Consider the following 230,065-nt stretch of genomic DNA (forward strand, 5'->3'; position numbering starts at 1 on the left):
GAGCAGCGGTTTATCCAGCTTCTCCAGACTGGAGTAAAGCGGCAGCACCATAAACGGCAGCAGAATGTAGATCAGCCCGAGCACCACCGCTTCCGGGGTATAGATAATACGAAACGGCTTATCGATCAGGCCGATCGACAGCAGAAAATCATTCAGCCAGCCGCGGGTACTGAGGAATATTTTCAGCCCATAGATGCGGATCAGCGAGTTGGTCCAGAACGGAACTATCAACAGAAACAGCATCAGCGGACGCAGTCGCGCCGGTAACATCGTCAGGCACCAGGCGAACGGGTAGCCCAGCAGCAGGCAGCAGAGGGTGGCAATCAGCGCCATATTAAGCGAATGCAGCAGCACTTCGGCATACAGCGGATCAAGCAGGCGCGTGTAGTTGCTAAGGGTAAATACCGCGCTGACAAAGTGTGCATCGTCACGCGTCAGGAAGCTGGTGATAAAAATCATCAGATTGGGCAGAAAGACAAACAGCGCCAGCCAGCCAACTATCAGCGCAATGACGCTTTTCTGGAAACCATTACGCATCAGCTTCATACGGCAATACCACCTCCCAGCTGGGCACCCAGTTCACCGCCATTTTCTGGTTCAGTGAGTGGTCAAAGTCAGGATCGTCTTCATTAAAGAACTCGCTCACCGTTACCAGCTTGCCGTTCTCCAGTTCTACGGTAGATTCCAGCGTCATGCCTTTGTAGTTACGCTCACGGACATAACCGATCAGGCCGTCAGCCGCGCTATCACCATGAATCTCCTCCACCCGCAAATCTTCCGGGCGCAGCATCACGTGCAGCCGATCGCCTGGCCGGACCGGGAAAGCACAGTGGATATCACACTCACGACCTTCCACTCTGGCGCGTATTAATGGCGCGCTGTCGCTGGCGATCACTTCGGCATCAAAAACGTTGATCTCACCGATAAAGCGGGCGACAAACAGATTATCAGGCTCTTCGTAGATCTCACGTGGCGTGCCATCCTGCACAATTTTCCCGTCGCGCATCACCACAATCCGATCGGACATGGTCAGTGCTTCTTCCTGATCGTGGGTGACGAAAACAAAGGTAATCCCCAGCTTGCGCTGTAGCGCTTTCAGCTCGTTCTGCATCTGCTTACGCAGCTTGTAGTCCAGCGCAGAGAGTGACTCGTCCAGCAGCAGAACTTTTGGCCGGTTGACCACCGCGCGGGCGATAGCGACGCGCTGTTGCTGTCCGCCCGACAGCTGATGGGGACGCCGATCGGCAAAGCTTTCCAGCTGCACCATTGCCAGCGCCTCATTAACCCGGGTAGTGATTTGCGCCGCCGGCGTTTTTTGCATCCGCAAACCAAAGGCGACATTGTCAAATACCGTCATATGCGGGAACAGCGCATAGCTCTGAAACACCGTATTGACGTGGCGATGTTCGGCCACGGTGTCAGTAATGTCCTGATTGTCCAGCAGGATGCGGCCGCGATCCGCCTCTTCCAGACCGGCAATCAGCCGCAGAATGGTGGTTTTGCCGCAGCCCGACGGGCCAAGCAGAGTAATAAACTCGCCATGGTGAATGGTCAGATTAAAATCATCAATGATGGTTTTGCCATCGAAAGCTTTACTGATGCCAGAAAGCGTAACCAGCGCCTGCTGTGCGCGTGTTTGCGTCATTTTAGTCTCAGTCTGTCAAAGGTCGAACAGGTTACAGCATAGCCGCCGGTTGCGGTCAGCCAGCAAGAAGGGGCGGATGATACCTGAAAAATGTGGCAATGCCATGTTTTGCCCCCGCCGGAAAGGCGATAATCAGGATTGTTAACAACACATTGCGAGACTTGCCGCAACAATCTCACAATCCGGCTTTTTTTTCGGCCTGATCGCTTCCCCAAATGGGATCGACAGCGCTAACCTGTCAGCTGATGATTTGACGCAACATTGCGTCCGGCTGGTCTGTGAATAATAACGGACGGCACTTTTAAAGGATGGGATATGGAACAGTTACTTGAGCGTTTTTTGAGTTACGTCGCAGTCGAAACCCAGGCAAAACCGCAGGCGCGTCAGGTGCCAAGCAGTGAAGGGCAGTGGACGCTGGCGCGTCAGCTGCAGGAAGAACTGCTGGCATTGGGTTTTGTTGACGTCACGTTAAGCGATCACTGTTGCGTCATGGGTACACTGCCGGCCAATGTAGACTGGCCAACGCCGGTGATTGGTTTTATCTCCCATATGGATACCTCGCCTGACTTCACCGCGAAACACGTTAATCCGCAGATTATTGAAAATTACCGCGGCGGTGACATTGCGCTGGGCAATGGCGATGAGATCCTTTCGCCGGTGATGTTTCCGGTACTGCACAAGCTGATCGGCCACACGCTGATTACCACTGATGGCAAAACCCTGCTGGGTGCGGACGACAAGGCCGGCATCGCCGAAATTATGACGGCGATGGCCCGGCTGGCGGACAGCGATATTCCGCATGGCGCTATCCGCGTTGCCTTCACCCCCGACGAAGAGATCGGTCGCGGCACCTCGCATTTTGATGTTGAAGGCTTTGCCGCTGACTGGGCCTACACCGTTGACGGCAGCGATCTGGGTGAGTTTGAGTATGAAAACTTTAACGCCGCCTCCGCCACGGTCAAAATCGTGGGCAACAATGTGCATCCTGGCTCAGCCAAAGGGGTGATGGTCAACGCGCTGGACCTGGCCAATCAGTTCCATGCCGCCGTGCCCGCTAATGAAAAGCCGCAGTACACCGAAGGCTATGAGGGCTTCTATCATCTGCACCAGATGAAAGGCACGGTTGAACACGCTGAGCTGCACTACATCATTCGCGACTTTGATACCGACAGTTTTGAGCAGCGTAAACAGACGCTGCAGCAGATTGCGACGGAGATGACCAAAAACCTGCATAAAGATTGTTCTGTCACCGTAGAGATCACCAACAGCTATCGCAACATGCGTGAAAAGGTGGAGCCTTTCCCGCATATCATTGAGTTAGCGCTGCAGGCGATGCGTGACTGCGCTATTGAGCCGGTGGTGAAACCAATTCGCGGCGGTACTGACGGTTCAGCGCTGTCATGGAAAGGCTTACCGTGTCCGAACCTGTTTACCGGTGGCTACAACTATCACGGCAAACATGAATTTGCCTCGCTGAATATCATGGCGAAGTCAGTGGAAGTGATTGTGCGGTTGTCAGAACTGGCGGCGCAGAAGAAAGGCTAAGTTGCGAACGGGGTTTATTGAAGCAGGCTCTCTGCCGCTAATGGCGGAGAGCCACTTGAGGAGACTGGCTTGCTGAGGGCAGGCGGCTGATGCGTCTGCCCTCAGGGTCAGTTATTCTTCGCCAAAATACCAGTATCCGGCATTCACCAGACCGGCAATTTGCGCCAGCACCGCCGGATCGTCCAGCGCATCCCCGAGATCTTCCAGCGTGATGCGATAATGATGCGCCAGCACGGCCATCACTTCAGGGTGTGAACATTCAACCCGCTCACCGTTGACGTAGACCGCATCGCCAATCGTCAGCACGCGCAGGCCACCCAACCGGCTCAGTGCATCACCCTGCTGCAGGGCGTCATAAATCTCATCAGGCTGATAAGGCGGCTCTGGCGGCGCGACATCCAGTTCATGACGGGACTGAGAAATAAACTCGCCAAACCACTGCGCAAAGTGTTCCGGCTGGTTGATCACATCCAGCATCACCTGACGGACGCCCTCAATTTCCTGCGGCAGGATCTGTGAAGGGCACTCACGCGACGGCACGTCCGGATCGCTAAAGCGCAGGCTGCCCAGCTCGTTCGCCAGCGCGTAATCAGCAAAGCCACTGATCAGTTCACGTCCGCTTGGCGCACGAAAACCCACCGAGTAGTTCAGCGCATTTTCCAGCGAATAGCCTTCGTGCGGGAATCCAGGTGGAATGTAGAGGATATCGCCTGGCTCCATCTCTTCATCAATAATGGCGTCAAACGGTTCCACCTGCAGCAGATCCGGATGAGGGCAGTGCTGCTTCATCGGCACTTTTTCGCCGACCCGCCAGCGGCGACGGCCACTGCCCTGAATAATGAATACGTCATACTGATCGAAATGCGGGCCGACACCGCCTCCCGGTACCGCGAACGACACCATCAGGTCATCGATACGCCAGTCAGGCAAAAAGCGGAAAGGGCGCATCAGGGCGGCAGAAGGTTCATGCCAGTGATTAACCGCCTGCACCAGCAGCGACCAGTTATTCTCACCCAGATGGTCGTAGCTCTCAAACGGGCCGTGGCTGACCTGCCATTTGCCATCCTGATGGCTCACCAGGCGGCTATCCACCTCGTTTTCCATCGCCAGTCCGGCCAGTTCATCCGGAGAAAGGGGATCGACAAAGTTTTTGAAGCCACGCTTCAGTACCACCGGGCGTTTTTGCCAGTAGCGTTGAATAAAATCGGGCCAGTTGAGATCGAGCTGATAGTCCATACAAGGGTTCCGCTTAGGGCTGTAAATGCCAGCAAGTATAACAGCCCGGAGGATTTTCTACTCGCGGCGATGTTCGACTTCCTGGCGCTGAAACACCACTTCCATCCGGGTGCCACCCAGCGCGCTGCCTGAAGCGATAACCTTACCGGCATATTGCTCAAGTATATCCAGCACCACCGCCAGCCCCAGCCCCTGACCGGGGCGCAGAGTGTCGACGCGCTGACCGCGCACAAACACCAGATCGCGCTTGCTCTCCGGGATGCCGGGGCCATCATCATCTATGTAGAGATGCAGCGCGTTCTCACTCTGGTAGGCGCTGACTTCAATAAACTCGAGGCAATATTTACAGGCGTTATCCAGCACGTTACCCATCACTTCCATAAAATCGTTCTGATCGCCAACGAAAGTGAGTTCCGGCGAGATATCGAGAGTAATTTCCACCCCTTTACGCTGATAAACCTTGTTCAGCGCCGAACAGAGGCTGTCGAGCAAGCCAGATACCGAATGCAGATCGCGCTGCAGCGGATTGTGATCGGCCTGCATACTGGCGCGATGCAGGTAATAACCGACCTGCTGCGAGATGCGGCTGATCTGCTCCAGCATCACCGGTTCGGCCTCTTCTACCGTCAACTCTTTACCGCTGCGCAGCGACCGCAGGGTGCTTTGCAGCACCGCCAGCGGGGTTTTCAGACTGTGCGTCAGGTCCGACAGGGTGGTGCGATAGCGGGTATAACGCTGCCGTTCGTTCGTCAGCAGCAGGTTGAGGTTGCGCACCAGGCTACGCAGCTCCTGCGGCGGATTATCATCCAGCTTTTCACGCTGGCTGGTCTCCAGTTCCCGCACCTGCTGCGTCAGTGCGCCAATCGGACGCAGGCTCCAGTGCGCTGCCAGCCACAGCAGCGGCACGATCAGAATCAGGTTAGCCGCCAGCACATAGCTGAACCATGACCACACCACATCCGAATGCTGCAGCTCCTGCGGAATTGAGTCGACCACTACAATGGTCAGGGCCGGCAGATTGGTGGTGGCGTCATAACGGTTAACCGCCACGGAGTGGGTGAAGGTGTCGTCGCTGTCGGTATCCCAGGCATGCAGTCGCCGTTTCGCGTTGAGGTTATCCCCCATCGCGGCCAGGCTGGTGCCGTTGCTGGTATCAATCTCGTAGAAATCTGGCTTGAGCAGCCAGTCGCGGTGAATTTTTTTGCGGATTTCCGGCACGTCGCGTTGCTGCCACAGCAGCTTGCCGTGCTCGTCGTAAATGAACACCAGCGTCGGAAAGTTAAGCGTCATGCGTTCCGGCTGAGCAATGGTGAGCTGATTGTCATGCCACTGCGCCAGCGTATAGAACAGATTGCTTTCGCCCCGCATTACCCGATAGGTGTTTTTATCGAAGCTCACCACATAGCCAATGACCGCGACCATGCCATAGGAGAGCGAGAGGAACAGGACAATCGCTGCGGAGGCCAGCAGAAAACGGGCGCGCAGCGAAATCGGGCGATAACGACTAAACCAGGACATGGTCAGAGATCAAAGCGGTAACCCTGGCCACGCACGGTGGCGATGACGTCAGCGGGATGCAACGCCTGGATCTTTTTACGCAGACGCCCCATCAGCACGTCGATGGTGTGGCTTTCACGCAGTTCTGCGTCGGGATAGAGTTGCAGCATCAGCGAATCCTTGCTCACCACTTTACCGGCGTTGCGAATCAGGGTTTCGACAATGGTATATTCAAAGGCGGTCAGTTTTACCGGCTGCTCATTCACCGTCAGTTCACGCCGGGAAAGGTCAACCTGGAACGGTGGCATATCAATGATCTGCGATGCGTGGCCGCTGTTGCGGCGCATCAGCGCCTGCAGCCGTGCAGCCACCTCTTCAATATGAAACGGCTTGGTGACGTAATCATCAGCACCGGCTTCCAGCGCCTCCACTTTTGCCTGCCAGCCTTCACGGGCGGTCAGCACCAGAATCGGCTGACGCACGGCATCACTGCGCCAGCGGCGGATCAGTGACATACCGTCTTCATCCGGCAGGCCTAAATCGACCAGCGCGATGTCCGGCAGGTGCTCGCGAAGGAAATAGTCGGCTTCTTTAGCGTCTTCGGCGGCATCAACCTGATGGCCCATATCACGTAACTGCACGGCGAGATGATGGCGCAGCAGAGCATTGTCTTCCACTACCAGAACACGCATAGGAATTCCTTACTATCTGAATGAGTCAAATTGCAGAAAGTATACGCGAAACCAACTAAACAGGATGTTAACGCAGACCGGCCTGAACCGGTCTGCGGAGGGGGTTATTTAAGATCGTCAACCATCTGGATAGCACGGCCGATATAGTTGGCCGGCGTCATCTGCTTGAGACGCACTTTTTCCTCTTCCGGCAGCGCCAGGCTGTCGATAAACGCCTGCATGCCTGCTGCATCAACCCGCTTGCCGCGCGTCAGCTCTTTCAGCTTCTCGTACGGCTTTTCAATGCCATAACGGCGCATCACCGTCTGGATCGGTTCGGCCAGCACTTCCCAGTTGTGATCCAGCTCGTCGAGCAGGCGATCGCGGTTCACTTCCAGTTTTGAAATGCCTTTCAGCGTTGCCTGATAGGCGATCAGCGCATAGCCAATGCCGACGCCGAGGTTACGCAGTACGGTGGAGTCGGTCAGGTCGCGCTGCCAGCGGGAGACCGGCAATTTGCTGGCCAGGTGCTGCATCACTGCGTTTGCCAGACCCAGATTGCCTTCGGAATTTTCGAAATCGATCGGGTTGACTTTATGCGGCATGGTAGAGGAGCCGATCTCGCCAGCGATGGTTTTCTGTTTGAAATGATTCAGCGCCACGTAGCCCCAGATATCACGATCGAAATCAATCAGGATGGTGTTGAAGCGGGCGATGCAGTCGAACATCTCTGCGATGTAGTCATGCGGCTCAATCTGTGTGGTGTAGGGGTTCCAGCTGATCCCCAGCGAGGTGACAAAACGCTCGCTCAGCTGATGCCAGTCAACTTCCGGATAGGCGGCGATGTGGGCGTTATAGTTGCCGACTGCGCCGTTAATTTTGCCCAGCACTTCAATCTGGCTCAGCTGACGCAGCTGGCGCTCCAGACGATAGGCGACGTTGGCCATCTCTTTGCCCATGGTGGATGGGGTGGCGGGCTGGCCATGCGTGCGGGAGAGCAGCGGAATATCGCGGTATTCTGACGCCAGGCCTTTTACGGCGGCGATCAGTTGCTGCCAGTAAGGCAGGATCACGTCGCGGCGCGCGGTTTCCAGCATCAGCGCATGAGAAAGGTTGTTGATATCTTCGGAGGTGCAGGCGAAGTGAATGAACTCAGATACCGCATGCAGGGCAGGGACGTTCGCCACTTTCTCTTTCAGGAAATATTCGACCGCTTTAACGTCGTGGTTGGTAGTACGCTCAATGGTCTTGATGCGCGCCGCATCGTCCTCCGAAAAGTTGCTGACAATCGCGTCGAGGAAAGCGTTTGCGTCGGCATCAAATGCAGGAACTTCCTTGATCTCTGCGGTCGCGGCCAGTTTTTGTAACCAGCGAACTTCAACCTCAACGCGGAATTTCAGCAAACCAAATTCGCTGAAAATCGCACGCAGCGGGCTGACTTTATCGCCGTAACGACCATCGACAGGTGAGACGGCGGTCAGAGAGGATAATTCCATCAGTGCAACTCCTGAATCATTTAACAGTATTTTGCCGCACCGACTTAGTAAGTCAGTGGCAGCCGGGATAAGAGGGTCTTTGCTTCACGCAGCAAGCGCTGGCGCGAAAACATCAGTTGCAGACGGCCACCGCCGACCTGCTGCCACAAAACGGCGGCACGAATGCCGGCTAACAGCGTGGCCCGGACTTTACTCTGCAACTGCGGGTTCTGCAGCACGGCGGGCGAACCGGTCACCTGGATACGCGGACCTAACGGGCTGATAACGTCAACATAGATGCCGGCCATGGCGCTCAGAATGGTATCGGATTCCAGTTCGTAGTGCGCCAGCTGACGATCGAGCTGGCTGATACGCTGAGCCAGCGTCGCCATCGCGGATTTATTGGCGCTGAGTTTACGCTCCAGCACCATCATGCTGAGGGTGTAACGCGTCAGTTCCGCGCCCGCGCCCTGACGACTGCTGCTGTTGAGCACCGCCATCAGGGTTTCGAGACCGAGGCGCAGGTTGGCTTCATTATTGCCAAATACCGCCAGCGTCGAGCCGGGATTGAGATCCAGCACGCTGCGCAGCGTCACGGTAAACGCCTCGGGCTGACAGTGACCCTGCTGTGCCAGCTGCTGCACCAGATGGGCCGACTGACAGATGCCTGCCAGCGCCAGTGTGATTTCCTGATAGTTCTTCGCCACGGTTACTCCTGTTTACGCGTCATGTACGCCGGGTTAAGGCGGCTTATTTTGCGACTAACGGCAGACGCTCTTCGATAATACCGCCACCCAGGCAGACTTCGCCAAGATAAAACACCGCAGATTGTCCGGGCGTGACCGCCGCGACAGGTTGATCAAAACGGACTTCAATCCGATCTTCGCCGTGCGGAATAATCTCACACGGGATATCGGTCTGGCGATAGCGGGTTTTAACCGTACAGCGCAGCGGGGCGACGATTGGCTGACGATCGACCCAGTGCAGCTGCTGTGCGATCAGGCCGACCGACATCAGACGCGGATGATCGCCACCCTGTGCGACAATCAGGCGATTGCGCGCCACATCTTTGTCGACCACATACCAGGGATCATCTTTGCTCTCTTTCAGGCCGCCGATACCCAGACCTTTGCGCTGGCCCAGCGTATGGTACATCAGACCCTGATGTTCGCCGACAATCTGGCCGTCTACGGTCTCAATTTCACCAGGCTGAGCCGGCAGATAACGCGCCAGGAAGTCACGGAATTTGCGCTCACCGATAAAGCAGATGCCGGTAGAGTCTTTCTTTTTGGCGGTAATCAAATCCAGCTGTTCAGCGATGCGACGCACTTCGGGCTTTTCCAGCTCGCCGACCGGGAACAGGCTCTGAGCAATCTGCTGGTGGCTCAGGGTATAGAGGAAGTAACTCTGATCTTTGTTGCCATCCAGGCCGCGCAGCAGCTGGCTCTGGCCCTCAACGTCCTGACGACGTACATAGTGGCCGGTGGCAATGAAATCCGCGCCGAGATCTTCAGCCGCGAACTCGAGGAACGCTTTGAATTTGATCTCTTTATTGCACAGGATATCGGGGTTCGGCGTACGACCCGCTTTATACTCTTCGAGGAAGTGCTCAAAGACGTTATCCCAGTATTCAGCGGCAAAGTTGACCTTGTGCAGCTTAATACCCAGCTTGTCGCACACCGCTTGCGCATCCGCCAGATCGTCCGCGGCAGTACAATATTCCTCGCCATCGTCCTCCTCCCAGTTCTTCATGAACAGGCCTTCGACCTGGTAGCCCTGCTGTTGCAGTAACCAGGCGGAAACGGAAGAATCGACGCCGCCGGACATACCGACGATCACTTTTTTCTGGCTGTTGTCAGACATGACACGCTCGCATAACGATAAAAAAACAGGCGGCGCATTCTACCATGCAGAAGACGGGCGCGCACCCTCATGAAACGGCCAGCGGAACGCGCTGACCAGATGTAACGGATAGCGCGCACCCTGTTGCCAGAGACGCACGCTTTCGGCCACCAGCGGTGAACGCAGGTTAGATGCGGTGAGAATCTGTGCTGGCGGCAACCACCAGCAGCAGTCGATGTCGCTATCCTGCGGCTGGGTTGGCTGCTTTTTGGCCAGATCGAGCCCAAACAGAAAACGCACAAAAGGCGTATTGTCAGGCGCTATCCACTGGTGAACGGTGATGAAATAGGCCATTTCTGCCGCAATACCGGTCTCTTCATATAACTCTCGTTGTGCGGCTTGCTGCAGCGTTTCGTCCGCTTCAAGGTGACCGGCAGGCTGATTCCAGGTGGGCTGTCCCTTAATGGTCTCTTCCACTACCAGCAGTTCACCTTCTGCCTGCACTAAACAGGCGACCGTGACATGAGGTTTAAACATCGTTCCTCCGTAATTGTTAACCTGACGTTATAAAAAATTGCACTGTCAGGCCGGACTGTCATCAGCAATGCGCCACGCGCCGGGTGCCAGATTATCGAGCGTATAACCGCCCATCGCATAACGGATCAGCCGCAGAGTGGGAAAACCGATATGGGCCGTCATCCGGCGCAACTGGCGGTTGCGGCCCTCATACAGCGTCACTTTCAGCCACTGGGTCGGGATATTTTTACGCTCGCGAATCGGCGGCTGGCGCGGCCAGAGCCACGCTGGTGCGGCGACTTTCTCGACCTGCGCCGGCAGGGTTGGGCCATCTTTCAGATTAACCCCATCCCGCAACGGTTGCAGGTCGGTCTCCTGTGGCTCGCCCTCGACCTGCACATAGTAAATCTTGCCGGTGCGTTTGCCCGGCTGAGTCAGCGCGGCCTGTAAGGCGCCATCGTTGGTCAGCACCATCAATCCTTCGCTGTCGCGATCGAGGCGGCCCGCGGCATAGACCCCGGCCACGCTGATGAAATCTTTCAGGGTCCGACGGCCCGCTTCATCGGTGAACTGTGGCAAAACATCGAAGGGTTTGTTAAACAGCACCACGCGGCGCGGCGCAGCACTACGCTCAGGGGCACGTCGCGCATCACGCATCGGGCGGCTGAATCGTTTATCCTGGTGAATTCGTTGAGAAGTTTTTCGCATGGGCTTTGCAGTTAGAAACAATCGGCGCATTATAACGCGAAATTGCGGTGATTGGCGTGACGGAAATATTCAAGTAGTATTGACCCGCATCTTACAAATCATTAACAAAATCGCCTAGGAGAGGTTAATGGAAAGCAAAGTAGTTGTTCCGGCGGAAGGTCAAAAAATCACCCTGAACCAGGGCAAACTGGTTGTCCCGAATAATCCGGTCATTCCTTACATTGAGGGTGACGGTATCGGCGTTGATGTTTCACCAGTGATGCTGAAAGTGGTCGACGCTGCGGTGAAGAAAGCCTACAACGGCGAGCGCAAAATCTCCTGGATGGAGATTTACACCGGTGAGAAATCCGTGGAACTTTATGGCCAGGACGTCTGGCTGCCACAGGAAACCCTCGACTTAATTAAAGAATATCGCGTTGCCATCAAAGGCCCACTGACCACCCCGGTCGGCGGCGGTATTCGTTCACTGAACGTTGCCCTGCGTCAGGAGCTGGACCTCTACGTCTGCCTGCGTCCGGTACGTTACTACAAAGGCACACCAAGCCCGGTTAAACGTCCTGAAGAGACCGACATGGTGATCTTCCGTGAAAACTCCGAAGATATCTATGCCGGTATCGAGTGGAAAGCGGGTTCTGCCGAAGCGGACAAAGTGATCAAGTTCCTGCGTGAAGAGATGGGCGTGAAGAAAATTCGCTTCCCTGAGCAGTGTGGTATCGGCGTTAAGCCGTGCTCGGAAGAGGGTACCAAGCGTCTGGTTCGCGCGGCAGTGGAATACACCATCACCAACGATCGTGATTCCCTGACTCTGGTCCACAAAGGCAACATCATGAAGTTCACCGAAGGCTCGTTCAAAGACTGGGGTTACCAGTTAGTGAAAGAAGAGTTCGGCGGCGAACTGATCGACGGCGGCCCGTGGATGAAGTTCAAAAACCCGAACACCGGTAAAGAGATCATCGTTAAAGATGTGATTGCCGATGCGTTCCTGCAGCAGATCCTGCTGCGTCCGGCTGAATATGACGTTATCGCCTGTATGAACCTGAACGGTGACTACATCTCCGACGCCCTGGCGGCGCAGGTTGGCGGTATCGGTATTGCACCAGGCGCTAACATCGGTGATGAGTGCGCGCTGTTCGAAGCCACGCACGGTACTGCACCGAAGTATGCCGGACAGGATAAAGTGAACCCAGGTTCAGTCATCCTGTCAGCGGAAATGATGCTGCGTCACATGGAATGGTTCGAAGCGGCAGACCTGATTGTTAAAGGTGTTGAAGGCGCTATCGCTAACAAGACCGTGACTTACGATTTCGAACGCCTGATGGATGGCGCTAAGCTGCTGAAATGCTCAGAGTTTGGTGACGCTATCATCGAAAATATGTAATCAGTTTTAAGCGATACAGAGCCAGCACAAGAGTGAATTTTGTGCTGGCTTTTTTTGTTTAAAACTTTTCCCCAAAACTTCCCTGAAACTGTACGGAAATTCAGCAGCCATACCGCAAGCTCGATTCACTGTCAGCATCACTGTCGTTATCTGTCGACATCTGTCACCTAAATAGCGGCAAGCGGCGTATGCGTTGAGTGGATGCCTGTCGCATTAATAGTGAGCCACTTTTTTCAGGCAATACCCTCGACAGAGTGGCAGAGAGATAGACCAGCGTCGGTAACAGGGTGACAACAGCGACGGTGAATTTTACTTCGCAAAACAATAGTAACAACCGCAATTATTGTTAAGCCGGTTACCCCGCACAATGAGATGATTCTTACGCCCCTTCAAGAGCTAAGCCATTGCGAGTGCCGGAGATAAGCGCCGGATGGGGCATGTTCTCAGACTGCCAGCAGGCGGCCTGTTTCATTTCCCGCCTGCTTTACTCTTTCCTGTTCTTCCCGCTATTGAACCAACCCCAATCTGCGCTGACTAATTGCTGACTTATGCCGTCACGGTTATCCCTTTGCGGACGCCAGTGGCGAGTCTTATTTTTAGCCAGCCAGACGGCGTAGCCGGTGTGCAAAGGATGTCAGAGATGCGGGTTTTGATTATTTGTCGGGATAATATTGGCGATACCTTACTGACCACGCCGCTGATCAGCGCGCTGCATCAGTCAGGTAAGCATCAGGTCGATGTGTTAACCAACAATTATGCGGCACCGGTATTGCAGCACAATCCTGATATCCGGCAACTGTTTTACTATACCAAGTCGCATCATCGCGAGGCGGGACAGGGCAGAATCGCCTGCCTGCTGCAGCGTTTGCAACTGATGCTGACGCTGAAAAAGAACCGGTATGATACGGTGATTCTGGCGAAAAGCCGCTGGGATCATCATGGCCTGAAGTGGGTGAAAATGGTGCGTCCGGGGCAGGTAATTGCGCTGGGAGAAGAGCCACATCCGCTGATCACCCGACTGTTAACACCGCAGACGTGTGCGCCGGCCCATATCGCTGAGGTCCTGTTTAGTTTAGCCCGTCCCTTCAACCTTACGACTGCTGCGCCGGGCAAGCTGACGCTAACGCCAGATGCAGAGATTGCCGACCACCTGCGTAAATGCTACGCCATCGATTCCAGCCTGCCAGTCTATGCATTACAAATCAGCGCCCGTAAGCCGAGCCAGCAGTGGTCAGCTGAACGCTTTGCTGAACTGGCGGAAACCCTCGCCGCCCGTCATTTATGCCAGATCATGCTGTTGTGGTCGCCTGGTAGTCGCGATAATCCGCGCCATCCTGGCGATGATGAGAAAGCCCGCGAGATTATGGCGCTGTGCCCGCAGCTGACGCTGAAAGCGGTGGCGACTACCAGCCTGCCACAACTCATTGCAGCGATGTCGCTGTGTCAGGGACTGGTCACCAGTGATGGCGGGGCGATGCATATCGGGGCAGCGCTCGGTCTGCCGATCGTGGCGATGTTTGGCGACAGCGATCCGGCCTGCTGGCATCCGTGGCAGGTTAAGCATCAGGTACTGCAACCGGCGTCGCGTGAGGTGACCTCGCTCAGCAGCCGCGAGGTATACGACGCATTTGTGAACACCGTTATTTAGTCATTCCTCTCAGGCCAGCGGCCAAGGCTGGCCGCCTCATACAGCAAAGCCACCGTCAGTGGACGGTAGGGCAAGCCAGCAGCGAACCCCAGCCGCCCGTCCAGCGCAGAACGTGATGCCGGAAAATAGCAGCTTTCATCGTAGTGCCTTGAACAGACCCCGAAGGTAATAAAGAAATCACTCATCAGTATCGCGAATTCCACCTCGCTCAGCGGCAACTGCTGCAGGTGGAAGTCGTGACGATCAATTTTCCTGAACCAGCCAAACAGCGTTGGCTGGTTGTGATACTCAATCAACGCGATCACCGCTTGTGGCGAACAGGGCTTGTGGGGCGTCTCCATCATCCCACCAGTTGGGTCACGGCCTGATGGACTTCCTCAGCCTTGATTGAGGCCATAGGATGTTGCGAGGCGTGGCGTTCCGGACGATGGATAACGATATGACGATCGCTGTCCTGACACGGACCGGTATAGCGTGGATTGGCAGTCGAAAACAGGCTAACGGTGGGAACCTGTGCCGCGACGGCAATGTGCAGCGGGCCGGTGTCACCGGTGACCAGCAGATCGAGGCTGCGGATCAGCGTAATCAGTCCGCTGAGATTAGTTTTTCCCGCCATTGGCGTCACGTTATTACGGTATTGCAGCGGCAGGCTGTCGATAAATTGCTGCTCAAGCGATTGCTCAGCCGCGGTGCCGGTGACGATGATTTCACAGTCAGGCCAGCTCTGCAGCAAGACCGTGGCCAGCTGACTAAAATGCGTCAGCGGCCAGCGCCGGATATCTTTCGACGCGCCCAGCTGAAACCCAATCCGACGATGGGCGCAGGGTACAGCGGCCGGGCTGTCCAGCAGCGGCAGATGCATCTCCGTCTGGTGGGTTTCGGCACCCAGCGATTCCACTAATTTTAGTTTGCGCTTAATAGTGTGATCGTCGAAAAAACCTGAGTAGTAATCGAGATGTTTATTTAATAGCGCAGGTTCGCTGCCATAGTGATCGCGAATTATTGTCTGGCTGCCGGTGATGACTGAACTTAATATATCGTACGGGAAATGGGCGTGTAATATCACCGACAGGTCGGGTTTTTTACGTCGCAGTTTAAACAGCAAGGGTAAAAAATTCAGCATCTTATTATCCCAGATATAGATATCATCGAACCAGTGATAGCGGGTCACTAAATCTTTATTTTTCTTACTGGAGACGAGGATAAATTTACTGGTGGGAAAACGGTTTTTCAGGCTCCAGATCGCCGGCGTATTCATCAGGAAATCTCCTAGCGCGGTGGTGGAGTAGATAACCACCGTCCCGGGCGTCAGACCCTGCAGGCTGTGGGGCTTTTTCCGGCTGGAGAATCGGGAATAAAGCGTTAAAAGCCGGTCTATCAGATAAATCTTTTTTTTCTTCACGTCTGGAATCTCTTAAACGTATTAATTTCATTAAACAGAAGGTGTTGTGAAGAATTAGATAATAGGCTGGCGGCTAAAGTTCATTAATTACGTTTGTTTTTATCGGCCGTAGAGGAAGCGTTGAAGTTATAAACAGAACCCTTACTGTTTCAAGGCGCGTTCTTTACATTCTGGCGGCCAGGAAAAATAAATAAAACATAAATAAGTAGGATCATTCTGTAATTTAGCAGAGAGGAGGAATAATATTCATTTTGGCGGTAATTAATAGCGGAGTAATTATTAGTCAGGATGCTATTTATATCACTGCCCGCTTAACTATCGGCCGGGCAGATGAAACAGCCCCCGGCAACAGTGCCGGGGGAGAGTGTCATGACTGAGGCTGACCGACCGGGCCAGAACCCAGAGTACCGCCTGGTGAAGACTGACCGCTTGGCGCATGAGGACGGCCATCTTCTTTAATCGCGCTGCTCTGGTGTGAACAGCCCGCCAGTGACGTCAGGGTTGCTGCAACCAGCAACAGGGCAGGGAATGCTTTCATGTGACCACCTTTTATTTATTCAGAAAAGTAAAAAGAATCTGTAAGCGAATACCTGACTAAGCCTGGTTGAAAAATAACGTTCAGCCTGAAGGGATTTGATTTTTCAGAGATTTCTCAGCAGCGGGCGGGACGCGACAGCCAAAAAAAACGGAAGCCTCAGGCTTCCGTTCTGTCACCTATTCTGCTGAATTATTTGCGGCCCAGCAGGAAGCCGATGAATACGCCCACGCCTGCGGCGACAGCCAGACCGGCAAAAGGACTGGACTGAACCTGATCCTTGATGCAATCCGCTGCGTCACGTGCGGCATAGCTGGCCTGGTTGGTATAACGTCGGGCCGCGCCTTTTGCCTGATGCTCAGAGGAACCGGTTGCTGCGCCCCATTGTTCCTGAACGGCGCCAGCGGCTTCTTTTACTTTATCTTCGATTTTTCCTGACATTTAGTGCTCCTTGGTTTTAATGAGACTCTCCAAGCGTAGCAAAGATGACGAACTCTGCGCCGTAAAGCGGTAAATGAAGCGGTAAAAATCGTTTCTGGCTGTGAATGGCATTCTGTTTGCAGGCTAAGCGTTTACTGTCTAGCCTTTGTAAAACCGGGTCGATACTGAGCGTAACGGGAGGAGAGGCGATGAAACGTGATGTACTCAAAGAAGAAGATTATGACGAAGTGTGCCGGGTAATTGGCGACGCGGTCATTATGCTGGTGGAGTGCGGCCATGAAACCAAACGCGATGAGATCTACGACGTGCTGAAACGCACCCGCCAGCATCGCGCCCACGGCGAACGTGACGAGCAAAAAATGCTGGAGCACGCTATCCGTCTGATCAAGCCCTGACCTTTCTGCGCCACGCCGGATAGCCTGAACCGGCGCTGCGGCCGGTTCTCGTTGGCTGGCCGCTTACTGCAACAGCACGCCCTGAATCAGACTGGCATTGACTATGGTGACCTCGTCTATCTTCAGCGCCCGCATGTAACCCTCAACCAGCAGCAGATTACTGACGTCGGTTGCCCGATAATCGCCGGTCAGTTCGCTGTCGCCTTTCCAGACCTGCTGTTTCGCCAGCGCGCTTAAGGTGGCCAGGCTGTAATGCTGAGGTTTGCCTGCTAACTGGTTACGGATAGAAAAACCGTGCACCCCACCAATGCCAATCACCCGGCGGCCAGCCACATCCTGAAGGATTTCCGGGCTGACATCGTTACGGGCAAACAACCCGACGAAGCGCAGCACCGATTGCCGCCACGAACCAATCGGATTAGGCGACGCGGCGTCCGGGCTGTTTTTTAGCACCGTCAGGATGAAATTCTTCAGCGTCACCGAAGCGAGCTTACCCTGATAAATATCGGCGACCCGCTGGCCCTGTTGCTGTCGCCAGGCGGTCATCTGCATCGAACCTCCGCCAATATCCCACACCAGCAGCTGTTCATCGCGCAGTGTCGGGTCGTTAAGCGCCGCTTTCGCCGACACAAAACCGAGCTTTGCTTCCTGCTGCTGAGAGATGACAGCCAGCTGAGTATGGGTCTGGCTGGCCAGCGAGGCTATCACCGCCGAACCATTGCTGGCCCGACGAAATACCGCCGTGGCCACGCCGCTGATACGCTGCGGGTGATAACGTTGCGCATTGCTCACTAACTGCTGCAGCGCCATCTCACCCTGCTGGATAATCGCCGGGCTCAGCCGGTTGTCGCTGGCCGCCGACAGCGCATCGTTGTACGGCACGGCGCGCTGATCCTGAAACAGCATTTTCTCAATGCGATGCTTGCAGACATCCACCCGGGCGACGGCGATTTTGGTGCTGCCGGAGCCGATATCAAGGCCGGCCCGGATTTGCTGACACGTGTCGGCCACGGCCGCGCCAGTGGACAACAGTGAACAGAACAACGTAACAGCAAGTAGCGCAAAACGGCGCATAGCGGCTCCGGTAGCAGATGAAAGCAGGATTAACGGGACGCCACGCACGCCGGATACCAGCTCACCAGGAAATGGCGCAGATGGTCGAAACACCATTCGGCGTCATCAGCCTGCGGGCAATAAAACTGAATGGTGATTTTTTCATAGTCGCGCTGCCGCTGACGCAGCGGTGACCAGCTCCAGTCGAGCACCGAGCGGGCATAATTCACCAGCGTGCCGGGCTGCATCTGGTGTTGCTTCTCCTGCCCGGCCAGATAGAGATTAAAGCGGGCTTCAAGCTGCAGCGCCTCATCATGGCCGTGATGCGGCAGATCGGGGCGAAAGGCCACGTCAACAAAGCCGCATACTGCATTGGTTTGCTGCTGCCAGTCGCAGGCCAGCGTCATAAACAGCCCATCCTGCAGATTAATCTCTTCCACCAGCCGACGCAGATTGACCGAATGAGCCAGCACCGCAATCTCCTCTAACCGGCCGGTTTCCAGCGTAAGATCGAAACCACAGGGATTAACCGAGCCATCGGCATTACGGGTGGCGGGGAAGGGGAAATCGATGTAACCGTTGTTATCCAGACGCTTTTCCATGGGAAAGAGACCTGCTGCTTGACGTTTCGTGACAATAAACCATCTGGCAGCAGGATTCACCCCTTATGGGCATGTCCAGGTAATCTGGGTGTTTTGATAAGGATTGATCAGGCGGAACTGCTTATCGGACAGGCGCTGGGCATAGTAGCCTTCACGCGTGACGGCGGAAGGCACATACCTGAAACGATCAAGCGACTGCAGCGGCCCGCTGTCTACCCTGACATCATCGCGGCTGACGCTGAACGAACTCACCAGGTCAAAGATGACACCCTGAGTTTGTCCCATTGATTGGCCATAAATCGTCGATACTTCGCCGGGACATTCAACGCCTTTCGGGCCAGATGAACATCCAGTCATCAGTATGATGAATATGAAAATGCTGAGTCGCAACATGATCCTCTACCTGCTTCAGTCCCTGGGGAATCTCGTGGCGCCGATTCTATCTTGTTGCGTCACTAATAGCTTGATCATAGCAGTTTCAGCACTGCTTCCCATTTGCAATTTGTTTAATCGGTAAGCAACAGGAATGTAAAAGAGTGACTTTGCTAATTAATTAACGTTATTCTTGGCTTCTTTGCGCACCACTTAGGCAAAACCAGGGATAAATGATGAACGAAGAAGAAGCACATCTAATGATTATTCGTCACGCAATTGAGCAACTTGAGAGCGATAAAAAGCACCAGGTGGTCAGTTGTGCAGCGGATATTCGCGCCGCCATGCAGGCATATGACGGCGAAAATGCGGGACTGGCCCTGATGTTAGTGGCTGCCGAGGTCTCGTCAGAATAACCTCAGACAGGCCAGCATACCCGACCCGGACGCTGGCCTGTTTACTTTAAATTATCTCAACTTTTCAGATTTTCCTTCCCCTGATTCTACCTTTGGCTGGTCTTATTTTGCCCACTGCGCTGCCTTTTCTCACGCCTGTGATGTGTTAAGCTAAAAAATCCCTAATAAAATCATCCATTCAGCGGAGAGATCAGATGAAGGCAGCACTGATGAGCCTCGGCCTGCTGGCCTGTTATATCGCCCCAGCCTGGAGCGAGAGCGAGTTTCAGATTAACTGTCCTGGCCGTCCGACCATGACTATTTCACGCGCTGAGTATGGTTTAACCACCTTAATGTGGCCGCAGCGACATTTCCAGATTGCTGCCGGCCAGCAACGCACCCGGTTACAGGCCGGCGATAAGGTGGCGATTACCCGCTTTCGTAACGGCGATCAGTTAATCGTTAACCAGCGCAGTCAGGCGACCTTCTTTGTTTACCGCGACAGCGATAAGCTGGTGCCCTGTAGCCGCAGCGAAAAACGTGATGTCGATGCGTTGACCCTTGAGCGCTACGACGATCGTCAGCAGCCCAACTCTTAAGCCGCCGTGACAGGAGCCGCTATGCAACTCAGTATCACCGATAAAGTAACGCCGCAGGATCTGGATGAGGTCCGTCTGGGGCTGAATGCGTTCAACAGTAAATTTATTAATGTTGATGAGATTAAATCGATAGGGGTGTTTGTCTGCGATGAGCAGGGCAGGAAGCAGGCCGGGCTGACCGGCTCCACCGCCGGCAACTGGCTGCGAATCGATATGCTGTGGGTGAGTGATACGTTGCGCGGGCAGGGCGTCGGTAGCCAGTTAATCCGGGCGGCGGAGCAGGAAGCGCGCCAGCGCGGTTGCCGTTTTGCCCAGGTCGATACCGCCAGTTTTCAGGCGCGGCCTTTTTATGAAAAGCTCGGCTTCACCCTGCGCTTCAGCCTCGACCACTATCCCCGCCAGCATCAGCGGCATTATCTGACCAAAGTTTTGTGATCAGAACAGCGGCTGCTGGCGCAAATCCAGCGGCTGCTGTTCCGCTTCATCAATCGCGGCCAGCCAGCTTTGCAGCGTCACTTTTTTCCACGACAGATGGCCACGGGTGGTGCTCATCAGCACCACATCGGGCCGCAGCGTGCGGTAAAACTCCAGCGTCTGGCTCAGCTCAGCCGGATTGCTGTCCGGCACCAGCACGGTCACCCACCGGTCATGCGCCCGCGTCACCGTATCACCGACAAACAGATAGGTCAGGCCGAGCGGCGAATGGTACAGGTAACTGCTGCTGCCCGGCGTATGGCCCGGGGTGGGCAGCAGCTGGAAATTGCCGAAATGGGTCTCCTGCTGTGAAAAGGTATCATCAGGCTCAACAAAACGGCTGATCGGACCCAGCGAGCGGCTGTGGCAGTAAAGCGCACTGCTGAAGCGTTGCTGAATCAGCGCGGCACCCGGTGCAGACTCATGCCAGTGGGTCAGATAGTGGCGGATTACTCCGCCGGTATCGGCGAGCACTTCATGATCGAGCGGATTTTCCACCCGGCCAATCAGCAGATTACCGCGCGGGTGACGCAGCATAAACCCGTGCATCATCAGGTCGTTAACGGTATCTTCCACCGGAAACTCCGGGGTTGAGATCCACAAATCGTCATACAACGGCTTCAATGTCGATCTCCTGAAACGTTTTTTATCCGCGCAGGACGGGATGCCCGGTCGCTTGCAAATGGGCGTGCCCCTGACTGACCTGTAAACGGGCACTGGCACCCAGTGGCAGGGTGACGGTATCCGCCGCATGGCCAAAGGCCAGCTCACTGATTACCGGCAAGCCGCAGGTGTCGCGCAGCCGTTGCCAGACGGTGCTGAAATCAAATCCGTTGTCATATTCTGACAGCGCGGTGCTGGTAAAGCTGCCGGTGACGATGGCGCGCTGGCGGGCCAGAATACCGCTCTGCTGCAGCTGAATCAGCATTCGTTCAATGCGGAACGGGTGCTCATTCACATCCTCGATCACCAGAATGCCGTTTTCAAACTGTGGCATCCACGGCGTACCGATCAGTGAACAGATCATCGCCAGGTTACCGCCCCACAGCGTACCCTGCCATTCGCCCTGATCCGGCGATTCGCTCTGCCACTCTACGTTGACTGTAGGTGATGTCAGCGCCTGCCAGAAGTGCTGCAGGGTAAATTCAGATAAAGTCGCCGCGCCAAAATTGCCGGCCAGCATCGGGCCGCTGAAACTGATCAAGCCTACCTGCGCCAGCAGGGCGAGCTGGATCGCCGTGAAATCGCTGTGGCCGCACAACGCCAGCGGCTGATTCAGCAGGCGGCGCTGCAGTCCCACGTAATCGATCGCATCCAGTAACCGGCTGGCACCGTATCCGCCGCGTACCGCCAGTACCACATCGGGCAGGTTGCTGAGCGCCGCCAGCTGGTTGATATCCGCCAGCCGCTCGGCGTCAGTGCCGGCAAAGCGCTGGAAACAGCGGCTAATCACCTGCTGGTTTTCAACCTGATGTCCCGCCGCGCGCAGCCGTTCAATGCCAAGCAGGGCTGCTGGCTGATTGTGACAGTAACCGGATGGGGAGATAAGACGGATTGAACGTGAAATCATCATACTTTCCTGCTGTTAGCGCACCTGACTCAGGCCGATGATGACGAAAAGCGCCGCTGAAGTCACGGTACGGAAAGCGAATTAGTGCATTTAGGATAAACGGTAATTTTGCTCTGAGTCTGTCTGGGTATGATAGCATTCGCCACTTCTGCAACGAGATGAAAAATTGCTGAAATTCCGACACCTTATCCTGTCAGCGTTATTCCTGACCGGCTGTGCCAGCGAGCCTTCGCATCATGCCGTTAAACAGCGGAATACGCCGTTAACCCAGGCGCCGCCCTCCAGCGTCAATGATGCCTGGTCGATGTTTACCGAAGATGCCGCCAGTCATTATGGTGTTGATGAGAAGCTGATCAGCGCCATTATTAGTGTCGAGTCGGGTGGGAATCCGGGTGTGGTTAGCCGCTCTAATGCCGTCGGGCTGATGCAAATCAAAGCCTCGACTGCGGGACGCGAAGTCTACCGAACGCTCGGACGGCGTGGACAGCCTTCCAACGCTGAGCTGCGCGATCCGGCGAAGAATATCGATATCGGCACCGCCTATATCCGCATCCTGCAGGACTCCGCCCTGTCGGGCATCCGCGATCCGCTGACGCTGCGTTATGCCACCATCGTTTCTTATGCCAACGGCGCTGGCGCGCTACTGCGCACCTTCTCGCGCGACCGCGATCGGGCAATTGCGATGATCAATGCGATGTCGCCGGATGAGTTTTATCAGCATGTGCAGAATAAACATCCGGCAGCCCAGGCACCGCGCTATCTGTGGAAAGTCACTACCGCTTACCGCACCATCTAATCGCCTCGCCCGGCGGGGCTTAATGACGGACCCGCCGGCAACATCCTATAGCCGCCTCAGCCGGTCAGCAGCTGCCGCGCCGTCGGATAATCAACAATCAGCACGTTGACATAACCGCCGCGCAGCGCGCCCCGGATCGCCTGGGCTTTCTCGGTTCCACCCGCCAGCGCCACCACCTGCGGGCACCGCTTCACCTGCGCCAGCTCCATACCGATGACCGGATCTTCTTCAGCCTGCAATACCGGCTGCCCACTGGCGTCGAAATAGTGCAGACAGATATCGCCGACCGCGCCGCGCGCCGCCAGGGTCTGGAGCATCTCACCATCGTAATAGTTGCCGGAATTGCGCAGCAGCGCCGACGGCTCGAGATCGCCAATCCCAACGATCGCCAGATCGACCTGATCAAATTTAGCCAACACCTCCGCCACCTCGGCGTTGGCCGACAGCCGCTGGCGATCGCTGACCGAGCGCTCAATCGACTGCGAGGGCAGCAGCCAGGCCGGGCAGTTGAGTAACGCCGCCAGGTTTTGCGTCAGAATAGTCGCCTGCACATTGCCGTTGGCACCGACGCCGCCCAGCAGCTGAATCACCCCTTTGCAGGCGCTATTCAGCGGATGCAGCGCATCGACCATCGCCCGGATGGTGCCGCTCCACGATGAAATGCCAATCAGTTCATCATCCCGCAGGCGGGTCTCAAGATAGTGCGCCGCTGCCGATCCAATCGCCTGTTTAATCTGTAACGTCGAAGCCTGATCCGGCACATCCACCACGATCGCCTGCGGCAGGCCGTAGCTCTGCTCAATCGCTTTTTCCAGGTCAGGAAAAACATTAGCTGGCGGAACCACGCTGATCTTAACCACGCCCTCTTTGACGCTGCGGTTGAGAATGCGTGAGACAAACGACTGCGATAACTTCAGCGACTGCGCAATCTCTGACTGCTTTAGCCCCTCGACGTAATAAAGGGTGGCAATCTTCACCATCAGTCGCTGTTCATCCTGTTTTGCCATCGGTTTTTCCCTCTCTGATTCTGCCCGGTATTGTTAACCAGGATCGCCAAAATCACAACGCAGGTTAATTTGTGATCGTTTTCGCTTTTTAGTCATCGCGCATTGGACGGCGTGTCGCCGCCGGTACATAGTCATTATGCATATAAAATCGCGTGTGAATATATATTCAAGCGGAGAAAAATAATGACTCGTCCTCTGATCAAACTGACCCTGCTGGCTTCAATCATCGCTTTTTCATCCTCGGTGCTGGCAGCGGAAACCGGGCTGCTGGCGATTATCACCCCGTCACACGACAACCCCTTCTTTAAAGCGGAGGCGGAAGGCGCGTTAGCCAAAGCCAAAGAGCTGGGATACACCACGCTGGTGGCCTCGCATGATGATGACGTCAACAAACAAAACCAGCTGATTGAAACGGCGATCGCCCGCAAAGCCAAAGCGATCATTCTGGATAACGCCGGTGCCGATGCCACGGTCGGGCCGGTGCAAAAAGCCAAAGATGCCGGTATCCCGACCTTCCTGATCGACCGGGAGATCAATAAAACCGGCATTGCGGTGGCGCAGATCGTCTCGAATAACTATCAGGGCGCGCAGTTGGGGGCCGAGAAGTTTGCCAAATTGCTCGGCGGCAAAGGAGACTACGTTGAACTGCTCGGCAAAGAGTCCGACACCAACGCTGGCGTGCGTTCGCAGGGGTACCACGATGTGCTGGATGATTACAGCGAGATGAAAATGGTGGCGCAGCAAAGCGCCAACTGGAGCCAGACCGAAGCCTTCAGCCGGATGGAAACCATTCTGCAGAAGCATCCCAATATCGTCGGGGTGATCTCCGGCAACGACACCATGGCGCTGGGAGCCGAAGCCGCGCTGAAAGCCGCCGGTAAAACCGCGGTGATCGTGGTGGGCTTTGACGGCAGCGACTACACCCGCGACTCAATTATTAACAAAGGCAATATCAAAGCCACGGTGCTGCAACCCGGCTGGGATCAGGCGCAGATGGCGGTCAGTCAGGCCGACTACTACCTGAAAAATGGCAAAGCGCAGAAAGAGGAGAAGCAGCTGATGGACTGCGTGCTGATTGACGACAGCAACGCCGCCAGACTGAAAAACTTCAACCTGGCGAAATAATCATGAAACGGATACTGGCGATATTAACCGGGATGGCGCTGCTCAGCGCCTGTACCGTGGTGGATCTGGATGCAAACGGTCAGCCGATTCTGCCGAAAGATCCGCAGGCGAAACCGGGTTATGCGACCCAGACGCCGCAGCAAATCGCGGAGGAAAGCTGGCAATCACGGGTGATGGACACCGCCAACAGCCATGCGCTGAGCTGGGCTGATATGCAAACCAAAAGTCAGACGGTGAAGGCAGGCGGCCGTGAAAGCGTGTTTGTCCGCGCCAGCGGCACCGTCAGCGCACTGAACGACAGCAATCCGCGTGAGCGCACGCTCACCCTGATGCTGAACGGCAAGCCGGTTGAGGTCAGCATCGGGCCGGTGCTGCGCAGTAATGCCATCCGCGATGCCGCCGGTTTCCGTTTTGAAGAGTTCACCAATCAGGTGCAGTACGCCCAGCTGACCCGGGCGCTCAATCGCCACGCGGTGAAGCAGCTGCCGACGCTGGACGCCAGCTGGGTCAACCAGCCGGTACAGGCGCTGCTGGCGGTGAGCATCGGACACGGCAGCGTTGACGATGTGGTGGCGGTCGAACTGAAGCGGGGGACGCCCTGATGGACGATGAGATCATTCTGCGGGCTGAGCAGATTTCAATGCTGTTTCCCGGCACGCTGGCGCTGGATCGCGTCGACTACCGGGTATGGCGCGGCAAAGTTAACGTCATCATCGGTGAAAACGGCGCCGGTAAATCGACCCTGATGAAGATTCTTGCCGGGGTGCAGCAACCCACCGCCGGCGCGCTGTTTCTCAACGGCGCACCGCTGACGCTCAGCAGCACCCGCGACGCTGCCCGGCACGGTATCGGCATGGTGCATCAGGAACTCAATCTGTTTGAGAACCTGACGGTGGCGGAAAATCTGTTTCTGGGACGCGAACTGCAGCGTGGCTTAGCGCCGATTAATGAGGCGGAGCAGGCACGCCGCACCGCGGCGCTGATGGCGCGTCTCGACCAGCCGATTTCGCCCAATGAACGGGTCGGTAACCTGAAAGTCGGTCAGCAGCAGCTGGTAGAGATCGCCAAAGCGCTGGCCGAAGATGCAGACATTCTGATCCTCGATGAACCGACTTCGGCGCTGAGCAAAACCGAAGTGGAGATCCTGTTCCGGGTGATTCGCGATCTGACGCAGCAAGGGGTCTCAATCATCTACATCTCGCACCGGCTGGAGGAGTTGATGGCGATTGGCGATGTCATCACCATCCTGCGCGATGGCCGTTTCCAGGCCGAAGCGCCGGTCAGCAGCATCGACGTGCCGTGGATTGTGCGGGAGATGCTGGGCAGCGAGCCGGTTACCACCTTTCTGCCGGAGTCACGCCAGTTCGGCGCCCCGATGCTGGAAGCGCAACATATCACCTGCGTCAGCCCGAACGGCAATACGCTGGTCGATGATGTCAGTTTTCAGGTGCGGGCCGGTGAAATTGTCGGCATCTATGGCCTGATGGGGGCCGGACGTACCGAGCTGTTTGAGTGCCTGCTGGGCAGCCAGCGCAACTATCTGGGCAAGCTGTGGCTCGACAGCAAACCGCTGCCAACCCGCCTGCCGACGGCGGATCGCATCCGGATGGGCATGAGTCTGGTGCCGGAAGACCGCAAGCGGTCGGGGATTTTTCCGGTTTCCTCGGTGGCGAGTAACCTGACTATCGCCAGCCTGTGGCGGCGGCTGTCGCACCGTTTTGCCATCGCTCATCAGCAGGAGCAGCAGGCGGTGAGTCAGACGGTCGGCAATCTGGCGATTAAGATCTCCTCGCCAGAGGTGGCGATCAGCGCCCTGAGCGGAGGCAACCAGCAAAAGGTGGTGATTGGCCGTGCGTTGCTGACCAATCCGCGCCTGCTGCTGCTGGATGAGCCGAGTCGCGGCATTGATGTCGGGGCAAAAGCGGAAGTGTTTCGCATGATGGTGGCGCTGTCGCAGCAGGGCATTGCGGTGCTGTTTTCCACTTCCGATCTGAAAGAGATCATGGCGGTAGCCGACCGCATCCTGGTGATGTCGGGCGGCAAACTTACGGCTGATCTTCCGCGTGAGCAGGCGGAAGAGGCAGCGCTGGTAAAAGCAAGTGCGCAGGGGTTCTGAGCATGAAAAGCAATAACAGCGTGGCGCTGACCACACTTCCGGCTAAGGCATTTAACTCGCGTGAAAATTTTTTGCTGCTGCTACTGAAGTTGCGCACCTTTATTGCGCTGATTCTGATCGTCGGGTTCTTTGCCATCACCGTGCCGGACTTTCTGGCGGTCGGCAGCCTGGTGATCATGGTGAAGCACATCGCCATCAACGCGTTTCTGGCGCTCGGCATCACCTTCGTCATTATCACCGCCGGCATTGACCTGTCGATTGGGGCCACGCTGGGACTGTGCGGCATGATCGCTGGCTGGCTGATCACCAAAGGCATCGTGTTACCGATGTTCGGCATTGCGATCTTCCCCAGCGTCTGGCTGATCGTGCCGTTTGTGCTGCTGGTGGGCGCGCTGATCGGCGCAGGCAACGGCTGGATCATCACCCGCTACAACGTTGCGCCGTTTATCTGCACCCTCGGCACCATGTATATTCTGCGCGGCGCGGCAATGCTGACCTCGGGCGGAGAAACCTTCCCCGGCCTGCAGGGTAATCCGCTGCTCGGCAACACCGGTTTCGATCAGATTGGTGCCGGTCATTTTCTTGGTTTGCCCTATGCCATCTGGATGATGGTGCTGCTGGCGCTGGTGATTGCTTACGTCGCGCGCCGCCTGCCGTTTGGACGCCAGGTTTACGCCATCGGTGATAACGAACGCGCCGCCGAGCTATCGGGGGTAAAAACCCGTCAGGTCAAAATCCTGGTCTACACGCTTTCCGGCTTCTGCGCGGCGATTGCCGGCATTGTGGTCTCATCACAGCTGGTCGCCAGCCATCCGGCCAACGGCACCGCCTTTGAGATGAACGCCATTGCCGCAGTGGTGCTGGGCGGTACCTCGCTGGCGGGTGGGCGCGGCACCATTGTTGGCACGCTGATTGGGGCATTTGTGATTGGCTTCCTGGCGGACGGATTGATCATGATGGGCGTCAGTGAGTTCTGGCAGATGGTGATTAAAGGCATCGTGATCATCATTGCGGTGATCATCGATCAGACCCAAAGCCGGATGCAGCAAAAAGCGGCCGTGGTCGCGCAAAAAGCACTGATAGAGGAGGGCGCGCCACTCAAACCTTAATCGGTCAGCCTGCTTACTGAGCCGGCGATCAGCGAATAACCCGCACGCGAATCTGCTATTGCGTGTTCAGCTGCCGCCACCCCAGGAGGCAGCAATAAAGCCGGTCCGAGTGACCGGCCGTTTTACCGGCCATTTTTTTTAACCCTTATGAATATTTATTCATAAACGATTTAAAATTCAGAGGTAGCGTATGAATCCTTTCACTCTTCCGGTAGACGATCTGAAGCGCAGAGCGCGGGCGATCCGTCGTCGTATTATCCAGCTTAACGCAGGCAGTCCGGCGGGGGGACATACCGGAGCCGACCTGTCGCAGGTCGAGATCCTCACGGCGCTCTATTTCCGCATTCTCAACTGCGCGCCAGATCGCACCGATGATCCGCAGCGTGACATCTACATCCAGTCAAAAGGCCACGCGGTCGGCGGTTACTACTGCGTGCTGGCGGAGGCGGGCTACTTCCCGACCGACTGGCTTGCCACCTATCAGCACGCAGATTCCCATCTGCCCGGGCATCCGGTGCGGCAAAAAACCCCTGGCGTTGAACTGAATACCGGTGCGCTGGGACACGGGCTGCCGGTGGCGGTCGGGATTGCTATCGCTGCCAAAAAAGACCGCAGCACCCGCCGCATTTTTGTGGTCACCGGCGACGGTGAGCTGGCGGAAGGCAGTAACTGGGAGGCGGCACTGGTGGCGGCCCATTACGGCCTCGACAACCTGATCATCATCAACGACAAGAACAAGCTGCAACTGGCGGGCGCGACCCGCGAAATCATGAACACCGATCCGCTGCCGGAAAAATGGCGCGCTTTTGGACTGGAGGTCACCGAGTGCAACGGCAATGACATGGCGGCGGTGGTCGACACCATCGAAAGCCTGCCGCAGAACGGCAAACCGCAGGTGATTGTGGCGCATACCGAGAAGGGATTTGGCGTCTCCTTTATCCAGAGCAAAGCCGAATGGCATCACCGGGTACCAAAAGGGGCGGAAATTGAGCAGGCGCTGGAGGAGTTAAAAGATGAGTAATGCACAACATTTAGCCAGTGTAATGGTAACGGCGTTTATTGACGCGGTGAATCGCGGCGTGGATCTGGTGCCGGTGGTGGCGGATTCGACCTCGACCGCCAAAATCGCGCCGTTTATCAAGGCGTTTCCCGATCGTCTAATCAACGTCGGCATTGCTGAGCAGACGCTGGTCGGCACTGCGGCAGGCCTGGCGCTGGGCGGTAAAATCGCTGTTACCTGTAATGCCGCGCCGTTTCTGGTGTCGCGGGCCAATGAGCAGGTGAAAGTTGACGTCTGCTACAACAACACCAACGTCAAACTGTTTGGGCTGAATGCCGGTGCCAGCTATGGCCCGCTCGCCAGTACCCATCACAGCATCGACGACATCGCAGTGATGCGCGGCTTCGGCAACATTGAAATCTACGCGCCCTCCTGTCCGCTGGAGTGCCGCCAGATTATCGATTATGCGCTGGCGCACTTCGGGCCGGTCTATATCCGTCTTGATGGCAAAGATCTGCCGCAGCTGCACGATGAAAGCTACCAGTTCAGGCCAGGGCAGATCGACGTATTGCGCGAAGGTCATGACATCGCGCTGGTGGCGATGGGTTCGACCGTTCACGAGGTGGTTCACGCCGCTGAGCAACTGGCTGAGCAGGGGATTTCAGCCGGTGTGATCGCGGTTCCATCGATTCGACCCTGTGATACCCAACAGCTGCGCAACCTGTTAAATCACTACCCAGCGGTTATCAGCGTTGAAGAGCATAACGTCAATGGCGGTGTCGGCAGCCTGGTGGCTGAGGTGCTGGCGGAAGGCGGCTGTGCGATTCCGCTGCTGCGGCTCGGTATTCCGGATGGCGAATATGCCATTGCCGGCGATCGCGCCTCAACCCGGGCCCGCCACGGCATTGATGCCAGCAGCGTGGTTAACAGTGCAGCGCGTATCTGCGCAGGAGCGTAACGATGGTGGGACCCCTGATCCTGGCGATTGATGAAGGCACCACCAATGCCAAAGCGATTGCGGTTGATCGTCTCGGTAGCGTGGTGGCGCGCGGTAGCCAGCCGTTAACCCTGGCGCATCCGCAACCGGGGCTGGCAGAGCAGGATCCGCTGGCGATCTGGCAGGCGGTAAAGCAGGCGATCGCGCAGTGTCTGGCGTCGTGTGGCGGGGCCAGCGTGGCGGCGGTGGCGATCAGTAATCAGCGTGAGTCGGTGCTGATCTGGCAGCGCCACGACGGCCAGCCATTGACGCCGCTGGTGAGCTGGCAGGATCGGCGCTCTGAGCCGTTCTGCCGGGATTTGCATCAGGCGGGTAAAGCGCCGCGTATCACCGGTCTGACCGGGCTGGCGGTCGACCCGATGTTCCCGGCTGCCAAGCTGACCGGCATGCTGGCGGCTATCCCGGATGGCGTGGCGCGCGCCGAAGCCGGTGAACTCTGTATTGGCACCGTCGACAGCTGGCTGAGCTGGCAGCTCAGTGCGGGCGAGACCTTTATTACCGATCATGCCAATGCTTCACGCACCCAGCTCTACAGCCTGCATCTTAACGACTGGGACGATGAGCTGCTGGCGCTGTTCCGGCTGCCCCGCGCCGCGCTGCCGCGTATTGTCGCCTCCGCCAGCGAACAGGGCGTGGTAGCGATAAATGATATTGCGGGCTTAGCGCCGGGCACGCCGATTCTGGCACGCATCGGCGACTCCCACGCCGCGCTGCAGGCACAACGGCGTGGCGCAGCGGAAGTGGTAAAAGCCACTTACGGCACCGGATCGTCGCTGATGATGTCAATGGCGACGCCGCTGCTGACCGAAAACGGCCTCAGCACCACCGTGGCCTGGCATGACGGTACCCTGCGCTTTGCGTTCGAAGGCAACATCACCCACACCGGTTCCGGCGCGGCGTGGCTCGGCAGCATGCTGGGGGTTCAGGACCCGCGTCAGCTCACCGCGCTGGCGCAAACCAGTGAAGATAATCAGGGCATCTATTTTGTGCCGGCGCTCTCCGGACTGGGCGCACCCTGGTGGGATTTGCAGGCGCGCGGCATGGTGTGCGGCCTGACGGATGCGGCCACCCCGGCGGTACTGGCGCGGGTGGCGCTGGAGTCGATCGTCTGGCAGATCGCCGACGTCTTTTTTGCCATGGAGCAGGCCAGCGGCCAGCAGCTGCCGGCGCTGTGTGTTGATGGCAGCGCTACCGAAAACAGCTGGCTGATGCAGCTGCAGGCCGATGTGTTGCAGCGCCCGTTGCTGCGGGTCCCGACCGCCGAAGTCTCGGCGCTGGGCGCCGCGCTGCTGGCAGGCAAAGTGCTGGGCTGGTGGCAGCAGGGCAGTGATATGCAGGCGTTGCAGGGCGGCAACGTGATCGCGCCGCGTGAGGCGTATGCGCAGCGGATGCAGGAAAACTATAAAGGCTGGATCGACGCCGTCGCTCGCTGTCGTTATCAGCCACATTAACCCTTTCGGAGCAGAGCCATGTCAAAACTTCCTCAGCAGTTAACCTTCGGCGTCATTATTGGCAACCGCGGGTTCTTTCCCAGCTATCTGGTGGGTGAGGCGCGCCAGCAGGCGGTCGCGCTGTTTGAAAAAATGAACATCAATACGGTGATGCTGGATGAGAGCCAGACCAATCTCGGCGGGGTGGAGACCCGGCAGGAAGCCAAAATCTGCGCCGAACTGTTTCGCCAGCACCGTGATGCCATTCACGGTGTGGTGGTGTTGCTGCCTAACTTTGGCGACGAAAAAGCGATCGCGGAGGCGTTACGCCTCGCGGGTCTGAATGTGCCGGTACTGGTGCAGGCCGAGGAAGATAATCTCGACAAAATGGGGTTGGCGACCCGCCGTGACAGCTTCTGCGGCAAAATATCGCTGTGCAACAACCTGCGGCAATATGGCATCCCCTTTACCCTGACCCGTCAGCACGTCTGCGCCCTGAACGGTGAGATTTTCATGCAGGATCTGCAGCGGTTCAGCCAACTCTGCCGGGTAGTCAATGCGATGCGACGGGTGCGGGTGGGGGCGATTGGTGCCCGGCCAGCCGGATTCAATACCGTACGCTACAGCGAAAAGCTGCTGGAGAAGATGGGGATTGCGGTCGAAACGCTCGATCTGTCGGAGATTTTCACCCGAACCAACCGGCTACGTGATGATGATATCCGCGTAGCGGAGAAGCGCGAGATTCTGGAAGCCAACGCCGATGCGCGCGGCATTCCGGGCGAAAAACTGCAAACCATGGCGAAGCTGTTCGTGGTGATCAGCGAGTGGGTCAATGACAACGATATCGACACCACCGCGATTCAGTGCTGGACCTCGCTGCAGGAAAATCTCGGCATTAACGTCTGCTCGATCATGAGCGTGATGTCGGGACAGCTGATGCCCAGCGCCTGCGAAGTGGATGTGATGGGCGCGCTGTCGATGTATGCACTGGCCAGCTGCTCGCTGAGTCCCGCCTCGCTGGCAGACTGGAATAACAACTTTGGGGATGAGCGTGATAAATGCGTGCTGTTTCACTGCGGCAATTTTGCCAGCGCCAGCCTGGAGTCGCCCACCATGGGCACGGCCGACATTATCGGCACCACGGTGGGCAAAGAGAACACCTGCGGTGCGGTGCATGGCCGGATGAAAAGCGGCGATCTGACCTATTTCCGCCTCTCAACCGATGATTTCAGCGGCGAGATCAAGGCCTACGTCGGTGAAGGCCTTTCGGTAGAGGACCCGCTGGATACGGTGGGCTGCCGTGCGGTGATTCAGGTGCCGCAGCTGGAGTCATTGCTGGCGTGGATTTGCCGTAACGGTTTCGAACATCATGTGGCGATGAACCACTCCGCCACGGCAGAGGTGTTACAGGAGGCGTTTAGCCAGTATCTGGGCGTCAGCTGTTATCATCATCAGTAGCGCAGTGCCGGTTCGCGAGGGTTGCGTCAGAAGTCAGGCGTGGCTCGCCTGACCCACATTGGGTTACGCGGGCCGGGCGAGTACAGGCGCGGATGATCTCCGCCGGCCTTGCCGTCAGGCAGCGGGAAGGCCGGCATCGGCGCGAAAGTCCGCTTAGCGCGCCATTCGGCGTACCTCGCCATCCTCATTGTCCACCGCCACCAGATCCACCGGCGGCAGATTTCCGCCGCTGAACTCAACCTGACGGATCGGAAAGGCAAAGCGAATGTTGCGCTGTTCCAGCGCCGCCATCAGCTGCAGGTTAATCTCCTGCTGGATATCCATGTACTTATTGTAATCGGCGTCCAGCACGAAGTAGACCACTTCAAAGGTGAGCTTAGAATCTTCAAATGCCAGGAAATGGGCGCGGTCGAAGCGGGTGGTCTCAACGCTCTGGATAATCTCTTTTACCAGCGGACTGATTTCACGCACCTGCTCAGATGGCGTGGCATAGCTGATACCGAACTTAAACACGATGCGGCGCTGCTGCATGCGCTTGTAGTTATGAATCGTCTGCTGCAACAGAATGGTATTTGAGCAGACAATCTGCTCACCGCTCAGGCTGCGCAGGCGGGTGGTTTTCAGGCCAATGTGCTCAATCGAACCGGCAATATCACCAAACACGATAAAGTCGCCGTGCTCAAACGGCTTATCGAAACCGATGGCCAGCGAAGCGAACACGTCACTGAGTACCGTCTGAATCGCCAGCGCAATGGCGATACCGCCGACGCCGAGACTGGCAACCAGCGCGGTAATGTTGATGCCCATATTCGACAGAATGGCGAGGAACATCATGATCCACACCACCACGCGCAGCAGAATACCCAGAATCACCGTGGTGACCGGATTTCGCACGTGCAGCGGATCGCGCAGCAGGCTGTGCAGCCAGAGCCGTATGCCGCAGTCGATCCACAATGCCAGCTGAACGATCAGCGCCAGGAACCAGCCGTGCGATATCGCCACCCGCCATGAGGCGGGTAAATCGACAAACTTCAGCGCGATAAGCAGTGAAAAGATCAGCAGCAGGGTCTGACTGGTACTGCGCAGAATTTCCACCAGGATACCGGTGGCCCGTATGTGGCGGTGCTCGCTATAGCGGGCAATCCGGTTAGAGATAAACCGGATCAGGGTACGCAGCAGCCAGTAAATGACGAGAGTAGCGACAACGACGATGGCACTGTTGAGCCAGAAAGACTGATTAAACAGAATGGATTGAAAATGACGTGAAGCAAGCCAGTTTTCCATTGGGGAGATTCTCCTTGCTGGGTTCCGGTTTAAAAGAAAACAAGCAAGAAGCATAGCCTGGATGCGGCGCAACTGTGCGGCGCATCCGGCAAAAGAACTTATTGAAAACGGGTCGATTTATCGCGCGCAAGGCGCTCAAGGGCAAAAATGACCTGCTGCAGCTGTCGCTCCTGCACCGGATCGAGGGCCGAAAAGCGAAAGCTCAGTCGCGGCGTAATGCGGGTTTCATTTTTATGCGTAACCACGCTACGTTCGCCAATGTGCAACAGCTTTACCGGCACTTCAAAATGACCATACTCGCCCAGTTCGACGCGAAATTTTTTGAAGCTGTCACCGATTTGTAACCCTTCCGGCAGGGCGTCATCGATCAATACACCGATACCGCCCAGCGATAAATCCTGTAGCCGCAGGCGCGCTTTATTACCGTCGGGCCACTCGGTGTGGCACCAGAACTGCGGTTCCAGTGGCGCATTGACGCGGAAAAATTCACGACGCTGGATCTGCCACACCAGTTCAGGCAGCGGCGCGCTGAACGCAGGCAGCCCCTCGAACTCAACCCGCTTCAGCGAAGCAAGACTGAACTCAACTTTAGCGCCATAGGTTTCTGCCGCAATGCTCAGCTCATTGCAGTTCAGGGCATAGTCGTTATCCAGATTGTTACTGCCGAGATCAAACAGCAGCTGGTCTTCATCGGCCGCCAGCATGCGGCTGATAAACTGCCCACGGGAAAAACTCACCAGTAACGGGGTCTGTAAACGCAGCAGGTCCTTCATTACGCCCAGGACGGCCAGCGTGCCACGTTTTAAATATTGTTCCTGATCGGCTTCTTTCACTTCCTGGCTCCAAAAGGTTGGTGCTTTATTTGTTCTGTTTTTTTTGCCTCATCTCCGTTATCGGCGTGGCAAAAAAAAGCTTTAGCCTCTGACAGGTCAATAATAACTGTGAGCAAGTAAACATTTTTTGAAAACCTGTCTATACTTATCGCGGTAAACCGCTTGATAAATCAAGCGTTCACGATTTAATCATAAAAAGGAAGGAGCAACAGATGGGTATTATTTCCTGGATCGTCTTTGGCTTAATCGCAGGTATTCTGGCGAAGTGGATCATGCCGGGTAAAGACGGTGGCGGTTTCATTCTGACTATCGTGCTGGGTATTATCGGTGCCGTAGTGGGTGGCTGGATCAGTACGCTGTTTGGCTTCGGTCGTGTCGATGGGTTTAACTTCGGCAGCTTCGTGGTTGCAGTGATTGGTGCCATCGTGGTGCTGTTTATCTACCGCAAAGTACGCAGTTGATCGTAACGGTTTAATCAAAAAAGGGGACGAAGCGATTCGTCCCCTTTTTCACATCCGGCGATTAGAAATCGTAACCTACCGTCGCCATCACGCTGCGTTCCGCGCCCCAGTAGCAATAGCCGGTGCCGTAGCAGCCCGCCACATATTTGCGGTCAGTCAGGTTGTTGGCGTTTACCTGCAGCCACGCGCCTTTCAGACTGCTGTTCCAGACGCCGAGGTCGGCCCGCACCGACGCATCAAACAGGGTAACCGACGGCACACGGGTGGTGTTTTCGTTGTCAGCCCACTGTTTGCCGATGTAGCGCACGCCCGCGCCCGCGCTTAAGCCGTAATCAAACTGATAGTGACCCCACAGGGCCGCCATGCTGTTCGGCGTCACGTAAGGGGTGTGTCCCTCGTTGCCATCAACTGAATCTTTAAAGCGCAGGTGATTGAGGGTGTAACTGGCGACGGTGCTCAGACGTGGGGTTAGCTGATTACGCGCTTCCAGCTCAATTCCCTGCGAATGTACTTTACCGGACGGCGTATAGGTGCCGTCCTGGACATTACGGTTAGCCACATCCTTCTGCGTCAGGTCATAGACCGCCAGCGAATAGAGATCGCGGGTGCCGTTCGGCTGATATTTCACCCCGGCTTCATACTGCTCTGCCGTGGTTGGTTTCAGCAGGTTGTTATCAGGATCGGTCAGGGCCGTTGGGGTGATCGCCTGGCTCCAGCTGACATAAGGCGAGATGCCGTTGTCAAACGCGTAAAGCAGCGCTGCGCGGCCGCTGATATGGTCGTCCTGCCGCCGATCGTTGCCGCTGTTGTTGGCGACGATCCGGTCATAGCGGCCAGAGAGATCGAGATGCCAGCGATCCAGCTTCATCTCATCCTGCAGGTAGAGGCCGGTCTGATAGTAGCGGCGGGTTTCATCGCTCCAGCTGTAGGCCGGCATTGCGCCAACCTGTTCCCCGGTGACGGCATTGAGCTGCGAGGCACTGTCGGCGGCGCTGCTGATCTCATTTTTATAGCGATGATACTCCGCACCCATCGTCACCCGATGTTCCACTTCCCCGGTCGCGAACTCCGCCTGTAACCGGTTATCGGTGGCCCAGCCGGCCAGTGAGGAGCGCTCACCGGAATAGTAGCGATTCAGCAGGTCAGGATTTACCGCATCCCAGCCAATCTGATAAACCTGATCGAGATCGACGCTGGAATGGCTGTAACTGCCGGTGGAGGAGAACGACCAGACGTCGTTAAAGCGATGGGCGAAATCGTAGCTGTAGATCTGTTCACGGCGCTTGAACTGATCCAGGTCGCTGTTGCCTTCATAGAAACCGTTGCTCAGCTTATAGCCGTTATGCTCACTCAGGCTGCCGTCGGCCGGCACCGAGCCATGATAGCCGCCGGACGGATCTTTCTGCAGATAAGCTTTGAGGATTAAGTGGGTATCTTCATCCGGTTGCCACATCAGCTGTGGCATCAGCGCATACTTCTCTTCACGGGTATGGTCGTATTGCGTATCGCTGTTGCGGGTCACACCGGTCAGGCGAAACGCCCACTGATCGTTAATCGCGTTGGTGTAATCAAACATCGCACCGGTGGTGGCGTTATTACCCGCCTGCAGCTGGATATGGCCCTCTTCACTGAACTGAGGACGTTTCGTCACCATGTTGACCAGCCCGCCCGGCACCGTCTGACCATACAGCGCGGAAGAGGGGCCTTTAATCACATCGATGCGTTCGAGGAAAGCGTTGTCGACCTGCAGTATATTGAAGCTGCCGCCGTCGCTCATCACCCGTAAACCGTCAAGGAAGGTGTTGTCAACATCGCCGCCGTGAAAGCCGCGCAGGGCAATGGTGTCATAACGGGTCGCGGCACCGCCGAAGTTGGTAAACACACCGGAGGTGTAGCCGAGTGCCTGATTCAGGGTCAGTGCGCCCTGATCCTGCATCTGCTGGCGCGTCACCACCGACACCGACTGCGGCGTGGTGATCAGCGGACGATCGCTTTTCATCGCGCCCTGACTGGTGGTGGCAAGATATCCCTGGGTCGGGGAGTCAGCCTGCTCCTGCGGTTGGGCTGTGACCACCATATCAGCAGCAAAACTCAGGGCCGGCGCGGTCAGCGCCAGGGTGCAGAACGGGACATAACCTTTCAGCGGCGATGGCAATCTCATTGAAATTCCTTTCATGGCAGAGGTTCAGCAGGTGAATAATAGCCTCGATAAGCATTCTCATTATCAGAGTGAGAATTATTACCGTTTGTAAGTTCGCTGCAATTTTGCCTGGCAATCGAAGAACGTCAAGTAAATTTCGCTAAAAGGCGAGGGCAGAGACCGTCAGCAAGGCCGACGGTCTCCAGAGAACATCAGGGTTGAGCGGCAGACGCCTGAGGAATATCGTGGGCGCTGTTACAGGTTTTATCTTTCGGGCAGTATTTATCCAGCAGTTTCAGCGTGACGCCGTTAGTCCAGCCGAAGCCGTCCTGCAACGGATATTCACCGCCGCCGCCGCCGCCAAGGTTTTTGCCTTCCACCACATATTTTTCGACCAGCTTATGTTCACGGTCGTAGGTGTTCTGGACGTTCTGCAGGAAGCGCAGCCCGACCTCTTTCGCCAGTTTTGGCTGGTTATAATGTTCCAGACCTTCTACTGCCACCCATTGCAGCGGCGCCCAGCCGTTCGGCGCATCCCACTGCTGGCCGTTATTGACGGTGGTGGTCACCAGCCCGCCCGGTTTCAGCAGCTGTTTTTCCACCGCGCTGGCGGTGCTTTCAGCCTGCTTATCGCTGGCAACCCGCAGATAAAGCGGGAACAGCGTGGCGGCGGTCAGCTGCGGATGCACCTGTTTTTTCTGCCAGTCGTAATCAGCATACCAGCCCTGTTTGCTGTCCCACAGGTAGCGGTTAATCGCGGCCTGGCGCTTCTCTGCACGGTCGGCAAACTGCTTCGCCAGATCGTCCTGCTTGTTCATCTGATAGCCTTTTGACAGCGTCTGCTCCAGATGGAACATCAGGCTGTTAAGATCGACCGGTGCCAGCTGGGTGGTACGGATGGTCGCCAGATTGTGGGCATCGGTGAACCAGCGGGAACTGAAGTCCCAGCCGGATGCCGCGCCAGAACGCAGCTCGCGATAAAGCTCCGCCTTGTCGCGCTGTGGCGCTTTCTTCGCGGTGGTCACATCATCCATCCAGGATTCGGTACGCGGCACATCGCGTGCGTCCCAGTAGCGGTTCAGCACCGTGCCATCGCTGAGTTTGATGGCGCGTTTGCTGGCTGAGCCGGCGGTCAGTTTGTCACTGTCGGCCATCCAGTAGTCATACTCTTTTTGCAGCTGTGGCAGATACCGGGTATAGGCTTTGCCGTCATCGTGGCTCGCCAGCAGATCCACCATCAGGCTAAAGAACGGCGGCTGCGAACGGCTCAGATAGTAGCTGCGGTTGCCGTTGGGAATGTGGCCGTAACGGTCCAGCAGCGAGGCGAAGTTATCCACCATATCCTGCACCCGATCCCAGTGACCACTTTCCGCCAGGCCGAGCATCGTGAAGTAGCTGTCCCAGTAATAGACTTCGCGGAAACGACCGCCCGGCACCACATACGGCTTCGGCAACGGCAGCAGTGAATCATACTGACCGGCACTGCTGGCGGTGCGGGTCAGTACCGGCCATAAGCCGTCAATGTGGTCACGCAGATTTTGCCCGGCAGGCGGCACATATTTATCGCCCTGAGTGGGCAGCGTGAAGTTGGCGGCAACAAAGCGTTTCAGATCAAAGTTGCGCTGTTTTTTCTGCATCTGCCAGTCGGCCAGGATCGATGCCGGATCGTATTTAGGCACTGCATCAGCAAAAGTTTTTTGATCGGGATAGAACTTTGCTTGCTGGACGGCATTAAACAGTGGCCCTAAACGGACATCCGGCGGCTGCGGCTGATTATTCAGCATACGCGACGTGTCGTCGGCGTGAACGGTGAAGGCAGGTACGCTCAGCAGCAGCGTGAGCAGAAGGGGTGCATAACGCTGACGCCGTTCAGTGGCGTTTACCTCAATTTTTGTCATCGGTTTTTCTCCTTGTCCGAAACGCGGCCGCGTGTAACGCATTGACCACACGACCAACTTTAGACCTTATCTGTCCGCTTCACCCTGAAGCCAGCCGGAAATGTGAAGCCACGTGAATAATTTTTACTGAAAAAAGCGTTTTTTCCAGCCGGTTTTTGCTTGCCCTGATGCCGGTTTTCCCTGACGCTGAAAGAAAAAAAGGAGAGCAGGATGGAGATCATCTGGTATCACCCGTCGCAACCCGCCGCGACATGGATTAATGGTTTACAACAGCGTCTGCCGCAGGCGCGGGTACGTGCCTGGCAACCGGGCGATGAGGGCCCGGCCGATTACGCGCTGGTGCGTTCTCCGCCAGCAGAGATGCTGCAAGGGCGCAGCGGGCTGCGCGGGGTATTTGCGCTGGGCGCCGGGGTGGATGAAATTCTCCGCCAGCTGCAGCAGTATCCGGATATGTTGCCGGAGACGGTGCCGCTGTTCCGGCTGGAAGATACCGGCATGGCGCGGCAGATGCAGGAGTATGCGGTCCACAGCGTGCTGAGCTGGTTCCGTCGTTTTGACGACTACCGGTTACAGCAACAGCAGCGCTGCTGGCAGCCGCTGCCCGCTTATCCGCGCGACAGCTTCACCATCGGTATTCTCGGTGCCGGGGTATTGGGGCAGAGCGTGGCGGAAGCGCTTAAACCCTGGGGATTCCCGGTGCGGGTCTGGAGCCGTTCGCCGAAGCAAATTGCGGGTGTAACCAGCTTTGCCGGCCGTGAGGCGCTGCACGATTTTCTGCAGGAGACCCGGGTGTTAATCAACCTGCTGCCCAGCACTGCGGAAACCATCAACCTGATTAATCACGACTTTTTCCAGCAGCTGCCGCACGGCGCTTTCTTCCTCAACATCGCGCGCGGTGCGCAGGTGGTGGAAGCAGATTTACTGGCGGCGCTTAACAGCGGCCAGCTGAAAGCCGCCGCGCTGGATGTGTTCCAGGTCGAGCCGTTGCCGGAATCGCATCCGCTCTGGTCTCATCCGCGCGTCACGCTGACGCCGCATAATGCGGCGGTAACCTTAATCGACGAAGCTATTGACTATATTGCCCGGGCGATTCACCAGCATCAGGCGGGAGAAACACCGCAGGGGCGGGTCGATCGTCAGCGTGGCTACTAATTACCCTGCCCAATCAGGGGCTATCAGCAGGAGAAGATGATGTATCCGGTAGATCTGCATATGCACACCATCGCCAGTACGCACGCCTACAGTACGCTGCACGATTACGTCACTCAGGCGAAGCAAACGGGACTGAAACTGTTTGCCATAACCGATCACGGGCCTGATATGGCCGATGCACCGCATTACTGGCATTTCATCAATATGCGCATCTGGCCGCGGGTGATTGATGGCGTCGGGATTCTGCGCGGTATTGAAGCCAATATTAAAAACCAGCAGGGTGAGATTGATTGCTCCGGTCTGATGCTGGATGCACTGGACCTGATCGTGGCGGGCTTTCATGAGCCAGTCTACGCGCCGCGTGACCGAAAACACCACACTGACGCGATGATTGCGGCGATGGCCGGGGGACTGGTGCATATCATCAGCCATCCGGGTAACCCGAAATTCCCGGTGGATATCCCGGTAATCGCCGAGGCTGCAGCCCACTACGATGTGGCGCTGGAGATCAATAACTCCTCCTTTACCCACTCGCGTCCGGGCAGTGAACCTAACTGCCGGGCGATCGCTGCCGCGGTGCGTGATGCCGGCGGACGGCTGGCGTTTGGCTCAGATTCACACACCGCCTTTACGCTCGGCCATTTTGAACACTGCCTGCGCATCACCCGCGAAGTGGATTTTCCAGAGGATCGGGTGTTAAATGTCACGCCGCGGCGTCTGCTCGACTTTCTCGAACAGCGTACCGGCAAACACATTGCTGAACTGGCTGACTTTTAATTTACTTTGCCTCAAGGAAATCTGACTCATGAATGAGTTTTCCATTCTGTGCCGCGTGATCGGCTCACTGTTCAATCGTCAGCCGCAGGACCCGCTGCTGGTGCCGCTGTTTACCCTGCTGCGTGAGGGAAAGCTGCAGGCGCAGTGGCCGCTGGAGCAGGATGAACTGCTGACTCGTCTGCAACAGAACAGCGATCCGCAGGCGCTGGCCGGCGATTACAATGCGCTGTTTGTCGGCAGCGACTGTAAGGTGTCGCCGTATGCGTCACAGTGGCCGGAAGGAAAAACCGAGCCGGAAGTGCGTGCCTTTCTGACCTCGCGCGGCATGCCGCTGAGCGATGCGCCTGCCGATCATTTTGGCGTGCTGCTGCTGGCGGCGTCATGGCTGGAAGATCAGTCAGCGGAAGATGAGAGCAGCGCCCAGCTGGCGCTGTTTGAAGAGTATCTGCTGCCGTGGTGCGGCACTTTCCTCGGTAAGGTTGAAGCGCACGCTACCACCGCGTTTTACCGCACGCTGGCCGCGCTCAGTCGTGAGGCGATTCAGGCGATGTACAACGAACTGCTCGACAGCAGTGAGCCGCAGCAGGATGCCTGATTTACCATGATGCCGGGTGCGTACCCGGCAGACAGCCCGGCGTCGCGCAAACTTGTGCGGTGCCGGGCAGCCAGGATGGCGCCCGCAACCTCACGCCCAGCCCCCACGGCGTGAGCTCATAAAATGGCAGATTATCCGCTGTCTTCGCCAGAATAGCTGATTGATTGCTACCCGGTGCCGCAGGATGTTGCTGCAACAGCCAGGCGGTGCGCGCCAGCGACAGCCGCACCTGGCTGCCGTGTCCGTTAGCCAGTCGCTGACGTAATCCCTCCAGTACTGCCGCTGCCAGCAGATAACCGGTGGCATGATCCAGCGCCTGCACCGGCAAGGGCGTCGGCTTATCACTCTGCTGCCACTGCATTCCCTGTTCGGCAATGCCACAGCCCATCTGCACCAGGCTGTCAAAGCCGCGCCGGTTGCGCCACGGACCCTGCCAGCCCCAGGCATTCAGGCTGACGTCAACCAGCCCGGGTGCCAGCGCCTGTCGGGTAGCGGCATCAAAGCCGAGCCGTTCCAGCGCGTCTGCCCGATAACCGTGCACCAGCACATCGGCCTCACGCAGCAGGCGGATAAACTGCTCGCGATCGGCAGGGCGCGTCAGATCGAGCACCGCCCGGCGCTTGCCACAGGTGATCTCCTCATCCAGCGACGGTTCCTGCCAGCCTGGCGGATCGATACGCAACACATCGGCACCGAGGCTGGCCAGAAAGCGGGTGGCGACCGGACCGGCAATAATTCGCGTCAGGTCCAGCACCCGAATGCCGAGCAGTGGACGTGCCTCGGGCAGTTGCCACTGCGGCGCGGCGGCCTGATCGGTGGTCTGCCAGGCGAACAGCGGCTCCTGAGCCACGGCCTGGCCCTGCGGATGCTGCTGCCAGGCGGTCGTGCTGCGCATCTCCGCAGCGCAGCCGCCCGCATCAACGATCGCCTGCTCCAGCTCACCGGCGGACCAGCGCTGCACCTCACGCGCCAGCGAGCGACGGTCAGCGTGCTGGCCCAGCACCCGCTCCATCGCCTGCCGATGATGGGCGGCGTTGGTATGCAGGCGGATCCAGCCATCGCGGCTGGCGTAATCGCCGGCAAAGGCATCCCACATCGCGGGTGCAGGGCGATTAAGCGGCATAAAACTGTGCTGAAACCAGCGCGACGCCAGCCGGACATTCACCTCAACCGGGCGGCTGGTATTGATCAGGGCGGCTGTGGCCTGCGTGGCGAGGCCGATGCTGGTGGCCGCCAGTTCACTGACGGCAAAGGCGGCGGGGAAACTGGCGTTATCGACAAAGGTGGGTAACGGATGCGCTGCGGCGTTGCTACGCAATCCCTGCCACATCTGCTGCCAGAGGGACGTGGCGAGCTGATGGTCCATGTGCTGTGCTCCTGACGAGTGACAATCACTCAAGCATAGCACGCGTGATTAACGTCGCCGCAGACGCGGGAAGCGGGCATGCATTCGCAGATTACGCAGATTGATCACCGCAATCGCCGTGCCGAGAATCACCAGCGAGGCACCAATAATTTTGAAGCTGTTAAGGCTGTCACCCAGCACCACAATCCCCATCAACACTGACAGCACCGGCGTCAGCAGCGAGTAGGGCATGATCAGGTTAACGTTGTATTTCTTCAGCAGCATATACCACAGCGTATAGGCGACAATCGATGAGGCGATGGCACTGTAGAGGATGGCGAACCAGCCGTGCCAGCCCGCATGACGCAGGGCGTAGAGCTGATGCGACTCCATCACCAGGCTGGCAACACCGACAATCGGGATGGCGAGGAAGGCGATCCAGCCGGTCATGGTCAGCGGTTTAATTGACGGTGATTTTTTGACAATCAGGTTGCTGACCGCCCAGCCAGTTGCGCTGCACAACAGCAGGCACAGCACCCACCACGTAGGAATGGTCGGGCTGCCGGAGAGCACTACCACGCCGCTCAGCGAGATCATAATGCCGGCCAGCTGCACCAGCTTCAGCTTCTCTTTTAACACCACCATCGCCAGCAGCATGGCAATCGGCGTACCGAGCTGAACCACGATTGCGCCGGTCCCGGCATCGGTGTACCGCATACCGACAAACAGCAGCGAGAAGTGCATAAAGCCGAAGGTAAAGGCCAGCAGCAACAGCCAGGGTAGCTGCTGTCGGGTGATGCGGCAGAACGGCACCAGCACAATGGCGACCACCACAAAACGCATAAAAGTCAGAAACAGCGGCGGAAGCTCAAGTAAGCCCCATTTCACCGCCACGTTGTTGAAGGCCCAGATACACACCACCATCAGAACCAGAAAAAAATGCCGCACCGCCACAATAATATCCTTAACTTTTTTTGCTTAGCTGGCTAATGATGGCACGAACCAGGGCATTTCAGGCAGCAGCGGTTAGAAATTTTCTGTCGCGCTGAGAAAAATAAAATCATAAGACTTTTTTGCGCGTTGCTGTCAGACTGATTTTCCGAAACGCCTCTTGAACAGGACCCGATTCGGTATGACCCACACGCCCGCCTTGCCCATTGCATTGATTCAGCTTGAAGTCCCGCCCGCTAACGTCGTCGCGCAGATTGGTGAACAACCACGCTGGTTCATTGACGCGTTAGATCTACAACCTGATGAGTATCTGATCGTCCGTCCGCATCTGGGCGAGGCGTTGCCGGCCTTCGACCAGATTTCTGCGGCGATCCTCAGCGGCTCGTGGGCGATGGTCACCGACCATGCCGACTGGAGCGAACGCAGCGCTGCGTGGATCAGAGCGGCCATCGACGCGTCGTTGCCGTTACTGGGCGTCTGCTACGGCCATCAGCTGATGACGTATGCGCTGGGCGGCGAGGTAGCGGATAACCCGAACGGCTGGGAACGCGGTCTGCTGCCGGTCACCTGCGGTGCGCAGGCGCAGCGCGACCCGCTGCTGCGGAAACTGCCGCCGACCTTCAGTGCCTGGCTGTCGCACCGACAGTCGGTGCTGACGCCGCCGCCGCAGGCACAGGTGTTAGCCGCTTCTGAGCGCGATGGATGCCAGATTATTCGTTATTCACCACAGGCGCTGTCAGTGCAGTTTCATCCTGAATTTTCGCCACAGATCATGCGCGCCTGTCTGCCGGACGGCAGTCGTGAGGTGGCTGGCGTGATTGAAGGAAAAGACTGGGCGCGTGAACTGTTAACCGTCTTCTGGCAACAGACGCGCCCGTCAATTGAGCAGGCTCAGGGAGCGTAGTGGCGGGTGCAGCGATAAACCCAGGCGGGCGGCACGTTTTTCAGCACCCGCTGTCGCTCCCAGGTAAAATAGCGTGACAGGTCAGGCTGGGTCAGCGAAGTGTACTGGAATTGCACAAACACTCCGTTCGGGCCCAGCGCCGCGTAGACCGCCCGCAGAATCGCCTCACGCAGGGCAGGCGGCAGCGACAGCAGCGGCAGGCCGGAGAAGATGGCATCATATTGGCCGTTAAGGTACTCCGCAGAACAGGTGCGTACCGTCATACGGTGATCGTCCAGTGCGTTGAGTTTCTCCGCCAGCATGCTGCTGATTTCGAACACATCCAGCGTGGCATCCGGTGACATCCGTTCCAGTAACCGCCGGGTCAACACACCGTCTCCTCCGCCAAGCTCGGCGATACGCAGCTGATTATTCCATTCCACCGACTCGATCATGGTGCGGCACAGCGCATCGGATGAGGGCGTAATACTGCCCATCTTGCGCGGATTGCGGATGAACTGATGCACGAAGTTTGCCTTTGCGCGCATTAAGGTGAAAGCCGAAGCCAGCATGCTTACCTCCAGTATGAATTCTTCCTCATATTGACCCTTTCCTGCTGACAAGTTTCTTATTTATAAGCGCAACCGGGAAAAGTCGGAATTATCTGTAGCAGCAACCGATGCGGCTTTTCCTTCGGGGCGGTCACAGTTTCCGGGCAACAGATCTGACAGGCTTACAATGATCCTTCATGTTAATAATAAGTTTCATCATTGTTGCATCTCGTCACCTGTAAGGAGAATGACCATGCGTTACGCCGCCCCCGGAGAACAGGGTTCTCTGATCACGCTACAAAAGAATTATGGCAACTTTATTAATGGTGAATTCGTCGCGCCGGTGAATGGCAACTACTTCACCAATACTTCACCGGTTAACGGTTCAGTGGCAGGTGAGTTTCCGCGTTCTGACCGCGCGGATGTGGATAATGCGGTCGCCGCCGCAGCGGCAGCGGCCGATGCCTGGGGTAAAACGTCACCGCAACAGCGTTCATTGCTGCTACTGAAAATCGCTGACCGGCTGGAGCAGAATCTGGAATACATGGCGGTAAACGAGACCTGGGATAACGGCAAGCCGGTGCGGGAAACTCTGGCCGCCGATATGCCGCTGGCGGTCGATCATTTCCGTTATTTTGCCGGCTGCGTGCGGGCGCAGGAGGGCAGCGCAGCAGAGATTGATGAATTTACCGCGGCCTACCATTTTCATGAGCCGCTGGGTGTAGTGGCGCAAATTATTCCGTGGAACTTTCCGCTGCTGATGGCCGCATGGAAGCTGGCACCGGCGTTAGGAGCGGGAAACTGCGTGGTGCTGAAGCCGGCGGAACAGACGCCGCTGTCGATCACCCTGTTTGTCGATCTGATTAAAGATTTACTGCCGCCCGGGGTACTGAATGTGGTGCACGGTTTCGGCAAAGAGGCGGGCGAAGCGCTGGCGTCCCATCCGGGCATCGCCAAGGTCGCGTTTACCGGATCAACCGCCACCGGCGGCCATATTCTGGAGCTGGCAGCGAAAAGCCTGATCCCTTCAACGGTCGAACTGGGCGGCAAATCCCCCAACATCTTCTTTGAAGACATCATGCAGGCGGAAGAGAGTTTTATTGAGAAAGCCGCTGAAGGCGTGGTGCTGGGCTTCCTGAACCAGGGCGAAGTCTGTACCTGTCCCTCGCGGGCACTGGTGCAGGAGTCGATTTACGAGCCGTTCATGGCGGCGGTGATGAAACGCGTCAAAACCATCAAGCGGGGCGATCCGCTCGACACCGAGACGATGGTCGGGGCGCAGGCGTCACAGCAGCAGTTCGATAAGATTCTCTCTTATCTGGAAATTGCCCAGCAGGAAGGCGCAGAAGTGCTGGTGGGCGGGGGGGTTGAAAAGCTGGACGACGCACTCGCCAGTGGTTACTACATCCAGCCGACCTTACTGAAAGGTAATAACAGCATGCGGGTGTTCCAGGAGGAGATTTTTGGCCCGGTGATTGGCATTACGACCTTCAAAGATGAAGCCGAAGCGGTCAGCATCGCCAATGATTCGATTTACGGCCTGGGTGCTGGCGTCTGGACGCGCGATATCAACCGCGCTTACCGCGTGGGCCGGGCGATCAAAGCCGGGCGAGTCTGGACCAACTGCTATCACCTCTATCCGGCGCATGCCGCTTTTGGCGGCTATAAAAAATCGGGTATCGGACGAGAAACCCACAAGATGATGCTCGATCACTATCAGCAAACCAAAAACCTGCTGATCAGTTACAGCATTGAACCACTGGGTTTCTTCTGAGTGTATAGATGAGACGTGCCGCGGTTAAGCGGCACGCAATCAGGCGGGGCGTGGCAACAGGGAGTTCGACTGTCGGCCTGAGCATTAATCTTTTTATTTAAAGCGGTGTCTGGATGAACGGCGGCTCCACGTTGTGGTGGAAACCTGCTTTGCCGTTGCTACCTATCACAATGCTCGTCGGGTGCAGAAGCCAGAGCGTAGCCGCGGCTTTTTTCTGCGCCTGACTCCGGGCATTGCCCGGTCCATTACATCAGGTATTGCTCCCGCACTGCGATCGGTATTGATCCGGGCATTGCTGCACCTGTCAGCCGAAATAAGGTCATCTCTGTCGCTAACCCTTCCCATCACTTCGCCCTGTCCAGAATGCCAGCATTTTCCTCAATAAGTCACGACGAACGGTTACATCTCCTCCTTTTTGGGTACATAAATAATATTAATCGCTGTTTAAGTAAAAACAAAAAATTCACTTTCAATGCAATGATGAACATTCCATTTACCGCTACGCGGCCCGGCTCTCGTAGTTACATAAATATTACAGTCTCATATGAAGAGTGAAAGTGACGATGCTTTATACGATTTTAAATGCCAGGTTACAGTAATCGGCTGGCGTACATCCTTACCTCATGCGGCCTGCGCACGGTGTCTTTAGAAAATTCTTATAAATCATGATGATGATCTGCTTTTGTTAAAATACAATCTTGTAATCTTTAGTTACATCTTTTCATTTCCAAACGCCGATGCAATGTTTCTAAACTTCGTCAATGAGGCGTTGTCCGAAATTAATGCCTTTCATATAAAACCTCAAAACAGGTGTCATGCTCGCTGATGAATGGAATCTGCCCGATTTTTGACTCACGTCTTCGGGTAGCGTAAACGGGGAAGGGGTTATTTAAAGGTAAGTCTTTCTTATTAATTTTTCAGTGGCATTAACCGTTTCTATTACTTCGTAGAACAGGGACAGCCATGTCTAACTCCTATCAGTCCGAAATCCCCAAAGCCCGCGTAAATATCCGGCTCAGCCTGCACACCGGCGGGGCACAGAAAAAAATCGAACTCCCGCTCAGGCTGATGGTTATCGGCGATTACAGCAATGGCGCAGAGCAACGCCCGGTATCGGAGCGTGAAACCGTCAGCGTCAATAAAAACAACTTCGACAGCGTGATGACAGGATTCACGCCTGCCGTTCACCTGTCAGTCGAAAACACCCTGGCCGGTGACGGCAGCGAAGAGAACGTCAGCCTTTCCTTCAATGAAATGAAAGATTTCGAGCCGGAACAGGTCGCGCGTCAAATCCCGCAGCTGCGGGCCATGCTCGCCATGCGCAACCTGCTCCGCGACCTCAAAGCTAACCTGCTGGACAACGTGACCTTCCGTAAAGAGCTGGAAAAAATCCTGCTCGACCCGACGCTCAGCGCTGAATTACGCGGTGAGTTATCTGCTCTGGCACCGAAACAGCCGTAACGGCCACCCCGGTTTAACGGATTAATGAAGGAAATGCTGATGTCTGTAAAAAATGAGAATGGCGCGGGTGGCGAAAGCATCGTGCTGGAACGCCCGGAAGCCGGTGGCGTGTATGCCGCCCTGTTTGAAAAAATCAACCTGAACCCGGTCTCTGAACTGAGCGCCCTGGATATCTGGCAGGACAGCCAGGCGATGTCCGATGCCACGGCTGACGAGCGACTGACCGCCGGGATGCAGGTGTTTCTTGAGTGCCTGACAAAATCGGGTTCAAAAGTTGAAAAACTGGATAAAACGCTGATTGACCACCACATCGCCGGGCTTGATTACCAGATCAGCCGCCAGCTGGATGCGGTAATGCATCATGAAGAATTCCAGAAAACAGAAAGCACCTGGCGCGGGCTGAAGTCGCTGGTGGACAAAACCGACTTCCGTCAGAACGTCAGAATTGAGTTACTTGACCTGTCGAAAGAGGCTCTGCGTCAGGATTTTGAGGACGCGCCGGAGATTATTCAGAGCGGATTATATCAGCACACCTATACCGCAGAGTACGACAGCCCGGGTGGCGAACCCATTGCCGCGCTGATTTCTGCCTATGAATTTGACGCCTCGGCGCAGGACATCACCCTGCTGCGCAACATCTCGAAAGTGTCTGCCGCAGCGCACATGCCGTTTATCGGCTCTGCCGGTCCGCAGTTCTTCCTGAAAAGCTCAATGGAAGAGGTGGCGGCGATTAAAGATATTGGCAACTACTTTGACCGTGCCGAATATATCAAATGGAAATCCTTCCGCGAAACCGACGACAGCCGCTATATCGGGCTGGTGATGCCGCGCGTGCTGGGACGCCTGCCTTACGGTCCTGACACCGTGCCGGTGCGCAGCTTCAATTACACTGAAGAGGTGAAGGGGCCGGATCACGATAAATACCTGTGGACCAATGCTTCGTTTGCGTTTGCCGCCAACATGGTGAAAAGCTTCATCAACAACGGCTGGTGCGTGCAAATCCGGGGGCCGCAGGCCGGCGGCGCTGTGCAGGATCTGCCTATCCATCTGTACGATCTCGGCACCGGTAACCAGGTGAAGATCCCCTCAGAAGTGATGATCCCGGAAACCCGTGAGTTTGAGTTCGCCAGTCTCGGTTTCATCCCGCTGTCGTACTATAAAAACCGCGATTACGCCTGCTTCTTCTCCGCCAACTCCACCCAGAAACCGGCGCTGTACGACACGGCAGATGCGACAGCCAACAGCCGCATCAACGCCCGTCTGCCGTATATCTTCCTGCTGTCGCGTATCGCGCACTATCTGAAACTCATTCAGCGCGAAAACATCGGCACCACCAAAGATCGCCGTTTACTCGAGCTGGAGCTCAACACCTGGGTACGCAGTCTGGTGACTGAAATGACCGATCCGGGCGACGAGCTGCAGGCGTCACACCCGCTGCGCGATGCAAAAGTGGTGGTGGAAGATATCGAGGACAACCCCGGTTTCTTCCGCGTGAAGCTGTTTGCCGTGCCGCATTTCCAGGTGGAAGGCATGGACGTCAATCTGTCGCTGGTTTCCCAGATGCCGAAAGCGAAATCGTAAGGCGAGGGGAAATCAGGGATGAAAATTTATCGTCCGTTATGGAATGAAGGGGCGCTTCTGGCCCCTCAGCAGTTTCAGCAGCAGTCTGAATGGGATGCATTTTCCCGGGCCGGTATTGCCGCCCGCGGAAATGCTTTTCCCTGGGGCGTTGGTCGGGTTGAGCTGGATGACGCGATGCTGGCCTCCGGCCGCGTGCAGGCGCAGTCACTTCGTCTCTGGCTACCTGATGATACGCTGGTTGATACCCGATTCAGCGACCAGCCACCGGAGCCGCGTGAAATCGAGGCCCCGGCTTCTGCCAGCAATGCTCCGGTGACGGTGTATGTCGCATTACCTGTGATGCAGGCCGGTATCGTGAATGTGCAGACGGACACGGTACCTGCAGAGCGCCCGCTGCGCTATCGGGAAGCCTGGGAGACGATTGCCGATCGCTTCGGTCAGGAAGAAGAGTCGATGGCGGTGGCCCGCTATAATCTGGCATTCCGTTTCGGACATGAAGACAACGGCGTCTGGGATACCTGCGCCGTTGCCCGTCTGTTGCGGGATGGGCAGGGAGGCTGGCGTCAGGATCCTGACTTTATCCCACCGATGGCCCTGTTCTCGGCAAGCCGTGGCCTGTGTGAACGCCTTGCACTGTTGAACCGTCAGCTGCGCTCCCGCCGCCAGCGTCTGATGTCTATGCGTCGTGAAAGTAACGACAGAATGGCCGATTTTGCAGTCGCTGACGTGTCGTTGTTCTGGCTGCTGAATGCGCTGAACTCGCATGCCCGGGTGCTCTCTGAGTATGAGCGTTTCCCTGACAGGCATCCTGAGCAGCTCTGGGCCGAGCTGGCACGGCTTGCCGGCAGTATGCTGACCTTTTCGCTTGAGCACGATCTGGATGCGATCCCGGGTTACGACCACAGCGCGCCGGAGCAAACCTTCCCGCCACTCTTTGACCTTATTAGCGAACTGCTGGAAGCCAGTCTGCCGTCACGCGTGGTGGCCATCCGTATGGATCGCATGGATCCGGAAACCTGGAAAGCGGTACTGCACGATATTCGTCTGCGCGATGAAGCCGATTTCTATCTCTCCGTCCGGGCTAATCAGCCGGCCTGGCAGATTGCTGAACGCTTCGCCGAAGTGTGTATTGCCGGTGCGCCGGCTAATGTTGGCGAAGTGTCCGGTCTGGCCGTCGAGGGTATCGGTCTCATTGCCCTGAGCCGCGTGCCTGCTGCGCTGCCAGTGCGTCTGGAGAACCAGTACTTTGTGCTGGATATGGAGAGTGATGCGGCCCGCGAAATGCTGGATCAGGGTGTCTGCGTCTTCTATGTTCCGTCCGTGCTCGGCGAGCTTGATCTGGAACTCTTTGCGGTGCTGCGCTCATGATCAAGGACTTCGACATTGATGCCCTGATGGCACCAACATGGCTCACCGTGGCGCAGTTACGCCACGGCGGGAAGATCACCGATGGTCCTGCGCTCTATGCGGCGTGTAAAGCGCAGGTAGAGAGCGTGCGGGAAGCGCTAGAAAGGGCCGGGTTTAACGCAGAGAGTGTCGATCACATCACCTACGCCCAGTGCGCACTACTGGATGAAATCGTTCTGAACCGCAGGCCGGAGCCGAAATTTGCAGTCGCGGATGGTGGTGAAACCCGCGCCACAGAAGGCCCGTCTACTGATGAAATATCCCGTGACGCGCTGAACATGGCTTCGCTGGATGCTGGGCAGAAAGCCTGGCGTTCAGCGCCGCTGCAGGCGGTGTACTTCGGTTCACTACGCGCCGGTGAGGCCCTTTACGACCGCATTGCAGAGATCCTGCGTCACCCTGCGCCTGCGCCTGCCGTACTGACCTGCTACCAGCGGGTGCTGGCTCTCGGTTTCCAGGGGCAGTACCGGCTGTCCGGCGTGGGGCAGTCCCGCCGTGATGAGATTATCGCCGCACTGAATGAGCGTGTGCCGCCGCTTGAAATCGGCTCATCCCTGGTGATGCAGAAAGCCGGGCGTCGCCGTTACAACCTGCTGCGTTCTGTCTGGTTCTGGATTGGGCTGGCGGTAGTGCTGACCGCTGTCGGGTGGTTCGGAGGGCACCTGTGGCTGCAGGATCTGTTGCACCAACAACTTCCGGAGCCACACTGATGCGCGGACGTACATTCGCCCGGGCGGTGTTTCCGGTACTGCTGTGCCTGGTGGTTTTCCTCTGGCTGGCCTGGGGATTTCTGGCCTGGCCGGTATCGGGAAAATCTGTCCTGACGCTGCTTTCGTTGCTGGTTGCCAGCGTGGTAACCCGCCGGCGTTATCTGCGCAGACAGCCTGTTCAGCGAACCGGCGATAAAGAAGGCTTCCCGCCGGAAAGTCATACTGGCCCGGTCGTGATGGTCTGCGGGGATGTGGATGATGATATGTTCGCCCGGGGTTCAGGTCGGGAAACGGCAGAAGGCTGGTTCCTTCGGATATCTGATCCGGCAGAACTGACCATCCGGGCAAGCGAGTTACTGGCCCGCAGCCCGACCATGGCCGGGCAGCTTGCGGTGATGTTCCGTTGTCTGCCTGACCATCACGAAGATGAAGCGCTGATGCGCGCGTCCCTGAAAGCCGTGCGCCTGCAGATAAAACAGCTCCGTGGCCTGACGGGCTACACCGTACCGGTGGTCCTGAATGCAGAGTTCAGTGGCCCGGAAACGCCGTGGATTGTGGTGCTGGGCAATGCTGCCCTGGTGTGCCGCGACGATGGGCCAGCCATTACCCTCAGTGAGTGGCAGCGCGTAGCACTGACGGCCACGATACAGCCGTTCCTCGCTGAGGCCACTGCGATGCTGCACAGGGTTATGCTGGATGAACTGGAGAAAGCCGACCGCCTTTGTCCGCCGGTCCGTCCTTTCGCGGCCACCCTGCGCTTTGGGGAGATCCGTACCTCCCCGACGGCGCTGTGGCCGCAATGGCTATTTCGCCAGACCCATATCACCCCATCTGACCGCGTCAGTGCGTATGAACGCCACTGGCACTTTGCCGATCCCATCCTCCCGTTGCTGGCACCTTATACCACGCCGTTGCAGGGCGGTAAGACCGGACGTCGGGTGGTGATGGTGCTGCTGTTGTGTGCCCTTGGCGCCATCGCGCTGTCCGTGCGACATAACCAGGCGCTTATCCGCAAAGTCAGCGCCGATCTTCAGCGCTGGACGGCGATTCCGATGACGCACTATGCGCCGAAAGCACAGGCCCTGCATGCGCTGCAGCAGGATGCACTGTTGCTGGAACGCTGGCAGCGACAGGGAGAACCACACCGTTATGGACTCGGGCTGTATCCGGGCAACCGCCTGTGGCTCGCGGTTCAGCAGGCTATTGATACCTGGGTGCCGCCTCCGCCGCCTGAACCGCAGCCGAAACCCAAACCGGTACCGAAAATTGTGCAGCTCGACAGTATGTCGCTGTTCGATTCCGGCAGGGCAGAGCTGAAGGCAGGCTCCACCAAAATGCTGGTGAACTCGCTGGTCGGCATCAAAGCGAAGCCGGGCTGGCTGATTGTGGTGGCCGGCCATACCGATAACACCGGCAATCCGCAACTCAATCAGACGCTGTCCCTGAACCGTGCCGAAGCGGTGCGCAACTGGATGCGTGACACCGGCGACGTGCCGGAAAGCTGTTTTGCAGTGCAGGGCTATGGCGCAGACCGTCCCGTAACGACCAACGACACGCCGGAAGGCCGCGCGCTAAACCGTCGTGTTGAAATCAGTCTGGTACCGCAGGCCGATGCCTGCCGAATTCCAGGCAACACCAACGTGTCATCGCAGGATGGTGACGCGCACGACTATAAAATGGAGAAATAACACATGGCTATTCCTGTTTATCTGTGGCTGAAAGACGACGGCGGTGCGGACATTAAAGGGTCTGTAGACGTTCATGAGCGTGAAGGCAGCATCGAAGTGGTTGCTCAGGATCACTGCCTCTATATCCCGACCGATAACAACACCGGCAAGCTGACCGGCACCCGTATCCACACGCCGTTCCTGTTCACCAAGGAAATCGACTCCTCCAGCCCGTACCTCTACAAGGCGGTGACCACCGGTCAGACCCTGAAGTCTGCGGAGTTTAAGTGGTACAAAATCAACGACGCGGGTCAGGAGGTGGAGTACTTCAACACGAAGCTGGAAAACGTCAGGCTGGTGAAAGTTGCACCGAAAATGCACGACATCAAAGACCCATCCTACGAGAAGCATAACCACCTCGAAACCATCGAGCTGCGTTACGAAAAAATCACCTGGACCTACAAAGACGGCAACATCATTCATTCCGATTCCTGGAACGAACGCGCCACCGCCTGATTACGCGTCATATTTCGCGCTGTAGCGGTGTTGGCTGTACTCATGCACCCCGGTCACTTACTTATGTAAGCTCCCGGGGCTGCACGCGCTTGCCGCCTTGCTACAGCACGAACTATTTAGCGTAACCGCCTGACGGGCAGCCTGTTCTGTCCGCTTTTTACTTTTGCTGAGCGTCTGCCTGTGCGGGCTTTCAGCAAAGAAACTCACAATCTGCCCGCCCGACCTTGTGCGCTCTGGTCTCCTTCATGGGAAACAGCGAGGGGCGGTAGCGTGTCCAGCAACCGACAAAGAGAGAGAGTCATGGAAAATCCAGCCATCCTGCTGCGACGTCTGAACCCCTACTGTGCCCGTGCGATGGAGGCGGCGGCCTCGCTCTGCCAGACCCGCGCCCATGCGGAAATTTTGCCGGAGCACTGGCTGCTGAAGCTGCTCGAACAGGGGGAAGGTGACCTGACGGTGCTGGCCCGCCGCTATGAGTGGGATATGGACGCGCTGTGGCAGGATTTGCTGGGCTGGCTGGATAAACAGCCGCGTTCGGTGCGTCAACGCCCGCAGTTGTCTGATGCCATTCAGACGCTGATGCAGGAAGCCTGGCTGATTGCTTCTCTTAACGGCGAGGAACAAATCCGCAGCATCCATCTGCTGATGGCGCTGACTGACAAACAGAAACTGGTTCGCTGTGACGGGCTGTGGCCGCTGCTGACGCTGGGCCAGAGTCAGCTGGAACGCCTGCGTCCGCTGCTTGATGGGCAGTCGGATGAGCGCCCGGACGTGCAGCAGGAAGCAGAGCTGGCGCAGAGCCACGGCAGTAACGTGGAGTTTGTGGGCCGCCCGGTCGGTGCAGAGCTGAAAGACGGTGAGCTGAACCCGGCGCTGCAGAACGCGCTGGATAAATTCACCCTCGACGTCACGGCCAGGGCCAGGGAAGGTCAGATTGACCCGGTGTTCGGCCGCGACACGGAAATCCGCCAGATGGTGGACATTCTCTCCCGCCGCCGTAAAAACAACCCGATTCTGGTCGGTGAGCCGGGCGTCGGGAAAACCGCACTGGTGGAAGGCCTGGCGCTGCGCATTGCCGAAGGTAACGTCCCTGAGTCCCTCAGGCCGGTCATCCTGCGCACCCTTGACCTCGGCCTGCTGCAGGCGGGGGCGGGGGTGAAGGGCGAATTTGAACAGCGCCTGAAAAACGTTATCGACGCCGTGCAGCAGTCACCGGTGCCGGTTCTGCTGTTTATCGACGAGGCCCACACCATTATCGGTGCCGGTAATCAGGCCGGTGGCGCGGATGCCGCCAATCTGCTGAAACCCGCGCTGGCGCGCGGTGAGCTGCGCACCATCGCTGCCACAACATGGTCCGAATACAAACAGTATTTTGAGCGCGATGCCGCACTGGAGCGCCGTTTCCAGATGGTGAAGGTGGACGAGCCGGACGACGACACCGCCTGCCTGATGCTGCGTGGGCTGAAATCCCGCTACGCCGAACACCATGACGTGCATATCACCGACGATGCGGTAAAAGCAGCGGTCAGCCTGTCGCGCCGCTACCTGACAGGTCGTCAGCTGCCGGACAAGGCGGTCGACCTGCTCGATACCGCCGCCGCCCGGGTACGCATGAGCCTCGACACGGTGCCGGAACAGCTGACCCGCATTCGCTCGCAGATTACCTCTCTTGAAATGGAGAAGCAGGCGCTGCTGGAAGATATCGCCGCCGGCAATCAGAGTCATGGTGAACGTCTGACCGCCATTGAGCAGGAAGAGAACGATCTCATCGTTGCACTCGACGAGCTTCAGACCCGGTACGGTCAGGAGCTGAAACTCACCGGACAACTGCTGGAAAGCCGACATGACATCTCCCGTCGGAGCGAGACGCACACGCTGCAACAGGAGCTGAAGGGCATGCAGCACAGCAACCCGCTGCTTTCCGTTGATGTGGACAGCCGCACGGTTGCCAGCGTGATTGCCGACTGGACCGGCGTGCCGCTCTCTTCCCTGATGAAAGACGAACAGACCGGACTGCTGACGCTGGAAAACGAAATCGGCAGCCGTGTTGTCGGCCAGGATACTTCTCTTGAGGCCATCGCTCAGCGCCTGCGCGCCGCCAAAACCGGGCTGACCTCTGAGAACGGCCCGCAGGGCGTGTTCCTGCTGGTCGGCCCGAGCGGCACCGGCAAAACCGAAACCGCGCTGGCGCTGGCGGACGTGCTGTACGGCGGTGAGAAATCCCTCATCACCATAAACCTGTCCGAATACCAGGAGCCGCACACCGTGTCGCAGCTGAAAGGCTCACCGCCGGGCTATGTCGGTTACGGCCAGGGCGGCATTCTCACCGAAGCGGTGCGCAAGCGTCCGTACAGCGTGGTGCTGCTGGATGAAGTGGAAAAGGCGCACCGTGACGTCATGAACCTGTTCTATCAGGTGTTCGACCGCGGCTTTATGCGCGACGGCGAAGGGCGTGAAATCGACTTCCGCAACACGGTGATTCTGATGACTTCAAACCTCGGCAGCGACCACCTGATGCAGCTGCTGGATGAACAGCCGGACGCCAGCGAAGGGGAGCTGCACGAGCTGCTGCGCCCGATCCTGCGCGACCACTTTCAGCCGGCGCTGCTGGCCCGCTTCCAGACGGTGATTTACCGCCCGCTGAATGAAACGGCGATGCGCACCATCGTGGAAATGAAGCTCGCACAGGTCAGCAGGCGCTTACATCGTCACTACGGCCTGACCACGCAGGTTGATGAGAGCCTGTATGACGCCCTGACCGCCGCCTGCCTGCTGCCGGACACCGGCGCACGCAACGTCGACAGCCTGCTCAGCCAGCAAATTCTGCCGGTGCTGAGCCAGCAACTGTTAACCCATATGGCGGCGAAACAGAAGCCACACTCCCTGACGCTGAGCTGGAGTGAGGAAGAGGGTATCGGGCTGGAATTTGATGCCACGGATACCCGAGAGGAGGCGTGATAATGGAAAGCATTGCCAGTCTGGCACAGAAGAAAATTGATGAGGCTCTGGGGCTGTCCCGCTATCGCGTGGATGTTCATGAGTGCCCGCATTTTCTCGATGTCCTGCGTTTTCGCGCCAGTGAAACCCTGAGCCAGCCGTGGCGCTATGACATCACCGTCACCTGTGCGGCAAATATTGCCGGCAGTGAGCTGATGCTTAAACCGGCCTCCTTTACCTTCCAGACACCGCTCTATGACGGTACGCCAGCCGTGCCGGTGCGTACGGTGTATGGGGTGGTGGATGATTTCCGACGTATCTCTGCCTCAGGGGATGAAATTACCTACGCCCTGCGACTGGTGCCGCGTATTGCCCTGATGCAGCATACCGAGCGTTGTGCGGTATATCTGAACCAGTCGGTGCCGGAAGTGGTGGAGCAAATTCTGCGTTCCCATGGGCTGGAAGGGGCGGATTTCGAATTCCGTCTGTCGCAGGCCTACCCGGTCCGCGAGCTCATTACCCAGTGGCGTGAAACGGACCTGGCCTTTGTTCAGCGTCTGCTGGCCGAAGTCGGCATTTTCTGGCGCTTTGAGATGGACGACCGCATTGAACAGGATGTGGTGTTTTTCCAGGACAGCCAGATGCAGTATCAGTTTGGCGTGAAGCTGCCTATCATCCCGCCGTCACGTACCAGTGATAACGGTCAGGAGAGCGTCTGGGATATTCGTTCGACAGACCGCGTGGTGACGAGTGGCGTAGCCACCCGCGACTATAACTACCGTGACGCGCTGACCCCGCAGGACAGCTCCGTGACCGTTAGCCAGGAAGGCGGGGCGACCACCGGTGAGGTGTATCACTATGCTGAGCCGTTCCTGAGTGAAGGGGATACGGAAACCCCCGAAGGCGGAGCCTGGTTTGCCCGCCTGCGTCATGAGCGCTACCTTAACGCACAGCAGACTGTCACGGGGCGAGCCAGCAGCCCGATTCTGGCCCCGGGCGAAGTGCTGGAGCCACAGAGCAGTGGTTTGCCCGATTTGCTGAAGGATGGCATTGTCATCACCGGGGTTCACACCTCAGGTGCACGTGACAAAAGCTTTCAGCTGCGCTTTACGGGCATCCCTTACAGCGAAACGGTCTGCTACCGCCCGGCATTGCTGAACCGTCCAGTCATGGCTGGCTCTCTGCCTGCCCGGGTGGAAAGCGATGAGAAGCATGACACCTACGCCTACCTCGATAATCAGGGGCGCTACCGCGTCCGGCTCGATTTTGACCGCAACAGCACCGAGCAGGGGTATGCCTACCTCTGGCTGCGCATGGCAAAACCGTACGCCGGGGATACCTACGGCTTCCACTCCCCGTTGCTGGACGGTACCGAAGTCTCGGTGATGTTCGACGGCGGTGATCCCGACCGTCCGTATATTGCTCACGCACAGCACGATTCAGAGCACCCTGACCACGTTACCCGCGACAACCACACGCGCAACATCTGGCGCACGGCCGGGGATAACAAATTCCGGCTGGAAGACAAACGTCAGGAAGAGCATTTCAAGCTTGCAACGCCGTTTGGCAAGACGCAACTCAACGGCGGCCACGTCGTGGACAGTGAGCGTGAGCCACGCGGTACCGGATTTGAACTGCGTACCGATGAATACGGGGCGCTGCGTGCCGGGCGGGGGATGTTCCTGACCGCAGATGCACAGCCGTCGGCGCAGGGCAAAGTGCTGGACATGGCGCCGGCTATTGAGCGCCTGAGCCAGTCAGCTGCAGAAATGAAGCGGCTTAATCTTCTCGCACAGCAGGCTCAGGCACTCACCAGCGACCTGGAAAGCCAGAACAGCCTGCTGGAAAACCGTCTCAAAGACCTCCAGTCAGCGGCACTGCTGGGCAGTGCACCACAGGGCGTGGCGTTCACCTCGGGTGAGCACCTTCAGATGACCAGCAAGCAGAACACTATCCTGAGTGCGGGTCAGCATCTGGATATGGGCGCAATGAAGAACATCACGCTTGCCGCCAGTGAGTCTGTCGGGCTGTTTGCTCATCAGTCCGGGGCAAAGTTCATTGCCAATCAGGGGGATGTTGAGGTTCGCGCAGAGGCGAGCTCAATGGAGATGACATCAGAACTGCTGTTTACCATCAGCAGCAACAAGGATGAGCTGCTCATCAGTGCGCCTAAACTGCGGCTCAACGGTGGAGGTTCCAGTATCACCCTGGACAATGGTGGCATTGTCGAAGAGACCCTGGGCGATTACCTGGTGAAATCCCCCCATTACCGCTCGCCGATGGCCGGGGGCAGCATGGACATTACGCCGCCTAAGTTCAGCCAGACAAACGCCAGCGTGACACCGCCCAAAACACGTAATATCCCTTCACGTTAAGGATGACCGGAATGAAAATCTGTTTTCCTGCCCGCAAAGCAAATGGTGAACAATACGCCACTGTGGATGACATGATGCAGCCGCTCTGTCAGGAGCCACACGGCTCCTGGCTGGCCGGAACGAATAACATGTGGCACGGTGGGATCCACATCACCCGTAAGAGTGCCCCCGGCTCCGTGCTGACAAGCGAGACGGCGGACTCTGCGGTACCGCTTCAGTTTATGGCAGGTGGCGAAGTGGTGGCCTGGCGTGTGAATCAGGATTACCTGACCGCCACGTACATGAACAAGCCGCTGCAGTATTCCGGTACCTTTGTGCTGGTCAAATCCACCTGTACCCCGGATCCCGAAAAGAAGGACAACAGCCTCGACTTTTACACGCTGTATATCGGGCTTGCGCCGCTCTCAGCCTTTCCAGAGCACAAGCTGTATCAGGTCACAGAGAAGGGCGACGGGCTCAGTCAGCGTGAATATACCGGCAAAGAAAAAGACGGAGATAAGGCGCCGGTAGCGAAGAATAAACTGAAAACAGGCGACAGCGTCATCGTGCTGCGTGAGATCACCTTCGACCTGAAGGGACAGACGCAGACGTTCGGTCTTACCCGGGTGCTGAACAGTAAATCCGAAGTGACCGGCAAGGCATACTGGGTGTCGCTTGACCCGCAATATGTGACACCTGTCGGTGAGCAGAGGGCACACCTGCCGGCCTGGATGCAACAGGCGGTTGCCCAGGGGACGTTTGATGAAGTCGTTAAACCTGCAACCAGACTTGAGGTGACAGCCGGCGATGCCGTGGGTTACCTGGCGGAAGACATTGCCCCTTGTGACATACACGGTGTGGAAAAAAGTGCTTTTGTACATATTGAAGTGCTCAGTACCGACGGTCGGATGATCGATTTTCTGAGCAATAAGGCACAGGTGAAGAGCGGGCCGAAATATATTCATATTCACCCGGAGAGTTTTGTCTGTGCACGTTCCGGCGATACCTTCACCCGGACCAGAGGACAGGTGAAGAAAGATATTCACAAAATTATGCCGCAGGACAAATGCCATCCGTTCACAGACAAAGACGGTAAACGCTGGTTTGATATCGGGGACGGGGCCTGGCTCAGCGAAGACGATGTCGATGCGGATATTAGCCAGTACGACCTGGATAAACTGGGCTTTAAAGCATTTGAAGAGCCGTCCACATCCGATATGACAAAATCCCTGCATGAAGGGTGGATCAAAGACGGGTTCACCAGAATGGCAGAGTGGGTACGGCCTGAGCGTGGTATCCGGGAAAAACAGGTATCAGACTACTACAAAGCCCTGCTGCGGAAAATGGACAGCGATAACAGTGGCGACCTTTCCGGTGCAGAACTGCGTCTCGCGGTGAATTATGCGGAGCTGGATATCAGAGATATCGCGGCGCGGATGGTGGTCAGACACGACAGTGAGTGGTTCGGTGGCAGCAGTCACCACCGCTGGAGAACATTTTTAAAGCAGCTGGATCCCCTGTGTGTCAGCTATGTCAGACAGTGGTTCGACGACATGGAATGGATGAGCAAGGTGGAGGGATTCAGCAGCGGTGAGCCTGTCTGGCATATGCATTCGGTGATTTTTTTGAACGCCATTGCAGATAAACGTACTATTCATATAACAGTGGATATGCTTTATAAAGTGTTCAATGGCTTAAAATCACCTACGAAGTCCTCATTCCTTCAGGAAATTGCGGATGAGATTAATACTCATGCAAGTGAATATAAATTGGATACCATTTTGAGAGTTTACCACTTTTTTGCTCAATTAAGAGAGGAGATGGGCAGTGCTGCAAGTCCTGTCGAGGGCCTTAATTACAGCGAAGAGGGGTTAAAGGCTAATTTTAGTTATTTTAGAACTCATCCTGCAGAAGCAAAGGAATACTCATATACTAAAGTTAGTGGAAAAATCACGAAACATGCAAATGAGATTGCTATTGCTGATAGAGTTTATGCTAACAGATTAGGGAATGGAAATGTTGCGTCAGGTGATGGTAGTACATACAGAGGTAGAGGTGGTATTCATCTCACAGGAAAAGTAAATTACCAAGGGTTTTCTGATTACTATAAAAAGAACTGGGGTAATGATGTTGATTTTATAAACAATCCATCAATGCTTGAGAAAGGGACCTATTGCGTACGCTCTGCTGTTTACTTCTGGCTCCGTGAAAAACTTTATGATCTTGCTGATCAGGGTGATACGGGAGCAGTAGTAGATAAAATCACGGCAAAAGTGAATCTTCATACAACTAGCTATGAAAAACGACGCGGACATTTTGAAAAAATCAAATCAACTAACGTCTTTGCTGATGCGTTTTAATTGATTCAAAATCGAGGTGGAACGATGACTAAAATTAAAGTTGCTTTTTGTTTTTGTTCACTATTCCTGAGTGCTTCAATTCAAGCTGCATACATGCCATATGTCGTAAAAAATTATGAAGGTTATATCGGGAAATATCCCGTGCATTTGTCTCTTCAGTTTTATGACTTTGGGGGAAAGGTAAATGTAGAGGGGAGCTACTATTACGATAACCACAGGTCACCCATTCCTCTATATGGCGTAAACGAATCAAGTTCAATTGTATTATGTGAGGCTGTCAGCGATGAAAGTTTCGAAAAATATATTGTTCAAGGAGTGGGGGTTGACGTTTCAAAATGCCCTTTCAATCTAACACGGAATTCTACTGGTTTTCTTGGTGAGTGGCACAATGAACGGTCAGCTTTAAAAGTAGATTTAAAGGAGGCGGTTCAAGTTAGTGATGGTGTTATAAATGGAAGTGCTAAGACATTGGATATTCCATTTTGGGGTCAGACTAAACAACATGGTTTCATTGGTGTTTATGAAGCGAGTACAGATGGTATTGTAATTAATAAAGTAAATGTTATCGATAAAAAAAGTGGTAAGTTAATACAGGTTATCAACCCGCAGATGAATGACTGTGAATTTGGTTCGTATATGACGTCTATCTTTCAAAATATAGAAAGCGATGGCTCTCAAATTCGATTGAATTGTTACAGCACTGGGCCTGACGTGAGTGTTAATTATAAACTCAATACGCAGACCTCACGTTACGATGTTGTTACTGAACGATAAAAAATAAATCGTGAATTTTTAATGGTGATAGCAATTTTTTATAGGGGTTGTAGATGCTAAGAAAAATGGCATGTGTATTCTTTCTGTTATTCTTTTCTGGACATTCCTTTGCGAAAGGCTTTGATTGCAATTCACAAGAAGTTTTTTAATGCGTCAACAAAGTTTATTAGAGAGAATGCATTGCATATTGGTAATGGTGTTAACAGAGATGTCATTAAAAAATTCCCTATTAATTATGAAGGTTTTCCTAATGTACCGCAGAAGATAGGTTTTAGTTGTGCATTTCGTATAAAAATTACCGCTGACGAGGGTTTATTGAAGTTTATAAAGGCATATTCCCATGAATATGATCAGGCCACCAGCCGTGTTTATGAACAAAGTACCATGTATTCGCTTATTCAAGATATGGGTGATAATTATGTTCTAATAAATTCTTTTTACGCTAATTTTATTGTCACAGATGACCATAAAGATGTCATTGTTGATATGCAGACATCTCGTTTAGATAACGTTATAAATGCTCTTGCATGGTTTGAGATGAATGAAGGGCGCTTGACTGATGGATTGCCAGAACTACGTTATGAAAATGCAAAGAGTAAGTATGATTACCTTAATGGAGAATTAAACCTTCAATGGGGAGACCTTTCTCCTAATGTGAGGCAAAAGATGAAAAAGGATGCCTTAAAATGGATCGCCTTTAAGAACAAACAATGTGGTGATATTAAACTTGTTCAGTCTGATACTCTTTCGTTACAGGAAAAAACAAAGATATATGATTGTCACTCAAGTTCGACTGAGTATCGGTTGGAAGAACTCGGTTTCACGTATCATAATAAATGGGATGGAATAGGTGGCTAAATACACTCTCGGCTTGTTTGTTTTATTCGTATTTTGTACACGAGTGCATTCAGAAGAGTTGTCATGTGGTTCACAGTTACTGAAAAATGCCCTCTCAGATAAAATTTACTCCGAGATTGATTCTCTTAATTCCGGATCTATAAATGACAAAAATATCCATCAAGTGCCAGTTAAGATTGATAAATATACAACTCAGTTCAAAAGGACGAACGGTTTAAGGTGTCTGGCCAGCGTTGAAGTCGGTATCGATGACAATGTCTCCAAAAACCTTGGTAGCGATGATCTTCACTATTATAAAGACGCAGCAATACTCGCTGGGCAATACTTCCCTGATTACTATCATACTGTTCTTGCTGACGGATTAATCACTCAGAAAATCTACTATGACATTGAATATAAAAATGATAAGGATTTTAATGTCGATATTTTTGAGCCAAATATGGTATCTGCAACTATTTTTGGTGTTGTTTGGTTTAAAGTAAACTCCGATGATATAACCAAGAAGATTAAAGAAGGAAAGTATCAGTACGTATCTAATGAGTATAAAACTGCTGACAAGGAATTGAACGCCGTTTGGAGTGGTTTTTCCGTCGCGATTAGAAAGCAATTAATGCATGACGCTAAATTGTGGGTATCTGATAAGAACAAAATCTGCGGTAAGGTTGAGGGACTCGAAAAAAGTGAAGTTTCTCTCAATGAAAAAATATCAATTTATGAATGTCAAACAAAAATGACATTGCAACGAATTGATGTTTTGTCATCAGATTGATGTAGGTGATCATCGTAATTGTGTTACTACTATCAGCAATTATTAACTAAAGGATGAATATGCAAGGAATAATCCGGTTAAGCGATAAAACCACTCACGGTGGTGCAGTGCTGTCCTGTTCAGCAACCATGTTCTTTGGCGATATTGGTGTGGCCCGTAAAGGTGACCGTGTTTCCTGCCCGGAACATGGCGATACCACTATCGTCGAAGGTAATCCAAATTATCGCGATCGCGGTGTTCCTGTGGCTTTCCACGGGCACAAGTGTGGCTGTGGCTGCACGCTTATCAGCTCACAGCCCAATGCTCTGGTGGGGTAAACGTGCGGGTTGAACCTGGTTGGTGGCAGCATGGATGTCACGCCGCCTAAATTCAGCCAGACAAATGCCAGCGTGACGCCACCCAAAACACGCAATATTCCTTCACGTTAAGGATAACCGGAATGAAAATCTGTTTTCCTGCCCGAAAAGCGAATGGTGAACAATACGCCACTGTGGATGACATGATGCAGCCGCTCCTCCAGGAGCCACACGGCTCCAGGAGCCACACGGCTCCTGGCTGGCCGGAACGAATAACATGTGGCACGGTGGGATCCACACCACCAGCAAGAGTGCCCCGGGTTGCGTGCTGACAAGCGAGACGGCGGACTCTGCGGTACCGCTTCAGTTTATGGCAGGTGGCGAAGTGGTGGCCTGGCGTGTGAATCAGGATTACCTGACCGCCACGTACATGAACAAGCCGCTGCAGTATTCCACTACCTTTGTGCTGGTCAAATCCACCTGTACCCCGGATCCCGAAAAGAAGGACAACAGCCTCGACTTTTACTCGCTGTATATCGGGCTTGCGCCGCTCTCTGCCTTTCCAGAGCACAAACTGTATCAGGTCACAGAGAAGGGCGACAGGCTGAGCAAGCGTGAATATACCGGCAAAGAAAAAGACGGAGATAAGGCGCCGGTAGCGGAGAAGCATAAGCTGAAAACGGGCGACAGCGTCATTGTGTTGCGTGAGATCACCTTCGACCTGAAGGGACAGACGCAGACGTTCGGGCTTGCCCGGGCGATGAACGGCAAATCCGAAATGACCGGCGGGGCGTTCTGGATGTCGCTTGACCCGCAGTATGTGACCCCTGTCGGTGAGCTGAGGGCGCATTTGCCAGCCTGGATGCAGCAGGCGGTTGCCCAGGGGACATTTGATGAAGTCGTTAAACCTGCAACCAGACTTGAGGTGGCAGCCGGCGATGCCGTGGGTTACCTGGCGGAAGACATTGCCCCTTGTGACATACACGGTGTGGAAAAAAGTGCTTTTGTACATATTGAAGTGCTCAGTACCGACGGTCGGATGATCGATTTTCTGAGCAATAAGGCCCAGGTGAAAAGTGGCCCGAAATACGTTCATATCCACCCGGAAAGTTTCATTTATAGCCGTTCAGGCGATACCTTCACCCGGACCAAAGGACAGGTGAAGAAAGATATTCACAAAATTATGCCGCAGGACAAATGCCATCCGTTCACAGACAAAGACGGTAAACGCTGGTTTGATATCGGGGACGGGGCCTGGCTCAGCGAAGACGATGTCGATGCGGATATTAGCCAGTACGACCTGGATAAACTGGGCTTTAAAGCATTTGAAGAGCCGTCCACATCCGATATGACAAAATCCCTGCATGAAGGGTGGATCAAAGACGGGTTCACCAGAATGGCGGAGTGGGTACGGCCTGAGCGCGGTATCCGGGAAAAGCAGGTCTCTGACTACTACAAAGCCCTGCTGCGGAAAATGGACAGCGATAACAGTGGCGACCTTTCCGGTGCAGAGCTACGCCAGGCGGTGAATTACGCGGAGCTGGATGTCAGGGATATCGCGGCACGGATGGTGGTCAGACACGACAGTGAGTGGTTTGGTGGCAGCAGCCATCACCGCTGGAGAACGTTTTTAAAGCAGCTGGATCCCCTCTGTGTCAGCTATGTCAGACAGTGGTTTGACGACATGGAATGGATGAGCAAGGTGGAGGGGTTCAGCAGTGGTGCACCTGTCTGGCATATGCATCCCGTGACATTTTTAGACGCAATTAATGAACATGGGATATGCGCATGTAATCGAGATATCACTATTGAGGAACTTCAAAAAATAGCCCAAGGCGTGAATGTTGATACACTTAAAAGTTATTTGGATGGGTTAAATGCAGGCTTTAAGCGATTTGAAATCACTAAATGTCGAGATAAAGCCCATTTCCTTGCACAAGTTTTGCACGAAAGTGGGAATTTTAGATTCACGAAAGAAATTAATGGAGAAAGGGCCTCTTATCAGCCTTGGTATGGTAGAGGATTAATCCAAATTACTCTACAAACTAATTATGATAGTTATGGGCGTTACATTGTTGAGGATGTATCATCATCCGGCTCAGCCAGAGATAAGTTAACGACGCTGCCTCATAGTGTTCTTTCTGCATTCTGGTTTTTCAAAGTTCACAAGTCTTTGGATACTCCCTCAGGGAATGATGATTTCAATAAAATAACAGCGGTTATTAATGGCGGTTTTAATGGGTATGATGAACGTCTAAATATATTTAATAAGGCTGTAAAAAGTCTTCATGCAGAGCATTTGAATAAAAAGAGCGAGGATGGAACATATCCATTTGCGTCCAGTGAAATTTACAATAGTAAGATTTACTCATTTGGATGGGGGCTTTGGCATGACCCAGGGTCAAGACGTCATGGCACAGAGAAGAATAAAGATAAAGCATTAGCAGGCTACAAGCGTGCAAAGGAACTCATAAATGCTAACCCCTTCCCTGCACGACAGGCACATAGAAAAATTTATGGAGTTGAGTACCAAGGGGTACTCAACTATATAAATGGAAGAATTACAGCTCTAGAGGTATCTTAATGAAAGTATTAGTTGCGATTTTGTCAGTATTTACTATGTCACTCAGTTCCTTGGCTCATGCGAATGAAACTGTAGGGTGCTTTAGTGCAGGGAAGACGAATGTCAAATTCTTCCAAATGTCTCAGGATGGATTAGATATTGGGTATGTTAAGTACGAACATTCAAAATCAGCTATCCCATTGTTTTTTGTAAAAACAGAAGAAGAACAAGATTCTGCTGACCGTCCCTCATCTTTTACAACCGATTGGAATGAGATAGTTAACGGGAAAGTAAATGGATATTACACGGTAATGTCACAGGGTGCTCGCTTTTATCAGTTTGATTATAAATCATTAAAAGGGAAGGTTACCGAGTTCTCCGAAAATATAGATGCATACAATGATGATCGTTCAGATTGTGTGTGGAAATAATATTTTTACCTTAGTTTTATTCTAAGTATAGCAATAGGAAGGCAGATGCAAGGGATAATCAGGCTCGGCGATAAAACCACTCATGGTGGGGCAGTGTTGTCCTGCTCAACAACCATGTTCTTTGGTGATATCGGCGTGGCCCGTAAAGGTGACCGTGTTTCCTGCCCGGAACATGGCGATACCACTATCGTCGAAGGTAACCCAAATTATCGCGATCGCGGTGTTCCTGTGGCGTTCCATGGCCACAAGTGTGGTTGTGGCTGCACGCTTATCAGCTCCCTGCCCAATGCTCTGGTGGGGTGAACGTGCCGGTTGAACTTGAGCGCATTCCGGCACAGGAGAAACTGCCGCCTCGTCCGCGTTTTAAACGCTGGCTGTTCCTGGGCATTGTGATGTTGTTGGTGGGTGCTGCAGTGACATTCCTGTTCTGGCAAGGTGAGCGTTCAGGTGCAGCATTTTGGGGACTGGCAACTGGGCTGCCTGTCGTATTGTGGGGTTTACTGATTGTCGGGCGTTATTTTGGCTACGCACTCCTCCGTGGGCGTTGTGAAAGAAAAAACGCCACGACCGCCGCCCGTTACCGCGCAGACGTTGCGCGCGGACAGCGCTTTGCATGGCTTATCGGCGAAGTACTGATTAACGGGCTGGGGTCTGCCAGTCCGATGGCGCATGAGGCTGTACTAGCCAAAAAGCCCCTGATGATGCCCTGCGAACCCGTTAATGGTGGCGACCCTGTTCGTCACCGGGCGCTGGCGGCCACCGGGGAAATGGCTGACCGGGAAGCGCATTATTTTCAGGAGATAACCGCCAACGTCCAGAATCTGGTGGCGTTGCTCCCTCCGACGCTGACCTGCTATCTGGCGGTGGATACCGGTGAACAGTTTTCGACTTTGCCGTCCCTCCTGCAAAAAAGCGTGTCCCATCCGCTAGTGCGCATTCGCGAACTGACGGGGCTGGAAATCCTCGACTACTGGCTGGACTGCCATTATGACCGTGCTGCTGCGTTACTGGTGGTCAGCGCTCAGCTTTACGAAGCCCCTCCAGAGGACAGTGGTGAGGCCATTTCCGTGTTACTGCTGACCAACTGCCGTCTGAAGGATATTCCGGACGTGTCGGTCAAAATTCACCGATCGCAGATGTGTCGCGATGGCAATCTCGACCGGGCATTTGAGCTCGTCATGATGTGGTCAGGACTGGAAAAAACAGCACTGAAGCAGGCATGGACCAGCGGCGGCCAGATGGCCTCCGGCGATATCTTCAGCAAGGCCCGTGAGACGTATGCTCCTGGTCTTAAGGCTGACAAAATCATTCATATTGACACGGTTGTCGGGTTCGCGGGCGTAGCCGCTCCCTGGCAGGCGTTACAGCTGGCGACCCGTCAGTGTTTGAGCGACAACGAAGCCCAGCTTATTGTCACCGAACTTTCAGAAGACAACCGACAACTCTGTATTGTCACCCCGGAATAACTCTCAAGGGATTGCTCTCCTCTATATATGAAAATCGCATCCACTTTTCTTCTTACGCTGCTGTTGGGCGTGCTATCTGTCTGTCTCATTGGCGGCGCACTCTGGATCTATCCGGTGTGGGTCAAGGACACCTTCAATCTGGGTCCGGTCAGCGCGACCGGCATTGTGATCATTTGTCTTTTGCTGATGCTGGCTGCAGTGATCATCGGTTGGGTACTTGAAACTGTATTCACGAAGAACGGTGAGAAGCTGGGAAAGCTGGATGTGGTAGCCTCCGGACAGCAGGCGGCTGCATCCCAGCCAGAGGCAAAACATACCGACGCAGATACCTCCCGGTTTGTGGCTGAGGCGCTGGTCGATCACCTGCGTCTGCGCTACCGTCGCCGCTGGAAAGCTAAAGTGCGCATGCTGCTGGTACAGGGTACCGACAGCGATATTGAGAAGGTGGTGCCGGGCCTGAAGCGTGACCACTGGCAGGAGAGTGACGGGATTGTGCTTATTTACGGCGGTCTGGCGGAAAGCGTGCCGGATGATGAGTTCCTGTCCGTCCTGAACGATGTGCGACCACAGCGTCCGCTGGATGGCGTGGTGCAGGTGATGAATGCGGCCGCTCTGCCCGATACGGCGAAGCAGGACACCCTGGTGCGTGTGCGTCAGAAAACCGATACCCTGCTGGGCTGGCAACTGCCGGTCTGGCTGTGGCTTGTCCGGGAAGGCAGCTGGGCCCATGACGGGGAAGGTGTGCCCCCAACTGGCGCGTTATTTGGTTCTGGCGCAACAACGGAAGAGACCCGCGAGACACTCACCACTCTGTCCTCCGAATTGCAGATGCCCGGCGTAGCAGCGCTGCTTGAGAATTCACAGCACCACTGGCTGCTGAGCCTGTCAAAAGCCCTGCGCGGCTCGTTACGGCGCTCTCTGGTGCCGTTGCTGACCACGCTGATGTCAGGGCCAGCCCCTTACCGTCTGCGCGGTGTGATGTTCAGCCCGGCGTTGCCGGGAACCGAAACGGTACCGCACGCGCGCCTGTCACCGGCAATCTGGCAGGAACTTGAGAATGACAGCCTGCAGGTGCATGCCCGTAAAATCGGCTTCCACTGGCAAAGGGTGCTGCGCCTGGTACTGCTGGGAGTGGTTCTGATCTGGGGGGCTGGTACACTGCTGTCGCTTTCCGTTAACCGCGCCCAAATCTGGCTGGCCCAGGATACGGCCCGTGTTGCCGCTGACACAAAACAGCCTTTGCCCGAACGTCTGCGTAACCAGCTGGCGCTGCAACAGACTATTGCCCGCCTGCAGAACCGCGAAGTACACGGTGCGCCGTGGTACACCCGCTTTGGCCTGAACCAGGACAGCGACATGCTGAAGATGCTCTGGCCACTGTATGCACGAAACAACCAGCAACTGATGCGCGACGCACTGGCCGATGAACTCCATCTCCAGTTAAATGCTTTTGTACAACTGCCACCGGCAAGCGATGCGCGTACCTCTGCCACCCAAAAGACTTACAGTCTGCTCAAGGGTTACCTGATGCTGGCCCGCCCCGATAAAGCGGATGCGAACTGGCTTGCCGGTAACATGCTGAAGGCCTGGCCGCACCGCAACGGCGTGCCTGACAGCGTGTGGCAGACCCAGGCACCGAAGCTGCTCGGCTTCTATGCGCAGAACTTACCGGCACACCCTGAGTGGAAAATAACCCCCGACCGCGCCCTGGTGGGAACGGTACGTCAGATTTTGCTCAAGCAGATTGGTCAGCGCAACGCGGAATCGGGTCTGTACCATGAGGTGCTCGGGCGCATTGCCCGCAACTGGCCGGATTTAACCCTGGCGGATATGACCGGCGATACGGACGCGTCAACCCTGTTCTCCTCTGAAGAAGTGGTGCCGGGGATGTTCACCCGTCAGGCGTGGGAAGAGCAGGTTGAGGACGCGATTGATGAGGTGGTGAAGACCCGCCGTGATGAAATCGACTGGGTGCTTACTGATAAAACCCATCAACCGGGCAGTGATGTGTCACCGGAAGCGCTTAAACAGCGCCTGACGGAGCGCTACTTCACTGATTTTGGCAACGCCTGGCTCAACATGGCCAACAGCATTCAGTGGCACGAAGCGGCATCACTTTCGGAGGCCATTGCCCAGCTGAACCTGCTGGCGGATGTACGCCAGTCGCCACTGGTGGCGCTGATGAATACCCTTGCCTGGCAGGGGCAGACCGGGGCCAAAGGAGAAGCGCTGGCGGATTCTCTTGTGGACTCGGCGAAGAAACTGGTGGGGCGTAAGAAGAACGCAAAACAGTTTATCGAACAGGCGCAGGGGCCAAAAGGTCCGTTGGACGGCGTGTTTGGTCCACTGACGGGTCTGATGGCCGGGAAAGACGGGACCGGCTCGAACGGCAACCTCAGCTTCCAGTCCTGGCTTGCCCGTGTGACTCAGGTACGACTCAAACTCCAGCAGGTGACCAGTGCCCCTGATCCGCAGGCGATGGCCCAGATGCTGGCCCAGACCGTCTTCCAGGGCAAAGCCATTGACCTGACAGACACGCGTGACTATGGCTCTCTGGTGGCGGCAAGCCTCGGCCAGGAGTGGAACGGCTTCGGGCAGGCGCTGTTTGTACAGCCACTCGACCTGGCCTGGCGTCAGGTGCTGGCACCGGCTGCAGGCAGTCTGAACGCCCGCTGGCAGAGCACCATTGTCTCGCAGTGGAACACCGCTTTTGCCGGACGCTATCCGTTTAAGGCCACCGGCAGCGATGCCTCACTGCCGTTGCTGGCTCAGTTCCTGCGAAGCGACTCCGGACGCATTGCCGCGTTCATCAAAACCAATCTTGGTGGGATGCTGCATCAGGAAGGCAGTCACTGGGTGGTGGATCCGGCAGCCAGTCAGGGGATGAGCATCAGTCCGGCGTTTCTTACCGCCATCAATAAGCTTGCCGATATCTCCGATATCGTCTTTGCCCAGGGCGATGCCGGGGTGCATTTTGAGCTGATGGCCCGACCGTCACGCGATGTGGCCCGCACTCAACTGACGCTGGATGGTCAGAAACTGGATTACTTCAACCAGATGGAAAGCTGGCAGAGCTTCACCTGGCCGGGTAACACCTACTATCCAGGTGTCGACCTGAGCTGGCGCTCAACCAGCACCGAAATGCGCCTCTATGCCAGCAACCAGGGGAACTGGGGCTTCATTCGTCTGCTCGATAAGGCGCTGATCACCCCGCTCGACAGCAGCCGCACCCAGCTGGTGTGGATCACCCCGGACGGTAACCCGCTGAAATTCATTATGCGCAGTGAGCTTGGCGACGGGCCGCTGGCGTTACTCAAACTGCAGGGCTTCAGCCTGCCGCAGATCATTTTTTCTGTGGGCGCGGCTGACGGCGCACTCACACTTGCCGGAGACGAATAAATGGCGACTGCAGAAACGCTCCTGACTCTATGTCTTCCGGATGAAGCTCAGCGCGCGGCACTACTCGCGCAGACCCGGGAAAACCTCACCCGATGGTCGCCGTGGCTGACGCCGCTGGCAACGGGTCAGGGTGCCGGGGACGACCCGACCTATGACGATGATTTCCAGCTGATGCGCGAGGAAATCAACAAACTCTCCGACACCGATACCGACGTGCTCTGCCGCCTGGCGGAAAGTATTCTGACCCGACATGCCCGCGATATCCGGGTGGTGACCTGGTATGCCTTTGCCCGCCTGCAGCATGACGGCGATACCGGGCTGACGGACGGCATCCAGTTGCTGACCGCCATGCTGGAGCAGGCGGGGCAGCACTGCCACCCACAGCGCAGCACCGCCCGTTTAGCGGCACTCGAGTGGCTTAACAGTGAGAAAGTGCTGGATGCGTTAGCACGCTGGCCGGATGCGACGCGGGAAGAGACCGCCAGAACGGCAGCGGCGCTGTGCCTGCTGGAGACCGCGCTGGAACAGCTGCCGGAGGCCGAACGTCCTGCGTTTACCGGTCTGCTGTGCAGGCTGGAAACCCGCCTGGCCGGTAGCGGCGGGCTGGATACGCCGGTGGCTTCATCAGGCCAGGAACATGCCGGTGACAGCACACACAGCACACCGGCGTCGGGTACCGCAGTGCCGGAAACTGCGGCCGTCAAATCGGATGTGGAGCTGGTCCGTCAGCTGCGCGTACTGTCCGGCTGGGTTGTCGATCAGCCTCAGGGCTGGCTGGCGGCTCACCGGATGATGAAGGCCGCCCGCTGGGACCTGGTGACGCAGCTGCCGGCACTCGATGCGAGCGGTCGCACGCGCCTGTTGCCGCCAAAGGCCGATTACCGCGCTCAGCTTAAACGCCTGTACCTGCAACAAAGCTGGACCGAACTGGTGGAGCAGGTGGATGTGATGTTCACCGAAGGCGGTAACCGCTTCTGGCTCGATTTGCAGTGGTATCTGTGGCAGGGGCTGAGCCGTGCCGGCGCTCCCTGGGAACAATGGGCAGAGTACATCCTCAGCGACCTGAAGCTGATGCTCAAACTCCTGCCGGGTCTGGAAACGCTCGCCTGGAACAACGGCACGCCACTGGCTGATGAGGTGACGCTGAACTGGATAGCCGAAAAGGTCAACGATGAGATACCCGGCTTCAGTGACGAACCGGCAGTGGTCACCGCTGCGCAGGCCGATGACATCCTGGCACTCGAAGCGGAGGCGATGGAGAAGGGCGACAGCGAGGGCCCGGAGGCGGCACTGTCCTGGCTTCAGAGCCGCCCGGACTTGGCTTCGCCCCGCAGCGCTGGCTGCTCCGTTTGTTGATGGCGAAGGTGGCCGAACAATACGGACGAAATGAACTGGCTCTTCATCTGCTGGGTGAATTGACCGACAACGCCCCACAGCTGACGCTCAGTGAGTGGGAGCCGGGACTGCTGTTTGACGTGCAGGCCCGCCGTCTTCGTTTGCTGTGCATGAAAGCCGGGCGCAGTGAAAGCGACAAAGCCCGTTTTGCCCCGGAAATGGACAGCCTGCTGGCCGGGCTGATTGCTCTCGATCCGACACGCGCGATGGTGCTGTGCGGTTAAGCATCCCCTGACATTACGGGTCATCACCTCCGATGGCACCGTCTGTTTTCTTTTTGATATTTTCTACACTCAGGATCTCCCTACATGGATGATTTAACCCTTCGCTACTACGAAGCCGAAATGCGCTACCTGCGCGAGGCCGGTAAAGAGTTTGCCCGCGCCCATCCCGACCGTGCGGCCATGCTCAACCTGGATAAATCCGGGGCGCGTGACCCGTATGTTGAGCGCCTGTTCGAGGGCTTCGCTTTCCTGATGGGGCGCCTGCGTGAAAAGCTCGATGATGACCTGCCGGAGCTGACCGAAGGGCTGGTGAGCTTGCTGTGGCCGCATTATATGCGCACCATCCCGTCACTCTCGGTAGTGGCGTTTACGCCGGACTGGCGTCAGCTGCGTAAAATGGAGGTGCTGGAAAACGGCTTCTCCGTGCTGTCGCACCCGGTCGGTCCCGATAACACCGTCTGCCAGTACCGCACCACTCGTGAGGTGCCCCTGCAGCCGCTGCACCTGGCCGAGGCCCGTCTGCAGACCGAGCCGGATGGTCGCGCCACCATTCGGCTGCGCTTTGAGTGCCCGGACAAGGTGGACTGGTCGAAAGCCGGAATTGATAAGGTCGCCATTTATCTCGATGCCGACAGCCCGATAGCTTCTGCCCTGCATCTGGCACTGACCCGCCGGGTTCAGGCGATGTATGTTCGCCACAGCGAAACCCGTACTGATCGAGTCCGCGTCGAAGGCTGGTGTAAGCCGATGGGCTTTGATGACGCTGACCGCCTGTGGCCGAAAGGGGATTCTGCATTCAGCGGCTACCAGCTGCTGCTGGAGTATTTCAGCTTCCGCGAGAAGTTTATGTTCGTGGAGCTTAAAGGTCTGGAGCTTGCCGGGCTGAGTCAGAAAACCACCTGGTTCGAGACTGATATCGTGCTCGACGGTGGCTGGCCCTCTGACATGCCGTTTGAGACCGACAACTTCCGTCTGCATTGCGCGCCGGTGATTAATCTGTTCTCACTGGAAGCCGACCCGCTGACGCCTGATCCGCTGCAGAACGAATACCTGCTGCGCCCGATGCGCGTACAGGACGGGCATACCGAAATCTACAGCGTGGACTCCATTCACGGCGCGGTGAAAAACGGTAAACATCCGTACGTGCCGTTCACCAGTTTCCGCCACCGTGGCGGCATGATACGGCACGATGCGCCGGAGCGTTATTTCCATACCCGCGTGAAGCGCGGTCCATCCGGGCTGTATGACACCTGGCTTATCCTCGGCGGCAAGTCGTTCGAACTGGAGCAACTGTCGCAGGCCCCGGAATCGCTCTCCATCCGTATCACTGGTACTAACGGCCAGCTGCCGCGCCGCTCATTGGAAAGTACTTTGCTTGACCGGGTGGTGAAAGCGGGCAAGATCCCGGTCAGGGTCCTGAACCTGAACGTGCCGACCCTGCCGCTTTACCCACCTGCTAACGACCGTTTCCACTGGCGGGTGATGAGCCACCTGGGCTCCAGTTTCTTAAGCATGATGGATAACCCGGAGGTGCTGCGCGGCACGCTGGCACTGTATGACTGGACGGATGATGAGATGAACCGCCGTCGCCTGGACGCCATTGTGGCGGTGAAACACACCCTTATCCGCCGCTTTGAAAAGGGCTTTATGCTGCGCGGGGTTGATATCGAAATCACCCTCAACGCCGATAATTTTGCCGGGGAAGGGGATGTCACCCTGTTTGGTGAAATGCTGCACCGCTTCTTTGCCCTTTATGCCGATGTCCACCTCTTCAATCAGCTCACGCTGGTACTGCAACCGACAGGGAAACGACTGCGATGGAAAGAGAATCACAGCCAGCACATTCCGGGCTGACAGAGCGACTTCGCGACGACATCTGGCGGGTTAATTTCTACCGCTTCTGCCAGCTGCTGGAGGAGGAAAACCCGGAGGCACCGAAGCTCGGCAGTACCGAAAAACTGTCCGCTGACCCGGTGCGCTTTCGTCCGTGGCCGGGAATGGGCTTCCCGGTCAGCGAACTCAAAGCGGTTGAAACCGATGAAGATTACCCGGGCCTATCGCCGACGATTCGCACCACCTTCCTCGGGATGTACGGTGTGGACTCCCCGCTACCGACGGCGTACCTCGATGATATTGCGCAGCGCCGGGAAGGGCATGAAGCCACCACCGCGTTTCTCGATATCTTCAGCCACCGTATCCACACCCAGCACTACCGTATCTGGCGCAAATACGCTTACCCGGCAACCTTCGAAGCCGGCGGCGTGGATGACACTTCTCAGTGCCTGCTGGGACTGGTCGGTCTTGGCATCCCAGGTACGACGGAGCAGATTGCCACGCCGGTCTCCCGCTTCCTGGCGCTACTGGGGACCATGCGGCTGCCCACCCGAAACGCCGAAGGGATACGCCAACTGGTGAGCCTGCTGGCCCCGGAAACCCGTGCCACGGTTATCAGCCCGGACCCGGTGAAAGTCCCCGTGGAGAACCGCAGTGGACTCGGCAAAGCCAACCGCGTGTCGCTGTCACAGCGTGCCACGCTCGGCAAAACCGGCAAAGAGGCCTGCAGTCGTATCCTGCTGATGCTGGCGACCGACAACCCGGACGAGGCGCCGGGCTGGCTGCCCGGCGGTCAGCTGCACACCGACCTGATGGTGCTGCTGCGGGTGTACATGGGTTACCGCTCCGATGTCAGACTGCGCCTGACAGTGCCGGTGAGCTGTCTGCCTGAACCCCGTCTGGGTAAAACACACCGGGTACAACTGGGTCGTACCGGCGTGCTGGGCCTGAAGCGGGACAAACCCGCAACCCGCACGCACCTGACCGTGAGCCTGGGCACCTATGAAGGCCTGACCTGTGAGACCCTGCTGCCGGCACACCCCGGTGGTTACCGTTTCGACTGATATTCCCACGAACAACACATTCAACAAATACACCCCGTTTCTGAAAGCTGAAAAGGACTCCACGAATGACTTTCGCTTCCCTGTCGCGCAGCGCTGCACTGATGCTGCTCTGTTCCCTGTCGACTGCATGTGGCCTGACTCAGGCCGTGTCGGATGGCACGGTCAGCGCTACCAAAGCCATCTTCTACAAAAAAATAAAGGTGCTGCATCTTGATTTTGAACCCCGAGCGGCTATCAACGCCGATGAGGCGCAGGCCCCGCTTGCCACCATGGTGCAGGTTTACCAGCTCCGGGACCGCCAGAAGGTGGACGCCGCCGACTACCAGAAACTGCTGCGCGATGCGGACACCACGCTGAAAGAAGACATAGTGGGCAGCAAGTCGCTGCTGGTGATGCCCAAAGGCAGCGTGACGCTCAACATGCCGATGAACGAAGAGGCGAAATTTGTAGCGGTGGTGGGGCTGTTCAACCGTCCGGATCTGCGCAACAACACCTGGAAACTGGTGCTGAGCCGCGACGACCTCGACCCGGATAAACCGCGCACTATTCAGCTCAACAGCACCAGGCTGACTCTGGTTCCGGTGAAGGAGTAACCCATGGATATAACCCTCGATAACTGGCTGGCGCTGTTTGACGGGCAGACCCGCTATCGTCTTGAGATTAATGACAGCATCCTGAAGCCGGATGTGCTGAACTTTCACGGGCGCGAAGCGCTGAATGAACCGTTCAAATGGCGCATTGAGTTCACCACGCCTCAGAAAGGTATCGGCCGCGAGGATGTGATGCTCAAATATTCCACCCTCAGCATGCTCAGTGGCCGTGTGGTGCAGGGCATTATCACCGGCTTTGAACACCTCAACGAAACGGCAGACCAGACACATTTTGCCGTCACACTTTCTTCCCGCCTGGCGCTGCTTGCCCATACCCGCCGCTGTGCGGTGTACCAGAATGTCTCGGTGCCGGAACTGGTGGAGCAGGTCCTGCGCAGCCACGGGCTGGAAGGATCGGATTTTGAATTCCGCCTGGAACGCACTTACCCGGCCTGCGAACTGATAACCCAGTGGCGTGAGAATGACCTGCAGTTTATCCAGCGCATCCTCGCTGAAGACGGCATCTGGTTTCGCACCGGGGTCAACACCACTACCGGGCTGGACACGGTGACCTTTGCTGACAGCCAGCTGCAGTATCAGTTTGATGTTCGCCTGCCGTACCGTGAGCCTTCTGCCCTCCATGACGGTGCGGTGGAAGCGGTGTGGGATGCGCGGGTGTGGCACCACACGGTGACCGGCAGTGTGGCCACCCGGGATTATAATTACCGTACCGCCAGCACGCCGATGGATGCGACCGTCAGTGTCAGAAATGAGGCGGCTACCGCTGGCGAACATTACCGCTACCTTGCCCCTTATCGTGACGCGGGGGATGACACCACCTCGGAGCCGGAAACCGAAAGCGGCGCGTTTTATGCCCGAATCCGGTATGAACACGCCCTGAATCACGCTACCCGCCTGCATCTGTTCAGTAACGCCAGCCACCTGACACCGGGCATGGTGCTGGAGACCGGCGACAGTGGCGTGCCGGAGCTGAAAGAGGGGATGGTCATCACGCTGACCACCTTCCGTGCCGCCCGTGACACCCGTCTGCACGTTTCCGTGTGGGGCATGTCCTACAGTGAGCAGTATTGCTTCAGACCTGAGCCTGCACCGCGTCCGCTGATTGCCGGGACGCTGACCGCCCGCATCGAGAGCGATGAGAAAAATGCGCCGTACGCGTATCTCGATGAAACGGGCCGTTACCGGGTGAAACTGGATTTCAGCCGTGAAGACGCAGAGCCGGGCTATAACTACCTGTGGGTTCGGCAGGCCAAACCCTATGCCGGGGAAACTTATGGCTGGCACACGCCGCTGATTAACGGCACCGAAGTGGGGATTGCCTTTGACGGCGGTGACCCGGACCGGCCATATATCGCCCATGCGTTCCATGACTCAGAGCATCCGGATGTGGTCACCCGCGATAACCGCAGCCAGAACATCCTGCGCACCGCGGGTCAGAACGAACTGCGGATGGAAGACCAGCGTCAGAGTGAGCATATCGCGCTCAGCACGCCGTTCGGGGCCACGACGCTGAACCAGGGACATATCGTCGACACAGAGAACGAACCGCGGGGAACCGGGTTTGAGCTGCGCACTGATGAGTTCGGGGTTATCCGTGTGGCGAAAGGGCTGCTGGTCACCGCCGATGGCAAAGTGCACGGCGAAGGTGATGTGCCGGATATGGACGTGGCACTCCGGGAGATTGAGGCTGTCCGTACGCAAATCGAGGGACTGGCCAGAGCCACCCGCCAGGCGAAAGCCCTGGAGGCTGATATCGCCAGTCAGCAGGCGATGTTCAGCACCCGCCTGAAAACGCTCAATGAGATGATCCACTTTTCGGCCCCTGAGGGGATGGCATTCACCAGTGCTGAGCATCTGCAGCTGGCGGCCGCGAAGAATATCGCCCTGAATGCCGGCGGAGATATCAGTATCGGAACCCAGGGGCATATCACCGGACTGGCTGGCGACAGCGTGGGAATGTTTGCCCAACACGGCAAGCTGAGCCTGATTTCGGCACAGGGGCCTGTACAGTTTCAGGCGCAGAATGGCGTGATGCACCTGAGTGCCGAACAGAAACTGACCCTCATTTCAGCAACGGAGATGCTGCTGGCCGGGAAGAAGCGGATACGTCTGGTTGGCGGCGGGAGCTCCATCCTCATCGAGCAGGGACAAATCAAATACGAGACAGCAGGTACCTATACCCGCAAGGCCAGTCGACTGGATACGGAAGGTGGTGCCTCACAGAGGATAGAAATGCCAGTCTTGTATCCGCCAGTCGAAAATAAAATTTGTATTCCATGTCTGCTTAAAGCGATACAGGCGAATGATGCGATAGTGCAGGGAGCATAACAATGGACAGTACAGAACTGATAGCTGCGTTAGCCTTCGAACCAGACGAAAATATCAGCCTGTTGTTTGAAGCCGGAGCGCAGTCGGAAGAGGATTTTCTGGCGTTTAAAGCGAAGCATGAAGACAGGATGCATTCGCTCTATATCCACCCGCAATTGACGGAGTTTCAGAACTACGGCCCCTGGCTGCTGGAAATTGATAATGCGGAGCGGCTACCTGATTACCTGGCGTCTTTGCCGGGATGTGCCGCAGTCATTGTTTCAACGCGTTATCCATCAATGCTGGCAGTGCAGTTATCCCGTGGCTGCACGGTTGTGCAGCCAGACGGCTCTACAGAGTTAACGCGCTTTTATGCCAGCCATGTCATAAAAATGCTGGCGCAGTGTGCTGACTGTGACTGGCATGCCTATCTGTTCAATGCCATTACGCAGTGGTGGTTTCCCGGAGAAAGGCAGTGGCAGGCGCTTGCCATAAAACCCTCTGAAGTAGATAAGCCCACTAATCATATCATCCGGCTTGATAAGGCGACCTGGCAGCAGATTACGGATAAGCCAGAGGTTACCAGTGTATTGAATGAATGGCAGAAGATGCCGACCAGCAAGGTATTTCCACCATGCGCGCAGCGCTCGATGGTGATCAAAGCGTTGAATAAAAGTAGAGAGTTGGGTTCGTTATCCCCGGCGGATCGGAAAGTGTACGCGCTGTATTACCTTAATGGTGGGCGACAGGAGCTGGAATCAGATGCACTGAAGGCGGCATTACCAAAGGTGCTGAATGGTACACGGTCACTGGCAGAGGTGTTGGTTAACCTTGCGGAAACACAGTACTGAAAATCTAAACAGTTAATGGTCTTTGCTTCAATCAGGGAAATAATAATGGGGTTTTTTAAGTCTTACGACAAAGTTGATAATGCCGTGAATCATGGTTACGCCCGCTGGGGGAAATGGATCTGGGGCAGTTTATTGGCAGTGGTTCTGGCATACGGTGGCTGGCTAATCTGGGCCGCGGTCTGGGGACCGCCGACCGGGGGTGTGACGTTAATTATTCACAGTGAAATTGACAGACCCATTTTGGGATTCAGTGTCAACGGAGTGGCGGGCGGTAATTCTTCAGCATATGACAAAAATAATCCATATGCCAAAGGTGCAGGTAAGACAACCTGCTGTGGCAGCATCAGTGGGAAAACGGCGGAAGTTATATGGACATTAAGCACTACGCGGGCGCAGTACAATGCGGGACTTCGCAAAGAAACTCGCCGTGTTGAAATGCCAATGCCAGAACGAAAGTGGGGAGAGAATGATTTGCATGTTCACTTTTTGCCCGGGGATAAGGTGTTACTGGGCTGGAGTGATAATGCCTGGTCGCCTTATGAAAAAGCTCCAGAAAATATTAACCAGCATGTGAAACAGAGAAATAATAATGGAATTTTTTAAGACTTACGACAAAGTTGATAATGCCGTGAATCGTGGTTATGCCCGCTGGAGGAAATGGATATGGGGGAGTTTATTGGCAGTGGTTCTGGCATACGGTGGCTGGTTAATCTGGGCATCCATCTGGGGGCCGCCGACTGGAGGGGTAACGCTAATTATTCACAGTGAAATTGACAGACCCATTTTGGGATTCAGTGTGAATGGTGTGGCGGGCGGCAATTCTTCAGCCTATGACAAAAATAATCCATATGCCAAAGGTGCAGGTAAGACAACATGCTGTGGCACCATCAGCGGGAAAACAGCGGAAGTAATATGGACCCTTGATATTACTCATGAGCAGTATCTTAAAGGTATGCGTCTGGAAAAACGTCGGGTTGTGATGCCGCTGCCAGAAAGAAAGTGGGGAGAAAATGATTTGCATGTTCATTTTTTACCCGGAGATAAAGTCTTACTGGGCTGGAGCGACAATGCCTGGTCGCCTTATGAAAAACGTCCTGATGCTCTAGGCAAGTCTGCAAAGCAGGAGAAAAACTGATGGATATTGAAAGTGTTATTGCTGCTGCCAGTCGTGCCCAGCAGGCTGATGATGCCGGGTTGGGAAATTGTTCACGGACATGGCATGTCGGGTTTTTCTTTGATGGTATTCACCGTAATATTGATCAGGATGCTCCTGAACAGAGGCTTAGTAATATATCTCGGCTGTTCCGTGCTTTCCCTAGTAACCAACAAAATACAGCTAATGAAAGCTATGACGCATTTTACTTTTCTGGTCTTGGTACGCCATTTAAAGAAGATCTCACTGAAAAACTGCATACCATTATGGACAATGCACAAGATTCTGCACTGGATGATTTGAAAGATCAGCCAAAAGAAATGGCGAAAGATGCTGGCCTGGATTATTTGAAAGGTGGTAACTGGTGGGAGGTTTTAAAGGACTCAGGAAAAAAACTGATAAATCCTTCAGAGTGGAAAACGCTAACGGGGGATGTAGCTAAAAACGCAGCAAAGAAATCAGGTATCGAGGCAACCCCCTGGTTGCGTGATAATCCCGCTATTGCAGATATGTTAGTTACCGGTGTCGATACGCGAATAAATTCGGCTAAATTACGTTTTAAGCGGTTTTTTGAACGAGCCAAAACCAATAGCCCTGTACCGATCAAACTGATCTCTATTTCATTCTTTGGATACGATGTCGGAGCAACTCTTGCACGTAAATTTATTGATACGCTGCTTGATGATATTTGTCAGAAGCAGGGTGATAAACATACTTACCAGGGGATCCCCGTAGAGATTGTTTTTACAGGTTTGTTTGATTGTGCCCGTCATACTCCCGCAAGCAATAATAATGGCGTGGACTGGTTTATTTCGACTTTCGGGGGGCCAGTTAAAGGTATCAGCGTGCTGATGGGCGATAAATCTGTTGATCAGGAGTCGGTATTGCCGGATACGGTTAAAAACGCACTGCACCTGGTGGCAGCCCATGAAAACCGGCCATGGCGTAGCGTCTATTGTCTTGGTGGAAGTAATCATAAGCACAAGGAAGAACTGTTACCCGGCTGCGCGGAGGACGTAGGGGGAGGCCTGAAGCCAAATGAACAAAAGCCGAGTGCAGAACTTTGCCGGGTGGCCCTTCACCGGATGTACCGGACCGCGACGATGGCTGGCGTCCCTTTTCCTGATTTTCAAAATTTGCGGGCTCAATCGGAAACAGTTGCAAACTATTTCATCATGCAGGATAAGGTTAAGAACAAGTCTGTCGCTCAATGGACAAAACTGTATCAGCAAGCGATGCCTTTTAACGCCGTCAGTATCGGAGCGCAGAACCGTCATCTGGACAGCTATATTGAGTGGCTTGGGCGACAATACTATCAATACCGCTGTGAGTGCATGAAGTATGAAAAACAACGCGGCGATATTTTAGCCTCCGCTGGTGCTTCTGCCGGGCTATTGGGGATTTCATCACAGGCAAAAGAAACTTCAAGACACTACCAGAATGAACTTGATGTGTTGCATAAAAATTGGGGATGGCTGGACGATGTCCATGATGCCGCAATAAGAATGAAGAACAGTATGGAAAACGATCCTAATGATAAGCGTATCCAAATCGTGCCTGATATTTATAGGCCTGCATTGAGGCGTGCGAGACGTTTTCTCGATTATGCGCATGCAGCTTATCTTGGTCAGCCTCAACCTTTCCCTGAAGATAACGCGCCCTCAGATATGTATGCCTGGTTTATTCATAGCAGACAAGCAACGGGAAAAGATGCTGGCATCTCTCAGGACTTCCTGGTTATTCGTTCACTGGAAAAACCTGAAGTTTAATCATCGGGTATCTGATATCTGGTTCCGGACAGGTGTAAACACTACCGCAACCTGGCGCCTTACCGCGATGCCGGAGATGACACCACCTCAGAGCCGGAAACCGAAAGCGGAGCGTTTTATGCCCGAATCCGGCATGAACACGCCCTGAATCACGCTACCCGCCTGCACCTGTTCAGTAACGCCAGCCACCTGACACCGGGCATGGTGCTGGAGACCGGCGACAGTGGCGTGCCGGAGCTGAAAGAGGGGATGGTCATTACGCTCGCCACCTTCCGGGCCGCCCGTGACACCCGCCTGCATGTGTCCGTATGGGTTAACAGGCTCATTAAAATTGCAGCAGATGACAGTCGTTAGACTCATCTGCACATTTCGAATAGCACTCACATCAAGCATCCCGTGATCTTTAAAAAAAAACCACGCAATTGCGTGGTTTTTTATTTTATTCAGGTCTCACGAGATTCTAAAAAACACATGAGACACGCAAATCAGACGTTAAACAGGAAGTTCATTACATCGCCATCTTTCACGATGTACTCTTTCCCTTCTGAACGCATCTTGCCGGCTTCTTTCGCACCTTGCTCACCTTTGTAGGCGATAAAGTCTTCAAAGGCGATGGTCTGGGCGCGGATAAAGCCTTTCTCGAAGTCGGTATGGATTTTACCGGCTGCCTGTGGAGCAGTCGCGCCCACCGGGATGGTCCAGGCGCGCACTTCTTTCACGCCTGCGGTGAAGTAAGTTTGCAGGTTCAGCAGGGAGTAACCGGCGCGGATTACGCGGTTCAGGCCCGGCTCTTCCAGTCCCAGCTCCGCCATGAATTCGTCACGATCTTCATCTTCCAGCTCGGCAATATCTGACTCAACGGCGGCGCACACCGGCACCACCACGGAACCTTCTGCTTCGGCAATGGCACGCACCTGATCAAGATACGGGTTGTTCTCAAAACCGTCTTCATTGACGTTGGCGATGTACATGGTTGGCTTCAGCGTCAGAAAGCTCAGATAGCGAATCGCCGCTTTCTCATCAGCATCCAGATCCAGCGAACGCAGCATACCGGCTTCAGACAGATGCGGCAGGCACTTCTCCAGCGCCGCCAGCTCGGCTTTAGCGTCTTTATCGCCGCCTTTGGCTTTCTTCTGCACGCGCTGAATCGCACGTTCACAGGTATCAAGATCGGACAGTGCCAGCTCGGTGTTGATCACGTCAATATCTTCAGCCGGGTTAACTTTGCCCGCAACGTGAATGATGTTGTCGTTCTCAAAGCAGCGGACCACGTGGCCAATCGCTTCGGTTTCACGGATGTTGGTCAGGAACTGATTACCCAGGCCTTCACCTTTCGATGCGCCCTTTACCAGACCGGCGATGTCGACGAATTCCATGGTAGTCGGCACCACGCGCTGCGGTTTAACAATCTCAGACAGCTGGTCGAGACGCAGGTCAGGCATCGGCACCACGCCAGTGTTGGGCTCAATGGTGCAGAAGGGGAAGTTAGCCGCTTCGATACCCGCTTTAGTCAGCGCGTTGAACAGAGTGGATTTACCGACGTTCGGCAGGCCCACGATACCGCATTTGAATCCCATGGTTTGATACCCTTTATAACTGGATGGACAGCTCGCCCGGCGGCGGGCTATCGGAGACGAAATGAAAAATTTCGCGCATTATACACAGAATCACGACGATTCGGGCGATTAAGCAGGCTTGAAAGCGTGCAGCCGGTTCATCGCCTTGATGCGATCCTCTTTCAGCCACAGTTCAGTGCAGCGCGCCGCTTCATCAATGGCATCATCAATCAGTTTCTGCTCGCTGGCGGGCGGTTTGCCTAGCACAAATCCGGTCACCTTATTGCGATCGCCCGGATGGCCGATTCCGATGCGCAGACGGTGAAAATTGTTGTTATTGCCCAGCTTACTGATGATGTCCTTCAATCCGTTGTGGCCACCGTGTCCGCCGCCTTGCTTAAACTTCGCCACGCCCGGCGGCAAATCGAGTTCATCGTGCGCCACCAGAATCTCTTCCGGCGCAATGCGATAGAAAGTCGCCATAGCGGCCACCGCTTTACCGCTCAGGTTCATAAAGGTGGTCGGCACCAGCAAGCGCACATCTTCTCCGGCAATCGCCAGTCGGGCGGTATAGCCGAAGAATTTGCCTTCCTCTTTCAGTGACTGATTGTGACGCCCGGCCAGTAAATCCAGATACCAGGCGCCGGCGTTATGGCGCGTGGCGGCATATTCAGCGCCTGGATTGGCAAGACCCACAATCAGTTTAATGCTGCTCACAATGAATATCCTGCTGTTATTGCCAAAGGGCGTTAGTTTACTTCGCCACAGGCGAGATGACAAAGCGCATAGGATTAAATTGATTCAGTCCGGTGACTAATCATTTTTCATCTAAATCAACAAGCTGCCCACAGATCCAGGCTAAAGTTTATACCGGTTGTGTGATCCGTCCCGCAACGTCGCCGTCAGCCATTGCCTAAACTTATGACAACTTAACATTGTGTGCGGTTTTACATTGGCTCATAAGGATGGAGGTGCAGGATGAAACATCAACATTGTCGCGTCGCGGGTAATAGCTTGATGGTACTGGGATTACTCACCATGGTACTGGGCGTCGGTTATTCTATTATTAACCAGCTGCCTTCGCTTCATCTGCCACAGTTTCTGGCGCACGGCGCGATGTTCAGCATTTTTATCGGTGCGCTGCTGTGGTTAGTAGGCGCACGCGTTAGCGGACGGGAAAAGGTGGAAGACCGTTACTACTGGCTGCGTCACTACGATAAACGCTGCCGCCGGTCACATCACAGCCACCACTAAATAACCAGCGCCGGCATCAGCTGCTGTTCCGTGCGGTTTCTGCCGCTGGCTTTGGCGCGATAAAGCGCCTCATCAGCCAGCGCCAGTAAACTTTCAAAGTTCTGATGGCCCTGGCTGGCAGTGGCAAATCCAATGCTGACCGTGTAGCCAACCGCACTGGGCTGTGACTGACAGACCGCCATACGAATCGCTTCGCACCACGCCTGCGCATCCTGCTCACCGAGCGCAACAATCGCGGCAAACTCCTCTCCGCCCAGTCGGGCAAAACGTCCATCAGGCGGCATTAATTCTGTCACCAGGCGACAAAAGTCGATCAGAATCAGGTCGCCCTGATGATGGCCAAACCGGTCATTAATAGTTTTGAAGTGGTCCAGATCGAACAGCACGGCGCTGAAAGGGCGGTTGTGCCGACGACAGCGCGCCACCATTTTTTCCGCCTCGCTAAACAGTGCGCGACGGTTCCAGACACTGGTCAGCGGATCGTGTAACGACGCGTATTTATACGCAATCTGGGTACGCTCATTGACCATCGCCAGAATGGTAAAGGTCAGGCCGATGACAAACAATATCGACTCCAGAACCACAAATACCGAAAAGCCTGAACCGCCAATCGCACCGTGCAGGCGGGTCGGTATCGCATTGTCCAGCCAGATGCGCGCCAGATGAAACAGCAGATGGATCCACAGCAGCAGCTGTGCGGGCCAGAAAGTCACTTTCAGCGCGTCACGCGCCAGCCATAATAGCTGGATCAGCGCCGCGGTGTAGGCAATACAGGCGATGCACAGCACCAGTACCCGCTTGGGCAAACTGTAATAGAAGCTCGGGAAACAGCAGAGGATCGCCCACAGTAACGCGCCGAGTAGCCAGCCAGTGCCGATCTTTTTGCCGCAGAATAATCGAAAAGCATTCAGCAAGCCGCCGTAGGCCAGCATCACCAGCACATTGCCGGCGGCAACCGGCAGGAACTGCAGGCCGCTGCTGCGCAGGCTGCTGAAAAATACCGCCACCAGGGTAAAAACCAGCGACAGACAGGTAAAACCCAGCACGCGATCGTATTGCGATCCCATCCAGGCAAATACCATGATGATGCTTAAAAACCCCAGCACATAAAGCTCACAAATAAATAAGGTATAGATATCCAGAGTCATGGCGGGTGGCGTTCTTTTGAAAAGTGCGCAGCAAATTATCACTTAAGCGTCTGGGGCAGAAGTGCGGAACGCGGCGTTTTATTAAAAGAGTAGGTGGCGTTGAAAATAATCGATTTTGGGGAAATTTATCGCGGAAATATCAGAATAAGAAGCGCGTTAATCGGCCGATCGGCCGCCAGAAAAAAACCGGGCGCGAGGCCCGGTTTGGCGAAGATTAATGCTCGAACATTGCCGAGATTGACTCTTCGTTACTGATGCGGCGAATTGCTTCAGCCAGCATGCCAGACAAGGTCAGGGTGCGCACATTCGGCAGCGACTTCATCTCTTCAGACAGCGGAATGGTGTCGCAGACAATCACCTGATCGATCACTGATTTACGCAGATTTTCAACGGCGTTACCTGAGAAGATCGGATGGGTTGCGTAAGCAAATACGCGCTTGGCACCGCGTTCTTTCAACGCTTCAGCCGCTTTGCACAGCGTGCCGCCGGTGTCGATCATGTCGTCGACCAGCACGCAATCGCGGCCAGCAACGTCACCAATAATGTGCATCACCTGAGAAACGTTCGCGCGTGGGCGGCGTTTATCAATGATAGCCATGTCGGTGTCGTTCAGCAGTTTAGCGATAGCACGGGCACGTACTACGCCACCAATATCGGGAGAAACAACAATCGGGTTTTCCAGACCGATCTGCAGCATGTCTTCCAGCAGAATCGGGCTGCCAAATACGTTATCAACCGGGACGTCGAAGAAGCCCTGGATCTGCTCGGCGTGCAGGTCAACCGTCAGAACACGGTCAACACCGACGCTGGAAAGGAAGTCTGCCACTACTTTAGCGGTAATCGGTACACGCGCGGAGCGCACGCGGCGATCCTGACGGGCATAACCAAAGTAGGGGATGACTGCGGTAATACGACCAGCAGAAGCACGACGCAGCGCGTCGACCATCACAACCAGTTCCATCAGATTATCGTTGGTGGGAGCACAGGTGGACTGGATGATGAAAATATCACCACCGCGTACATTTTCGTTAATCTGTACGCTCACTTCACCGTCACTAAAACGCCCAACGGCGGCGTCTCCCAGACTGGTGTAAAGGCGGTTGGCAATACGTTGTGCTAGTTCCGGGGTGGCGTTACCAGCAAATAGCTTCATATCAGGCACGAGAAGAACCTCAGGCTTTGCGTCCAGAGAATGAACGGCACGACAGTAACCGGCGAATACGGTCATGGGCGTTCACACGGGTGTGTTGATGCGAAACGTGCAGTGTCTGGAACGGGGTGACACTGTCACGCATTCGCTAATCGCCTCGCAGGGTACGCTGTAACGGCGAAACATTTACGCCTCGGGCTACAAATCCGCGCACCCCATTCGGGGCAAGTTCCAGCACCTGACGAGCAGCAGACTCGGTGTCAAATTCAGCAAACACACAAGCGCCAGTGCCAGTCAGGCGCGACGGCGCGTATTCTAGCAGCCAGGAAACAAGCTCATCAACCTCGCGAAAACGTTTTCTTACCACTGCTTCACAATCATTAGCGAAGGGTGAGGATAAAAGCGTCGCTAAACTGCGCACCGGCGTATCTCGCGTTAGCGCGGGGTCGTTGAAGACTGCCGGGGTGCTGATACTCACGCCGGGATGGGCGACAAGATACCACTTTTCTTCCGGCTCTGCGGGCTGAAGTTGTTCACCCACACCCTGAGCAAAGGCGGCGAAGCCTTTGACGAACACCGGAACGTCAGCACCGAGCTGCACGCCGATCGCCGCCAGCTCATCCGGCGTCAGGCCGGTTTGCCACAGGTGATTCAGCGCCACCAGCACGGTGGCCGCGTTGGATGAGCCGCCTCCGAGACCGCCACCCATCGGCAGCCGCTTGTCGATGGCAATCTGTGCGCCTGCCTGCGGCGGCAGGGTCTGCTTCGCCTGTGCCGCCTGTTTTAACCGTTCGGCGGCGCGGACGATCAGGTTATCTGCCTCCGCGACGCCCGCCACCGGCGTCAGTAGCTGAATGCGATCGCTTTGATCCACGCTGATCTGCAAGGTATCGCCGTAATCCAGAAACTGAAACAGCGTCTGCAGATTGTGATAGCCGTCGGGACGACGGCCGGTGATGTAGAGAAACAGGTTCAGTTTTGCCGGTGACGGCCAGTGACTCATCATTGAACGGTCCAGCTGTCCATACGCAGTTTAATCCGCTGATCGCCTTCTTTCAGCTCCAGACTGGAGGGCAGCGGCGGAGTGACTTTACTGTCGTAACCGGCAATCGACACCTGCCAGCTCTGGCCGTCACGGCTGTAGTTCAGGCTGCGCAGCTGATAGTTTTCATTGAGCTGATAATCGGTGGCATCGCCGGGCAGGCCCATCATCCACTGACGCAGGTTCGCCAGCGGAATGTTCATACCGGTCAGTTGCGAAATCATTTTCTGCGCATCGTTGCTGACGTAGCGTTTGCCTTTGTTGTCAACGATCTGCACCACCGAGCCCTGAGCATCCAGCTGCAGCTCGGTGCTGCCAAGCGGATTGGTCAGTAACAGGCGATAGCGGTCAGGGGCAGTTTGCTGCCAGTTAAAGCGCGCGTAGACCTTCTGCTTATCAGAGAGGTAAGCAAAAGCGCCGCGGGTCTGATAATGGGTGACGTGTGAGACCGCCTGCTGATGCTGTTGCCACTGTGGCGCGGTCACGCTGGGGCCCGGGCCTTGCGGTTTGTTAACGCTACAGGCGGCCAGCAATACGCTGGCAAGGGGCAAAATGCGCAACAGAGTGCGTGGTGAATAAAGCATCAAGTGGTCATCTCCTCAGACACGTTTATAATTCGTAACGGATAACGCTAACCATCCATATTTAAGCCGTCAATGCTGTTATGCAGCAAATTGAGCACGATCAGGTTAATCTTATTACAGTCATAGGCTTTGTATGGCTTTTCTTGATCTGTCGCATCTTGTAGAATGCGCCTCACAAAACCCTGACATTATTGGGACATCCCAACCGAAACCACCATGACGCTGCTCGCTCTCGGAATCAATCACAAAACTGCCCCCATTGCTCTGCGCGAACGTGTATCGTTCGGGCCGGAGACGCTTGAGCAGGCGCTGAACAGCCTGTTATCACAGCCAATGGTGCAGAGCGGCGTGGTGCTGTCGACCTGTAACCGGACCGAACTCTATCTCAGTGTCGAGCAGCAGGCCGACTTGCAGACGCGTCTGGTACGCTGGTTGTGCGACTATCATCAGCTCGATGAAGAGGATGTGCGCAACAGTCTTTACTGGCATCAGGATAACGAGGCGGTCAGCCACCTGATGCGGGTTGCCAGCGGTCTGGATTCGCTGGTGCTGGGTGAACCGCAGATTCTTGGACAGGTGAAGAAAGCCTTTGCTGACTCCTCGCGTGGCCAGGCGCTGAGCAGCGAACTGGAACGCATGTTCCAGAAAACTTTCTCGGTCGCCAAACGGGTCCGTACCGAAACCGATATCGGTGCCAATGCCGTCTCGGTGGCGTTTGCCGCCTGTACCCTGGCGCGTCAGATTTTTGAATCGCTCTCCTCGGTCAACGTGCTGCTGGTCGGTGCCGGTGAAACTATCGAGCTGGTGGCGCGCCATCTGCGCGAGCATCAGGTTAAAAAACTGATTATTGCCAACCGCACCCGTGAGCGTGCTGAGGCGCTGGCTACCGAAGTGGGTGCCGAGGTGATCAGCCTGGCGGAGATCGATGCTCGTCTGGCGGAAGCCGACATTATCATCTCCTCTACCGCCAGTCCGCTGCCGATTATTGGCAAAGGCATGATGGAGCGCGCCCTGAAAGCGCGTCGTAATAAGCCGATGCTGCTGGTGGATATTGCGGTTCCGCGTGATGTCGAGCCGGAAGTGGGCAAACTGCCCAATGCGTATCTCTACAGCGTCGATGACCTGCAGGCGATTATCGAGCAGAACCTGGCGCAGCGCAAAGCGGCGGCAGTGCAGGCCGAGAGCATCGTGGTGCAGGAAAGCGGTGAGTTCATGGCATGGTTGCGTTCTCAGGGCGCAGTCAACACCATCCGTGAATACCGTTCTCAGGCGGAGGAGATCCGCGCTGAGCTGGAAGGCCGCGCGCTACAGGCGCTGCAACAGGGTGCCGATCCGCAGAAAGTGATGCAGGAACTGGCGCACAAGCTGACCAACCGTTTAATTCACGCTCCAACCAAATCGCTTCAGCAGGCCGCCCGCGACGGCGATAATGAACGCCTGCAGATTTTACGCGACAGCCTGGGTCTCGAGTAGGCACCAGGCTGCTGCTACCTGTTACGGGAATCCCACATTTAAATGAAAACCTCTATTGTTGCCAAACTGGAAGCCCTGCAGGAGCGCCACGAAGAAGTGGAAGCGATGCTGGGCGATGCTGGCGTGATCGCCGACCAGGAACGCTTCCGTGCGCTGTCGCGCGAATATGCCCAGCTGACCGATGTCACCCGTTGCTTCCGCGACTGGCAGCAGGTTCAGGAAGATATTGAGACGGCGCAGCAGATGCTCGACGACCCTGAGATGCGCGACATGGCGCAGGAAGAGCTGCAGGCGGCACGCGAACAGAGCGAAGCGCTGGAGCAACAGTTACAGGTGCTGCTGTTACCGAAAGATCCCGATGATGAGCGCGCCTGCTTCATTGAAGTTCGCGCCGGTACCGGCGGTGATGAGGCGGCCATTTTTGCCGGTGATCTGTTCCGCATGTACAGCCGCTATGCCGAAGCGCGCCGCTGGCGGGTTGAGATCGTCAGCGCCAACGAAGGTGAACATGGCGGTTATAAAGAGGTGATCGCCAGGGTGACCGGTGAGGGTGCCTATGGTCGCCTGAAGTTTGAATCGGGCGGACATCGGGTTCAGCGTGTGCCCGAGACCGAATCTCAGGGGCGTATCCACACTTCCGCCTGCACCGTGGCGGTAATGCCGGAAATACCGGAGGCAGAATTACCGGAAATCAACGCCGGTGATTTGAAAATTGATACCTTCCGTTCATCAGGTGCCGGCGGTCAGCACGTTAACACCACCGACTCCGCGATCCGTATTACCCACCTGCCAACCGGCATTGTGGTGGAGTGCCAGGACGAGCGTTCGCAGCATAAAAACAAAGCCAAAGCGCTGGCGGTGCTGGGCGCGCGTATTCACGCTGCCGAAATGGCCCGTCGTCACGCCGCCGAAGCCAGCACCCGCCGTAATCTGCTGGGCAGCGGCGATCGCTCTGACCGTATCCGTACCTATAACTTCCCGCAGGGCCGGGTTACCGACCATCGCATCAACCTGACGCTTTACCGTCTGGATGAAACCATGGAAGGGAAAATCGACAGCCTGATTGAGCCGATCGTGCAGGAATATCAGGCGGATCAGCTGGCGGCGCTGGCTGGCCAGGATTAATGGATATTCGTCACTGGCTGAAACAGGCCGTTGCGACCCTGAACGGCGGCGACAGTCCGAAGCGCGACGCCGAAATCCTGTTGAGCTTCGTGATCGGCAAGTCGCGCAGCTGGTTAATCGCTTTTGATGAAACCCTGCTCAGCGATCAGCAGCTTAGCCAGCTTGATGCCTTGCTGAGCCGTCGCGCCCGCGGTGAGCCAGTGGCGCATCTGGTCGGCGAACGTGAATTCTGGTCGCTGCCGCTGCGGGTGTCGGACGCCACGCTGATCCCGCGACCGGACACCGAACTGCTGGTTGAGCAGGCACTGGCGCATCTGCCGGTATCCGCAGCCACCATTCTTGATCTCGGCACCGGCACCGGCGCAATTGCGCTGGCGCTGGCCAGCGAACGGCCCGACTGTCAGGTCACCGGCGTAGATCGTATCGCCGAGGCGGTAGAACTGGCGCGCAGCAATGCGCAGCAGCTTAACCTGCCGAATGCCCGCTTTACGCTCAGCCACTGGTTTCAGCAGCTTTCCCCGCAGCGCTTTGACATTATCGTCAGCAACCCGCCTTATATTGACGCCAGCGATCACCACCTCGAGCAGGGCGACGTGCGGTTTGAGCCGCGCAGCGCGCTGGTGGCGGCTGACGCAGGCCTGGCAGATTTGCGCACGCTGATTGAGCAGGCGCCTGACTGGCTGCAGCCCGGCGGCTGGTTGCTGCTGGAGCACGGCTGGCAGCAGGATCGGGCGGTGCGCGACATGATGCGTCAGCACGGCTACCGCGCGGTGGAAACCGTCAATGACTACGGTGGCAATCCCCGCGTTACCCTTGGGCAATCTTCAACCTGAAAGCGGACGAAAAAGGACTCACGATGTACGCCTGGTATCCACTGATTAAAAATTTGCACCTGTTAACGGTCATCGTCACTATTTCGATGTTTGTGCTGCGCTTTTTCTGGCTGCGCAGCGGATCGGCGATGCTGTCGCGGCGCTGGGTGCGGATTTTGCCGCACGCCAACGACACGCTGTTACTGTTGACCGGTATCTCATTGGTGATGATTACTCACTTCTATCCTTTCACTCCGCAAGGAAGCTGGCTGACTGAGAAGCTATTAGGGGTTATTATCTACATCGCCTTAGGATTTGTGGCATTGAGCCGCCGACCACGCACTGACCGTACCCGCTGGATCGCGTTTCTGGTGGCGTTAATCGCGCTGGTGATGGTCATTAAGCTGGCGCTGAGCAAAATGCCGTTATGGGGATAGTATGACCTCTACCGAACAATTAGATTTTAGCCAGACACCGTTATGTGAAGCGGTGATTGGCGCTACGCTTGCCATCCGCGCCGATTTCCCGGCCGTGTCGGTGGAAGCACAACTTGCGGCCCTGGTGGCCGAAGCACGTGATTATGTTAGCCAGGCCGGCGATGCCGATCTGAAACTCGAAAAACTGCTGGAGCTGTTCTATCGCCAATGGGGATTTGGCGGCGCCAGCGGGGTATATAAACTTTCTGACGCGCTCTGGCTCGACAACGTGCTGAAAACCCGCCAGGGCACGGCCGTCTCACTGGGGGTGATCCTGCTGCACATTGCTGCCGAGCTGGAGTTGCCGCTGATGCCGGTCATCTTCCCAACCCAGCTGATCCTGCGCGCCGACTGGATTGATGGCGAGAAATGGCTGATTAATCCGTTCAATGGTGAAACGCTCGACACGCATACGCTGGAAGTGTGGCTCAAGGGCAACATCAGCCCGACGGCGCGCCTGTACGATGACGATCTCGATGAAGCCAAAACCGTTACCGTGATGCGCAAAATGCTCGACACGTTAAAAGCGGCGTTGATGGAAGAGAAGAAAATGGAGCTGGCGCTGAACGTCAGCCAGGTGCTGTTGCGAATCGATCCTGACGATCCGTACGAAATTCGCGATCGCGGTTTGATCTATGCGCAGCTGGAGTGCGAACATATCGCGCTGAACGATCTCACCTATTTCGTTGAGCAGTGTCCTGAGGACCCGGTCAGCGAGATGATCAAAGTGCAGATTCACGCAATCGAACAAAAACAGGTCACGCTGCACTAAGCGTACCCACTGAAAAGGAAAGGGCATGACACAGAAAGTCGTGAGTATTGGTGACATCAAGGTAGCAAACGATCTGCCGTTTGTACTGTTCGGCGGGATGAACGTGCTGGAGTCGCGCGATCTGGCGATGCGCATCTGCGAACATTACGTCAGAGTAACCGACAAGCTCGGTATCCCTTACGTGTTCAAAGCGTCGTTTGATAAAGCTAACCGTTCATCTATTCACTCCTATCGCGGTCCGGGCCTGGAAGAGGGCATGAAGATTTTCCAGGAGCTGAAGCAGGCTTTCGGCGTGAAAATCATTACTGACGTGCACGAAGCGTCACAGGCGCAGCCGGTGGCGGATGTGGTTGACGTGATCCAGCTGCCTGCCTTCCTGGCGCGTCAGACCGACCTGGTTGAAGCGATGGCGAAAACCGGCGCGGTGATCAACGTCAAGAAGCCGCAGTTTGTCAGTCCTGGCCAGATGGGCAACATCGTTGATAAGTTTGCTGAAGGCGGCAACGAGCAGGTAATCCTGTGTGACCGTGGCAGCAACTTCGGTTATGACAACCTGGTGGTCGACATGCTCGGCTTCAACGTGATGAAGAAAGTCACCAACAACAGCCCGGTGATTTTCGACGTCACCCATGCGCTGCAGACCCGCGATCCGTTTGGCGCGGCCTCTGGCGGACGTCGTGCGCAGGTGGGCGAACTGGCACGTGCCGGTATGGCGGTGGGTATTGCCGGCCTGTTCATTGAAGCGCATCCGGACCCGGATCACGCGCTGTGTGATGGTCCTTCGGCACTGCCGCTCGACAAGCTGGAGCCGTTCCTGGTGCAGATGAAAGCGATTGACGATCTGGTTAAAAGCTTCCCTGATCTGGATACCAGCAAGTAATTCTGCTGCGGCAAGGCAAAAAAAAGAGCGAGAAATCGCTCTTTTTTTTCGTCTGCAGGCGGCGGGCTTTACAGCATAATGGTCACCAGATAGCCGGCAAATAACGCCAGATGCGCCGCACCGTTCAGCACGTTAGTACGGCCGGTGGAGAAGGAGAGCTGACACAGGATCAGCGACGCCATCATAATCACCATCTGCGGCGGCTCAAGGCCAAATATCAGCTCCTGGCCGGTCAGAGTAGCGATCAGGGTCACTGCCGGTACGGTTAACGAGATGGTCGCCAGCACTGACCCGAAGAACAGGTTCATTGCGCGCTGCACCTGGTTCATCAGCACCGCTTTAATGGCGCCTAATCCTTCCGGCGACAGGATCAGCAGCGCCACCAGGAAGCCGGTGAACTGAACCGGGGCATTCAATTCGGTCAGCAGGCTTTCCAGCGGGTTGGCATTCATTTTGGTGACCGCAATCACCGCCACCAGATGCACAATCAGCCAGACGGTGTGCCAGATGCTGCTGTGTGCTGAGGGCTTACCGTGATGGGGATCGCCATCATCGCTCTCATCCTCATGCTCATAGACAAACAGGCTCTGGTGGGTTTTGGTCTGAATCAGCAGGAAAACGCCATACATGGCGGCTGAAATCGCGGCAATCAATAGCGCCTGCGCGGTGGAGAAGTTGCCGCCAGGCAGGGCGTTGGGGAACACCAGCACCAGAATCGCCAGCGGAAAGATAGCGATTAAATATTGCTTCACGCCCGCCAGATTAACGTACTGCGTGGCGAACTTATTGCCGCCGAGCAGCAGAGCGAAACCGACCAGTCCGCCGGTAACAATCATCACAATCGAATAGAGCGTGTCACGCATCAGGCCGGGCGCGGCATCGCCGGTCGCCATCAGCGCCGAGATCAGGCTTACTTCAAGGATCACTACCGACAGGCTCAGTATCAGCGAACCGTATGGCTCGCCCAGCCGGTGCGCCAGCACATCAGCATGGCGAACCACGCTAAAGGCGCTGCTAAGAATGGCAATCAGGGCCAGTATGTTGATACCAACCACGATCGGAAATGAGGTTTGTGCGCCAAAAAAATAGAGTACACCCAGCGTAACGATGGGAAATATCAGCGAGAATTCCTTGTGACGTGTTTTTTCATGTGAAGGCATTCACCATCCTCTCTGGTTAATGATCATAAGGGCAGCGGCGCTGCTGTTAAAATATAATCAGTTTTAGGGCAGCGCGCAGTTTATCTTTTCAGCTGCCCGAGCGGGAAAAATTTACTGCTTTTTACTTAAGCCAGATAAATCAGCGGAAGCAGATTAACCCCAGATTATCGCTAATATTCTATTATTAATCAGGCAATAAAAAATGGTTAAACCGTAATAATCCGTCTGTTTTTAACCATGGAAAGGTGTGATAGCGTGAATTTACAGCGTGATTTAACCGTTTTATCGCTAAACTGAGCATAAATCGTTGTTTGTGTTTTTGCTGTCATGAACCAGACTTATTATGACCCAGTAAACCGAGGAGGAAGTATGCCTTACGATAGCCGAGCCGATTTACCTGACAACGTTAAACACGTACTTCCGGCACACGCGCAGGATATCTACCAGCAGGCGTTTAACAGCGCCTGGTCGCAGTATAAAGAGGCCGAAGATCGCCGCGGCGACGATTCCCGCGAAGAGGTGGCACATAAAGTGGCCTGGGCAGCGGTGAAAAAAGAGTATGAAAAAGGCGATGATGATAAGTGGCATCCTAAGCGCTGATTAAATGGTTAGTCTGCTTTAATCAAAGGGCCAGAAATATCCGGCCCTTTTTTCTGCCTGCGCTATCAGGTTTATCTGGTTTTTTTTATCCTGCGACCCGCCTCACGCTTGAAACCCCACCAGTAAATCGATTAATGTCAATTTTGTGAACGAAACGCGAAGCCGTTTTGGTGATCATACAGAGGAGCCATCTGGACAGGACGCCGTGAAAGTCGAGGAGGTCGCATTGCTTACCCGGGAATTTCTTTTAAAAGCGGATTGTAAAACGTCGTTCGGTGATATCGAAGAGACGCTGCTCTGGAGTTGCGAGCAGCGCGCGGCGTCGCTGGCGGCTACGCTGGCCTGCCGTCCCGATCACAGCCCGGTATGGATCTTTGGTTACGGCTCTCTGATGTGGAACCCGATCTTTGAAGCGGATGAGGTGGCGTCCGGCTGGCTGGAAGGCTGGCATCGCGCTTTCTGTCTGCGGCTGATTGCCGGACGGGGCACCGCCACTCATCCTGGCCGGATGCTGGCGCTGAAACAGGGCGGCCGGACCAGCGGTCTGGCTTTTCGTCTGCCCGAGGCGCGGCTGCATGAAGAGCTGGCGCTGCTGTGGAAACGCGAGATGATCACCGGCTGCTATCTGCCGACCTGGTGTGAGCTGCAGCTTGAAGATGGGCGCAGCGTAACGGCGCTGACCTTTATCATGGACCCGCGTCATCCGCTGTATGAGTCGGACTCCTGCCCGGAAGCGATCGCACCGCTAATTGCCGCCGCCAGCGGCCCGCTCGGCTCAAATGCCCAGTATCTTTTTTCACTTGAAGAAGAGCTGACAAAACGCGGCATGGAAGAAGAGAGCCTGAGCCGGCTGGCGCATCAGGTACGAACGTTACAGCAGAGTCACTGCCTGAAGCAGGCCTGATCCCTCAGGCTCCTCCGTCACCTGAAACAACACTCCTCACTTCCGCCCGGCGGTCAGGTCAGCCGGGCGGCGCAGCCTGAGAGACCGCTCCCGCCCGAGACCCCGCCAGTCAGTTATCCGGATTAATCAGCCAGGTGCCGGGTTTATCAATCGTCAACGATTGCGCGTGCGTCACGCTGCCGTTGTGAACTTCAATACGATACTGCCCGGCCGCCAGATTCAGGGCAGCAAAACCACTGCTGCCTGGTTTGATTTCCAGTGGCTGACCGTTAAGCACCACATTCTCACCGTTTTCCAGCTTGAGATAGACCGTGGCCAGCATGGCTGGCGCAGCCGCCACCGGGGTGGTCGGGGCGGGCGCGCTGGCCGCCACCGGTGATTGCGTCACCTGTTCCGGCGCGGCGCTGTGACGATTCGCCAGCCAGACTGCAGCAATCACCGCCAGCAGCGCCACGGCGGCAGCACCGATCAGTCCCGGCGACAGCCGGCGTACGGTGCGCGGTGTCACCGGCTCAGCGGCGGCGGCACCGTGATTCACCGCCATCACGATCGGCGCTGCGGCTTCAACCGGCTCCTCTTCCACTGCGGCGACACTCTCGCCCGGCACCGGGAAACTGTTTACCACCGCTTCAACATCACTCACCGGCAGGTCGATCAACGCCGCAAACGCATCAATCGATTGCGGACGATCGCCAGGTTTCATCGCCAGCGCGCAGTCAATCGCATGCAGCAGCGGCAGGGAATAGCCCGTCGGCTGACGCTCGACCAGCGGCTGGTAGTTATCTTCAATGCAGCGCACCACGCTGACCGGCGGCGGATTGCCGGTGATCAGGTTATGCAACACGGCACCAAGGGCGTAGATGTCGGTCCACGGACCCTGTTCGACCTCGCCCTCTTCGCTGTACTGCTCAATCGGCGCAAAGCCCGGCTTGAGCATGATTTCGGTTTCATCGGAGAGGTTGCCGATCTCCTTACGCGCCGAGCCGAAATCCAGCAGCACCGGCAGCTGGTTTTCCTGTATCTGAATATTATCCAGCGAGATATCGCGATGCAGATAACCGGCCTGATGGATGGTACTGATGGCTCCCAGCAGCGGCGGCAGCAGACGACGGATCCAGGCTTCGGAAATCGACTCCGGACTGGTGATCTGCCACTCTTTCAGCGTCATGCCGCTGTAGTAGAGCGTGCCCATATAGGCGGTGCCGTTCTGCTCCCAGAAGCGCAGCACGTGCAGCAGGCCCGGATGGTTAAAGCGGGCCAGCAGCCGCGCTTCCTGAATAAAACTATTCAGACCGGCGTTAAACAGTTTCTGGAAGCGTTCGCCACGCAGTTCCAGCGTCAAATCCGCCGCGCGTACCGCCAGCGAAACCGGCATGTACTCTTTAATGGCGATAGTGCGTTCCAGCTGGTGATCCCATGCGCGATAGACAATGCCGAAACCGCCACCGCCAATCACTTCCTTGATCTCAAACTCGTTGAAGCGGTATCCGTCCGGCAGGGCATTCGGAACCGTTTTCTGATTATCATTTGCCGACATAGTGAACTCTCTGAACACGGCCTGCTCGCCAGGCTGCGCGGTAATTAATTGATGTTACGCCAGGCACCAATGGCAGGATCAACCAGATCCGCGTGCAGGGTGTCGATGAGTAACACATTCACTTTTTGCTGTGGCATGAAATGCGGCGCCCATTGGCCGCGCAACGTATCAACTCGCGATTTCACAGCGTCAGCATCCTGCTGCGCAGCATTCTTATCCATCTTAATCAACAGAGTTCCATTAAAACGCCATACATGTTGCTGGCTATCGAACGGCAGAACCAGCCAGCTATCGGCGGTGTCGGCGCGGGTGACAATCATGCGCTGATTGTTGGCCGCAATCACTTCCAGTTTGCTGTCCGGAATGGTCAGGTTAGCGATCGGGTAGCCCTGATAAAAGCTCACCGCAACTGGCGTCGGATGATCCGGTGTCGCCAGCGTCAGTTCACTTTTGCCTTCGGCCCAGCCGTCGGGCGAGCACTGCTGCTTGCTGACGTCCGGAATAAACATCGTCCGGGCATTCTCATCCCAGGCGGTACGAAAATGGCAGCCGCTCGGCAGATCAAAATGCTGCAGCGGCGTGCTATTGGCCGGGCGTGACAGATCAAGCGGCGCGGCGTTACTTTCGCTGGCGCTGGCCGTGGCGTCCGCCATGACAATCGGCCGCCAGTTCTGTAGCTTACTGGCGCTGCCGCTGGCTAATACGCCGCCGTCTTTGTCGGTCATCTGCCACGGCATGACATCCAGCAAACCGCACTGGTTGGCGAGCAGGGTACCGACGCGCGGTAAAAAGGTGGTCAGCACCGCCGAATCCTTACTTTTTCCGGAAACAATGCGCAGCGGCAACGTCTCTTTGCACCAGTCGTCGGGCGCTTTGCTCACCACGTTATCGATGTAGACCTCCAGCGCCAGGCTGGGGGAATAGACCACACGATAATTTTCGGCCTGGGCGTAAAAGGCTATCAGTAAGGTGGCGATGCCGGGCAACCACAGTTTCATAAGGATCCTTGGAATCAAAAACGAGGCGGCAGAAAGCGCGCCGAATCAGCCAGTGAATAGAGCAATGTCGCTTCTTCCGGCTCACCAATCCAGACCGCCAGTGCGCTGAGATTATCTTTTTTCACGTTGCGGCTCACTGCCTGTTCCATCAGTGCCAGCCACTCTTCGCAGGCGTTCACCATGCGCAGCGCCTGTTCCATTTCACCGGTGGTCAGGTTGAGCCAGAATCCATCGGTACAGACCAGAAACGCGTCGCCATCTTCCAGCGCAATCTGGTGCGAAAAACTGACTGCACGCGGCGGTTCAGCGCCGAGCGCATTATAGAGTAAATTACTGTTAATGCCGGTATTTTCATAGCCCGCTTCTTTCAACTGCTGGGCCAGGCTGTGGTCGCGGGTGACCTCATGCAGCACCCCGCGCCGGAAGTGATAAACCCGGCTATCACCTGCGTGGGCCCACCATGCACGCTGTTTTTGACGGTCAATAAACAGCGCCGCAAGGGTGGTACTCATCCGTGCAAATTTCGGATTCTTTCCCTGTGCCTCATGCAGCGCCAAACGGCACTGTTCGATCGCCTGACGGGTAAAGTCGGGCGTAAACTGTTCACAGTTCTCCAGCTGGCCGAGCAGGCTGTCACGCACCAACTGCGCCGCCATCTCGCCACCGGGCAGACCGGCGACGCCGTCACAGACCACGAAACAGGCCCGGCGATCGTCCAGCGTGGCACCGGTGCGGTCCTGATTATCATCGCGCAGGCCTTGCTGGCAGCGGCTGGCAAAAACGATCTTCATGCTTCATCTACCCGCGTCTGGGAATCTTTGTACTGATTGACCTCCATGTCATAGGCATGCAGAAACGCTTCGCCAAACAGGGTATGGAAATCATCTTCAATTTCACCGGCGGTGCGCTGATAGTTGCGGGTAAAGTAGTCCCACAGCGCCGCCTTTTTAGTGGTGGTGAACGGCAGCTTCGGCAGCAGGCCGTCGGTGCGTGCCTGCTCTTCCAGGCGCGCCGGATTAAACGACTGCAGCATCGCCGCAATGATGGCGCGGATACCGGCAATCATTCCCAGCTGATGCGCCTGTAAATCAACCAGCGCATCGCGGACCGCCTGTTCCGGCGGCATAAAGCCCGGCATCTGGCTCTGGTACATCTGCATCAGTACGGTTTTACCGGACGGCAGAATCTTAAACGGGTTGTTGGCCTCATTCAGGATCATCGTCATGTCCGCTTTCACGCCGCGCTTGAGGATGGAACGCGACGACAGCAGCGCCACTGTGCCCTGGGAAAACAGGCTCAGCATCCGGCCGGTGATGCGCATCTGCTCTTCATCAATCGGCGTCGCGTGGCCGTTGCTCAGGCCCATCCCGTCCAGCAGCGCGGCGATCAGCTGGTCCTGATCCTGCGGCTGGGACGACAGGGCGCGGCGCGGTTCGTCCGCCTGCGGCTCAATCGCCAGCCGTGCATCATTATGGCGCTCGTGGCGCACCGGGGAAGCGTCGTTCACCAGCAGACGCTCTTCAACCTCGTGGTGGTCGTGAATGCCCAGCGGATTAGCCGGCTGGTCGCTACTGCCGGCAAACAGCGCGAGGGGATCGCTGTGATCGCTCTGACAGGCGGGATCGCGCACTTCCAGCGCATAGTCACCGATACGCAACGCATCGCCATGCTTCAGCAGCACCTGCATACCGCGACCAAGCGCGATGCCGTTATGCTCCACCGGCGTCACGCTGCCCTGATTGGTCAGGCGGCATTCGCCGTCATGCGACAGATGGACCAGCGCCTGCAGGCGCGAAATGGCGCGCGACTCATCTGGCAGCACCAGATCGTTGTCCTGACTGCGGCCAATGGTGCCACCAGGCGGTTGAAACACGACGGTTTTAACCGGAACATCCGTAGTGCATTGCACAATGGTAAATTGCATGAGTTATCCCAGATTGAACGGCAAACGCAACCGGCCTTACTCAAACATCGGTGGGTAAAGGCCATTACGTCCCGGCTGTGCACCTGCCGCCGGGTTAAACAGTAATGAAAACAGTTGTGCCGTGAGGTTGCCGCTGTGCTTGTGGGTGGCGTGGGCAAAACCATCACTGCGGTTACTCCACCAGTAGCTCATATGCTGCTGAGGATCGAAGCGTTCAGCCACTTCACGCCAGCTCAGCGTGCAGGGCAAATCCTGATAACCGATCGCTTCCATGATCTCGGAAGGCTGTCGGGCCGGCACCAGCAGCGGTGGCAGCGCCTGAATCTGCTGTTCCAGCTGTGCGCCGTTGAGCGGCGTCTGTACCGCCCGCAGCAGCGTCGCGCCCAGATCCTGAAACCAGTCGCCCGAAATGGTCAGCTGAGCCGGATGCCACTGGCTAAGCGGAAAACTGTGCAGCGCCAGCAGCGGCCAGGCCCGGCCGACGCGGTCACAGGAGGGCAGCAGACAGCCCATCTGCACCTGCTGCCGGGTCGGGGTGATCGGCAGAACAAAATTCCATACCGGAGCGCGTAAAAAGTTCGCGGTTACCGCATCGTCCTGCTGATGCCAGTGCATCAGACCCTGCTGGAACCAGTGATTCCACGGGGTGATCTGTTGCTCGCTCAGCCGGTGATGCAAAAAGTCGCCGGTTGACGGCAGCTTGCCATACCAGCCGGGGGCAGTATAAGCAGCCATGTACACCTCACCATTACTCGCTATGCAGGGTCAATCGCTGTGCAGAGCGCGAGGGCGTCACCGCCAGCACAGGGCCGGATTGCCCTGCAATTTTCAGATTTTCCGCAAGCTTACGCATCATCAGCGCATTATCACGTGCATAGGGCGATGACTGAATTTGCTGATCCAGCAGCTGGCTCAGATGCCAGTCGAGCTGCTGAAGGTCGCGAGTGCTGACCGAGTCGGGCAGCGAGCGCTGCAGGTTTTGCAGCAGCCAGGCACGCAGAAATTCGCCATCGTAATTACGCGGTTGATACAGCATCTGATAGGCGCGCAGGGCATTGCGGCTGTACGCGTTATCATCGCCCGGGTCATTGCGCAGAATATTGGTGATCTGCTGGGCGACGCGCGGCAGCAGTAAAGACTTAAGCGCATTTTGATAAAGCGCCCAGGCCGCATCGCTGACCTGCGTCCCGCGATATAAGCCCACCCGCATAGTAAGAGGCGGATTATCGAGAGAAAAACGATCGGACAGCGGCAATTTCACCAGGCTATTGAGAAAGGGTAGCAGATCAAAAATATTATCAGCAGGCTGATGAATCACCTGCTGACTCTGCTCACGAATAGCCGGTACCCGCGCTTCAACCTGATGCAGATAGTGCTGATTATGGTAATAACTGAGGCCCCACAGGCCAGACATAATCAGCAGGCCGCCGGCCAGCACGCCGTAACCGATCCAGTGAAACAGCTGATTGCGGTATTCCCAGCGCCGGTTGCTGCCGGCCAGGCCGCTCTCTTTAAAGATCAGATCGTTGAGCAGGTCGCGAATAAAAAAGCTCTGGCCTTTGTTACCCGGAATCGGGCTGTTGCGGTTGACGCTGTCCCAGGCGGCAATTGAATGATCGCCCGCCTGACGCAGCTGCAGTTTACGGCTCAGCTCGCCCATCACCCGGTCAAAAGGCAGACCTTCCTGGGTGCCGCTGGTGAAGAACAGACCGCGCGGACTCCAGGCAACCGCATCCTGATGGTCAGAGAAGACGATATCGAGGTATTCATTCAGCAGCGGACGCAGCGAGGCAAACTCCTGAGGGAACAGGAAACATTCGGCGCGCTCATTGAGGTCGCGTTCCTGGGTCATCTGGTCAGCCAGCTGCTGCTGCAGCTCCAGCTCCAGCCGCTGAAATTGCTGGCCGAAATGGCGATGCCAGTCGCCTTTGTGCGGCTTGCCGAGGTCCCAGTTAAAGGTAAAGCCCCAGATTGCATCACGCTTCGCTTTGTCGACCGAGCCGAAATAGCTCATAAAACCTTTCAGCAAGTCGGTTTTGGTCACCATCACATAGACCGGGAAATGGATGCCGGTCTGCTGGTGCAGTTCCGCCATACGCTCACGCAGCGCGCTGGCCTGGGCAAACCGCGCCTCGGCAGAGTCACTCAGCAGATCGGCGACGCTAATGGTCATGATCACGCCGTTAATCGGCTGGCGGGTGCGGTAGCGTTTAAGCAGGTTGATGAAGCTGTGCCATTCGGCGGCGTCGCGCGCACGCTGGCTCTCCTGCAGCGCGTAGCGGCCGGCGGTATCAATCAGCACCGCGCTGTCGGTGAACCACCAGTCGCAGTTGCGGGTGCCACCCACGCCGCGGATCGCGTTTTTTCCCAGCGTATCGGTCAGGGGAAAATTCAGTCCGGCATTCAACAGCGCCGTGGTTTTACCGGCTCCCGGCGCGCCCATCACCAGATACCACGGCAGCTGATAAAGGTAATTGGAATTAAAGCGCGACAGCAGACCACCGGAATGGCGGCGACCAAACTGGGTGCGCCTGAGCTGCATCGCCGCATCGCTGAAGCGCTGGTTGAGCAGTTCTTCGGTCACCTGACGTTCGGCGGGATCGTCGCTGCCTGCGGCCTGCAGTTGATTCAGTAACCGGCTATTAAACCAGGCGCGATAGAGCGACGGCATCAGCTGGAACAGGATCCACAAAAAATAGAAGGCACTGACGGTGAGCTGGCGCGGCAGGATCGGCTCCAGCGGCCGCGATTCGCCCCACGTCCAGAGCGGACCGAGCATCCACACCAGACAGCTCAGCGCCGTAACGCCGATAAAACTCCATAACAATCGATGTGTCAGAAGCAGTCGTACGGAAGCGCGCATTATTGTGCTCCTTGATGATTACTGAGCGTTTCGGGCGCGGCAAACAGGGTGATTTCAACGCGGCGGTTGCGGGTACGGTTTTCGCTACTGTCGTTTGGCAGCAGCGGGTCGCTGTCGCCGCGGCCTTCAGAACGCACGGTATGGCCGTCGGCCAGCTGGACCTGCAACAGTTGCGTCACCGCGCGGGCGCGGGCGAACGAGAATTCGTAGCTGGAGGCGAACCGGCTGTTATCCACCGGATGATCGTCGGTAAACACCGACACCAGAATCGTGCCTTTGACATTTTTCATGGCGGTCGAGACCCGTGCCAGCAGGGCGCGGCCCACCGGGTTGATCACCGTACCCTGTTCGGCGAACAGCTTATCCGCCGGGATAATAACTTTGCTGCCGAAGGCACCGTCGCTGACTTCAAGCTGGCCTGCGGCAATCACATCATTCAGCCGCTGTCGCAGGTCGAGCAGCGCCTGAGGCGAAGAGGGACGACGACCGGCGGTTATCTGCGGCAGCGGCGTCTGATAGATAGCGCGCAGCAGCGGCTCGGCCGCATTGCCCAGTCGCCAGTTCAGGCCGCTGTAGATCAGGCAGCCGATCAGCGCCACCAGCATCGCGCAGGCCCACAGCGGGACCATCGGCCGAGCCAGCGTGCTGACCAGCGGATGCACCTCCACCAGCGGCGGCTGCGGCGTCAGACGCTGCGCACGCGTTTCTTCAATCAGGGTTTTCAGTCGCTTACGGATGCCGTCGCACTGGGCGCGACCCTGTTCGCTGCCGCGATACCGGCCTTCATAGCCGAGCAGCAGGCAGTAGTGCACCACCTCCAGTAACCAGAGGTGCTGTTGTGGGCTCTGTGAAATACGCGACAGTAGCTGAAAGAATTTTTCGCCGCCCCAGCTTTCATTGTGAAAGGTCACCAGCATGCCGTTGCCAGACCAGACGCCGCGGGTGCCCCACGGTGTTTGCGCCGCAGCTTCATCCAGTGCGCTGCAGACGCAGTAACGCGCGCCGATAATCATTTCAAACGGCAGGCCGGCCTGTTTACAACGCTGTTCGAACTGGCGGATCTCATCAATCAGTGACTGACGTAAGCCCGCGGGGTCGTCATGGGTGGCTGCCTGACGAATCTGCACCACCGCGTTCAGCAGTGGCGCAGCAGCCTGAAGTAATAGATTCTCATTGCCTGAGGAGGTGACCTCACGCGCAGGGGATTCCACAGTCATTAATTCGTGATCTTCCAGCCAATGGCAAATCCCTGTACCCGCAGCCCAGGACGGTGCTGCGGGCAATATGCGCCGGATTTCATGTTTAGTCTAAGATCCAGGTCGCGGTATCGTTAGTGCGGCACGCTTTACTGGCACCGCCAACGGCGACACAGACCTGTTTCGTCTTGCGAGGACGAGGGCGATCGCTCTGGACGGTGGCGTCATAGCGGCTGCTTTCCACACCCGCTTTTAACGGGACGTAACCGATCATCGGACCGTCAGCCTGATCGGCAATCGCCAGCCAGTGATTTTCCACATTGCCTAATACTTCAAACGGTTTACCCGTTTCGAGATAGCGAACCACTTTGCCGCCGTAATCGGGCGTCGTCATCACTGACGCGCCATACAACGCTCTCCAGGTCTGATTGACCGGTTCAATTTCAGTCGGCGCCGCAACGGCATGCCGATGAACCAGCTTGACGCCGTTGATTTCGCTGGTCACCAGCGTGTCATCAGTGACGGGCGGCGGCGGGGCCTTACAGCCTGCCAGGGTAAGGACCGCCAGCAGTGTTAACGCAAGACTCTTTTTCACCATGTTCCTCGTGATCTCATCAAAGTATCTGCATATTGCCTGGCCCAACGTAACAGGGCGCCGACAATGGCGCCGCAGCAGGCCAAAGTTCTGACATTCAAAAAAAAGGTCAGATTACATCAGGATAGTACTGCGTTCAGTCTACCTAAGACTTTTGAGAATTCAAACCATTGCACCGGCTGCCGATGCGTGATAGCAGGCGCTTTTCTGGTAAGCCAGGGCGCGGGAAAAGCGCCATGCTTTACGATAGTTAAAGCTAACTGAATTATCGTGACGGCAAACTGGTTGAGAACCTTGCCGCGCATTCTGCCATGCAAAGGATTTCATTGGAAACTATTAAGTTTTTCTAATCACTCATTGTCAGAAATTTTTATCCGTTTGCCTTAAGAAACTCATCAAAATCGGAATTTACGGGCAGCCGTTCAGGCAATTGTGACGATAAAACGGCACGTCTTTTGCTTAATAATGGTTTTACGGCGATAAGAGGTGAGCCATGAGGGACGCCCTGACCTGGCTGCAGGCATCACGGGATAGCGATATTGCCAGCCTGCAACGGCTACTCCAGACCGGACGGCTGATTACCGCGGTCAGTGAGCTGGTCCATCAGCTGCAGCGGGAACGCGGAGCCAGCAATATCTGGATCTGTTCCCACGGTCAGCTGTTCAGCGCTGAGCGGATCGCCCGTCAGCAGGATGTCAGCGCCTGCCTGCAGCACGTTTATCAGGCGCTACCCCCCGCGCAGCCGCAGCCGGGCTACAGCCGCTTCTGTCATCTGATTGCCGCCGCGTTGCAGGCGCTGAGCGAACTGCCCGCACTGCGACAGCAGATCGCGGAGGGGACACTCAATCAGCCAGCGGCGATGGTGGCGTTTAACCAGGTGATCCGCACCTTACTCAACCTGGTATTTGAAGCCGCCGATACCGCCAGCCATCCCGATATCTCCCGCGCGCTGATTGCGCTGTTCAGCTTTATGCAGGGCAAGGAGCTGGCCGGACAGGAGCGTGCCATCGGCTCCGCTGGCTTTGCGGCCGGACAGTTCACCGCCGATCAGCGCAGCCAGCTGGTGGCGCTGATTGCGGCCCAGGAGCAGAGCTTTACGACTTTTCACGCGTTTGCCGATGACCAGGCGCGTAGCCAATGGCAGCCGCTGGCGCAGGCCAGCCGGGAGATTGAGCGGCTGCGGCGCATCGCCTGCACCGGTGGCCAGGCTGAAGCGACCGGCGCGCTGAACTGGTTTTCACTGCTCTCCGCGCGGCTCGATCAGATGAAACAGGTCGAAGATGGTCTCGCCACCACGCTGATGCTACGTTGCCGGACCGCAATTGCGCAGGCCGAGCTGCAGGCGGCGCTGCCGTTGACCCCGGCGCAGGCAGAGAGCAGCTTTGCGCTCTACGTTTCCGGTGCCGACTGGCTGCCCGGCGCGGCCACGCTCGACAGCGACGGTCTGGCGCCGCAGCTTGGGCGCTCGGTACTGTCACTGATTGGTGAACAGTCCCAGCGCTTGCAGCAGCAGGCCGATGAGCTGGCCGCCATGCGCGCCTCACTTGATGAGCGCCGGGTGATTGAACAGGCTAAGCACTGGCTGATGCAGCAGCATGGTTTCAGTGAACAGGCAGCCTGGCAGGCGCTGCGTAAAAGCGCCATGAACCAGAACAAACGGGTACTGGAGATCGCGCAGGCGGTGCTGGCTGTCGCCGCGACGCTCAACACCTAACCCGAAAGGGTTAGCTGCACAACGCTTGTGCGCAACCTGCGTCAGGAAAGTGCAAAAACGGTTACTTTTTCAACCGTGGCAGGGTGAAAACCCGGTGTTATAGCCGACGCTGATTCTGGCACGCGGCTTGCTTGATATGACAGACAGTGCGCATTGTTCCCGCCAACGGCGGTGGGGCCAGTGCTTTGGATAAAGGCGTCCATCCGCATGCTTCGGCATGTCGGAGGACGCCTTTTTTTATTCCTGTTCAGGGTCAATATGATGAGCAAAACGCCATTTTCTCTTTCACGACGTCAGTTACTGCTTTCCGGGGCCGCGCTGGGCGGTGCCTGGGTGATTCCGGGATTACGCAATGCCGTATGGGCGGCGGGCTCGGATGCGCCTGAGAAAAAGGCGGTGCGGGTCGGCTTTATTCCGCTCACCGACTGCGCGCCCGTGGTGATGGCGTCGGTTAAAGGATTTGATAAAAAATATGGCCTGACGCTACAGGCCAGTAAAGAGGCGAGCTGGGCGGCGGTGCGCGACAAACTGACCTCTGGCGAGCTGGATGCCGCACACGTGCTATACGGCATGATCTACGCCCTGCAGCTCGGGGTAGCCGGCCCGCAGCACGACATGGCGAATCTGATGACGCTCAACCACAACGGCCAGGCGATCAGCCTGTCGAACCAGCTAAAAGCCAGCGGCGTGACCGATGCGGCCAGCCTGAAAAAGGCGGTCGACAGCCAGGCCAAAGGCCATTTCACCTTTGCCCACACTTTTCCCACCAGCACCCACGCCATGTGGCTCTATTACTGGCTGGCCAATGCCGGCATCAACCCGTTTGAGGAGGTACGCACCGTGGTTGTGCCGCCGCCGCAGATGGTGATGAACATGAAGATTGGCAACATGAGTGGTTTCTGCGTCGGCGAGCCGTGGAACCAGCGCGCCATCAGCGACAACATCGGCTTTACCGCCGCCACCAGCCAGCAGATCTGGCCTGAGCATCCGGAAAAAATCCTCGGCACCCGCGCGCAGTGGGTCAATGAGAACCCTAACACCGCACGCGCGCTCACGGCTGCGGTACTGGACGCGGCCCGCTGGATTGACGCCTCCGACGATAACCGTCGCGAAACCGCGCAGGTGTTAGCCGGGCGCGCCTGGATCAATACCAAAGTTGAGACGCTGCAAGGGCGGATGCTGGGTCAGTACCAGAACGGCCTGGGTCAGTCGTGGCAGGACGCGCACCCGATGCGTTTCTTCGGTGACGGCAACGTCAGTTTCCCGTGGCTCTCCGACGGCATGTGGTTTCTGACCCAGATGAAACGCTGGGGCCTGCTGACCGACGATCCCGATTACCTGGCGGTGGCACGGCAGATTAACCGCATCGACATCTATAAACAGGCCGCCAGTGCGGTCGGCCAGATCGCGCTGCCCGCCACGCAGATGCGCAGCAGTACCCTCATCGACGGCAAAGTCTGGGACGGCAGCGATCCTGCCGCCTACGCCGCCAGTTTCGCTATCAAACGTTAAGAGAGGATGCCATGAAAACTGACGCACGCGCCCTGGCGCAGCCGGTACAGACCGACAGTAGTGCTACCGTGATCCCGCTGCAGATTACCCCGAAAGCCGCCGCCAGACCGGCTCGCCTGCGTCCGCTGATCCAGCGGGCAATTCCGGCCACCGGCGGGATGCTGTTGCTGCTGCTGGTGTGGCAAATTGCCGCGCTGTCAGAGCCGTCTTTTCCGACGCCGTATGCCACCTGGCAGGCGGCACAGGTGCTGTTTGCCGATCCGTTCTATAGCAACGGCCCCAACGATCAGGGCATCGGCTGGAACGTGCTGGCGTCGCTGCAGCGGGTCGCTATTGGCTTCGGCCTGGCGGCCGTGGTCGGCATTCCGGCCGGTTTTCTGCTCGGCCGCTTTCTGTTTATGGCGCGGATGTTCAATCCGATTATCGCCTTGCTGCGTCCGGTCAGTCCGCTGGCGTGGCTGCCGATTGGTCTGCTGCTGTTTCAGCGTGCCGAGCCTGCCGCCAGCTGGACCATTTTCATCTGCTCGATCTGGCCAATGATCATCAACACCGCCGAAGGGGTACAACGCATTCCGCAGGATTACCTCAATGTGGCGCGGGTGCTGCAGCTCTCTGAGTGGACGGTGATGCGCCGCATCCTGCTGCCGGCGGTGCTGCCCGCAGTGCTGACCGGGGTTCGTCTGTCGATCGGCATTGCGTGGCTGGTGATTGTCGCTGCCGAAATGCTGACCGGCGGACTGGGTATCGGCTTCTGGATCTGGAACGAGTGGAACAACCTCAACGTGGAAAACATTCTGATCGCCATCCTGATTATCGGCGTCGTCGGCCTGTTGCTGGAGCAGGGCTTGATGCTGCTGGTCCGTCGTTTTAGCTGGGATAAATAAGGAGTTCACCATGTCACAGATTATTCGCGTCCAGCAGGTCAGCCAGCGCTTCAATACCGCCAGCGGTGAGTTTCTGGCGCTGGATAACGTCAGCTTTGATATTCACCAGGGCGAAACCCTGAGCCTGATCGGCCATTCCGGCTGCGGCAAATCAACCCTGCTGAACCTGATTGCCGGATTAAGCCGGCCCAGCAGCGGCGTATTGCTGTGCGATAACCGCGAGATCGCCGGGCCGGGGCCAGAGCGGGCGGTGGTGTTCCAGAACCATTCGCTGCTGCCGTGGCTGACGGCGTTTCAGAACGTTGAGCTGGCGGTGCAGCAGGTGTTTAAAGGCCGGCTCAGTAAAGCGGAAATGCGCGACTGGATTGAGCACAACCTGAATCGCGTGCAGATGAGCCATGCAATGCACAAGCGGCCGGGTGAGATTTCCGGTGGCATGAAGCAGCGCGTCGGTATCGCGCGGGCGCTGGCGATGAAACCGCGGGTGCTGCTGCTGGATGAGCCATTTGGCGCGCTGGACGCCCTGACTCGCGCGCATCTGCAGGACAGCGTGATGCGCATTCAGCAGGAGCTGAACACCACCATCGTGCTGATCACCCATGACGTCGATGAAGCGGTGTTGTTGTCAGATCGGGTACTGATGATGACCAACGGCCCGGCGGCGCGGGTCGGTGAGATCCTGCCGGTCGATCTGCCGCGTCCGCGCTCACGCGTGGCGCTGGCCGACGAGCCGCGCTATCACCAGCTACGCCAGCGGGTGCTGCACTTTCTGTATGAAAAACAGACCACGGCGGCGTGAGGATCGCATCATGAGGCAACGGCTGCTGGTGATTGGGAATGGAATGGCGGCGATGCAGCTGGTCGAAAGCCTGCTGCAACGCGCGCCGCAGCGCTACGCCATCACGGTGATCGGTCGCGAACCGCACGGCAACTATAACCGCGTGCTGTTATCACCGGTGCTGGCTGGCGAGATGCACTTCAGCGAAACCCTGATTCATCCACCGTCATGGTATCAGCAGCACGGCGTGACGCTGCTGGCAGGTGAAACGGTGCGGCAGGTCGACCTGGCGGCCCGCACGGTGCTGACCGACCAGCGTCAGCTGGGCTGGGACCGGCTGGTTTTCGCCACCGGATCGCAGCCGCGTCTGCCGGCCATCACGGGCATCGATCGGCCGCAGGTCAGCGGTTTCCGCAGCATCAATGATGTTGAACGGCTGCTGGCGGGCCAGGGACCGGTGGCGGTGCTGGGGGGCGGTTTCCTCGGCATTGAGGCGGCGGCGGCACTGCGGGCGCAGGGCCGCGAGGTGACGCTGATCCACCATAAAGGCTGGCTGCTCGATCGCCAGCTGGATGCCAGAGCGGGCGAACTGCTGCTGACGGCGCTGCGCGGGCGTGGCATCCGCTGTTTGCTGAACAGTGGGCTGCAGGCGATCACCGCAACCGGCGTCACGCTGGCGGATGGCACTGATTACGCCGCCGGGCAGGTGGTGATCGCCATCGGCGTGGACCCGGCCGTGGCCGTGGCACGGGCGGCGGGGCTGCCGTGCCAGCGTGGGATTCTGGTCGATCGCCAGCTGCGCAGCGCGGTGACCGATGTCTATGCCGTCGGCGAGTGCTGTGAAATTGAAGGGGAAACCTTTGGCCTGGTAGCGCCCTGTCTGGCGCAGGCGCAGGTGCTGGCAGCGCAGCTGGCCGGTTCGCCACAGGCTGATTATCGCACCCAGCCTGGCGGCACGCGGCTGAAAGTCAGCGGCATTTCACTGTTCAGCGCCGGGGATATCAGTGAAGCGCCGTCGGTCAGCAGTTTTGATCCGCTCTCCGGCGACTATCGTCGTCTCTTTCTGCGACAGGGACGCCTCAACGGCGTGCTGCTGTTTGGTGACAGCCAGCAGGGGGCCGCACTGCTCGGCCGCCTGCAGCGTGCTGAACCCGCCACTCTCGCCACCCTGTTCGATCCCGATCAACCTGAAACGCAGCCGCAGGCTGCAGAGAGTCTTCTGATGAGCAAACCTTTATTAGCCGTGATCGGTCACGGCATGGTCAGTCACTATTTTCTTGAGCAACTGGTCGCCCGTGAACTGCATCAGCACTATCAGATTGTGGTGTATGGCGAAGAGTCTCAGCCAGCCTATGACCGGGTGCATCTGTCGGACTATTTCAACGGCAAACAGGCGGCCGATCTCTCACTGGTGGCAGAGGATTTTTTTGTGCAGCACGGCATTGAGCTGCGCACGGGCTGTCAGGTGGTGGCGATTGATCGGGCGCAGCGCAGCCTGACTGACAGCGCAGGTAACCAGCTGGCGTGGGATCGGCTGGTGCTGGCAACCGGATCACGCGCCTTTGTGCCGCCGATTCCCGGCCATGATGCGGCACGCTGCTTCGTCTACCGCACGCTCGACGATCTCGATGCGATTGCTGCCTGCGCCCGTCACAGTCAGCGCGGCGTGGTGATTGGCGGCGGGCTGCTGGGTCTGGAAGCGGCCAATGCGCTGCGGCAACTCGGGCTGGAAACCCACGTGGTGGAGTTCGCGCCGCGCCTGATGGCGATGCAGCTCGATGAGGGCGGCGCATCCATGCTGCGTCAGAAGATCGAGTCGCTCGGTGTGACGGTACACACCTCAAAACAGACTCAGCAGATTGAGACTCAGGCCGACGGCAGCGTACTGCTGCACTTTGCCGATGGCAGCAGCCTGCCCAGCGATCTGGTGCTGTTCTCCGCCGGCATCCGGCCACGTGATGAGCTGGCGCGTGAGGCCGGTCTGACGCTCGGTGCGCGCGGCGGTATTGAGATTAACGATCGCTGTCAGACCAGCGATGAAGCGATCTACGCCGTCGGCGAATGCGCGCTGTGGAACGGTCAGATTTTTGGGCTGGTGGCGCCAGGCTATCAGATGGCGCGGGTGCTGGCGGGCCATCTGGCGGCAGAACCCGCTGCGTTCAGCGGTGCGGATATGAGCACAAAGCTCAAACTGCTGGGCGTCGAGGTCGCGTCGTTTGGTGATGCGCAGGGGCGCACCGTCGGCAGCCAGAGTTATCACTGGACCGACGGTCCAAAAGGCATTTACAAGAAAATCGTGGTCTCCGGCGACGGCAGCCGGTTGCTGGGCGGCGTGCTGGTGGGGGACAGCAGCGATTACGCCACCCTGCTGCAGATGATGCTGAATGCGCTGCCGCTGCCGGCCGCGCCTGAGAGCCTGATCCTGCCGCTGCTGGCGGGCGCACCGGCCAAAGCGCCGGGCGTGGCTGCGCTACCCGACAGCGCCCAGCTCTGCTCCTGTCATAACGTCAGCAAAGGCGATATCTGCGCAGCGGTGAAAAGCGGCTGCAGCGAAATGAGCAGCATTAAAAGCTGTACCAAAGCGGCCACCGGCTGCGGCGGCTGTGCGGCGCTGGTGAAACAGGTGATGGAATACCAGTTGTCGAACCTCGGCGTGGTGGTGAAGAAGGATGTCTGCGAGCACTTCGCCTGGTCGCGGCAGGAGCTGTATCACCTGATCCGGGTGGAGGCGATCAAAACCTTTGACGATCTGCTGGCGGCGCACGGCAACGGCCACGGCTGTGAAGTGTGTAAACCGCTGGTGGCCTCGCTGCTGGCCTCCTGCTGGAACGACTATCTGCTGCAACCGGCGCATCTGCCGCTGCAGGATACCAACGATCGCTACTTTGCCAATATCCAGAAAGATGGCACCTATTCAGTGGTGCCGCGCGTTCCGGCGGGTGAGATCACTCCGCAAGGTCTGATTGCCATTGGCGAAGTGGCGGCGCGCTACGATCTCTATACCAAAATTACCGGCGGGCAGCGCATCGATCTGTTCGGCGCACGGCTCGATCAATTGCCAGCTATCTGGCAGACGCTGCTGGACGCGGGCTTCGAAACCGGCCACGCCTACGGCAAATCGCTGCGCACCGTGAAGTCCTGCGTCGGATCAACCTGGTGCCGCTATGGCGTGCAGGACTCTACCGCCTTCGCTATCGCGCTGGAGCACCGCTACAAGGGCCTGCGCGCCCCGCACAAAATCAAGATGGCGGTTTCCGGCTGTACCCGCGAATGTGCCGAAGCGCAAAGTAAAGATATCGGGGTGATCGCCACTGACAAGGGCTGGAACCTCTATGTCTGCGGCAATGGCGGCATGAAGCCGCGTCACGCCGATCTGTTCGCCAGCGACCTCGACGACGCCACGCTGCTGCGGTATGTCGATCGTCTGCTGATGTTTTATATCCGAACCGCCGACCGGCTGCAGCGCACCAGTGTCTGGCTGGATAACCTCGAAGGTGGTCTCGACTATCTGCGTCAGGTGGTGATTGACGATAGTCTCGGGCTGGCGGCAACGCTGGAGCAGGAGATGCAGCAGGTGGTCGGGGCGTACCAGTGCGAATGGCAGACCACGCTGGCCGATGCGTCACGCCTGGCGCTGTTCACTCCGACGATCAATAGCGATCGGCCGGATGAGAGCCTGCACTACAGCCGGGTGCGTGGCCAGCGCCAGCCGGACGCGGCCACGTCCCGCCCGTTGCTGCAACTGCCGGCCGAGCGATGGAACGCGGTCTGCGTTCTTGACGCGGTGCCGCAGCAGGCCGGCATCGGGGCGCGGCTCGGCAGTGAGCGTATCGCGCTGTTCCGCTTTGGCGAGACGCTTTATGCGCTGGAAGATCGCGAGCCAGGCAGCGAAGCCAGCGTGTTGTCGCGCGGTATTCTCGGTGATGTTGGCGGCGAGCCGGTGGTGATTTCGCCACTTTACAAGCAGCGGGTGCGGCTGCGGGACGGTCAGAATCTGGATAATCCGCAGCACCCGTTACGCTGCTGGCCGGTGAAGCTGGAAGCGGGGCAGATCTGGCTGGCTAACCGTCCGGCGAATCAACTGGCGCAGGCATCATGAATACCACCTGTCCCTATTGCGGCGTCGGCTGTGGCGTCTGCGTGACGCCGCAGGACAATCATCGGGCGCAGGTGACGGGCGATCCGCGGCATCCGGCCAACGCCGGGCGGTTGTGCGTCAAGGGAGCGGCGTTAGGCGAGACGCTGACGCCACAGGGACGGTTGCTGAAGGCGCAGGTTAATGGCCAGCCGGTGACGCTTGACGCGGCGCTGGATGCGGCGGCGGCGGGATTACGCGCGGTGATCGAGCGTGACGGCCCGCAGGCGGTGGCGTTTTACGGTTCCGGCCAGTTGCTGACTGAGGATTATTACGTCGCCAATAAGCTGATGAAGGGCTATATCGGCAGCGCCAATATCGATACCAACTCGCGGCTCTGTATGGCCTCGGCGGTGATCGGCTATAAGCGTGCATTCGGTGCGGATGCGGTGCCCTGTTGTTATGAGGATCTGGATCAGGCCGATCTGGTGGTGCTGGTCGGTTCCAACGCGGCCTGGGCACATCCGGTGATCTGGCAGCGGCTGGCGCAGGCGAAGCAGCAGCGACCTGATATGCGGATGGTGGTGATCGATCCGCGACGCACCGCCAGTTGCGACCTGGCCGATCTGCATCTGCCGCTGCGTCCTGGCAGCGATACGCTGCTGTTTTCCGGCCTGCTGCGCTGGCTGGACAAGCAGGGTGGCATCGATCAGACCATGCTGCCGCACCTGAGCGGCGTGGCGGAAACGCTGGCGGCGGCGGAGCCGTGGCAGGTGGCGCACGTCGCCGCCGAGTGCGATCTGACGCCGCAGCAGGTGACCGACTTTTACCGGTTGTTCAGCCAGACCGGGCGGGTAGTGACGCTGTGGTGCATGGGGATTAATCAGTCGATCACCGGCAGTGATAACAATCAGGCGATCCTCAATGTGCATCTGGTAAGCGGCAAGATCGGGCGGCCGGGTTGCGGTCCGTTTTCCCTGACCGGACAGCCAAATGCGATGGGAGGACGTGAAGTGGGCGGGCTGGCTAATCAGCTGGCGGCGCATATGGGGTTTGATCCGGCTGACTGCGATCGGGTGCAGCGTTTCTGGCGCAGCCCGACTATCGCCCGTCAGCCCGGCCTGACGGCGGTGGAGCTGTTTCAGGCTATCGCCACCGGCGAAGTTAAAGCGGTGTGGATTATGGGCACCAATCCGGCGGTCTCAATGCCAGAGGGCAATCGGGTGGCGCAGGCGCTGGCGGCCTGTCCGCTGGTGATTGTGTCGGACGTGATGGCGCAAACCGATACCAGCGCGTTTGCTGACATTCTGCTGCCGGCCCACGGCTGGGGCGAGAAAAATGGCACCGTGACCAATTCAGAACGGCGGATTTCGCGTCAGCGCGCCTTCGCCGCCGCGCCCGGCGATGCCCGTCCCGACTGGTGGCTGCTGGCTCAGGTGGCCCAGCGTTTAGGCTTTGACGGATTTAACTGGCAGCATCCGGCGGCGATTTTCCGTGAACATGCGGCGCTGTCGGGCTTTGAGAACGGCGGTCAGCGGGCGTTTGATATCAGCGCGCTGGCGCAGTTAAGTGATGCGGACTGGGATGCGTTGCGTCCGGTTCAGTGGCCGGTCAACGCTGAGTATCCTGCTGGCTGCGCCCGCTTGTTTAGCGATCGCCGGTTCTATCATCCAGATGGCAAAGCCCGGCTGTGGGTACCGGCGACGCCCGCGCTGACGCCCCGCGCGGCGGCTTATCCGTTGCTGATGAATACCGGTCGGGTGCGCGATCAGTGGCATACCATGACCCGCACCGGGCTGGTGCCACGGCTGATGCAGCACTGTGACGAGCCGTTTGTGGCGCTTCATCCGGCCGACGCGGCCCGCTATGGGCTGACGGCGGGGGCGCTGGCCCGTGTGCAGTCGCTGTCTGGCTGGATCAGCGCGCGGGTGACGCTGGATCGCGGGTTGCGACGCGGGGAGTTGTTTGTGCCGATGCACTGGAACCGGCAGTTCAGTCAGCAGAGCCATGTCGATGTGTTGATCGCCGCGCGCGGCTGTCCGTTTTCGCGACAGCCGGCGCTGAAGCAGACGCCGGTGCGGATTATGCCGTTGCCGGTGAGCTGGCAAGGCTGGTTATGGCAGCCGACGCTGGCGTCACCTGCGGGATTGCGTTACTGGGCGCGGTCACCCTATGCCGGGGTGCAGCGTTATGTGGTTGCTGGCGAGCATACGCCGCAAGCGTGGCTGGCAGCGCATTATGATCTTAGCGGATGCCAGTTGCAGATCGCTGACGGCAGCGGCAGTGATTACCGGGTGCTGGCATGGCGAGACGGCATGCTGCAGCTGGCATTGTATGCCGGGGCTGGCTTGCCGGCAGTCGACCATAATTTCGTCGCTGCCGCGTTTCAGGCTGCGCCGTCGGATGCGTTTCGGCGGCATCGGCTGCTGGCAGGCCAGGCCGCACAGGGTCAGGCGGCGGGGCGGATTATCTGCAGTTGCATGGCGGTCGGTGAGCAGGCCATTTTGCAGGCGGTGGCGCAGGGGTGTGATACGACTCAGGCGCTGGGTGAGAAGCTTAAATGCGGCACGCAGTGTGGTTCCTGTATTCCGGAACTGAAACAGCTGTTGCGTTCCCAATCGGTTACGGAGGTGTCATGACGCTGTTAATTGAGTCGCTGGATAAATTACTGTCGCCGCAGGGCAGTGTCCCGCCGCAGGGCGCGGTGTGGTTAGTGGGTGCCGGGCCGGGCGACGTTGAGTTGCTGACGGTGAAAGCGTTGCGTTTACTGCAGCGTGCCGAGGTGGTGGTGTATGACCGGCTGGTGAGCGAGGCGGTGATGGCGGAAGTGCCCGAGAGCGCGTTGTGCATTGATGTGGGTAAGCGGCCTGGGCAGCATGGTCTGAAGCAGGCGCAGATCAATCAGTTGCTGGTGGATCTGGCACGCAGTGGCCGCCAGGTGATCCGTTTGAAAGGCGGCGATCCGTTTATTTTTGGTCGCGGCGGCGAGGAGATGGTGAGTCTGCAGCAGGCCGGAATTCGATGTGAGGTGGTGCCGGGGATTACCGCCGCGGTGGGCTGCGCGGCGGCCAGTGGTATTCCGTTGACCCACCGTGATTGCGCGCAGTCGTTGCGGCTGATCACCGGGCACGGGCGCAGCGGGGAGCCGCAGCTGGATGCGGCCGCGCTGGCGGCGGATAACCAGACGCTGGTGTTTTATATGGGGTTGAGCTGGAGTGCTTCGATCAGCAGGCAGTTGCAGGATTACGGGCGTGATGCGTTGACGCCGGTGGCGATCATTGAGAACGGTACCCGGCCGGATCAGCGGGTGTTGATTACCACGCTGGCCGGGCTGGCGCAGACGGTGGATCAGGAGAAGCCGGTTTCGCCGTCGTTGTTGCTGGTCGGTGAGGTGGTGCGTTATTACCGGGCTGACTTCCAGGTTGGGGTGATGGCGCGCGTTGCGGCGTGTTGAGAGGGAGTGTATGTGCGGGTGCAAAGTTGCGGTGTTGCGGGGATGCAGCGGTGTAGCGGTCAGTAAAGGCCGGCCCGACTGCAAGGGAATCCCGCATCTCTGCGGACTGGTCTCGCCATCCGTGGCTCGCACACCTTGCTTTTCGGGCAGGCACTTGCTGCCCGGCTGGCTGGGATGCGGGGATTGGGCGGAAGGGCGGAGAGGCGTTAATGTTGGGGGGAGCGGGCTGATAGCCAGGTGTGGCTGACAGCAACAATGCTGCTGCGCGGGCTGATAGTCAGGTGCAGCGGTCAGCAAGGGCCGGCCCGATCGCAAGGGAATCCCGCGTCCCTGCGGACTGGGCTCGCCATCCGTGGCTCGCACACCTTGCTTTTCGGGCAGGCATTTGCTGCCCGGCTGGCTGGGGTTCGGGTGAAGGGCGGAGAGGCGTTAATGTTGGGGGAGCGGGCTGATAGCCAGGTGTGGCTGACAGCAACAATGCTGCTGCGCGGGCTGATAGTCAGGTGCAGCGGTCAGCAAGGGCCGGCCCGATCGCAAGGGAATCCCGCGTCCATGCGGACTGGGCTCGCCATCCGTGGCTCGCACACCTTGCTCTTCGGGCAGGCACTTGCTGCCCGGCTGGCTGGGGTGCGCGGTTCGGGTGAAGGGCGGAAAGGCGTTAATGTTGGGGGAGCGGGCTGATAGCCAGGTGTGGCTGACAGCAACAATGCTGCTGCGCGGGCTGATAGTCAGGTGCAGCGGTCAGCAAGGGCCGGCCCGATCGCAAGGGAATCCCGCGTCCCTGCGGACTGGGCTCGCCATCCGTGGCTCGCTCACCTTGCTCTTCGGGCAGGCACTTGCTGCCCGGCTGGCTGGGGTGCGCGTTTCGGGTGAAGGGCGGAGAGGCGTTAATGTTGGGGGAAGCAGGCTGATAGCCAGGTGTGGCTGACAGCAACAATGCTGCTGCGCGGGCTGATAGTCAGGTGCGACGTTCAGCAAGTGCCGGCCCGATCGCAACGGAATCCCGCGTCCCTGCGGACTGGGCTCGCCATCCGTGGCTCACACACCTTGCTTTTCGGGCAGGCACTTACTGCCCGGCTGGCTGGGGTGCGCGTTTCGGGTGAAGGGCGGAGAGGCGTTAATGTTGGGGGAGCGGGCTGATAGCCAGGTGTGGCTGACAGCAACAATGCTGCTGCGCGGGCTGATAGTCAGGTGCAGCGGTCAGCAAGGGCCGGCCCGATCGCAAGGGAATCCCGCGTCCCTGCGGACTGGGCTCGCCATCCGTGGCTCGCTCACCTTGCTCTTCGGGCAGGCACTTGCTGCCCGGCTGGCTGGGGTGCGCGTTTCGGGTGAAGGGCGGAGAGGCGTTAATGTTGGGGGAAGCAGGCTGATAGCCAGGTGTGGCTGACAGCAACAATGCTGCTGCGCGGGCTGATAGTCAGGTGCGACGTTCAGCAAGTGCCGGCCCGATCGCAACGGAATCCCGCGTCCCTGCGGACTGGGCTCGCCATCCGTGGCTCACACACCTTGCTTTTCGGGCAGGCACTTACTGCCCGGCTGGCTGGGGTGCGCGTTTCGGGTGAAGGGCGGAGAGGCGTTAATGTTGGGGGGAGCGGGCTGATAGCCAGGCACTTGCTGCCCGGCTGGCTGGGGTGCGCGGATTGGGCGGAAGGGCGGGGTTGAGGGCCTTATAACTGCTGCCATTCAGGCAGGCGGTGGAACCATCTGCACCACGAGTAGAATCCCGCCATGGCCAGGCCGAAAAAGAGCCCTGCCAGCAGATTGGTTTCGATTGACGCTGCGTCTAAGGTGGGTAGTGAAAATGTAGGGAGGAAAAGCAGCAACGGTATCAACAAAATATACATTGAGCTAAATACCAGCAGGTTGAGCCAGAAGTCACTGAAAGGCGGCGGTGGCAGGTTAATGTTCATTTTCCACAGCAGTCGATGTAACGGTGGAGCCGTGCTGCTGGCCCATATCTGTTTATCCGCCATCAGCGCTAATGCCCGTGCCCGCCTGCGTTCAAAAATATCGTCTTTCATTGGTTAATCCCCTTTCGGGTGGCTATTTTCCGCATCGTAATCACAGCCTGACCCGACAACATGTCGTTCAGATGATCTTTTGCTGCCCGGCATAACAGCGACGGAACAGTCGGTTACATTGCCCGCTTTAGCGGCAGCGGAGCGACCAGCACTTTTACGCCGAGCGCCTCGAACGCGTTGACCTGCGCCGTTGTGATGCCGCTGTCGGTAATCAGATAGTGGATATTGCTCCAGTCGCACGGCAGCGCAAACATCGACACCTTATCAATCTTGCTGGAATCGGCCACCACATACACCGTGTTGGCTGAGCGAATCATCGCCAGCTTGACCTTGATGTCGGTTTCGCTCGGAAAGCTCAGGCCGAGGCGAGGTGAGATGCAGGCGGTCGCCAGAAACAGTTTCTCAGCTAATACGTTTTCAAAAAAGCTGGCTGCCTTTTCACCGGAGGTCGATAGCGTCGGGAACTTGAAGGTGCCGCCGGTCAGCAGAATATTGATGCCGGGTTCCCCACCCAGTTTCAGCGCGATATTCACCGCCGTAGTGACCACCGATAAGCGGCGAATATGAGTAATGGCGTCGGTGATGGCGGTGGTGGTGGTGCCGGAATCGAAAATCACTGTGTCACCATTTTCGATGTGCTGTGCCGCCAGCCGGCCAATGGCTTCTTTCTCTTCCAGATGGGTTTGCCGCTCAAGCAGCATCGCGCCGGTATTCTGTTTGCCAGTCATCAGGGTCGCGCCCCCGTGGTAGCGCTGGACAAAACCCTGTTTTTGCAGCATTCGCAGATCGCTGCGCAAGGTTGCTTCAGTCAGGCCAAAGGTCTCCGTCAGCGCTTTGACCGTGACGGTGCCATCCTCGCGGATCATCTCCAGAATCTTTTCGCGGCGTTGCTGCATGTCAGCTAACTGCTCACTTTTGCTTTTCAATCGAAATGCTCCCTTTTCCAATCGCAGGGTATTCAGGCGAAGAAGGATCTGTCGCAGAGTTTAACGCGCCATTTTTATGAATGCGAGATGGCCGCAAGAGATGTTCATTTTCGAACGAAAGTTAAAAAGATGCAGGTTATTGAATCACACCCGCTTTTACGATTGATGCTTTCTACTTTTATTTGCGCATTGCAAGCCAGATCACGTCTTTTCAATAAGATAATCATCGCTGACCAGCAGATGGTCGAAATTTGATCTGCCCCACATATCATTTCTTTTCGATAGCTTATATTTTTGTTCGAAAATGATTGCGTCAACGGCGACGGCAAAAAACTGAGGGGATAAGTGGGATGAGTGGTGAATATGACGTAAACCTGCGATATGGCGTGGATACCGCGCTGAATCTGGCTGACAAAGTCGCGGTGGTGACCGGCGGCCTGGGCGGCATTGCGATGGCGACCAATAGCATGTTGCTGGAAAAGGGGGCGCGTCTGGCGCTGCTTTATCCGCCGTTCGAAGCGGACAGGGTTGCCAGCCTGCAGCCAGAGTTTGCCGCCGATCGGGTGCAGTTTGTCTGTTGCGATGTCACCGATCCCGCCGCTGTTAGCCAGGCGTTTGATCAGGTTATTTCCCACTACGGCCACATTGATATCCTGGTGAACTGCGCCGGATATGTGATGTTACAGCCGGTGATTGATACCGATTTTGCCGAGTGGCAGAAGCAGATCGCCGTCAACCTTACCGGTCCTTTCCTCTGCTCGCAGGCGGCAGCGCGGCTGATGATCACCGCCGGTAACGGCGGAAAAATTATCAATATTGCCTCGCAGGCGGCCTCGATTGCGATCGATAACCACGTCGCTTACACCTCGGCCAAAGCCGGGCTGCTTGGCATGACCAAAGTGATGGCCAAAGAGTTTGCGCCGCACCGCATCAACGTCAATACCCTTTCGCCCACCGTAGTACTGACGCCGATGGGCGAAAAAGCCTGGCGCGGTGAGAAGGGCGAGCTGATGAAAAAACTGATTCCGTTAGGCCGCTTTGCATACACCGATGAGATCGCCGCGGCGGTGCTGTTTTTTGCCAGCAACGGCAGCGACATGATTACCGGCGCGGATTTAATGATCGATGGCGGATTTACCATCTGGTAAGGCTGCCCTGACACCCGGGAATCACCAACCAGTGATAACGATAAGAGAGAACATCATGAAAAACCGTACCCTGTTGTGCACTGCTGTGGCCGCCTGTCTGGTTTCGCAAGCGGCGTTCGCCGTCGAGAAAGGCACCATTATGATTCTGGTCAACTCACTTGATAATCCTTATTACGCCTCTGAAGCCAAAGGCGCCAACCTCAAAGCCCAGGCGCTGGGCTACAAAACCTCGGTGCTGTCGCACGGCGAAGATGTGAAGAAGCAGAGCGAACTGATCGATGCGGCTATCGGCAAAAAAGTGCAGGGTATCGTGCTGGATAACGCCGACTCAACGGCCAGCGTGGCGGCGATCAAAAAGGCCAAAGATGCCGGCATTCCGGTGGTGCTGATTAACCGCGAAATCCCGGTAGACGATGTGGCGCTGGCGCAGATTACCCACAACAACTTCCAGGCGGGGTCTGACGTGGCCAACGTGTTTGTCGAGAAGATGGGCGAGAAGGGCAAGTATGCCGAGCTGACCTGTAACCTGGCCGACAATAACTGCGTTACGCGCTCCAAATCGTTTCATCAGGTGCTGGATCAGTACAGCGATATGCAGAGCGTCGCGCGTCAGGATGCCAAAGGGACGCTGATCGACGGCAAGCGGATCATGGACAGTATTCTGCAGGCGCATCCGGATGTGAAAGGGGTGATTTGCGGCAATGGTCCGGTGGCGCTGGGGGCAATTGCAGCGCTGAAAGCGGCCGGACGCAATGATGTGATCGTAGTGGGTATTGATGGCAGCAATGACGAGCGGGATGCGGTGAAGGCAGGCTCCCTGAAAGCCACGGTGATGCTGCAGGCGCAGGCGATTGCGGCGCAGGGCGTAACCGATCTCGACAATTACATCCAGAAAGGCGCGAAGCCAGAAAAACAGCGCGTGATGTTCCGCGGCATCCTGATTACACCGGACAATGCCAACGGCGTGCAGGATTTTAACTTCAAGTCGTAATTAACCGCCGCGCGCCTGCCCGAGCGGGCGCCAGGGAGAATGAGATGTCCGGAAGAGTCTGGCTGACGCTGGTGGTCCTGCTGCTGAGCGGCTGCCGAATAGTGTCACAGCAACAGCTGGCCGAGCTGAAAAATCCCCCCAATCCGCAGATGGCAAATATCGATCAGGTCTGGCAGCAGAAACTGGTGCCGCAGCTGACGGCGGAGGCGAAACCGCTGGCGAGCTTAATCAAGTCGCTGCAGTCGGCTAAAGATTTCGACAGCGGCTGTCAATCCTATGGCTACCGCAGCCAGGCGGAGAATCCGTGCGTGTTTAGCGTGGCGGTGCGCGGCGAAATCACTGCGCTGAATACCACTTCACGCAGCGGCAAGATGAAAATTCGCGATGAATCAGGTGACACTGTCACTATTCAGGTCGGGCCGATCATTCGCGGTACCGCACTGCGCGATGCCTATAAGGGCGCAAGCTATCAGGACTTTAACGATCAGGTGCTGTTTGGCGATTACGGCAAAGCGATTAATCAGCAGGCATCCAGCCTGATGCAGAAATTCAAGCCAGCCGTGGGCGATAAGGTGACGGTCATCGGCGTGTTCAGCAGCTGGGACATTCCGCAGACGCTGCCGGACATCACCCCGGCGGCGATAAGCCGGCAATAAGGAGCGGCAGATGCAAGATCTTCAACCGCAGCAGAGCAGCGATGTGATCATCGAAACCCGCAACGTGTCACGTCTCTACCCCGGCGTAACTGCGCTCGATCAGGTTAATTACCGGGTCTATCGCAATAAGGTCAACGTGCTGATTGGCGAAAACGGTGCCGGTAAATCGACCATGATGAAGATGCTGGCGGGGGTGGAAACCCCTTCGTCGGGCGAGATTCTGCTGGACGGCAAAGTGGTGTCGCTTAGCTCTACGCATCAGGCAGAAAAACAGGGCATCAGCATTATTTTTCAGGAGCTGAACCTGTTTCCCAACATGAACGTGATGGACAACATCTTTATCGCCAACGAGTTTTTCCAGCGCGGGGTGATCAACGAGAAGTATCAGTATGCGCTGGCGAAGACGCTGCTTGAGCGACTGGAGCTGGATGTTGACCCCTATGCACCGCTCGGCGAGTTGGGCATCGGCCATCAGCAACTGGTGGAGATTGCCCGCGCGCTCTCCAAAGATACCCGGGTATTGATCATGGATGAACCGACCAGCGCACTGAGTCAGTCTGAAGTGAAAGTGCTGTTTAACGTGATTGCCCAGCTTAAGCGGCGCGGCGTCACCATCATCTATATCTCGCACCGGCTGGAAGAGCTGATGGAGATTGGCGATCACATCACCATTTTCCGCGATGGACGGTTCATCAGCGAACGCGAAGTGCGGGAGGCGAGCGTGCCGTGGATCATCGCTCAGATGGTGGGGGATAAGAAGAAGCAGTTTGATTATCAGGCCGCCCCGCAGGGCGAAACGGTGTTACAGGTTGAGGGGCTTACCGCCCTGCACCAGAACGGCGGTTACACCCTGAACGACGTCAGTTTTACGTTGCGTAAAGGGGAGGTCATCGGCATTTATGGCCTGCTGGGTGCCGGGCGAACCGAGCTGTTTAAGGGGCTGATTGGCCTGATGCCGTGCCAGTCGGGCCGGGTGCAACTGGCGGGGAAAGATCTGGCGAAACGCAGTTTCCAGCAGCGGTTAAAAAGCGGCATTGCGCTGGTGCCGGAAGATCGCAAGGGGGAAGGCGTGGTGGAGTTGATGTCGATTACCGCCAACATGACCCTCTCCGACCTCAGCCTGCGCGGTTTTCGCCGCGCGCTGCGGTTGCTCCGTCCGGCCCAGGAGAATCAGCGGGTCAATGAGATGATTGGGCATCTGTCGATCAAGGTCAGCGACGCCGAACTGCCTATCACCTCGCTGAGCGGCGGCAATCAGCAAAAAGTAGTGCTGGGTAAAGCGCTGATGACCGGTCCGCAGGTGGTGTTACTCGATGAACCGACGCGCGGTATCGACGTCGGTGCCAAAACTGACGTTTATCACCTGATTGGCAATCTGGCGCAACAGGGGCTGGCGGTGATGTTCTCCTCATCGGAACTGGATGAGGTAATGGCACTGGCGGACCGTATTTTAGTGATGGCTGATGGCCGGATTACCGCCGATCTACCGCGTGCTGTGGCAACGCGAGAGCAACTGATCGCGGCATCCACCCCGCAAGATTAAGCTGGCCGGAGAACTCCATGAACCAAAAATATCTGCTCTATATGTATCTGCTGAAGGCGCGCACCTTTATTGCGCTGCTGATTGTGGTCAGCTTTTTCAGCGTGATGGTTCCCAACTTCCTGACCCCGTCCAATCTGCTGATCATGACCCAGCACGTGGCGATTACCGGACTGCTGGCGATCGGCATGACGCTGGTCATTCTTACCGGCGGCATCGATCTGTCGGTGGGCGCGGTGGCCGGCATCTGCGGCATGGTGGCGGGCGCGCTGCTGACCAACGGCGTGCCGCTGTGGGGCGGCAATACCCTGTTCCTCAACGTGCCCGAAGTGATTCTGGTGGTGGCGATCTTTGGCGTGCTGGTGGGATTAATTAACGGCACGGTGATCACCCGGCTGGGCGTGGCACCGTTTATCTGTACCCTCGGGATGATGTACGTGGCGCGCGGCGCGGCGTTGCTGTTCAACGATGGCAGCACCTACGCCAATCTGGTCGGGCTGCCGGCACTCGGCAACACTGGCTTTGCGCTGCTCGGTTCCGGCACGGTGCTGGGGGTCTACATCCCGATCTGGCTGATGATCGGCTTTCTGCTGCTCGGGCTCTACCTGACGCGTAAAACCCCGCTCGGCCGATACATCTACGCCATCGGCGGCAATGAGTCAGCCGCACGGCTGGCGGGCGTGCCGATCATCAAAGTGAAAGTGTTTGTCTACGCCTTCTCCGGCCTGTGCGCGGGCCTGGTCGGGCTGGTGGTCGCTTCTCAGCTGCAAACGGCGCACCCGATGACCGGCAACATGTTTGAAATGGACGCGATTGGCGCCACGGTGCTGGGTGGTACGGCGCTGGCAGGCGGGCGCGGACGGGTTTCCGGTTCGATTATTGGCGCCTTTGTGATTGTCTTCCTGGCGGACGGCATGGTGATGATGGGCGTCAGCGATTTCTGGCAGATGGTGATTAAAGGGTTGGTGATTGTCACCGCAGTGGTGATTGACCAGTTCCAGCAACGTCTGCAAAGCAAAGTGGTGCTGTTACGTCGTCATGAAAAGAAGCTGCAGGCGGCACCGCTCTCTGACATCCGTCACAGTTAACAGGAGCGTTTATGACCCGCGATTTTAGTGGAAAAACAGTGGTGATCACCGGGGCCTGCCGAGGCATTGGTGCCGGTATTGCGGCCCGCTTTGCCCGCGATGGAGCGAAGCTGGTGATGGTATCGAACGCCGATCGCGTCTTTGCCACCGCCGAACAGCTCCAGCAGCAGTTCGGCAGTGAGATCCTGGCGCTGCAGGTGGACGTCACCGATGAGGCCGCGGTGCAGCAGCTCTACCAGCAGGCCGCCGAGCGCTTTGGTCAGATCGACGTGTCGATCCAGAATGCCGGGGTGATCACCATCGATCGCTTCGACAGTATGCCAAAAAGCGATTTTGACAAGGTGCTGGCGGTGAATACCACCGGCGTCTGGCTCTGCTGCCGTGAAGCGGCGAAATATATGGTAAAGCAGCGCAGCGGCAGCCTGATTAACACCTCATCGGGGCAGGGGCGGCAGGGCTTCATCTATACACCGCACTACGCCGCCAGCAAAATGGGGGTGATTGGCATTACCCAGAGTCTGGCGCTGGAGCTGGCGCCGTGGCACATCACGGTCAACGCATTTTGTCCCGGCATCATTGAGAGCGAAATGTGGGATTACAACGATCGCGTCTGGGGCGAAATCCTCAGTAACGATCAGAAAACCTACGGCAAAGGGGAGTTGATGGCGGAATGGGTGAATAACATTCCGTTGAAGCGTGCCGGTCAGCCTGAAGACGTCGCCGGGCTGGTGGCCTTTCTGGCGTCTGAAGATGCGCGCTACATCACCGGCCAGACAATTAATGTCGATGGCGGGTTAATTTTCTCCTGATGCGCGGTTGTCTCCTCCGGGCCTGCTGCGGCAGGCTTTTTTGTGTCAGAATTTTCTGGCATATGCACAATTTGTCACGTCTGTCCTGAATCGCTGTCACAATATGTTAAGGTAAAGGCGAGATATTTTTTCCTTCGCTCACGCTTAACCTTAATCCGAATGCCTGGTGACATGATACGAAAAACAGTGATTCTTTCTTTGATCGCGCCCACGCTGCTGGTTACCCAGCCCGCCCGCGCGTTACAGACCGAAACACGGGTGTCAGAGACGCCATTTGACGATCCGGCACGCTACTGTCAGTCGCTGGAGGCGCTCCCGACGCTGGGCAGCAGCGCGGAACAGGATGAAGAGTGGAGCAGGAAGCTGGCATCGATCGCTAAAAGCATCGGCGAAGCCAGCAACAATGACAGTGACGCATCCTTTGGTCAGCAGGCCGGGGTCTGGGCCTTTAATCATCTGCGCGATGAGGTAGCCAATCGGGTCGAGAGCGAAGGGCAGTCGCTGCTTTCGCCGTACGGCACGGCACAGCTCGATCTGATGGTGGACATGAACGGTAACTTTGCCGGCACCGGCGGCGATCTGTTCAGTGCGCTGGCTGACGAGAACAGTATGCTCACCTTCAGCCAGCTCGGGTTACACGATACCGGTGATGGCGTGGTCGGTAATGCCGGCCTGGGCCAGCGCTGGGATGCCGGCAACTGGCTGCTCGGCTACAACGGTTTTGTCGATCGGGTATTCAGCAGCGGTCTGCAGCGCGCTTCGCTCGGAACCGAAGCCTGGAATGATAATCTGCGGCTTTCAGCCAATTACTACATGCCGCTGTCGGGCTGGAAAAATCTTGGTAATTCTCAGCAACAGCGCATGGCGCGCGGCTATGACATCACCAGTCAAACCTACCTGCCTTTCTATCGTCAGCTCGGCGTCTCGGTGAGCTACCAGCAATATCTGGGCGAAAACGTCGATCTGTTTAACAGCGGCAACCGCTACCATAATCCTTCGGCGATGTCGTTTGGCCTGTCGTATACCCCAGTGCCGCTGGTGACGCTGTCGGCGACCCATAAAACCAGCAGTGCCGGAGAGACGCAGGATCAGCTTGGGCTGAAGCTCAATTATCGCTTCGGCGTGGCGCTGCGTCGCCAGCTGGATGCCAGTAATGTCGATGAAGCGCGCTCGCTGCGCGGCAGCCGTTACGATATTGTCAGCCGCAGCGATACGCCGGTGCTGTCATTCCGCCAGCGCAAAACCCTGTCAGTCTTCCTGGCGACGCCGCCGTGGCAATTAAACGCCGGTGAGAGCCTGCCGCTGAAGCTTCAGGTACGCGCCAGCAATCCGATCAAGGCGGTGAGCTGGCAGGGCGATACCCAGGCGCTGAGCCTGACGCCGCCGGCCAGTAACGCCGATCCGCAGGGCTGGAGCGTAATTTTACCGCAGTGGGATGACTCTCCGGGTGCCAGCAATGAATACCGGCTGTCGGTTACGCTGGAAGACAGCAAGCAGCAACGGGTAACCTCAAACTGGATCACCCTGAAAATTCAGCCGCCGATGGCGATGGACGATGCTTCCCAGGATGATCGTTACGATCTGATGGCACCAGTCGGCGCTTCCGGCGTCACGCTGTAGCGCACCGCACCAATAAAAACGGCCCGACAATCACTGTCGGGCCGTTGCGTAACACAGCGGGATAATCAGAACTGATAGATCAGGCCCACGCGGTAACGTCGTCGGTGGCCAGACCGAGTGGATTGTTGTCATTCAGCAGGTTGATACGGTACTCATCGTAAACCGATATGTTGTTGTTGAAGCATCAGGTTGCGCCAACCGCGGAGTACTTAATGAGGTCAGCGTCACCGATGTTCTCCATCTCATTGCCTTTCCATGACACATAGCCCCGCGACGGACGGAACCCATTCAGCAACTGATACTACGCCACGGCTTCGACATTTTGCGCTTTGTTGGCAAAACCGCCGCCGTCAGAGCGCCATAGGCCATCGATGTCGCTGCTGCGCTCATTCTTACCCGGATACTGCGCGACAAGGTTTAATCCCTCCACCAGACCAAAGAAGTCACTGTTGCGCCAGGTCAGCACGCCCGTCGAGCGAGCGGAAACAAAGGCATCGGTGTAACCGGAATCGCCGCCGAAGAACGGCAGCATATCGGTGTAACCGGGTACGTCATACACCAGGCCATAGCGACGGCCATCATCCAGAGCATTTTCCTCGCCAGATTTCAGCTCAGCATAGTTAGTGGTGGCAAATGCAGATTAATTGTTAAATCAACCCGGGCTGGCTGCGCGCCGCCCGGCGGGCAATCGCGGCTTTTACTGCACCGTGAAAAGGCGTAATGCGCTAAAACAGGGCAACGGCTGAGCTTTTTTGGACAGATAATTTATCAGCGATCACAAAAGCGATATTTCCTGCCATAAATGCATAATTCTGCTGATTAAAACCCGGCGCTGGCGCTTCGATCAGACAATTATTCACTATATATGCAAAATAAGTGAATATCATCGTTACCTAAGTTATTGATAATTCGTTTGATGACCCATTTTATGCATTAATCTCCTTGGCTGGCACGCTACCTGCACTCTACAGTAGAGCTGCTTCACAACATCCTTTAACAATTTTAAAACAAAAGCTTTACCCAGTCGGGGAAGCAGGAGAGCGGGTTATGTCACTGCAGGTTTCGCGTCACGATTTCGATCAATGGATGATGCCGGTTTATGCGCCCGCCGCATTTGTGCCGGTCCGCGCTGAAGGATCAACCGTCTGGGATCAAAACGGCAAGGATTACATCGATTTTGCCGGTGGCATTGCCGTCAATGCATTAGGGCATGCTCATCCGGCGTTACAGCAGGCGTTGCAGGAGCAGGCGGCGCGGTTATGGCATACCGGCAACGGTTATACCAACGAGCCTATTCTGCGTCTGGCTAAGCAGCTGATCGATGCCACCTTCGCTGATCGGGTGTTCTTTTGTAACTCCGGTGCCGAGGCGAATGAAGCCGCGCTGAAACTGGCGCGTAAAGTTGCACACGACCGCTTTGGTCCGGCTAAAAGCGGCATTGTCGCCTTTAATAACGCCTTCCATGGCCGCACCCTGTTTACCGTTTCCGCCGGAGGACAACCGGCCTATTCCAAAGATTTTGCCCCTTTGCCGCCTGACATTCAGCATGCGCCTTTCAACGATCTGGCCGCTGCAGCAGCGCTGATTAATGACGATACCTGTGCAGTGATTGTTGAACCGATTCAGGGTGAAGGGGGCGTGGTGCCTGCTGAACCGGCGTTCCTGCGCGGACTGCGTGAGCTGTGCGATAAGCATCATGCGGTGCTGATTTTTGACGAAGTACAAAGCGGCGTCGGTCGCACCGGTTCGCTTTATGCCTACATGCACTACGGCGTAACGCCTGACGTGCTGACCAGCGCTAAAGCGCTCGGCGGCGGCTTCCCGATCGGGGCGATGCTGACGCGTGAAGATCTGGCGTTAGTGATGGGCGTCGGCACGCACGGCACCACCTACGGCGGTAATCCGCTGGCTGGTGCGGTCGCCGGTAAAGTGATGGAACTGATTAATCAACCGGCCCTGATGGCTGGCGTGACCGAGCGACACCAGTGGATCGTCGCCGCGCTTGACGAGATTAACCAGCGGCTGCACCTGTTTAAACAGGTTCGCGGACTGGGTCTGCTAATTGGTGCGGTGCTGAACGACGATTTTGCCGGCAAAGCGAAGCAGATCAATCTCGCCGCGGCAGAAATGGGGGTAATGGTGCTGATCGCCGGTGCCAACGTGGTGCGTTTCGCCCCGGCGCTCAATATCAGTGAGCAGGAAGTGAAGCTGGGCATGGCACGCTTCGCCGAGGTTTGTGAACGCCTGGTACGAGGGTCCGCATCATGATGATAATCCGTCCGGTTGAACGCGATGATCTGAGCCAGCTGCTGGCGCTGGCAGGCAAAACCGGCGGCGGGCTGACCTCGCTGCCGGTTGATAGCGCTACCTTGCAGGCGCGTATCGATCGATCGCTGCAAACCTGGCAGGATACGCTACCGCGCGCCGAGCAGGGCTATGTGTTTGTGCTGGCCGACAGCGAAGACAATCGCGCAGTCGGGATTTGCGCTATCGAAGTGGCGGTGGGCCTGCAGGACCCCTGGTATAACTTCCGGGTTGGCACTCAGGTGCATGCATCCAAAGAGCTGAATGTTTATGCCGCGCTGCCCACGCTGTCGTTGAGTAACGACCATACCGGCAGCAGTGAGCTGTGTACGCTGTTCCTTGATCCGGACTACCGCGACGGTAAAAACGGCTATCTGCTGTCAAAGTCGCGCTTTCTGTTTATGGCTAATTTCCGCGAGCGCTTTATGGATCGGGTGGTGGCTGAGATGCGCGGCGTCAGCGATGAGCACGGCCATTCGCCGTTCTGGGACAGCGTCGGCAGCCGTTTCTTCTCGATGGAATTCAGCAAAGCCGACTTCCTGAGCGGCACCGGTCAGAAATCGTTTATCGCCGAGCTGATGCCAAAACACCCGCTCTATATTCACTATCTGTCACCAGAAGCGCAGGCGGTGATTGGCGAGGTGCATCCTAAAACTGCGCCGGCCCGCGCCGTGCTGGAGGCGGAAGGTTTTCGCTACCTCAACTATGTCGACATTTTTGATGGCGGTCCGACGCTGGAGTGCGACATTGATCGGATCCGTGCGGTACGCAAGAGTCGGCTGCGCTGTGCGGAATCGGGCGAAAATCGCCACGATGCGCCGCTGTGCCTGGTCGCCAACAACAATTATCGCCAGTTCCGCGTGGCGCTGATTCCGGCCGAGGCTGACAGCGACTGTGTGCACCTGACCGATGAACAGATGCGGGCGTTGCATTGCCAGCCGGGCGATAGCCTGCGCGTGGTGCCGCTCTGCAGCGAGGAGAAAAAAGCATGACCCACCTGATTAATGGAGACTGGCTAAGCGGCGAGGCTGAATCGCTGGTCAAATCAGACCCGGTAAGCGGTGAAACCCTGTGGCAGGGCCAGGCGGCTTCGCCGGCACAGGTCAGTGCCGCCTGTGAAGCGGCGCGCGCCGCGTTTCCCGGCTGGGCAAAACGGCCGTTTGCCGAGCGTCAGGCGACGGTAGAAAAATTTGCCACGCAGCTGGAGGCGCACAAGGCTGAGCTGGCGGAAACCATTGCCCGTGAAACCGGAAAACCGCGCTGGGAAGCGCTGACTGAAGTCGGCGCGATGATCAATAAAATCGCTATCTCGGTTAAGGCCTATCACAGCCGGACGGGTGAACAGTCGGAAGGTGAGAGCAGCCTGCGTCACCGTCCTCACGGCGTGCTGGCGGTGTTTGGTCCCTATAATTTCCCTGGACATCTGCCGAACGGTCATATCGTTCCGGCGCTGCTGGCCGGTAACTGCGTGGTGTTCAAACCCAGCGAGCTGACGCCGCTGACGGCTGAGAAAACCGTGCAGCTCTGGCTGGCGGCTGGCCTGCCCGCCGGTGTGCTGGCGCTGCTGCAGGGCGGTCGGGAAACCGGACAGGCGCTGGCCGCGGATAACCAGATCGATGGCCTGCTGTTTACCGGCAGCGCGCATACCGGTTATCAGCTACACCGTCAGTTTGCCGGCCAGCCAGAGAAGATGCTGGCGCTGGAGATGGGCGGTAACAATGCGCTGATCGTTGAAGATCCGGCTGATATTGACGCTGCGGTACACATTGCGCTGCAGTCGGCGTTTATCACTGCCGGTCAGCGCTGCACCTGTGCCCGTCGGCTGCTGGTGAAACGCGGCGCGGCAGGCGATGCTTTTTTACAGCGGCTGGTGGAAGTGGCCGGTCGTTTGCAGCCGGGCCGCTGGAACGCAGAGCCGCAGCCGTTTATGGGCAGCGTGATTTCGACCGCAGCGGCAGAAAAAATTTATGGCGAATGGCAGCAGCGGGTCGCGGCGGGCGGCAAGGTGCTGCTGGCGATGCGCTGGCCGGATCGCCACAGCGCACTACTGACGCCGGGCATTATTGAACTGACTGGCGTCGAAGGCGTTGCGGATGAAGAGGTGTTTGGTCCCTTGCTCGGGGTGATTCGCTATGACCATTACGATGATGCGATTGCGCTGGCCAACCAGACGCGCTACGGCCTGTCGTGCGGCTTGATTTCACCGTCGCGTCAGCAGTTTGATCAGCTGTTGCTTGAGGCACGCGCCGGCATCGTAAACTGGAATAAACCGTTGACCGGGGCGGCCAGTACTGCGCCGTTTGGCGGCATTGGAGCATCGGGCAACCACCGCGCCAGCGCCTGGTACGCCGCCGACTACTGTGCCTGGCCGATGGCCTCGCTGGAGACGCCGGATCTGACGCTGCCTGCCACGCTATCGCCGGGGCTTGATTTCGCCGGCGCGGAGACGGCCAAATGAAAGCAACAGAAGCGAACTTTGATGGGCTGGTGGGTTTAACTCACCATTATGCCGGTCTGTCGTTTGGTAATGAGGCCTCGACGCGTAATCAGCTGCAGCCGTCGAATCCCCGTCTGGCGGCGAAGCAGGGCCTGCTGAAGATGAAGGCGCTGGCGGATATGGGCTATCTGCAGGGTGTCATTCCGCCTCATGAGCGGCCAAATATTGCGGCGCTGCGTCAGTTAGGCTTCAGCGGCAGCGATGAGCAGGTGCTGGCCCGCGCCGGGAAAACCGCACCGGGTTTACTCTCGGCCGCCAGTTCCGCTTCGGCGATGTGGGTAGCAAATGCTGCCACGGTCTCGCCGTCGGCTGACAGTGGTGATGGCCGGGTCCATCTGACCGTCGCTAACCTCAACAACAAGTTTCATCGGGCGATGGAAGCGCCGGAGACCGCGTTACTGCTGCGCGCCATTTTCCGCGATAGCCGCCATTTTACGGTGCATGATGCTTTGCCGCAGGTCGCGATGTTTGGCGATGAAGGCGCGGCCAACCATAACCGGTTTGGCGGAGATTATGGTGAGCGCGGCGTGCAGCTGTTTGTTTACGGTCGCGACAGCAGCCACGAAGGGATGGCGCCGCAGCGTTATCCGGCCCGTCAGACACGCGAAGCCAGTGAAGCGGTGGCGCGACTGCATCAGCTCTCACCCGATCATCTGCTGTTTGCCCAGCAAAACCCGGCGGTTATCGATCAGGGCGTGTTTCATAATGATGTGATTGCCGTCAGCAATCAGCAGATGCTGTTCTGTCATCAGCACGCCTTTGTCGATCAGCCTGCGTTACTGGCCGAGTTACAGGCGCGGGTACCGGGATTTGTGGCGCTGGAAGTGCCGGAAAATCGGGTATCAGTGAAGGATGCGGTTAACACCTATCTGTTCAACAGCCAGCTACTGAGTCAGCCCGACGGCAGCATGCTGCTGGTGCTGCCGGAAGAGTCACGTCAGCACGCGGGCGTCTGGGATTATCTGTGCGAACAGGTGGAGAGCGGTGGTCCGCTGAAGGCATTGAAGGTGTTTGATCTGCGTGAAAGCATGTATAACGGAGGCGGCCCGGCCTGCCTGCGCTTGCGGGTGGTGCTGACGCCTCAGGAGCAGCAGGCGGTCAATCCGGCGGTGATGATGAACGATCGGCTGTTCGTCACCCTTAACCAGTGGGTTGATCGTCACTATCGCGATCGCCTGACTCAGGCCGATCTGGTCGATCCTCAGCTGCTGCGCGAAGGACGTGACGCGCTGGATGAATTGACGAAGCTGCTAGACTTAGGAAATGTGTACGCATTTCAGCAGTGAAGGGCGCGGCAGCAGAGGCTGCCGTTCGCTTCAGGCCAAAAGGAGGAACGATGCAGGACTTTTTACAGCAAACGCTGTCCGGCGAGGCGCCGCATAAGCGTAGTGGTGAAACGGCGCATCTTCGCTGGCAATGGTTGTATCACGGCATTCTGTTAATGGAACCGACGGTGCCGGTCAAACAGGCGCTGGTGCTCTCCGCCGGCGTTCATGGCAATGAAACCGCGCCGGTCGAAATACTCAATCAGGTGATCACGCCGCTGTTACGCGGTGAGAAGCCGCTGCAGCAACGGATGCTGGTGATCCTCGGTAATCCTTCTGCGCTGCGTAGCGGCAAGCGTTACATCCGCTACGACATTAACCGGCTGTTTGGCGGACGCTGGCAGCAGATTGATGATGGCGACGAAGCCCGCCGCGTGCTGCGGCTGGAACAGACGCTGGAAACCTTCTGGCAGGTCGGTGAGTGTGATGAGACGCGCTGGCACCTCGATATGCACACCGCGATCCGCGGCTCTTATCATCCTCGCTTCGGCGTGATGCCGCACAACGAGCGTCCGTGGCCGCCAGAGTTTATCGACTGGCTGGCGGCGGCGGGTCTGGAAGCGCTGGTGTTTCACCGTTCACCGGGCGGCACCTTTACTCATTTCAGCTGTGAACATTTCGGCGCGGCCAGTTGTACGCTGGAGTTAGGGAAAGCGTTACCGTTCGGCGCTAACGATCTCAGCCAGTTCAGCGCCACGCAACAGGCGCTGGCGGCACTGCTGTACGGCGATGCGCTGCCACAGGCGCTGGCACCCCCGCGTCACTATCGGGTGGCGCAGCAGATTACCCGACTGAGTGAAAACTTTCAGCTGCACATGTCAGCGGAAACGCTGAACTTCACCGCGTTCCCGCAGGGCACGCTGCTGGCGGAGGACGGCGAGACCCGTTATTACGTCCAGCAGGCGCGTGAGTATGTGCTGTTCCCCAACCCCAATGTGGCTGCCGGACTGCGAGCCGGATTAATGCTGATTGAAGAGGGCGAACAGACCCAGGCGCTGCCGCTCTGACGTGGTTTATCACCAGCCGGGAATAAGCGGGAGTTTTACTTCCGCTTTTTTGACTTAACCCTTACACTCTCCGCACACCTCTCCATGATTTCTGCCAGATTCGCTTTAAATTCATAAACTTTTGCAATTCCTCACGCCTTTCTTCGCATTCTCTTCATGATTGCCGAATTTTTGTCTTTTATGCTTTCACGGCTTTACTCAGCCTCTGAGTAGTTGACGTTCAGCGTCGTATGCTTGTTTCCGAAGACGCGACAGAGTGCTGTCGTCATAATCCCGAATCAATAAGGACACTATTATGCGCAAACTGACTTCCCTGTTACTGGCTTCTTCACTGGCATTTGGCGCGGCCAGCGCTGTTCACGCCGCCGCTGATAACCTGACTCCAGCGCCAGCCGGCAGTGAAAAAGCAATGCATAAGCCGCCAATGCGTCACGGCATGGAGATGATGTTTAAAGGTCTGAACCTGACCGACGCGCAGAAAACCCAGATGCGCGACATCATGAAAGAGAGCCACAAAGATATGAAGCGTCCGTCGCTGGAAGAGCGCCGTGCGATGCACAGCATTGTTGCCGCGGACAGCTTCGACCAGAGCAAAGCAGAGGCTCAGGCGGAAAAAATGACCGCCAATGCGAAAGAGCATGCGCTGAAGATGCTGGAAACCCAGAACAAACTGTATAACGTGCTGACACCCGAGCAGAAGAAGCAATATAACGCCAACTTCGAAAAGCGTCTGACAGAGAAACGTCCGCACGATGACAAAATGGCACCGCCAGCCGCACCCGCTGAATAATTTTCGTTAAGCGAACGGTCTGAGACCGCCGGCCTTGTCCACTGATAGTAAGTGGACAGCGTCGGCGGTTTTTTTTGATCACAGTGGCAGAATAGGATAATCGCCCGACAGAATAGGGCGGCAGAGGATCTTGTAGCCGTCATGATCGAAGCCACCTTTGGTACGCTGCAACGTCTTCGCCTCCTCCATACTGCTGACCGATCCCAGATAAAACCAGTGATCGATGACGTGGATTTGGGTCATATGTTTGCCTTCTTCAACCAGCCCGACCGCACCCTGCCACGGCCAGCAAAAGACCCGCACATTTTCCAGCGCTTCCAGTAACCGATCCTGATGATCGCTGACCGGCTCTTTGCCGCAGCAGGCACCGGCACAGCGGCGCAGCGCGGAACGGAAGCAGCCGCGCTGAGCACTGAGCGCTTCCAGCCCCAGCAGGCCGTGGCAGAGCTGATACTCATCGGCCAGCTGCTTCAGCCGTTCCAGCGCGGCAAAGCGGCTGCGATAGAGGCCAAACAGGTTGGGTGACTGGCTGAAGTCGAGATCTTTGGCGTAAACCACCTGCGGTTTACCGTCGGTGATCTGCAACGAGCAGAGCTGACGATTCTTACGCAGGCGCTTATTAAACAGCGGCTGTTGCGTTTTAATCATCTGCGCTTCCAGCAGCAGCGCGCCGAGATCGCCTGCGGTCGGGATCCAGCTGACGCGCCGCGACTGGCGCAGCATTTTTGCCTCATCCGCCGTGCGAAAATGGGACATCACCCGCGAGCGCAGGTTGACGCTTTTGCCAATGTAGAGCGGCAGCGAATCACTTTCGCCGTGAAAGGTATATACGCCGGGCTGATTGGGCAGGCCTTCCAGCCACTCGCGCAGGTGTTCGGGATATTGATAAATTGCAGCCGCGTCGAACTCGAGGCGGTGCGTTGCAGCACGTCTGACCAAGATGGACTCCATTTACTGGTTGTCCATACAGCATAACAGGCAGGTGAAATGATCGCCAGCCAGATGAAAGGGTTCCAGCCGGCAGACCTGATGGTTATTGCTAATGCAGCGGATCTCGTTATCAACATCGGGATCGTTGATAGCGAACCCCCCGGATTTTGAACTAAGGATATGAAATTTAATAATTTTAAAGAGTACGATAGTGAAAGCATCTAATCGGTATCCGCTATCCTTAACCACCCCAGGATTAAAAGCTGTGTTAGCTGCTTGTTGTCTGGAATCTTTCAAAAGCAGTACGAAAAACAGGCGTTAAACGACGATAATGAGTCAGTCTCTTCCACGCACTTCATTATCACTCGCCGTCATTTTTTGCGTTTTATGGCCAGCCAGTTTTGGGTATCGAGCCTCTGCTCACGAGAAAGGTGTTCTGACAAAGATTGCGGCTGGTGGGCAGGTAAAGCCACCGAGTGGGATATGCGGCGAGGCAGCGCAGGGGTGATAATGTTAATGGCATCTGAAATAATAGTATTTCCTGATGGCGTAAAAAGAGTTCCGGTATGTAATTCTGTGTTATTTGCTGTGCTGGTTAAAATAAGCCAAACCCGCTTCCCGGCACCCATGCCGGGCATTATTATTTCAATATGCAGCTAATTGATTCCATGTGTCGCGGTAGATCACATTACCGTCTGTATATTTCCATGTAATCGCCTCATAGCGTAATTCGAGCGTTTCAAGATGAGTCCCACTGATACCGTCAGGAGACAGGTATGGCGCAACCGTGGTGAACTTGACGTTTTCCAGAATGATATTGAAATACTCGGCCTCAATGCCTGATTCCAGAATACGGTACATCCTGATTGTCGCCTTTTTCATGGTTCGACCTTCGCAGACAGCTCTGTAAAGCAGTGGCGTTGTTTGATCAAACTCCTTCACTATCGTGATAGGGCGGTGGAGACGCGTTCCTGTAAGTTTCCCCCAGTTCGGATCGACCGGGATAGTTATACCATGAGAGTAGGACTTTAACTCGATAGAGCCCAGACGCAGTGGCATCATACAGCTTCCGATTACCGGAGAGCCGCTTTCATCTTCAAGCCATAAATGTGCGGGAGCAGACATGTAATTTCCTTATCAGTGTGTATTCAATATTGGGACGTTCAGCGTTTCACATAACGACCAAAAATAAACATTACGGCTACGAAGAAAACACCAATTGGCCAGACCGGACTACCCGGGAAGAAATGAGCCTGAAGCAGGGCAAAAACAATGGTCAGTACGGTTGGGCCGTAAACCGAAAAGAAGATACGCCCCTGCCACCGTAAAAAGCGGTTGATAATCTTCATCATGATTATTGGATCATCCGGCTAATGATGCCCACAATGTCGTCATTTGATGCCCATTGTGCTTCGATAGCGCCCGCCTTTTGGAATACCGACTCAATAAGAAAGTAAAGCATTTCCAGCCCTTGTGCATAAAGCGCAGCATAATAGGCAGGAAATTGAATATGCAGGCGATGAGCACTCTCCGCAGCTTTCTGCACAACGCCATAAAACCCAATAGCGGCAATACCACGGGAAGCCCACGTACCTGCAAGAGTGCTCATTTCAAGGTTGATGTTTAATCCAATGCGAACGCTGCTGGCGACCGCTAACGTAAATCCGGCACTGGTGAGAGAATTAGCGGCGATATGGACATTCACATTCATCAGGCACTGTTTTATCTGTTCTGACTGCTCAGAAGTTTTGTATTTGAAAACTTCTTCGAAGTAGATGCGGAGCATGTCAAAGATCACATCGCCATGGCGTATTACCTTATAAACGGCATCCCTGAATCGAATATCCTCGGTCTTTTGTTGCTGGCAAACATCGTTATACTCATCTGTAAAACAGGACGTGTAATAGAGCGCACGTCTGGCGCCTGCGCCAATCGTTTCAAGCTGATTTGATACCGCGTTTCCGACGCCGGTTAATGCGTGGTCGAACTTTAAAGCGAGGATGTTATTCGACTGCAAATAACGGATAACTTCTTTGCTGTAGTACATAACCGATTCCTTTTGGTTAATGGCCGTTCTATGGCCGTATAAACTTAAAGGTAAATGTTCATTTAGTAAACAGAATTGCTAATAACTAAACGAAATATGCGGTTATGTATATTGTTTCTCAGGGAAGAGAAACGGCGTAAAACATGACTTTCCTGGTTTTTTGACTCGCTAATTCATTAGGTTAACGCAGTTCAAAATATGATCGCCAGCCGTCTGCTCACAGACGCCGCGTCGCCAGCCAGCAGATAAGCGAACCGAGCGTGATCATCGCGACTCCTTGCCAGAATGCCAGCGGCGGCGTCAGACCCAGCCATAACGAAGCCAGCAGTGCGGACAAAACCGGCGTGAAGTAAGAGGCGGTCGCCAGTAGCGTCAGGTTGCCGTGCTGAATGCCGTGATTCCACGCTGAATAAGCGATGGCGGTCGACGCCCCGATAAATAACACCTGCAGCAGCGGCTCCAGGCTAAACGTCATCGGTGCCGCTGGCGCATTCAGGAAGTATTTAAGCCACAGCGCCATCGCGGTCAGGATAAAAAACAGCGTGACCCCATTCGCCCCTCTGGCATAGCGACGGGTGACATTGTTGTAGAGTGCCCAGGTGATGGCGGCGATAAAGGCCAGCGAATAGGCGGTCGGGTTACGCAACAGGTTGTGCCACATTTGGGCGGGCGAACCGCCGCCATTGGCTTTCATTACCCAGACAATACCCAGCAGGGAGAGCGCCAGTCCCGGCCACAGCCACTGGCGAAAACGCTGCTGATTAAACGGGATCGCCAGCACCACGGTGAGACAGGGCCAGAGATAGTTGATCATCCCCAGCTCCAGCGACTGGCTGCGATTACTGGCCAGCCCGATGGCCAGCGCCAGACAGATTTCATAGCCGACAAACAGCGCGCCCCCGATAGCTAAATAGGCGGCGGGCATCGCGCCTGGTTTGGGCAGACCGCGGGTAACACACAGCAGCAGGGCGGTGGTGGTATAGATCAGTGCAGCGCCGCCGGTGGCACCAAAGGCTTCGCTGACGCTGCGCAGCAGGCCAACGGTGGTACTCCAGAGCAGAATAGCAATCAGACCGATCAGGGTGGCGCGTGGGGCAGCAGCAGGCATGTCACTCTCAAGCGGGTAAGGCAGCAGAGCCTCCCTTGCCGCAGCAAGGGAGGGGCAGGGTTACTTCCAGAAGTCGTCAAAAACGGTAATCGGTGGGCGACGCTTGTGCTCGGTTTTCAGATACCAGCCTTCAATGATTTTTGCGTTATCAGGATCGATGGTTTTACCTTCCAGATAGTCATCAATCATCTCGTAGGTCACGCCCAGCGCCACCTCATCCTGCAGGCCGGGACGATCGTCTTCGAGATCGGCCGTCGGTTTCTTCAGGTAGAGATGCTCCGGACAGCCAAGCTGTTTCAGCAGCTGTTTGCCCTGGCGTTTGTTGAGGCGGAACAGCGGATTAATGTCGGTGCCGCCATCGCCATACTTGGTGAAGAAGCCGGTGACCGCTTCAGCTGCATGGTCGGTGCCGACCACCACGCCCTGGGTCATGCCGGCGATGCTGTACTGCGCTTTCATTCGCTCACGCGCTTTTTCATTGCCGCGCACGAAGTCAGACAGCGTAATGCCGGCCGCCTGCAACGCCCGCTCACTGGCGAGCACCGATTCTTTGATGTTCACCACCAGCGACCGATCGGGCTGAATGAACGCCAGTGCGTCCTGACAATCCTGCTCATCGGCCTGCACACCATAGGGCAGGCGCACCGCGATAAAGGTGTAGTCGTTATCGCCGCTCTCCTGGCGCAGTTCGCTGATGGCCAGCTGCGCCAGTTTACCCGCCAGGGTGGAGTCCTGGCCGCCGCTGATCCCCAGCACCAGCGTCTTAAGGCCGCTGTGCCGCTTCAGGTAGGACTTAAGAAAATCGACGCTAACGCGTACTTCATGATCGGCGTCGATAGTGGGCTTAACGCCCAGTGCTTCAATGATTTCCTGCTGCAGTGACATGAACTTCTCCTCAGGTCAGTGGCCCGTCGGCTCGATGCGAACGTTTTATTAAAGCTAACGTGACTCAGCGAAAACAACAAGCCAAAGCGGCAGCGGATTTCAGTTAACCGTTGCGAAATCAGACAGTTTTCACCTGCGGCAGCGGTTTTTTTGCCAGCAGCAGGAACATCAGGATCGCCAGCATAAAGCAGCCAAAAATGGTGGCGGTCATGCTCAGCACTGAGGTTCCGCCAATACCGGTAATCGGCACGGTGATGGCACCCAGCGTGAACATGGTAACGCCAATCACTGCCGAAGCGCTGCCAGCGCGATGGCCCTGGCTCTGCATCGCCAGTGATGAAGCGGTGGTCGCAATTACCCCGTTACTGGCGATGGTAAAGAACAGCGCTACCAGCAGTAGCGGTAACGGCGCCTGCGTCAGTGCGGCCAGTAGCAGCAGGCTGGAGGCGACAAACGCCAGCGTCAGTCCGCCTTTCAGCACCCGATATTCTCCCCACAGCGGACAGAGACGGGCGCTGGTCTGGGACGCGATCACCAGTCCGACACCGTTAGCCGCAAAGCAGAAGCTAAACGCCTGTGGCGACAGGCCGTAGAGCTGTTGCAACACGAACGGCGATGCGCCGATATAGGCAAACATGCCGGACATCATAAAGCCCTGAGTCAGGCAGAAGCCCATAAAAGGACGATGGGTAATCACCTGGCCCAGCGCGGCGTAGGCGGATAAAATCGAGCCTTTACTGCGGCGCGTCTCGGGCAGAGTTTCATGCAGTTTCCAGCGCGCCAGCAGAATCAGCAGTATCGCAATACAGGCGAGCACCACAAAAATGCCACGCCAGTTAAGCACCGTCATCAGCACGCCGCCGAGTACCGGAGCGGCAATCGGTGCCAGACCGTTTACCAGCATCAGCAGGGCAAAGAAGCGGGTCAGCTCGTGACCGCTGTACATGTCACGGGCGATGGCTCGCGATAACACCGCACCGCCCGCGCCGGCTAAACCTTCAAACAGGCGAGCCAGCAGCAGCTGATGAATATCCTGCGCCAGCGCACAGCCAATTGAGGCGATAAACAGCAGCACCAGCGACAGGGCCAGCGGCCGCAGGCGACCAAATTTGTCACTCATCGGACCGAAGACTAACTGGCCGGCACCCAGACCGAGTAGTCCGGCGGTCAGGCTAAGCTGCGCCGTGGCGGTTTCAGTCTGCAGGTCACGGGCCAGCTGGGGCAGCGCGGGCAGGTATAGGTCGATACACAGCGGGCCGAGTGCGGCCAGCAGGCCCAGCGTGATGGCATAAACCAGCCGGTTAGAATGTGCAGGTGTCATTTATCCTCAGTATCTGAAGCGATGGGTGAATGAAAGGCGGACAACGCGTTAGCGGGCAGTTACTGATGCCAGCGTCATCCCGTGAGCAGCCGGTGAGGGCAACCCGCGCCCCGGCGACGCTTTTAGTCTGGCTAAGGGGCCTGTTTTTTGGCGCAGATTATACGTGCCCGTTGACAGCAAAACAGCCTTCTTTACGAAATCCTGACGATTACCAGTGCATTAAAAGTTCGCCATAAACTTGATAAACCTGAATTTATGTTCCAGGCTTGTCTGCACATGGACAATAAATGAGGAACAACAAGATGAATAAAGTGATGGGATGTATCGCTGCGGCGCTGACGCTGGCTGCCCTGTCTGGTTGTACGACTTACGACCGCGCTGAAAGCTACGTGACTAAGCCAGTGGTGAAGGATGTTAAAAAAGGCATGACCCGTGACCAGGTTCGTCAGATCGCCGGCACACCGTCGACTGAAATCACCATGGTTCACGCGCGTGGCACCTGCCAGACTTATGTACTGGGCCAGCGTGACGGCAAAGCACAGACCTATTTCGTTAGCTACAACGATACCGGTCGCGTAATGAACTACGGCTTCCAGAGCTGTGCGGAATACGATACCGATCCGCAGGTTCAGCAGTAAGGCATTTGCAGTAGCCCTAATCGAATAATAAACGGCCCGTCATCTGACGGGCCGTTTTTCGTTGCAGCTGTTATAAGCCTGCCGGCCGTGGAACCTCGACGTAGTCGCCATCTATCTGCCGCTGGTAGTAATGCCCCTGCTGCACATAAAAGCGTTTACCGTTGAAGTCCAGCACCCGCATCTCATCGCTGATGCGGCAATCTTCAGGCGGTTCTACCACTACATACTCTTCGCCATGGCGCTGATAATAATTGCCGTTAAGCAGGTAATAGGTCAGTCCGCCGATCAACACCGCTGTTGCGGCTTCAGGTAAAAAACGCACCGGACCGGGCCCGCCCCAGTGTGGACCAGCACCACCATGTGGACCCCATCCGCCAGGATGAGCGAAAGCGATAGCCGGGGTTAACAGGGTTAACGCCAGCAGGGAGGCGATAACTTTTTTCATCGGGCATTCTCCTCATAAGACTGCCTGCAGAATTGGCCTTTTAGCGACTAAAGACAAGCGCTAAAGCGGCGAATTTTCGCCTGTTTACCATGCTTAACGTTTTCTTAACTGCGTCGCCATCAAGCGGGGAAATTATGGAGAGAAAGCGGGAGAAGAGCAGAAAACCTGGCGCGGGTGCGCCAGGTTGATGTGGGATTAACGGTGCGCCAGTTCGGCGTGTTCATCGCTGTCCAGTACGCGCTTATCGGTCAGACCTAACCAGCGGCTGGTGAGGGAACCGGCGGTCATGGAGCCGTTGACGTTCAGGGCGGTACGGCCCATGTCGATCAGCGGTTCGATGGAGATCAGCAGCGCCACCAGAGTGACCGGCAGGCCCATGGCGGGCAGCACAATCAGCGCGGCGAAAGTCGCACCGCCACCAACACCGGCCACGCCAGCCGAGCTCAGCGTGACAATCCCGACCAGCGTGGCGATCCACAGTGGGTCAAACGGATTGATGCCAACGGTTGGCGCAACCATCACTGCCAGCATGGTCGGATAGAGGCCGGCACAGCCGTTCTGGCCGATAGTGGCACCGAACGAGGCTGAGAAGCTGGCAATCGACTCCGGCACGCCAAGGCGACGGGTTTGGGTTTCGACGCTCAGCGGAATACTGGCGGCGCTGGAGCGGCTGGTAAAGGCAAAGGTAATCACCGGCCACACTTTGCGGAAGAAACGCATCGGGTTAATCCCGTTGACCGACAGCAGCAGCGCATGGACGCCAAACATAATGGCCAGACCGAGGTAAGAGGCAACCACGAAGCTTCCCAGTTTGATGATGTCCTGCAGATTCGAACCGGCTACCACTTTGGTCATCAGGGCCAGCACACCGTACGGCGTCAGCTTCATCACTAAACGAACCAGCTTCATCACCCACGACTGCAGCGTGTCGATCGCCACCAGCACGCGCTGACCTTTTACTTCATCATCTTTCAGCAGCTGCAGCGCGGCCACACCAAGGAAGGCAGCAAAGATCACCACGCTGATGATCGAGGTCGGATTGGCACCGGTCAGATCGGCAAACGGGTTTTTCGGAATAAACGACAGCACCAGCTGCGGCACACTCAGGTCAGAGACTTTGCCGACGTAGTTGCTCTGAATGGCGCTCAGACGCGCGGTTTCCTGCACACCCTGCACCAGACCTTCAGCGCTCAGACCAAACAGGCCGGTGACGAACACCCCAACCAGCGCCGAGATAGCGGTGGTAAACAGCAGCACGCCGATGGTCAGTACGCTGATTTTACCCAGCGAAGAGGCGTTATGCAGGCGGGCAACCGCACTCAGAATCGAAACAAACACCAGCGGCATTACCACCATCTGCAGCAGCTGCACGTAGCCATTGCCAACGATGTTAAACCAGCTGATGGAGGTTTTAACCACCGCGCTGTTTTCACCGTAAATCAGCTGCAGCACCAGGCCGAACAGTACGCCGATCACCAGACCGGTCAGCACTTTCTTCGACAGGCTCCAGTTGTTGCGGCTGAAACGAGAGAGCAGCACCAGCAGCACCACAAAGGCGACGAGGTTTAGCGTAAGAGGAAGGTCCATACTGAAACTCCAGAGTAATGCGGTTTTCCGCGTCGGGAAAACCGCATAATGTTAATCACGAATTAAGACTGCGGGAATGGTAGCAGCAGGAGAGGGTGCAGGCCTTATATCCAAATGGCATGCTTTATAACTTAATCGCTTAATTTGTTGATTTAATGCGCAGTCTGGCTGGAAATTAGCCGTCCGACACCATTTTGTAGCGTATCAAACAGCTGAGCGGGCCAGCCGTTTGCACCAAACGAAGGCATGCCCACCGGGAACCACAGCGCATAACCGACCAGTCCGAGGCATAACGCCCGCTCAAGCTGGTTACCTTTCTGACTTTTCAGAATAGGGAGACGAAAGCGCCAGCGGCAGGGCCATAACAGAGGTACGCCTGCCGGTGTCAGCATGTCAGCAACAATATGGCTGAGATAACCCAGCGTTAGTCCCTGCAGTACATCAGGCGGAATCGGCGATTCCGCCGGCAGGTTAAGCTGAAACAGCCACAGCCCGGCGGCCACCGCCAGTAAACTGTGGGTAAAACCGCGGTGGCCAAACGCCCGTGCAATCGGATGGGAGAGCCAGCGTAGCCGCTGCCCGAGCAGCGATTTTGGATGATCGATATCGGGCAACAGGCAGGTCAGCAGTGCCGACGGAACAAGATGCCACCAGTCTGCCTGCGCCAGCACCGGTGTAAGTTCAGCACGTTTAGCGAAAATGGCACTCGCAATGGCAAAAATGATATGGCCCTCGGCCGTCATGATGGAACCTGGCTGCAAATAAAACTGTCGATGCATCCAGTATAGGGATTTATCCAGTGAATGAGAACATGTGACGCTGTAACGAAGCGTGAATTTAACTAAAAAAAGCGGACAATCCTTGCGGCCTGTCCGCCCGATAAATTAGCGCGCCAGCCAGCCGCCATCCACCGCCAGCGTAAAGCCGTTAACGTAATCAGAGGCCGCTGAGGCCAGGAACACCACCGGTCCCATCATATCGTCGGGTGCGCCCCAGCGACCGGCCGGGATACGCCCGAGGATCTCTTCACTGCGCGCTTCATCACTGCGTAACTGTTGGGTGTTATTGGTGGCCATGTAACCGGGGGCGATCGCATTAACATTAATGTTGTGCTTCGCCCATTCGTTCGCCATCAGTCGGGTCAGCCCCATCACCGCGCTTTTTGATGCGGTGTAAGAGGGCACGCGGATCCCACCCTGAAACGACAGCATTGAGGCAATATTAATAATTTTTCCGCCGTTACCCTGAGCGATAAACTGCCGGGCAACCTGCTGTGACAGAAAGAACAGGCTCTTGCTGTTGAGATTCATCACATCATCCCAGTCCTGCTCGCTGAAGTTCAGTGCATCTTCGCGGCGGATAATCCCGGCGTTATTCACCAGAATGTCGATTTTACCGGCTGCGGCCAGCGCCTGCTCTACTACCGAGCCGACCACCTCCGTTTTTATCAGGTCAGCCTTTATCGGCCAGAAACGGCGGCCCAGTGCTTCCACTTTGCTTTGGGTCTCGTCCGGTCCTTCGCGGTTGACGCCGATGATGTCGCATCCCGCCTGCGCCAGGCCCAGCGCCATACCCTGTCCTAAACCGGTATTGCAGCCGGTCACCAGCGCCACTTTCCCTTCCAGGCTAAACGCATTCAGTATCATGATATTTCTCCTCTGCTCAGCGTAGTTCGCTGATTTTGACGTGGTCCATGTCATCAAAGACCTGATTTTCGCCCACCATGCCCCAGATGAAGGTGTAGCGCTGCGTGCCGACGCCGGCGTGAATCGACCAGCTGGGTGAAATCACCGCCTGTTCGTTATGCACCAGCAGGTGACGGGTTTGCTGCGGCTCGCCCATCATGTGGAACACCGCGCTCTCCTCGCTCATGTCGAAATAGAAATAGACCTCCATGCGGCGTTCATGGGTGTGGCACGGCATGGTGTTCCACAGGCTGCCTTCCTCCAGTTTGGTTAAGCCCATGGTGAGCTGACAGGTCGGCAGCACATCCGGCACGATGAACTTATTGATGGTGCGGCGGTTGGAGGTGGCAGGATCGCCGAGCGTGGCGGTGGCGGCCTCCTGTAAGGTGATTTTTTTATCCGGGAAGGTGGCATGCGCAGGGGCGCTGTTGTAGTAGAACTTCGCCGGCTGGGCCGGATTCAGGCTGCGGAACAGCAGATTTCGCGCGCCCTTACCGACATAGAGCGCCTCTTCATGGCCGATTTCCCAGCTTTTACCGTCCACTTCTACCAGTCCGGGGCCACCGATATTGATCATACCCAGCTCGCGGCGCTCAAGAAAATAGCTGACGCCTAACTGTTTACCCATTTCATCGCCAATCGTTACCGGGTTATTCACCGGCATCACGCCACCAATAATAATGCGGTCGATATGGCTGTAGGTCAGGGTGTAGTTATCGGCAGTAAAAATCGTTTCAATCAGAAACTCGCGGCGCAGCGCGTCAGTGTCCAGCTGTCTGGCGTGATCACTGTGAATGCTTTGACGAACGTCCATCTCAGGCCTCTCTGCAGATCAGGTTAAGCATGCCCCGGAACAGGGACTGTCTGGGCATCTTAGGCAGAGCGGGATATGAATTCAATAAAAATGAAACGTTGTTTTAATTATTTGCGGAGTAGATCAACAGTACGGCGAAACGGGTAAAAAAAGCCCGCCTGCTGGCGGGCTTGCACTTAGCCATGTAAATCGGCCAGCGTCAGTCGGGTCAGGTCATCCAGCCGGACATCCGCCAGTGCCCAGCGCGGATCGTTGCGGTGCGCCGCAGCGGGCACCACAATCGAACGCATCCGCGCCGCTTTGGTGGCGATCATGCCGTTGAAAGAATCTTCCAGCGTGACGCAGTTAAGCGGATCGATCGCCAGGCTGGCGGCCGCATTGAGATACACCTGCGGATGGGGCTTGCTGTAAGGCAGCGCTTCCGCCGAGGCGAGCACGTCGAAATAGTGCCGCAGGTTGAAGATCTCCAGTACCCGTTCCAGCATCGCCAGCGGTGAGGCAGAGGCGAGGCCGATTTTCAGGTTGTGCTGCCGGCACAGCTGCAGTGCGGTCTCAACCCCGGGCAGCAGGGGACGCGTCTCGTCAATCAGCGCCATCGCCCGGGCAATGATGCGTTGCGTGACCTCCTGCTGACTGGGACCGTTCCACGGCAGCGTTTCGTACCACATACGAACAGTCTGATCGATGCGTAAGCCGAGTGTGTCGGGCAACTCGTTGCGGCGTGACAGGTCGACATCCAGCGTCGAAAAAATATCCAGTTCAGCCTGATCCCACAGCGGCTCGGAATCGATTAATAAGCCATCCATGTCAAACAATGCGGCGAGAACGGGGCGGTGATAGGGCATCTGAGGTCTCCTTATAAAGTCTGACTTACCTTAGCATTGATCGGCCGGTTGCGGGACGGACAGCAGCCAGCCACGCTTTATTTGGGAAATTTCAGCATTGGCAGGTAGACTTACAGCAAATTGGATTTTGGGTTCAGGAGATATCATGACCTATCAACAGGCTGGCCGCATCGCCATCCTTAAGCGTGTGGCTGGCTGGGTGATTTTTTTACTGGCGCTACTCTCGACCATTATTTCTGTACTGAGCTTTATGTTTAAGCACAGCGAAAAGCAGCCTGGCATTGATGCAGTGATGCTCGATTTCGTCCATGTAATCGTCGATATGATCCGCTTTAATACCCCGTTCCTCAACGTGTTCTGGCATAACTCGCCGGTGCCGGAATTTAACGGTCAGATGAACCTCGGATTCTGGCTGATCTATATTCTGATCTTTGTCGGGCTGGCGCTGGAATCATCAGGCGCGCGGATGGGACGCCAGGTGCGTCATGTCAAAGAAGGGATTGAGGATCAGTTAATACTGGAGCAGGTGAAGGGCAGTGAAGGGCGTACCCGCCAGCAGCTGGAAGAGAAAGTACGCGTCCCACGCCACACCATCTTTTTGCAGATTTTCCCGCTGTACGTCCTGCCGGTGGTGATTGCTATCGCTGGCTATTTCGCGCTGTCGCTACTGGGCTTTATCTGATGCAGTTCTGATGCAGTCAGGCCGGTTTGGCCTGACTGGCTGACAGCGCATCTTCATCCAGCAACTGGCCAATGGCGAACTGTGCGTCGCCGAGCCAGTGCCCGCCGAACACGTTCGCCCGGTTTAACAGATAATAAAGCTGATAAACCGGCTGACGCTGCGAAAAGCCATCCGGCAGCGGCCAGACAGCGTGGTAGCCCTCGAAGATTTGCCGCGGCAGGTCAGGAAACCAGCTCAGCATCGCTAAATCACATTCACGATCGCCCCAGTAACAGGCGGGGTCGAAGATCCACGGCCCCGCTGCGCTGCCTGCGCAGTTAGCCGGCCACAGATCGCCATGCAGTAAAGAGGGCTGAGGATGATGTGATGCCAGCACCCTCTGCACGCAGGCAATGATCAGTTCGGTATCGCCATACTGAACGCCTTTTTCCGCCGCCAGCTGCAGCTGCCAGCCGATGCGCTGTTCAGCAAAGAACACCGACCAGCGTCGCAGCCAGCTGTTGGGTTGGGGAGTGGTGGTGATGTTGTTATCAAAGTCGAGCCCGAACTGAGTCTGCTCGCTCCACTGATGCAGATGCGCCAGCTGCTGGCCCAGCTGAAAAGCGCTCTGAGGGTCGAGCGGCTGCGGCTCAATATATTCCAGCAGCAGAAAGCTCTCTTCGCGATGATGACCGACACCATAAACCTTCGGCACCCTGACGGTCTGGGTGCGGGCCAGCAGTGCCAGCTGATCGGCTTCCCAGGTAAACAGCGACAGCATCTCGCGGCTGTTGCATTTTACGAACACCTCGTGGGCACCGTAGCGGATACGCCAGGTGGGATGGACTTCGCCACCGGGCAGGGCGTGACGTTGGGTAATTTCGGCGTTGCCTAACTGCTCGCTTAACAGACGACTAATGGCTGACCACATCGGGCTATCCTCGTTATTCGCTGCGTAAGTTCGATTGTAGCGCGTAAATATTCACCAAAACCAGCGCGGAAGCACCCTTTACTCAGTCGGGGAGGCGGCAGGGCGATGATCGGCGGCGTCGCGCAGGAACTGCTCAAAGGTGGTGACGGTCACTTCTGGCTTTTGTCCCAGTGCGCTTTCGCCAGCGGCAGCCACCTGCTGACGCAGATCGTCTTCCTCCAGCGTGGTAACAATACCAAAGCTATTGGTCCCCAGCTCGTGCGGGTGCCCCTCGTCGTCGGTCAGGGTGGTGGTAAACCCGGCAGCCGTCATGGCACCGGTTAGCTCAAGAATGTCACTTAAGCCAGATTCCTGATACTGCAACGTGACGATATAACGGGTTAAGGAATTGCTGCTCATCATGCACCTCTGGGTAGAGAAACTGAACTGAGCGTAGACCATGGTGAAAAAATGAGCGAGTTATTAAGGGGATGGTGAAAGCCTGCGCCGGTGACTAAACGTAAAATCCTGTCAGCAGCAACGGTTAACGTTCTGAAAAATCTTGTTGCGCAGCGGCTGTATTTCGGTCTGAGGGCCACTATAATGCGGCGCGTTAATCAGAAGAGTCCCAATTAACATGCGGTTTCAGAGCAATACCACGCATTTCGAGCGAGTTAATATTTTTTTACAAAACTTACCGTAAATTGCATTGATTGCCCGGCAAAACGCTTCAGACTCTCCGTTTTTTAAACTGTCGCACGGATCACATTTAATGAAAGCCTTTAACAAGCTGTCTGCTGTTCTTTTGCTCTCCGCCGGAGCGTTTTGCCACCAGGCACTGGCCGATAATGCCGTATTTACTTCCATGGATGACCCTTCCACGGCGAAAAAACCGTTTGAAGGTTCTGCTTCTGCAGGTTACCTGGCGCAAACCGGTAACACCACCAGTTCATCAATGACCGCTCAGACCAACATGACCTGGTATCAGTCATCGATGGCGTACAGCTTGTGGGGCAACGCAGCGAACACTTCATCAAATGATGAGCGCTCGTCTGAGACCTATAACATCGGTGGCCGTTCACGTTATAACCTCAATTCTTATGACTACCTGTTTGGTCAGGCCAGCTGGTTAAGCGATCGCTTCAACGGCTACGATTCACGTGATGTACTGACCGCCGGTTACGGTCGCCAGATTCTGAACGGTCCGGTGCATTCGCTGCGTGCGGAATTTGGTCCGGGTGTACGTTATGATGACTTCCACGATGGCGGTCATGAAACCAAAGCGCTGGGCTACGGCGCCATCAGCTATCAGTGGCAGCTGACCGATACCACCAAATTCGTGCAGGGTGTTTCCGTGCTGAGCAGCTTCGGTGAAGATACCACTCTTAACTCCGAAACCGGCCTGCAGGTCGCTATCAACAGCCACTTCGCGCTGAAGCTGGCCTACAACGTGACCTGGAACAACAATCCGCCAGAGTCTGCGCCGGATCGCACCGATACCAAAACCTCTATCATGCTCTCTTACGCGATGTAAGGCGGTTTTCCGCAGTGGCATGCCAGGCGGCCTGATGATCAGTCAGGCCGCTTTTTTTTGATCTCTCCGGGGCTTAGCGAAAATGGCATGGGTTTTTCTCGCCCGGGAAAACTGCTATCATCGCTTCCGCACTGAAATCCTGGCGACATTCCGACACTGTGGGTCTGACATAACGCCGGGTCATTAAATTTACATCATGTTGTATGTAAGCTTTCGTGTGGCTTACCACTGCAATTAAGGATATGAAATGCCTGTAATTACGCTTCCTGATGGCAGCCAGCGTGTATTTGATCGCCCTGTCAGCGTGATGGATATCGCGCTGGACATCGGCCCGGGATTAGCAAAAGCCTGTATCGCGGGTCGCGTTAATGGTGAACTGGTTGATGCTGTCGATCCCATCACTGAAGATGCAAACGTTGCGATCATTACCGCAAAAGACGAAGCGGGTCTGGAAATCATCCGTCACTCCTGCGCGCACCTGTTAGGGCATGCGATTAAGCAGCTGTGGCCGGACACCAAAATGGCGATTGGTCCGGTTATTGATAACGGCTTCTATTATGATGTCGATATTGATCGTACCCTGACCCAGGAAGATATCGACCTGCTGGAAAAACGCATGCATCAGTTGGCTGAAACCAACTATGACGTGGTGAAGAAAAAAGTCAGCTGGCAGGAAGCGCGTGACGTGTTCGCGGCGCGGGGTGAAGTTTACAAAACCACCATTCTTGATGAAAACATCAGCCACGATGACCATCCGGGCCTTTATCATCACGAAGAATATGTCGACATGTGCCGCGGTCCGCACGTGCCGAATATGCGTTTTTGCCATCATTTCAAGCTGCAGAAAATCTCCGGTGCCTACTGGCGCGGCGACAGCAACAACAAAATGCTGCAGCGTATTTATGGCACCGCGTGGGCAGACAAGAAGCAACTGGCCGCGTATCTGCAGCGTCTGGAAGAGGCGGCGAAGCGTGACCATCGTAAGATTGGTAAGCAGCTTGACCTCTATCACATGCAGGAAGAAGCACCGGGCATGGTATTCTGGCATAATGACGGCTGGACCATTTTCCGCGAGCTGGAAGTGTTTGTCCGCAGTAAGCTAAAAGAGTATCAGTACCAGGAAGTCAAAGGTCCATTTATGATGGATCGGGTGTTGTGGGAAAAAACCGGACACTGGGAAAACTATAAAGAAGCGATGTTCACTACCTCTTCTGAGAACCGTGAATATTGTATCAAGCCAATGAACTGCCCTGGTCATGTGCAGATCTTTAATCAGGGTCTGAAGTCATACCGTGACCTGCCGCTGCGTATGGCGGAGTTTGGTAGCTGTCACCGTAATGAGCCATCGGGTGCGTTGCACGGTCTGATGCGCGTTCGTGGCTTTACTCAGGACGATGCACACGTCTTCTGTACTGAAGAACAGGTTCGTGATGAAGTAAACAGCTGTATCCGCATGGTTTATGACATGTACAGCACCTTCGGCTTTGAAAAGATTGTGGTGAAATTGTCCACCCGTCCTGAGAAGCGTATCGGTACTGATGAAATGTGGGACCGTGCTGAGGAAGATCTGGCCGCCGCGCTGAACGAAAACAACATTGAGTTTGAGTTCCAGCCAGGCGAAGGCGCGTTCTACGGTCCTAAAATTGAGTTTACTTTGTACGATTGTCTTGATCGCGCCTGGCAGTGTGGAACAGTTCAGCTAGACTTTTCCCTGCCAAAACGCCTTGAAGCAACCTACGTGGGCGAAAACAACGATCGTCAGACGCCAGTGATGATTCACCGTGCGATTCTGGGGTCGATGGAGCGTTTCATCGGTATACTGACCGAAGAATTCGCTGGTTTCTTCCCAAGCTGGCTGGCACCGCTGCAAGTCGTGGTAATGAATATTACCGATGGACAAGCAGAATATGTTGAGTCTTTGACGCGTAAGCTGCAGAATGCTGGCATTCGTGTGAAGGCAGACTTGAGAAATGAGAAGATAGGCTTTAAAATCCGCGAGCATACATTACGTCGCGTCCCTTATATGTTGGTCTGCGGTGATAAAGAGGTGGAAGCTGGCAAAGTGGCCGTTCGCACCCGCCGTGGTAAAGACCTTGGGTCGATGGATGTCGATGTGTTTGTTGAGAAACTTCAACAAGAGATTCGCAGCCGAAATCTTCACCAATTGGAGGAATAAAGTATTAAAGGCGGAAAACGAGTACTACCGACGCGTCCGAACAAAATCAACAGTGAAATCCGTGCAACTGAAGTGCGCTTAACAGGCATGGATGGCGAGCCGATTGGCATTGTCACATTACGCGAAGCTTTGGAAAAAGCCGAGGAAGCGGGTGTTGATTTAGTAGAAATCAGCCCGAACGCCGAACCGCCGGTCTGCCGCATCATGGATTACGGCAAGTTCCTCTATGAAAAAAGCAAATCTTCTAAGGAACAGAAGAAGAAGCAAAAAGTTATTCAGGTTAAGGAAATCAAATTCCGTCCTGGAACCGATGATGGCGACTATCAGGTCAAACTACGCAACCTGATTCGCTTTCTGGAAGAAGGCGATAAAGCCAAAATCACGCTGCGTTTCCGCGGTCGTGAGATGGCGCACCAGCAGATCGGTATGGAAGTGCTTAACCGCGTCCGTAAAGATCTGTGTGAAGATCTGGATTTGGCCATTGTCGAATCCTTCCCTTCGAAGATCGAAGGCCGCCAGATGATCATGGTGCTCGCTCCTAAGAAGAAACAGTAGGCTTTCAAGTAACATTAACCGCGCAGCGTTCGCGCTGTGCGGTTATCTGTTCGCCTGTCTGGGTCATGTTATCAACAATGCGAAGTGGATATTTTTTAAAATGCCAAAGATTAAAACTGTACGTGGCGCGGCTAAGCGCTTCAAGAAGACCGCTTCTGGCGGCTTCAAGCGTAAACACGCAAACCTGCGTCATATTCTGACCAAAAAATCTACTAAGCGTAAACGTCACCTGCGCCCTAAAGGCATGGTGTCTAAAGGCGATCTGGGTCTGGTTATTGCCTGCCTGCCGTACGCATAAGCCCATTTTTTTTAAACAGAATATAGAACAGGAGAGCTCACATGGCTCGCGTTAAACGTGGTGTAGTTGCTCGCGCACGTCACAAAAAAATCTTAAAACAAGCTAAAGGCTATTACGGTGCACGTTCACGTGTCTACCGCGTTGCCTTCCAGGCTGTTATCAAAGCTGGTCAGTATGCTTACCGTGACCGTCGTCAGCGTAAGCGTCAGTTCCGTCAGCTGTGGATCGCGCGTATCAACGCAGCGGCACGTCAGAACGGCATGTCTTACAGCCGTTTCATCAATGGTCTGAAAAAAGCAGCCATTGAGATTGACCGTAAGATCCTGGCCGACATCGCGGTATTCGATAAAGTGGCATTCTCTGCACTGGTCGAAAAAGCGAAATCAGCGCTGGCGTAAGCCGGATGAAAAAGGGAGCTTGCTCCCTTTTTTATTGCCTGTAACTCGCGCAAAAGATTGACATTTTCTTCGCCACGCATTTCAATAGTACCCTCATGATCCATGACAAGGTAACCGCAAGCATGACTGCTGCTATTTTCCGTTTCTTTTTTTACTTTAGCGCCTGACATTTGGGGGCTTTTGCGCATAAGAAGAGAAACGAAAAATCGCGCTGAAAGCCTCCCTCGTGGAGGCTTTTTTGTTTCTGGCGCTAGCATATTGGACCGGCAGGTCCCAACGAGAACTGACCAGCCTGACTGGAAAAAGAGGAAACTATGTCCCAACTCGCAGAACTGGTGGCCAACGCCACGGCGGCCATCGACGGGGCGACAGATATCGCCGCCCTTGACGCGGTGCGCGTCGAATATCTGGGTAAGAAAGGGCACCTGACCCTGCAGATGACCACCTTACGCGAGCTGCCAGCCGAAGAGCGTCCGGCAGCGGGCGCGGTGATCAACGAAGCTAAACAACAGGTCACCGAGCGTCTGAACGCACGCAAAGATGCGCTGGAGTCTGCGGTACTGAATGCGCGTCTGGCCGCTGAAACGATTGACGTTTCACTGCCTGGCCGTCGCATTGAGAATGGCGGTCTGCATCCGGTCACCCGTACCATCGACCGTATCGAAACCTTTTTCGGCGAATTGGGTTTCGCGGTGGTGACGGGCCCGGAAATCGAAGACGATTATCATAACTTTGATGCGCTGAATATTCCTGGCCATCACCCGGCACGTGCCGATCATGACACCTTCTGGTTTGACGCGACGCGTCTGCTGCGTACCCAGACGTCTGGCGTACAGATCCGTACCATGAAGAATCAGCAGCCGCCGATTCGCATCATCGCCCCTGGCCGCGTTTACCGTAACGATTACGATCAAACCCACACGCCGATGTTCCATCAGATGGAAGGGCTGATTGTCGATAAAAACATCAGCTTTACCAATCTCAAAGGCACGCTGCACGATTTCCTGAACAACTTCTTCGAAGAAGATTTGCAGATTCGTTTCCGTCCCTCCTATTTCCCGTTCACCGAGCCTTCGGCTGAAGTGGATGTGATGGGCAAAAACGGTAAGTGGCTGGAAGTGCTGGGCTGCGGCATGGTGCATCCAAACGTGCTGCGCAATGTCGGCATCGATCCGGAAGTTTACTCCGGCTTCGCCTTCGGGATGGGAATGGAGCGTCTGACCATGCTGCGCTATGGCGTGACCGATCTGCGTGCATTCTTCGAAAACGATTTACGTTTCCTCAAACAATTTAAGTAAGGGCAGGTTATCCAATGAAATTCAGTGAACTCTGGTTACGCGAATGGGTAAATCCAGCCCTGGACAGCGCGGCGCTGTCTGAGCAAATCACCATGGCCGGCCTGGAAGTCGATGGCGTGGACCCGGTCGCGGGCGCGTTCCACGGCGTGGTGGTTGGTGAAGTCGTGGAGTGCGGTCAGCACCCGAATGCCGACAAACTGCGCGTCACCAAAATCAACACCGGCGGCGATCGCCTGCTGGATATCGTCTGTGGCGCGCCAAACTGTCGTCAGGGCCTGAAAGTCGCCGTGGCGACCGTGGGTGCCGTGCTGCCGGGTGATTTCAAAATCAAAGCCGCAAAACTGCGTGGCGAACCGTCCGAAGGCATGCTCTGCTCGTTCTCCGAACTGGGTATTTCCGACGATCATAACGGCATTATTGAACTGCCCGCAGACGCGCCGATTGGGACTGACATCCGCGACTATCTGCAGCTGGATGACAACACCATCGAAATCAGCGTCACGCCGAACCGCGCCGACTGTCTGGGCATTATCGGGATTGCGCGTGATGTGGCCGTCCTGAATGGCCTGCCGCTCAACATGCCGGAGATCCAGCCGGTAGCGGCGACGCTGAACGAGACCTTCCCGATTCGGGTGGATGCAACCGAAGCCTGTCCGCGCTATCTGGGCCGCGTCGTGAAAGGCGTGAACGTCACGGCGGCGACTCCGCTGTGGATGAAAGAGAAGCTGCGTCGCTGTGGCATTCGTTCTATCGACCCTATCGTTGATATCACCAACTATGTGCTGCTGGAACTGGGTCAGCCGATGCACGCCTTTGACCTCGACCGCATTGATGGCGACATCGTGGTGCGGATGGCGAAAGAGGGCGAAACCCTGACGCTGCTGGACGGCACCGACGCTAAGCTGCAAAGCGACACCTTAGTGATTGCCGATCATCACAAAGCGCTGGCGATGGCCGGTATTTTTGGCGGCGAGCATTCCGGTGTGAACAGCGAAACGCAGAATATCCTGTTTGAGTGTGCCTATTTTGACCCGCTCTCGATTACCGGCCGCGCACGTCGCCACGGATTGCATACCGATGCGTCACATCGTTATGAGCGTGGCGTCGATCCGGCCCTGCAGCAGATGGCGCTGGAGCGCGCGACCGCGCTGCTGTTAGAGATCTGCGGTGGCGAAGCGGGTCCGATCATCGATCAGACCCATCAGGCCGCCTTACCGCCGCAGGCCACCATCACCCTGCGTCGTGAGAAGCTGGACCGTCTGATTGGTCACGTCATCCCGGATCAGCAGGTGACGGATATCCTGACTCGCCTCGGTTGCCAAGTGAGCGTTGCTGAGGGCCAGTGGCAGGCGGTTGCGCCGAGCTGGCGTTTTGATATGGCGATTGAAGAAGATCTGGTTGAAGAAGTCGCCCGTATCTATGGCTACAACAACATTCCGGACGTGCCGGTTCAGGCTGGTCTGGTGATGACCCGCCACCGCGAAGCGAACCTGTCGCTGAAGCGTGCCAAAACCCTGCTGGTCGATAAAGGCTATCAGGAGGCGATTACCTACAGCTTTGTTGACCCCAAAATTCAGCAGCTGCTGCATCCGGGTGAAGAGGCGCTGCTGTTGCCCAGCCCGATCTCCAGCGATATGTCGACCATGCGCCTCTCGCTGTGGACCGGCTTACTGAGTGCGGTGGTCTACAACCAGAACCGTCAGCAGAGCCGGGTGCGCCTGTTTGAAAGCGGTCTGCGCTTTGTGCCGGATACTCAGGCCGATCTTGGCATCCGTCAGGATCTTATGCTGGCTGGCGTACTGAGCGGCAACCGTGCTGAAGAGCACTGGGATCTGGCGCGCCAGACGGTTGACTTCTATGATTTAAAAGGCGATTTAGAATCGCTGCTCGATTTAACCGGCAAACTGGACGACATCAGCTTCCGTGCTGAAGCCAATCCGGCGTTGCATCCGGGACAGAGCGCTGCGATTTATTTGCATGATGAACGAATCGGATTTATCGGAGTGGTTCATCCTGAGCTGGAACGTAAGCTTGATCTCAATGGTCGCACCTTAGTCTTTGAACTGCTTTGGAATAAGGTCGCAGACCGCGTCCTGCCTGACGCGCGCGAGATTTCACGCTTCCCGGCGAACCGTCGTGATATTGCCGTTGTGGTGGCTGAAAACGTCCCTGCAGCAGATATCATCGCGGAGTGTAAGAAAGTTGGCGTAAATCAGGTAGTTGGCGTAAACTTGTTTGACGTGTACCGCGGTAAGGGCGTTTCTGAGGGTTACAAGAGCCTCGCAATCAGCCTGATTTTGCAGGATACCAGCCGGACACTCGAAGAAGAGGAGATTGCCGCGACCGTTGGCAAATGCGTTGCGGCATTAAAAGAGCGATTCCAGGCAACCTTGAGGGATTGAACCTATGGCGCTTACAAAAGCTGAAATGTCAGAGTACCTGTTTGAGAAACTCGGGCTGAGCAAACGCGATGCAAAAGAGTTAGTGGAGCTGTTTTTCGAAGAGGTACGCCGCGCTTTGGAAAATGGAGAACAGGTAAAACTGTCTGGGTTTGGCAATTTCGACCTGCGCGACAAAAACCAGCGTCCTGGCAGAAACCCGAAAACGGGGGAAGATATTCCGATTACTGCGCGTCGCGTAGTAACCTTCCGCCCAGGGCAGAAGCTGAAAAGCCGCGTAGAGAACGCTACACCCAAAGAGACTGACTGATTTCAGCGTTTCAAAAAGGCCGCGCAAGCGGCCTTTTTTCATTTCAGCCATTCCCGGCCTCACGCTTCCTGGCAACCGCGCCGGTGCGTATCACCAGCAGCCTTTCTTTTTTCTGCAATCCCTCTACAATCAAATCTCTGTTTTCTCAGCTAATCCTGCTTATGTCTCTGCTAGACCAGCTTGCTCACCAGGCCGATCGCCGTAGCCAGAAATGGCTGGCGGGGCTGGCTATTGCGCTGCTTGCGCTACTTATTGTCAGCCTGTGCGCCGGCGACAGCTGGATTGCGCCGTCACACTGGCTCAATGACAGCAGCAGGCTGTTTGTCTGGCAGCTGCGGCTGCCGCGCAGCGTGGCTGTAATGCTGGTGGGCGCCTCACTGGCGCTATGCGGCGTGGTGATGCAGGCGCTGTTTACCAATCCTCTGGCCGAGCCGGGACTGCTTGGGGTCTCGAATGGAGCCGGGATAGGGCTGGTGCTCGGGGTACTGCTCGGCAGCGGCTCACTGTGGAGCCTGAGCCTGGCGGCGATGGCCGGCGCGCTGATCATCACCCTGATCCTGTTGCATTTCGCCCATCGTCAGCTCTCCGTGACCCGGCTGCTGCTGACCGGCGTTGCGCTGGGCATCATCTGCAGCGCCATCATGACCTGGGCGGTCTACTTCAGCACCAGTCTCGATTTACGTCAGCTGATGTACTGGATGATGGGTGGCTTCAGCGGTATTGACTGGCGCTACGGCTGGATGATGCTGACCTTGTTGCCGGTGATGCTGGCGCTGAACGGCAGCGGCCGGATACTGAATTTACTGGCACTGGGCGAAACCTCGGCACGCCAGCTTGGCCTGTCGCTGTTCTTTTGGCGCAATCTGCTGGTGCTGGCGATGGGCTGGCTGGTGGGCGTTAGCGTCGCCATGGCCGGGGCTATCGGCTTTGTCGGGCTGGTGATCCCGCATCTGCTGCGCCTGAGTGGCATCAGCGATCACCGTTATCTGCTGCCAGCCTCCGCGCTGGCCGGAGCCTGTGTGCTGCTGGGTGCCGACATTGTTGCCCGGCTGGCGCTGACCGCCGCTGAATTACCGATTGGCGTGGTGACCGCGACGCTCGGTGCCCCGTTGTTTATTGCATTACTGGTGAAATCTTCACGCTAGCCTCGGCTGGTTATTTAACATCCACAATAGGAATCCAGAATGAGCATTTATCAAACTGAACTGGTTACGCTTGATGGGGAAAAAACCACGCTGTCACAGTGGCAGGGCAAGGTACTGCTGGTGGTCAACGTCGCCTCTAAATGCGGTCTGACGCCGCAATATGAAGAGCTGGAGAATCTGCAAAAAGCCTGGCAGGATCAGGGCTTCAGCGTGCTGGGCTTTCCCTGCAATCAGTTTCTTGAGCAGGAGCCGGGCAGCAGTGAGGAGATCAAAACCTTCTGCAGCACCACTTACGGCGTGACGTTTCCGATGTTTGAAAAAACCGAGGTGAATGGCGACCAGCGCCATCCGCTGTATGCCCAGCTGGTGGCGGCATGTCCTGAAGCCGTACGTCCGGAAGGCAGCGGTTTTTATGAGCGACAGGTGAGCAAAGGCCGCGGCCCGAAAGCGCCAGGAGATATCCTGTGGAACTTCGAAAAATTCCTGATTGGCCGCGACGGCACGGTTATTCAGCGCTTTGCCCCTGACATGACGCCGGAAGACCCAATCATTCTGGAAACTATCAAGCAGGCGCTGGCAAAATAAATGCTGTTGCGGTTGAAACAGGTAGCCGTCTCCGGACGGCTGCTGCCGTTTAGCAGTGCGCTGGATGCCGGTCAGCTGCTGCATCTGGCCGGGCCGAACGGAGCCGGCAAAAGCACCTTACTGAGCGTTATCGCCGGTCTGCAATCTGCTGATGGCAGCATTGAGCTGGAACAGCGTCCATTGAGCGACTGGCGCGGCAGCGCGCTGGCGCAGGTGCGGGGCTGGCTGCCTCAGCAGCAGCTACCGCTCAGCCAGATGCCGGTCTGGCACTATTTACGCCTGCACCTGCAAACGGCGGACGCTGGTGCGGATCGGCGCCTGACAACGCTGCTGCAACGGCTGCAGCTGGATGACAAGTTATCCCGTTTGCTGACCCAGCTCTCCGGCGGCGAGTGGCAACGCGTCCGGCTGGCTGCGGTCTGCGCCCAGATCGATCCGCAGATCAATCCGCGCGGCCGGTTACTGATCCTCGACGAGCCGCTAACCGCGCTGGATCTGGCCCAGCAGAAAGCGGTGGATGATTTAATTGCTGAGCTGTGCGCGGCGGGTATCAGCGTCATCGCCAGCAGCCATGACCTTAATCACAGCCTGCAACAGGCCGATTGCGTCTGGCTGATGCATCAGGGCGAGGTGGTGGCGCAGGGAACCCCTGCGGCGGTACTGACGCCGTCGCAGCTGACGCCGCTGTACCAGATTGCGTTTCGCCAGCTGGAAATAGAAGGGCGCACGCTGCTGACGGTGCTGCCCTGACACTTGCCACCCGGCGCGCTTTCCCGCTACATTAAGCCGGTCGTAACTTCTGATAAGGACATTTGGCGATGCGCCTGGCTTTGCTGCTTTGGGTTCTGCTACTGACGGGCTGCAGTCATCACGCGCCGCCCATTAACGGCCGTCTTTCCGATTCGATCACCGTGATTGCCCAGCTGAACGATCAGCTTGGCAACTGGCGTGGTACGCCTTATCGCTATGGTGGCATGAGCCGCAACGGCGTCGATTGCTCCGGCTTTGTTTATCTCACCTTCCGCGACAAATTCGCCCTGCAACTGCCGCGCACCACGGCGGCGCAGAGTGATATTGGTACGCGCATCAGTAAGGACGATCTGCTGCCGGGTGATTTGGTATTTTTTAAAACCGGGCGCGGAGAAAATGGCTTACACGTCGGGATTTATGACACCGATAACGCCTTTATCCATGCCTCGACCAGCCAGGGCGTGATCCGGTCATCGCTGGATAATGTCTACTGGCGTAAAGTGTTCTGGCAGGCGCGGCGCATTTAACCGCGCATTCAGGCCCCCGACTTAAGTCCAATTTAAATCAGACCCTGACCCACGAATAAAAGTTTTATTTTAGATGTCACTTATCCTGTCGGGATTTTATTAATCATAATAACCCGCGGTTTAATTCCACTAATAACCGGGTTTTTATTGTCGCTATTTGGCTTAAGCGAGATTGTCAGGCCTCAAACGGCGATGGAAAGCTAATTAAGTCCATCTCTTCAATGATTTGGTCCTATTGCCTGCGTGTATCCATTCATATAGGATATAACCATCGCCGCATATTCTGGCAGTAGAAATGAAAATTCACTTATCGGCCGACTATCAGTCGGAAATTTGGTTTTATCCTGCCTGCGATGTTGACGGGCGGCTGACCGCTGTCGAGCTGGTAACCCAGTTTGTGCATGAAAGTGCACCTATCACCCTGCCGCAGGACCTGCTGTTGCCGCAGCTCGACGAGTCGCAGCAGCTGCGCCTGTTGCAGAGTCAGATTGGATTACTGGAGCAATATCGCGCGCTGTTTGAAACTAATACGGTTTCTGCCTTAATTCGTATTGATGAAGGAATGGCGCGCACGCTGCTGGAAAGTGAATTGCTGATGCGGAAAATAAAACAGCTGCCCTACGTGCTGCTGGATATTACTGAAACGTTTCCGCACCTCAGGCAGGGCATAAATAATCCGTTGCTACAAAGTCTGCAGGCTGACTTTAATTTATCGCTTTCGCATTTTGGTGCCGGCAAATCGCCCGCCAATGCGGTCTACGATAATTTATTTAGCTGTATCAGTCTCGATAAAGGTTTTATTCATTCGCTGGCCAAACGCGCCTCTTTCGTGCCGTTTGTACAAAGCATTATCGATAACTTCCGTTCCCATTGCGATCAAATCATTATTTGTGGCATCGACGATGAGCGACTGCTGGACAAAGCGCTTCAGCTAAGCGGCGCGCATTTGCAGGGCGCGCTGTTTCCGGTGGTGAAATCAGATGCGCTCTGCTCGTTGATCTGCGCCGACAACCGCATGCCATCCTCTTTGCATCCGGGCTGATGCGGCCTGTTTAATCCCTGGTATCAGCGTTACACTGAAGGTTTTAGCTGAACGACGTATCGCTGAGCGTCACATGGGAGAAACAATGTCCACTGGCAAGGTTACCTTCGACAACACCTGGTTTCGCGAACTGACAGGGTGTTACACCGCGCTTACCCCCACGCCGCTGGCAGGCGGACGCCTGCTCTACCATAACGCACCGCTGGCCGCCTCAATGGGGCTGGATGAGGCACTGTTTAGCGGCGACGGTCATGATGTCTGGCACGGCGCGGCTTTATTGCCCGGCATGCAACCGCTGGCGCAGGTCTACAGCGGCCACCAGTTTGGCGTCTGGGCCGGGCAACTGGGCGACGGGCGCGGTATTCTGCTGGGCGAACAGCGGCTGGAGGATGGCAGCAAGCTTGACTGGCATTTGAAAGGCGCGGGTCTGACGCCCTATTCACGGATGGGGGACGGTCGCGCAGTGATCCGTTCCAGCGTGCGTGAGTTTCTGGCCTCAGAGGCGCTCCATCATCTGGGCATTCCGACCACCCGGGCGCTGACGTTATCGATTGGCGATGAGCCGGTCTATCGTGAAACGCCGGAACGCGGCGCCATGCTGATGCGAATTTCGCCGAGCCATCTGCGCTTTGGCCACTTCGAACATTTCTTCTACAGCCAGCAGCAGGATAAGGTGCAGCAACTGGCTGATTATGCGATCCGCCACCACTGGCCTCAGCTGGCAGACGAAGCTGAACGCTATCAGCTGTGGTTTACCGATGTGGTCCTGCGTACGGCACGGCTGATCGCGCTGTGGCAGAGCGTCGGTTTCGCCCATGGCGTGATGAATACCGACAACATGTCGATTCTGGGCCTGACCATCGATTATGGCCCGTTCGGCTTCCTTGATGACTACCAGCCCGATTACATCTGTAATCACAGCGATTATCAGGGGCGCTACAGCTTCGAAAATCAGCCGATGATCGGCTTGTGGAACCTCAACCGGCTGGCACATGCGCTGTCCGGGCTGATGACTACAGAGCAGCTGAAGCAGGCGCTGAGCGTTTACGAGCCGGAACTGATGCGGGTCTGGGGCGAACGGATGCGGGCTAAGCTCGGCTTGCTGACGGCGGAGAGCGGCGACAACGACATTCTGACCGAACTGCTGGCGCTGATGACCAAAGAGCACAGCGACTACACGCTGACCTTCCGCGTGTTAAGTGAGACGCAGCAGGCTGAAATCCGTTCTCCGCTGCGCGATGAGTTTATCGATCGTGAAGCCTTTGATGGATGGTATCAGCGCTATCGTGCGCGGTTATTGCAGGAAGAGGTCAGTGATGCCAGCCGACAGGCAGTGATGAAATCAGCCAATCCGGCAGTGGTGTTGCGTAACTATCTGGCACAGCAGGCGATTGACGAGGCAGAGCGGGGAGAGCAGGGCGCGCTGGCGCGATTGCATCAGGCGCTGCAGCAACCTTTCAGCGATCAGACGGCCGCTGAATATCGTCAACGGCCGCCAGACTGGGGTAAAACCTTAGAGGTGAGCTGTTCCAGCTAACTCAGAAACGGCAGGAGACCGCTTCGGCGAGCAGGGCAAGCACCGCTTCACTGTCCTGCCAGCCGAGGCAGGGATCGGTAATCGACTGGCCATAAACCAGCGGTTCACCGCCAACCACCTTCTGATTGCCCTCTTCAAGGAAGCTCTCAATCATCACGCCGGCGACCGCGCGCGATCCGGCGACGATCTGCTGCGCCACATCGGCCGCCACATCAAGCTGACGGCGATGCTGCTTCAGGCAGTTGCCGTGACTGAAGTCGATCACCAGCTGTTGCGGTAAGTTAAACTCTGTCAGGCTGGCCGCCGCGTCTGCCACATCGCTGGCGTGATAGTTAGGCTGCTTGCCACCGCGCAGGATCACATGGCCATGCGGGTTGCCGCTGGTCTGATAGATGGTCATCTGACCGAGCTTATCCGGTGACAGGAACATATGGCTGGCGCGGGCGGCACGAATTGCATCTACCGCAATGCGGACATTGCCGTCGGTGCCATTTTTAAAGCCGACCGGACAGGAGAGTGCAGAGGCCATTTCACGGTGGATCTGGCTTTCGGTGGTACGGGCACCAATTGCGCCCCAGCTGATCAGGTCGGCAATAAACTGCCCGATCACCATATCGAGAAACTCGGTCGCGGTCGGTAAGCCAAGGGCGTTAATATCAATCAGCAACTGGCGAGCAATGCCAATCCCGCGGTTCACATCATAGCTGCCATCCAGATCGGGATCGGAGATCAGGCCTTTCCAGCCGACAACGGTACGCGGCTTCTCGAAATAGGCGCGCATCACGATCTCCAGTCGATCCTGATAACGGACGCGCAGGGCATTCAGGCGCTCGGCATACTCCAGCGCCGCTTTCGGGTCGTGCAGTGAGCAGGGGCCGATAATCACCAGCAGACGTGGATCTTCACCGGTCAGGATACGGGCAATACGCTGGCGGGCCGCCGTGACGTTATCAGCAATGGCGTCAGAGACAGGATGTCCGGCCGCAAGGCTGGCAGGCGTAATCAGGCTGCCAATGCGCGCGGTACGCAGTTCGTCGGTTTTGTTCATGATTTTCTCGGAAACGATTCTTCGCAACGGTGAAATACCGGGAAGTGATGGTGGTCACAATAAACCATTAGCCTGCGAATTCAACCCGGGAATTAATAATGAAAACAAAACCAACGGCAGCGACGCTTTACATCGCGGCCGCGCAGAGACGCTTAGTACATGCGGCGGGTCAGACCCATGATGTCGAGAATTTTGGTGGCGATCTCCTCGACCGAGTAGTTGGTGCTGTTGAGATAGCGGATCTGATGGGTCCGGAACAGCGCTTCCACTTCTCCCACTTCCAGCCGGCACTGGCGCATTGAGGCGTAACGGGTATTTTCCGCCCGCTCCTGACGAATGGCGGCCAGCCGTTCCGGATCGATAGTCAGCCCGAACAATTTATGCTGATGCGCGCGCAGCGCCGGCGGCAGTTTGAGGTTATCCATATCATCCGCGATAAAAGGGTAGTTGGCGGCACGGATACCAAACTGCATCGCCAGATAGAGGCTGGTGGGGGTTTTGCCGCAGCGCGACACGCCCAGCAGAATCACCTGAGCATCCTCCAGACCGCGTAGCGAAATGCCGTCATCATGCGCCAGGGTGTAATCGATCGCGGCGATACGCGCATCATATTTACCGAGATTGCTGGCATCCAGCCCGTGGGTGCGGTGGGCCACCGGTGCCGGCGACAATCCCAACTCCTGCTGCAGCGGGGCCACCAATGCCTGAACGATGTCCTGACAAAAGCCTTCGCTCTGAACAATGATGTCGCGCACTTCCGGCGTGACAATAGAGAAGAACACCAGCGGCCGCACGCCGCTCTGCTGGTAAAGGGCGTTGATCTGCGCTTTGACCGCCTGCGCCCGCTGAACATTTTCAACAAACGGCAGCGTCAGGCTGGTGATATTGACCGGAAACTGTGACAGCACCGCATGGCCCAGCACTTCGGCGGTGATAGCAGTACCATCGGAGATATAGAAAACGCTTCTGTCAGTCGTCATGACGGGTCGGCCTCTGCAAAGAATGAGCGGTCTGAATAGCCCGCGAGATAAAATAAATAATCCATATTTTTCGATTGTGAATCTTTTAGTTGCATTATTAACGCCCTGTTTTAGCACAGCAGTAAAAATGAAAGCGTGTTTCATTCCGCATAATTTTGCTGCCACGCTATCTGGCGTCAAAAATAACCATCCTGCTTGTTGCGCAACAAAAAACAATTATTAAGTGACTGAAAAGGTGACATTTACTGTTGCATCAGTCAGTTAGCGAAAAATAAACCCCTTGCGCAACGGATTATTCTGGCGTGCACAATTCCGAATCTGTCACTGATAATCTGCTTTAACGATTCAACAGATCGTCATTGCCAGGGGCTTATGCCAGGCTGAATGGGTTGATTGCAGAATATTCCATGTGCCCATTCATTGATAAAGGATAAGCTCAATGTCCAATAAAGGCGAACAGCCGCTAGTGCTCTGGTATAACCAGCTTGGCATGCATGATGTCGATCGGGTGGGGGGCAAAAATGCCTCTCTGGGTGAAATGATTACTAATTTGTCGTCGCTCGGGGTCTCGGTTCCCAACGGTTTTGCGACCACCTCGTACGCCTTTAACCTGTTCCTCGATCAAAGCGGACTGAACCAGCGCATTTATGCATTACTGGATAGCACCGATATTGATGATGTTGATGCGCTGGCGAAAGCCGGTAAGCAAATTCGTCAGTGGATTGTCGAAACGCCGTTCCTGCCGGAACTCGAAACGGCGATCCTGGAAGCCTACCAGCAGCTGTCGGCTGATGATGCCGACGCCTCCTTTGCGGTTCGCTCATCGGCGACCGCTGAAGATATGCCCGATGCTTCTTTTGCCGGTCAACAGGAAACCTTCCTCAACGTGCAGGGCATTGAAGCGGTGATGGTGGCGGTGAAGCATGTCTATGCCTCGCTGTTTAACGACCGCGCCATCTCCTACCGCGTGCATCAGGGCTATGACCACCGCGGCGTAGCGCTGTCAGCGGGCGTTCAGCGCATGGTCCGTTCCGATCTGGCGGCTTCCGGCGTGATGTTCACTATCGATACTGAATCCGGCTTTGACCAGGTAGTATTCATTACTGCGGCGCTAGGCCTGGGTGAGATGGTGGTGCAGGGCGCGGTTAACCCCGATGAGTTCTATGTACACAAACCGACGCTGGCGGCTGGCCGTCCGTCGATTGTGCGCCGCAATATGGGTTCGAAAAAAGTTCGCATGGTCTATGCCGATTCACTGGAACATGGCGAGCAGGTTCGGATCGAAGATGTGCCCGAGGCGGAACGCGATCGCTTCTGTCTATCTGATGACGAAGTGCAGGCGCTGGCGCAGCAGGCGGTACTGATTGAACAGCACTACAAGCGTCCGATGGATATCGAATGGGCCAAAGATGGCCACACCGGCAAGCTGTTTATCGTGCAGGCGCGTCCTGAGACCGTCCGTTCAAACGGTCAGGTAATGGAGCGTTACACGCTGCAGGGCCAGGGCAGCGTGGTCGTCGAAGGCCGCGCAATTGGTCATCGTATCGGCGCGGGTGAAGTGAAGGTGATTCACGACATCAGCGAAATGAACCGTATCCAGAAAGGCGATGTGCTGGTGACTGACATGACCGACCCGGACTGGGAACCGATCATGAAAAAGGCTTCGGCGATTGTCACCAACCGTGGCGGCCGTACCTGTCATGCGGCGATCATCGCGCGTGAGCTGGGGATCCCGGCAGTGGTCGGCTGTGGCGATGCCACCGATCGTCTGAAAGAGGGCCACCAGGTCACGGTCTCCTGTGCTGAAGGCGATACCGGTTATGTCTACGATCAGCTGCTCGATTTTGACGTCACCAGTTCGCAGGTTGATTCACTGCCGACGCTGCCGCTGAAAATCATGATGAACGTTGGCAACCCTGACCGCGCTTTTGACTTTGCCTGTTTGCCGAATGAAGGCGTTGGCCTGGCGCGTCTGGAATTCATCATCAATCGCATGATCGGCGTCCACCCGAAAGCGCTGCTGGAATTTGATCAGCAGACGCCGGAACTGCAGCAGCAGATTCGCAAAATGATGAAGGGATTTGACGATCCGGTTGAGTTTTACATCGGTCGCCTGACTGAAGGAATTGCCACGCTTGGAGCCGCTTTTGCACCGAAACGGGTAATTGTGCGACTTTCGGACTTCAAAACCAATGAATATGCCAATCTGGTCGGCGGTGAACGTTACGAGCCGGAGGAAGAAAATCCGATGCTTGGCTTCCGCGGTGCCGGTCGCTATGTGGCCGACAGTTTCCGTGACTGCTTTGCGCTGGAGTGCGAAGCAGTGAAGCGGGTACGCAACGAGATGGGGCTGACTAACGTGGAGATCATGATCCCGTTCGTGCGCACTGTCGATCAGGCGCAGGCGGTGGTCGAAGAGCTGGCCCGTCAGGGACTGAAGCGCGGTGAGAACGGATTGAAGGTGATCATGATGTGCGAAATTCCGTCCAACGCCTTACTGGCTGAGCAGTTCCTGCAGCACTTCGATGGCTTCTCGATCGGGTCAAATGACATGACCCAGCTGACGCTGGGACTGGACCGCGATTCCGGGGTGGTTTCAGCGCTGTTTGACGAGCGCAACGAAGCCGTCAAAGCGCTGCTGTCAATGGCGATCAAGGCAGCGAAAAAGCAGGGCAAGTATGTCGGTATTTGCGGTCAGGGACCGTCAGATCATCAGGATTTTGCCGCCTGGCTGATGGAGGAGGGGATTGACAGTTTATCGCTCAACCCGGACACCGTTGTCGAGACCTGGGTAAGCCTGGCGCAGTTAAACAAATCTGCCTGACGATAAGCCCCGATTTACCGCTAAAGGCCAGCTCTGCTGGCCTTTTCTATTTTTGCCTGGTCAGTGACAGGCAAAAAAAAAGCCCATCACAGGGGATGGGCAAAGACTACACACAGCAATTCTTTACTTTACTCAGGGGAAAAAGGTTGTTTAGAAATCAGTGAGTTGATTTCGAACATAGGAAACATGTTATTCACCAGACCGGCCGACGTCTTTAAGAATCCTCTTATTAGTTTAAAGCCGATAATCTTTTGTCACCTTTTATACTGCATTTCCCTTAAGAAACAGTGCAGAAAATAATCTGTTTTAGCGCTGAATGGGTGATTCGGGGCTAAAGATGGCTTTTTTCTTAAAAACCGCTAATGAAAAATAAACTTTACGTGACGCAGAATAATCGGGGCGGTCAATCATCATTAACCGCCCTAACCATTGCTGAAGCAGATTTAATGCGGGGTTTCGTCGTGATCGACGAGGGCATCCGCCACGGTCAGCGGGTCATCGTCCGGCGCGGGCGCTTCATGCACCCAGACTGACACCAGCCGATAAGAGACCGCCAGCACCACCGGACCGATAAATAAGCCAATCATGCCAAAGGCGAACAGGCCGCCGATGACCCCGGAAAGGATCAATATCATCGGCAGGTCAGCGCCCATCCGAATCAGCACCGGGCGTAGCACGTTATCCAGCGTACCAACCACGCAGCTCCAGACCAGCAGTACGGTGCCCCAGGTGGTATCACCGCTCCAGTAGAGATAGATAATGGCCGGCACCAGCACCAGCAGCGGACCAATCTGCACCAGACAGCAGAGGATCATCAGCACCGTGAGCAGCGTGGCATAAGGAATGCCGGAGACCGCAAGGCCAATGCCGCCCAGCACGCCCTGCACCAGCGCCGTCACCACCACGCCCAGCGCCACGGCGCGGATTGACTGCGCCGCCAGCAGCACCGCCGCATCGCCCCGTCGCCCCGCCATGCGGAAAGCAAAATGACGAATACCCTGCGCCGCCTGTTCGCCACGCCAGTAGAGCAGCACGCTGAACAGCAGCATGACCGCCAGATGAATCATAAAACGGCCAAAATGGCCGGCCTGCGCCACAAAGAAGCCGGTGGTGCGGCCAATATAGGGCTGCACTTTCGCCATGATGCCGGAGCCACCGCCTTCCACCAGCTTGTGATAACTGGCATAAACCTTTTCGCCGACCATCGGCACATCGTTAAGCCACAGCAGTTGTGGCATCAGATGGCCTTGCGTCACCCAGGCGACCACCGGTGCGCTGTTATCGATCAGGCTGCTGACCAGCAGTGCGATAGGAATAATAAACAGCAGCAGTAACAGCAGGGTCATGGCAATCACTGCCAGTGATCGGCGTCCCCACAACAGCCGCTGCAACCGAAGCATCAGCGGCCAGGTGGCGATCACCACCATGCTGGCCCAGGCAAAACCCAGAATAAAGGGCTGTACCACCCACAAACAGGCGATGATCAGTAACAAAATGAACATCAGGGTAAAAAGTATCTGTGGTAAATCCATGTCCCGATACAGGCTTTTCATCATCGACTCATAACCTCGTCTAATTCCTTCATTGCCGGGCTCTCAGTGCCCGTTTTTATCATGATCTATTTAGTGCGGATTAAACAGAGCAGCAGAGAAAGCTTTTTCCCTTTCCTGAAAAAACGGCGGGCGGCAAAAAAATGTGATAAAACGAGGGACCGCAAACGCGCAAACGCAAACGTTTACAACATCTTCGGTTAGACAATAATGATCCCACAGATTTCGCAGGCGCCGGGCCTCGTTCAACTGGTGCTGACATTCCTTGAGTCGCTGAAAGAGCAGGGTTTTACCGGCGACACCGCCACCAGCTATGCTGACCGCCTTTCACTCTCTACCGATAACAGCATCTATCAGCTGCTGCCCGACGCGGCGCTGTTTCCGCGCTCAACCGCTGACGTCGCGCTGATCGCCCGGGTGGCAGGCGAGCCACGCTTTGAAAGTCTGGTGTTTACGCCACGCGGCGGCGGCACCGGTACCAACGGTCAGTCGCTGAACCAGGGCATTATTGTTGATATGTCGCGCTACATGAACCGCATCCTCGAGATCAATACGGATGAGGGCTGGGTGCGGGTAGAAGCGGGGGTGATCAAGGATCAGTTGAACGCCTGGCTTAAGCCCTATGGCTTTTTCTTCTCGCCAGAGCTGTCGACCAGTAATCGCGCGACGCTGGGCGGGATGATCAATACCGACGCCTCCGGCCAGGGATCGCTGGTGTATGGCAAAACTTCCGATCACGTCATTGGTCTGCGAGCGGTGCTGCTGGGGGGCGATATCCTCGATACCCGGCCGATGGCGACAGCGCTGGCTGAAACGATTGCCCGCACGGCAACCCCGGAAGGGCGCATCTATCAGCAGGTGCTAAGCCGCTGTCGTGAGCAGCGTAAGCTGATCCTCGAAAAATTCCCGCGGCTCAACCGCTTCCTGACCGGTTACGACCTGCGACATGTGTTCAGCGACGATATGCAAACCTTCGACCTGACGCGCCTGCTGTGCGGAGCCGAAGGGACGCTGGCCTTTATCACCGAAGCGCGGCTGGATATCACGCCGTTGCCGAAAGTGCGGCGGCTGGTCAACATCAAATATGATTCGTTCGATTCTGCACTGCGTAATGCGCCATTCATGGTGGAAGCACAGGCGCTGTCGGTCGAAACCGTCGACTCAAAAGTGCTTAACCTGGCGCGTGAAGATATCGTCTGGCATTCAGTGCGGGAACTGATTACCGACGTGCCGGATAAAGAGATGCTGGGGCTGAACATTGTCGAGTTTGCCGGTGATAACGCTGCGTTGATCGACAGTCAAATCAGCCAGCTCTGTGCGCGGCTGGATGCGCTGATGGCGCAACAGCAGGGCGGCGTCATCGGTTATCAGCTCTGCGACGATCTGCAGGGCATTGAGCGTATCTATAACATGCGCAAAAAGGCGGTGGGGCTGCTGGGTAATGCCAAAGGCCGCGCCAAGCCGATCCCGTTCGTCGAAGATACCGCCGTCCCGCCGGAAAGCCTGGCGGATTACATTGTCGAATTCCGCGCCTTGCTCGATAGCCACGGACTGAGTTACGGCATGTTCGGTCACGTCGATGCTGGCGTGCTGCATGTCCGTCCGGCGCTGGACATGTGCGATCCGCAGCAGGAGATGATGATGAAGCAGATCTCCGACGAAGTTGTGGCCCTGACGGCGCGCTACGGCGGATTGCTGTGGGGCGAGCACGGCAAAGGCTTCCGCGCGCAGTACAGCCCGGCGTTCTTTGGTGAAACCCTGTTCAATGAGCTGCGCCGGATTAAATCGGCATTCGATCCGCATAACCGCCTCAATCCCGGCAAAATCTGCACCCCATTTGACAGCCATGACGAGATGATGCAGGTCGATGCGGAGAAGCGTGGCACTTTTGATCGCCAGATTCCGCTCTCGGTACGCGACGAGTGGCGCGGCGCGATGGAGTGTAACGGTAACGGCCTGTGCTTTAACTTTGACGCCCGCAGCCCGATGTGTCCGTCGATGAAAATCACCCGTAACCGTATCCATTCTCCCAAAGGTCGGGCGACCCTGACGCGGGAATGGCTGCGGCTGCTGGCTAATCAGGGCGTGGATCCACTGATGCTGGAGAAGCAGTTACCGCAGAGCCGGCTTTCACTGCGCGGGCTGATCGCCCGTACCCGCAATAGCTGGCACGCCAGTAAAGGGGAGTACGATTTCTCGCACGAGGTAAAAGAGGCGATGTCGGGCTGTCTGGCCTGCAAAGCCTGCTCAACGCAGTGCCCGATCAAAATTGACGTACCCAGCTTCCGCTCGCGCTTCTTACAGCTTTATCACACCCGCTATTTGCGCCCGGTCAGCGATCATCTGGTGGCGGCGGTTGAAAGCTACGCGCCATTAATGGCGAAGGCACCCAAAACCTTTAACTTCTTTCTGCGCCAGCCGTGGCTGAAAGAGCTGAGCAAAACTCAGATCGGCATGGTCGATCTGCCGCTGCTCTCTTCACCGACGCTGAAGCAGCAGTTGAGCGGCCATCCCGCGATGAATATGACGCTGGAGCAGCTGGAGCGACTGCCGGCTGCCGATCAGGCGAAGTGCGTGCTGGTGGTGCAGGATCCGTTTACCAGCTTCTACGAAGCGCAGCTGGTGAATGATTTTATCCGGCTGATTGAGAAGCTCGGCTACCGGCCGGTTCTGCTGCCGTTCTCGCCGAATGGTAAAGCGCAGCATGTGAAAGGCTTCCTGCAACGCTTTGCCCGGACCGCCAGCCGGACCGCCGATTTCCTGAACCGGGTGGCGCGGCTTGGAATGCCGATGGTGGGGGTCGATCCTGCGACCGTACTCTGCTATCGCGATGAGTATCGTCAGACGCTGGGCGAGGCGCGCGGTGATTTCAGCGTGCTGCTGGTGCATGAGTGGTTGCAGAGTGCGCTGACGGAGCGGGAAGTGCAGAGCACCACGGGCGAGTCATGGTACCTGTTCGCGCACTGTACTGAAGTAACCGCGTTGCCGTCCGCGCCGACACAGTGGCAGGAGATTTTTTCCCGCTTTGGCGCAAAACTGGAGAACATCAACGTGGGCTGCTGTGGCATGGCGGGCACCTACGGCCACGAAACCAAAAACCTTGAAAACTCGCTGGGGATCTACGCGCTCTCCTGGCATCCACAGCTGCAACGCTTACCGCGTCAGCGCTGTCTTGCTACCGGTTACTCCTGCCGCAGCCAGGTCAAGCGGGTGGAAGGTAACGGAATGCGCCATCCGCTCCAGGCCCTCTTAACGCTGTTGTAAAAAAATTGTGCGCGACGTCACGGCGCGGCTGGATTAGAATATCCAGCCAGCGTGACGCACAAAGTCGCTTTGCAGCGCGGTGGCTTTATCCCATTCACCGATCATCGCCAGCTGATGGCACAGACGGGTCAGGGAGAGTCGCGCCAGTTGGTAAGCCTGAATGCGGAACAGACGATCGCGATCGCTATTTCCCATCTCCTGCACCAGGCGGTGATGCAGTTTGCCCATGGCGTGCAAATAGCTCTGGTCATCTCCGTTCAGCTGGCAGACTTCTGCCATATCCAGACAGGTATCATTAAACTGACGTAATTGCTGAAGGGTACAGTCGGCCCGGTCGAGTCTGGCCTGCGCCAGGTAGAAGTCGACGGTGATATCGCGTACCGCAAATCTGTATTCGTCGATTTTATGCTGCAGCCAGGCAGAGACGGAAAGCGTCATAATGCCACCCTGAATGTGAATGATAATAATTATCATATTCATCGAGGCGAGGAATGCAATTGCTCGGGCAGAAAAATTTTACGATTTATCTGACCTGTCAGTATAATCGGCAATAACAATCTGTTTACATCGCAGAAAGGCGTAACCTATCAATAAGCACTTTTATGAAAAGTCACTTTTGAAAAAAGAGTGGGTTATTAACAGGTTATATCGCGACTCTTCACGTGAGCTGTCTCACCGCAAAGTGAGTTGAAGGGTCTATGCTTAATAAATAGCCGAATAAAACAGCACAAGATGATTATCCCTGCAAAACAAGAGGTTGAAGTGATCGGTCAGATCACTACCATAGGGGGATAGCCTGAAAAGGTCCGGACTCAAGAGGTATCAACATGGCATCCGTTAATGCAGACTCTTTCTCACCCGACGATTTCGTCTGGAAAGGGCTGACGCTGACTGAAACCGCAGCGCAACAAATTCTCAATCTGGCTGCTCAGGACCCTGATGTCAAGGGGCTACGGCTAGGCGTAAAACAATCCGGCTGCGCCGGGTTTGGTTATGTCATGGATCTGGTGAAAGAGCCAGTCGATGACGATCTGCAGTTCTCGTTCCATGGCGCAACCCTGTTTGTGCCGCTTCAGGCGATGCCATTTGTGGATGGCACCGAAGTGGATTACGTTCGCGAAGGCCTGAATCAGATTTTTAAATTCAATAACCCTAAAGCTCAGCACGCCTGCGGGTGTGGCGAGAGCTTTGGCGTCGAGTAAGTGAAATATGTCACGACACAGCGAAGCATCTGACGATGTACAAATCTGGGACGGCAAGCTCAACTATAAAGAGGGCTTCTTTACCCAACTGCAGACCGAAGAATTTGCGAACGGCATCAATGAAGATGTGGTGCGCGCGATCTCGGCCAAGCGTAACGAGCCAGAGTGGATGCTGGAGTTTCGTCTTAAAGCTTTCCGTGCCTGGCTTGAAATGGAAGAGCCTCACTGGCTGAAAGCGCACTACGAGAAACTCGATTACCAGGATTACAGCTACTATTCCGCACCGTCATGCGGTAACTGCGATGACAGCTGCGCGTCTGAGCCGGGTGCGACCCAGGCATCAGGCAGCGCGCCGGCCAGCGATTACCTGACGCAGGAAGTGGAAAACGCCTTTAACCAGCTGGGTGTCCCGGTGCGTGAAGGTCGTGAAGTGGCCGTGGACGCTATTTTTGACTCCGTCTCGGTTGCTACCACCTATCGCGGCAAGCTGGCGGAGCAGGGCATTATCTTCTGTTCGTTCGGCGAAGCAATTCAGGAACATCCGGAGCTGGTGAAGCAGTATCTCGGCACGGTCGTCCCGGCCAACGATAACTTCTTTGCCGCGCTGAACTCGGCGGTAGCGTCAGACGGAACCTTTGTCTACATCCCGAAAGGCGTACGTTGCCCGATGGAACTGTCGACCTACTTCCGTATCAACGCAGCCAAAACCGGTCAGTTCGAACGCACCATCCTGATTGCTGATGAAGACAGTTACGTCAGCTACATCGAAGGCTGTTCAGCGCCGGTGCGTGACAGCTATCAGCTGCACGCGGCCGTGGTGGAAGTGATCATCCATAAAAATGCCGAAGTGAAATATTCGACGGTGCAGAACTGGTTCCCGGGCGGTGAAGGCGAGGGCGGTATCCTTAACTTCGTTACCAAGCGTGCGCTGTGTGAAGGTGACCACAGTAAAATGTCCTGGACGCAGTCTGAGACCGGCTCCGCCATTACCTGGAAATACCCGAGCTGCATTCTGCGCGGTGACTACTCGGTCGGCGAATTCTACTCTGTGGCGCTGACCAGCGGCCGCCAGCAGGCGGACACCGGCACCAAGATGATTCACATTGGTAAAAACACCAAATCGACCATCATCTCAAAAGGGATTTCGGCCGGTAAAAGCGAGAACACCTATCGCGGCCTGGTTAAAATCATGCCGACCGCGACCAACGCACGTAACTTTACCCAGTGTGACTCAATGCTGATTGGCCCGGACTGCGGCGCACATACCTTCCCGTATGTTGAAACCCGTAACAACACGGCCCAGCTTGAGCACGAAGCCACCACCTCACGTATCGGCGAAGACCAGATGTTCTACTGTCTGCAACGCGGTATCAGTGAAGAAGATGCCATCTCGATGATCGTGAACGGCTTCTGTAAAGACGTATTTTCGGAGCTGCCGCTGGAGTTTGCCGTGGAAGCCCAAAAATTGTTAGCCATCAGCCTTGAGCACAGTGTGGGCTGATGCCGTCACACGCGTTGCCGGAAGCAATGTGAAGGAATAAGTATGTTAAGCATTAAAGATTTACAGGTAAGTGTTGAAGATAAAGCCATTTTGCGTGGTCTGAACCTCGAAATTAAACCGGGTGAAGTCCATGCCATCATGGGCCCGAACGGCTCAGGTAAAAGTACGCTTTCTGCCACGCTGGCCGGTCGTGAAGACTATGAAGTAACCGGCGGTTCGGTGACCTTCAAAGGTAAAGATCTGCTGGAGCTGGCACCGGAAGAGCGTGCCGGTGAAGGTATCTTTATGGCCTTCCAGTATCCGGTTGAGATCCCAGGCGTGAGCAACCAGTTTTTCCTGCAAACCTCGGTTAACGCGGTGCGCAAATATCGTCAGCAGGAAGAGCTGGACCGCTTCGACTTCCAGGACTTTATTGAAGATAAAATTCACCTGCTGAAGATGCCGGAAGATCTGCTGACCCGTTCAGTCAACGTTGGCTTCTCCGGTGGTGAGAAGAAGCGTAACGACATTCTGCAGATGGCAGCGCTGGAGCCGGAGCTCTGTATCCTCGATGAAACCGATTCCGGACTGGACATCGATGCGCTGAAAATTGTGGCCAATGGCGTCAACAGCCTGCGCGATGAGAAGCGTGCCTTCATCATCGTGACCCACTATCAGCGTATTCTGGATTACATCAAGCCAGACTTCGTACACGTTCTTTATCAGGGCAAAATCGTGAAATCTGGCGACTTCTCGCTGGTGAAACAGCTGGAGGAGCAAGGTTATGGCTGGCTTACCGACGAAGAGTGATTCTGCGCTGCAACAGTGGCATCACCTGTTTGAATCGCGCGGCGACGTGCGTTCGCTGCAGGCTCAGCAGCACTGGCAGCAACTGATGCGGGTTGGCTTGCCTACCCGCAAGCATGAGAACTGGAAATACACCTCGCTGGATACCTTGCTGGCGCAACAGTTTGTGCTGCCGCAGGCACCGCAAACCCTGAGCGCTGAGCAGGTCGATGCGCTGGCGCTGCCACTGGATGCGGTGCGTCTGGTTTACGTTGATGGTCAGTTCCAGCCTGCGCTCAGTTCGCACGACAGCGAGCTGTTTGAGATTCAGCACAGCGTAGCGGCTGAACGTCGCCCCCTGCCGGCGGCCGTTCAGCCGGAAGTCTTCCTGCACCTGACTGAGAGTCTGGCGGAAGAGGTGACCACCCTGCGTCTGGCGCGCGGTAAATCAGCGGCCCGTCCGCTCTATCTGCTGCACATCACCAGCGGCCAGCAGAACGGGATGAACACGGTTCATTATCGTCATCATCTGCAGCTGGATGAGAGCGCCGAAGCGGAAGTGATTGAGCACTACGTCTCGCTGGATAGCAGTGCGCATTTCACGGGCGGCCGCTTTACCTTTGCCGTCGGCGACAATGCAAAACTGACCCACACCAAACTGGCGTTTGAAAGCAGCGAAAGTTATCACTTCGCACATAACGACCTGGTGATCGGCAGCGATGCGCAGGTCAGCAGCACCAGCTTCCTGCTCGGTGCGGGTCTGAGTCGCCATAACACCAGTACCCAGCTGAACGGTGAAAACACCCAGCTGGCGGTGAACAGCCTGGTGCTGCCGGTGCGTCAGGAAGTGGCGGATACCCGTACTTACCTTGAGCACAATAAAGGCTACTGCCTGAGCCGCCAAATGCATAAAACCATCGTGCGCGATAAAGGCCGTGCGGTGTTTAATGGTCACATCAAAGTGGCGAAGCATGCGCTGAAAACCGATGGACAGATGACCAACAACAACCTGTTGCTGGGACGTCTGGCCGAAGTGGACACTAAACCGCAGCTGGAAATCTATGCGGATGACGTTAAGTGCAGCCACGGCGCCACCATCGGCCGCATCGATGATGAGCAGATGTTCTATCTGCGCTCGCGCGGTATTGAGCAGGATGCTGCCCAGACCATGATCATTCATGCCTTTGCTGCGGAACTGACCGAAGCGCTGGAGAATGAGGTATTGCGTCAGGCAGTGCTGCAGCGTATCGCTGAGCGCTTTCCTGGAGGCGACTCATGATGAACTTCGATCTCGAACGCATCAGGGAAGATTTTCCGATCCTGAAGCGTGAGGTCAACGGTCATCCGCTGGCCTATCTTGACAGTGCGGCCAGCGCACAACGTCCGCTGTCGGTAATCAACGCCGAAAGCCATTTTTATCAGCACGGCTATGCGGCCGTGCACCGTGGTATCCATACGCTCAGCCAGCAGGCGACCAGCGACATGGAGAACGTGCGCGATCAGGCGGCCCGTTTTCTGAATGCGGCCACCCAGGAAGAGATTGTGTTCGTCAAAGGCACCACTGAAGGCATCAATCTGGTGGCCAACAGCTGGGGTGGCGCAAACCTCCAGCCGGGCGATAACCTGATCATCACTGAGATGGAGCATCACGCTAACATCGTGCCGTGGCAGATGGTGGCGCAGCGTACCGGTGCTGAAATTCGGGTTCTGCCGCTGAACCACAACGGCGAACTGGCACTGGAGCAACTGGCGGGGCTGATCGACAGCCGTACCCGGTTGCTGGCGGTGACGCACGTTTCTAACGTTCTCGGCACGGTCAACCCGGTTAAAGCGATCGTCGCACAGGCGAAAGCCGCGGGTGTGGTGACGCTGATAGACGGCGCGCAGGCGGTGATGCACGACAAAGTGAACGTGCAGGATATCGGCTGCGATTTCTACGTCTTCTCCAGCCACAAGCTGTACGGCCCGAACGGCGTCGGCATTCTCTATGGGCGTAAAGCGCTGCTGGATGAGATGCCGCCGTGGGAAGGGGGCGGATCGATGATCGACCGCGTACTGCTGCCAACCGGCACCACCTGGAACAGCGCACCCTGGCGTTTTGAAGCCGGTACGCCGAACACCGGCGGGATTATCGGCTTTGGAGCCGCGCTGGCCTACGTTGAGGCGCTGGGACTGGATACCATTCATCAGCGCGAAACGGCACTGATGAATTATGCGCTCGATAAGCTGGCCTCGGTACCGGACATCCGGATTTACGGCCCGCAGTCACGCGCCGGGGTGATTGCCTTCAATCTGGGCAAACACCACGCCTTTGACGTTGGCAGCTTCCTCGATCAGTACGGCATTGCGATCCGCACCGGCCACCACTGTGCGATGCCGCTGATGCACCATTACAACGTGCCAGCCATGTGTCGCGCCTCTTTCACCTTCTACAACAGTGAAGAGGAAGTGGATCGTCTGGCGGCCGGACTGACTCGTATTCATCGTCTGCTGGGCGGCTGAACAGTTTTAACGGAGTGACAGATGGCGAACTTGCCAGAAAAAGAGAAACTGGTTCGTAACTTCAACCGTTGCGCCAACTGGGAAGAGAAGTATCTCTACATCATTGAGCTGGGTGCAAAACTTCCGGAATCCTCCGAAAGCTTGCACCAGCCAGAGAATGCCATTTCAGGCTGTCAGAGCCAGGTGTGGATCAGGATGACGCCGCAGGAAGATGGCACCATCGCGTTTGAAGGCGACAGCGATGCCGCCATTGTTAAAGGCTTGATTGCTATCGTGTTTAGCCTTTATCAGAATCTGCCGCCGGCTGAAATTGTGGCGCTGGATGTGCGCCACTGGTTCAGTGAACTGGCGCTGATGCAGCACCTGACGCCGACCCGGTCGCAGGGTCTGGAAGCGATGATTCGGTCTATTCGCCATACCGCTCAGAACCTCAGCTAAGCTACACTCGACAGACGCCATCCGGCGTCTGTTTTTTTATCTGACGAGAATATTGCATGAAACCTGCTTTACGTTTAGCCGGTGCATTGCTGCTGACCTGTTTTGGGCTCTCTGCACCCGCATTTGCCACGGAATACCCGCTGCCATCCCCTGACAGTCGCCTGATTGGCGAAAACGTCCTGACCCAGGTTCCTGACGACAAACGCCCACTGGAAGAGATTGCGGCCCGCTATCAGGTTGGCCTGCTTAGCCTGCTGGAGGCGAATCCAGGCACCGATCCCTGGCTGCCGAAAGCCGGCACGCAACTCACCGTCCCGCTGCAGATGCTGCTGCCTGATACTCCGCGAGAAGGCATTGTGGTGAACCTGGCCGAGCTGCGTCTCTACTACTATCCCAAAGGCGAAGACAAAGTCATTGTCTATCCGATCGGTATTGGTCAGCTCGGGGCGGCAACCCCGGTGATGGTGACCCAAATCAGCCAGAAAATTCCCAACCCAACCTGGACGCCAACTCAGAACATTCGTAAACGCTATGCCAAAGAAGGGGTTACGCTGCCTGCGGTAGTGCCTGCCGGGCCGGATAACCCGATGGGGCTGTTTGCGCTGCGCCTGGCGCGCGGTAGCGGCCAGTATCTGATTCATGGCACCAACGCGAAGTTCGGCATTGGTATGCGCGTCAGCTCCGGCTGTATTCGCCTGCGTTCAGAGGATATCGAAGCGCTGTTTAATTCGGTGCCGAAAGGCACGCGGGTGCAGATCATTAATCAGCCGGTGAAGTATGCGGTAGAACCTGACGGCAAACGCTACGTCGAGGTGCATCAGCCGTTATCGCGTAACGATAAGGACGATCCGCAAACCATGCCGTTAGCGCTGACTGCCGGACTGAAGCAATTTATCAAAAGCGAGAAAAGTGATAGCGCCTTGATTAAAGCCAGCCTGACGCGTCGCTCAGGCATGCCGGTGCTGGTCAGCAGTGGTGAGCCGGTCCAGAGTGAAACAACGCCGCCTGCAGGGCTGGAGACGCCTGCATCGGCCTCTGCTGCGCCGGTTGTTCAGGCGGAAGCTGAAACGGCCACGCCCTAAAGCGGGTCACGCGGGAAACCGCGTAAACGCAAAGCAAAAAAAATGGCGCCTTAAAGGCGCCATTTTTAAACCAGAACTCTTACTTACGGTAAGAGTGAGCCTGGTTGTCCAGACGCTGGTTAGCGCGAGCTGCGTCATCTTTAGCAGCCTGAACGTCTGAACGCACTGCGTTCACGTCGTTGCTCAGTTGGTCAACTTTAGCGTTCAGAGTCTGAACGTCAGAAGACAGCTGGTCGATTTTAGCGTTGCTTGAGCAACCAGCCAGCAGAGTTGAACCCAGGATTACCGCGCCCAGTACCAGTTTAGTACGATTCATTATTTATACCCTCTAGATTGAGTTAATCTCCATGTAGCGTTACAAGTATTACACAAAGCTTTTTAAGTTGAGAATAAATTTTTGATGAGAAGATGCTTAAATTTGATCGTTCGCTCAAAGAAGCAGCGGATCGCAGAAGATGATAAAAAAATTTAGCGAAAACAGAGAGATTTAATCGGATTAACCTTAATATAAAGTGAAATTGAATAGTTATTTTCGATTGGAATTTTCCGACATTTGTATTAAGTACAAATAAAAAAAGCGCCCGTGAAAGGCGCTTCTAAATAAATGGTGAAAATAGTTTTACAGCACGTGTACTGAGGCGGTGTTGGTAGTTCCGCTTGGTACTAATGCACCTGACACCAGCACCACCACGTCACCTTTCTGGCCATAGCCGCTTTCCAGCGCCGCTTCTTTACCCAGACGATAGAAGTCATCAGTCGAGGCGATTTCGGTCACCAGACGGGTCTCAATCCCTTTACTCAGGATCAGCTGACGCGCGGTGGTGGCATTGGTGGTCAGCGCCAGGATAGTGGCGTTCGGGAAGTACTTACGTACTGCCTTGGCAGACTTACCGCCTTCAGTGGCGACCACAATCAGTGGCGCTTCCAGCTTCTCAGCAGTTTCAACCGCACCGCGGCAGACCGCTTCGGTAATGCGCAGTTTGCGGGTGTCGTTCTGGCTATCGATGCGGGACTTCATCACGCGATCGGTACGCTCACAGATAGTGGCCATAATGGTCACTGACTCAAGCGGGTATTTCCCTTTGGCGCTTTCGCCTGACAGCATTACCGCATCAGTACCGTCGAGGATGGCGTTTGCCACGTCGCCCGCTTCAGCACGGGTAGGGCGTGGGTTTTTGATCATTGAGTCAAGCATCTGAGTAGCGGTAATCACCACTTTGCGCGCTTTGTTACACTTCTTGATCATCATCTTCTGCGCGAAGATCACTTCTTCAACCGGGATTTCAACGCCCAGGTCGCCACGCGCAACCATGATGCCGTCTGACGCTTCGAGAATTTCGTCGAAGTTATTCAGGCCTTCCTGGTTTTCAATTTTAGAGATGATCTGGATGTGCTCACCGCCGTGCTGTTTCAGGTGCTCACGAATTTCCAGCACGTCTGAACGCTTACGGATGAACGACGCAGCAACGAAATCGACACCTTGCTCACAACCGAAGATCAGGTCGCGCTTATCTTTTTCCGCCAGCGCCGGCAGCTGAATAGAAACGCCTGGCAGGTTAACGCCTTTGTTTTCACCGAGGTCGCCATTATTGAGTACTTTACACACCACGGTGTTTTCGGTGACTTCCGTCACTTCCATGCCGATCAGGCCATCATCGACCAGTACGGTGTTACCGATTTTCAGGTCAGCCGTAAAGCCAGGATAGGTCACCGCAACGCGTTCGCTGTTGCCGATCACGCTCTGGTCGGTGGTGAAGGTAAAGGTCTGACCCGCTTTCAGAGGGGCATCATTTCCGCCTTCCAGTTTCATGGTGCGGATTTCAGGGCCTTTGGTGTCCAGCAGGATAGCCGCCTGACGGCCGGTTTTTTCCATCACGGCACGCATGTTGGTGATGCGCTGGCCGTGCTCGGCGTAGTCGCCGTGGGAGAAGTTAAGACGCATAACATTCATGCCGGCTTCAAGCAGCTGAGTCAGCATCTCTTCTGATTCGGTTTTCGGGCCGATAGTACAAACGATCTTAGTCTTTTTCATGACGGGTTATCTGTAAGTTGTGATGGATGATAAAGGGCGAAATCCGATGGCAATGCATCGAAGTGAGAATTCTGTTTGAAATCGAAACGGGCTATACAGAGTAAGAATAGGTGACGAAGGCCAGGCGTGCAGGGAAGTTGTGCGGTTACGGTTGGTAACCACCTTCTGAGTGTTGCGCAAATTATCTGAGTTATCGCAATAGGCACGTGATCGCTGAAACCTTTCAAGTGGACAACGCGGCACAGTATAGTCGCTAAGTATGCGAAAACCAATTGAAAAGCAGCACAGGAAGAGATGTAGATCAATAAAAGGGGGAGTTGCGCAAGCGGGAGAAATTCTGAAAGTGGTGCGTTCTAATGGACTCGAACCATCGACCCCCACCATGTCAAGGTGGTGCTCTAACCAACTGAGCTAAGAACGCTTACAGGAAATGGTGCGTCCGAGTGGACTCGAACCACCGACCCCCACCATGTCAAGGTGGTGCTCTAACCAACTGAGCTACGGACGCACTTGGTGCGCTCTAATGGACTCGAACCATCGACCCCCACCATGTCAAGGTGGTGCTCTAACCAACTGAGCTAAGAGCGCAACACGCTGTCTGGGCGACAGCGGGGACGAATATTAACGGCAGCCGAAGAGGCTGGCAAGGGGAAAAATGGTTTTTTCACCGTGACTGAACAGCAACTGTGCTATGCGTCGTTTTTTTAGGCATCGCGGGCCTTTTACCGCCCGCTCAACCGGTTAGCGCGCCGCGCGCGTCAGGATCACCTCGGCAGGTGACTGTTGCAAGCGCCTGATCCGCCAAATCATCATTACCGCCGCCGATGTCAGCCCGACAATGAAGCCGCACCAGAAGCCTGCCGGCCCCATTCGCGGCACCAGCCAGTCGGTCAGTGCCAGTAAATAGCCGGCCGGCAGGCCCAGCAGCCAGTAGGCGATAAAGGTGATAAAGAAGATCGAGCGGGTATCTTTATAGCCGCGCAAAATACCGCTGCCAATCACCTGGATCGAGTCAGAAAACTGATAGATGGCCGCCAGCAGCATCAACTGCGCCGCCAGCGTCACCACTTCCGGATTGTCGTTATACAGCAGGGCGATCTGATGCCGGAAGGTCACAGTAAACAGCGCGGTCAGCGCGGCCATGCTGATGCCGACGCCCTGGGCGGTCCAGGCGGCGACTTTGGCCTGCTCGGTTGACCCCTGACCCAGCCGATAGCCAACCCGGATGGTGGTGGCCACGCCCAGTGACAACGGCAGAACGAACATCAGTGAACTGAAGTTGAGCGCGATCTGATGACCGGCGACGTTAACAATACCCAGCGGCGACACCAGCAGTGCGACCACAGCAAACAGCGTGACCTCGAAGAATAGCGCCAGCGCCACCGGTAAGCCCAGCGTCATCAGACGGGTCAGAATCGGACGCGAAGGCGGTGACCAGCTGCTGGTCAGATGGATATCGCGCATGGTGCTCATCCGGCGGACCCAGAAGCGCATGCAGATGAACATCACCCAGTAGACCGAGGCCGTTGCCACGCCACAGCCCACGCCGCCCAGCGCCGGCATGCCGAAATGGCCATAAATAAAGATGTAGTTCAGCGGGATATTAACCATCAGACCGAGAAAGCCCAACACCATACCCGGCTTGGTTTTCGACAGGCCTTCGCACTGATTACGCAGCACCTGAAAAAACAGATAGCCCGGTGCGCCAAACAGCAGGGCATGCAGGTAGCCTTCTGCTTTCATCGCCAGCAGCGGATCGATGTCATGCATCGCCCGGATTAAGTAGCCGGCATGCCATAACAGCATCATGATCAACAGCGAAACAAACAGGGCCAGCCAGTAACCCTGGCGGATTTGCTCGGCGATGCGTTCGCGGCGGCCAGAGCCGTTGAGTTGCGCAACCGTGGGCGTCAATGCAAGCAGAAGACCATGACCAAACAGGATGGCCGGAAGCCAGATAGAGGTGCCGACAGCGACGGCGGCCATATCCGTGGCGCTGACGGCGCCGGCCATAATGGTATCCACAAATCCCATTGCGGTTTGAGCCACCTGAGCAAGGATGACCGGAATCGCAAGGGCAAGCAATTGACGCGCTTCTGTTAAATACTTCTGCACGTTAACACCTGAAAAGTTAAATGAAATAATGGCGGGGCAGGGAAGCCCCAGGAATTGCGTCAGCTAGTGTAACTGGCGATAGCGGATTCGCCAATCTTTGTCACTGCATGCGTTTTGCTACGCTGTAAGGCTACGCCGCCGGCTGAAAGCTAACAGCGGACGTGAGCTGTGATAAACTAGCGCAAACTTCGCAGAGGCAAAGACTATGTTTACCGGTATTGTGCAGGGCACCGCAGAAATAGTGTCCATTGATGAGAAAGAGCTGTTCCGTACTCACACCGTCAGGTTGCCGGAAGAATTATTGCCGGGGCTGGCACTGGGCGCATCGGTGGCACACAACGGCTGCTGCTTAACCGTGACGGCTATTGATGGCGATCGGGTCAGTTTTGATTTAATAAAAGAGACCCTGCGCGTCACCAACCTCGGCGATTTACGTCAGGGAGATGTGGTCAATATTGAACGCGCCGCAAAATTCAGCGATGAAATAGGCGGACACCTGATGTCTGGTCATATTATGACCACCGCTGAAATCTGCAAAATCATCCAGTCGGAACATAACCGCGAAGTCTGGTTTAAGATCCAGGATCCGACCCAGATGAAATATATCCTGCACAAAGGCTTCGTTGGTATCGACGGGATAAGCCTGACGGTCGGGGATGTAACCCGAACCAAATTCTGCGTCTATCTGATCCCGGAAACGCTGGAACGCACTACCTTAGGAACAAAAACCTTTGGCGACCGGGTTAATATCGAGATCGATCCGCATACCCAGGCAATTGTCGACACCGTTGAGCGGGTATTAGCGCAGCGTGATGCGGCGGCGGCGATGAATATGCTGACCGGGCAACCGACGGCAGAAAGCTAAAAAAGAAGGCGCATCAGCGCCTTTTTTATCGTTTATCCGCTCCCGCAGAGGTTTCAACGCGCCACGCGTAACCCGCCTTCCACGCCCCGACTGAACACCACCTGCCATAACTGAATGTCGCGAGCGCGAAACGCGCCGGCACAGGCGTTAAGGTAATAAGAGAACATGCGCTTAAAGCGTTCACCGTAGCTATCTGCTAATTGCGGCCAGGCCTGGATAAAGCGTTCATACCACGCCATCAGAGTGGTGTCGTAATCTGCGCCAAAGTTATGCCAGTCTTCCAGAATAAAATGCGGTTCGCTGGCGTCGGCAATATGGCGTACCGAAGGCAGACAGCCATTCGGGAAAATATATTTATCGATCCACGGATCCACATTCATATCGGTTTTAATCGCACCGATGGTGTGCAGCAGGAAAATACCGTCTGGCTTTAAATTACGATCGACGACATCAAAATAGGTGGCGTAATTTTTAGGACCGACATGCTCAAACATTCCGACCGACACAATGCGGTCAAACTGTTCATTCAAATCGCGATAGTCCTGTAATAGAATGGTGACGTCTAATCCTTCACAGCGCTGCTGCGCCAGTTTCTGCTGTTCAGCCGAAATGGTAACACCATGCACTTTAACGCCATAATGACGTGCGGCAAATTCTGCCAGTCCGCCCCAGCCGCAGCCAATATCCAGCAGCGACATGCCCGGCTCCAGTGCTAATTTGCGGCAAATCATATCCAGCTTCGCTTCCTGCGCGGCGGCGAGCGTGGTGGCTTCCTTCCAGTAGCCACAGGAGTACTGCATATAAGGATCAAGCATCAGAGAAAACAAATCGTTTCCTAAATCATAATGCTCTTTACCGACAATCCAGGCGCGTTTTTTCGACTGGAGGTTGGTTAAGCGCGCCGCGGCAATACGCAGCGTATCTTTAAAATGATGAGGAAGTTGCTGGTCCAGTTTATGTTTGAGTACGTGGTGGAAAAATATATCCAGCCGATCGCATTCCCACCAGCCGTCCATATAACTTTCGCCCAGACCCAGCGATCCCTCCTGCAGAACACGTTTAAAGAAGTCAGGATTTTTAACCTGAATATCCCAGCTTCGTGAACCATTAATTTCGATATCTGCTTTTTCCAGCAGTTCGTGAACGATGCGATACCAATGGTTTTCTTCGAGGCTCACTTCTTCTACATACGATGAACTCATAGCTTCTCCACCACCTGTCCAATCTTAACCTGAAAAAGAATAGTCAATTTCTTCAGGAATTGAGAAAAGTCACGGATGACTCTGTAAACCAGATATCTGGCGTGATACAGAGGATTGAAATGGTGCAAAAGGATCCGACGCATAAATCCTGACGTGCGCGCAGACATCCTCCCGGCGAGCCGGTTGCCAATCATTGTGTAATGTTATTATGTTGTTGATTTGATGCGGATTTATTGACCCGAATGAGTATATTCCCACGCGGGTCAATATTCAATGACTTATTGTTAGTGAGCTAACTAAAAAATCATTGCTTCAGTGATTATCCTGGCAGGCGGTAGAGGGGGTGGCAACATCAGATTGTGCGTTTGCAACACGCTGCATCACGAAGCCGAGCAGGGCGAGCAGGATAGTCAGCGCCATCATCAGGGTAGTGGTCAGCAGCGGCTGCGTCAGTCCGGCCGAGACGGCCAGGCTGGCGGCGAAGCATAATCCCAGTTGCAGAGTATTCTGCAATGCTGCCGCTTTACCGGTGGCGTCAGGGAAAGGCATCAGCGCAGCGGAAACCACGATCGGGTAGATGGCACCATTGGCCAGCGCCATGCCGCAGAACGGCAGCAGCAGGTTGACCAGCGTACTGTGGCCGGAAAGCGCAACCGCAAACAGCGCCAGAATGCTCAGGCTATAGATCGCCAGCAGCCACGGCAGCAACTGTGCGCCAGTAAAACGGTTGAGCAGGGCGCGGCAGCCGAAACCGCCAATCAGGAATGCAACCGTCTGTGGCAGATAGCTCAGACCGATGTCGGCGGGCGTCAGGCCCAGATCGGCCAGAATAAACGGCGAGCCGGTCAGCCAGGCAAAAAAGCTGGCGGAGCAGGCGGAGTAGATCAGCACGTTGCCGCTGTAGACCCGCGACTTCAGCAGGGTGAAAAAACCAGGCTGTGCGCCTTGTTCACCTTTGGCTTTACGGCTGCCCGGCAGGCGCAGGGTGGTAAGGATCAGCGCCACGGCAATCAGCGTCAGCACCAGGAAAATAGAACGCCAGTGAAAATGGCCGATCAGCCAGGCACCCAGCAACGGTGCCAGCGCCGGTGAGAGCGCCACCAGCGGCATAATGGTGGCGAACACTTTGTTGGCCCGCGCCGCCGGATAGCGATCGACTACCAGCGCCTGCCAGCTAACGGCTGCGGCACAGACGCCGATCGCCTGAACAAAGCGCAGCGCCAGCATCAGATAAATATCATTGACCCACAGCATACCGGCGCAGCCGACGGCAAACAGCGCCAGACCGGCCAGCAATACCGGCTTGCGGCCGATGCGGTCTGACAGTGGTCCCCAGAACAGCTGACCGCAGGCAAATCCCGCCAGGAACAGGCTCATACTGGCGCTGATCAGGCCGGGTGAGGTGTTAAAGGTTTGCTGCATCGCGCCAAAGGCGGGCAGGTACATATCGGTGGCTAAAAAGCCCAGCATGCTCAGCAGAGCGAGATACGGCATAAATCCTTTTGACGGTGACATCTGATTCTCATTTTGCAGGTTGAACGCGGCAGAGTGTAAAAGGTGCGTTTGCCGCTGTGAAACGCTAATATTTGCCGGTTGCTGTTAAAAAATTTGAAGGCAGATTATGTGGTCAGAATATGCTTTAGAGGTGGTGGATGCGGTGGCGCGCGGTGGCAGCTTCAGCGCCGCGGCGCAGGAGCTGCATCGGGTGCCGTCAGCTATCAGCTACACCGTGCGTCAGCTGGAAACGTGGCTGGCGGTACCGCTGTTTGAGCGCCAGCATCGCGAGGTGGTATTAACCCCCGCCGGCGAGCATTTTGTCCGGGAAGGGCGCAGCGTTATCAAAAAAATGCTCGCCACCCGCCGCCAGTGTCAGCAGCTGGCTAACGGCTGGCGTGGACAGCTGAGTATTGCGGTCGACTGCATCGTCAAGCCGCAGCGCACCCGGCAGTTAGTCAAGGATTTTTACCGCCATTTCCCCGACATGGAGTTGCACATCAGTTATGAAGTGTTTAACGGCGTCTGGGATGCGCTGGCCGATGATCGGGTTGAAGTGGCTATCGGTGCCACTCAGGCGATACCGGTCGGCGGACGCTTTGCCTTTCGCGACATGGGGACGCTCAACTGGCGTTGTGTGGTGGCGCACCACCATCCGCTGACCGGGGTGAGCCAGATTGACGACGACACCCTGCGCAGCTGGCCGTCGCTGGTGCTGGAAGATACCTCGCGCGCGCTGCCGCGCCGGATGACGTGGACGCTCGACAATCAGCGTCGGCTGGTGGTGCCGGAATGGCAGACCGGACTGGATTGCGTGCTGGAGGGATTGTGCGTGGCGATGGTGCCTGGGCATCTGGCGCGGCCATTACTGGACAGCGGAGCGCTGGTAGAATTAACGTTGCCGGTCGCGTTTCCGGACAGTCCCTGTTGCGTAAGCTGGGCGGAAGATCGCGCATCACCGGCAACGGGCTGGTTACTCAGCTATCTGGGTGATGCGCAAACGCTTAATCAGGAGTGGTTAAGCGAAGATTAACGGCGGTAGTCGCGGAACGGACCGTCAGCCACCGAACGGCGTTCAATCAGCGTTGGGTGTACTTCGATGGTCTGAGAAATCTCACGTTTACTGGTGATGCGATCCAGCAACATCTCCAGCGCTTTCTCACCCAGTTGCGCTTTTGGCTGATGCACCGTGGTCAGCGCAGGCGCAAAGTAGCGCGCGTTGCGCACATTGTCATAACCGATCACCGAAATGTCCTGCGGCACCCGCAATCCCATCTCATCGGCGGCGCAAATCGCGCCCATCGCCATGATATCGCCCCCGCAGAACACCGCAGTCGGACGCTGTTTCTGCGACAGGATCTGCTGCATCGCCTGATAGCCCGACTCCGGCTCGAAGTCGCCCTGCACGATCCATTCGGCACGCGGCTGAATGCCTGCTTCTTCCAGCGCCTTGAGGAAACCCGCGTGACGTCCGCCGCCGGTGTTGCGTTCCATCTGGCCGGGAATCGCGCCAATATCACGGTGACCGCGCTCAATCAGATAACGTCCGGCCAGGTAGCCGCCCTGAAAGGCATTATCCAGCACCGTGTCGGTGAAGTCAGCGCGTGATTCACCCCAGTCCATCACCACCATCGGGATATTGCGATTCTCTTCCAGCATCTTTAACAGATCGTCCGGATACTCAGAGCACATCACCAGCAGTCCATCGACGCGCTTCTGCGCCATCATGCTGAGATAGGCACGCTGCTTTTGCAGGTCGTTGTGCGCATTGCCCAGAATCAGGGTGTAGCCTTTATCGAAGCAGTGATTCTCCACCGCTTCAATAATTTCAGCAAAGTAGGGCGCTTCGCTGGAGGTTGCCAGCAGGCCCAGCGTTTTGGTGTGATTCACCTTCAGGCTGCGCGCCACCGCGCTCGGTGAATAGTGCAGTTCCTGAATCGCCTGCCAGACCGCGTTGCGCGTCTCTTCAGCGACAAAACGCGTTTTGTTGATGACGTGCGAAACGGTGGTCGTTGAGACGCCGGCGCGTTTTGCCACATCTTTAATTGTTGCCATTAAAATCGGACTCCAGGGCTTATCTAACGCAATGATAAGCATAATGTTAAACGTTTGCGTCTGCTCAGGGTTTTCCCCGCAATTATGCAGCTTTTCTGACCGGTAAACAGGCGTCTGGCGGGTAATGAGCGCCTGAAAAGGAGAGCAAACGGAACCGGGATTGCGCGCGTTGCGCAACAAAGGCAGGATTCTAACAAGGCTGAACGGATAAAACGAGATTTTTACCAGCCCCTATGGGAAAATGGCTTATCCCTACAAAATATGTGACTAAGGAGCGCTAAATGAGTACTGATTTGAAACTGGCCCTGATGACTACCGTCGGCTGTCTGCTGATGATCGTCGCCTTTAGCTTTACAGCGGTGCTGCACTAATGAAAAAGCCGGGCATCGCCCGGCTTTTCTCTGTTTGATTTTCGCGTAGCGAAGCCGCTTAACGAATGGTTTTCGGGGTCATTACCCGCCGCGCGCCGATGTAGTGGCGCTGCCAGTAATCTTCACCCAGCGCACTGATCTGAATATCTTTGCCGGTGCGAGGTGACTGAATAAATTTGCCGTTGCCGAGATAAACCCCAACGTGATCGGCGGTGCCGCGACCATTAATCCGGAAGAAGACTAAATCGCCTTTCTCCAGCGACTCGCGTTTTACCGGCGCGGCGTCGCGCAGGTGGTACATCTCATTGGCGGTACGCGGGATCTTAAACTTGACCAGATCTTTATAGGCGTACCAGACTAGGCCGCTGCAGTCGAAACCGGTGTGCGGTGAGGTGCCGCCCCACTGATAGGGTTTGCCCAGCTGGCCCATCAGCTTGGTCATCGCCGTCTCACGCGCTTTCTGGTAGCGCTGACGATGTGACTTGCTCATTTTAATGGTGCCGATGTCACTGCTGCTGGCGTCTGCGGTTTTGAGCGTACGCTGATGGCCGTAACGTTTTTTACTGGCGGTTTTGAGTGGAGTTTTGCTTTTCTTTGCGGAAAGATGGCTGGCGCTGAGTTCGCTTTTTTTCTGTTTTTTGAGTTTGAGCTTCTGGATCGGGCTGACGCGTGTTTTCTTCGCCGACGTTTTCAACGGGCGACGCTTGCGGCGCTCATCTTCGCGCGCACTCTTTTTCTCTGCTTTATGCGAACTGACATTCACCGGCGCCTGCGGGGAAGCAGAAGCGATGTTGAAGAACAGTTGCGCAAAGGCAAGGATGAAAAGCGTAATGATTAAACGCATAGTCCGGTTTTAGTTAAGTTGTCAGGGCCACTACGCACCACGACAAAGTTGGGAATAATCTGATCCAGGATCAGTGCCGAAGCCATTCTAGTCCAGTTCGCCTGAAAACCGTAACGCCTTTTTTTATTAATCTTTCGGACACGCACAGTTGTGTCGAAAATGAGCATTTTCAGCATCTTATATCTACAAAACTATTGCAAATTATTAATATGTTACCTGCGGTTAATAATCATGGGTTAACAGGGCCGAAAACAGGAGTTAACAAACATGGCGATTTAATCGGGCAACGGCCAAAATCTCGTTTTCAGTCCTGGGGCGAAGTCGCTACAATAAACAAACACGAAGTAATGAATTAAGGAAGGCAATTATGAGTACTGTAGAAAAAATTCAGCGCCAGATCGCAGAAAACCCGATCCTGCTGTACATGAAAGGTTCCCCGAAACTGCCAAGCTGCGGTTTCTCTGCGCAGGCGGTTCAGGCGCTGTCAGCCTGCGGTGAGCGTTTTGCTTACGTGGATATTCTGCAGAACCCAGACATTCGTGCAGAGCTGCCGAAATATGCCAACTGGCCAACCTTCCCGCAGCTGTGGATTGATGGCGAACTGGTCGGCGGATGTGACATCATCGTTGAGATGTTCCAGCGCGGTGAACTGCAGTCGCTGATTAAAGAGACCGCAGAGAAGTTTAAAGAAGCGGAATAAAACAAAAAGGCCGACATCGCGTCGGCCTTTTTCATTGCAGATCCCTCAGTCAGCGCTCGCGGCTGCTTCGCCTTCGGCGAAGGGCAGGGGCCAGCCACCCAGCCGTTTCCAGCGATTCACCAGTTCACAGAACAAAATAGCGGTCTGCTGGGTATCATACAGCGCCGAGTGAGCCTGGGTGCTGTCAAACGCCATGCCCGCGGCTTTACACGCCTTCGCCAGCACGGTCTGCCCCAGCACCAGTCCGCTCAGCGCCGCGGTATCAAAGGTGGCAAACGGGTGGAAAGGGTTGCGCTTCAGGCTGGCACGCTCGGCCGCCGCGTTCATGAAGTTCAGATCAAAGGTCGCATTATGCGCCACCATAATGGCGCGATTGCAGCCGGTATCCTTAATGCCTTTACGCACCATCTTGAAGATGGCGTGCAGCGCCTCATATTCACTCACTGCGCCGCGCAGCGGATTGCTGGGGTCGATACCGGTGAACGCCAGCGCTTCAGGATGCAGTAGCGACCCGACAAACGGTTCAACGTGAAAATGCAGCGTCTGGTCGAGATGGATCCAGCCCTCGTCATCCATTTTCAGCGTGGTAGCGGCGATCTCCAGCAGCGCGTCGGTCTGCGCGTTGAAGCCGGCGGTTTCGACGTCGATGACCACCGGATAGAAGCCACGGAAACGTTGATTGAGTGCATTGGGGGAATTCGATTCAGACATCAGGATCTCATTGCAGAAAAAGGGCAGCGCGCATTATGGCAAAAATCTGGCCCGGGTGCAGCAGATGAAGAGGAGCAGAAGAGGTCAGCCCACCCGACAGGGCAGGCTGAAGAGCAGGTTTAGTTGCCCAGGCCGTGACCGGCGTGTTTGTTCTCGATCAGTTCGATTTTGTAACCATCAGGATCTTCAACAAAGGCGATGATGGTTGAGCCACCTTTCACCGGACCCGCTTCACGGGTGACGTTGCCGCCATCGTTACGGATACGTTCGCAGGCGGCAGCAACGTCGTCGACGCCCAGCGCGATGTGACCGTAAGCGTTACCGAGGTCATATTTATCAACGCCCCAGTTGTAGGTCAGTTCGATCACTGCGCCTTCGCTCTCTTCGGTATAACCAACAAACGCCAGCGTATATTTATATTCGGTATTTTCACTCTGACGCAGCACGCGCATGCCCAGCACGCGGGTATAGAAGTCGATTGAGCGTTGCAGATCGCCAACGCGCAGCATGGTATGAAGTAAACGCATAAACATCCTCTTTGATAATCAAAACGCCATCGCCGGATGACACAAGCGCTAAGTATAGCGATCAAAATCGCCAATGAATAATGGCTGCCATCCTGCCGGATAGCAGCCCGCTCTCTTACAGCGTTGGGTAATCGATATAGCCTTCAGCACCGCCGCCGTAGAAGCTCTCCGGACGCTGCGGGTTGAGCGGCGCATCCTGCTGCAGGCGCTCCACCAGATCCGGGTTGGCGATGTAATCGCGACCAAACGCAACCGCATCGATCAGGCCACGCGCAATCAGGTCGTCCGCTTTCTCAACGGTGTAGGCACCCGCACCGATAATCGCCCCAGGGAACAGGTTACGGACTTTTTCACGGAACGCGTCGCTGTATGGCTTACCGCCGGCCCAGTCAGGCTCGGAGAGGTGCAGATAGGCGATATTGCGCTTCGCCAGTTCACCGATGTACCACAGCGCCGCTTCTTCTTCATCCGGACCGTTGTCCAGATTCTGGAAGCTGCCGATCGGTGATACGCGGATACCGATCCGGTCAGCTGACCAGTTAGCGATCACGGCATCAACCACTTCCAGCGCAAAACGGCCACGTTTTTCAATGCTGCCGCCATATTCGTCGGTACGCTGGTTAGAGCCCGGCGCGAGGAACTGATGGATCAGGTAACCGTGCGCCGAGTGCAGTTCCAGCAGGTCGAAATCGGCTTCACGGGCGTTGGCTGCCGCCTGGCCGAAATCGGCCACGATCTGCTGAATTTCTGCCACCGTCAGTTCACGTGGCAACGAGGTCTCTTCGCGATAAACGCTGCCGTCAGCGGCACGCAGCGAGGTGCGGGTGCCAGCGGCGATAGCGGAGGGTGCAACCGGAGCTTTACCGTCTGGCTGCACGCTGTTATGTGAGATGCGGCCGGTGTGCCACAGCTGCACGGCAGTGTGTCCGCCAGCCTGATGAACGCCTTCGTTAATCGCTTTCCACGCCGCAATCTGCGGTTGAGTATGCAAGCCGGGTGCGCCGGCATAGCCTTTCGCCTGGAAAGAGACCTGGGTGGCTTCGGTAATGATCAAACCGGCACTGGCGCGCTGGCGGTAATATTCGCCCATCATCGGGGTAGGAATATCGCCTGGCTCAATACTGCGCAGACGGGTCAACGGCGCCATAAAAACGCGGTTTGGCACGGTAATCGCGCCGACTTTCAGCGGACGAAACAGCTGGGTACTCGCCATATTAGCTCCTGATTAGTAGACCAGTCGTCTACAAATGCTGTTTTTAAAAATCAGTGGATTTTTAGCCACTGTTCGATGGTACTTAATGCGAGTCGCAGCGGCTGCGGCTCACGGGAAATCTTGCTCTGTAAACTGGCTCCCAGCCACAGCAGTGACAGCAACTCGGCCATCTGTTCCGGCGGATGCGGTAACGACAGCGACTCCTGCTGCGCAGCGGCGCTCAGCGTGCGGGCATAGAGGGCAGTAATTTTTGCCGCACCCTGTTGCAGCGCGTCGCGCATCGGTTCAGAGAGATCGCAAACCTCAGCGGAAACCTTCACGCCGAGACAACCCACGATGTGCCCCTGCTGAGTGAACAGCTGTTCTGCCGCCCGGAAATGATTAAGCAGACGCTCGCGCGGGGTACCGTCTGGCTGATTAAGCTGCAACTCAACATCCTGCAGGAAACGCGCAAAATAGCGCTCCAGCAACGCCACGCCAAAGGTCTCTTTGGAACGGAAGTAATAGTAGAAAGAGCCCTTCGGCACTTCCGCCTGGGTCAGCAGTTCGCTGAGTCCCATGCCGGTAAAACCGCGTTGCAGACAGATCTGCTCACCAATGCGGAGCAGGTGTTCGCGGGTTTCATTGCGTTGTTGCGTCTTGTTCATGGCCCTCAGGTTAGTAGACCAGTCGGTCTAATGCAATGGCAGTCGATTCCGTTTGGCACAGAGTGTTCAGTATATTGGGGGTTGGCAGAGAAATCAGATGAACTTATGCTTATTTGTTGCACAAACCGGCTAAGATCTCTTCAATAGATTGTTCACTCTCTCAATCCGGAGTCGCGGTGGCCGAGCAGCTTGAATTTTTCCCGGTTCCCAGTCCCTGTCGTGGCATTTGCCAGAGCGATGCCCGCGGCTATTGTCTGGGATGTTTACGCAGCCGTGATGAGCGGTTCAACTGGTTGCGCTTTAGTGATGCGCAAAAGCGTGAGGTGTTGCGTCTCTGTTATCAGCGTCGCCTGCGCCTGCAGCGGCAACAGAATAAAGAGGAGCCGCTTGATCCACATCAGCCGAGCTTGTTCTGACGGTCTCTCGCTTTCCGTTATACTCTCTGACACATTCATTGCAGCCATCGTGCCACAGGGAGATCGTTATGTTACAACCGCAAGCCATCGCGTCGCAGGGTCCGGATTTTTCACCGTTGATTATGGGGTACTGGCGGCTGATGGAGTGGGGCATGTCGCCGCAACAGCGGGTGGCGTTTATTGAGCACCATCTCAGCCTCGGTATTACCACCGTCGACCATGCGGATATCTACGGTGATTATCAGTGCGAAGCGGCATTTGGCGAGGCGCTGAAGCTGGCTCCGGGCCTGCGCGAGCGGCTCCAGATCGTCACCAAATGCGGCATTGCCACCCGCGCCCGTCCTGAACATCAGATCGGCCATTACAACACCGGTAAAGCGCATATCCTGCAGAGTGCTGAAAATTCACTGCGTCATTTTGGAACCGATCGCCTCGACCTGCTGCTGATTCACCGTCCTGATCCGCTGATGGATGCCGATGAAGTCGCCGAAGCCTTTATCGCCCTGCACCAGAGCGGAAAAGTGCTGCACGTCGGCGTGTCCAACTTCACCCCGGCGCAGTTCGCGCTGCTGCAGTCACGCCTGCCGTTTTCGCTGGTCACGAACCAGCTGGAGATCTCGCCGGTACAACAAAATCTGCTGCTGGATGGCACGCTGGATCAGTGCCAGCAGTTGCGTTTCCGGCCGATGGCCTGGTCCTGTCTTGGCGGTGGCCGCCTGTTTAACGATCCCCATTATCAGCCGCTGCGTGACGAGCTGGAGATTATCCGCCAGGAAACCGGCGCCAGCAGCCTCGAACAGGTGGTGTATGCGTGGATCATGATGCTGCCGAGCAAACCGCTGCCAATTATTGGTTCCGGTAAAACGGCACGCGTCAGTGAAGCGGCCGCCGCGGTTAACTTATCGCTGACGCGTCAGCAATGGTTCCGCATCCGCAAGGCGGCGTTAGGCTTTGATGTGCCCTGAAGCGTAAAACTGCGTCAATCTTCGGCAGAATAGCGCAACCGGTACCAGGCTTATGCCATACCCTGGTACCTCAAAGGAGTCACAATGAAAATCAAAGCAGTTGCGCTATCAGCCCTTCTTGCCTGCGGTGCGGCCTCGGCGGCCAGTGAGCAGGTTACCCTCCATCAGGTTACGGCGGAGGGGATTGGCAAATCGCTCGGCAGTGTGACGATTGAAGAGACGCAGTATGGTTTGCAGTTCACCCCGGATCTGAAAGGGCTTCAGCCCGGCATCCACGGTTTTCATGTGCATGCGAAGGGCAGTTGTGAGCCGGGTGAATCGCAGGGGAAAGTGGTGGCTGCCGGTGCGGCAGGAGGGCACTTTGATCCGGCTAACAGCGGCAAACATCTGGGTCCCTATGCCGACGGGCATGCCGGCGATCTGCCCGCGCTGTATATCGATGATAAAGGCAGCGCCAGCTACCCGGTACTGGCACCGCGCCTCAAATCGCTGAGAGAAATTAAGGGCAAAGCGTTGATGGTGCATGTCGGCGGCGATAACCATGCCGATCATCCCCAACCGCTGGGCGGCGGCGGCGCACGCTTTGCCTGCGGTGTTATCTGAGTTTCGGGGCGGCGATCGCTTGCCGCCCGCTTTTCTTCCTGCCCGTTTATGAATTGTTGTACCATCCCGCCGATTTCCCCCCTATGATATTGATTCAGGTAAGAAAGCGCGATGGGTCAAGGAGCAGGAGTATGAAATACAAGGGCGCATTACTGCTGTGCTTACTGCTGGTGGGATGCGATAAACCCAACGATACACAGTTGGTGACGGAAACCGGGCGTGAGCTACAGCGCACGATTGATACCAGCCCGATGCGCAGCACCTGTGAAAATATCGCTAAAGGGCGTGAATGGCTGAGCCGCAATACGGTGCGCAAACTGGAAGCGAAGGGTTGTGAGCAGGTGTTCCGCAGCGCCACCGAAACCAATTTCATTGAAACCACTATTTTCCGACGCACCATGACGATGGTGTGCGGCAGCATTCAGGGCAAAAGTTTTACCGGCACAGAACTGACCCGCCGGTTTATCTTCTCGCCGGATGAAAAAGCGCTGGTGATCGAACCGATGACCGAGGTGGATAAAACCCGCTTTGAGGGCCATAAAACGCTGCAGCAGCTACAGGATGACTTTAACCGGCAGCAGCAGCAATATTGCCAGTAGTCAGCCGGGTACCGCCTGTTGCAACTGGGCCAGCGAACAGCGTAGCCGCCAGATAATACCGGCCAGTTCACTGGCCTCATTACTGCCCAGCGCCAGCAATGTGGCGATCATCCTCTCCAGCTCCGTCAGAATCTGGTCCAGCGAACTGTGCTGCACGCCACGGCTGCTGATAATCCGCTGTAGATTCTGCAGGCTGCTGTCGCGCACCTCCATCAGCGTGGCGGAATCTGCCCGCCACTGCCGCAGCTGCCAGACAATATGCGAGCAGTTGAGCAACACCACACCCCAGCGCAATAACCAGACGCGCGCCTGCTCATCCCGGCTGTGACTGAGCTGGCTGATGCGATGATAAATCTGCGATTCAAACCGGCTTTCACTCAACCGCGGACGCTGTCTGAGCTGGTCAAGAAACGCCAGCCGCAGCGCCCGGATATGACGCCGGCTGCGACGCGCATCTGAGCTGGGGCGCAGCAGCTGAAACGCCAGCCAGGCCAGCAGTACTCCGCACACTTTGGCGATATTATCGTTAAAGAAGTCCTGATAATCCCAGGTCGGCGGGTTAGTAACGGCGATGAACGAGCCCATAAACACGATAAATTGCCCCCACATCCCCGCCCGCTGCTTTTGCTGGAGTTTGAACAGCTGTAGCGTCACCAGCAGCGGAAACAGCAGCAGCAAAAACTGCCACAGCTGACTGATCTGCACCATCAGGCCGAACTTCATGACAAAGCTGAAGGCAAACAGCCACAGCAGAGTTTTCAGCAGCAGAATAACGCTGCCGCCAGGTGAAGGCGATGAGGCATACAGCACGCAGGCGATGGCGGTTAAGGTCAGCGCCGCCGCGCCGGAAGACCATTGGGTATTGATCCAGAACGCGCATCCCAGCACGATGACGCTAAAGGTGCGCAGCGCGCTCCAGCCCGCTTCGGCGCTGTCGCTGTCGCGTGCCAGCGCCGGGACCGGCGGCGGCTGGAAGCGGGTATCGGCGTCGGCCCGATCCAGCAGCCTGATCCAGCGCAGCACGTTGAGATACATCCAGCAGAAGTAGCGCAGCCGCTGACAGAAGGCGCGTTGCCGGTAGTCGCCATCGGCAGCCGGGGTGACGCTACGCAGGATGCGCGCCAGCCGGTATTTATCACATTGTGGTTTGCCCAGCTCCGCCAGCAGCTGTTGCAGCGCAGCAAACAGCGCGTCGGGCGCATCGGGCCAGTTCAGCAACATGCGGCGCAGGCTGGAGAGCACGCTGGTCAGCCGCAGCTGCTGGTGTAGCACGTAGTTGAGCACGTTGTTTTGCCGGCGAAAGCGGTAATGGCTCCAGAACGCCTGAATTCGCAGCAGGTTCATGGTCAGAATCTGGCTGATGACGTTCTCGTGCGCGGTACGAATGTTGTCGCTGACCGAGGGCTGCAGCAGTAAAACCGCATGTTCCAGCAGCCGCGCATGCATCTGCTTCAGCGAGGTGATTAAGGTTTCGCCATCCGAGGTACTCGGCAGCACCATCATCATAAAGCCGGCACACAAAATGCCGGAGATCACTTCACAGACTCGCGCCTGAGCAATGGTCCACAAATCGGTGATATCGGTGATGTTAACGCTGCTGAAGGCGATAATGGCAGCGGTGTAACCGGCGAGCGAAAAAGCGTAGGCGACGTTGTTCTGATAGTGATTGGCGACGCCGGTACACAACCCCAGCCAGCCGGCGATCGCGAAGGTAAACAGCCAGGGCTCATTCAGGGTATGTCCGGCGATCAGCAGGGCGGCGCTGGCCCCGAGCAGACTGCCAGCAATCCGGCCCAGACTCTTACTGATGGCGCCGCCGACGGTAGGAAAGCTGATCACCGCCGCGGAGGTCATCGCCCAGTACGGCTCATCCAGATCCAGTCCATAGGCGATGCTGAGCGCCAGGCACATGGCAATGGCATTGCGCAACGCATAACGCCACTGATTGGCGTTGGCCTTAATCCACGGCAACTGATCCCACGCCAGCCACTGAAAATTCATGGCTGAATGGTGATAGTGCAGGTGGTACCCGCCACCAGCGGCACGTCAGCCGGCAGCGGATCGAGATGAATCCGCACCGGCACCCGTTGCGCCAGACGCACCCAGGGCACGTTGGGTTTGACGTCCGGCACCAGCCCGCTGTCGGTCTCTATGCTCTGGTCATAGATGGCGCGGCCAATACTGTCGACCTGACCCTGAAGCCGTGCGCCATTGCTGTACAGCACTACCTGAGCCGCCGCACCCGGACGAATGTGGCGCAGCTTGGTCTCTTCGAAATAGCCCACCACGTAATAAGAGTGGCTATCCACCAGCGCAAACAGCGGGCTACCGGCGGTAGCGTAGTTGCCAGGCCGCAGGGTGAGATTGGTGATCCAGCCGTCGGTCGGCGCGGTCAGCGTGGTCTGTTGCAGATTCCAGCGTGCCCGATCCAGCTCCGCCTGGGCGGCTTTGGTGCTGGCGGCGGCGGCATTGGCCGCCAGCCGGGCAGCATCGAGATCTTCGGCCGAAATCACATTGCGCGGCAGGCGGCTACGCCGGTTAAATTCGTGCTGCGCCCGGGCCAGATCGGCCTGCGCTTTGCTGAGCTGGGCATCGGCGTTGTCGAGCGCAATCTGCCACGGCACCGGATCGAGCGTCAGCAATAGCTGACCACGGTGAACGAACTGATTGTCTTTCACCTGCAGCTGGGTAATGCGGCCCGAGACCTGAGGCGTAATATCGACCAGTTCGGCGCGTACTTTGCCGTCGCGGGTCCAGGGCGACTGCATATAATAGTTCCACATCCAGCCGGCAGCCAGCAGCGCCAGCGCAAACACAATCAGGGTGGAGAAGTATTTTACCGCGTTGAATTTCATACGATTATCCGTGACCGATGAGCCAGAGTGCAGCGGTAACGCACAGCACAAACAGCGAGAGATCAAACAGGGTGGGATGCCAGATATCACCAGAATAGATCCAGCCGCGCACCAGCGGATGAATCAGCAGCCAGACCAGAAAACCGAGTATCACCGCTTTAAAGATCGGTGGAAAAAACAGCGAGGCGCCTACCACCAGATCAGTCAGCGGTTTGGCACTGGAGAAGACGTTGGTGAGCACGTTTCAATATCCTTAAGTAACCCGAGCGGCAGACTGAAGGCGAGGCCGCATGACGGCGCGCCGGCCTGGGATTTGTAATTTGTCCTGTAAACTCGCAGAATAGTGTAAAATCTGGCTTGATAGCTAGCAAGCTAATTATAAGGAGATGAAATGGATACGCCCCTCGGAACGGATTTATCTCGACTGGTGCGCATCTGGCGCGCGTTGATTGATCAGCGATTAAAACCGCTTGAGCTGACTCAGACTCACTGGGTAACGCTGCACAATATTCATCAACTGCCGCCAGAGCAGTCACAGATTCAGTTAGCCAAAGCCATCGGCATCGAACAACCTTCACTGGTGCGTACGCTTGACCAGCTGGAGGAGAAAGGATTGATTACCCGTTCGACCTGCGCCAACGATCGTCGCGCCAAGCGCATCAAGCTGACGCAGCAGGCAGAGCCGATTATCGAACAGGTTGAGAGCGTGATTGATGAAACGCGGGATGACATTTTGTCTGGCATCAGCCGCGAAGAGATCAATCAGATGGTGACGCTGATCGCCCGGCTTGAAAAAAACATTCTCGAATTACAGCATCGCGAGAAATAAAAAACCGACGCTCAGGCGTCGGTTTTTTTCTACATCACGCGGATTAGCGAGGTGAAACTGTCACCTGGCTGCCGTTCGACGCCATCACGACGCGCTGACCCACCGAGTAGCGCGTGGCGGCTTGCTTCTGCACCACCATGATAGTGTTGCCATCATCCTTACGGATTTCCAGCTCGACGCCATCAGTTTTATTTACCGCACCCTGCACGCCCTGACCGGCAACGCCGCCCAGAACCGCACCGCCGGCTGTTGCCAGGCTGCGGCCGCTGCCACCGCCAATGGTATTACCCAGGAAGCCACCGAGCACGGCTCCGCCGATCGCGCCGATCACATTACTCTCGTCACCGCCCTGAATTTTCACCGGACGAACCGAGACTAATGTACCGTAAGAGACGCTCTGCACCTGTTTAGCTTCACTGGCACTGTAGGTATCACCCGACAGCGTACTCGTATTGCTACAACCTGCCAGCATCATACCGGTCAAAGCGACCACAACTACACGCTTAATCATTTGAAACTCCTTTAGTCGAGAAGGCGCCACGTTTATCGCGATATCCTGCACACAGTATAAGACACAAACCTGGCAAATTAATCCTTGTCCAAATAAAACACGGTGGGACGAAGCATAGACTGCGCAAGGTTAACAATAATTCAATCGGCAGGAAAAAAAGTGTCCTAATGCGTTATCTGTGCGCTATCTCTGAGAAAAAAACAAATTAATCATAGAATTAGCCCAGGTAATTTGTCAGGCTAATCACAGATGAATCGCACACCCAGCGGGGGAAAAGCAATGGCTATGAAATCAGGACGTTACATTGGTGTGATGTCAGGCACCAGCCTGGATGGGGTGGATGTGGTGCTGGCGGCGATTGATGAGAATCTGGTGGCGCAGCAGGCAAGTTACTGTCATCCGATGCCGCCTGATTTACGTCACGCGATTCTGGCGGTTTGCCAGGGCCAAAGCCTGACGCTCTCACAGCTGGGCCAGCTGGATACCCGACTGGGCCAGCTGTTTGCTGAGGCGGTACTGACGCTGATGAAGCGCGAATCGCTGGAGGCGAGCGACGTGGTGGCGATCGGCTGTCACGGGCAAACCGTCTGGCATGAGCCGCAAAGTGACGCCCCGAACACCCTGCAGATTGGCGATAATAACCAGATCGTGGCGGCGACCGGTATCACGGTGGTCGGGGATTTTCGCCGCCGCGATATGGCGCTCGGCGGGCAGGGCGCACCGCTGGTGCCGGCCTTCCATCAGGCGCTGTTAATGGATGCCACGGAACGCCGCATGGTGCTGAACATCGGTGGCATTGCCAACCTCTCGCTGCTGTTTCCGGGTCAGCCGGTGCGCGGTTTTGATACCGGACCCGGTAACATGCTGCTGGATGCGTGGATCTGGCGCAATCAGGGCAAAGCCTACGACAAAGATGCCGGGTGGGCGCGCAGCGGCACGCCGGTTCCGGCGCTGCTGGAGGCCCTGCTGCGTGAGCCGTGGTTTGCGCTGCCGCCGCCGAAAAGCACCGGCCGTGAACATTTCAACCTCGGCTGGCTGGAACAGCACCTGCGCCATTTCCCCGGTCTGGCGCCACAGGATGTACAGGCCACGCTGGTGGAGCTGACCGCCATCACCATCACCCAGCAGGTTCAGCTCAACGATGGCTGCGATCGCCTGCTGGTGTGTGGCGGCGGCAGCCGCAATCCATTGCTGATGGCGCGCCTGGCGACGCATCTGCCGGGCACCGAAGTGACCACCACCGATGCTGCTGGCATCAGTGGTGATGATATGGAAGCGCTGGCGTTCGCCTGGCTGGCCTTTCGCACGCTTTCCGGCTTACCGGGCAACCTGCCAGCCGTAACGGGTGCGCGGGAAAAGAGCGTGCTTGGCGCGATTTATCCGGCTAACGCGCTGTACCGGCGCTGAGGCGCTATCCAGTGAAACGGGGGCCGAATAGCCCCCGCGTTTTTTGGCAGGGTCCGTCTGGTATCAGGCTGCGCCAGAGAGATGGGTCAGATTGCGCACCCCGGTAATCACCGTAGCGACCATGGTTTCACGGCGGGTAATGACTTCAACCTGATAAAACCGGTTTCGATAGGCGATGGAATAGATGATGGGATGGTATTTATTGCCTTCACCGTAGCGAGAGTAGTGCGCTTCAAGCGCGCGCGTCGCGGCCAGGATATGGGCGGGTTCTTTATCACCGCGGATGATTTGCTTCATTCAGTTCCTCAAATGCTGTCCCTGGGAGTCACGTCGCAAGCATGGCGCGCTGCGTCGGCCTAAACACTGAACATCTGACTGCTAAACATCGATGATAATAACGAAATAATAATAGCTTACTGTGCAGCGGAGAGATGACAGTGAGATGAAGATCATCACCCGGCGCTGCTTATTTTTTAGCAGCACCGGGCGGATCCGGCAAGGCGGGGAAGATCAGATTCGTCTAATTCGCAGGGCGCGTGGCTCGGTTTAGCGCTGGCTTTGATTGTGGTTTCAGCTCTGGCTCAGTTCGGGCCAGGCGACCGCCGCGATGCCGTTGAGTTTAGGTTTTGCGAACAGAAAGCCCTGGAACTGCGAAACACCGGCTGCTTCCAGCCACATCCACTCTTCCGGCTGTTCAATGCCTTCCGCAATAACCGAGATTTCCAGTGACGAGCAGCATTTCAGAATGGCGTGAATGATCGCCTGTTTCGGGCCGCTCTTATGGACGCCACTGATGATGTTGCGGTCGATCTTGATCTTATCTGGCTGAATCCGGGTCAGCAGCGACAGGCCAGCAAAACCGGCACCGAAATCATCAAGCGCCAGGCTGATACCGGCCGCTTTTAGCTGCTTGATCGCCGCTTCGAACTCGTCAAGTCGTGAGATCACTTCGTTTTCCGTGAATTCCACCATGATCTGTTCGGGCACCAGTCCCTGCGCTTCAATTTCATTCAGCAGGAACGGCACCGCGTCAGGCACTTCCACCAGCGACATCGGCAACAGGTTAATTGACAGCGTCAGGCCTTCAATGCCCAGCAGCTTTGCCTGTGCAAAGGCGATCTTTTTCGACCGGATATCGGTGAGATAGACCTCGTCACGCGACAGATGGGAAAAATAGTCGAGCGGCAGTTCACCCTGCGGACCGCGCAGCAGCGCTTCCAGCGATACAATCTCACAGGCGAAAGGATCGACAATCGGCTGAAAGGCAAAACTCACCTGATCAGACCCCGCTAGCGTCGCTTCACCGTCGCGCCCGACGGATTCATCATGGATGAAGGTCCAGCTGCGGGCGTCAGGAATCTCGAAATAGTTCTCTTTTTCGCGGGCTTCGACAAAAGTCCGCAGGAACTGCAGAGCGCGATCGGCATAGGTGAGCTGAAATTTGGTGGTGCATTTTGCCAGCACCGCCTCAAGCACCGTCTCTTTGTCATGCTGTCGCAGGTCGAACAGCTCCATGCCGACGTTGCCGAAGCGGCGTGATGGCGCATAATCGCGCATCAGTTCCACCAGATTATGATGACGCGTGTCCTGACAAATCCGGCTGTATACCGCCTTTACCGCCTGTTCCGGGCCTTCCAGCACCTGAAAAAAGTGGGTACCATTAAACAGCAGGATGCCGGTAATGCTGGATGATTGATTGATCTTGTTGGCTTTTACCGCCAAATCAAACAGTGATTTAACCGGAACATGCCCGGCAATATGGCTGCGGTAAATGATTGTCGACAACATAAAGGCTTCCGGTGTTTTTGCTTTTGTCCGCACACATTACCAGAAGCTTTATCCGCGGTGAACGAGGCCTGGCTGCCTTTATTGTTCCCGCCGTTATTTAGCCGTTGGCGGGCAGCTCCGAATCAGCCACGCCGAGTGCGCGCTGCAGGAAAACGGTATCCAGCCAGCGGCCATGTTTGAAGCCAACCGACTTTAATGTGCCGACCCTTTCAAAGCCCGCCGCACAGTGTAATGCGACCGACGCACGGTTCTCGCTGTCACCGACGTTAGCAATCAGCTGACGGTATCCCGCCTGTTCCGCCCAGCTAATGGCATGACGCAGCAAACGCGAACCCACGCCGCGCTGACGAAATTGCGGATCGATATAAATAGAGTCTTCAAGGGTATACCGGTAGGCGTGGCGCGGACGATAGGGCGCAAGGTAGCAAAAGCCCAGAACCGCGCCGTCACTGACGGCAATAAACCACGGCAGGCCCGCCTGCCTGATCCTGTTTAGCCGCTGAGCCATCTCCGCCTCATCCGGCGGCACGGTTTCAAAGGAGCCGGTGCCATTAAGCACATGCCAGGCATAAATTTGCTGAATTGCCGCAATATAACGCTCATCCGCCTCAAAAATTTCCATCTGCTGCCTCGTCGCTGTTCTGTCCCGGGTGCGCTCAGTGAAAACCACCATAAAACGCCCGCTTTCCCGGCGCAATATGCCCACTGTGAGCCATAAGTATTTCCTCTGATGGCTGCAGTCAGCACGGTTAAGCGGAGGATGGCTGCGGTTATTTGATCTGTTCAGCCAGGCTGATTATTCGCCATTAAGTCTATTCTGAAAACCGCACCAGCTTAATGATCCGCGCTGCGCTTACGGCTATTATCCTTCGCCTGGTCTCTGTTTAATAAAAAAGCAGAGCGAATGAAATTCAGTAGGGGAGACGCAGCGTGATGCGATTTGTTGATTTTCTTAATAGCAAGCAGGGGCTTCGTGAAGCAAGAAATCACTGCTTTGAATTAAATGGCGTGGTATTAGGCCATTTCACCGCGCTGTTTCTGCATGATAATCAGGTTATTTTCACCAAAGATGGCAAGCAGTGTGCTGTGCCTTATTATCTTGGGCCAGAACAGGACCTGATAAACCAGACAATAAATCCGAGAATTAACAATATTCGCGTCATCTGAGTTACACCTGCCCAGTGATAATAGTTTGCCCAACGCAGGAAGTGCTTATTCGCAGTAGTGACTGCCCGCGGCATAAATAGCCGTCTGGCTTAAAATACGCAGCTGAGAAAAAATGAACTTCGGCCCTTCGGGGCTGCCGAAACAGAACAGAGTTTCTCTGTAACGAACTTTTACCCGCAGCATGCGGGTTTTTTTTTTGCTGCCGACGCGCGCAGCTTGTTGCGGAGCGAAAAACAGCAGCAGTAACGCGCTAACCGCAAACAGCAGCAGGGCAATCACCGCGCCCGTCGCGGCGTAGAGTTGACCAAACACCAGCGATCCAATCACCTGACCGACGGCCAGCATAAAAAACAGCATACCGACGCCGGTAGCTGGCGCGTCTTCGGTTGCCTGCGCGCCCCAAACCAGCAGCACGCCTGACAGCGTGACATAACCGGCACCGCAACAGGCTACCGCAATCAATAAACCGGTGGAGTATCCGTGGCTGAAGGCCACCACCAGCAGCGGCAACGCCATGCCCAACAGTGACAGCCGGTAAACGGCGTGCATGCCGATGCGGGCGGCGACCGGTCCGGTCGCCGCGCCGACAATGCCCGCGCCGCCTGCCACCAGCCACAGCAGGCTGGTGGCGGCGGGGTCGAGGCCGACATGCTGGCGTAGCAGGACGGAACCAAAGCTCCACCAGGCGGCGCTCGTCAGGCCAGCAACCAGGGCGATGGCGATCAGGCGCGTCATTGAGCGGCGAAATAGTCGCTGATGCCACGGTTGGCGGCAACGGCGATCGACCTCAGTGTCGCCGGGTAACACCCGCATCAGCGGCACGATACAGCTCAGCGCCAGCAGCGCGAATAACAGACAGGCGGCCCGCCAGCCACCCGGTAAAAGGGTCAGAATGGGCACCGTCAGGATGATTCCGGCACTGGTGCCGGCATTAATCAGGGTATTAACCGGCGATTGTCGGGCCGCGCTCACCCGCTGGCTTACGGCGGCTGCCAGCGCCGGAGAAGCCAGCCCAGAACTCAGTCCGGCGATAAACAGACCCGCCGCCAGCCACAGCGGTGAAGCGGCACAGGCCAACAGGACCAGACCGCTCGCCGCGCAGAGCGACGCCAGCAGCGCGACGCGACGTGCGCCAAATCGCTGCGCCAGCGAGGCGGCAGCCAGAATAGTCAGGCAGTAAGCGACAAAGCTGCAGGCGGAGAGCAAGCCCGCCAGCTTCGGGCTGAGCGGGATATCCGCTGAAATGGCCGGCAGCATCAGCCCCCATGAAAATCTCGCCATGCCATAGGTCACCGCAATCAGGCTAAATCCGGTCAGCGCCAGCGCGCCCGGCGATCTCATTGCGCAGCGCCGCGCTGTTGCTGCAGCTGACTGGCGACCGTACCAGCCTGCTGAGCCGCGGCGGGGCCGATCACCAGCGCCGAGGTAATCGCGCCTTCAAACAGCATCCAGATGGCATCGCTTAACAGCTGATGTTCTTCTCCCTGCGCGGCGGTGACACAGTCGCTAATGTAACGGCGCAGCGTGGCGCGAAAGGCCAGCGCCTGGGCAGCCAGCGCCGCATCCCGTCCGGCATACTCGCCCCAGGCTTTGAGGAAGAAGCAGCCTTTTGCCCCGTTCGCCTGCGTCCACTCGCCCAGTACCTGAAACAGCCGGGCAATCGCTTCAGGCTGTTGTGGCGCAGAAAGGTCCGCCATAAAGCGTTGCTCGCGGGCATCCATTACCGCAGCGGTCAGTGCCTCCCGCGAGGCAAAGTGATGATAAAGCGTACGCGTCGAAACACATGCTGCGCGGCATATCTGGTCGGTACTGGTGGCGTGAAAACCGCTGGCATAGAACAACCGCTCGGCCGCCTGAATAATATCGTCTCTCTTTTTCATGGTTTAAAAGTAAACCGATCGTTTTACTTTTTCAAGGCGCCAGCCGATTTATCGCCTTCGCCTTAACTGATTAACCGCTAAGCCAGACGGCACTGCCGCTGCGCCTGATTAAGGCCAGCAGTTGGACGACTGAACAATTTTGCTTCAGTTCATCAATGCTCATAATTGCCGGGCGAAGTCACACTTTTTTCCCCAGCTGATTTAATCAAATTGCTCTTGCTATCCAGGGTGGTACGAACTATTTGGTTTTTAACTGTTTGATTTAAAGTAACTATTAAAGATATCGCTATCGATTAAAATCATTAGCAGGTCGAATGAAACGAGCGGTGGCGGGGCAAAAGGGGAATTAACTCTCACAGGAGGGTTAAAGCGACTCAACCGTCTGAAAACGGCTAAATCCCAAAGTCAGTTTAACCGGTACAATAAAGTGGTTTTAAGCATAACTCTCAGTTAGTTTAATAAAGCTTCAGATAAAAACATAAGCCCTTACGAATTTTGTCGGTTTTTTTAAGATACATACAGCAACTATTAGGATGAATACCATGCTCAAAGCCAGTTATTATTATCTGTGCCCACGTCCCATGGGTGGATGGATTTTACACAAAGAAGGTTGCGTTAATCTGCTAAAAAACGATAAGCGCGTATTTATCGGCTCGCTTTATACTCGTCAGCAGGCGTTAACCGTTGCGAAAATCCATCATGCTAATGCCACTATGTGTAGCGTTTGCCTGAATAATTTTATCTGCCCGACCACCAGCAGTGCGACAATTAAGCCAGCGCGCGCCGCTACGCCAACCCGCCATACGCCCAGACACTAATCCCGCTGTCGCTGATGACTGACGGCCTGGACCCTGCTAATAATAAAACGCGTGCTTAAGCGCGGCAGTTAAAAAGAAAAAGGGCAGCGTAAACTCGCTGCCCTTTTCATTATGTCTGTCAGATTGCCTGCCAGGTATTAAGCCTGCTTTGGCTGACCGTTTGAGGCGGTAATACCGCCATCTACCGGCAGGTTGACGCCGGTAATATAAGCGGCTTCATCGCTGGCAATAAAGACAATCGCACGGGCAATATCATCTGCTTCCCCGGCGCGGCGTAACGGAATACGGTCGTAAAAGCGCTCCAGCAGCTCGGGGTTATCTTTCATATCTTCAGTCAAATCGGTAAAGGTGAAACCGGGACAGATGGCGTTAACCCGCACGCCGTCAGCACCGTAATCCATTGCCAGCGCACGGGTGAAGTTAGTAATGGCGCCTTTCGCGGCATTATAGATGCTCATGCCCCAGTCGCCGCCTAAGCCGGAAACGGAAGAGATGTTCACCACGTTGCCTTTGCTGCGCAGCAGGGCGGGCATAAAGTAGTGTACACCGTGGAAAACCCCATCCAGGTCGGTTTTCATCAGCGTTTTCCAGTCATCAAGCTCGACCTCATGGATCCGGCCCTGCACGATCACCCCGGCGTTGTTGACCAGTACGTCAACCCGGCCATATTTACCCTGAACCGTTTCTGACAGTTGCTTCACCTGGTCAGCGTCGGAAACGTCACAGGCGGCGACCAGATGATCGCCCGCAGCCAGCCCGGCCAGCGTTTTTTCCAGCTTTTCGCGGGTTCTTCCCACCAGCACCACCGATGCGCCTTCTTCAGCAAAGCGTTTAGCCGCCGCTTCGCCAATACCGGAACCGGCACCTGTCACAACCACAACCTTCTGCGTAAATCTGGACATTATGCCTCCTTGTCAGCATCAATATTGCGTGTTAATAACCGGTCAAGCCTGGCAGCCATAGTCAGAAACTCAAGCGCAGCGCGAAATGCGCTGCGCCTGGCTGCCTTGCTTAACGGCTAGGGACGTCTGAACAGGGCGAAGCTGCGTCCTTCCAGCTCGAAATCTTTCTCTTTGGTGATCACCAGACCGCGCTTCGCCGTGTCGCTGGTGGTCAGCTCCAGCACCCAGCCGCCTTCACCAAACTGCGGAATACGGAACGGTACGTTGCCTTCAAACGGATTGAACAGCATCAGCACGTCGTGCCAGATGCCTTCCTCAGTCTGCAGATCCGGGCGCCCGATATAGACGCCCAGCGTCGAACCTTCATCCCACTGTTCCGCCTGCTGGAAACCGCCACCGGCGTTGAACCACTTGATATCCATGCCGTCGCGCCAGTTTTCGCGCCGCAGCAGCGGCTGGTCAGCACGCAGTTTGAGGATCTGGCGGGTAAATTCGCGCAGCGCCTCGGCTGATTCCGGCAGGTTATCCCAGTGCACCCAGGAGATCTCACTGTCCTGACAGTAGCCGTTGTTGTTGCCCAGCTGGCTTCGGCCAAACTCGTCGCCCGCCAGCAGCATCGGGGTCCCGTGTGAGAAGATCATCGTCGCGAGGAAGTTGCGTTTCTGACGCTCGCGCACCGCGTTAATGTTCTCATCATCGGTCGGACCTTCCGCGCCGTAGTTGTAAGAACGGTTATCGTTGTGCCCGTCGTTGTTATCCTCACCGTTGTCATCGTTGTGCTTGTCGTTATACGACACCAGATCGTTAAGGGTGAAGCCATCGTGGGCAGTGATGAAGTTGACGCTGGCCCACGGACGGCGGCCGCGCTGATCGTAAAGATCGCCCGAACCCAGCAGGCGAGCCGCAAAATCGGTTGAGACGTTGTTGCCTTTCCAGTAATCGCGCACCGTGTCGCGGTACTGGTCGTTCCACTCCGCCCAGCCCGGCGGGAAGCCGCCAACCTGATAGCCGCCCGGACCGATATCCCACGGCTCACCAATCAGTTTTTTCTGCGACAGGACCGGGTCCTGCATCACAGCGTCAAAGAAGCCGCCGCGCGGATCGAACCCTTCAGGCTCACGGCCGAGAATGGTGCCGAGATCGAAGCGGAAACCGTCGATATGCATCGATTCAGACCAGTAACGCAGCGAATCCATCACCATCTGCAGCACCCGTGGATGCGAGGTGTTAACCGTGTTGCCGGTACCGGTATCGTTGATGTAGTAACGATGCTGGTCGGGCAGGGTGCGGTAATAAGAGAAGTTATCGATGCCTTTAAACGACAGCGTTGGGCCCAGCTCGTTGCCCTCGGCGGTGTGGTTATACACCACGTCAAGGATCACCTCGATACCGGCATCGTGAAACGCCCGCACCATGTCACGGAAGCCCTGAATACCGCGCGGACCGAAGTAGCGCGTGGCGGGCGCGAAAAAGCCCAGCGTGTTGTAACCCCAGAAGTTTTTCAGCCCCTTGTCCAGCAGATGCTGGTCATCCGGGAACCAGTGCACCGGCAACAGCTCAACTGAGGTGATCCCCAGGCTTTTGATGTAGTCGACGGTCGATTTGTGGCTCATGCCGTCAAAGGTGCCGCGCAGTTCAGGTGGCAGCGCCGTATTGAGCTGGGTGAAGCCCTTAACGTGGGTTTCATAAATCACCGTCTTCGGCCACGGAACGTTGGGACGGTTCTTGTCCTGCCAGTCGAACTCATCCGGATCGATCACCCGGCATTTAGGGGTAAACGGCGCGCTGTCACGGCTGTCAAAGGTCAGGTCTTTGTCTTCGTGATAAAGGTCATAGGCAAAGTGCGCCTCGTTCCACTCAATATCGCCAGCCAGTTCTCGGGCGTAGGGATCGAGCAGTAATTTATTCGGGTTAAAACGATGACCATTTTCCGGGTCGTAAGGCCCATAGACGCGATAGCCATACAGCGCGCCCGGTTGCAGGCCTGGCACGTAGCCGTGCCACACTTCATGGGTAAACTCCGGCAGTTCCAGCCGGGCGATTTCAGTCTTGCCACTCGGATCGTAAAGGCACAATTCCACCCGCTCGGCATGCGCACTGAACAGCGCGAAGTTAACGCCCTGACCATCAAAATTCGCCCCGAGCAGATGGCTGTAGCCCGCCGTGATTTCAAAACGCTTACTGTTTGACATTTATGCCTCGTTATTCAATGACCAGATTGACGCGTTAAAAAAATTTCCTGAAAGCGGGCGATCACTGCGCCAGCAGCACCGCACACCAGCCTGATGCGATGCTATCCAGTTGCAGTTGGTCGCCAGGCGCAATCTCTTTGCCACTCAGTACATCGCGGTAGCGGCGCTGGCTGAGTGAAGACGGCAGGGCGATCGCGGTGGCGGCCCAGCGGTCCGCCGGTGGCTGATCGAGCGTCGCCGGCAGGTTGCTCAACACCAGCCGTGGCACCACCACAATCAGTGCCTGATCCGGTTCACAACGGGCAAATGCCAGCAGCCGATCCTGATGCTCTCCCTGCACCGGCAGCGGCAGATAGTCACCGTGGCGGAACAGCGATGGATGCTGCTGACGCACCGCCAGCAGGCGGGCAATCGTCTGCTGATTGACCTGACCGCGCAGCCAGTGGCCGTCATCTTCGTCCTGCTGCGGCTGGTCCAGCATCGCCGCCAGCGCAGCAAAGTCAGGCTCGCGGCGGTTATCGGGATCGACCAGACTGAAGTCCAGTGCTTCACTGCCCTGGTAAATGTCCGGCACGCCTGGCGCGGTGAGTTTCACTACCGTCTGGGTCAGGCTGTTGACCAGTCCGGCACGCATAAACGGGCGCAGGGCAGAGCAGAAATCGCGCAGGAAAGAGATATTGGCCGGTGCCAGCAGATGACGGGCATAGTCGAGCACCGCCTGTTCGTAGGCATCGTTGTTGTCTGCCCAGTCGGTGCGTAATTTGGCTTCACGCAGCGCTTTTTCAACGTAAACCACAAAGCGTGCTTCCAGCGCCGCCAGTCCGCCGGCGTCCTCTGGCTGCAGGGACGGCGGCCAGACGCCAGCCAGCGCTTCATACAGCATCCACTCCACTGCCGGCTCCGGTGCCGGGCCATCTTTCAGCGCGATCACCTGCCCGAGGTTCATCTGCCGCCAGCGGGCGACACAGTCCGCCCAGCGGTCTGGCGCTTCGGTCAGGGTATACAGGCGGGCACGCGCGTCTTCGCCGCGCTTGGTGTCGTGGGTTGAGGTTCCCGACAGCGCATCCGGCTGATGCTCACGTCGTGCCTGCATCTCAGCGTGAAACTGATCCGGCGAAAAGTGGCGCGCCAGCGGTTCGGCACCGACTTCGTTTAACGCCAGCGCCATGTGCTGACGGAAAAACAGCGTGTCCTCAACCGATTTCGCCATCAGCGGACCGGTCAGCTGCTGAAAGCGGGTGCGGAACTGGCTGGCATCTTTAGCGGCCGCGGCCGCAACGTCGCCGCGCAGAATCCGCACCAGCAGATCAAGCGCCTGCTCATCCGGGGCATTCGGGCTGGCTTTGACCTGGCTCACCACCTGTTGCAGCAGGGCGGTATCGGCAGGCGTCAGGCCCTGCGGCGTGCCGTAGGTGCGATACACCGGAAACGCCACCAGCAGCTCGCGCAGCGCATTTTTCAGTTTGGCTTCCGGCTGTGGCGCGCCATCGTGACTGGCGATGCCCAGAGCCAGCTGCAGCAGGCGGTTAAACTCGCCCGCGAAGTTGCGATTGGCCATCAGGAGTTTGGCGGCGCGCAGTTCGGCCTTCATGTCGACCGTTTTGCCAATCACCGCCTGATAAGCCTTGCGCAGCGCACTGAGGTGGTTACCGTCCACCAGCACGTTCGACAGTGCGGCCATAAATTCGTAACCGGTGGTGCCGGAGACCGGCCACGCATCCGGTAACTGCTCGTTCTCACCGAGGATCTTCTCGACCGTGAGGTAGCAATCAGGGCCTGCGGCCTGGCGTAACTGCTCAAGATAGCCACGCGGATCGGCCAGACCATCGACGTGGTCGACGCGCAGTCCCTGCACCGCGCCGCTGTGCACCAGTTCGAGGATCAGCTGGTGTGCAGCGTCGAACACCGCTTTATCTTCGACCCGCACGCCGACCAGCCCGGTCACTTCGAAGAAGCGGCGGTAGGAGAGATCGTTGGGTGCATCACGCCACGACATCAGGCGCCACGGCTGCTGGTCATGCAGCGCAGCAATCTGATCCGGCGCGCGCAGGCCGAGCACCTCTTCCTCACGGCCCTGCCAGGTGTGTGGGGCCAGCGGGTAGTAGTTGTCGAAGTAGGCCAGCGCTGGTTTGCCGCTTTGCGGATCGCGCTGCACGCCGATCTCACCGTTGGCCAGCACCGCCTCAAAACTGTCGCCGAGGAACGGCAGCGTCAGGCGACGTGACCAGTCAATGTCAAAGTAGTGGGCATAACGGCTCTGCTCACCGTTCTCGATCACGTCGCGCCACCACGGGTTCTCCAGCGAGGCGGCCATATGGTTGGGGACGATATCGAGGATCAGTCCGAGTCCGGCCGCTTTCAGCGCCGCAGCCATGCGGTCAAAACCGGCACGACCACCAATCGACGGTTCGATCTGGTTAACGTCGGTGACGTCATAACCGTGGGTCGATTCCGCAGTAGCACTGAAGATCGGCGAAGCGTAAAGATGGCTGATACCGAGTTGCTTCAGGTAAGGCACCAGCGCTGCCGCACGATCAAAGGTCATGCCGTTACGGAACTGAATACGGTAGGTGGCGGTTGGGATGTTCATTGTGCGGCTCCTTTTTCCAGACGAACCACGATCGCCTCCGGAGCCAGTTCGAGGGTCTGCTGCGGCCAGGCAAACAGGGTCTCGCCCGGCAGATCGGCGATCGGTTGCGGCTGGTCGCCGACGTTCAGCGCCAGTGACAGCGTGCCCTGCGGGAAGTCCCAGCGCACCGCCAGGAAACCGGGCGCGGTGTTCACCACCCGCCCACAGTGACCACCGGCGGTGGGCAGCAGCGGTACAATGTGTTGCTGGCGCAGCTGTAGCAGTCTGCGCGTCAGCGCCAGCCACTGCTGGCCTTCCGGCGTTTGCGGCTTATCCCAGTTCAGCTTCGAACGTGCAAAGGTCTGTGGATCGTTCGGGTCCGGCACGCTTTCGCCTTCGTGACCGGCATGACCTTCAAACTCTCTGGCGCGGCCTTCACGCACCGCTTTGGCCAGCTCGCCATGGAAATCGGTGAAAAACAGGAACGGCTGGGTTTCTCCATACTCTTCGCCCATAAACAGCAGCGGAATATGCGGCGACAGCAGTAAGGTTGCCAGCAGCAGCTGGGTACGTTCGATGCCCGCCAGGCTCACCAGTCTTTCGCCCTGGGCCCGGTTCCCCACCTGGTCATGGTTCTGGATGAAGTCAACAAAGGCCACCGGCGGCTGACCGCGGCTGTCGACCCCGCGCGGTTCGCCGGACTGCTGCGACACCTCGCCCTGATAAACAAAGCCTTCCGCCAGCGCCCGGGCAACCCGCTGTTCCGGCCGATCGGCGAAGTCCTGGTAATAGGCATGATTTTCGCCGGTTGCCAGCACGTGGACCGCGTTATGGAAGTCATCATTCCATTCGCCGGTAAACAGCGTTGCCTGGCCCTTTTCATCACGCGGATGCAGGAAGGTGACGTTACGGCAATCTTCGGTGGTCAGGTGAATCGGTCGATCGGTAATGTCAGCCCGGATGCGCTCCGCAATCTCAATCAGCACATGTTTATCGGCCGGGTCTTCAATCTGGTCGATGGCGTCAAAGCGCAGGCCATCGAGATTAAACTCCTGCAGCCAGTAGAGCGGCGCTTCGGTGATGTAACGGCGCACTGCGTCCACGTCATAAGCGATACCTGCGCCCCACGGTGTCTGCCGCTCTTTATGGAAGAAGTCTGGCGACAGCAGCGGCAGATAGTTACCTTCCGGGCCAAAGTGGTTCAGCACGATATCCAGCACCACCGACAGGCCATGACCGTGCGCCGCGTCGACAAAGGCTTTGAAATCATCAGGCGTGCCGTAGGCGGAATGCGGTGCATACAGCAATACGCCGTCGTAGCCCCAGCCGCGATTGCCGCCGAACTGCGAAACCGGTAACACTTCAATCATGGTGATACCGTTTTCCGCCAGCCATGGCAGCTTTTCAATTGCCGCCTGAAAGGTGCCCTGCGGGGTAAAAGTGCCGATGTGCAGCTCATACACCACTGATTCCTGCCACGGACGGCCTCGCCAGTCGGTGTTTTGCCAGACGTAAGCCTCAGGATCGATCACCAGCGACGGACCGTTGACTTCACCTTTCTGGCCGCGTGAGGCGGGATCGGGCACTGCGGTGCCGTCCGCCAGCACAAAATCGTATTCAGCGCCGGGGGCGACGCCGCTCAGCTGGGTTTCGAACCAGCCGTCAGGCTGGCGGGTCATCTCGATATCTTTGCCGGATAACCGCAGGGTGACGCGTTGCTGACCCGTTGCCCAGAGACGGAAACGGACCTCATCGCTGGACACCCGTTCGGCGCCCCAGCTTTTAAAAAATGATTTGGATTCCATTCAGTTGCCTCGTTTAACCTGGAAATGCGCAATAATCGCCATCGCGCGGAAATGATGCCGATGATGCGAGCTTCAAAAACATAAACATGTCAGCGAGACCAGGATGCCAAATGGGTTGGCGCGTCTCTTCAGCCAGGATCCTGGACTGGTATACAGTGCGATGCGGCGAAAAGTAGGTGATGAGACCGTTTCCACGCGGCATACGAAGAATAATCATAGACTAAGATGTCGCAATCGCGGGGCGGCGGGCCACAGAGAGGCGGGAATTTGACTTAATGGCGCGGATCCGCAGCCTCGCATCGGTCAGTCAGCGCGAGACGGCGGCAGAAAATCCTGCCGATGGCGGTCGATTGCGTATAAGCTGGATGACCTGCTAACGCCAGGCGTGCCGGGTGACACGGCAGTACGACACTCTTTTTTCAAAAGGACGTTATGTGAGTAAAAAAGCCCTGTTTGTGGCGCTTGTGATGCTGTTATCCGGCTGCTCTAATCGGGTCGGGCATAATCTGGACACCGCCCGCCTGCAGCATATTCATCCCGGCCAGACCACCCAGGCACAGCTGATTTCGCTGTTTGGTCAGCCCGACAGCGAGACGCCGTATCCGGATGGACAGCGTTTGCTGAAGTGGACCTACAGTGAGGCGCGTACCCTTAACACCACCGAAGGGCAGACGTTAACGGTGCAGATGAAAAACGACAGGGTGCTGAACTTTGCCCTGAGCAAAAGCTGACGCCGGGTGTGGCGGCAAAATCAGGCGGCGTGAGCAACGCCGCCGCGAGGCAGGTTACTGCGGACCGTTCTGCTGCACCTCAGTGCTGGCAGGACGCGGCTGGGCCAGCCGGGCGAAATCTGAGCCCGCCGGATGCTGATAAATCTGCAGATCAAAATAGCGGGCCATGGCGTAAATGTACTCAAAAATGGCTGACTGGGTATTCTCATAATCGGCCCAGAATATCGAGGAGGTGAAGCAGTAGATCTCCACCGGCAAGCCATCCGGCGACGGCTTCAGCGCCCGCACCACGATATACATCTCTTTCTTAATGTCCTCGCGCTGCGCCAGCCAGGCGGTCAGGAATTTACGGAACACCGTCAGGTTGGTGATGCCGTTCTCCATAAACCAGCGGTCGCCGACCGCGCTGATATCACGTCCATCCAGCAGTTCCGTAATCGATTCGCTGGCGATGCGGATCTGGCTCATCGCCTGCAGCATCTCCTGATTCACAAAGGTGATCGACTTCTGATCAAGATAAAAGCTGCGCATGATACGCCGCGCGCCCGAAGAGAACATCGCCTGCCAGTTGGTGTAGGTCTCGGTGAGGAAATTCTTGGTCGGAATGCGCGAGATAGTGTTATCCCAGTTACGGATGGTGATGGTGTGCAGTGCAATATCGATCACCTCGCCACTGATATTTCTATCCGGCATTTCAATCCAGTCGCCCAGTTGCAGCACATCGTTGGACGAGAGCTGAATATTCGCCACCAGCGACAGCAGCGTATGCTGAAAGATCAGCATCAGTACCGCGGCGACCGCACCCAGCGAGGAGATAATAATCGCCGGTGACTTATTGGACATAATCGCCAGAATCATGATCGCGGCGATAATATGCACCAGGATTTTACCAATCTGGATATAGCCCTTGATCGAGTGATTTTTGCGCTTCGATTTGCGCGAATAGGAGTTGTTAACAATCTCCAGCACTTCATTGAAGAAGATCGACAGATAGACAAAAAACAGGATGCCGCAGATGGTCTGAATCGCCACTTTCAGATTATCAGGCAGGCCCGGCATAAACTGCAGGAAATTGTAGACCACAATCACCGGCACAAAATTCGACAGCTTCTGAGAGAGGCGGACATCTTTATCCAGCGGAACGCCCTGTTTATGGCTGCTGAAAAAGACCTTTCTGATCACTTTGACGATGAAAAATTTGCAGATCAGATGAGTGACCATCCCGGCCATTATTAACAGGATCACGCTGAAGCTGGCCGACAGCACCGCATTCCCCTCGATAAAATCCATTAAACTCTGAATGTAATGCATGGTAACCACGTGCTGAGCAAGATAAGGGGCGAATTCAACCACACTGCGGCGCGGGTTGTTGAGCGGCGAATGCGTTTAGCACGGCTGGCGTCCGGTTTTGCCGCCGCTTAGGCTGCCGCAGCCCCGTCCTGACGGCGGTGGTGATTAAAACTGTGCCCATTTGACTAATGCCGATCAGTTAAGCAGCAGGTGATAACGCAGTCTGGTGCCGGGCAGGGGCTGGCGGTCCTCGCGCCGCTGCGCGGTTCCTTCACTTCATTCGCCTGCCTGACGGACCGCCGGGGATGGCACATCCTGTGCAGCCCCGCCTTTCGCCCGCGTCCTGCGGGCTCTCCTGGCAGACTCATTCTGTTCAGCGCTGCGGATTGCCTGCCCCTGCCCGGCACCGGCCTGCTCTGAAACTTCAGTGTGTATTGTTAAAAAAGGGCACGAGAGTGGAGGCCTGAGCGTCTCTGCTGCTGAAAGGGCTATCCACAGCGCTGAGGCGTGACGGTGAGCCAGAAGTCCACGCCGGGAAGCGTGGACAGTTCGGGGCCGGCCAGGGAGGGCCGATCCCCGAACGGTTCGTCGGCACGACGTCAAAGCCGAAGGTACCGCGCGAGCGGCGCGAGGACGGCCCGGCAGCAGCAGAGGTGCGCTGGCCCGCACTGCGGCTCGCTCGCCCGGGAAAAAAGCTGCCACGTTTGACCGTGACAGCCTTTTACAAATCTAATCTTAACTGACCAGCATTAGGCCCATTTGCCCGGTTATTTATCTTATCGCGAGCTCATCGCCTGCCGGCACTCAGATAAAGTCCAGGCTGGCCGATAACAGCATTATCTCCTCTGACATGAGTCTGCTGAAATGCTTAAAAACCTCAAAATAACCCACAGTATTCTCGCCGTACTTTTTATCTTTACCGCACTGCTGAGCCTGACCGGCTTTATGTTGTACAACTCCGTCGCCAAAGCCGATCAGAACTTCGTTGCGGCGGAGCAGTTAACCCTGCAGCAGCAGCACCTGAGCGATGCGGTGAAAACCCTGATTAAAACCCGCGTCACCATCAACCGGGTGGCGATCCGCTTCCTCAAAAATCAGCAGGACCCGGCTTCACTGGCTGCGATGGCGTCGCTGCTGGATAAGGCTGAGCAGTCAGCCGCCGCTGCCGATGTCGAATTCCGCGCCTGGCAGGCGTTGCCGCGCAAAGCGGGGCAGGATGAAGCGCAGGCTGGCGAGGTGCGGGCTGCCTATCAGCAAATGCACGACACCATGCTGGCCTCGGTGACCTTCCTGAAACAGCGCAACTATCAGGGCTACGGCAATCTGGAAGCGCAGGCGGCGCAGGATCGGCTCGACAGCGCTTATGAAGCCTGGCGCGCGGTCAACATTCAGCTGATGAAAAACACCTCTGAGCAGAACCAGCGCAGCCTGACCGATGCGCTCTGGACCTTGCTGGTGCTTGGCCTGGTGACCGTGGTGATCATTTTCGCAGTCTGGGTCGGGTTACAAAAACGGCTTATCGGGCCGCTTAGCCGACTGACCGGCTATATCCGCGCGATTTCTGCCGGCGATCTGACCTCAGACATTCAGCATGAAGGCCGTAATGAGATGGGGCTGCTGATTACCGAACTGCAACAGATGCGCGATGCGCTGGTGGTTACCATCACCTCGGTTGATGACGCCACCCGTTCTATCTTTACCGGCGCTGCCGAAATTTCAGCCGGCAGTACCGATCTCTCCTCACGCACCGAACAGCAGGCCGCGGCACTGGAACAAACGGCGGCCAGCATGGAGCAGCTGACCTCAACCGTGAAGCTCAATGCCGACAATGCGCAGCAGGCAACGGCCGTATCGAAACAGGCGTCAGCCACCGCCACCCAGGGCGGCGAAACGGTGGCCCGGGTCATCGCCAATATGGAGCAGATCAGCGAAAGCTCCGGGCAAATCGCTGGCATCATTGCCATTATCGACAGCATCGCCTTCCAGACCAACATTCTGGCGCTCAACGCCGCGGTAGAAGCGGCGCGTGCCGGTGAGCAGGGACGTGGATTTGCGGTGGTCGCGGGCGAGGTGCGTTCGCTGGCAGGCCGCAGCGCCAGTGCCGCTCAGGAAATCCGCGGCCTGATCGATCGCTCCGCCGAGCGGATCAGAACCGGGGCCGGCCATGCCTCTGAAGCCGGTAAGGCGATGGACAGTATCGTCACGTCGGTCAGTCGGGTAACCCAGTTGATCGAAGAGATCGCCTCATCGTCGGTCGAGCAGACGCGCGGCATTGAACAGGTCTGCATTGCGGTTTCTGAAATGGATGGCGTAACGCAGCAGAACGCCGCCCTGGTAGAAGAGTCGGCCAGCGCGGCGGCTTCGCTGGAAGAGCAGGCCAGCTATCTGCGTAAAACGGTGTCGGTATTTAAAACCGGCAGCCTGCAGGCGGCGTTTTCCGCAGCACCGGCCCAGCCGGTAGTGAGTCAGCTGCGTCCTGCTGCGGTCAGCGCGCAGGCGGATAACGCTAACTGGCAGGCCTTCTGAGTGGCTGGCCGTTAGTCAGGAAAATGCTGACGGCCAGCGCGTGATAATCCGGTTGGGCTCGCTGCATTTGAGCTCAATCGGGAAGGTGTTTGATAGCGACCGATACGTTGGCGAATAACGTTGGCCAATCACTACAGCCAATCACTTCAGTCGCTTTATCTACCGGTAGATAAATTCATATCTCACGATGTAAGAGCCAATATTATTCACACGAGCGGTTACCCATACTCCCGTCATTCCTTGCTTACGGTGGCTGTGCAGATACTCTTTATTGATACAAAGCTGCTTCCATCTGCTGGTGTTCGGGTCCTTTAGCCAGAGACCCGCTTCACAATGCCCGTACTTGCCTCTTGACGGGCCGGGGAAGACAACTTCATATTCCGATTCATAGCCTATAACTTTGTCCGGGAAGAGATAAACAGAGACATCATAACAATTTAAGGACAACACAAAGCCCAGAATAAAACCGCCACTGAATGCATTAAACAGAGACTTTACGTTTTTATTAAACGTGCCCCTGCGGCAAGCCAGTGCCAGAATAACGATGCCCATAAACAGGCCAGATAAAATATAGGTTTTCCATTCAGGAACCGATTTTTTTAACACTGTATTGTGTGAAATGCTGGATGCCCAAAACATATACCAGCACCAGCTACCTAACAGAATGTATACCACTGCGGCAGTAAACCATTTCCTGAAATTACCTTTGAAATAAGTAATGCTTTTCACACTTATATTCCTTTATTTATCAGTGAGTAACCCTTACACTGTTCCGGCATATTCGCTTAACTTTAGCGTCTGACGCGGCGTCCTGTTTCAGCCAGATTTCCCGCCGGGTACCCGCTCAGATTGTTATTCAGGCTTTTGAGAGATTATCAGCAGAGGTAACGGTTTGATCGTAACTCTCGCTCCGGCGAGTGGGGCAGACACCGGCCATAAATGATGGACGAGTATTCATAACCACCATCGTCAGTTATCTGGCAAAGGCATTTGAAAGGATCACCTGATGTATGACACTCAGCTGACTGAGCAGCGTCATCGTGGGTATAAAAGTCGATCACAATGCTGGCATTTTTAACCCATGAGTCAGGTAGTTGCTGTTTCAGTATAAGGTCTGCCAGCATTACCGTATAACGGCGCCCTATATCATTTATCAGATCAAAATCTTCACCGCTTGCAGGCACAGGAAAGGTAAACGTCACTGATTTAAGCCCCCGCTCAATAGCAAAGCGTTTTAACCGGCCTATCGACCAAAAACCCTGATAATCGTTGTTTCGACTGACAAAGCTGCCATTCAGAGAATGGGCAATTCCTTTAAGCTCTTTTCTTCGTGCCATCGTCCCTTCCTGGCTGTTTTTACGCGTTCTAATCAGTTACTGAATCAGTATCGGTAGCATTGTTCCAACCTTTAACGCTGGCAATTCATTACCTCATTAGCCGTCCTGACTAATGACACCGAAAATGAGAATAGCCACCACCGTCGCCAGGCGACACCCATTCTACCCGCTCCGGTGCAAGGCAACCCTCTGCGTGTCACATCCGTTGTCCCTGAGCCTGAATCAATGTCGCCGACGCAAACGCCTGCTTTCCTCACTCTGGTTTAGTGCATTTCTCATGACGACCCGTTGCCGCCGATAACAGAATAGAGGCAGGCTACGGCCAGCCCCGGATAAGCCGGCGTCTGATCACTGTCGCTTTGCCGGGCTGCCCAGGCCTGATTTTCCGCTGAGCGCAGCGTCTGATTGCGGTTATGTTGAAGCTTCAAATCGTGACTGCAAAGGAACTCAGCATGCCCGAATTTTGCTTTTTCAGGAAAGGCCGTCAGCGGGTAGCTGTCGACCGGAAGGACAGCGCGTCAGTCGATCGGCTTAAGGCTGATGGCTACCAGAAACAGTTTGAGGAAATTATCGCGCCTGATGCGGAAAGGGCGTTGATCAGGCTGCAGGATATCCGTAAGGATGCCGCCGATCTCGAATACGGCTTCCTGACCGGCGGAATATTCGGTGTCGTCAGCTTGCTGTTCCGTGAAAACTGGGTCAAAAAGACGCAATGATCGGCGCATCTCTGGCTGCAGCAGCGCCGCTTGCCGACCGGATAGAGCAGTAAAAAACCGCCCCGGGAGGCGGTTTTTTATTGCAGATCTGACGCGCAATAGCGCGCCGCGATCGTCAGGCCGGTACTGACAGCGCTTTCTGGCTGCGTGACCAGACGCGGTGTGCTTTCATCGCCTGGATGAAGTCGGTCATCAGGGCGTTTTCTGCTTTGTCACCCTCAACAAGGCCTTCTTCCGGTTCGGTTTCGCCCAGACCGAACTGCGCCTTGAAGCGACGTGCGTCGCCAGACAGACCAATCACTTTCAGATGCTTGTAGGCTTCCAGCAGGAAGTAACGCGCATCACCGCTCAGCAGCAGGGCATCGATGTTGCCATCCGGCACCATCACGGCGTCAAAGGTCAGTGACGGCAGACCGGCGAAGGTGGCATCAATCGGCAGCACTGAACCATCATCGGCACGCACCTGGCCCATGTGTGAGGCCAGCAGTTTGGTGTGAACACCGACCGCTTTAAGTTCCTGCAAAATCGACAGCACGTCTGCCGCCTTCACGCCATCGCTAACCAGTAACGCCACCTGACGGCCTTTGATCTCGCCATCCGGGATGGCATAGAGACTCAGGCTGTCATCTTTGGTCAGGCCGTTGACCGCTTTTGGTGGCTGGATATTCAGCTGATCGGCGGTCAGGGCGATACCGAGATTATCCGCCACGCCTTTTGCCAGCTCGAGATCGATGCGTGCCAGATGATCAACCACCCGCTCACGGATATAAGGCCGCGCCACTTTACTCAGCTCGAACGAGTAAGCGCCGATAATATGCTGCTGTTCTACCGGCGTCTGGCTCATCCAGAACAGGCGCGGCTGAGCATAATACTCACCGAATGATGGGCTGCGCTCGCGCACTTTATGGCCCTCAACGCGCTCCTGGTAGCTTTCAAAACCGCCACCTTCAGCGGCTGGCGGGGTTTCACGCGGCCAGTTATCGTTGATCGAGTTCGGCTCGTAGTTGGCCGGGTTAGTGTCGATATCCTGACGGTGCATCCCCTGACGCTGGAAGTTATGGTACGGGCAGGTTGGACGGTTGATCGGGATCTCATGGAAGTTCGGTCCACCGAGCCGGCTGATCTGGGTATCGGTATAGGAGAACAGACGGCCCTGCAGCAGCGGATCGTTGGAGAAGTCGAGGCCCGGCACGATGTGGCCTGGGTGGAACGCGACCTGCTCGGTTTCGGCGAAGAAGTTATCCGGGTTGCGGTTAAGCACCATCTTACCCACGATTTCGACCGGTACCAGCTCTTCCGGGATCAGCTTGGTGGCGTCGAGAATATCGAAATCGAATTTGAACTCATCCTCTTCCGGGATCAGCTGCAGGCCCAGTTCATATTCCGGGAAGTCACCCGCTTCAATCGCTTCCCACAGGTCGCGACGATGGAAGTCGGGATCGCGGCCGGTCAGTTTCTGCGACTCATCCCACAGCAGTGAGGCTTTGCCCGCCACCGGCTTCCAGTGGAAGCGGACAAAGGTCGCTTTGCCTTCAGCATTAATCAGGCGGAAGGTATGGATACCAAACCCTTCCATGGTGCGATAGCTGCGCGGAATGCCGCGGTCAGACATCGCCCAGATGACGTTGTGCATGGTTTCCGGCTGGAGCGAAACGTAATCCCAGAAGGTGTCATGGGCGCTCTGGCCCTGCGGGATTTCATTGTGCGGTTCAGGCTTCACCGCGTGCACGAAATCCGGGAATTTATGCGCATCCTGGATAAAGAACACCGGCGTGTTGTTGCCGACCAGATCGAAGACGCCCTCTTCGGTGTAAAACTTGGTGGCGAAGCCGCGAATATCACGCACCGTATCAGCGGAACCGGCGCCGCCCTGTACCGTGGAAAAACGCACGAAAACCGGCGTTACCTGATCCGGATCGCCGAGGAACTGCGCTTTAGTCAGATCTTTTAACGAGCGGTAAGGCTGAAAATAGCCGTGCGCCGCGGAGCCGCGCGCATGCACGATGCGCTCCGGGATACGTTCATGGTCAAAATGCGTGATCTTCTCACGCATAATAAAGTCTTCCAGCAGCGTTGGACCACGCGAACCGGCACGCAGCGAATTCTGATCGTTCGCAATACGGGTTCCCTGGTTGGTGGTGAGCGGGCTGTTGGTGCCGTTTTTACGGCTGG

210 protein-coding genes, 3 tRNA genes, 1 other RNA gene, 3 pseudogenes and 1 other annotated feature (2 of these 218 cut by a window edge) are annotated in these 230,065 nt (G+C 56.4%); of the genes and pseudogenes, 120 read left to right on the forward strand and 97 right to left on the reverse strand.

Annotation, left to right across the window (positions count from 1 at the left end; translation table 11 throughout):
• Positions 1–537 carry the 5' portion of a spermidine/putrescine ABC transporter permease PotB gene (potB, locus tag AC6I8D_RS07450; RefSeq protein WP_089561182.1) on the reverse strand. 315 nt of this gene lie to the left of the window's left edge, so 537 of the gene's 852 nt are visible here — the first part of the coding sequence; the start codon lies at positions 535–537; the stop codon falls past the left edge of the window.
• Positions 530–1,645: a spermidine/putrescine ABC transporter ATP-binding protein PotA gene (gene potA, locus AC6I8D_RS07455; protein ID WP_312056937.1), complete on the reverse strand. Its 1,116-nt coding sequence runs from the start codon at positions 1,643–1,645 to the stop codon at positions 530–532. The genes potB and potA overlap by 8 nt, the downstream gene beginning before the upstream one ends.
• Positions 1,646–1,960: 315 nt before the next feature.
• Here potA and pepT point away from each other — a divergent pair, with 315 nt between their 5' ends.
• Entirely contained in the window at positions 1,961–3,190 is a 1,230-nt protein-coding gene (gene pepT, locus AC6I8D_RS07460; protein WP_312056935.1) for a peptidase T, read from the forward strand.
• A 111-nt stretch (positions 3,191–3,301) separates the two neighbouring features.
• On the opposite strand, the gene AC6I8D_RS07465 is transcribed toward pepT, so the two are convergent.
• From AC6I8D_RS07465 to rluE, 8 genes are all read right to left on the reverse strand, one after another.
• Complete coding sequence (locus AC6I8D_RS07465) at positions 3,302–4,426, reverse strand: ribosomal protein uL16 3-hydroxylase (RefSeq protein ID WP_031374481.1); 1,125 nt, start codon at positions 4,424–4,426, stop codon at positions 3,302–3,304.
• Between the two features lie 57 nt (positions 4,427–4,483).
• Positions 4,484–5,944: a two-component system sensor histidine kinase PhoQ gene (gene phoQ / locus AC6I8D_RS07470; RefSeq protein ID WP_312056933.1), complete on the reverse strand. Its 1,461-nt coding sequence runs from the start codon at positions 5,942–5,944 to the stop codon at positions 4,484–4,486.
• Positions 5,945–5,946: 2 nt separating this feature from the next.
• Positions 5,947–6,615, reverse strand: coding sequence for a two-component system response regulator PhoP (gene phoP, locus AC6I8D_RS07475; protein WP_159860662.1), 669 nt, complete (start codon positions 6,613–6,615; stop codon positions 5,947–5,949).
• Positions 6,616–6,719: 104 nt separating this feature from the next.
• The gene (gene purB, locus AC6I8D_RS07480; protein WP_312056931.1) at positions 6,720–8,090 is read right to left on the reverse strand and encodes an adenylosuccinate lyase; all 1,371 of its coding nucleotides are present in this window, start codon (positions 8,088–8,090) and stop codon (positions 6,720–6,722) included.
• A 44-nt stretch (positions 8,091–8,134) separates the two neighbouring features.
• Positions 8,135–8,776, reverse strand: a complete 642-nt coding sequence (gene hflD / locus AC6I8D_RS07485) for a high frequency lysogenization protein HflD (RefSeq protein WP_312056930.1) — start codon at positions 8,774–8,776, stop codon at positions 8,135–8,137.
• 43 nt (positions 8,777–8,819) lie between these two features.
• Positions 8,820–9,932 carry a tRNA 2-thiouridine(34) synthase MnmA gene (gene mnmA, locus AC6I8D_RS07490; protein ID WP_312056929.1) on the reverse strand — a complete coding sequence of 371 codons (1,113 nt, stop codon included), beginning with the start codon at positions 9,930–9,932 and terminating at the stop codon, positions 8,820–8,822.
• Between the two features lie 39 nt (positions 9,933–9,971).
• A complete protein-coding gene (locus AC6I8D_RS07495; protein WP_031374486.1) occupies positions 9,972–10,448 on the reverse strand; it encodes an NUDIX domain-containing protein in 477 nt (158 codons plus the stop codon).
• 45 nt (positions 10,449–10,493) lie between these two features.
• The gene (gene rluE, locus AC6I8D_RS07500; RefSeq protein ID WP_497819872.1) at positions 10,494–11,165 is read right to left on the reverse strand and encodes a 23S rRNA pseudouridine(2457) synthase RluE; all 672 of its coding nucleotides are present in this window, start codon (positions 11,163–11,165) and stop codon (positions 10,494–10,496) included.
• Positions 11,166–11,262: 97 nt separating this feature from the next.
• Here rluE and icd point away from each other — a divergent pair, with 97 nt between their 5' ends.
• Together icd and AC6I8D_RS07510 are read left to right on the forward strand one after the other, a co-directional pair.
• On the forward strand, positions 11,263–12,513 hold the full coding sequence (gene icd / locus AC6I8D_RS07505; protein WP_046288384.1) for an NADP-dependent isocitrate dehydrogenase: 1,251 nt from the start codon (positions 11,263–11,265) through the stop codon (positions 12,511–12,513).
• A gap of 640 nt (positions 12,514–13,153) precedes the next feature.
• Positions 13,154–14,161: a glycosyltransferase family 9 protein gene (locus tag AC6I8D_RS07510; RefSeq protein WP_497819873.1), complete on the forward strand. Its 1,008-nt coding sequence runs from the start codon at positions 13,154–13,156 to the stop codon at positions 14,159–14,161.
• On the opposite strand, the gene AC6I8D_RS07515 is transcribed toward AC6I8D_RS07510, so the two are convergent.
• The 4 genes from AC6I8D_RS07515 to AC6I8D_RS07530 form a co-directional block, all read right to left on the reverse strand.
• Complete coding sequence (locus AC6I8D_RS07515) at positions 14,158–14,505, reverse strand: DUF1493 family protein (protein WP_497819874.1); 348 nt, start codon at positions 14,503–14,505, stop codon at positions 14,158–14,160. The genes AC6I8D_RS07510 and AC6I8D_RS07515 overlap by 4 nt on opposite strands.
• Positions 14,502–15,563 carry a glycosyltransferase family 9 protein gene (locus AC6I8D_RS07520; protein WP_312756638.1) on the reverse strand — a complete coding sequence of 354 codons (1,062 nt, stop codon included), beginning with the start codon at positions 15,561–15,563 and terminating at the stop codon, positions 14,502–14,504. The genes AC6I8D_RS07515 and AC6I8D_RS07520 overlap by 4 nt, the downstream gene beginning before the upstream one ends.
• Before the next feature lie 367 nt (positions 15,564–15,930).
• A complete protein-coding gene (locus AC6I8D_RS07525) occupies positions 15,931–16,101 on the reverse strand; it encodes a hypothetical protein (protein WP_031374488.1) in 171 nt (56 codons plus the stop codon).
• Positions 16,102–16,290: 189 nt separating this feature from the next.
• Positions 16,291–16,539, reverse strand: coding sequence for an ElaB/YgaM/YqjD family protein (locus AC6I8D_RS07530; protein WP_312056921.1), 249 nt, complete (start codon positions 16,537–16,539; stop codon positions 16,291–16,293).
• A 188-nt stretch (positions 16,540–16,727) separates the two neighbouring features.
• Between AC6I8D_RS07530 and AC6I8D_RS07535 the strand changes: the two genes are divergently transcribed.
• The gene (locus tag AC6I8D_RS07535; RefSeq protein WP_312056919.1) at positions 16,728–16,934 is read left to right on the forward strand and encodes a DUF2767 family protein; all 207 of its coding nucleotides are present in this window, start codon (positions 16,728–16,730) and stop codon (positions 16,932–16,934) included.
• 63 nt (positions 16,935–16,997) lie between these two features.
• On the opposite strand, the gene AC6I8D_RS07540 is transcribed toward AC6I8D_RS07535, so the two are convergent.
• From AC6I8D_RS07540 to AC6I8D_RS07550, 3 genes are all read right to left on the reverse strand, one after another.
• Complete coding sequence (locus tag AC6I8D_RS07540; RefSeq protein ID WP_497819875.1) at positions 16,998–18,008, reverse strand: Ppx/GppA phosphatase family protein; 1,011 nt, start codon at positions 18,006–18,008, stop codon at positions 16,998–17,000.
• 29 nt (positions 18,009–18,037) lie between these two features.
• Entirely contained in the window at positions 18,038–18,589 is a 552-nt protein-coding gene (locus AC6I8D_RS07545; protein WP_497819876.1) for a hypothetical protein, read from the reverse strand.
• A gap of 63 nt (positions 18,590–18,652) precedes the next feature.
• Positions 18,653–18,982, reverse strand: a complete 330-nt coding sequence (locus AC6I8D_RS07550; RefSeq protein ID WP_089561031.1) for a hypothetical protein — start codon at positions 18,980–18,982, stop codon at positions 18,653–18,655.
• 215 nt (positions 18,983–19,197) lie between these two features.
• Here AC6I8D_RS07550 and AC6I8D_RS07555 point away from each other — a divergent pair, with 215 nt between their 5' ends.
• The 3 genes from AC6I8D_RS07555 to AC6I8D_RS07565 all read left to right on the forward strand — a co-directional run bounded on the left by AC6I8D_RS07555 (position 19,198) and on the right by AC6I8D_RS07565 (position 20,390).
• Positions 19,198–19,377: a hypothetical protein gene (locus tag AC6I8D_RS07555; protein WP_233988194.1), complete on the forward strand. Its 180-nt coding sequence runs from the start codon at positions 19,198–19,200 to the stop codon at positions 19,375–19,377.
• A 194-nt stretch (positions 19,378–19,571) separates the two neighbouring features.
• Positions 19,572–19,955 carry a hypothetical protein gene (locus tag AC6I8D_RS07560; RefSeq protein ID WP_497819877.1) on the forward strand — a complete coding sequence of 128 codons (384 nt, stop codon included), beginning with the start codon at positions 19,572–19,574 and terminating at the stop codon, positions 19,953–19,955.
• Positions 19,956–19,976: 21 nt separating this feature from the next.
• The gene (locus tag AC6I8D_RS07565) at positions 19,977–20,390 is read left to right on the forward strand and encodes a GNAT family N-acetyltransferase (protein WP_312756642.1); all 414 of its coding nucleotides are present in this window, start codon (positions 19,977–19,979) and stop codon (positions 20,388–20,390) included.
• Here the strand turns inward: AC6I8D_RS07565 and AC6I8D_RS07570 are convergent, their stop codons facing one another.
• Positions 20,391–21,053 (reverse strand): MBL fold metallo-hydrolase, encoded by a 663-nt coding sequence (locus AC6I8D_RS07570; protein WP_312056909.1) that lies wholly within the window; start codon positions 21,051–21,053, stop codon positions 20,391–20,393.
• Between the two features lie 22 nt (positions 21,054–21,075).
• A complete protein-coding gene (gene ldcA, locus AC6I8D_RS07575) occupies positions 21,076–21,999 on the reverse strand; it encodes a muramoyltetrapeptide carboxypeptidase (RefSeq protein ID WP_312056948.1) in 924 nt (307 codons plus the stop codon).
• Between the two features lie 166 nt (positions 22,000–22,165).
• Between ldcA and emtA the strand changes: the two genes are divergently transcribed.
• Positions 22,166–22,795 carry a membrane-bound lytic murein transglycosylase EmtA gene (emtA, locus tag AC6I8D_RS07580; RefSeq protein ID WP_084227875.1) on the forward strand — a complete coding sequence of 210 codons (630 nt, stop codon included), beginning with the start codon at positions 22,166–22,168 and terminating at the stop codon, positions 22,793–22,795.
• Positions 22,796–22,851: 56 nt separating this feature from the next.
• Here the strand turns inward: emtA and AC6I8D_RS07585 are convergent, their stop codons facing one another.
• Positions 22,852–23,802: a sugar-binding transcriptional regulator gene (locus AC6I8D_RS07585; RefSeq protein WP_312056905.1), complete on the reverse strand. Its 951-nt coding sequence runs from the start codon at positions 23,800–23,802 to the stop codon at positions 22,852–22,854.
• A gap of 183 nt (positions 23,803–23,985) precedes the next feature.
• On the opposite strand from AC6I8D_RS07585, the gene AC6I8D_RS07590 reads away from it, so the two are divergent.
• The 8 genes from AC6I8D_RS07590 (at position 23,986) to AC6I8D_RS07625 (ending at position 33,037) form a co-directional block, all read left to right on the forward strand.
• The gene (locus AC6I8D_RS07590) at positions 23,986–24,927 is read left to right on the forward strand and encodes a D-ribose ABC transporter substrate-binding protein (protein ID WP_069729181.1); all 942 of its coding nucleotides are present in this window, start codon (positions 23,986–23,988) and stop codon (positions 24,925–24,927) included.
• Positions 24,928–24,929: 2 nt separating this feature from the next.
• Positions 24,930–25,529, forward strand: a complete 600-nt coding sequence (locus AC6I8D_RS07595; protein ID WP_497819878.1) for a DUF2291 family protein — start codon at positions 24,930–24,932, stop codon at positions 25,527–25,529.
• Entirely contained in the window at positions 25,529–27,043 is a 1,515-nt protein-coding gene (locus tag AC6I8D_RS07600) for a sugar ABC transporter ATP-binding protein (RefSeq protein ID WP_159223636.1), read from the forward strand. Before AC6I8D_RS07595 ends, AC6I8D_RS07600 begins: the two co-directional genes overlap by 1 nt.
• 2 nt (positions 27,044–27,045) lie before the next feature.
• Positions 27,046–28,152 carry an ABC transporter permease gene (locus AC6I8D_RS07605; protein WP_312057565.1) on the forward strand — a complete coding sequence of 369 codons (1,107 nt, stop codon included), beginning with the start codon at positions 27,046–27,048 and terminating at the stop codon, positions 28,150–28,152.
• Positions 28,153–28,342: 190 nt separating this feature from the next.
• Positions 28,343–29,173 (forward strand): transketolase, encoded by an 831-nt coding sequence (locus AC6I8D_RS07610; RefSeq protein ID WP_312057564.1) that lies wholly within the window; start codon positions 28,343–28,345, stop codon positions 29,171–29,173.
• Positions 29,166–30,110: a transketolase family protein gene (locus AC6I8D_RS07615; protein WP_497819879.1), complete on the forward strand. Its 945-nt coding sequence runs from the start codon at positions 29,166–29,168 to the stop codon at positions 30,108–30,110. The genes AC6I8D_RS07610 and AC6I8D_RS07615 overlap by 8 nt, the downstream gene beginning before the upstream one ends.
• Positions 30,111–30,112: 2 nt before the next feature.
• Positions 30,113–31,600, forward strand: a complete 1,488-nt coding sequence (locus AC6I8D_RS07620) for an FGGY family carbohydrate kinase (protein WP_312057562.1) — start codon at positions 30,113–30,115, stop codon at positions 31,598–31,600.
• Between the two features lie 18 nt (positions 31,601–31,618).
• Complete coding sequence (locus AC6I8D_RS07625; RefSeq protein WP_497819880.1) at positions 31,619–33,037, forward strand: L-fucose/L-arabinose isomerase family protein; 1,419 nt, start codon at positions 31,619–31,621, stop codon at positions 33,035–33,037.
• A 153-nt stretch (positions 33,038–33,190) separates the two neighbouring features.
• On the opposite strand, the gene AC6I8D_RS07630 is transcribed toward AC6I8D_RS07625, so the two are convergent.
• Together AC6I8D_RS07630 and AC6I8D_RS07635 are read right to left on the reverse strand one after the other, a co-directional pair.
• Positions 33,191–34,321, reverse strand: coding sequence for a mechanosensitive ion channel family protein (locus AC6I8D_RS07630; protein ID WP_312057559.1), 1,131 nt, complete (start codon positions 34,319–34,321; stop codon positions 33,191–33,193).
• A 98-nt stretch (positions 34,322–34,419) separates the two neighbouring features.
• Positions 34,420–35,154 (reverse strand): flagellar brake protein, encoded by a 735-nt coding sequence (locus tag AC6I8D_RS07635; protein WP_312057473.1) that lies wholly within the window; start codon positions 35,152–35,154, stop codon positions 34,420–34,422.
• A gap of 212 nt (positions 35,155–35,366) precedes the next feature.
• Here AC6I8D_RS07635 and AC6I8D_RS07640 point away from each other — a divergent pair, with 212 nt between their 5' ends.
• On the forward strand, positions 35,367–35,615 hold the full coding sequence (locus AC6I8D_RS07640; RefSeq protein ID WP_031375306.1) for a GlsB/YeaQ/YmgE family stress response membrane protein: 249 nt from the start codon (positions 35,367–35,369) through the stop codon (positions 35,613–35,615).
• Positions 35,616–35,676: 61 nt separating this feature from the next.
• On the opposite strand, the gene AC6I8D_RS07645 is transcribed toward AC6I8D_RS07640, so the two are convergent.
• Together AC6I8D_RS07645 and treA are read right to left on the reverse strand one after the other, a co-directional pair.
• Positions 35,677–37,776, reverse strand: coding sequence for a TonB-dependent siderophore receptor (locus AC6I8D_RS07645; RefSeq protein ID WP_497819881.1), 2,100 nt, complete (start codon positions 37,774–37,776; stop codon positions 35,677–35,679).
• 191 nt (positions 37,777–37,967) lie between these two features.
• The gene (gene treA, locus AC6I8D_RS07650) at positions 37,968–39,653 is read right to left on the reverse strand and encodes an alpha,alpha-trehalase TreA (protein WP_312756659.1); all 1,686 of its coding nucleotides are present in this window, start codon (positions 39,651–39,653) and stop codon (positions 37,968–37,970) included.
• A gap of 210 nt (positions 39,654–39,863) precedes the next feature.
• Here treA and ghrA point away from each other — a divergent pair, with 210 nt between their 5' ends.
• Genes ghrA through AC6I8D_RS07665 form a run of 3 tightly spaced genes read left to right on the forward strand, consistent with a single transcriptional unit; the run spans position 39,864 to position 42,177 of the window.
• Positions 39,864–40,805: a glyoxylate/hydroxypyruvate reductase GhrA gene (gene ghrA, locus AC6I8D_RS07655; RefSeq protein WP_312756661.1), complete on the forward strand. Its 942-nt coding sequence runs from the start codon at positions 39,864–39,866 to the stop codon at positions 40,803–40,805.
• 39 nt (positions 40,806–40,844) lie between these two features.
• A complete protein-coding gene (locus AC6I8D_RS07660) occupies positions 40,845–41,582 on the forward strand; it encodes a phosphatase (RefSeq protein ID WP_497820660.1) in 738 nt (245 codons plus the stop codon).
• A 28-nt stretch (positions 41,583–41,610) separates the two neighbouring features.
• On the forward strand, positions 41,611–42,177 hold the full coding sequence (locus AC6I8D_RS07665; protein WP_497819882.1) for a TorD/DmsD family molecular chaperone: 567 nt from the start codon (positions 41,611–41,613) through the stop codon (positions 42,175–42,177).
• Between the two features lies 1 nt (position 42,178).
• On the opposite strand, the gene AC6I8D_RS07670 is transcribed toward AC6I8D_RS07665, so the two are convergent.
• Both AC6I8D_RS07670 and AC6I8D_RS07675 read right to left on the reverse strand, forming a co-directional pair.
• Positions 42,179–43,543, reverse strand: a complete 1,365-nt coding sequence (locus AC6I8D_RS07670; RefSeq protein ID WP_497819883.1) for a CoA transferase — start codon at positions 43,541–43,543, stop codon at positions 42,179–42,181.
• A 48-nt stretch (positions 43,544–43,591) separates the two neighbouring features.
• Complete coding sequence (locus AC6I8D_RS07675; RefSeq protein ID WP_046288249.1) at positions 43,592–44,476, reverse strand: DMT family transporter; 885 nt, start codon at positions 44,474–44,476, stop codon at positions 43,592–43,594.
• A 178-nt stretch (positions 44,477–44,654) separates the two neighbouring features.
• On the opposite strand from AC6I8D_RS07675, the gene AC6I8D_RS07680 reads away from it, so the two are divergent.
• Positions 44,655–45,377 (forward strand): glutamine amidotransferase, encoded by a 723-nt coding sequence (locus AC6I8D_RS07680; protein WP_312756670.1) that lies wholly within the window; start codon positions 44,655–44,657, stop codon positions 45,375–45,377.
• On the opposite strand, the gene AC6I8D_RS07685 is transcribed toward AC6I8D_RS07680, so the two are convergent.
• Positions 45,365–45,928, reverse strand: coding sequence for a class I SAM-dependent methyltransferase (locus AC6I8D_RS07685; RefSeq protein ID WP_312057463.1), 564 nt, complete (start codon positions 45,926–45,928; stop codon positions 45,365–45,367). The genes AC6I8D_RS07680 and AC6I8D_RS07685 overlap by 13 nt on opposite strands.
• Before the next feature lie 232 nt (positions 45,929–46,160).
• Between AC6I8D_RS07685 and exaC the strand changes: the two genes are divergently transcribed.
• The 29 genes and pseudogenes from exaC to AC6I8D_RS07830 all read left to right on the forward strand — a co-directional run.
• A complete protein-coding gene (gene exaC / locus AC6I8D_RS07690) occupies positions 46,161–47,681 on the forward strand; it encodes an acetaldehyde dehydrogenase ExaC (protein ID WP_312057462.1) in 1,521 nt (506 codons plus the stop codon).
• A 963-nt stretch (positions 47,682–48,644) separates the two neighbouring features.
• On the forward strand, positions 48,645–49,142 hold the full coding sequence (gene tssB, locus AC6I8D_RS07695) for a type VI secretion system contractile sheath small subunit (protein WP_497819884.1): 498 nt from the start codon (positions 48,645–48,647) through the stop codon (positions 49,140–49,142).
• 33 nt (positions 49,143–49,175) lie between these two features.
• A complete protein-coding gene (gene tssC / locus AC6I8D_RS07700) occupies positions 49,176–50,723 on the forward strand; it encodes a type VI secretion system contractile sheath large subunit (RefSeq protein WP_312757323.1) in 1,548 nt (515 codons plus the stop codon).
• 18 nt (positions 50,724–50,741) lie between these two features.
• Complete coding sequence (tssK, locus tag AC6I8D_RS07705) at positions 50,742–52,091, forward strand: type VI secretion system baseplate subunit TssK (protein ID WP_497819885.1); 1,350 nt, start codon at positions 50,742–50,744, stop codon at positions 52,089–52,091.
• The gene (gene tssL, locus AC6I8D_RS07710; protein WP_497819886.1) at positions 52,088–52,840 is read left to right on the forward strand and encodes a type VI secretion system protein TssL, short form; all 753 of its coding nucleotides are present in this window, start codon (positions 52,088–52,090) and stop codon (positions 52,838–52,840) included. Before tssK ends, tssL begins: the two co-directional genes overlap by 4 nt.
• Positions 52,840–54,528 carry an OmpA family protein gene (locus tag AC6I8D_RS07715; RefSeq protein ID WP_497819887.1) on the forward strand — a complete coding sequence of 563 codons (1,689 nt, stop codon included), beginning with the start codon at positions 52,840–52,842 and terminating at the stop codon, positions 54,526–54,528. The genes tssL and AC6I8D_RS07715 overlap by 1 nt, the downstream gene beginning before the upstream one ends.
• A gap of 3 nt (positions 54,529–54,531) precedes the next feature.
• Positions 54,532–55,023, forward strand: a complete 492-nt coding sequence (locus tag AC6I8D_RS07720; RefSeq protein WP_497819888.1) for an Hcp family type VI secretion system effector — start codon at positions 54,532–54,534, stop codon at positions 55,021–55,023.
• Between the two features lie 300 nt (positions 55,024–55,323).
• Positions 55,324–57,981: a type VI secretion system ATPase TssH gene (gene tssH / locus AC6I8D_RS07725; RefSeq protein WP_497819889.1), complete on the forward strand. Its 2,658-nt coding sequence runs from the start codon at positions 55,324–55,326 to the stop codon at positions 57,979–57,981.
• Positions 57,981–60,335, forward strand: a complete 2,355-nt coding sequence (locus AC6I8D_RS07730; protein ID WP_497820661.1) for a type VI secretion system Vgr family protein — start codon at positions 57,981–57,983, stop codon at positions 60,333–60,335. Before tssH ends, AC6I8D_RS07730 begins: the two co-directional genes overlap by 1 nt.
• Before the next feature lie 11 nt (positions 60,336–60,346).
• Positions 60,347–62,674: a glycoside hydrolase family 19 protein gene (locus AC6I8D_RS07735; protein ID WP_497819890.1), complete on the forward strand. Its 2,328-nt coding sequence runs from the start codon at positions 60,347–60,349 to the stop codon at positions 62,672–62,674.
• A 24-nt stretch (positions 62,675–62,698) separates the two neighbouring features.
• Entirely contained in the window at positions 62,699–63,448 is a 750-nt protein-coding gene (locus tag AC6I8D_RS07740) for a hypothetical protein (RefSeq protein ID WP_497819891.1), read from the forward strand.
• 108 nt (positions 63,449–63,556) lie between these two features.
• The gene (locus AC6I8D_RS07745) at positions 63,557–64,306 is read left to right on the forward strand and encodes a hypothetical protein (RefSeq protein ID WP_497819892.1); all 750 of its coding nucleotides are present in this window, start codon (positions 63,557–63,559) and stop codon (positions 64,304–64,306) included.
• Positions 64,299–65,075 (forward strand): lysozyme inhibitor LprI family protein, encoded by a 777-nt coding sequence (locus AC6I8D_RS07750; protein WP_497819893.1) that lies wholly within the window; start codon positions 64,299–64,301, stop codon positions 65,073–65,075. The genes AC6I8D_RS07745 and AC6I8D_RS07750 overlap by 8 nt, the downstream gene beginning before the upstream one ends.
• A 59-nt stretch (positions 65,076–65,134) precedes the next feature.
• Positions 65,135–65,392 (forward strand): PAAR domain-containing protein, encoded by a 258-nt coding sequence (locus AC6I8D_RS07755; RefSeq protein ID WP_497819894.1) that lies wholly within the window; start codon positions 65,135–65,137, stop codon positions 65,390–65,392.
• A gap of 256 nt (positions 65,393–65,648) precedes the next feature.
• On the forward strand, positions 65,649–67,955 hold the full coding sequence (locus tag AC6I8D_RS07760) for a glycoside hydrolase family 19 protein (RefSeq protein ID WP_497819895.1): 2,307 nt from the start codon (positions 65,649–65,651) through the stop codon (positions 67,953–67,955).
• Positions 67,955–68,365, forward strand: a complete 411-nt coding sequence (locus tag AC6I8D_RS07765; protein ID WP_497819896.1) for a hypothetical protein — start codon at positions 67,955–67,957, stop codon at positions 68,363–68,365. The genes AC6I8D_RS07760 and AC6I8D_RS07765 overlap by 1 nt, the downstream gene beginning before the upstream one ends.
• Positions 68,366–68,410: 45 nt before the next feature.
• Positions 68,411–68,668, forward strand: a complete 258-nt coding sequence (locus AC6I8D_RS07770) for a PAAR domain-containing protein (RefSeq protein ID WP_071704081.1) — start codon at positions 68,411–68,413, stop codon at positions 68,666–68,668.
• A 2-nt stretch (positions 68,669–68,670) separates the two neighbouring features.
• The gene (locus AC6I8D_RS07775; RefSeq protein ID WP_497819897.1) at positions 68,671–69,831 is read left to right on the forward strand and encodes a KPHS_23130 family T6SS system protein; all 1,161 of its coding nucleotides are present in this window, start codon (positions 68,671–68,673) and stop codon (positions 69,829–69,831) included.
• 27 nt (positions 69,832–69,858) lie between these two features.
• Entirely contained in the window at positions 69,859–73,230 is a 3,372-nt protein-coding gene (locus tag AC6I8D_RS07780) for an ImcF-related family protein (protein WP_497819898.1), read from the forward strand.
• Positions 73,231–74,849 (forward strand): annotated as a pseudogene (gene tssA / locus AC6I8D_RS07785) (type VI secretion system protein TssA).
• A gap of 84 nt (positions 74,850–74,933) precedes the next feature.
• The gene (gene tssF / locus AC6I8D_RS07790; RefSeq protein ID WP_497819899.1) at positions 74,934–76,703 is read left to right on the forward strand and encodes a type VI secretion system baseplate subunit TssF; all 1,770 of its coding nucleotides are present in this window, start codon (positions 74,934–74,936) and stop codon (positions 76,701–76,703) included.
• Entirely contained in the window at positions 76,667–77,746 is a 1,080-nt protein-coding gene (gene tssG, locus AC6I8D_RS07795) for a type VI secretion system baseplate subunit TssG (RefSeq protein ID WP_497819900.1), read from the forward strand. The genes tssF and tssG overlap by 37 nt, the downstream gene beginning before the upstream one ends.
• A gap of 65 nt (positions 77,747–77,811) precedes the next feature.
• Positions 77,812–78,339, forward strand: coding sequence for a type VI secretion system lipoprotein TssJ (tssJ, locus tag AC6I8D_RS07800; RefSeq protein ID WP_497819901.1), 528 nt, complete (start codon positions 77,812–77,814; stop codon positions 78,337–78,339).
• A 3-nt stretch (positions 78,340–78,342) separates the two neighbouring features.
• Complete coding sequence (locus tag AC6I8D_RS07805; RefSeq protein WP_497819902.1) at positions 78,343–80,685, forward strand: type VI secretion system Vgr family protein; 2,343 nt, start codon at positions 78,343–78,345, stop codon at positions 80,683–80,685.
• Positions 80,686–80,687: 2 nt separating this feature from the next.
• Positions 80,688–81,515, forward strand: coding sequence for a DUF4123 domain-containing protein (locus AC6I8D_RS07810; RefSeq protein ID WP_497819903.1), 828 nt, complete (start codon positions 80,688–80,690; stop codon positions 81,513–81,515).
• Between the two features lie 45 nt (positions 81,516–81,560).
• Positions 81,561–82,118 (forward strand): DUF3304 domain-containing protein, encoded by a 558-nt coding sequence (locus AC6I8D_RS07815; protein WP_497819904.1) that lies wholly within the window; start codon positions 81,561–81,563, stop codon positions 82,116–82,118.
• Complete coding sequence (locus AC6I8D_RS07820) at positions 82,105–82,650, forward strand: DUF3304 domain-containing protein (protein ID WP_497819905.1); 546 nt, start codon at positions 82,105–82,107, stop codon at positions 82,648–82,650. The genes AC6I8D_RS07815 and AC6I8D_RS07820 overlap by 14 nt, the downstream gene beginning before the upstream one ends.
• Positions 82,650–84,437 (forward strand): T6SS phospholipase effector Tle1-like catalytic domain-containing protein, encoded by a 1,788-nt coding sequence (locus tag AC6I8D_RS07825; RefSeq protein ID WP_497819906.1) that lies wholly within the window; start codon positions 82,650–82,652, stop codon positions 84,435–84,437. The genes AC6I8D_RS07820 and AC6I8D_RS07825 overlap by 1 nt, the downstream gene beginning before the upstream one ends.
• A 36-nt stretch (positions 84,438–84,473) precedes the next feature.
• Positions 84,474–84,749 (forward strand): annotated as a pseudogene (locus AC6I8D_RS07830) (type VI secretion system Vgr family protein); the annotation flags it as partial.
• Positions 84,750–84,922: 173 nt separating this feature from the next.
• Here AC6I8D_RS07830 and ychF read toward each other — a convergent pair.
• On the reverse strand, positions 84,923–86,014 hold the full coding sequence (gene ychF, locus AC6I8D_RS07835; RefSeq protein WP_031375312.1) for a redox-regulated ATPase YchF: 1,092 nt from the start codon (positions 86,012–86,014) through the stop codon (positions 84,923–84,925).
• A gap of 108 nt (positions 86,015–86,122) precedes the next feature.
• Complete coding sequence (gene pth / locus AC6I8D_RS07840; RefSeq protein WP_312057664.1) at positions 86,123–86,710, reverse strand: aminoacyl-tRNA hydrolase; 588 nt, start codon at positions 86,708–86,710, stop codon at positions 86,123–86,125.
• 261 nt (positions 86,711–86,971) lie between these two features.
• On the opposite strand from pth, the gene ychH reads away from it, so the two are divergent.
• Positions 86,972–87,247, forward strand: coding sequence for a stress-induced protein YchH (gene ychH, locus AC6I8D_RS07845; RefSeq protein WP_312057663.1), 276 nt, complete (start codon positions 86,972–86,974; stop codon positions 87,245–87,247).
• Here the strand turns inward: ychH and AC6I8D_RS07850 are convergent.
• From AC6I8D_RS07850 to lolB, 4 genes are all read right to left on the reverse strand, one after another.
• Entirely contained in the window at positions 87,244–88,395 is a 1,152-nt protein-coding gene (locus AC6I8D_RS07850) for a GGDEF domain-containing protein (protein WP_497819907.1), read from the reverse strand. The genes ychH and AC6I8D_RS07850 overlap by 4 nt on opposite strands.
• Before the next feature lie 214 nt (positions 88,396–88,609).
• Entirely contained in the window at positions 88,610–89,557 is a 948-nt protein-coding gene (gene prs, locus AC6I8D_RS07855; protein WP_006118899.1) for a ribose-phosphate diphosphokinase, read from the reverse strand.
• 136 nt (positions 89,558–89,693) lie between these two features.
• Positions 89,694–90,551, reverse strand: coding sequence for a 4-(cytidine 5'-diphospho)-2-C-methyl-D-erythritol kinase (ispE, locus tag AC6I8D_RS07860; RefSeq protein WP_312057581.1), 858 nt, complete (start codon positions 90,549–90,551; stop codon positions 89,694–89,696).
• Complete coding sequence (gene lolB, locus AC6I8D_RS07865; RefSeq protein WP_312756699.1) at positions 90,548–91,171, reverse strand: lipoprotein insertase outer membrane protein LolB; 624 nt, start codon at positions 91,169–91,171, stop codon at positions 90,548–90,550. Before lolB ends, ispE begins: the two co-directional genes overlap by 4 nt.
• Before the next feature lie 216 nt (positions 91,172–91,387).
• On the opposite strand from lolB, the gene hemA reads away from it, so the two are divergent.
• The 6 genes from hemA to kdsA are packed head-to-tail and all read left to right on the forward strand — an operon-like array spanning position 91,388 to position 96,709.
• Complete coding sequence (hemA, locus tag AC6I8D_RS07870; RefSeq protein WP_312057582.1) at positions 91,388–92,644, forward strand: glutamyl-tRNA reductase; 1,257 nt, start codon at positions 91,388–91,390, stop codon at positions 92,642–92,644.
• A 42-nt stretch (positions 92,645–92,686) separates the two neighbouring features.
• Positions 92,687–93,769, forward strand: a complete 1,083-nt coding sequence (gene prfA, locus AC6I8D_RS07875; protein ID WP_031377320.1) for a peptide chain release factor 1 — start codon at positions 92,687–92,689, stop codon at positions 93,767–93,769.
• Positions 93,769–94,602: a peptide chain release factor N(5)-glutamine methyltransferase gene (gene prmC, locus AC6I8D_RS07880; protein WP_312057584.1), complete on the forward strand. Its 834-nt coding sequence runs from the start codon at positions 93,769–93,771 to the stop codon at positions 94,600–94,602. Before prfA ends, prmC begins: the two co-directional genes overlap by 1 nt.
• Before the next feature lie 23 nt (positions 94,603–94,625).
• A complete protein-coding gene (locus AC6I8D_RS07885; RefSeq protein ID WP_312057586.1) occupies positions 94,626–95,018 on the forward strand; it encodes a SirB2 family protein in 393 nt (130 codons plus the stop codon).
• A gap of 1 nt (position 95,019) precedes the next feature.
• Positions 95,020–95,829, forward strand: a complete 810-nt coding sequence (gene sirB1 / locus AC6I8D_RS07890; RefSeq protein WP_312756702.1) for an invasion regulator SirB1 — start codon at positions 95,020–95,022, stop codon at positions 95,827–95,829.
• 25 nt (positions 95,830–95,854) lie between these two features.
• Positions 95,855–96,709, forward strand: a complete 855-nt coding sequence (kdsA, locus tag AC6I8D_RS07895) for a 3-deoxy-8-phosphooctulonate synthase (RefSeq protein ID WP_312057588.1) — start codon at positions 95,855–95,857, stop codon at positions 96,707–96,709.
• A 68-nt stretch (positions 96,710–96,777) separates the two neighbouring features.
• Here the strand turns inward: kdsA and chaA are convergent, their stop codons facing one another.
• On the reverse strand, positions 96,778–97,869 hold the full coding sequence (gene chaA / locus AC6I8D_RS07900) for a sodium-potassium/proton antiporter ChaA (RefSeq protein ID WP_312057591.1): 1,092 nt from the start codon (positions 97,867–97,869) through the stop codon (positions 96,778–96,780).
• 369 nt (positions 97,870–98,238) lie between these two features.
• Here chaA and chaB point away from each other — a divergent pair, with 369 nt between their 5' ends.
• Positions 98,239–98,469 (forward strand): putative cation transport regulator ChaB, encoded by a 231-nt coding sequence (chaB, locus tag AC6I8D_RS07905; protein WP_031377314.1) that lies wholly within the window; start codon positions 98,239–98,241, stop codon positions 98,467–98,469.
• Between the two features lie 226 nt (positions 98,470–98,695).
• Entirely contained in the window at positions 98,696–99,373 is a 678-nt protein-coding gene (locus tag AC6I8D_RS07910; RefSeq protein WP_312057065.1) for a gamma-glutamylcyclotransferase, read from the forward strand.
• A gap of 109 nt (positions 99,374–99,482) precedes the next feature.
• On the opposite strand, the gene AC6I8D_RS07915 is transcribed toward AC6I8D_RS07910, so the two are convergent.
• The 8 genes from AC6I8D_RS07915 to AC6I8D_RS07950 all read right to left on the reverse strand — a co-directional run bounded on the left by AC6I8D_RS07915 (position 99,483) and on the right by AC6I8D_RS07950 (position 108,489).
• Entirely contained in the window at positions 99,483–100,910 is a 1,428-nt protein-coding gene (locus AC6I8D_RS07915; protein ID WP_312057025.1) for a serine/threonine protein kinase, read from the reverse strand.
• Between the two features lie 44 nt (positions 100,911–100,954).
• Positions 100,955–101,908, reverse strand: a complete 954-nt coding sequence (locus tag AC6I8D_RS07920) for a hypothetical protein (protein ID WP_312057027.1) — start codon at positions 101,906–101,908, stop codon at positions 100,955–100,957.
• A gap of 14 nt (positions 101,909–101,922) precedes the next feature.
• Entirely contained in the window at positions 101,923–102,699 is a 777-nt protein-coding gene (locus AC6I8D_RS07925) for a PP2C family protein-serine/threonine phosphatase (RefSeq protein ID WP_497819908.1), read from the reverse strand.
• Entirely contained in the window at positions 102,696–103,832 is a 1,137-nt protein-coding gene (gene tagH, locus AC6I8D_RS07930) for a type VI secretion system-associated FHA domain protein TagH (protein ID WP_312057030.1), read from the reverse strand. The genes AC6I8D_RS07925 and tagH overlap by 4 nt, the downstream gene beginning before the upstream one ends.
• A gap of 36 nt (positions 103,833–103,868) precedes the next feature.
• On the reverse strand, positions 103,869–104,567 hold the full coding sequence (tagF, locus tag AC6I8D_RS07935; protein ID WP_497819909.1) for a type VI secretion system-associated protein TagF: 699 nt from the start codon (positions 104,565–104,567) through the stop codon (positions 103,869–103,871).
• 13 nt (positions 104,568–104,580) lie between these two features.
• On the reverse strand, positions 104,581–106,695 hold the full coding sequence (gene tssM, locus AC6I8D_RS07940; protein WP_312057034.1) for a type VI secretion system membrane subunit TssM: 2,115 nt from the start codon (positions 106,693–106,695) through the stop codon (positions 104,581–104,583).
• Positions 106,695–107,912, reverse strand: coding sequence for a type IVB secretion system protein IcmH/DotU (gene icmH, locus AC6I8D_RS07945; protein WP_312057036.1), 1,218 nt, complete (start codon positions 107,910–107,912; stop codon positions 106,695–106,697). The genes tssM and icmH overlap by 1 nt, the downstream gene beginning before the upstream one ends.
• An 85-nt stretch (positions 107,913–107,997) precedes the next feature.
• Positions 107,998–108,489 carry an SH3 domain-containing protein gene (locus tag AC6I8D_RS07950; RefSeq protein ID WP_497819910.1) on the reverse strand — a complete coding sequence of 164 codons (492 nt, stop codon included), beginning with the start codon at positions 108,487–108,489 and terminating at the stop codon, positions 107,998–108,000.
• A gap of 490 nt (positions 108,490–108,979) precedes the next feature.
• Here AC6I8D_RS07950 and AC6I8D_RS07955 point away from each other — a divergent pair, with 490 nt between their 5' ends.
• The 7 genes from AC6I8D_RS07955 (at position 108,980) to cobA (ending at position 120,903) form a co-directional block, all read left to right on the forward strand.
• Positions 108,980–110,200 (forward strand): nitrate- and nitrite sensing domain-containing protein, encoded by a 1,221-nt coding sequence (locus AC6I8D_RS07955; RefSeq protein ID WP_312057040.1) that lies wholly within the window; start codon positions 108,980–108,982, stop codon positions 110,198–110,200.
• 261 nt (positions 110,201–110,461) lie between these two features.
• Positions 110,462–111,712: a CmpA/NrtA family ABC transporter substrate-binding protein gene (locus tag AC6I8D_RS07960; RefSeq protein WP_312057067.1), complete on the forward strand. Its 1,251-nt coding sequence runs from the start codon at positions 110,462–110,464 to the stop codon at positions 111,710–111,712.
• Between the two features lie 11 nt (positions 111,713–111,723).
• Positions 111,724–112,596: a nitrate ABC transporter permease gene (gene ntrB / locus AC6I8D_RS07965; RefSeq protein ID WP_312057042.1), complete on the forward strand. Its 873-nt coding sequence runs from the start codon at positions 111,724–111,726 to the stop codon at positions 112,594–112,596.
• Between the two features lie 10 nt (positions 112,597–112,606).
• A complete protein-coding gene (locus AC6I8D_RS07970) occupies positions 112,607–113,395 on the forward strand; it encodes an ABC transporter ATP-binding protein (protein WP_312057044.1) in 789 nt (262 codons plus the stop codon).
• A 10-nt stretch (positions 113,396–113,405) separates the two neighbouring features.
• A complete protein-coding gene (gene nirB, locus AC6I8D_RS07975) occupies positions 113,406–117,473 on the forward strand; it encodes a nitrite reductase large subunit NirB (RefSeq protein WP_497819911.1) in 4,068 nt (1,355 codons plus the stop codon).
• A complete protein-coding gene (locus tag AC6I8D_RS07980) occupies positions 117,470–120,088 on the forward strand; it encodes a nitrate reductase (RefSeq protein ID WP_497819912.1) in 2,619 nt (872 codons plus the stop codon). Before nirB ends, AC6I8D_RS07980 begins: the two co-directional genes overlap by 4 nt.
• Complete coding sequence (gene cobA / locus AC6I8D_RS07985) at positions 120,085–120,903, forward strand: uroporphyrinogen-III C-methyltransferase (RefSeq protein WP_497819913.1); 819 nt, start codon at positions 120,085–120,087, stop codon at positions 120,901–120,903. Before AC6I8D_RS07980 ends, cobA begins: the two co-directional genes overlap by 4 nt.
• A 1,667-nt stretch (positions 120,904–122,570) precedes the next feature.
• On the opposite strand, the gene AC6I8D_RS07990 is transcribed toward cobA, so the two are convergent.
• Together AC6I8D_RS07990 and AC6I8D_RS07995 are read right to left on the reverse strand one after the other, a co-directional pair.
• Complete coding sequence (locus AC6I8D_RS07990) at positions 122,571–122,924, reverse strand: DUF6404 family protein (protein WP_497819914.1); 354 nt, start codon at positions 122,922–122,924, stop codon at positions 122,571–122,573.
• Positions 122,925–123,037: 113 nt separating this feature from the next.
• A complete protein-coding gene (locus AC6I8D_RS07995; RefSeq protein ID WP_312057054.1) occupies positions 123,038–123,850 on the reverse strand; it encodes a DeoR/GlpR family DNA-binding transcription regulator in 813 nt (270 codons plus the stop codon).
• A gap of 350 nt (positions 123,851–124,200) precedes the next feature.
• Here AC6I8D_RS07995 and AC6I8D_RS08000 point away from each other — a divergent pair, with 350 nt between their 5' ends.
• The 7 genes from AC6I8D_RS08000 to AC6I8D_RS08030 all read left to right on the forward strand — a co-directional run bounded on the left by AC6I8D_RS08000 (position 124,201) and on the right by AC6I8D_RS08030 (position 131,702).
• Positions 124,201–124,998, forward strand: coding sequence for a GolD/DthD family dehydrogenase (locus tag AC6I8D_RS08000; RefSeq protein WP_497819915.1), 798 nt, complete (start codon positions 124,201–124,203; stop codon positions 124,996–124,998).
• Between the two features lie 55 nt (positions 124,999–125,053).
• Entirely contained in the window at positions 125,054–125,989 is a 936-nt protein-coding gene (locus AC6I8D_RS08005; RefSeq protein WP_312057059.1) for a D-ribose ABC transporter substrate-binding protein, read from the forward strand.
• Positions 125,990–126,033: 44 nt separating this feature from the next.
• Positions 126,034–126,645: a DUF2291 family protein gene (locus tag AC6I8D_RS08010; RefSeq protein ID WP_497819916.1), complete on the forward strand. Its 612-nt coding sequence runs from the start codon at positions 126,034–126,036 to the stop codon at positions 126,643–126,645.
• A 10-nt stretch (positions 126,646–126,655) separates the two neighbouring features.
• Positions 126,656–128,188, forward strand: coding sequence for a sugar ABC transporter ATP-binding protein (locus AC6I8D_RS08015; protein WP_089561234.1), 1,533 nt, complete (start codon positions 126,656–126,658; stop codon positions 128,186–128,188).
• Between the two features lie 17 nt (positions 128,189–128,205).
• Positions 128,206–129,273 carry an ABC transporter permease gene (locus tag AC6I8D_RS08020; RefSeq protein ID WP_312057353.1) on the forward strand — a complete coding sequence of 356 codons (1,068 nt, stop codon included), beginning with the start codon at positions 128,206–128,208 and terminating at the stop codon, positions 129,271–129,273.
• An 11-nt stretch (positions 129,274–129,284) separates the two neighbouring features.
• Positions 129,285–130,082: a glucose 1-dehydrogenase gene (locus AC6I8D_RS08025; protein WP_312057351.1), complete on the forward strand. Its 798-nt coding sequence runs from the start codon at positions 129,285–129,287 to the stop codon at positions 130,080–130,082.
• Positions 130,083–130,253: 171 nt separating this feature from the next.
• The gene (locus AC6I8D_RS08030) at positions 130,254–131,702 is read left to right on the forward strand and encodes a YchO/YchP family invasin (protein WP_497819917.1); all 1,449 of its coding nucleotides are present in this window, start codon (positions 130,254–130,256) and stop codon (positions 131,700–131,702) included.
• A 65-nt stretch (positions 131,703–131,767) separates the two neighbouring features.
• Here the strand turns inward: AC6I8D_RS08030 and AC6I8D_RS08035 are convergent.
• Positions 131,768–132,321 (reverse strand): annotated as a pseudogene (locus AC6I8D_RS08035) (porin); the annotation flags it as partial.
• A gap of 428 nt (positions 132,322–132,749) precedes the next feature.
• Between AC6I8D_RS08035 and AC6I8D_RS08040 the strand changes: the two are divergent.
• From AC6I8D_RS08040 to spy, 6 genes are all read left to right on the forward strand, one after another.
• Positions 132,750–133,970 carry an aspartate aminotransferase family protein gene (locus AC6I8D_RS08040; protein ID WP_312057348.1) on the forward strand — a complete coding sequence of 407 codons (1,221 nt, stop codon included), beginning with the start codon at positions 132,750–132,752 and terminating at the stop codon, positions 133,968–133,970.
• The gene (gene astA / locus AC6I8D_RS08045; protein ID WP_312057347.1) at positions 133,967–134,998 is read left to right on the forward strand and encodes an arginine N-succinyltransferase; all 1,032 of its coding nucleotides are present in this window, start codon (positions 133,967–133,969) and stop codon (positions 134,996–134,998) included. Before AC6I8D_RS08040 ends, astA begins: the two co-directional genes overlap by 4 nt.
• Complete coding sequence (gene astD / locus AC6I8D_RS08050; protein WP_497819918.1) at positions 134,995–136,464, forward strand: succinylglutamate-semialdehyde dehydrogenase; 1,470 nt, start codon at positions 134,995–134,997, stop codon at positions 136,462–136,464. Before astA ends, astD begins: the two co-directional genes overlap by 4 nt.
• Positions 136,461–137,789, forward strand: coding sequence for an N-succinylarginine dihydrolase (astB, locus tag AC6I8D_RS08055; protein WP_312057344.1), 1,329 nt, complete (start codon positions 136,461–136,463; stop codon positions 137,787–137,789). The genes astD and astB overlap by 4 nt, the downstream gene beginning before the upstream one ends.
• Positions 137,790–137,839: 50 nt before the next feature.
• Positions 137,840–138,835: a succinylglutamate desuccinylase gene (gene astE / locus AC6I8D_RS08060; protein ID WP_312057343.1), complete on the forward strand. Its 996-nt coding sequence runs from the start codon at positions 137,840–137,842 to the stop codon at positions 138,833–138,835.
• A 295-nt stretch (positions 138,836–139,130) separates the two neighbouring features.
• On the forward strand, positions 139,131–139,625 hold the full coding sequence (gene spy / locus AC6I8D_RS08065; protein WP_312057342.1) for an ATP-independent periplasmic protein-refolding chaperone Spy: 495 nt from the start codon (positions 139,131–139,133) through the stop codon (positions 139,623–139,625).
• 78 nt (positions 139,626–139,703) lie between these two features.
• Here the strand turns inward: spy and cho are convergent, their stop codons facing one another.
• The 8 genes from cho to AC6I8D_RS08105 all read right to left on the reverse strand — a co-directional run bounded on the left by cho (position 139,704) and on the right by AC6I8D_RS08105 (position 145,916).
• A complete protein-coding gene (cho, locus tag AC6I8D_RS08070; RefSeq protein WP_312057341.1) occupies positions 139,704–140,564 on the reverse strand; it encodes an excinuclease Cho in 861 nt (286 codons plus the stop codon).
• A gap of 362 nt (positions 140,565–140,926) precedes the next feature.
• Entirely contained in the window at positions 140,927–141,193 is a 267-nt protein-coding gene (locus tag AC6I8D_RS08075; protein ID WP_497819919.1) for a hypothetical protein, read from the reverse strand.
• A 7-nt stretch (positions 141,194–141,200) separates the two neighbouring features.
• On the reverse strand, positions 141,201–141,680 hold the full coding sequence (locus tag AC6I8D_RS08080) for an Hcp family type VI secretion system effector (RefSeq protein WP_312057338.1): 480 nt from the start codon (positions 141,678–141,680) through the stop codon (positions 141,201–141,203).
• Positions 141,681–141,718: 38 nt separating this feature from the next.
• Positions 141,719–141,907 carry a hypothetical protein gene (locus tag AC6I8D_RS08085; protein ID WP_312057336.1) on the reverse strand — a complete coding sequence of 63 codons (189 nt, stop codon included), beginning with the start codon at positions 141,905–141,907 and terminating at the stop codon, positions 141,719–141,721.
• Positions 141,908–141,909: 2 nt separating this feature from the next.
• Positions 141,910–142,602, reverse strand: a complete 693-nt coding sequence (locus AC6I8D_RS08090; RefSeq protein WP_497819920.1) for a hypothetical protein — start codon at positions 142,600–142,602, stop codon at positions 141,910–141,912.
• A 217-nt stretch (positions 142,603–142,819) separates the two neighbouring features.
• The gene (gene yddG / locus AC6I8D_RS08095) at positions 142,820–143,710 is read right to left on the reverse strand and encodes an aromatic amino acid DMT transporter YddG (protein ID WP_497819921.1); all 891 of its coding nucleotides are present in this window, start codon (positions 143,708–143,710) and stop codon (positions 142,820–142,822) included.
• Between the two features lie 60 nt (positions 143,711–143,770).
• Positions 143,771–144,595 carry an NAD(+) synthase gene (nadE, locus tag AC6I8D_RS08100; protein WP_312057332.1) on the reverse strand — a complete coding sequence of 275 codons (825 nt, stop codon included), beginning with the start codon at positions 144,593–144,595 and terminating at the stop codon, positions 143,771–143,773.
• Between the two features lie 118 nt (positions 144,596–144,713).
• A complete protein-coding gene (locus AC6I8D_RS08105; RefSeq protein WP_497819922.1) occupies positions 144,714–145,916 on the reverse strand; it encodes a multidrug effflux MFS transporter in 1,203 nt (400 codons plus the stop codon).
• Positions 145,917–146,218: 302 nt separating this feature from the next.
• Between AC6I8D_RS08105 and osmE the strand changes: the two genes are divergently transcribed.
• Positions 146,219–146,554, forward strand: a complete 336-nt coding sequence (gene osmE, locus AC6I8D_RS08110; protein WP_010245718.1) for an osmotically-inducible lipoprotein OsmE — start codon at positions 146,219–146,221, stop codon at positions 146,552–146,554.
• Positions 146,555–146,624: 70 nt separating this feature from the next.
• Here osmE and AC6I8D_RS08115 read toward each other — a convergent pair whose 3' ends face one another.
• The 6 genes from AC6I8D_RS08115 to hxpB form a co-directional block, all read right to left on the reverse strand.
• Complete coding sequence (locus tag AC6I8D_RS08115) at positions 146,625–146,999, reverse strand: DUF6515 family protein (RefSeq protein WP_497819923.1); 375 nt, start codon at positions 146,997–146,999, stop codon at positions 146,625–146,627.
• 195 nt (positions 147,000–147,194) lie between these two features.
• The gene (locus AC6I8D_RS08120) at positions 147,195–148,586 is read right to left on the reverse strand and encodes an L-cystine transporter (protein WP_031375684.1); all 1,392 of its coding nucleotides are present in this window, start codon (positions 148,584–148,586) and stop codon (positions 147,195–147,197) included.
• Between the two features lie 152 nt (positions 148,587–148,738).
• Positions 148,739–149,329 carry a metal-dependent hydrolase gene (locus AC6I8D_RS08125; RefSeq protein WP_046288366.1) on the reverse strand — a complete coding sequence of 197 codons (591 nt, stop codon included), beginning with the start codon at positions 149,327–149,329 and terminating at the stop codon, positions 148,739–148,741.
• Between the two features lie 141 nt (positions 149,330–149,470).
• The gene (kduD, locus tag AC6I8D_RS08130; protein ID WP_312756729.1) at positions 149,471–150,232 is read right to left on the reverse strand and encodes a 2-dehydro-3-deoxy-D-gluconate 5-dehydrogenase KduD; all 762 of its coding nucleotides are present in this window, start codon (positions 150,230–150,232) and stop codon (positions 149,471–149,473) included.
• A gap of 16 nt (positions 150,233–150,248) precedes the next feature.
• Positions 150,249–151,085 carry a 5-dehydro-4-deoxy-D-glucuronate isomerase gene (kduI, locus tag AC6I8D_RS08135; protein WP_312056795.1) on the reverse strand — a complete coding sequence of 279 codons (837 nt, stop codon included), beginning with the start codon at positions 151,083–151,085 and terminating at the stop codon, positions 150,249–150,251.
• Positions 151,086–151,261: 176 nt separating this feature from the next.
• Positions 151,262–151,930: a hexitol phosphatase HxpB gene (gene hxpB / locus AC6I8D_RS08140; RefSeq protein WP_497819924.1), complete on the reverse strand. Its 669-nt coding sequence runs from the start codon at positions 151,928–151,930 to the stop codon at positions 151,262–151,264.
• 145 nt (positions 151,931–152,075) lie between these two features.
• Here hxpB and AC6I8D_RS08145 point away from each other — a divergent pair, with 145 nt between their 5' ends.
• A complete protein-coding gene (locus AC6I8D_RS08145) occupies positions 152,076–152,612 on the forward strand; it encodes a YniB family protein (RefSeq protein ID WP_312056797.1) in 537 nt (178 codons plus the stop codon).
• 16 nt (positions 152,613–152,628) lie between these two features.
• Here AC6I8D_RS08145 and AC6I8D_RS08150 read toward each other — a convergent pair whose 3' ends face one another.
• Entirely contained in the window at positions 152,629–153,522 is an 894-nt protein-coding gene (locus AC6I8D_RS08150) for a fructosamine kinase family protein (RefSeq protein ID WP_497819925.1), read from the reverse strand.
• 78 nt (positions 153,523–153,600) lie between these two features.
• Positions 153,601–153,921: a type V toxin-antitoxin system endoribonuclease antitoxin GhoS gene (ghoS, locus tag AC6I8D_RS08155; RefSeq protein WP_312056834.1), complete on the reverse strand. Its 321-nt coding sequence runs from the start codon at positions 153,919–153,921 to the stop codon at positions 153,601–153,603.
• A gap of 352 nt (positions 153,922–154,273) precedes the next feature.
• On the opposite strand from ghoS, the gene AC6I8D_RS08160 reads away from it, so the two are divergent.
• The 15 genes from AC6I8D_RS08160 to AC6I8D_RS08230 all read left to right on the forward strand — a co-directional run bounded on the left by AC6I8D_RS08160 (position 154,274) and on the right by AC6I8D_RS08230 (position 168,055).
• The gene (locus AC6I8D_RS08160) at positions 154,274–155,035 is read left to right on the forward strand and encodes a DUF481 domain-containing protein (protein WP_069728221.1); all 762 of its coding nucleotides are present in this window, start codon (positions 154,274–154,276) and stop codon (positions 155,033–155,035) included.
• Between the two features lie 247 nt (positions 155,036–155,282).
• Positions 155,283–157,211 (forward strand): threonine--tRNA ligase, encoded by a 1,929-nt coding sequence (gene thrS, locus AC6I8D_RS08165; RefSeq protein WP_312056802.1) that lies wholly within the window; start codon positions 155,283–155,285, stop codon positions 157,209–157,211.
• A 3-nt stretch (positions 157,212–157,214) separates the two neighbouring features.
• Complete coding sequence (gene infC, locus AC6I8D_RS08170; protein WP_031375691.1) at positions 157,215–157,766, forward strand: translation initiation factor IF-3; 552 nt, start codon at positions 157,215–157,217, stop codon at positions 157,764–157,766.
• 100 nt (positions 157,767–157,866) lie between these two features.
• Entirely contained in the window at positions 157,867–158,064 is a 198-nt protein-coding gene (gene rpmI / locus AC6I8D_RS08175) for a 50S ribosomal protein L35 (RefSeq protein ID WP_004157374.1), read from the forward strand.
• A gap of 41 nt (positions 158,065–158,105) precedes the next feature.
• Positions 158,106–158,462 carry a 50S ribosomal protein L20 gene (rplT, locus tag AC6I8D_RS08180; protein ID WP_003853267.1) on the forward strand — a complete coding sequence of 119 codons (357 nt, stop codon included), beginning with the start codon at positions 158,106–158,108 and terminating at the stop codon, positions 158,460–158,462.
• A gap of 117 nt (positions 158,463–158,579) precedes the next feature.
• Positions 158,580–158,705: a sequence feature (Phe leader region), on the forward strand.
• Complete coding sequence (gene pheM / locus AC6I8D_RS08185) at positions 158,585–158,629, forward strand: pheST operon leader peptide PheM (RefSeq protein WP_159859786.1); 45 nt, start codon at positions 158,585–158,587, stop codon at positions 158,627–158,629. It overlaps the preceding feature by 45 nt.
• 71 nt (positions 158,706–158,776) lie before the next feature.
• Positions 158,777–159,760, forward strand: a complete 984-nt coding sequence (gene pheS, locus AC6I8D_RS08190; protein ID WP_031375692.1) for a phenylalanine--tRNA ligase subunit alpha — start codon at positions 158,777–158,779, stop codon at positions 159,758–159,760.
• A gap of 14 nt (positions 159,761–159,774) precedes the next feature.
• Positions 159,775–162,162, forward strand: a complete 2,388-nt coding sequence (pheT, locus tag AC6I8D_RS08195) for a phenylalanine--tRNA ligase subunit beta (RefSeq protein ID WP_497819926.1) — start codon at positions 159,775–159,777, stop codon at positions 162,160–162,162.
• 4 nt (positions 162,163–162,166) lie between these two features.
• Positions 162,167–162,469, forward strand: a complete 303-nt coding sequence (gene ihfA / locus AC6I8D_RS08200; RefSeq protein WP_003853259.1) for an integration host factor subunit alpha — start codon at positions 162,167–162,169, stop codon at positions 162,467–162,469.
• 161 nt (positions 162,470–162,630) lie between these two features.
• Complete coding sequence (gene btuC / locus AC6I8D_RS08205) at positions 162,631–163,614, forward strand: vitamin B12 ABC transporter permease BtuC (RefSeq protein WP_312056806.1); 984 nt, start codon at positions 162,631–162,633, stop codon at positions 163,612–163,614.
• A gap of 39 nt (positions 163,615–163,653) precedes the next feature.
• Entirely contained in the window at positions 163,654–164,199 is a 546-nt protein-coding gene (locus tag AC6I8D_RS08210) for a glutathione peroxidase (RefSeq protein ID WP_497819927.1), read from the forward strand.
• Positions 164,200–164,949, forward strand: a complete 750-nt coding sequence (gene btuD, locus AC6I8D_RS08215; RefSeq protein WP_497819928.1) for a vitamin B12 ABC transporter ATP-binding protein BtuD — start codon at positions 164,200–164,202, stop codon at positions 164,947–164,949. It abuts the gene before it with no gap.
• Between the two features lie 68 nt (positions 164,950–165,017).
• Entirely contained in the window at positions 165,018–165,476 is a 459-nt protein-coding gene (locus AC6I8D_RS08220) for a C40 family peptidase (RefSeq protein ID WP_031375696.1), read from the forward strand.
• 295 nt (positions 165,477–165,771) lie between these two features.
• On the forward strand, positions 165,772–166,518 hold the full coding sequence (locus tag AC6I8D_RS08225) for an EAL domain-containing protein (protein WP_312756747.1): 747 nt from the start codon (positions 165,772–165,774) through the stop codon (positions 166,516–166,518).
• 85 nt (positions 166,519–166,603) lie between these two features.
• Entirely contained in the window at positions 166,604–168,055 is a 1,452-nt protein-coding gene (locus AC6I8D_RS08230; RefSeq protein ID WP_312056815.1) for a protein adenylyltransferase SelO, read from the forward strand.
• A 1-nt stretch (position 168,056) separates the two neighbouring features.
• On the opposite strand, the gene AC6I8D_RS08235 is transcribed toward AC6I8D_RS08230, so the two are convergent.
• Positions 168,057–169,103, reverse strand: a complete 1,047-nt coding sequence (locus AC6I8D_RS08235) for a 3-deoxy-7-phosphoheptulonate synthase (protein ID WP_312756750.1) — start codon at positions 169,101–169,103, stop codon at positions 168,057–168,059.
• Positions 169,104–169,255: 152 nt separating this feature from the next.
• Positions 169,256–170,083 carry a posphoenolpyruvate synthetase regulatory kinase/phosphorylase PpsR gene (ppsR, locus tag AC6I8D_RS08240; RefSeq protein ID WP_031375700.1) on the reverse strand — a complete coding sequence of 276 codons (828 nt, stop codon included), beginning with the start codon at positions 170,081–170,083 and terminating at the stop codon, positions 169,256–169,258.
• Between the two features lie 439 nt (positions 170,084–170,522).
• Between ppsR and ppsA the strand changes: the two genes are divergently transcribed.
• Positions 170,523–172,907: a phosphoenolpyruvate synthase gene (gene ppsA, locus AC6I8D_RS08245; RefSeq protein ID WP_312056821.1), complete on the forward strand. Its 2,385-nt coding sequence runs from the start codon at positions 170,523–170,525 to the stop codon at positions 172,905–172,907.
• 71 nt (positions 172,908–172,978) lie between these two features.
• On the opposite strand, the gene rprA is transcribed toward ppsA, so the two are convergent.
• Both rprA and ydiK read right to left on the reverse strand, forming a co-directional pair.
• Positions 172,979–173,086: antisense sRNA RprA (gene rprA, locus AC6I8D_RS08250), an RNA gene on the reverse strand.
• Between the two features lie 264 nt (positions 173,087–173,350).
• Positions 173,351–174,460: an AI-2E family transporter YdiK gene (gene ydiK / locus AC6I8D_RS08255; protein WP_312056837.1), complete on the reverse strand. Its 1,110-nt coding sequence runs from the start codon at positions 174,458–174,460 to the stop codon at positions 173,351–173,353.
• 207 nt (positions 174,461–174,667) lie between these two features.
• Here ydiK and ydiJ point away from each other — a divergent pair, with 207 nt between their 5' ends.
• Positions 174,668–177,721: a D-2-hydroxyglutarate dehydrogenase YdiJ gene (ydiJ, locus tag AC6I8D_RS08260; RefSeq protein ID WP_497819929.1), complete on the forward strand. Its 3,054-nt coding sequence runs from the start codon at positions 174,668–174,670 to the stop codon at positions 177,719–177,721.
• 33 nt (positions 177,722–177,754) lie between these two features.
• On the opposite strand, the gene AC6I8D_RS08265 is transcribed toward ydiJ, so the two are convergent.
• On the reverse strand, positions 177,755–178,159 hold the full coding sequence (locus AC6I8D_RS08265; protein WP_497820662.1) for a hypothetical protein: 405 nt from the start codon (positions 178,157–178,159) through the stop codon (positions 177,755–177,757).
• A gap of 389 nt (positions 178,160–178,548) precedes the next feature.
• On the opposite strand from AC6I8D_RS08265, the gene sufA reads away from it, so the two are divergent.
• Genes sufA through AC6I8D_RS08300 form a run of 7 tightly spaced genes read left to right on the forward strand, consistent with a single transcriptional unit; the run spans position 178,549 to position 185,211 of the window.
• On the forward strand, positions 178,549–178,923 hold the full coding sequence (sufA, locus tag AC6I8D_RS08270; protein WP_031375704.1) for a Fe-S cluster assembly scaffold SufA: 375 nt from the start codon (positions 178,549–178,551) through the stop codon (positions 178,921–178,923).
• A 7-nt stretch (positions 178,924–178,930) separates the two neighbouring features.
• On the forward strand, positions 178,931–180,424 hold the full coding sequence (gene sufB / locus AC6I8D_RS08275) for a Fe-S cluster assembly protein SufB (protein ID WP_312056827.1): 1,494 nt from the start codon (positions 178,931–178,933) through the stop codon (positions 180,422–180,424).
• A 42-nt stretch (positions 180,425–180,466) separates the two neighbouring features.
• Positions 180,467–181,213, forward strand: coding sequence for a Fe-S cluster assembly ATPase SufC (sufC, locus tag AC6I8D_RS08280; RefSeq protein WP_031375706.1), 747 nt, complete (start codon positions 180,467–180,469; stop codon positions 181,211–181,213).
• On the forward strand, positions 181,188–182,468 hold the full coding sequence (gene sufD, locus AC6I8D_RS08285) for a Fe-S cluster assembly protein SufD (RefSeq protein ID WP_497819930.1): 1,281 nt from the start codon (positions 181,188–181,190) through the stop codon (positions 182,466–182,468). The genes sufC and sufD overlap by 26 nt, the downstream gene beginning before the upstream one ends.
• Complete coding sequence (sufS, locus tag AC6I8D_RS08290; protein ID WP_497820663.1) at positions 182,468–183,691, forward strand: cysteine desulfurase SufS; 1,224 nt, start codon at positions 182,468–182,470, stop codon at positions 183,689–183,691. The genes sufD and sufS overlap by 1 nt, the downstream gene beginning before the upstream one ends.
• A gap of 21 nt (positions 183,692–183,712) precedes the next feature.
• Positions 183,713–184,129, forward strand: coding sequence for a cysteine desulfuration protein SufE (sufE, locus tag AC6I8D_RS08295; RefSeq protein WP_497819931.1), 417 nt, complete (start codon positions 183,713–183,715; stop codon positions 184,127–184,129).
• 56 nt (positions 184,130–184,185) lie between these two features.
• Positions 184,186–185,211, forward strand: coding sequence for a L,D-transpeptidase family protein (locus tag AC6I8D_RS08300; RefSeq protein WP_312056831.1), 1,026 nt, complete (start codon positions 184,186–184,188; stop codon positions 185,209–185,211).
• A gap of 79 nt (positions 185,212–185,290) precedes the next feature.
• Here the strand turns inward: AC6I8D_RS08300 and AC6I8D_RS08305 are convergent, their stop codons facing one another.
• The 6 genes from AC6I8D_RS08305 to AC6I8D_RS08330 all read right to left on the reverse strand — a co-directional run bounded on the left by AC6I8D_RS08305 (position 185,291) and on the right by AC6I8D_RS08330 (position 189,358).
• Entirely contained in the window at positions 185,291–185,527 is a 237-nt protein-coding gene (locus tag AC6I8D_RS08305; RefSeq protein ID WP_006118977.1) for a major outer membrane lipoprotein, read from the reverse strand.
• Positions 185,528–185,830: 303 nt separating this feature from the next.
• A complete protein-coding gene (pykF, locus tag AC6I8D_RS08310) occupies positions 185,831–187,243 on the reverse strand; it encodes a pyruvate kinase PykF (protein WP_031375710.1) in 1,413 nt (470 codons plus the stop codon).
• Positions 187,244–187,587: 344 nt separating this feature from the next.
• Positions 187,588–187,664, reverse strand: a tRNA-Val gene (locus AC6I8D_RS08315).
• A gap of 10 nt (positions 187,665–187,674) precedes the next feature.
• Positions 187,675–187,751, reverse strand: a tRNA-Val gene (locus tag AC6I8D_RS08320).
• Between the two features lie 3 nt (positions 187,752–187,754).
• Positions 187,755–187,831 (reverse strand) — tRNA-Val (locus tag AC6I8D_RS08325).
• Positions 187,832–187,984: 153 nt separating this feature from the next.
• Positions 187,985–189,358: an MATE family efflux transporter gene (locus tag AC6I8D_RS08330; protein ID WP_312057701.1), complete on the reverse strand. Its 1,374-nt coding sequence runs from the start codon at positions 189,356–189,358 to the stop codon at positions 187,985–187,987.
• 205 nt (positions 189,359–189,563) lie between these two features.
• On the opposite strand from AC6I8D_RS08330, the gene AC6I8D_RS08335 reads away from it, so the two are divergent.
• Positions 189,564–190,223, forward strand: coding sequence for a riboflavin synthase subunit alpha (locus tag AC6I8D_RS08335; protein ID WP_497819932.1), 660 nt, complete (start codon positions 189,564–189,566; stop codon positions 190,221–190,223).
• 53 nt (positions 190,224–190,276) lie between these two features.
• Here AC6I8D_RS08335 and cfa read toward each other — a convergent pair whose 3' ends face one another.
• Positions 190,277–191,425 (reverse strand): cyclopropane fatty acyl phospholipid synthase, encoded by a 1,149-nt coding sequence (gene cfa, locus AC6I8D_RS08340; protein ID WP_312057608.1) that lies wholly within the window; start codon positions 191,423–191,425, stop codon positions 190,277–190,279.
• 312 nt (positions 191,426–191,737) lie between these two features.
• On the reverse strand, positions 191,738–192,940 hold the full coding sequence (punC, locus tag AC6I8D_RS08345) for a purine nucleoside transporter PunC (protein ID WP_497819933.1): 1,203 nt from the start codon (positions 192,938–192,940) through the stop codon (positions 191,738–191,740).
• A 106-nt stretch (positions 192,941–193,046) separates the two neighbouring features.
• On the opposite strand from punC, the gene punR reads away from it, so the two are divergent.
• On the forward strand, positions 193,047–193,952 hold the full coding sequence (punR, locus tag AC6I8D_RS08350; RefSeq protein WP_497819934.1) for a DNA-binding transcriptional activator PunR: 906 nt from the start codon (positions 193,047–193,049) through the stop codon (positions 193,950–193,952).
• On the opposite strand, the gene purR is transcribed toward punR, so the two are convergent.
• The gene (purR, locus tag AC6I8D_RS08355; RefSeq protein WP_312057614.1) at positions 193,949–194,974 is read right to left on the reverse strand and encodes an HTH-type transcriptional repressor PurR; all 1,026 of its coding nucleotides are present in this window, start codon (positions 194,972–194,974) and stop codon (positions 193,949–193,951) included. The two genes, punR and purR, sit on opposite strands and share 4 nt — an antisense overlap.
• 281 nt (positions 194,975–195,255) lie before the next feature.
• Here purR and cydH point away from each other — a divergent pair, with 281 nt between their 5' ends.
• Entirely contained in the window at positions 195,256–195,345 is a 90-nt protein-coding gene (gene cydH, locus AC6I8D_RS08360; protein WP_122983609.1) for a cytochrome bd-I oxidase subunit CydH, read from the forward strand.
• A gap of 58 nt (positions 195,346–195,403) precedes the next feature.
• On the opposite strand, the gene AC6I8D_RS08365 is transcribed toward cydH, so the two are convergent.
• The gene (locus tag AC6I8D_RS08365) at positions 195,404–196,189 is read right to left on the reverse strand and encodes a C40 family peptidase (protein ID WP_497819935.1); all 786 of its coding nucleotides are present in this window, start codon (positions 196,187–196,189) and stop codon (positions 195,404–195,406) included.
• Between the two features lie 364 nt (positions 196,190–196,553).
• Here AC6I8D_RS08365 and AC6I8D_RS08370 point away from each other — a divergent pair, with 364 nt between their 5' ends.
• A complete protein-coding gene (locus tag AC6I8D_RS08370) occupies positions 196,554–196,889 on the forward strand; it encodes a Grx4 family monothiol glutaredoxin (RefSeq protein ID WP_176035873.1) in 336 nt (111 codons plus the stop codon).
• A 45-nt stretch (positions 196,890–196,934) separates the two neighbouring features.
• Here AC6I8D_RS08370 and rnt read toward each other — a convergent pair whose 3' ends face one another.
• The 4 genes from rnt to AC6I8D_RS08390 form a co-directional block, all read right to left on the reverse strand.
• The gene (gene rnt, locus AC6I8D_RS08375) at positions 196,935–197,600 is read right to left on the reverse strand and encodes a ribonuclease T (protein WP_031375717.1); all 666 of its coding nucleotides are present in this window, start codon (positions 197,598–197,600) and stop codon (positions 196,935–196,937) included.
• A gap of 119 nt (positions 197,601–197,719) precedes the next feature.
• Positions 197,720–198,127, reverse strand: coding sequence for a lactoylglutathione lyase (gene gloA / locus AC6I8D_RS08380; protein ID WP_031375718.1), 408 nt, complete (start codon positions 198,125–198,127; stop codon positions 197,720–197,722).
• A gap of 115 nt (positions 198,128–198,242) precedes the next feature.
• On the reverse strand, positions 198,243–199,340 hold the full coding sequence (locus AC6I8D_RS08385; protein ID WP_497819936.1) for an alkene reductase: 1,098 nt from the start codon (positions 199,338–199,340) through the stop codon (positions 198,243–198,245).
• Positions 199,341–199,390: 50 nt separating this feature from the next.
• Positions 199,391–199,987, reverse strand: coding sequence for a TetR/AcrR family transcriptional regulator (locus AC6I8D_RS08390; RefSeq protein ID WP_312756771.1), 597 nt, complete (start codon positions 199,985–199,987; stop codon positions 199,391–199,393).
• A 176-nt stretch (positions 199,988–200,163) separates the two neighbouring features.
• On the opposite strand from AC6I8D_RS08390, the gene AC6I8D_RS08395 reads away from it, so the two are divergent.
• The 4 genes from AC6I8D_RS08395 (at position 200,164) to AC6I8D_RS08410 (ending at position 202,570) form a co-directional block, all read left to right on the forward strand.
• A complete protein-coding gene (locus AC6I8D_RS08395) occupies positions 200,164–200,403 on the forward strand; it encodes a DUF1289 domain-containing protein (protein WP_312057179.1) in 240 nt (79 codons plus the stop codon).
• Positions 200,404–200,471: 68 nt separating this feature from the next.
• Positions 200,472–201,368, forward strand: a complete 897-nt coding sequence (locus AC6I8D_RS08400; protein ID WP_312057180.1) for an aldo/keto reductase — start codon at positions 200,472–200,474, stop codon at positions 201,366–201,368.
• Between the two features lie 84 nt (positions 201,369–201,452).
• Positions 201,453–201,971, forward strand: a complete 519-nt coding sequence (gene sodC, locus AC6I8D_RS08405; RefSeq protein WP_497819937.1) for a superoxide dismutase [Cu-Zn] SodC — start codon at positions 201,453–201,455, stop codon at positions 201,969–201,971.
• Positions 201,972–202,102: 131 nt separating this feature from the next.
• Positions 202,103–202,570, forward strand: coding sequence for a hypothetical protein (locus AC6I8D_RS08410; protein WP_312756778.1), 468 nt, complete (start codon positions 202,103–202,105; stop codon positions 202,568–202,570).
• On the opposite strand, the gene AC6I8D_RS08415 is transcribed toward AC6I8D_RS08410, so the two are convergent.
• From AC6I8D_RS08415 to AC6I8D_RS08425, 3 genes are read right to left on the reverse strand one after another with little or no spacing between them, the layout of a single operon-like run.
• Positions 202,571–204,571, reverse strand: a complete 2,001-nt coding sequence (locus tag AC6I8D_RS08415) for an FUSC family protein (protein ID WP_312756779.1) — start codon at positions 204,569–204,571, stop codon at positions 202,571–202,573.
• Positions 204,568–205,425, reverse strand: a complete 858-nt coding sequence (locus AC6I8D_RS08420) for an efflux RND transporter periplasmic adaptor subunit (RefSeq protein ID WP_312057184.1) — start codon at positions 205,423–205,425, stop codon at positions 204,568–204,570. Before AC6I8D_RS08420 ends, AC6I8D_RS08415 begins: the two co-directional genes overlap by 4 nt.
• Positions 205,426–205,429: 4 nt before the next feature.
• Positions 205,430–205,666, reverse strand: coding sequence for a DUF1656 domain-containing protein (locus tag AC6I8D_RS08425; RefSeq protein ID WP_031375724.1), 237 nt, complete (start codon positions 205,664–205,666; stop codon positions 205,430–205,432).
• 150 nt (positions 205,667–205,816) lie between these two features.
• Between AC6I8D_RS08425 and slyA the strand changes: the two genes are divergently transcribed.
• A complete protein-coding gene (gene slyA / locus AC6I8D_RS08430; RefSeq protein ID WP_312057185.1) occupies positions 205,817–206,254 on the forward strand; it encodes a transcriptional regulator SlyA in 438 nt (145 codons plus the stop codon).
• Between the two features lie 43 nt (positions 206,255–206,297).
• Here slyA and slyB read toward each other — a convergent pair whose 3' ends face one another.
• Complete coding sequence (slyB, locus tag AC6I8D_RS08435; protein WP_031375726.1) at positions 206,298–206,765, reverse strand: outer membrane lipoprotein SlyB; 468 nt, start codon at positions 206,763–206,765, stop codon at positions 206,298–206,300.
• A 285-nt stretch (positions 206,766–207,050) separates the two neighbouring features.
• Here slyB and anmK point away from each other — a divergent pair, with 285 nt between their 5' ends.
• The gene (anmK, locus tag AC6I8D_RS08440) at positions 207,051–208,172 is read left to right on the forward strand and encodes an anhydro-N-acetylmuramic acid kinase (RefSeq protein ID WP_497820664.1); all 1,122 of its coding nucleotides are present in this window, start codon (positions 207,051–207,053) and stop codon (positions 208,170–208,172) included.
• Positions 208,173–208,235: 63 nt separating this feature from the next.
• Here anmK and AC6I8D_RS08445 read toward each other — a convergent pair whose 3' ends face one another.
• The 3 genes from AC6I8D_RS08445 to AC6I8D_RS08455 form a co-directional block, all read right to left on the reverse strand.
• Positions 208,236–208,469 carry a DUF4060 family protein gene (locus tag AC6I8D_RS08445; protein ID WP_312057187.1) on the reverse strand — a complete coding sequence of 78 codons (234 nt, stop codon included), beginning with the start codon at positions 208,467–208,469 and terminating at the stop codon, positions 208,236–208,238.
• A gap of 273 nt (positions 208,470–208,742) precedes the next feature.
• Positions 208,743–209,960 (reverse strand): diguanylate phosphodiesterase, encoded by a 1,218-nt coding sequence (locus tag AC6I8D_RS08450; RefSeq protein WP_497819938.1) that lies wholly within the window; start codon positions 209,958–209,960, stop codon positions 208,743–208,745.
• Between the two features lie 97 nt (positions 209,961–210,057).
• Positions 210,058–210,582, reverse strand: coding sequence for a GNAT family N-acetyltransferase (locus tag AC6I8D_RS08455; protein WP_497819939.1), 525 nt, complete (start codon positions 210,580–210,582; stop codon positions 210,058–210,060).
• A 311-nt stretch (positions 210,583–210,893) separates the two neighbouring features.
• Here AC6I8D_RS08455 and AC6I8D_RS08460 point away from each other — a divergent pair, with 311 nt between their 5' ends.
• Positions 210,894–211,127, forward strand: coding sequence for a hypothetical protein (locus AC6I8D_RS08460; protein WP_312057205.1), 234 nt, complete (start codon positions 210,894–210,896; stop codon positions 211,125–211,127).
• Between the two features lie 45 nt (positions 211,128–211,172).
• Here AC6I8D_RS08460 and AC6I8D_RS08465 read toward each other — a convergent pair whose 3' ends face one another.
• A complete protein-coding gene (locus tag AC6I8D_RS08465) occupies positions 211,173–212,468 on the reverse strand; it encodes an MFS transporter (RefSeq protein WP_497819940.1) in 1,296 nt (431 codons plus the stop codon).
• Positions 212,465–213,007, reverse strand: coding sequence for a TetR/AcrR family transcriptional regulator (locus AC6I8D_RS08470; RefSeq protein WP_497819941.1), 543 nt, complete (start codon positions 213,005–213,007; stop codon positions 212,465–212,467). Before AC6I8D_RS08470 ends, AC6I8D_RS08465 begins: the two co-directional genes overlap by 4 nt.
• Before the next feature lie 542 nt (positions 213,008–213,549).
• Here AC6I8D_RS08470 and AC6I8D_RS08475 point away from each other — a divergent pair.
• Positions 213,550–213,825 carry a hypothetical protein gene (locus tag AC6I8D_RS08475; RefSeq protein WP_312756791.1) on the forward strand — a complete coding sequence of 92 codons (276 nt, stop codon included), beginning with the start codon at positions 213,550–213,552 and terminating at the stop codon, positions 213,823–213,825.
• Positions 213,826–213,962: 137 nt separating this feature from the next.
• Here the strand turns inward: AC6I8D_RS08475 and budC are convergent, their stop codons facing one another.
• The 4 genes from budC to treZ form a co-directional block, all read right to left on the reverse strand.
• On the reverse strand, positions 213,963–214,727 hold the full coding sequence (budC, locus tag AC6I8D_RS08480; RefSeq protein ID WP_312057195.1) for a meso-2,3-butanediol dehydrogenase: 765 nt from the start codon (positions 214,725–214,727) through the stop codon (positions 213,963–213,965).
• Positions 214,728–214,843: 116 nt separating this feature from the next.
• Positions 214,844–216,919 (reverse strand): glycogen debranching protein GlgX, encoded by a 2,076-nt coding sequence (gene glgX / locus AC6I8D_RS08485; RefSeq protein WP_046288352.1) that lies wholly within the window; start codon positions 216,917–216,919, stop codon positions 214,844–214,846.
• A gap of 61 nt (positions 216,920–216,980) precedes the next feature.
• Positions 216,981–219,509 (reverse strand): malto-oligosyltrehalose synthase, encoded by a 2,529-nt coding sequence (gene treY / locus AC6I8D_RS08490; RefSeq protein WP_312057196.1) that lies wholly within the window; start codon positions 219,507–219,509, stop codon positions 216,981–216,983.
• Positions 219,506–221,293: a malto-oligosyltrehalose trehalohydrolase gene (treZ, locus tag AC6I8D_RS08495; protein WP_312057197.1), complete on the reverse strand. Its 1,788-nt coding sequence runs from the start codon at positions 221,291–221,293 to the stop codon at positions 219,506–219,508. The genes treY and treZ overlap by 4 nt, the downstream gene beginning before the upstream one ends.
• A 467-nt stretch (positions 221,294–221,760) precedes the next feature.
• Here treZ and AC6I8D_RS08500 point away from each other — a divergent pair, with 467 nt between their 5' ends.
• Positions 221,761–222,024 carry a hypothetical protein gene (locus tag AC6I8D_RS08500; protein WP_031377387.1) on the forward strand — a complete coding sequence of 88 codons (264 nt, stop codon included), beginning with the start codon at positions 221,761–221,763 and terminating at the stop codon, positions 222,022–222,024.
• 54 nt (positions 222,025–222,078) lie between these two features.
• Here AC6I8D_RS08500 and AC6I8D_RS08505 read toward each other — a convergent pair whose 3' ends face one another.
• A complete protein-coding gene (locus tag AC6I8D_RS08505) occupies positions 222,079–223,335 on the reverse strand; it encodes a mechanosensitive ion channel family protein (protein WP_312057201.1) in 1,257 nt (418 codons plus the stop codon).
• A gap of 843 nt (positions 223,336–224,178) precedes the next feature.
• On the opposite strand from AC6I8D_RS08505, the gene AC6I8D_RS08510 reads away from it, so the two are divergent.
• Complete coding sequence (locus AC6I8D_RS08510) at positions 224,179–225,840, forward strand: methyl-accepting chemotaxis protein (RefSeq protein ID WP_497819942.1); 1,662 nt, start codon at positions 224,179–224,181, stop codon at positions 225,838–225,840.
• A gap of 159 nt (positions 225,841–225,999) precedes the next feature.
• Here the strand turns inward: AC6I8D_RS08510 and AC6I8D_RS08515 are convergent, their stop codons facing one another.
• A complete protein-coding gene (locus tag AC6I8D_RS08515) occupies positions 226,000–226,569 on the reverse strand; it encodes a hypothetical protein (protein ID WP_409519737.1) in 570 nt (189 codons plus the stop codon).
• 146 nt (positions 226,570–226,715) lie between these two features.
• Positions 226,716–227,177 carry a hypothetical protein gene (locus AC6I8D_RS08520; protein WP_312056991.1) on the reverse strand — a complete coding sequence of 154 codons (462 nt, stop codon included), beginning with the start codon at positions 227,175–227,177 and terminating at the stop codon, positions 226,716–226,718.
• A 452-nt stretch (positions 227,178–227,629) separates the two neighbouring features.
• Here AC6I8D_RS08520 and AC6I8D_RS08525 point away from each other — a divergent pair, with 452 nt between their 5' ends.
• Positions 227,630–227,893, forward strand: coding sequence for a hypothetical protein (locus AC6I8D_RS08525; protein ID WP_497819943.1), 264 nt, complete (start codon positions 227,630–227,632; stop codon positions 227,891–227,893).
• Positions 227,894–228,008: 115 nt separating this feature from the next.
• Here the strand turns inward: AC6I8D_RS08525 and katE are convergent, their stop codons facing one another.
• Positions 228,009–230,065: the 3' portion of a catalase HPII gene (katE, locus tag AC6I8D_RS08530; RefSeq protein WP_312056989.1), read on the reverse strand. It continues 208 nt past the right edge of the window; the window shows 2,057 of its 2,265 coding nt (coding positions 209–2,265); the start codon falls outside the window, past its right edge — the gene reads right to left on this strand; its stop codon occupies positions 228,009–228,011.

Source organism: Pantoea sp. X-Soil-MYKO-1785, assembly GCF_059730675.1.

Excerpts from the sequence above, each read along its gene's own strand:
- AC6I8D_RS08225 (WP_312756747.1), top strand. The coding sequence starts at position 165,772 with ATGAAAATTCACTTATCGGCCGACTATCAGTCGGAAATTTGGTTTTAT.
- AC6I8D_RS08390 (WP_312756771.1), bottom strand. The coding sequence starts at position 199,987 with ATGAACAAGACGCAACAACGCAATGAAACCCGCGAACACCTGCTCCGC.
- rnt (WP_031375717.1), bottom strand. The coding sequence starts at position 197,600 with ATGTCTGAATCGAATTCCCCCAATGCACTCAATCAACGTTTCCGTGGC.
- btuC (WP_312056806.1), top strand. The coding sequence starts at position 162,631 with ATGTCTCTGCTAGACCAGCTTGCTCACCAGGCCGATCGCCGTAGCCAG.
- treZ (WP_312057197.1), bottom strand. The coding sequence starts at position 221,293 with ATGGAATCCAAATCATTTTTTAAAAGCTGGGGCGCCGAACGGGTGTCC.
- AC6I8D_RS07545 (WP_497819876.1), bottom strand. The coding sequence starts at position 18,589 with ATGGAAAAGCGTCTGGATAACAACGGTTACATCGATTTCCCCTTCCCC.
- AC6I8D_RS07850 (WP_497819907.1), bottom strand. The coding sequence starts at position 88,395 with ATGACTCTGGATATCTATACCTTATTTATTTGTGAGCTTTATGTGCTG.
- pepT (WP_312056935.1), top strand. The coding sequence starts at position 1,961 with ATGGAACAGTTACTTGAGCGTTTTTTGAGTTACGTCGCAGTCGAAACC.
- ppsA (WP_312056821.1), top strand. The coding sequence starts at position 170,523 with ATGTCCAATAAAGGCGAACAGCCGCTAGTGCTCTGGTATAACCAGCTT.
- AC6I8D_RS08075 (WP_497819919.1), bottom strand. The coding sequence starts at position 141,193 with ATGCCCGGCATGGGTGCCGGGAAGCGGGTTTGGCTTATTTTAACCAGC.
- pykF (WP_031375710.1), bottom strand. The coding sequence starts at position 187,243 with ATGAAAAAGACTAAGATCGTTTGTACTATCGGCCCGAAAACCGAATCA.
- AC6I8D_RS08015 (WP_089561234.1), top strand. The coding sequence starts at position 126,656 with ATGCAAGATCTTCAACCGCAGCAGAGCAGCGATGTGATCATCGAAACC.
- AC6I8D_RS07820 (WP_497819905.1), top strand. The coding sequence starts at position 82,105 with ATGGAATTTTTTAAGACTTACGACAAAGTTGATAATGCCGTGAATCGT.
- AC6I8D_RS08125 (WP_046288366.1), bottom strand. The coding sequence starts at position 149,329 with ATGACGGCCGAGGGCCATATCATTTTTGCCATTGCGAGTGCCATTTTC.
- treY (WP_312057196.1), bottom strand. The coding sequence starts at position 219,509 with ATGAACATCCCAACCGCCACCTACCGTATTCAGTTCCGTAACGGCATG.
- AC6I8D_RS08150 (WP_497819925.1), bottom strand. The coding sequence starts at position 153,522 with ATGTGGTCAGCCATTAGTCGTCTGTTAAGCGAGCAGTTAGGCAACGCC.
- AC6I8D_RS08420 (WP_312057184.1), bottom strand. The coding sequence starts at position 205,425 with ATGAAATTCAACGCGGTAAAATACTTCTCCACCCTGATTGTGTTTGCG.
- tssJ (WP_497819901.1), top strand. The coding sequence starts at position 77,812 with ATGACTTTCGCTTCCCTGTCGCGCAGCGCTGCACTGATGCTGCTCTGT.
- sufB (WP_312056827.1), top strand. The coding sequence starts at position 178,931 with ATGTCACGACACAGCGAAGCATCTGACGATGTACAAATCTGGGACGGC.
- tssB (WP_497819884.1), top strand. The coding sequence starts at position 48,645 with ATGTCTAACTCCTATCAGTCCGAAATCCCCAAAGCCCGCGTAAATATC.
- AC6I8D_RS08040 (WP_312057348.1), top strand. The coding sequence starts at position 132,750 with ATGTCACTGCAGGTTTCGCGTCACGATTTCGATCAATGGATGATGCCG.
- AC6I8D_RS07540 (WP_497819875.1), bottom strand. The coding sequence starts at position 18,008 with ATGCGCCGTTTTGCGCTACTTGCTGTTACGTTGTTCTGTTCACTGTTG.
- ntrB (WP_312057042.1), top strand. The coding sequence starts at position 111,724 with ATGAAAACTGACGCACGCGCCCTGGCGCAGCCGGTACAGACCGACAGT.
- AC6I8D_RS07555 (WP_233988194.1), top strand. The coding sequence starts at position 19,198 with ATGAACGAAGAAGAAGCACATCTAATGATTATTCGTCACGCAATTGAG.
- AC6I8D_RS08105 (WP_497819922.1), bottom strand. The coding sequence starts at position 145,916 with ATGACACCTGCACATTCTAACCGGCTGGTTTATGCCATCACGCTGGGC.
- AC6I8D_RS08400 (WP_312057180.1), top strand. The coding sequence starts at position 200,472 with ATGTTACAACCGCAAGCCATCGCGTCGCAGGGTCCGGATTTTTCACCG.
- potA (WP_312056937.1), bottom strand. The coding sequence starts at position 1,645 with ATGACGCAAACACGCGCACAGCAGGCGCTGGTTACGCTTTCTGGCATC.
- prfA (WP_031377320.1), top strand. The coding sequence starts at position 92,687 with ATGAAAACCTCTATTGTTGCCAAACTGGAAGCCCTGCAGGAGCGCCAC.
- AC6I8D_RS07600 (WP_159223636.1), top strand. The coding sequence starts at position 25,529 with ATGGACGATGAGATCATTCTGCGGGCTGAGCAGATTTCAATGCTGTTT.
- AC6I8D_RS07950 (WP_497819910.1), bottom strand. The coding sequence starts at position 108,489 with ATGGTGAAAAAGAGTCTTGCGTTAACACTGCTGGCGGTCCTTACCCTG.
- AC6I8D_RS08365 (WP_497819935.1), bottom strand. The coding sequence starts at position 196,189 with ATGCGTTTAATCATTACGCTTTTCATCCTTGCCTTTGCGCAACTGTTC.
- AC6I8D_RS08090 (WP_497819920.1), bottom strand. The coding sequence starts at position 142,602 with ATGTACTACAGCAAAGAAGTTATCCGTTATTTGCAGTCGAATAACATC.
- slyB (WP_031375726.1), bottom strand. The coding sequence starts at position 206,765 with ATGATTAAGCGTGTAGTTGTGGTCGCTTTGACCGGTATGATGCTGGCA.
- osmE (WP_010245718.1), top strand. The coding sequence starts at position 146,219 with ATGAATAAAGTGATGGGATGTATCGCTGCGGCGCTGACGCTGGCTGCC.
- AC6I8D_RS07680 (WP_312756670.1), top strand. The coding sequence starts at position 44,655 with ATGACCCACACGCCCGCCTTGCCCATTGCATTGATTCAGCTTGAAGTC.
- AC6I8D_RS07595 (WP_497819878.1), top strand. The coding sequence starts at position 24,930 with ATGAAACGGATACTGGCGATATTAACCGGGATGGCGCTGCTCAGCGCC.
- tssH (WP_497819889.1), top strand. The coding sequence starts at position 55,324 with ATGGAAAATCCAGCCATCCTGCTGCGACGTCTGAACCCCTACTGTGCC.
- ppsR (WP_031375700.1), bottom strand. The coding sequence starts at position 170,083 with ATGACGACTGACAGAAGCGTTTTCTATATCTCCGATGGTACTGCTATC.
- AC6I8D_RS08085 (WP_312057336.1), bottom strand. The coding sequence starts at position 141,907 with ATGATGAAGATTATCAACCGCTTTTTACGGTGGCAGGGGCGTATCTTC.
- AC6I8D_RS08455 (WP_497819939.1), bottom strand. The coding sequence starts at position 210,582 with ATGGAAATTTTTGAGGCGGATGAGCGTTATATTGCGGCAATTCAGCAA.
- sufA (WP_031375704.1), top strand. The coding sequence starts at position 178,549 with ATGGCATCCGTTAATGCAGACTCTTTCTCACCCGACGATTTCGTCTGG.
- exaC (WP_312057462.1), top strand. The coding sequence starts at position 46,161 with ATGCGTTACGCCGCCCCCGGAGAACAGGGTTCTCTGATCACGCTACAA.
- sufS (WP_497820663.1), top strand. The coding sequence starts at position 182,468 with ATGAACTTCGATCTCGAACGCATCAGGGAAGATTTTCCGATCCTGAAG.
- nirB (WP_497819911.1), top strand. The coding sequence starts at position 113,406 with ATGAGGCAACGGCTGCTGGTGATTGGGAATGGAATGGCGGCGATGCAG.
- ihfA (WP_003853259.1), top strand. The coding sequence starts at position 162,167 with ATGGCGCTTACAAAAGCTGAAATGTCAGAGTACCTGTTTGAGAAACTC.
- sufD (WP_497819930.1), top strand. The coding sequence starts at position 181,188 with ATGGCTGGCTTACCGACGAAGAGTGATTCTGCGCTGCAACAGTGGCAT.
- AC6I8D_RS07590 (WP_069729181.1), top strand. The coding sequence starts at position 23,986 with ATGACTCGTCCTCTGATCAAACTGACCCTGCTGGCTTCAATCATCGCT.
- AC6I8D_RS08210 (WP_497819927.1), top strand. The coding sequence starts at position 163,654 with ATGAGCATTTATCAAACTGAACTGGTTACGCTTGATGGGGAAAAAACC.
- sufC (WP_031375706.1), top strand. The coding sequence starts at position 180,467 with ATGTTAAGCATTAAAGATTTACAGGTAAGTGTTGAAGATAAAGCCATT.
- AC6I8D_RS07615 (WP_497819879.1), top strand. The coding sequence starts at position 29,166 with ATGAGTAATGCACAACATTTAGCCAGTGTAATGGTAACGGCGTTTATT.
- AC6I8D_RS07770 (WP_071704081.1), top strand. The coding sequence starts at position 68,411 with ATGCAAGGGATAATCAGGCTCGGCGATAAAACCACTCATGGTGGGGCA.
- pheS (WP_031375692.1), top strand. The coding sequence starts at position 158,777 with ATGTCCCAACTCGCAGAACTGGTGGCCAACGCCACGGCGGCCATCGAC.
- ydiK (WP_312056837.1), bottom strand. The coding sequence starts at position 174,460 with ATGAAAAGCCTGTATCGGGACATGGATTTACCACAGATACTTTTTACC.
- AC6I8D_RS08235 (WP_312756750.1), bottom strand. The coding sequence starts at position 169,103 with ATGAACAAAACCGACGAACTGCGTACCGCGCGCATTGGCAGCCTGATT.
- AC6I8D_RS07735 (WP_497819890.1), top strand. The coding sequence starts at position 60,347 with ATGAAAATCTGTTTTCCTGCCCGCAAAGCAAATGGTGAACAATACGCC.
- AC6I8D_RS08475 (WP_312756791.1), top strand. The coding sequence starts at position 213,550 with ATGCTCAAAGCCAGTTATTATTATCTGTGCCCACGTCCCATGGGTGGA.
- purR (WP_312057614.1), bottom strand. The coding sequence starts at position 194,974 with ATGGCAACAATTAAAGATGTGGCAAAACGCGCCGGCGTCTCAACGACC.
- hxpB (WP_497819924.1), bottom strand. The coding sequence starts at position 151,930 with ATGCCCTATCACCGCCCCGTTCTCGCCGCATTGTTTGACATGGATGGC.
- AC6I8D_RS07605 (WP_312057565.1), top strand. The coding sequence starts at position 27,046 with ATGAAAAGCAATAACAGCGTGGCGCTGACCACACTTCCGGCTAAGGCA.
- AC6I8D_RS07535 (WP_312056919.1), top strand. The coding sequence starts at position 16,728 with ATGAAACGTGATGTACTCAAAGAAGAAGATTATGACGAAGTGTGCCGG.
- AC6I8D_RS08220 (WP_031375696.1), top strand. The coding sequence starts at position 165,018 with ATGCGCCTGGCTTTGCTGCTTTGGGTTCTGCTACTGACGGGCTGCAGT.
- AC6I8D_RS08305 (WP_006118977.1), bottom strand. The coding sequence starts at position 185,527 with ATGAATCGTACTAAACTGGTACTGGGCGCGGTAATCCTGGGTTCAACT.
- AC6I8D_RS08465 (WP_497819940.1), bottom strand. The coding sequence starts at position 212,468 with ATGAGATCGCCGGGCGCGCTGGCGCTGACCGGATTTAGCCTGATTGCG.
- cfa (WP_312057608.1), bottom strand. The coding sequence starts at position 191,425 with ATGAGTTCATCGTATGTAGAAGAAGTGAGCCTCGAAGAAAACCATTGG.
- chaB (WP_031377314.1), top strand. The coding sequence starts at position 98,239 with ATGCCTTACGATAGCCGAGCCGATTTACCTGACAACGTTAAACACGTA.
- AC6I8D_RS07625 (WP_497819880.1), top strand. The coding sequence starts at position 31,619 with ATGTCAAAACTTCCTCAGCAGTTAACCTTCGGCGTCATTATTGGCAAC.
- chaA (WP_312057591.1), bottom strand. The coding sequence starts at position 97,869 with ATGCCTTCACATGAAAAAACACGTCACAAGGAATTCTCGCTGATATTT.
- AC6I8D_RS07980 (WP_497819912.1), top strand. The coding sequence starts at position 117,470 with ATGAATACCACCTGTCCCTATTGCGGCGTCGGCTGTGGCGTCTGCGTG.
- tssG (WP_497819900.1), top strand. The coding sequence starts at position 76,667 with ATGGAAAGAGAATCACAGCCAGCACATTCCGGGCTGACAGAGCGACTT.
- glgX (WP_046288352.1), bottom strand. The coding sequence starts at position 216,919 with ATGTCAAACAGTAAGCGTTTTGAAATCACGGCGGGCTACAGCCATCTG.
- AC6I8D_RS07755 (WP_497819894.1), top strand. The coding sequence starts at position 65,135 with ATGCAAGGAATAATCCGGTTAAGCGATAAAACCACTCACGGTGGTGCA.
- AC6I8D_RS08115 (WP_497819923.1), bottom strand. The coding sequence starts at position 146,999 with ATGAAAAAAGTTATCGCCTCCCTGCTGGCGTTAACCCTGTTAACCCCG.
- AC6I8D_RS08500 (WP_031377387.1), top strand. The coding sequence starts at position 221,761 with ATGCTGTTATCCGGCTGCTCTAATCGGGTCGGGCATAATCTGGACACC.
- phoP (WP_159860662.1), bottom strand. The coding sequence starts at position 6,615 with ATGCGTGTTCTGGTAGTGGAAGACAATGCTCTGCTGCGCCATCATCTC.
- AC6I8D_RS08445 (WP_312057187.1), bottom strand. The coding sequence starts at position 208,469 with ATGAAGCAAATCATCCGCGGTGATAAAGAACCCGCCCATATCCTGGCC.
- spy (WP_312057342.1), top strand. The coding sequence starts at position 139,131 with ATGCGCAAACTGACTTCCCTGTTACTGGCTTCTTCACTGGCATTTGGC.
- kduI (WP_312056795.1), bottom strand. The coding sequence starts at position 151,085 with ATGGACGTTCGTCAAAGCATTCACAGTGATCACGCCAGACAGCTGGAC.
- AC6I8D_RS07515 (WP_497819874.1), bottom strand. The coding sequence starts at position 14,505 with ATGATGGAGACGCCCCACAAGCCCTGTTCGCCACAAGCGGTGATCGCG.
- AC6I8D_RS07630 (WP_312057559.1), bottom strand. The coding sequence starts at position 34,321 with ATGGAAAACTGGCTTGCTTCACGTCATTTTCAATCCATTCTGTTTAAT.
- rluE (WP_497819872.1), bottom strand. The coding sequence starts at position 11,165 with ATGCGCCGATTGTTTCTAACTGCAAAGCCCATGCGAAAAACTTCTCAA.
- AC6I8D_RS08410 (WP_312756778.1), top strand. The coding sequence starts at position 202,103 with ATGAAATACAAGGGCGCATTACTGCTGTGCTTACTGCTGGTGGGATGC.
- pheT (WP_497819926.1), top strand. The coding sequence starts at position 159,775 with ATGAAATTCAGTGAACTCTGGTTACGCGAATGGGTAAATCCAGCCCTG.
- AC6I8D_RS08505 (WP_312057201.1), bottom strand. The coding sequence starts at position 223,335 with ATGCATTACATTCAGAGTTTAATGGATTTTATCGAGGGGAATGCGGTG.
- tssL (WP_497819886.1), top strand. The coding sequence starts at position 52,088 with ATGATCAAGGACTTCGACATTGATGCCCTGATGGCACCAACATGGCTC.
- AC6I8D_RS08460 (WP_312057205.1), top strand. The coding sequence starts at position 210,894 with ATGCGATTTGTTGATTTTCTTAATAGCAAGCAGGGGCTTCGTGAAGCA.
- AC6I8D_RS07960 (WP_312057067.1), top strand. The coding sequence starts at position 110,462 with ATGAGCAAAACGCCATTTTCTCTTTCACGACGTCAGTTACTGCTTTCC.
- icd (WP_046288384.1), top strand. The coding sequence starts at position 11,263 with ATGGAAAGCAAAGTAGTTGTTCCGGCGGAAGGTCAAAAAATCACCCTG.
- tssC (WP_312757323.1), top strand. The coding sequence starts at position 49,176 with ATGCTGATGTCTGTAAAAAATGAGAATGGCGCGGGTGGCGAAAGCATC.
- btuD (WP_497819928.1), top strand. The coding sequence starts at position 164,200 with ATGCTGTTGCGGTTGAAACAGGTAGCCGTCTCCGGACGGCTGCTGCCG.
- AC6I8D_RS07495 (WP_031374486.1), bottom strand. The coding sequence starts at position 10,448 with ATGTTTAAACCTCATGTCACGGTCGCCTGTTTAGTGCAGGCAGAAGGT.
- AC6I8D_RS07970 (WP_312057044.1), top strand. The coding sequence starts at position 112,607 with ATGTCACAGATTATTCGCGTCCAGCAGGTCAGCCAGCGCTTCAATACC.
- AC6I8D_RS08120 (WP_031375684.1), bottom strand. The coding sequence starts at position 148,586 with ATGGACCTTCCTCTTACGCTAAACCTCGTCGCCTTTGTGGTGCTGCTG.
- AC6I8D_RS07805 (WP_497819902.1), top strand. The coding sequence starts at position 78,343 with ATGGATATAACCCTCGATAACTGGCTGGCGCTGTTTGACGGGCAGACC.
- AC6I8D_RS07920 (WP_312057027.1), bottom strand. The coding sequence starts at position 101,908 with ATGAAACTGTGGTTGCCCGGCATCGCCACCTTACTGATAGCCTTTTAC.
- AC6I8D_RS07530 (WP_312056921.1), bottom strand. The coding sequence starts at position 16,539 with ATGTCAGGAAAAATCGAAGATAAAGTAAAAGAAGCCGCTGGCGCCGTT.
- thrS (WP_312056802.1), top strand. The coding sequence starts at position 155,283 with ATGCCTGTAATTACGCTTCCTGATGGCAGCCAGCGTGTATTTGATCGC.
- AC6I8D_RS07550 (WP_089561031.1), bottom strand. The coding sequence starts at position 18,982 with ATGTTGCGACTCAGCATTTTCATATTCATCATACTGATGACTGGATGT.
- AC6I8D_RS07560 (WP_497819877.1), top strand. The coding sequence starts at position 19,572 with ATGAAGGCAGCACTGATGAGCCTCGGCCTGCTGGCCTGTTATATCGCC.
- anmK (WP_497820664.1), top strand. The coding sequence starts at position 207,051 with ATGAAATCAGGACGTTACATTGGTGTGATGTCAGGCACCAGCCTGGAT.
- AC6I8D_RS07955 (WP_312057040.1), top strand. The coding sequence starts at position 108,980 with ATGAGGGACGCCCTGACCTGGCTGCAGGCATCACGGGATAGCGATATT.
- AC6I8D_RS08300 (WP_312056831.1), top strand. The coding sequence starts at position 184,186 with ATGAAACCTGCTTTACGTTTAGCCGGTGCATTGCTGCTGACCTGTTTT.
- AC6I8D_RS08415 (WP_312756779.1), bottom strand. The coding sequence starts at position 204,571 with ATGAATTTTCAGTGGCTGGCGTGGGATCAGTTGCCGTGGATTAAGGCC.
- AC6I8D_RS07660 (WP_497820660.1), top strand. The coding sequence starts at position 40,845 with ATGTATCCGGTAGATCTGCATATGCACACCATCGCCAGTACGCACGCC.
- AC6I8D_RS08450 (WP_497819938.1), bottom strand. The coding sequence starts at position 209,960 with ATGTTGTCGACAATCATTTACCGCAGCCATATTGCCGGGCATGTTCCG.
- AC6I8D_RS07665 (WP_497819882.1), top strand. The coding sequence starts at position 41,611 with ATGAATGAGTTTTCCATTCTGTGCCGCGTGATCGGCTCACTGTTCAAT.
- AC6I8D_RS08230 (WP_312056815.1), top strand. The coding sequence starts at position 166,604 with ATGTCCACTGGCAAGGTTACCTTCGACAACACCTGGTTTCGCGAACTG.
- lolB (WP_312756699.1), bottom strand. The coding sequence starts at position 91,171 with ATGCTTTATTCACCACGCACTCTGTTGCGCATTTTGCCCCTTGCCAGC.
- slyA (WP_312057185.1), top strand. The coding sequence starts at position 205,817 with ATGGATACGCCCCTCGGAACGGATTTATCTCGACTGGTGCGCATCTGG.
- AC6I8D_RS07810 (WP_497819903.1), top strand. The coding sequence starts at position 80,688 with ATGGACAGTACAGAACTGATAGCTGCGTTAGCCTTCGAACCAGACGAA.
- AC6I8D_RS08030 (WP_497819917.1), top strand. The coding sequence starts at position 130,254 with ATGATACGAAAAACAGTGATTCTTTCTTTGATCGCGCCCACGCTGCTG.
- AC6I8D_RS07525 (WP_031374488.1), bottom strand. The coding sequence starts at position 16,101 with ATGAAAGCATTCCCTGCCCTGTTGCTGGTTGCAGCAACCCTGACGTCA.
- AC6I8D_RS08145 (WP_312056797.1), top strand. The coding sequence starts at position 152,076 with ATGACCTATCAACAGGCTGGCCGCATCGCCATCCTTAAGCGTGTGGCT.
- ychF (WP_031375312.1), bottom strand. The coding sequence starts at position 86,014 with ATGGGATTCAAATGCGGTATCGTGGGCCTGCCGAACGTCGGTAAATCC.
- AC6I8D_RS08020 (WP_312057353.1), top strand. The coding sequence starts at position 128,206 with ATGAACCAAAAATATCTGCTCTATATGTATCTGCTGAAGGCGCGCACC.
- astE (WP_312057343.1), top strand. The coding sequence starts at position 137,840 with ATGCAGGACTTTTTACAGCAAACGCTGTCCGGCGAGGCGCCGCATAAG.
- astA (WP_312057347.1), top strand. The coding sequence starts at position 133,967 with ATGATGATAATCCGTCCGGTTGAACGCGATGATCTGAGCCAGCTGCTG.
- ispE (WP_312057581.1), bottom strand. The coding sequence starts at position 90,551 with ATGATGAGTCACTGGCCGTCACCGGCAAAACTGAACCTGTTTCTCTAC.
- phoQ (WP_312056933.1), bottom strand. The coding sequence starts at position 5,944 with ATGTCCTGGTTTAGTCGTTATCGCCCGATTTCGCTGCGCGCCCGTTTT.
- AC6I8D_RS08265 (WP_497820662.1), bottom strand. The coding sequence starts at position 178,159 with ATGACGCTTTCCGTCTCTGCCTGGCTGCAGCATAAAATCGACGAATAC.
- tssF (WP_497819899.1), top strand. The coding sequence starts at position 74,934 with ATGGATGATTTAACCCTTCGCTACTACGAAGCCGAAATGCGCTACCTG.
- AC6I8D_RS07640 (WP_031375306.1), top strand. The coding sequence starts at position 35,367 with ATGGGTATTATTTCCTGGATCGTCTTTGGCTTAATCGCAGGTATTCTG.
- budC (WP_312057195.1), bottom strand. The coding sequence starts at position 214,727 with ATGTCCAGATTTACGCAGAAGGTTGTGGTTGTGACAGGTGCCGGTTCC.
- yddG (WP_497819921.1), bottom strand. The coding sequence starts at position 143,710 with ATGCCTGCTGCTGCCCCACGCGCCACCCTGATCGGTCTGATTGCTATT.
- AC6I8D_RS08525 (WP_497819943.1), top strand. The coding sequence starts at position 227,630 with ATGCCCGAATTTTGCTTTTTCAGGAAAGGCCGTCAGCGGGTAGCTGTC.
- AC6I8D_RS08335 (WP_497819932.1), top strand. The coding sequence starts at position 189,564 with ATGTTTACCGGTATTGTGCAGGGCACCGCAGAAATAGTGTCCATTGAT.
- tagH (WP_312057030.1), bottom strand. The coding sequence starts at position 103,832 with ATGCAATTTACCATTGTGCAATGCACTACGGATGTTCCGGTTAAAACC.
- AC6I8D_RS08025 (WP_312057351.1), top strand. The coding sequence starts at position 129,285 with ATGACCCGCGATTTTAGTGGAAAAACAGTGGTGATCACCGGGGCCTGC.
- astD (WP_497819918.1), top strand. The coding sequence starts at position 134,995 with ATGACCCACCTGATTAATGGAGACTGGCTAAGCGGCGAGGCTGAATCG.
- AC6I8D_RS08385 (WP_497819936.1), bottom strand. The coding sequence starts at position 199,340 with ATGGCGAGTACCCAGCTGTTTCGTCCGCTGAAAGTCGGCGCGATTACC.
- AC6I8D_RS08510 (WP_497819942.1), top strand. The coding sequence starts at position 224,179 with ATGCTTAAAAACCTCAAAATAACCCACAGTATTCTCGCCGTACTTTTT.
- prmC (WP_312057584.1), top strand. The coding sequence starts at position 93,769 with ATGGATATTCGTCACTGGCTGAAACAGGCCGTTGCGACCCTGAACGGC.
- AC6I8D_RS07825 (WP_497819906.1), top strand. The coding sequence starts at position 82,650 with ATGGATATTGAAAGTGTTATTGCTGCTGCCAGTCGTGCCCAGCAGGCT.
- AC6I8D_RS07765 (WP_497819896.1), top strand. The coding sequence starts at position 67,955 with ATGAAAGTATTAGTTGCGATTTTGTCAGTATTTACTATGTCACTCAGT.
- treA (WP_312756659.1), bottom strand. The coding sequence starts at position 39,653 with ATGACAAAAATTGAGGTAAACGCCACTGAACGGCGTCAGCGTTATGCA.
- AC6I8D_RS07715 (WP_497819887.1), top strand. The coding sequence starts at position 52,840 with ATGCGCGGACGTACATTCGCCCGGGCGGTGTTTCCGGTACTGCTGTGC.
- AC6I8D_RS08160 (WP_069728221.1), top strand. The coding sequence starts at position 154,274 with ATGAAAGCCTTTAACAAGCTGTCTGCTGTTCTTTTGCTCTCCGCCGGA.
- punR (WP_497819934.1), top strand. The coding sequence starts at position 193,047 with ATGTGGTCAGAATATGCTTTAGAGGTGGTGGATGCGGTGGCGCGCGGT.
- AC6I8D_RS07915 (WP_312057025.1), bottom strand. The coding sequence starts at position 100,910 with ATGTCGGCAAATGATAATCAGAAAACGGTTCCGAATGCCCTGCCGGAC.
- astB (WP_312057344.1), top strand. The coding sequence starts at position 136,461 with ATGAAAGCAACAGAAGCGAACTTTGATGGGCTGGTGGGTTTAACTCAC.
- hemA (WP_312057582.1), top strand. The coding sequence starts at position 91,388 with ATGACGCTGCTCGCTCTCGGAATCAATCACAAAACTGCCCCCATTGCT.
- AC6I8D_RS07720 (WP_497819888.1), top strand. The coding sequence starts at position 54,532 with ATGGCTATTCCTGTTTATCTGTGGCTGAAAGACGACGGCGGTGCGGAC.
- rplT (WP_003853267.1), top strand. The coding sequence starts at position 158,106 with ATGGCTCGCGTTAAACGTGGTGTAGTTGCTCGCGCACGTCACAAAAAA.
- ldcA (WP_312056948.1), bottom strand. The coding sequence starts at position 21,999 with ATGATTTCACGTTCAATCCGTCTTATCTCCCCATCCGGTTACTGTCAC.
- punC (WP_497819933.1), bottom strand. The coding sequence starts at position 192,940 with ATGTCACCGTCAAAAGGATTTATGCCGTATCTCGCTCTGCTGAGCATG.
- nadE (WP_312057332.1), bottom strand. The coding sequence starts at position 144,595 with ATGTCACTGCAGCAGGAAATCATTGAAGCACTGGGCGTTAAGCCCACT.
- sirB1 (WP_312756702.1), top strand. The coding sequence starts at position 95,020 with ATGACCTCTACCGAACAATTAGATTTTAGCCAGACACCGTTATGTGAA.
- AC6I8D_RS07465 (WP_031374481.1), bottom strand. The coding sequence starts at position 4,426 with ATGGACTATCAGCTCGATCTCAACTGGCCCGATTTTATTCAACGCTAC.
- icmH (WP_312057036.1), bottom strand. The coding sequence starts at position 107,912 with ATGACTGTGGAATCCCCTGCGCGTGAGGTCACCTCCTCAGGCAATGAG.
- AC6I8D_RS08520 (WP_312056991.1), bottom strand. The coding sequence starts at position 227,177 with ATGGCACGAAGAAAAGAGCTTAAAGGAATTGCCCATTCTCTGAATGGC.
- AC6I8D_RS08470 (WP_497819941.1), bottom strand. The coding sequence starts at position 213,007 with ATGAAAAAGAGAGACGATATTATTCAGGCGGCCGAGCGGTTGTTCTAT.
- purB (WP_312056931.1), bottom strand. The coding sequence starts at position 8,090 with ATGGAATTATCCTCTCTGACCGCCGTCTCACCTGTCGATGGTCGTTAC.
- AC6I8D_RS07565 (WP_312756642.1), top strand. The coding sequence starts at position 19,977 with ATGCAACTCAGTATCACCGATAAAGTAACGCCGCAGGATCTGGATGAG.
- ychH (WP_312057663.1), top strand. The coding sequence starts at position 86,972 with ATGAAACATCAACATTGTCGCGTCGCGGGTAATAGCTTGATGGTACTG.
- AC6I8D_RS07685 (WP_312057463.1), bottom strand. The coding sequence starts at position 45,928 with ATGCTGGCTTCGGCTTTCACCTTAATGCGCGCAAAGGCAAACTTCGTG.
- tssK (WP_497819885.1), top strand. The coding sequence starts at position 50,742 with ATGAAAATTTATCGTCCGTTATGGAATGAAGGGGCGCTTCTGGCCCCT.
- tssM (WP_312057034.1), bottom strand. The coding sequence starts at position 106,695 with ATGCGCGCTTCCGTACGACTGCTTCTGACACATCGATTGTTATGGAGT.
- cydH (WP_122983609.1), top strand. The coding sequence starts at position 195,256 with ATGAGTACTGATTTGAAACTGGCCCTGATGACTACCGTCGGCTGTCTG.
- cobA (WP_497819913.1), top strand. The coding sequence starts at position 120,085 with ATGACGCTGTTAATTGAGTCGCTGGATAAATTACTGTCGCCGCAGGGC.
- AC6I8D_RS07760 (WP_497819895.1), top strand. The coding sequence starts at position 65,649 with ATGTGGCACGGTGGGATCCACACCACCAGCAAGAGTGCCCCGGGTTGC.
- AC6I8D_RS07510 (WP_497819873.1), top strand. The coding sequence starts at position 13,154 with ATGCGGGTTTTGATTATTTGTCGGGATAATATTGGCGATACCTTACTG.
- AC6I8D_RS07925 (WP_497819908.1), bottom strand. The coding sequence starts at position 102,699 with ATGAAGATCGTTTTTGCCAGCCGCTGCCAGCAAGGCCTGCGCGATGAT.
- gloA (WP_031375718.1), bottom strand. The coding sequence starts at position 198,127 with ATGCGTTTACTTCATACCATGCTGCGCGTTGGCGATCTGCAACGCTCA.
- AC6I8D_RS07620 (WP_312057562.1), top strand. The coding sequence starts at position 30,113 with ATGGTGGGACCCCTGATCCTGGCGATTGATGAAGGCACCACCAATGCC.
- AC6I8D_RS08000 (WP_497819915.1), top strand. The coding sequence starts at position 124,201 with ATGAGTGGTGAATATGACGTAAACCTGCGATATGGCGTGGATACCGCG.
- AC6I8D_RS07585 (WP_312056905.1), bottom strand. The coding sequence starts at position 23,802 with ATGGCAAAACAGGATGAACAGCGACTGATGGTGAAGATTGCCACCCTT.
- AC6I8D_RS07645 (WP_497819881.1), bottom strand. The coding sequence starts at position 37,776 with ATGAGATTGCCATCGCCGCTGAAAGGTTATGTCCCGTTCTGCACCCTG.
- AC6I8D_RS08080 (WP_312057338.1), bottom strand. The coding sequence starts at position 141,680 with ATGTCTGCTCCCGCACATTTATGGCTTGAAGATGAAAGCGGCTCTCCG.
- AC6I8D_RS07990 (WP_497819914.1), bottom strand. The coding sequence starts at position 122,924 with ATGAAAGACGATATTTTTGAACGCAGGCGGGCACGGGCATTAGCGCTG.
- sufE (WP_497819931.1), top strand. The coding sequence starts at position 183,713 with ATGGCGAACTTGCCAGAAAAAGAGAAACTGGTTCGTAACTTCAACCGT.
- ydiJ (WP_497819929.1), top strand. The coding sequence starts at position 174,668 with ATGATCCCACAGATTTCGCAGGCGCCGGGCCTCGTTCAACTGGTGCTG.
- rpmI (WP_004157374.1), top strand. The coding sequence starts at position 157,867 with ATGCCAAAGATTAAAACTGTACGTGGCGCGGCTAAGCGCTTCAAGAAG.
- AC6I8D_RS07885 (WP_312057586.1), top strand. The coding sequence starts at position 94,626 with ATGTACGCCTGGTATCCACTGATTAAAAATTTGCACCTGTTAACGGTC.
- AC6I8D_RS07815 (WP_497819904.1), top strand. The coding sequence starts at position 81,561 with ATGGGGTTTTTTAAGTCTTACGACAAAGTTGATAATGCCGTGAATCAT.
- kdsA (WP_312057588.1), top strand. The coding sequence starts at position 95,855 with ATGACACAGAAAGTCGTGAGTATTGGTGACATCAAGGTAGCAAACGAT.
- kduD (WP_312756729.1), bottom strand. The coding sequence starts at position 150,232 with ATGATACTGAATGCGTTTAGCCTGGAAGGGAAAGTGGCGCTGGTGACC.
- AC6I8D_RS08010 (WP_497819916.1), top strand. The coding sequence starts at position 126,034 with ATGTCCGGAAGAGTCTGGCTGACGCTGGTGGTCCTGCTGCTGAGCGGC.
- ghoS (WP_312056834.1), bottom strand. The coding sequence starts at position 153,921 with ATGAGCAGCAATTCCTTAACCCGTTATATCGTCACGTTGCAGTATCAG.
- AC6I8D_RS07610 (WP_312057564.1), top strand. The coding sequence starts at position 28,343 with ATGAATCCTTTCACTCTTCCGGTAGACGATCTGAAGCGCAGAGCGCGG.
- AC6I8D_RS07740 (WP_497819891.1), top strand. The coding sequence starts at position 62,699 with ATGACTAAAATTAAAGTTGCTTTTTGTTTTTGTTCACTATTCCTGAGT.
- tagF (WP_497819909.1), bottom strand. The coding sequence starts at position 104,567 with ATGGCTGCTTATACTGCCCCCGGCTGGTATGGCAAGCTGCCGTCAACC.
- mnmA (WP_312056929.1), bottom strand. The coding sequence starts at position 9,932 with ATGTCTGACAACAGCCAGAAAAAAGTGATCGTCGGTATGTCCGGCGGC.
- AC6I8D_RS08005 (WP_312057059.1), top strand. The coding sequence starts at position 125,054 with ATGAAAAACCGTACCCTGTTGTGCACTGCTGTGGCCGCCTGTCTGGTT.
- sodC (WP_497819937.1), top strand. The coding sequence starts at position 201,453 with ATGAAAATCAAAGCAGTTGCGCTATCAGCCCTTCTTGCCTGCGGTGCG.
- AC6I8D_RS07670 (WP_497819883.1), bottom strand. The coding sequence starts at position 43,543 with ATGGACCATCAGCTCGCCACGTCCCTCTGGCAGCAGATGTGGCAGGGA.
- AC6I8D_RS07780 (WP_497819898.1), top strand. The coding sequence starts at position 69,859 with ATGAAAATCGCATCCACTTTTCTTCTTACGCTGCTGTTGGGCGTGCTA.
- ghrA (WP_312756661.1), top strand. The coding sequence starts at position 39,864 with ATGGAGATCATCTGGTATCACCCGTCGCAACCCGCCGCGACATGGATT.